The sequence below is a fragment of the Microbacterium wangyouchuni genome (genome assembly GCF_054072595.1).
The window spans coordinates 56481-287166 of record NZ_JBSVRM010000002.1 but is presented as its reverse complement, the minus strand read 5'-3'; the positions used below and the strand labels follow the sequence as shown (position 1 = coordinate 287166).

The window sequence follows — 230686 nt, the reverse complement described above, 5'->3', positions numbered from 1 at the left end:
GGAAGGCTGCGTTCTGCTGGCGGGTCTTCGTCCACGCATTGACCTTGGTCAGTTGCACACGCCCGATTGCCGCGTGAATGTCCGTCATCCGCGCGTTGAACCCGATGATCTCGTTCTCGTACTGACGCTCCATGCCCTGGTTTCGCAGTAGACGGGCACGACGGGCGATCTCTTCATTAGCAGCGGTGATCATGCCGCCCTCACCGCTGGTCATGTTCTTCGTCGGGTACAGACTGAACATTGCGAACTTCCCGAATGAGCCCACTGGACGCCCGTCCAACGATGCGCCATGAGCTTGAGCTGCATCCTCATACAGATCAACGCCACGAGCAGCCGCGAGAACTTCCAGCTCACGCATCCGCGCCGGGTGACCATACAAATGCACCGGCATGATCCCCCGAGTCTTCGGCGTAATGGCCGCAGCCACAGCTTCAGGGTCGAGGGAGAACGTCTCCGGTTCAATGTCGACGAACACGGGGGTGGCGCCGGTCAGCGCTACCGAGTTCCCCGTCGCCGCGAACGTGAACGAGGGAACAATGACCTCATCGCCGGCGCCGACGCCAGCGGCCAGCAGACCGAGGTGCAGCCCGGCTGTGCCGGAGTTCACGGCGACCGATACCCGCCCGGGTACGAAGTGTTCCGAGAACTCCTGCTCGAAGGCCGCGACCTCGGGGCCCTGCGCGACCATGCCGCTGCGCATGACGCGGTCGACAGCCGCACGCTCGTCGTCGCCGATGATCGGCTTCGCCGGGGGAATGAACTCGCTCACAGGATCTCCTTGATCAAAATTCCGTCAGTCTCGATGTAGCGTGCGCCGCTGGTCGGGCACACCCACACCCCGTCTGCGTCACCGGCGGTCAATGGCACACCGGCTTCACTCACCCAACCGATGCGCCGCGCCGGAACACCGGCGACAAGAGCGAACGCTGGGACATCTTTCACCACGACCGCGCCCGCGGCGACTGTGGCCCACTCGCCGATCGTAACCGGGGCGACGCATGTCGCACGCGCACCGATCGCGGCGCCGCGGTTGATCGTCACGCCGACCGGCTCCCAGTCGTGCGCGCTCTTCTGCGAACCGTCAGCGTTGATGGCCCGCGGGTAGGTGTCGTTGGTCAGCACCACGGCCGGCCCGATGAAAACGCCGTCGCCCAGCTTCGCCGGTTCGTACACGAGCGCGTAGTTCTGAACCTTGCAGTTATCGCCCATGACCACACCGGTGCCGACGTACGCGCCGCGACCGATAATGCAGTTCTTGCCCAGCTGTGCCTGCTCGCGAACCTGCGCAAGGTGCCAGATCGAGGATCCGTCGCCAATCGATGCGTCAGGCGAGACGTCAGCGGATTCGACGATCCGCACGCGGGAAGAGTTGGTCACAGGGCGCTCCTTGTGCCGACACCGCACATCGCGGATGTTCGACGGTCACCCAGTCTATCGCTGGGTCTCTGAATCACCGCTCAGTCGGTGCGGGCTGTCGCGATCAGGGCGCTTCGCACACCGTCAGCGGCTCTCTCGCCCGCTGCTGCCAGCGAATAGTGCTGCGTGATCCATTCAGAACGCGCGTGGCGACGCTGATCGGTTCGGCCATTCTGCGCTTGCTGGTGCAGACGCGTCATCGCTGCAGCCACCTCTTGCGCTTCAAACCCAACGGCTTCGCCCAGGTCGCCGTCTCGCACGACCTGTCCGCCTGTCTCCGCCCCGGCGAAGAGCACGGGAGTTCCGCACGCTCCGGCGGCATACGTCTTGGTTGGCCGGGCGAAGTCGTAACCGATACCGGGAACGATGCTCACCAGCGCCCCGTCCGCACCGCGAATCCAGCTCGCGGACTCGGCTGGGCTGACAACGCCACCGAAGTGCACGCGCCCCGGAGCAATCTGTGCTGCCAACTCCCGCAGCTGTGCTTCAGCCGCCCCCTGGCCGAAGAAGCGGATGTCGACATCGAATTCGAGGTTCGCGAGCGCGCGAATGAAGATGTCAGGCTGCTGCCATTCCGACATCGTGCCCGTGTACACGAAGTACGGCCGCTCGGTTCGCTGCGGTTCGACAGCGGCGTTGAAGACCCGGGTGTCGATCCCATTGCCGACCTCAAGGATCCGAGACGGATCTGCGCCCAGCGCTGTCAGTCGCTCGGTCACCTCGGCGGACACCGACAGGATGCTCCGCGCGCCGCGCAGGACCCGCGTCTCCAGCCATCGCATCACGGCGATCACCGGCTTCGCGGCGCCCATCGCGATCACCCCATCGGTCCAGACATCTCCCGGGTAGTACACCAGCGGCTTGCGCTTGAACCAGCTTGCCACGAGACAGATCAGGCCTGTCGTGGGCGGCGCTTCGGCGACGATGACGTCAGCGCGGGTGGCCAGCACGCGGAAGAAGGCAGGAATGTCGAACGACATGTACTGCACGTAGCCACGGATCGCCCCCGTGCGATCACGCAGCACCGGAGCTCTGCGCACTGTCACCGGCGAGTCGTGGAGCATGCCTGAGTCAGCGATCCCGGTCGGCGGCCGGCTGGTTAACACGGTCACATCGTGATCCGAACACAGTGAGTCGGCGAGTGCGTGCATCCGGAAGCTCGCCGCCGTCACTTCCGGCAGGTAGAGCCGGGTCGTGATCGCCACTGTCGGGCGTCGTTCGCGCATGAGTCTCCAGATCTGATCGGTCGGGCTTCCGAGCAAGCATGAGGCCGACACCTGACACAATGGTTTCATGTCTTTGCGCTACCCGGCATCCTCCGCCCCGGATCCGAATGCTTGGGTCGTCATCCCGTTGTACAACGAGGCTTCTGTCGTCGGCGGTGTCATCGAGAATCTGCTCGAGCACTTCGTTCATGTCGTCTGCGTCGATGACGGTTCGACTGACGGCTCGGCCGAGGTCGCTCGGCGTGCCGGAGCGGCGGTCGTACAGCATCCGGTCAATCTCGGCCAGGGGGCCTCGCTGCAGACCGGAATCACCTACGCGCTCTCGCATCCGTCTTGCGAATACATCGTGACTTTCGACGCAGACGGCCAGCACCGCATCGAGGATGCCCTCGCGATGGTCGCGCTCGCCCGTGATGAGGACCTCGCCATCATCTTCGGGTCACGCTTCCTCGACGACCGCACCGATCCAGGACTCGTCAAGCGAATCGTGCTGAAGACCGCAGTCTGGGTGTCGAATATGACGACCAGCCTGAAGCTCACCGATGCACACAACGGACTGCGGGTCATGCGAAGCGATGCAGCGGGGCTCATCGAGTTGAAGCAGGATCGAATGGCACACGCGACTGAGATCGTGCTGGAGTTGGGGCGCACGAAGCTCCCCTGGCGCGAATATCCGGTCGAACTGCTCTACACCGACTATTCCAAAGCCAAGGGGCAGAGCGTGCTCAATGCCGTCAACATCCTCGTCGACCTGGTGGTGAAGTGATCATGTGGATCCAGATTCTGCTCATCGCGGCGATTATCGTGCTCGCCGTGTTCATGATGCGTCGCACCGGCGCAGACAGCCATCTTGCAATCCGGCGACTGTTGATGGGATTCTTCGTCCTCGGCGCAGTGCTGTCAGTACTGTTCCCGCAGTGGATCACCTGGCTCGCACAGCTGATCGGCGTCGGACGAGGCACGGACCTCGTGCTCTACAGTCTTGTCATCGTCTTTCTCGCGTTCGTCTACACGCAGTTCCGCCGCAATGCCGTGCTGCAGCGCCAGCTCACCCTGCTGGCGCGCAAGATCGCGCTGCTCGAGGCCGAAGCCGACGAGCGCAACAGCATGAAAGGTCAGTGACTGCATGCGGTGATGCGCCATAGCGACGCATCACCGACCTCGGTGATGAGTTCGAAGCCTTCCTGGCCTGCAAAACCAGTCATGCCCGGCACCTCGTAGCGACCCGCATAGGTCTCGCCGAGGCCGAAATCAAGAACGTACTCCGGGTTCGAGTACGCCGCCAGTGCCTCGCAGATCGCGGGGTCTGCGGCAACGTCACGCAGGCCTGTGGCGATTTGCTGCCACTGAGCCGTCATCGGCGGTGACCACGTACGCGGGAAGACGTCGACCCCGCTGAGGAAGTATCCGAAGGCAAGTCCCGTACTCGGGTTCCCGATCACCGTGGCATCATCATCGACGAACCGGTCAAGTGACTCCAGCAGCTTGCGTTCGTCGAAGCTGAGATAGCTCGTTGCGGATTCTCGGTAGAGCGACTCTTCCTCGAACTTGTTCATGATCACATCGGGCATCCCGACGGGACGGACCGCAACGACGACGACAGTGGCCAGGGAGAGGATCGCCAAGCTCGCAGCAATGATTGCCGTAGCCGAAGATTTCTTGTTGCGCACACGTCCGATGACTGCGCGCACGATCGCATCGAAGCCGACGGCTGCCAGCGGTATCACCGCGATGGGCGCGAGCGCCGCGATGCGGTACGGGTCGGCATACCAGGGCCCCAGAAGCCCATCCCGCACAATGGCGATTCCGAAAGTTGCTGCGAGCACGTAGAGCGCGGATAGTGCCAGCCATGCAGCAACCAGCCATCGCTGGCGTGCGCGGAGCGCCACTACCACCAGCCCGATGAGCATCAACACGCTGATCCCCCAGGCGGCAGGGATGCGCAACTGACTGTTGAAGACGATGTCGAACCAGACCTCGAATTTGCCCCGGAAAGGTGGCCAGTGCGATCCTCCTGTGCTCCGTGAGAAGGCGACCCAGACAGCGGCAAGTATCAGCCATCCTGCGATCACGGCGATCCAGCGCACAAGCATGGACCGGTTCGTTTGCGCCAACATCCACCAGCTGAACCAGATCATGCTGATCAGCCCGAAAACGAGCACTGACGAGGTCTGCGCGAACACCAGCGCGCACAGTGCGATCGCGATGAAGATGCCTGCCTGCGCGATCGAGCCAGCGGGTCTGGCTGCGCGCGACCACGATGGCAACGACACGACGACAGCGACGGATGCTGGAATGAGCGCCACTGAAAGAGCGTTGGGGTAGAGCACGCCCCATTGGACGAGCAGCAGCGGGAACAGCTGCATCGCGCTGGAGAGAACCGCAGCGTAAGCAGCGACAGTCGTAGATCCGCTGACAGTTCGGGCGAGCCACGCCATGCCCAGAGGCCACACCACAGCCGCGATCACAATAGTCACAGCGTTGACGACCACCGGGATGCCGGCGCCGGTGACGAGCGCCACCTGTGAGGCCAGCGCATGCCACGCGGCCGGATAGAAGCCCGAGGCGCCAATGAAGGCATTCAGATCAAACGCCGACGCGGAACCGGTTTCTTGGACGTACCGCAGCGCGTTCAGGTGGAACACGGCGTCGTTGGTCTGTGAGATCGCGGCCGGGTCAGAGATGTAGAACGCGATGCGGCTGAAGCTGATCAGCATGCCGATCGCCAGCCCTGTCGGAAGCATCCAGGCATGCGGTGTAGATGCCTGCGTCTGCTGACCGCGAAGCGGAAGCAGCCTTCCTACGAACCAGGCGATGGCTGTGATGAGCACGATGACGATCGCAAAACTCCACGCCGACCAGGCGATGCCCAAGAGGCTGAGCGCGATAGCCGCAAGAGAGGCGACTGCGGTCGTCATCACCGGGGCGAACGCCACCAGCGCGAGGCCCCGCATTCCCGCCGCCGCCAATGACAGCATGCCAGGCAGAAAAACGACGAGGACCGCCACCAGAATTACGGGGGCGGCGCCGAGCCACTCGAGGATCATTTGTCCACCAGTTTGATGGCGCCTTCAATCTCGCCGTCGTAGATGACCTCGCCCTTATTGATCACCACGCCTCGACCGCACAGGTCGCGCACCATCTCCATGTCGTGACTGACGACCACCAGAGTCTTGCCTCGATCGATGAGCTCTTCGAACTTCAGGCGGCATTTCTCGCGGAAGGGTGCATCGCCAACGGAGAGGATCTCATCCACGAGCAGCACATCGAGCTCGACATGGATCGCGACCGAGAAGGCCAGGCGCATGAACATACCCGAGGAGTAGTGCTTGACCTCCTGATCGATGAACTGCTCGATCTCGCTGAACGCGACGATCTCGTCATAGCGCGCCTCGATCTCATGCTTCTGCATGCCGAGGATCGCAGCGTTCAAGAACACGTTCTCGCGTCCGGAGAGCTCAGGGTGAAACCCTGCACCGACTTCGATCAGACCGGCGACGCGACCACGGGTGAGAACCTGACCGTCATCCGGCTCCATGACGCCGGAGACCAGTTTGAGGAGCGTCGATTTCCCCGAGCCGTTCAGACCCAGGATGGCCACAGACTCCCCCTGGCCGATCACCAGGTCGACGCCCTTGAGAGCTTCGAACTGGCTGGTGAGCTGGCGTCGCTTGATCCACGAGACCACCGTGTCCTTCAGCGAGAAGGCGTGGTTCAGTGTGAAGCGCTTCTTGACACCATCGATGATGATGCTGGGCTTGGTCGTCATCTGCTCGCTCATAGGTCCTGTGCAAATCTTCCTTCGAGGCGACGGAACACCAGCTGGCCGAGCAGAAGTGTTCCCAGCGCGATGAGGAACGTCCACAGGGTGTTCCAGGCCAGGCCGGGAGGCAGATCCATCATCTGGAACCCGGAGTAATCCGCTGCGGCGACGATGCCCTCGGTGGCAGGACGCCAGAAGGCGTAGTGGAACAGCTCCACACTCTGCGTGATCGGGTTCAGCATGTAGATATCCACCAGCCACGACGGCCAGTGCAGCTTGCCGACGACAGCATCCTGCACCATCGTCCAGGAGTACAACACGGGCGACGTCCAGGTGGCGAGCAGCAGCATCAGCTCGACGATGTTTTCCGCATCGCGGTAGCGGACGTTGATCGCGCCGAACAGCAGCCCGAGTCCCAGCGAGAACAGCATCACGATGATCATGGCCGCGAGCATCGCCAGGATCGCCAGCACCGAGAAGTGCATGACCCAACCCATGAGCAGGCACACGATCAGAAGGAGACCGACCTGCGGCAGGAAGTGCACGAACGAGACGATGACCGCGGAGACAGCGAACAGCTGGCGGGGCAGGAAGACCTTGCGCACCAAGGGCGCATTGCCGACGATCGACGTCGTCGCGTTCTTGAACCCCTCCGAGAACAGGTTGATCACGACGATGCCGGAGAACAGGTAGACCGCGTAGTTCGGGATGTTGCGGTCAAGGTTCATGAAGATGCCGAGGACGACCCAGAACACCAGGAACTGGGCGGCCGGTCGCACGTACGACCAGGTCCACCCCAGCACGGAGTTTCGGTAGCGTGTCGTCACACCCGTGCGCACGAGCAGGCTCAGCAAATAGCGCCAGCGCACGATATCGATCAGCCCGCGGCTCTTGCCGGGGGTTTCGAACTCGGAACGCGGGACGTCGGCGAAAAGATCTCGGGTATCAGTCACTGGCCCTGCTCACTCGGGGATGACAGCCGTCATCACAAACTCGATTAGCTTACGCCACGATGCCGTGACGACGCCGACAGCGAACTGTCAACGCAATCACCCCATCGAACGGATGCCGTTCCACCCATTGCCGATCTGGGCGCTGGACAACCAGCCGCCGGAACCGTTTCCTCGGTAGAGATAGAGCAGACCGTCCTTCGTGCGCGCCAGCACATCAACCTTGCCGTCTCCATCGAAGTCACCAGGGCTGAAGATGCCAGTCATGTTGCTCCAGCCATGACCGATCTGCCGGGCAGCGCCCCACCCGCCAGCGCCGTTGGTGGGATAGATCCACAGCGTGCCGTCTGTTGCACGCGCGATGACATCGCCATTGCCGTCGCCGTTGAAGTCCCCGGCGTAGAAGCCCCCATTGATCTTCGACCAATCGTGGCCGATTTTGGTCGAACCACCGATCCAGCCACCACTTCCATTGCCCCGGTACAGCAGTAGATCGCCGTTCTTCGCCTTCGCGAGGACGTCGGGATGGTGATCCCCGTCATAATCGATCCCGGCGGCGATGATCGTCATGGATGACCACCCCTGGCCGATCACGATCGACTGTTGGAAGGTGCCTCCCCATTTTCCGCGTAGCAGTCGGAAGTTCCCGCTTCCGTCGACGCGGGCAAGATCGACGATGCCATCGCCGTTGAAGTCTCCGACCGGGAACATCCGGTCTTCTGCCTTCCACCCACCAGTTCCAAGTACTTTCTTGGCGCCCCAGCCGCCTCGACCGGTGCCGGGGTACAGAAGAAGCTGGCTCGCTCCTGACACGGCGATGACGTCGTTGCCTCCCGCGCCGTCGAGGTTGCCGACTCCGCTGGGAAGAACGCGCTCGGATTTCACCGCGCTGCCGCCTGGTGCGATGGCGAGCGAGCCCCACCCGTTTCCGACCTTGGAGGATGCGCCCAGCTTGCCACCGCCAGCGCCCCGGTAGAGCAGGCTGTCGCCGTTGGCTGCGATGCCGATCAGATCGCCCTTGCCATCGCCAGTGAAATCGCCGATGTTGATGATGTCGCCGAAGGATCCCCAGCCGTGGCCGATCTGGAAGCTGCCGCTCCATCCACCCGAGCCGTTGCCCAGGTACAGCCATAGCCGGCCGTTCTTGTCGCGTGCGACGAGATCAACTTTGCCGTCACCCGACAGATCAGCGCCGCCGCTGATCATGTTCATCGCGCCCCAGCCGCGGCCGACCTTGATCGGAGCGTGGAATGATCCGAAGCCGTTCCCGCGCCAGAGCAAGAGATCGTGCGCAGAGTTCGTGGTGAAGAAGTCGGGAACGCCATCGCCGTCGAAATCGCCGGCGCCGGTCGTGAGACGCGCACCGTTTCCGACGCCGGAGAGAGAAACCGGCTTGCCGTAAGTGGTCGATCCGTTTCCGTAGAGCACGGAGAACTGTCCGGACTTGGTCACAGCAAGCAGGTCGCGATGACCATCGCCATCGAGGTCAGCGATGCCGATGAGCTTCTTGATGCCGTTCAGACCGGTCGCGATCTGCGTCTTCGCACCCCATTTACCCTTTGCGTAGGGGTATGCCCATGCCGTGCCGTTTGACCCGAGCGCGATCGCCAACGGGTTCGTATCCATCGACGTGACCTTGGTCGCCGGATTCGGCTTCGGGGTTTCCGGCTTCGGAGTCGGTTTCGGCTTGGGCTTCGTGATGGTCTGCGTCGAGCCGAACCAGTCGGTGAAAAAGTTGTAGAAGTTGCGGTTGCCGTAGCTCGAGCACGAGTCACCGGTGCCGCGTCCGGCCTTCAAAGCCGCGGCGTTGGGCTGGTAGGGCGTGTAGTAGTACAGCGCAGCGGTCGCCTTGTTGGCGATATAGACCGGCGACGTTCCGCAGGCGCGATTCGGGTGGTACTGGATGTTCCAGGTCTTGCCCGGCGCATACCACTGGAACCACTTGCCCTCCATGTAGATCTGCATCTGGCGGGCCGCGCCGTAGATCTGGTGGAAGAAGCCGACAAAGTTCGGATCGCAAGGCGCGGTGTCCGGGCATCCCTGTCCGAGCGCCATGTCATAGCGCCACTGGCTGGGCCAGGTGTGGGTGATCAGCCCCTGCTCCTTCTGGAGCATCACGATCAGCACATGCGGATTGATGTTGCAGCTCTGCGAGACGCGGTAGATGATGCGGGCCGCACTCTCGTTGTTCTGCCCCTTGTAGCCCTTGCAGTACGCGTCAGCAGGACGCGTCACCGAGTTGATCTTGAAGTCCTTCAGGCAGGTGTACCCGGAGCGGCAGTTCGCCACTTTGCCTTTGAAGAAGCTCTGGATCTGCGCCTCGGTCATCGTGTTCTTGTTCGTGAACACGGCATCGCTGATGAGGTTGCCCGGCGTGAACCCGTCGAGGGTCGTTTTGACGACCCGGAGCTGGGTCGCGTCGACCGACGTGCGGGAGAGACTGGTCGGCGTGCTCTGTGAAGCGGATGCTGTCGCAACCGACACCGGCGCCACAGTGCCGACCACGACGGCGGTGACAGCGACGAGGACGGTGAGGAAGCGGGTGATCCGGAGCACGTTTCGAGAGCGAAGGGCGCGTCGAGACATGTGACCAGTGTGACGGAAGTTATGAGATTATCCGCGTCCGACACGACGAATGCGCGCAGACCCCGGCATGTCGCCCAAATTCGACGTCACAGGTCAGCGTGCAGCGACCATACGCGCTCGGCCGAACTCGCCCAGGAGAAGGCCCGTGCCCTATCCCCCGCCAGCACCCCGAGGCGCTTCGCGCCGGCGCCGACAGCATCCATCACGGCCTCGGTCACATCCGTCGCCGCGACCAACGCGCCACCCTCAGAAATCGCGTCGCGGTGCACCTCAGTGTCGACCGCGACGATCGGCACGCTCATCGCCATCGCTTCCATCGCACGCCAGGGCCATGCCGAAAGCGTGCTCGCGGCAACGAATGCGGATGCCCCGCCCAGCACGACCGCACGGTCTTGCCGCGAAAGCACACCGCGCACGTGCGCACGCTGCTCCGGAAGACCGGCCGCTGAAGCATGCTCGACCAGACGCGGTTCCGAACCCTCCGGCGCGTCAAGAACCACGGCATGCAGATCAGCGGCGGCAGCGGCACGGAACCCGTGCTCGAGTTCCTCGGCTGTGCCGGTGAGGACGACATACTTCTCGGGCAGCAACAGTTCTTTGCGTCGCGCGGCAACGTCGCGCACGGCAGCAAAATTTTCCGGCGGCGCGCCCGCGATCACTCGAACGCGGTCCCCGAGCTTCGCCAGAGCGCCGATCCGGTCGACCATCGCATGTGAGGGCACAACAACCACATCGGCGTGCCTGACTGCTCGACGAAGCATCCCGCGTTGCCACGCCACGGCCGTCTTGGACATGGTCTGCGGAGCTTCCCAGGCGTTCAGATCCCAGACAGTCACCGCGGTCTGATCGTGGTTGTGTAGGCGGTCATGCTTGATCAGCGGTGCCATCAGCGTCGGGGCATGAATGAGACCGCCGCCGACGCCCGGAGCGATTCCCAGTTGCCAGGATCCGGCAAGCTCACGACGAGCCAGCGGCAGTGCCCGTACCCCGGCGAGTCCTGCGATCTCGATTGTTCCGCCAGCGGGGACGATCGCTTCCACAGTGCATCCGGCGGGAGCTGTGGCGATGAGCCCCACGGCGAGATCGCGGGCGGCTCCGGCCTGATCAGAATCGACGACCTGCGCAATCTGGTCGAGAACGAGGCGCAACTGGGCTCCCATATCCAAAGAGTAACGGTGGCGCATGAGAAAACCCGCCACCGACGCCGGTCGTGCTTGAATGCTCAGGTGAGCGACGGACGGCTACCAGTACGACGACGTTGGGTGGGATGGACCATCGGCGTCATTGCGGCGCTCAGTGTGTTCGCCGTCGGATGGGTCGTGATCCGCGGCGCGAGCGCGGTCAGCGAATTGCAGGGCGTCGAGACTTCGGCCTCTCAGATGCGCACCGCGATCGCCGAGGGCGACCTCACCAAAGCCGAGCGCATCGCCCCACGCGTTGCAGAACACGCCGCGAACGCGCACAGCCTCACCTCTGACTTCATCTGGCGCGGATTCGAGTTCATTCCCTGGCTGGGTGCCAACTTCACAGCTGTGCGTGAAGTCGCGCACATCGCGGACGATGTGGCTGCCGACGCGGTGGCGCCGGTTCTCGAGGTCGCAGCCGACATGGATCTGGCCAGCTTCGGGTTCACCGGATCAACGCTCGATCTGGCGCCGTTCGCTGAGGTTCAGAATCCTCTTGCCGCAGCCAGCGCGACGCTCAGCGAAGCTGACCTGCGTGCACAGCACATCGATGCCGATGCCACGCTCGAGCCGCTCGCCGACGCGGTCCACAAGATGCGCGATGTCGTCGCTGAGGCCGCCACCGTCGTCGGTGCGCTGCACGGTGCCTCTGTTCTCCTGCCACCGATGCTCGGCGTCGACGGTCCTCGCACGTACGTCGTCGCAATGCAGAACAACGCCGAACTTCGCTCGAGTGGCGGTATCGTCGGCTCACTCGCCCTGCTGCGGGCAGACAACGGCAGCATCAGCATCGTGCGCCAGGCATCCACGAGAGATTTCCCTCCGCTGGATGAGCCGCTGCCGCTGAGCGATTCCACCGTTGCGCTGTTCGAAGACCGGCCGGGCCGGTACATGCAGAACATCACCAGCATCCCGGATTTCACCGAGGCCGGCGCGACCCTCGCGCTGCGCTGGGAGCAGCGATTCGGTGATGTCGTCGACGGAGTGATCGCCATCGACGCGATCGTGGCCAAGCATCTGGTCGCAGCCACCGGCGATCTCACCTTCGGCCCGTTCACGGCGACGTCAGAGACGATCGTGCCGATTCTGTTGTCGGAGATCTACGCGACCTTCCCCGATCCGGTCGAACAGGATGCGGTTTTCGCCGGGGCTGCCAACGCCCTGTTCTCCGCCGCATTGACCAGCGGAGAGCCGCAGCAGCTCATCAGCGCGCTGGCAGCTTCCGCTGATGCCGATCGGATCCGCATCTGGAGTGCGCATCCCGACGAGGAAAAGCGCCTCGCCGCATCCACGCTCGGCGGTGCGCTGCCCGTCGATGGGGAACGCGGGCCCTATGTGGGAGTGCTCTTCAATGACGCCACCGGCGGCAAGATGGACTTCTACACCCGCGCTGAGATCAGCACCGCGGTCGGCGTCTGCCGCGGCGAACCGATCACCCAGGTCACGGTCACCTGGCGTAACACCGCCCCGGTGGATGCCGCCGAATCGCTGCCAGAGTATGTGACAGCAGGCGGCCACTACGGCGTGGATCCCGGCGACGTACGCACACTCATCGCCGTCTATGGCCCGGAAGGCGCGAACGTGCGAGCAGTCGATCGCGATGGCGATGAAGACAGTGTGCAGACGACCATGCTCGATACACGCAGCGTCGTTCAGCACGATGTTCTGCTGGCCCCGGGCGAATCGACCACGATCACGGTTTCCTTCGACGGCCCGGGTGCCGGTGACCGCCTCACACGCGTGCAGCACACGCCGCTGATCGAGGATCCGAACATTGGCCGAACCGAATTGGTCTGCGGTTAGTGACAAATCGACTCTGAATGAGCTAGTGTCAGCATCACTGGGGAATATTGGGCTCTACCATCTTGCCGTGGGGGCAAGAAGGGCCCACGCAGTCGAACGCAGGGGTGTGTTCGGGTGTGATTCCGCGTGTATCTCTCTGGGGGAGAATCATGCTGAAAAAACTGGCTGTCATCAGCCTGACCGCTGGCGCGCTGGTGCTTTGTGCACCCGCTGTCGCCTCTGCTGCGCCGACCGAGGTCGCGCCGTTCGCATCCGGATCGTACGTCGATCCTCCAGGCGTCGCCGTTGACTCTCCGGTCATCGACGTGTGCGAGGTTTCGACGGTCGTGTTCGGTTCGGGGTATTTCGCTGACGGCGAGCAGGTCGCGATCGGGGTGTCCGGCTTTAACGCTGCTGCGGCTTCCTACTCGGGCAACGTCGCGAACGCGGACGGTGGAATGGTGCTTTCATTCCGGCCACCGGCAGATGGTCACGGCTCGTATGCACTGGCCTTCGATGGAACGCGCTCGTATACGGCGTTGATCACAGTTTCGCAGGGGCATGACGCCGCTGTGAGCTGCGATCACGACCCTCAGGTCGCAGCATCCGGCACGGAACTGCCGCTGACTGGGGGCGGCACGGAACTGCCGCTAACTGGGGGCGGCATGGAGCTCGCTCTCACCGGCGGCGGAGCATCGCCGTGGATTCTCGCCGGAGGCGCTGCCGCGCTTGCTGCGGGAACTGCGCTCACTGTGGCGGGCATCGCACGCCGCAAGCGCGCCTAGGTCAACCGCTCTCCGCGGTGGTCGCTCGCCGGGCGGCGGCGGTCCCTCCCCCTCCGACTGTCGTCGTCCGGTGCAGTCCGGTACGCACCGGAAGGCCCGCTGTTGGACACCACAGACGTGGGGTGTCCAGCAGCGGGCCATTGGTGTGCCGGCTTACGGCTCCGGTGCCGGAGTCGGTGTCGGCGGATGCAGCGTCTGCTGGACGAGGTCGCGGATATAGGGGTAGTCGGGGTTGAACTCGTCGACGCCGTGCTTCGGCACGAGTTCGATCGACGTGACTTCCTGATCCTTCGCTTTCACCATCAGGTCGAAGAACTCCGAGAGCTTGTCCCTCGGCAGATCGGTGTCGACAAGAACGGTTCCGGCGGCTGCGATCTCGTTGAATCGCGTGAGGATATTCTGCGGCGTGAACTGATTGAGCATCGCCACCTGCAGCTCCCGCTGACGCTCCATCCGATCCCAGTCGTCGGTCGTGTAGCGCGAACGCGCGTACCACTGGGCGGTATCACCGTTCATGAGTTGCTGGCCGGGCTCGATCCAGCCGATCGCCCATTCGTTGACGTCGTTGCCGGTCCAGCCCTCGGGCGGTCCGCCCTTGGGAAGACGCTTGGTGACATTGATCTCTACACCGCCGAGCGCGTCGATCATGTTCGCGAACCCGTTCATGTCGATGAAGATGTAGTACGGAATCTCGATTCCGAGGATTCCCTCGGCTGCGTCCTTGGTCGCCTCGATCCCCGGTGCCGATCCGTGGGCGGCAGCGTCAGGGTAGAGCCCCGTTCCCTCGTCATCGCGACAGACCTCGGCCGCATAGCGGACGTGATTCATCCACCCGTTCCAGCCGCAGGTCGAAGATTCTTGGCCATGGAAACCGTCCGGATACAGCGCATGCATCGGGCTGCCCTCGCTGAACGGCGCATGCGGGAGTTCGCGCGGGATGCCGACGATCGTGACCGCTCCGGTTGTGGCGTTCACGGAAACCACGGAGAGGCTGTCGAAGCGCATAGAGTCGCGACCATCACCGCTGTCGGCGCCCAGCAGCAGAATGTTGTAATACCCGTTACTGGGCTCAACGCTCGGCCCGCTCTGCGCGAAGATGTCGTTGATCGCGCCACGGCTGGAACCAGCGAGAGTGGCCGCATATCCGGCACCACCGCCGAGCAGTCCCACCATGATGAACGCGGTGATCGGAATCATGAAGCGCGAGATCGGCGGCACTTTCACCAGCCGCACCAGCCGCACCGTATCGATGGTGAGCACAACCCACAGCAGCGCATAAGCGATCAGAAGTACCTGCAGCGCGGTCAGGACGAACCAGTTCGTGGCGACGGTGATAAGCGCTGAGCGCCAGAAGATCGCCGCCACCACGGCAAGCACGATGAGAAACCAGCTCCACAGCGTGGCAGCCAGTCCGATGCGCCCGAGTTTGCGGTTGCCGCCGGCGAGAATCTGCGCGGATCCCGGTACCAACACGTTCACCGCGATCAGCCACCAGCCCCGTCGCCCCATGAAGGCGGCATCGGACGCATCCGGATTGCGGAGCGGGCGCGTCTCGATCAGCGGATGCCCGGAACGACCCATCGCGCGTGGCGCGGCGAGTGTCACAGGGAGTCCTTCAGCCGTTCGTTCTTCTCGGCCACCTGAGCTTCGAGCGTGCGGGCATAGTCTTCGACGCGATCGGCGATCCGGGCATCCGATGCTCCGAGAATGCGCGCGGCGAGAATGCCGGCATTGCGCGCGCCGCCGATAGACACCGTGGCGACTGGGATGCCCGCGGGCATCTGCACGATCGACAGCAGCGAGTCCATCCCGTCGAGGTAGGCCAGCGGAACCGGAACACCCACGACAGGAAGGGGCGTCATCGACGCCAGCATGCCGGGGAGATGGGCGGCGCCGCCAGCGCCGGCGATGATCACCCGGATGCCGCGACCACGCGCCTCGCGCGCATACTGCATGAGTTTGTCGGGTGTGCGGTGTGCGGACACGACCTCAACCTCGTGGGCGATGCCGAACTCGGTCAGCGCCTGTGAAGCGTCGCTCATTATCCGCCAGTCGGAGTCAGACCCCATCACGACGCCGACAACGGGTACAGCGGAGGAGTGCAGTGGCTCAGTCACTCCCCCAGGCTACGGTCTGGTTCCCCAGGATCCCCTGAACAACGCGCCCTCTACCCGTTGCGAGTGGGTAGTTGTGGCTCCTCGTGACGTGAAAATCGAGCCACAATTGCCCACTCGCAAGCTGGTGAGTGGGGGTGGGTGGGGTTAGGCGAAGTGGGTGGCGGCGGCGCGAGCCGTGTAGACGGCGTCGTCGAGGTCGTCGCCGGTCGTGTTCACGTGTCCGACCTTGCGACCGGGACGGGCGGCCTTGCCGTAGATGTGGATCTTCGCGTCCGGATGCTCCGTCATGGCCGCATCAAAGCAGTCCTCGAAGGCGCCTTGAGCTGGTCCACCGAGAATGTTCACCATCACAGACCAGTCAGCGCGTGGCGTCGGGTCTCCGAGCGGCAGATCGGCTACGGCGCGCAGATGCTGCTCGAATTGCCCGGTCACGGCGCCGTCTTGGCTCCAGTGCCCGCTGTTGTGCGGCCGCATCGCCAGCTCGTTGACGAGAATGCGCTCGTCGTCGGTCTCGAAAAGTTCAACGGCGAGCATACCGGTGACGCCCAGGCCCTCTGCGATCTGCCGTCCGATGCTCTCTGCCATCTGAGACAGCCGCTCGCCAGCGCCCGGTGCGGGAGCAAACACCTCGGCGCAGACGCCGTCTCGCTGCACGGTTTCCACCACGGGATATGCGACCATCTGTCCGCTCGGACGCCGAGCGATCTGCTGCGCGAGTTCGCGACTGAACGACACCAGCTCTTCCACGAGCAGGGCATCTCCGCTGTCGAGGAACCAGTCGGCGGCCTCGTCCGCGTTACGCACCACGCGCACGCCCTTGCCGTCGTAACCACCACGCGGAGTCTTCACCACGGCTTTGCCGCCGTGATCATCGATGAACGCCTGCAACGCTGCGCTGTCAGACACCGCGGCCCAATCCGGCTGCGGCACCCCCAGTTCGGCCAGCTTCTCACGCATGACGAGCTTGTCCTGGGCGAATTGCAACGCATCGGGCCCCGGGTGCACGGCAACGCCATCGTCGACGAGTGCCCGCAGCACGGCTTGCGGCACGTGCTCGTGGTCGAAGGTGACGACATCGACCGTGCTGGCGAAAGCACGCACCGTCTCAAGATCGCGGTAGTCCCCCACCGCGGAGGCGGCAAGCTGCGCGGACATGCCCTCGGCTTCGGCGAGAACGCGAATGTCGAGGCCGAGTTCGACCGCGGGAGCGATCATCATTCGAGCCAGCTGTCCGCCGCCGATCACGCCAACACGCAGGGTCATTGAGTCTCCGTTCGTCAGTTCCCATTGTTCCGCATGCAGACCAGGCTGCGCACCAGATGATGCGGACAGGTGCTACCGCGCGGAGTCCGGATCGGACATCGCCTGAGCATCGCGATGCGCCAGGATCTGGTTGACCTCGATCTGGTCAGCGAGTGCCTCGTGCACGAGGGTGACATTGGGAATGTTTGCCAGGCGCAGCGGTGTGTCGACGCCGTTTGACAGTGTGATGGTGCCCGCGCCCCACATGCGCTGCAGGATGCCACGACGCACCCCGATCGTGTACCCGCGCACGTGCGACATCTCTCGACGCTGACGCGCACCGATACCGTGGCTGACGATCACCCGCCGGGTAGTGACGGTGTACTGACGCGAGGCCCAGATCACGTAGGGAATCAGAACGCCCACGATGATCAGCGCTCCCGCACCGGCGAACAGCATCCAGTTCTCGAATCCGTCCGGCAAATTCTCGAAGAAGTAGGCGGTTGCGCCGAACACGGCGATCAGCAGAATCGCCGACCAGAACAGTCGCCGGGCGTGACCGCGGAAGCGGACGATGAGCAGCTCTTCAGCCGGCGCGCCGGGCGGTGGCATCAGGGGCCTACCGCCGAGAGTCACTGGTTGAGTCATGCATCCATTGTGCCCGTGACCGCCGACATCGTGTGTCGGCAGTCGGCGTGTCCGATCGCGTGTCCGATTCGATGCATTCAGCTCAAGCGCGCGTGCACCACGTCGCCCGCGGCAATCAGGTGCTCGACACCGTCGGCCACGATCACGAGGCGACCATCAGACGCCAGACGCGTCGCCTTCCCCTGCAGCACATCGCCGCCCGGCAGCAGGACATCCACTGCCCGACCGATCGTGAGACAGCGCTCAGTCGCAGCTTTATGCAGACCGTTCAGCTCGGCGTCATCGGCCGCGACGAGCGCGCGCAGCAACTCCCCCAGATGACGCACGAAATCAGCCGCCAGCAGATCCTCATCAACGCTCGCCCCCAGCACGGCGAACGACGTCGCTGTCGGCACCGGCAGCTGTTCAGCGGTCATCCTGGTGTTGATGCCCGCACCGACGATGACCGCGGTCCCGGTTGACTCGGCCAGAATGCCGCAGATCTTCTGCCCCTCCACGAGCACGTCGTTGGGCCACTTCACGCCGACGGTGTGCGCCGCCAGCTGCGCGGTCACCGCATCCGCCATCGCGACGCCCGCAGCCAGCGGAATCCAGCCGAGCGTCTCAGCCGATGCCGGCAGATCCCGCAGCAGCACCGAGATCGCCAACGCCGCATTCGGCGGAGCAATCCAGGTGCGATCGAGTCGCCCGCGGCCCGCCGTCTGGTTCTTGGTCAGCAGCACGGAAAGGTGCGGCCAGCCCGAGGCTTCCGACGCGTGCTCGCGCATGTCGTGGTTCGTCGATGCCGATTGCTCGAGCACCTCGAACCGTCCGGAAGCAGCTTCGGTGCGCGGATAGTCCATGGCAGCAACTCTAGAGCTCAGCCGTTGAGCTCCTCTTCTTTGGCTTCTTCGTCATCGTCGTCCTCGTCAGCGGCGGCCGCGCCGATCTCTGCGCGGAGATATTCGTCCAACTCCGCCATCAGCCGCTCAACCGCGGCATGGAACTTCGCCGTCGCGACCCCCTGCGTGGTGTCGCCGAAATAGTGCTGCACCCAGGTGCGCAGACGGTTCATCGCCACCTCATCGGAGCCGACTCGCTGAACCTCTGCGACGATGTCGGCCGCGGCATCCGCTGTCAGCCATTCGCACTGAGCGAGATACCCACTCGTGTCGACCGTTGCGCGCTCGTCAACAGGGCGGGTGACCAGCAGCGGTTTTCCGGTCGCTAGGCGATCGTAGATCATGGCCGAGATGTCGAGGATCGCGACGTCGGCAGCGGCGAGCTGCCAGCCGAGATCCGGCCCGTCGTCGTACAGATGATGGGCAGACGGATCCTTCCCATTCGCCGCGGCAATGGCCGCGATAATCCGCTCGTTCGCGGCTTTATAGGCAGCATCGTTCACGCCGGTACGCGGATGCGGGCGGTAGATCAGGCGATGCTCCCCCGTGCGCAGCAGCTCAGCGACCAAGCATTCTCCGTGGGTGATCACCGAGCCGTAGCTCATCGATGCGCGATCCCCTTCCCAGGTGGGCGCATACAACACGACCTGGCGGTCATCGCTCGGATACGGAGTCTGAGCGAGGTAGTAGTCGGCCTGCGGGCGTCCGATCCTGATGGTCCTGTTGTCGACGTCGTAGCCCCACAGCGTGCGCGATAGACGATCATGCGCTGCCTGGCCCGCGATCAGCGCGTAATCGTACGCCTTGAACTGGTTGCTGACCATGTAGACCTTGTCGGACTCGCCATGGTTGATGAACACGTGCCAGCGCCGACCGTAGCGGAACATCTGGAAGTTGCGAGTGTTCTGGTTCACGTAAAACACCAACCTGATGTCCTGCGTGGCGATGTAACGCTCGAGGTCACGGATCTTCGGCACGAAGGCGACCGGCAGCTTCCCATCGTCGATGAGTGCCTGCGCGCCCAGCGGCGAGCGCGCCAAGACGACGACCGGCCAGCGACGAGCGATATCCGCCAGCGGCTGATACCACTGCCGGATCTGGTACATGTTCACGTCGGTATCGGCGAAATAGACCGCGATCTGAAACGTGGCGGGGTTATGGTGCTCCAGCATCCGGCGCACCCGTCGTGCCGCCGATCGGGTGTTCAGTGCGCGTTTCAGCAGGCGAAATGCTTTACGCCCGTCATAGACAAAGCCCATCCGACGACGATAGGAGCGCATCCTTAGCCGAAGCTGAGACAGGAGGAATGCAGCGCGCTTCACGCGCCGATTTCTTCTTCTTTCTCTTCCTCGTCGTCATCGTCCTCGTCGACCGTGACCACACCGATCTCGGCCTGGTGCCACTGATCCCATTTCTGCATGAGCTGCTCAATGGCGCCGTGGAACTTTTCAGTCGCGACTCCTGCGGACGTGTCTCCGAAGTAGTGCTGAACCCACATCCGCAGCTTCAGGATCGCTTCTTCATCGGCTCGCACGCGTTCGACTTCCGCGACGATGTCGGCCGCGGCATCCACCGTCAGCCACTCGCAATCGGAAAGGTAACCGGCCGTATCGATCGATGCACGCACATCCAGCGGGCGGGTGATCATGAGTGGTTTCCCGGCTGCGAGCCGGTCGTAGACCATCGCCGAGATATCGACGATCGCTACGTCTGCGGCAGCGAGCTGCCAGCCGAGCTCGGGACCGTCGTCGTGCACGTGATGCGCCCGCGGATCACGGGCATTAGCGGCCGCAATCGCTGCGATGATGCGGCGGTGCGCCGCACCATAGGCGGCGTCGACCACTCCGCTGCGCGGGTGCGGGCGGTAGATCACGCGATGCGATCCGGTTGACAACAGAGCGTTCACGAGTGTTTCGCCGTGACTGGCGATGGAACCGTAGTACGCGCTCGGGCGGTCGCCCTCCCACGTGGGCGCATACAGCACCACGGTGCGCTCATCCGGCGTGTAGGGAAGCACTCCTGAGTAGTGATCTGCCTGGGGACGGCCGATCTCGATCGTGCGACGGTCGATGTCGAAGTCCCAGAGAGTGCGCGACAGTCGATCACGAGCAGCTTGACCGGCAACCAACGCATAGTCGTACGCCTTGTACTGGTTCGTGGTCATGTACATCTTGTCGGACTCGCCGTGGTTGATGAACACATGCCAGCGCCGGCCGTAGCGGAACATCTGGAAGTTGCGCATGTTCTGATTCACATACAGCACGATGCGAATGTCCTGTTTGCGGATGAACCGCTCCAGGTCACGCACGGTCGGCACGAATGCCACCGGCGGCGCGTCCTCTTCGAGCAGCTTCTCGGCGCCTGTGGCGTTGCGGGCCAAGACGACGACGGGCCATTTCTGCGCGAGCTGAGCCAGCGGGCGGTACCACTGACGCATCTGGTACATGTTCACCGCGCCATCGGCGAAGTAGACCGCGATTTTGAAATGACCTGCCGGATGCCGCGGGCGCGACGCGAGGGTACGACGAACGCGCTGCACGGCGGACCGTGACGCTAGCGCCTTTCGCAGCAGGCGAAAGGACTTCTGAAGATCTCTTACAGCACCCACATGTCCAGCCTACGCAGGCATGGTGGGGTCTCCGTGACATGATCGGGGGGTGGTAGAGAACGATTCGGCAACACCTGTGACCGGTGTGTCGTTTGTCATGCCGGTCCTGAACGAGCGCAGCTACCTCGAACATGCCGTCAGATCTGTGCTGAGCCAGGATCTGGAGGGCCCGACCGAACTCGTTTTGGCGCTCGGTCCGTCAACCGATGGCACAACAGCGCTCGCGCAGCGACTGGCCGAGTCAGACGATCGCATCCGTTTGGTCGATAACGCCGCGGCGCACATTCCCGTTGGGCTCAACGCAGCGATCAGGGCGAGCAGATATTCGACGATCGTGCGGGTGGATGCCCATTCCGAGCTGTCCCCCGGGTACGCCCGCGAGGCGCTCGCGACGCTGGAGCGCACGGGAGCAGCGAATGTCGGCGGTGTCATGCGTGCGGACGGGCGCACCCCGTTCCAGAAATCGGTGGCGCGAGCCTACAACTCCGCCGTCGGTCTGGGCGGTGGCGCCTACCACGGCACCGCACACGAGGGCGAAGCCGAATCCGCTTATCTTGGCGTCATGCGTCGCTCGGTACTCGACGAGGTGGGACTCTTTGACGAGTCAATCCGCCGCGGTGAGGACTGGGAGCTGAACCTGCGCATTCGCCAGGCCGGCCATAAAGTGTGGCTCGACCCGAAGCTCTCGGTGACCTACTGGCCGCGCGAAAGCTGGTGGCGCCTGGCTCGCCAGTTCCGGGCGACCGGTGCGTGGCGTGGTGAGCTCGTGCGTCGCTTCGGCCGCAGCAACGGACTGCGGTTCTTCGCGCCTCCGGCGCTGGTACTGAACGTTGCACTGGCGTTGGTCGTCGCAGTGCTGCAGCTCACCGGCGTTGTGTCCGGCATCCTGTCGTTGCTGGCATCCATCGTCTATCTTCCGCTGGCTCTGTACGTGCTGCTGGTACTCGCCATGGCGCTGCGCCCTGGCGGCGAGCGCAGTCTGCGCGAGCGCATCTGGACTCTCGCTGTGCTTCCGACGATGCACCTCTCCTGGGGCATCGGTTTTCTCACCGGTGTGCTGCGCGGCGCGCGTGACACGGTGGATGCATCGCGCCTCGGCACGCAGAACACCCCGCTGCCCTAGCGCCGCCCAGTGACTGGCCCAGCCGCGCGACGCGCGGTCAGGCCGTGATGTAGCCGAGGTCGAGCATGCGGGAGACGACACGCTCGGCGGCACGACCATCGTCGCGGGTGTTGAACTGCTTCTGCCAGGCGCGATAGCGCTCGGCGAAACGTCCCGGCACCGTGTCGTCCTTGAGCGCATCGACGAGTTCGTCCTGCGTCGTCACCAGCGGACCCGGCGCCCGCTCGGCGAGTTCGAAGTAGAAGCCGCGCAGTTCACCGCGGTAGTGCTCCAGGTCAGGGACCATGAAGTACATCGGCTTACCGGTAACGCTGTAGTCGAACATCACCGATGAGTAGTCGGTGATGAGCGCGTCTGCCGCAAGGAGTAGTTGTGCCGTCTCCGGGTACCCGGTCACATCGATCACGCGCGCGCCGGCCTGATCGCGCCCCGGGCGCAGTGTCCGCGAATGCCCGCGCACCAGCACAACAGAATCCGTCTGCTCGGCCAGACGCTGCAGATCAATGAAGTCCACGATCTCAGAACGATCGTCGCGCCATGTCGGCGCGTACAGCAGCACGTGCTCGTCCGCGCCGATGCCGAGCGCCGCCCGCATGTCTGCGCCATCGGAGGTCACGAGCATGTCGTTTCGCGGGTACCCGTCAGTCCAGACCGGCTTGCCGAAAAACGCATATGCCTTCTTGAGAATGCGCTCGGAATAGGTGTTCTGCGCGAGCAGCACATCCCATCGACGAGACTCCTTGACGATTGCGGCCATCCGGCGCGGTGCGAACCCGGGGCGATGAAGCGCCAGCCGTTTGAGGGGCGTACCGTGCCAGGTCTGCAGGACCCGCTGGCCCTCTTTACGCGCGAACCGTCGCCGCAGCCAGTCGTTGACCACGAGTAGACGCGCAGCCCCGCGGGCCCGCCACCATTCGGGGCTACCTTCGACCACCGCGACCGCGCCTTCAGGTACAGCGACCGAGAGGTCTACGACGCTCCAGTACCGAGTCACACCCGGTGCTCGCCTCGCGATCTCACGATCAATTCCGCGCGGATTGCAGCCGACGCTCTGACCGTAGAAGCTCTCGAAGAAAATCGCGTTCTCATCGCCACCGGGCTGAGCGACGTATCGCTCTTCCAGCTCGCGTTGACCCTCGGGCGTCTGGTGGAACGGGTCGAGCGGGGCGGCGATATCGACATGCGCGCCGTACTGCGCGACCCGCAGCCTCGTCAGCACCTGCGGACTGATCGCGAGCTCATCAAGATCGGCGCCGTCGACGTGCAACACATAGTCTCCGGTGGGAAGCGGCAGCTCTGCCCCGCCCCAACGCGACGCCCGTAACGGGAACGTCGCCTTCCAGGTCTTGCCACCACCGGTGACCTTTGCCGTGACGCACGCACGAGCCCCCTCGAGGGTCGCCGTGGCCGGCTTCGGCCCCGTGCCGGCGATGACCAGACTCTCGGTCTGTTCATCGATGCGGGCGGTGGTCATCGTGCTCCTTTCGGCGCGGGGATCCCCCGCGCGCGGATTACTTCGTACACGCGACGGGTGTTTTCTCCATCGCGATACGCATGTACCTGTGCGCTGAGCGTACTGGATTGTTCGGACCGCTCCGTGAACACGCCTGGATCGCTCAGCAGCGCTTCCAAACGATCGCGCAGTTCGGTCCAGGTCGTCGCAGCGTCAGTCCCGGCCACATCCTCGTAGCGGCCGTAGAACCCGCGGGTGCGAGCATACTGGGCGGCATCCGGAGCCAGGTAGAGCACCGGCATCGCGAGCAGGCCGACGTCGTACGCCAAGGACGAGTAGTCGGTGATGAGCACGTCGATAGCCGGGAGCGCCGGGGTGACATCCGCGAGCACGTCGGAGCCGAGCATCCGCACCCGGCCGCTGGGAAGCGGCGGTTGATACGCGCCCGCGCCGAGTGGATGCGATCGCACGAAGAGCACGGTGTTCTGGCTCTCCAACACGGCGATGAGGCGCACCCATTCGTCAGCGGATGGCACTGCCGGATCTGCTGCACCGTCTCGCCAGGTCGGCGCATACAGCGCCGTCCGCGCTCCCTTCGGGAGTGCGCCGGCCGCCTCTGTCAACAGGGCAGACGCCGTCGCCCGCCGCTCGTGCGCATCGCCGGCCGAGAGCACATCGACGCGCGGCTCGCCGGTGACGACGACACGGTCGTCTCCCAGCGCGAACGCCGATTCCAGTCGTCCGCGCGAGCGATCGGATGCCGCGGGCAGAACACGAATGCGCTGAGCGGCGCCCCGGTACAGCACACCGATGAGTCGACGCAGCAGCGCCGCCCCCGGAACATTCGGGACCTGGGTCGTCGCAGGCGAATCGAGTCCGATGCGCTTGAGCGGAATCCCGTGCCACAGCTGCACGACGAACCCGCCCGCCACGGCGTATCTGTTCACATCGCCGAGACCGTGCGTGACCACGAGGACTCCTGCCCGTGCGGTCTCCCACCAGCCACGCAGCGACGACTTCCCAACCGTGCGGATCCCCAGGCGAGCGGCATCCGCACGCTCACGATCGCTCGAAGTCAGCCACACGGCACGATGACCCTCCGCGCTCGCGGTCCGCCACAGAGCCAGGGCACCGTCGCCGATGCCGGCACCGCAGCCGAACACCCAACGGTCTCCACGTGGCACCAGAAGCGTGCCTATGCGCCCGACGGCATACAACGGAATGCGTAAGAGCTTCGCGACATTGCCGGAGCCGAAAGAGAAGGACGCCACCCCGCGAGCCTATCGCGGGATGGCGTCCTTCTCTGAGAATTTGGCGGCTGTTCTGAGCCTCTGAGCACGCTCAGAGCACGAGCTCTCCGAGCGTCACATCCGCCTCGAACGACTTGCCGTTACGGACGTAGCTGACGGTCGCCTCACTGCCAGCCGCCGCACCACGCACCTGCGCGGTCAGATCAGTGGCACCGCTGACCGGGAAGCCGTTGAACTTCGTGACGATGTCGCCCTTCTTCAGGCCGGCCGCCGCAGCCCCGCCGTCGGGCGAGACGTCAACGATATAGGCACCCGCAACGTCCGCGTCCTCGACAGAGGACGCATCCTGCACGGTCGCACCCAGCAGACCGTGCGTGGCCGCGCCGTTCTCGATGATCTCGTCGGCCACGCGCTGTGCAATGTTCGACGGTATGGCGAAGCCGACACCGATCGATCCGGCTTCGCCGCCAGACCCGCCGGCTGTGGCGATCGCGACGTTGATGCCGATGAGCTTGCCCTCGCTGTCGACCAGGGCACCACCGGAGTTTCCGGGGTTGATCGCGGCATCGGTCTGGATCACCGAGATCGAGATGTTCTGCGTCGCTCCGCGCTGCGTCGTACCGGGCAGATCGAATTGGAACGGGCTGTCCTGGCCGGACTCTTCTTCCGGGGCATCCTGATCCGCCGATTCAGGCAGTGCCGACGACGCGATCTGGATGCTGCGGTTCAACGCGCTGACGATACCGGTGGTGACCGAGTTCGACAGCCCGAGCGGTGCCCCCACCGCAACGGCGGTGGAGCCGACGTTGATTTCGGACGAATCAGTGAAAGCGATCGGAGACAGGTCTTCAGCATCCTCGAGCTTGATCACCGCGAGATCGTAGATCGGGTCGGTACCGACGATCGACGCGTCGTACAGGTGTCCGTCTGAGGTCGTGACGCGGATTGCGGCATCTCCGGACGCACCGCCCAAGGTCACAACGTGGGTGTTGGTCAGCACGTAACCGTCCTCGCTGAGGATGACGCCCGATCCGCTGCCGGACTCGCTCTGACCGGCCGCTTCGATCGTGACGACCGATGGCAGCACCTTCGTGGCAATCGCCGTGGTCTCGTTGACCGATCCGGGGTTGTTCACGGTGATGCTCTCCGGGCCGCTCGCCGCAGTCCCGGCCGGTTGCGCCCACAGCGTGTTGCCGAGGTAACTCGTGCCCAGCCCCGCTGCGCCACCGACGAGCGAGGCCGCCACGATGAGGGCTGCGACCTTGCCAGCGCCGAACGACTTCTTCTGCGGCGCAGCATGGTTCTCGATCGGCGCGATCGGGACGGTGCTTTCGTGGCCGGTGCCATACGGGTAGGCCGCACTCGGAATGCCGAAGGCTGCGCCCTGCGGATTCGACGACGGCATCGACGACATCGTCGGCTGCGCGTACGGCGCGATCGGCGACGTGAAAGCGGTGGGGATCTCGTGTCCGGAGCCCGTGCTGCCCGGTACCTGCGGCGCAGGCTGCTCGGGCGACGTGGACTCGTTGGGAATGTTGTCTTCGTTCATAGTCTGCTCCTTCAACAACGCCTTCTCAGAGTGCCGCGTGTACCTGTGCGTTCGTTATGGTCGCGATGAGTGTCCGCTATGGCCTTAGCCTGGGTTACATGAGTGCTATTGCTGGCGCCTGGCGGCGCACTGCGGCTGGAGCCGGTCTGCTTTCCCCCGATGGCGTCGTTGCGCCCACCATCTTCGCAGAGATGTCTGCGGCAGCGGTGAGAACCGGTTCGATCAACCTCGGTCAGGGCTTTCCGGATGAGGACGGTCCTGCCGAAGTTCTGGAAGCCGCACGCGCCGCCATTTCTGCCGGCGTCAATCAGTACCCGCCCGGCCGCGGCTTTCCCGACCTCCTGGCAGCGATCAGCGAGCACCAGCATCGGTTCTACGGGCTCGAGATCGACCCGGCAACCGAGGTGATCGTGACCGCGGGGGCGACAGAAGCACTGACGGCAACACTGCTGGCGCTGATCGATTCGCCGGACGACGAGGTCGTCGTCTTCGAACCGTATTACGACTCCTATGCCGCGGCTGTGGCCCTCGCCGGGGCCCGGCTGCGCACCGTTCCGCTGCGCCGAGGCGACTTTCAGCCGGATCTCGAGGTGCTGGCGGCATCCGTCACCGACCGCACCCGCATCATTCTCGTCAACGACCCGCACAATCCGACCGGTACGGTGTTCACTCCCGAGGTGAAGGCCGAGGTGATCCGCCTCGCGCATCAGCATGACGCGATCATCGTGACCGATGAGGTGTACGAGCACCTGGTTTTCGGCGCTCCGCATGTCCCGCTGGTGACGCTTCCCGGCGCTGCCGAGCGGACGCTCACGATCTCTTCTGCCGGCAAGACCTTCTCGGCGACGGGGTGGAAGATCGGCTGGATGCATGGGCCGGCCGACCTGATCACCGCGGTGCTGACGGTCAAGCAGTATCTGACGTACGCGAACGGATCCGCATTCCAGCCGGCGATCGCGGTGGGTCTGCGGTTGCCTAATTCTTTCTTCTCGGATGCCGTCGCCGCTCTCGCCCGCAAACACGAGATCCTCGGCGCAGGGCTGCGCAGCGCCGGCTTCGAGGTGTTCGCCCCTCAGGGCGGCTATTTCACCGTCGCGGATGCCACCACCCTCGGCGGTGCAGACACTGCGGCATTCTGCCGGGCTATGCCCGAGAAGTCCGGAGTCGTCGCTATTCCGATGAGCGCGTTCGTCAGCACCGAGCACCAGGGCGATTATGCCGGCCTCGTCCGCTTCGCGGCCTGCAAACGGGTCGAGGTGCTCGAAGAAGCGGCAGCCCGACTGGCGGCCGCGGAGTTCTGAGCTCCTCAGTCTCACTCAGCGGGGTGCGACCTCAGCGGGGTGCGACGGTGTAACGACGCAGCCTCAAGGCTGGGTTGATCTCGCGCACCCGGACGATGGTCTGCTGGTCGAGGTGGGCGGTCGCGATGCCCTCCGCACTACCGACCCCGGCGACCACAACGCCCAGCGGGTCGATGATCTGCGAGTGCCCGACGCCGATCGGGGCCGGGTGATCCGCGGCGACGACATACACGGTGTTCTCGATTGCGCGCGCTGCGAGCAGCGTGGTCCAGTGGTGCTCTTTCAGCGGTCCTCGTACCCATTCGGCGGGCACCACGATGACGTCCGCCCCGGCATCCACCAGCGTGCGCGCGACCTCAGGGAATCGCAGGTCGTAGCAGGTCATCATCGCTATGCGGAGGCCGTCGATATCGAGCGTCTGCGGCTCGGTGATCTCACCAGCTTCGATCCAGTCCGACTCGGTCTGTCCGAAGGCGTCGTAGAGGTGCTGCTTGCGGTACACGGCTCTGAGACCTGTCGCGTCGACCGCGACAAGTGCGTTGCGTACGCGCTCCCCCGCTGATTCCACGAGTCCCGCGATGATCGTGATGCCGTGCACGGATGCTGTCGCCTGCAGATGCCGGACGAACTCACCATCGAGAGCTTCCGCGTTCGCGGAGAACGAGTCATCCATCGGGTCGGTGAAATAGCTGGCGTACTCCGGAAAGACCACCAGGCGCGCGCCTCGGCTCGCGGCATCCGCCGTCAGCGCCGCAATGCGCTCACGATTGTCTGCGCGCGAGGCGGTGGGACTGAACTGACACACGGAAACGGCGACTGCGGAAATCTCAGACATGCCCCCATCTTCGCGTACCCGGCGGCGGCGAGCGAGGCAGAAAACGCGTGCTAAGCTATAAGACGTGCCGCGGGGTGGAGCAGTTCGGTAGCTCGCCGGGCTCATAACCCGGAGGTCGTAGGTTCAAATCCTGCCCCCGCAACTGAGATTGGCCCCTGATCAGGTATTTTCTGGTCAGGGGCCTTTTGCTTTGTCCAGTACGATTGGTCGGCACGGACACAAAAGTGGACACAAACTTTTCGCTCTCCAGCTCCAGGCCGCGTCCCGACGACAGCGGTCGCTGAGCGAGAATAACAACGAACGACTCATCAAGCTAACGGCCAAAGGCACTCGAACCCGATAAGCCAGAGCCCTCGTTCCTCACAGTTACACACTATTACTCGACTTTATGCGAATCGTTGTCGCGAAGAAACGTAGCGTGAAGTGCACGCATTAGGTGCAATGTCCGGCTCAGATAGTTGCGCACAGAACGAGCGGTTATTTTAACCTCGGAACCTCTAATTATCGCGGCGCAAGTATACGGTGGGTGACTCAACTACACGCCCGAGAGATTTCATTCGCCGATATTGACACGGCTCCACGGATGCAAGTGCGGGTTCGGACAATGCTGGATATGTCCAGGCTTCTCGCAGACGATCATCAACGTGGACGATTCACCGGTTCGCGCGTTTCTTGACGGGCTTTCTGCCCCACTAGCTGCGACGTATGGGCGCACAAAGAACACAGCGACAGCTGACCAGAGGTTGGGTTTCCCAGACCTTGTTGACCTTCAGGTAGCAGCGCCGCTACCTGAAGGTGTGCACGCGACGCGTGCCGAGACGGCGTTCAATATTCGCACGCGCATGGCGTTTGGAGAATTTGGTCTGCAGGAATCTGCGTCAGCCCCAGGCCTTGCGACGATGACGCAGGCAGCAGGCGACCTGGGACTAGAAAGTGGCGCTTACTTCACAGGTCGCCTATGTGGGTGGCTAGCATTGGCAGCATGACATCATTGGATGCAAAGAAGGTTTATCAGCTGCTTGCCCGGCAGGATGTCGAAGAAATTTCGGCGTTTCTCAATGCATCGGGGCTTGACGTCGCGGATCAAGAAGGGCGCACATTCTTGATGATTGCTGCCGTCGATGCGCCGCCAGAGCTCGTCGAGTCCCTCATCCTGCTTGGTTGCGATGCTGAACTACAGGACCGGCAAGGGTTCACGGCTCTTCATCTAGCAGTCATAAACGAACGTCGAGAGATCATCAATCTACTTCTGAAGCACGGTGTAGCTGTTGACACTCGTGACAAATGGGGCAATACGTCGCTGTGGCGCGCTGCAATGGTGGCGTCGGACAGCGAAGAGGCCTCGGTACGCGCCTTAGTCTCTGCCGGTGCAGACCTCGACGCTCAGAACCTTCACGGCGTATCCCCACGAGAATTGCTCGCGTAGTATTTCCAGCCCTTCACGTTTCGAAGAACGCCAAGAGCGATCATGGCTACTTTTCCCGATCTCTTCACGTTTTTGGCCGACAAGGCCAGCCGTGGGGCCGCTGTAGGGCCGGCTTACGGGACTGAATGCATGACGTATCTGAGGCACCTTCAGCAGACCCGTCACTTCAGGGAGCATCGAGAGATCGGGTGTCTTCTATGATCCTGCGAACGACCCGACTCCCCTCGGTGATCCTACTGCGCCCTGGTATGAATGGACCGCCGAAGCCTTGACGGAGGCAGACGGCCCGGCATGGCTGATTCCCCCGCAATTCTTCCTGCCAGTCTCGGGTAAGTCCGTCGATATCGACGCGTATGCGGACGAGGCAGGGTGGGATGAGGGCATGCCGCCCTCGGTGCTCACAGTGCGGGAGGAGACTTTCAACGCCGAGGATGCAGCCGACTGATCTCCTGCGGGTAACGTTGGGAGATCGGACTTCTCCGGACATGTTCCGCGCGACAGCGTAGCTAACTGCGGTAGCCGGGTTACTTTTCCCGATCCCTTCACGTTTATGGGCGGCAAGGCACACCGTGCGACCGTTGCGGCACGCCGATCGTGCGCGAGAGCTTCATGAACCGCGGCTCTCACTTCTGTCCGAGGAGTCAGCGGGCACGCTAAGTCGGTGTCGCGTCACCAAACGCGTATGGAACGCATCCTCCGGTGGTAGGATTTCGAGAATGCCCGGATCGAATGCCCTGATAGAGCTTGCTGCTGAATATGGTCTTGCGTGGCCTGAGCTATATTTGCGGCTTGCAGACGATGGGATGCTCGACTGGGGTACCTTCGGCCCAGACTGGGCTTCGACTCAAGCGCCGCTGCTGCGAGAACGGGTGCCGATTCTCTTCTTCGACTGTGATTTTGAGCCACTCACATGTGACGGCATCCGTGAAGAGCTTGATGCGATGTGCGATCCCGAAGATTATCGGAAGATCGATCCCGCGCAAGGGTACTTGCCCTTTGGGCGCACGCCAGGCGGAGATCTATATTGTTTTGAACGAGAAGCAGCCGGCGATCGCGTAGGACCCGTTGTTCTGATTCTTCATGATGACGAGATGGGCGAGTATCTGGCCTCGAGCCTTCAGGACTTCATTGCTACGGAGATGATCATGAGCTTCGTTGAGTTTGATAGCGATCAGTTCCTAGGAGACGGTGACCCGCATGCCAACGCGAGTTTGTGGTTGCACTCCCACCGTCCGTATTTGAGAGTCGATCAGATCAGCGCGTTGGAATTGCTATACGAGCGATCTGTGGCAGTCGATGCTGATAGAACTATGAGCATTATCGAACATGCTGATGCTGAAGAGCTAGTGAAGCACGTTGCTCCCTTCCCCAAGCGGGGCGACGAGTTTGTTGCTTGGGGCGAGGAGTAGCCGACGAGTGTCGATCGTCGCTATGAATAGCTCGTCGATTGAGCGACATGGTGCGCGGCGGGACGTGTTGCAGACAAGAGAGGTCGCTCGCAGTGGATCAGCGTGACAAACTGCGGTAGCCGAGGGTTGATTTGGCCTGGCTAAAGTTCCGATCTTTAACAGGATAGGAACACCATGACTAAGAATTACGAGGCTGAATTCCGTTGGCGTGCCCTGCGGATGATCACCGAAGCACGTCCGAGCACGCCAGCCTGCATACGTTTACCGCCGCCAACGGTCCCGGCAAACGGCGTGATGGTTGCTGCGCAGTGCAACTGGCGCATTCGACCCAACATTTTGGGGCGAATGCGCCTGATGTGCCCTGGGTTGCATGGAGTCGTGCAGTTAGATTCCTGACCGCAGCATCTTTGCTTGTTCATACAGTTTCTCGTACTCGACGGGTGACCGCATCCCGAGTCGGGAATGACGCCGTTTCCGGTTATGGAACATTTCGAGATACTCGAAGATCGCGTTTGCAAGCTCGAGCCTGGTCTGCCACACCTGACGGTCCAGCAGCTCCGTTTGCATACGCCCCCAGAACGATTCGATCATGCTGTTGTCGTAACACGATCCAATCGCACCCATCGACGGCAACAGCCCTGCCGTCTGAACCCGCTGGGTAAATACCCAGCTCCGGAAAACGGTGCCGTGGTCCGAGTGTATTACCGTCCCTGGTTGGGGTTTTCGAGTCTCGATCGCCATATGCAGTGCATTCGTCATGAGAGCTGCATCCGGGGAACTGTCAATCGCCCAGCCCACGACTTTTCGGCTGAACGTATCCAGTACGACCGCGCAGTAGATCTTCCCTTCGCGCGTGCGGTGTTCTGTGAGGTCGGTGACCCACAACATATTGGGGTGATCTTGACCGAACTCGCGCCGTACGAGATCCCCCGGAAGTGGGGCGTTACTGCGGGATTGCCGAGAGTGTCTGGGGCCAGGAATACCCGGCAGCCCGGCGCGTGACATCACCAGTTCCACTTGGGATCGTCCGACCTGTAGCCCTAACCCCATGGTGAGTTCGGCCCATACTCTGCGAGCACCATACACGCCACGTGCCGCTTCATGAACAGCCTGAATCTGTTCGAGAAGCCACGCATGGCGGATCTGCCGGTTCGATGGGACACGAGTCTTCCAGGCGTAATATCCAGATTCAGATACCCCGAGGAGTCTGCATGACTTCTGTACAGGCAAGCTTTCCGCGGCCATCACTGCGATGGCCGCGTACATTCTTTTGGGGTGTGGGGTTCCTTCAAAAGTTCACGTGCACGAACCAGGATTCGTACTTCTTCTTCAAGCTCACGAATGCGACGCTTTGCACTGGCAAGTTCAGCGTTCTCGGCGCTGGTGATTCCTGGGTGAGCGCTTGTATCGATGAGCTGCTGTCTGCGCCAGTTATAGATCGTTTGCTGGCTGATGCCCAGATCTTCGGCGACATGTTTCACGGGCTTGCTCTCAGCGATGAGATCTAGGGCTTTGCGCCGGAAGGGTTCCAGGTAGCGAGTCATGGTTTACCTCTTTTCTCGGTTGCGCTGTTACCAAGATTCCAACAGGTCGACTCCTTTAAAGCCAGGGCACATCAGAGCCTCCGTCAAAACCCAGGGCGCTTCATCCTGCATTTGAGGGCCGAATTCGGAAAGTAGTATCTGACGTTCGACTGCAGACTCAGCGATCAATCTCAACAAAAAGAAACCTACCCGCCGATTGGCAGGTGGGCTTCCGTATTTTTCTCTCTGAATCATGCCGCATCAGTAATAGCCTGTCGAGGACATGAACTAAACAGTCCCCAACGTCACGAAAGCACTTCACTACATGTCAGCTCTGGCGTCACCATTAGACCGCACCACGACGTGACACGACACGACACGACACGTACAGCCGACTTGCATCAAGTTCTGACTCGAGAGGGTGCACGCAACTCTTCAACGAGACAGTTTGAGCGCGGCTAGACAGCGGTTTTTGGGTAAATGTGGACACAAAAAGTTGGACACAAAAGTGGACACAAACTTTTCTCTTTGTGGCTCCAGCCTTACCCATAGATGCGAAGTTGGGTGTGACGGAGGCATCGGTTTGAGGAGTTATCCGCGGCAGATTGAGCTCAGCCTGCCAGCAAACAGCCCGAGCTGGATCCTTTGCAAACAAAGGGAAGGAGAGGTAAATACGCCGTCGTAGCAGCGATAAGTTAATTAAACCTTGTCGGTTTAAACCACGGACTTGCCTCGGGGTGGCGCAGCTCAGTAGGTCGCTGGCCTCATAGCCCGGAGGTCGTAGGTTCAAATCCTGCCCCCGCAACCAACGCGACACGAAGGCCCCTGATCGGGAGTAATCCAGATCAGGGGCCTTCTGCTTTCCACGGGGGAAGTGACCGCGCCGGCATACAGCCGGCAGGGGAAGAAGAAAGTCCCGACGGAAACCGAAGTTTCAGTCAGGACTTTCTTCTGTTTGCAGCCCGCGGGGGCTACTCGGCTGCTTCGAGCTCCAGCAGCGTGGTGATCGCGGCGGTGAGGCGCTTGTCTGCCTCGGCGAACTCGGTGAGGTCGCCGGACTTCAAAGCTGCGTCACGGTCTGCGAGAGCCTGCTTCGCATCCGCGAGCGCCTCTTCACGAGCGTCGCCACTAACGGGCTCCTCGCCACCCTCAGCGGGCGGCTCCTCGCCACCCTCTGCAGGAGGCGTCGTGCCTTCATCTGGCGGCGTAGTGCCACCATCCGGGTCAGCCGGCTCCACTTCTTCATCGCCAGCGCTCGCACCGGAGTCGCCGCCGAAGATCTCATCGAGAGCCGCAGTGAGCGTGTCTTCGAACGCGATGCTGTCGCCGAACGTGACCAGCACCTTCTGCAGCAGCGGCAACTGCGTGCCAGCCGCCTCAGACGACTGCACGTACACCGGCTGCACGTAGAGCAGACCACCACCGACAGGAAGGGTCAGCAGGTTTCCGTACTTCACCTGCGACTCACCCTGCTGCAGCAGGTTCAGCTCTCGCACGACATCCGGATCGGAGTTGAACGTGTTCTGCACCTGACCGGGGCCCGGCACCGTCGTATCAGCATCGATCTCCAGCATCCGGAGCTGGCCGTAACCTTCTGCCTTCTCCCCCGCAGTCGCTCCGGCATCCGAATCGACCGCCAGGTAGCCCATCAGCACGTTACGACTGGTCGTCCCCTGAGCGGATGCCGGGATGAACGTCGAGAACATCGAGAAGCGCGGCGAATCCTGGCCGGGCATCTGCATCGACAGGTAGTACGGCGGCTGCAGCTGGTTGGCGTTACGCGGGTCATTGGGCGTCTGCCAACGGTTGTCCTGCTGGGCGAAGGAGCCCGCAGTATCGACGTGGTAGACCTCGAGGATCTCGCGCTGCACCTTGAACAGGTCGGTCGGGTACCGCACGTGGCTCATCAAATCAGCTGACATCTCGCTGATGGGCTGCACCGTCGAGGGGTACACCTTCTGCCAGGCCTTGAGAATCGGGTCTTCGTCATCCCAGGCGTACAGCGTCACCGAGCCGTCGTAGGCGTCGACCGTGGCCTTGACCGAGTTACGGATGTAGTTGATGTCGTCGAGCGCGAACGTCTGCGCCTGCGAGTTCGAATCGGCGATCGCATCCGACAGGCTGACGCTCGTCGAGTACGGGTACGTCGAGCTGGTCGTGTAGCCATCAACGATCCAGACGATCCGGCCATCGACGACGCTCGGGTACGGATCGCTGTCGAGCTCCAGGTACGGAGCAGCGCTCTGCACACGGTCGACCGGGTTGCGGTCGTAGAGGATCTGCGAATCGCTGTTGACCAGGTCGGAGAACAGGATCTCCGCCTCCTGGAACTTCAGCGCGAACAGTAGCTTGTTGAACGTGCTGCCCACTTCTGGACCGCCGTCACCCTCAAAGGTCGTCTTGGTCTCATTGGCGCCGTCTTCACCGCGCGGATAATCGATCTCGACGTGATCGGTGCCTTCCGGCGCTCCGACGATCGAGTACAGCGGCGAGTCCTCACCGAAGTACACGCGGGGCTCGAACTCTTCGCCCTTGCTCAGGAATCCAGAGGTCGGGATGCCGCGCTCAAGGAACACCGGCTCACCCTCGCTGGTGCGCTGGTTACCCGCGGCGACCACCAGGCCGTAGCCGTGGGTGTAGACCGCGGTGCGGTTGTTCCAGTTGTTGCTGTCGCCCAGACGGTCGACATCGAGCTCGCGCACGGCGACCACGGTGTCCTGTGTCTCACCGTCGATCTCGTAACGGTCGACGTCGAGGGTGTCCTTGAACTGGTAGTAGCCACGGAACTGCTCGAGCTGCTGCACCGTCGGGCTGATGATGCTCGGGTCGAGGATGCGGATGGATGCCGTGGTCTCAGCGTCCTCACGAAGCTGGCCGGCTTCGGCATCGATAGCAGCCTTGAACGGCGTGACCTCGAGGTCGGCGATGTCGTAGGCCGCTTTCGTGCCGTCGATGTTTCGCTGGTAGAACTCGGCCTGGAAGCTGTTCTGGTTCGGGCGCACCTGGAAGGTGTCGACAACCCACGGGTAGCCCATGCCCACGACGAGCGATGCGACGATCAGCAGGCCGGTGGCCACCAGCGGGAAGCGCCAGCGACCGATGATCGCGGTGACGAAGAAGAGGATTGCGACGAGGATCGCGAGAATCGCGAGAATCGCCATACCCGGGATCGTGGCGTTGACCGCCGTGTAGGCAGCTCCGGTGATGCGGTCCTCTTCAGCGACCAGGGTCTTGTACCGGTCGAGCCACAGGCTGGCTGCCTGAACGAGCAGATAGAGCCCGGCGAGGATCGCCAACTGGATGCGAGCGGGCTTGGAAATACGCAGCTCGCCCTGACCGATGCGCAGCGAACCGTAGAGGTACGACACCAGCGCGGTGATGATCAGGCTCAGCAGCACAACAGCCGAGACGAAGGCCAGCAGGATCGAGTAGAACGGCATCGCGAAGAGGTAGAAGCCGGTGTCCATGCCGAACTGCGGATCAGTGACACCAGTGCTGCCGCCGTTGATCCACAGCCACACCGTCTGCCAGTTACTCGATGCGGCAAAGCCGGCGAAGAGACCGAAGAAGATCGGCATGCCCCACATGGCCAGTCGGCGCAGCGGCTCGATGACCTCCTGGTACCGGTCCAGCTGCGAGCTCAACCGCACATATACCGGACGCAGACGATAGGCCAGCTGAATCACGACGAACAGCGGTACAGCCATTCCGAGGAAGCCCACCACGAACATCACCGCCGTGGCCAGCCACTGCGTCGTCAGCACGTTGGCGAACTGCAGCTGGTTGAACCAGAGGAAGTCGGTGTAGAGCGAGGCGAAGACGAAGAACGCAGCGATGATCGCCGCGATGATCACCAACGAAATGGTGAGTATTCGTCGAGAGGTACTGGGCGTGGCCGGATTCGGCGCCGAGGTCGTGGTCACCTATCTATCCTAAGTGCCCTCACGTATGTGTCGGCTGTGCTTACGGTGTCAGAGCGGTCACGATGTAGTGCACGTCGGCAGCGTTTCGACATCGCCGCCGGCGGCGATCACCTCGACCGCGCTCACAGACTCCTCCAGCGTCGATGTGCGAATCACCTGCAACCCGTCCGGAACATGACCGACGACCTCAGCGCAGTTCGATTCCGGCGCCAAGAAATAGTCCGCACCGGCATCACGGGCACCGTACAGCTTCTGGCGAATTCCCCCGATCGGTCCGACCTGACCCGCGGCGTCGATCGTGCCGGTACCGGCGATGTCTTGGCCGCCGGTCATCTCACCGGAGGTGAGCTCGTCAATGATCCCGAGCGCGAACATCAGTCCGGCGCTGGAACCGCCCACGTTGTCGAGCTGAATCGTCACGTCGAACGGGAAATCGTATGTGGTCATCAGCTGGATGCCGACAAGCCAGGTGTCGACCCCGTTCGAGGTGCCCAGCTCGGGTGTGATCTCAACCTGCTTCTGCGCTCCATCGCGCAGTACGGTCAGTTGCACCGGGTTGCCCTTCGCCTCCTGGATGCCAGCGCGCAGCTCTTCGGCATCCTGGATCTGAGCACCGTCCAGCGCCGTGATCACGTCGTCTTCGAGTAGTAAGCCCTCAGATGGTGATTCTTCGATCACTGAGTAGATCTGCACGGCAGCACCGGTGTCGTAGCCCAGATGATGCAGCGCTGCCGCAGTCGCCTCGTGCTGCGAATCGACCATCATCAGCGCATTGTTCTCATTGCGCTGCTCGCTGGTGAGACCCTCCGGGAAGATCGCGTCGATGGGCACGACCGCGCGTGAGGAGTCCATCCAGGCCAGAGCGAGTTCGAACCAGGACGGTGTGCGCTCCCTGTTGCCGACCACCTCGATTGTCGTGAGGTTCAGACTGCCACTGGTCTCGAATGTCTCCGCGCCGTCGATCGCGATGAGCGGCACCTGCTCGCCGTCACTGCTGGTCGCGGTTCCCAGCGTGTCGTAGACGGGGCCCGGCCGCTGGATCACATAAGGCGTCGGCAGGAACGTCAGCACGACGAGCGCGATGAGCGCGACGATGAGCGCCCAGACGCCGAGTCCGACCCGGGGTGTGCGGGATTGAGACAAGTGGTTCCTCCGTCGTTCGCGACCGGCGTACAGCGATCTTCCTGTGATGGGGCCGCTAAGGGACGCCTGCAACTAGCGTAGATGGCACGGCTAGCGACGTGCTGAGAGGCGACCGACATGGCAGACAACGAACCGAACCCCGAGGACTTCCAGGAGTTCCTCCGAAAGATGATGTCCGGCGAGGGTGGCGGAGACTTCGATCTCAGCGCGTTGCAGAACGCGTTGGGCGGCCCCGACGGTATCAACCTCGATCCTTCGATGATGGCTGCTCTCATGCAGCAGTTGCAGGGCGCGTTCAACGGTGACCCGTGGGAGAACACTCTGCGACAGGCACTGCACATCGCCAACCAGGAAGGGCAGGGGATCACCGACGGATCTCGCTCGTCCGTTGTCGACGCATTCGCGCTCGCGAATCTGTGGCTCGGTGAGGCGACGACCATTTCGGAACTGTCCGAGGCTCCGCAGGCGATGACGCGCGGCGAGTGGGTCGAGAAGACGCTTCCGGTCTGGAAAGAGATTGCCGGTCCCGTCTCGACCAGCATCGCAGATGCACTCACCGGAGCACTGGACACCCAGGTCCCCGAAGACATGCGCGATGCGATCCAGGGTGCGGGAAAGCTCATGCGCGGTCTCGGCGCATCCGTGTTCGCCGCCCAATTCGGGCAGGTGCTCGGCAACCTGTCGCTCGAGGTCGTCTCCGGTGGTGATGTGGGCATCCCGGTTCTTCCGGCTGGAACTGCTGCCGTGATTCCGCAGAACATCGCCGATTTCGGCACCGGACTCGAGATTCCAGAAGACCAGATCTCGCTGTACCTCGCAACACGAGAGCTCGCCTACGCGCGGCTGTACCGGCACGCGAAATGGTTGCACCTGCATGTGATGTCGCAGATCACCGACTTCGCCCGCGGTGTGACCGTCGATGTCGAAGCACTCGAGGACGTCGCCAGCAGGCTGGATCCCTCCAACCCTGAAGAGCTGCGCGCAGCGATCGAGGGCGGCGAACTGCTCCCAGCTCAGACCGAGGCGCAGCGCGAGTCACTGACCCGGTTGGAGAACATCATCGCGCTGATCGATGGCTGGGTGGATGTCGTCACGAATGAGGCGACCTCACGTCTCCCGGACGGTGCGCGTCTGGCTGAGGCCGCTCGACGTCGACGGGCGGTCGGTGGGCCGGCCGAGGATGCTCTGGGAGCGCTGGTTGGGCTGAAACTGCGTCCGCGTCGCATGCGCGAGGCGGCCGACATGTGGCGCAAGGTGACGGATGCCGTCGGCATGGCCGCACGCGACTCTCTCTGGGACTACCCGGATCTGCAGCCGACAGCAGCGGACATCGACGACCCCACCGCGCTGATCGAACGCCTCCAGGCGCGTGCCCGGGGCGAAGAGCCGGCGGCCGACGAGTTCGATGAGGCTCTGGCCCGTCTGCTCGACGGCGAGGATTTCACCGACGGCAGCGGCAACCAGGGTGGCGAGACTCCGGTCTGACCGGCCGGATCGCCGCAGCATCCACTCGATCTGCACAATCAGGCGATGCGCAGAGTTGTCCACTGATCACGCTTTGTCGTCCCGCGGCGGCCTCGGAGTGAGCAGAATCGGGTCATGCCCCCGATCACGCCGCCGACGCTGACACGCCTCGATCCGGCGTACCCGCTGCTGTGGCGCGATGCCGATACCGTGCAATTCGGTCTCGAAGGCCGCGTGCTGATTGCGCTGTCCGAGCCCTGGATCGAACCGCTGCTGCAGGCGATGCGCACAGGCTTCCGCCGACGCACATTCGATGTGATCGCCCATGCGAACGGCGCGCCGAGAGAGGCCGCGCGCGAACTACTGCGCCAGCTGCGTCCTGTGCTGTGCACCGACAGCCCCAGCCCGCCACCGGTATGGATCGAAAACCTCAACGTCGCGGATTCACGCGTGCCTGTGCGACTGGAGAGCGCGCTGGCAGAGGAGGGGTTCGTCACTGCTGAACGGGCAGCGGTCGGTGCGGTGGGGATCGTTCTGGTGCATGGCGCAGCATCCGCACACCAGCTGGTCCCCTATCTGCGCGATGATCTGCCGCATGTGCCGGTGGCGTTCGAACCGGGCGGCACCACGATCGGGCCGCTGATCGTTCCCGGTCGCACGGCCTGCTTGGCTTGCCGCGACGCGCACGAACGAGACCGCGACCCCGCTTGGCCGGCGATGCATGCGCAACTGGTCGCCGCGACATCCGTTCCCATCACCGGCGCACGCGCTGCCGAAGCTGCCGTGCTCGTGGCCCGAATCCTCACCGAGTCGGGGAATGCGAAACGCACGAAGAGCGTGCGGATCAGCCCCGACGGACGCCGCGTGTGGCACGCGGTGACATTTCACGCAGAATGCCGGTGCCGCGAGCAGTCGTTCCAATCTCCTGAACGAACCGCGATTGCTGCCGCTCCCGGTGACCGGCCGCACGCGACCATGAGAGATCAAGCGTTCGCGCAGCGCGCGTGATGCCCACGTAGGCCAGCCGCCGTTCCTCGTCAATGGACTCGAAACTGGTGGCGTAGCCGATCGGCAGCGCACCTTCCGCCCACCCCACCACATGCACGTGCGGCCATTCCAAGCCTTTTGCCGCATGGAGCGTCGACAGCGTGACCGTCTCCATCGCTGGCTCATGCTGATCTTTAGCCCGCGCCATCAGCGTGTCGCTGAACGAGCGCAGCGTGGTCTCGGCCGGGGCTTCCTCGGCCAGGCGAAGAATCGCCCGCCGGGCTTCCCAGCCATCGCGTTGGGCACCTCCGGCTGCCGGCGGTTCGTCGCTGAGTCCCATCTCGCGCATCACCCGACGCACGTTAGGCAGGAACCCGCGCTCGGTCGGAGCAACGGATGCTCCGCGCAGCGCCAGCACCGCCTGACGAACCTCCGGCAGATCGAAGAAGCGCTTCCCGCCCAGCACTGTGGACGCGATTCCGGCTTGTGCCAGCGCCTGCTGGATGACAGCAGACTGCGAATGCGCCCGGTACAGCACCGCGATCTCCGAGGCAGCCGCACCCAACTTCAAGCGCGCGGCAACCGCCTTCGCGACCCCGGCGGCTTCGTCGGTCTCACTGTCGTATGCGGTGATCGTGGGCGGGTCCGCGGTCAGCGACTCCCGTGCCGCCACGAGCTCGAGCGCACCGGGGCGGCCCTTCATCAGCGCGTTGGCGGCGGCAAGGATCGGCGGCTGGGAACGGTAGTTCGTCTCCAGGCGCACCACCGTGGCATCCGGGTAGGTGCGACCGAACTCGAGCAGGTACTTCTGATCGGCGCCGGCAAAGGAGTAGATGGTCTGGCTGGCGTCGCCAACCACGCACAGGTCGCGGCGCTCCCCCAGCCAGAGCTCCAGCAGACGATTCTGCAGTGGCGAAACGTCCTGGAACTCATCGACGGTGAAGTGCCGGTACTGCTCATGCACAGACGCCGCGACGCGCGGCTCGGCCTCGAGCATCCCAGCACACGCCAGCAGCACGTCCTCGAAGTCGAGCTGGCGACGATCGTCCTTCAGCATCTCAAAGGCCTGCTGCAGCTCGGCGAGCTGCTCGGTGTTCACCCGACCCACCGATCGTCCCAGGGCCGCGTGCTGCTCGATGGAGAGCATCGAGACCTTGCGCCACTCGATCTCGCTGGCCACGTCCCGCAGGGTCGCGGTATCCAGTCGGATCCGCAACTGCTCCCCCGCTTGTGCCAGCACGCGAACCTTGTTATCGATGATGCTCGGCGCGGGAGAACCCGCGAGCGTAGGCCAGAAAAAATTGAGTTGTGAAAGGGCAGCCGCGTGGAACGTGCGCGCGACGACGCCCTGCACGCCGAGGGCCCGCAGGCGTCCCCGCAGCTCCCCGGCGGCCTTCGAGGTGAAGGTGAGCGCGAGCACACGGTTGGGCGAGTACGCTCCGGTGTCCACCCCGTGTGCAATCCGATGCGTGATGACCCGGGTCTTACCGGTGCCAGCGCCGGCGAGGACCGCCACGGGCCCACGCAGCACAGATGCTGCCTCGCGCTGATGTTCGTCGAGGCCGTCCAGCGCGCTCACTTCGACTCGTACCAGTCCACGATCAACGCTCGCGCGATGGATGCCGGGCCGGGCAGCCCCACCGGACCATCGCCGGCCAGCGCACTGGCGATCTCTTCGCGGGTGAACCAGCGAACGTCGATGATCTCCTCGCCGTCTGCTCGCGCGTCCCGCTCCTCAGATGCTGTCGCCCGAAATCCGATCATCAGCGAACGCGGATACGGCCACGGCTGCGAGGAGATATACCGCACGCTGTGCAACAGCACCCCAGCTTCCTCTTCGATCTCCCGATGAACGGTCGATTCCAGTGACTCGCCAGCTTCGACGAATCCGGCGAAACAGGAGTACATCCGCCCGTGCCAGTTCGCGTTGGCGCCCAGCAACAGCCGCTCGCCGTCTTCGCTCTCCACCGCGACGATCACTGCTGGGTCGGTACGAGGAAAAAGGTCGAGCGCGCACTGCGCGCATCGACGTGACCAACCGCCTTGGCGCAGCTCGCTCTCGGAGCCGCACATGGTGCAGAACCGAGCGTCACGCAGCCAGGACGCGAGCATTACAGCTGCAACCAGCATCTCCGTGTTCTCGGCGTCGAGCAGTCCCCCGATATCGCGCAGGCCCATCCAGGTCTCTGCGGGAGCCGCGTCGATAGAGTCGGTCAGCGAAGCGGCGGCCGCGACCAGCACGATCGTTCCGTCTTCGCGTCTTCCCAACAGGCCCCACTCGGCCTCACCGACCTCGGAGGGTGCGACGGTGAGCAGTGCGTCATCCTCGACCCGCGCGCGTCCTTCTCGGACGACAACGACCTGCGCGTCATCAGATGCACGAAGCGAGTCGAGGATGCCCGGCTCGTCGCGAATGTGTCCTGCACGATCGAACACGGTACGAACTGTCATCGACTCCCTCTCTCGCAGGCGTGGCGTAGGCGAATCCGCCCCCTGGCCGACCTACCCTGGGGGCATGGCACGGTCTCCCTTCACTCTAGCCGCGGCGGTCACCGCTGCACTGTCCGGTGCGGAGGTCGTCGGTGCGCGCTCTTTGACCGCAGGCGGCGATGGACGTTTCGATTCGGCAGTGGCAACACTCTCCGATGGCAGCGAAGTCGCCATCCGTGTCGGCGACGATGACGAGACTGCGCGTGAGCTCGCCGCCGAGTCGATCGCGCTGCGCGCATTGACCGCGGGAGCGCGCTCGATGCTGCCGTTCCGCGTGCCGGAGTTCCTCGGCGAGACGCAGCTCGCCGAGGGCCGCGCGCTCGTCACCAGCCTGCTGCCCGGCTTCCAGATCGAGGCGGCCCATGTGCCAGCAGGTCGCGGCGCCGCGCAATCGATCGGCGCCTCAATCGCCGCTGTGCATGCCCTGCCAGCTTCCGTGGTGCGCAGCGCCGGGCTTTCCACCCGCAGCGCCGAGGAAGCACGCGCAGACATCCGCCAGCTGGTGGATCGCGCGTCCGCGACCGGACGCGTGCCCGCACGCCTCACCGTGCGCTGGCGTGAAGCGGTCGGCGACGATGACCTGTGGCGATTCGAATCGGCAGTGACGCTCGGCGGTACGCACGCCACATCATTCCTCTTCGAGGATGACCCAGAGCAGGGCCCTGAAGTCGTCGGCATCCTAGATTGGCATGGCCTGTCAGTGGGAGATCCTGCGGTGGATCTGACCTGGCTCTCTTCGGCCCCCGAGGCTGCGGACGATGTGCATGCGGCCTATACCGCGGCGTCCGATCGCGCACCGGATGCGGCGTTGGCTGTGCGCGCCCGGCTGCTGGCCGAGCTGGAGTTCGCCCGCTGGCTCGTGCATGGGGATAATCTGCGCCGCCAGGACATCATGGATGATGCGGCGGACCTGCTCGAAGCACTGTCGGAGGGGCTGCGCGAGCGTGATCTCTCTGTCATCGCATCGCGCAGCGAGGGTGTGGACTCTGCGTTGGATGCGCTCGATCACGTGCCGGCGACGGCTGCCTCGGGATTCAACACCTCGATGCAGACGGACGCATACAGCCCGGAAGATCTGATGCTGGGTGAGGATGCCGCTGAGATCGTCGAGCACGACGCCACCGAGGACCTGTCCAACGTCGTCGATTCGGACCTCGTGCCGCGCGCACCCGGCGAAAAGCCTGGCTTGTCTGCAGATGGCGACGCCCGAGGTTCCGAAAGCGGAGCCGATCCGGCTGGCGAAGCTCAGCGCGCGGCCCGCGCTGCCCTCCAACGCTGGACGAGTTCTTCCTCGGAGTAGACACGATCGCCGCGGATCACCAGATCGTCGGCAACGTAGTACAGCGCGACGTCGATCTCCTCCAGCGGTACACCGAAGCGCCGGTGGTAGGCGAGCCGGTACAGCGCCAGCTGCAGCATCCGCTCATCCTTCTCGGTTTTCGTGCGCGGGGCCTTGCCCGTTTTCCAATCGACAATCTCGATACGCCCGCCCCGGTCTTCGCGACGGTAGACCGCGTCGAGTTTGCAAATGACGATATGACCGTCGCTTCGCCCCGATGACTCTCGCTCTGCGCCAGCGGCAGAATCAGGGTCGATCCCTGCGCCGAGCGCGAAGTTGATCTCGATCTCGACGGCGATGGGTCGCAACGGTGCCCATTCGCTGCTCTCGAAGATCTCTCGCAGCCGCTCGAGATCGACTTCATCTGCAGCCGAAACGCTCCAGGGATCGGGCTGCTCGTCATCGGAATCCCACAGCGCGCTGTCGGGGCTGGGGCCTGTTCCCACAAGACCGGATCGGTGTTCGACCCAGGCGTGAAACAGCGTCCCCAATCGCGTCTGCCGGTACGGCCGCTCGGGCATGGGCCTGGCCAGAGCGAGCACAGTGCCGTCGAAGTCGGTGACATAGTCCTTGAACTTCGACGCCGGAACGCGGGTGGGCGGAGCCATTCGGAGGCCACGCTGACGCTCCGCCCGCTCCGCGAGCAGCCGTTCCAATTGCACGGTCGGCGCTGGCTCATCAACCACAGCGCGCACCAGCGCAGCTGCTTCTTCGACTGCAGTGCGGCGCCCGCCGAGCGGGTCCATCGGCCACACGCTGGTTTTGCCCTCTCCGGCGTAGGGATTGTCTGCGTCATCGACCACCGTGATCGGGTCTAGCCCGAGCGCCTCGATCGCTTCGCAGAGATACGCCCCGGCCGCACGTGGACTCTTCTGCCCCGCCCAGTGCGATCCGGTCAGCAACAGATCGGTCCGTGCCCGCGTGACGGCGACGTAGGCGAGCCGGCGTTCCTCCTGCTGCTGATAGTCGCGGTAGGAATCCTTGAAGACGGTGAGCGCGCCCGGAGCGGTCTTGCTCTTACTCGTCAGTGACGCCACTCCCGCCTTCAACCGCTTCGCCGGATCCGGCTCGTCATCGATGGGCGGGTTCCAGCTGAACGTCGGCAGCGCCGCGCTGTCACCGCGCAGCGCGAACGGCAGCACGCCGAAACCGAACCATCCCGAGGTGTCCGTGGGTCGGGAAGGAAGCTCGCCCTCGACCATGCGCACAACCGCGACCGCATCCCATTCCAAGCCCTTGGAGCCGTGCACAGTCAGCAGCTGCACCACTCCCGGCTCCGGCGGCTCAGGCCGCGGCATCAGCTCATCGGTGCTCTCGGCTTTCTCCAGCCAGGCCAACAGGCTCGAGATCGTGCCTCTGTCGTCGGCGGAGAGGAAGGCACGCACTTCATCGACGAATGCTCGAAGCTGGGTCGCCGCAACCCGCGCGGGCCCCCTGGTCTCGTTAGCGGCCAGTTCGATATCCAGACGCAGCTCCGTCTCGATGAGTCGGATGAGCTCGGGAATGGGCTGTGCCGAAGCCCGACGCAGCCGCTCCAGCATCTCGCCGGCCGCGCGGATGCGCCCGCGCCCCTCCGGCGTGATGTTTTCGAGAAGCCGATAGTCGTCACGGAGTCCGCGCACCACGTCGACCGCATCGACGATCGAGACGGCCTCATCCGCTCCGCGTGACGCGCGAATGCGGGCGCGCAGCTCGTCCGGAAGCGGCAGCAGTGAGCTGTCCCGTCGCGAGAGCTCGGATGCCAGGTCGTAGAGCGCACGCATATCGGCAACGCCCACCCCGAAGCGGGGCCCGACCAGCAGGCGGATGAGCGCTGAGCCCGCGTTCGGATCGTGCATCACGCGCAACGCCGCGACGACATCAACAACTTCGGGAGTTGCCAGCAATCCGCCGAGTCCGAGGATGCGGTGCGGAATGCCCCGGGCGGCGAGCGCCTCGGCGAATGTCTGCATGTGCCGTTTTGATCGGAACAGGATCGCACCCGTGTGCGGATTCGCCAGGTCAGCATGTGCCGCGCGGCGTTCGGCGAACCACTCGGCCACTTCGGCTGCTTCATCGTGCACCGTGAGCGGATAGCGCACGTCCACAGCGCCGACTCCGGCTCCCGGACGAGGCTCCAGCGGGGGCACGTCGAGTTCGGGGCGGCGCAGCGGCTGCAGAACACGGTTGGCGATAGCGAGGATCGAGCTGTCGTTGCGCCAGCTGGTCATGAGGCTGTAACTCTGGGTCGGAGCATCCCGAGCGAAGGTGCGCGAGAACGCGTACAGGTTGTCGGCGCTGGCACCGCGCCAGCCGTAGATCGACTGATGGGGGTCCCCCACTGCCATGACCGCACTATCGCGGAACAGTTCGGCGAGAAAGTGTGTCTGGATCACCGAAGTGTCCTGATACTCGTCCAACAGCACCACGCGGTGCTGCTCACGCAGGTCGTCGCGAACATCGGGCGATGACTCGACGATGTCGTAGGCACCACTGACCTGGTCGGCGAAATCGAGCACGCCTCGGCGGTGCTTCTCAGCGATGTAGTCGCGCACCAGAGCGGCCAGCGTCGGCAGAGCGAGCAGGTTGTCCGCTGCTTTAGCGATGTCGCCGTTGCTGCGGTACGGCTCGAACGCCCGTGCCTGCCCGAGGGCGATCCGCTCAGCGCGTGCGAGGTCGGCACGATGATCGAGAGTGTCGCCGGCGAGTCGCTGGACGGCGTCGACGACTGTTCCGAGGGCGTAGTCGATGCCCTCCAGTTCGGGAAGCTCCGCTCGCAGCACCACCTCGCGGGCCAGCATCCAGGACCCAGCCTGGCTGAGCATGGCAACGTCCGAGTCTCGCCCGATTCGGGCGGCGTGCTCGCGCACGATCGAATCGGCGAACGCGTTGTATGTAGACACCCGGGGCCGGATCATCAGGTCTTCCGCCGTGCGCAGGGACGTCGGGTCCCAGCCGGTGTCGAATCGGGCGGCGAGTTCATCGAGCACGTGTGTGCGCAGGAGCACGCGCTGCGCGCCCGTTGCGGCGTCGTTCACTCGTCGCAGCGCATCCGAGGCGACGATCTGCGGAATATGCGGCAGAAGACCGCGTTGACCGAACTCGTCGATCACCGCCAGCCGCGCAGCAATGCGTTCAGCGAGCTCTCCAGCAGCTTTGCGTGTGAAGGTCAGCCCGAGGATCTCATCGCGTCGCACATGTCCGTTGGCGACCAGCCAGACAACGCGGCCCGACATCGTCTCGGTCTTGCCACTACCGGCACCGGCGACGACCAGCGCTGGCGTCGGCGGTGCTTCGATGACCCGCTGCTGCGCCGCCGTGGGCGGCGGCTGGCCGAGAGCGGCGGCGACATCGAGCGCGGAAAGCCCCGGCCCCTGGCCACCCCACCCGGTCATGAGCTGACCGCCGGGACCGTGTGCACACGGCAGGGGTGAACCCGCCACTGCATATCGGCGCAGTGCGCTTCGACATGCGCGGTGAAGCTGTCACCTGACATCCCCCTGGCGGCGGCGGCGAGCCTGCTCAAGAACTTCGTCCGCGGTTCACCGGTCAGAGTGTGCTGATGGGCGATCCGGTAATCGCTGCCCGACAGCGTGTTGGCCACCAGCAGCAGACGCGCACCGGTGAGCGCCCCGGCGCTGGCACCCTCGACCAGCCCCTGCTCGACAGCGATCTGATACGCCGCGAGCTGTGCATGCTCATCGACTTTCACGCCGGAGGTCGGCTCGTTCTTCCCGGTCTTCAGATCCACGACGACGATACGCTCTCCGTTTTCTCCCGCTCCCATATCGGTCCAGCCACGGCCGCGGGCCGCTGCATGCTCTCCCCCACCGGTCGGGTACGCCTCGACGCGGTCGATGAAACCATGCACGATCGCCCGATGTGGACCGGATATCTCGTCGCCGACACGGACCGCTGGCACCGCGTCAACGCTCGTGCCTTCAAGGTCAGCTTGCTCGGCGACGTCCACCGAGAATCGGAACTCGACCTCGCTGGCGAGCACCCGACCGCGTTCGGATGCGACTTCGCCGAGGTAGGCGTGCAACCGCTCGATGTACAGGTCGGCACGGCGACGCTCCTTGCGTCCGATCCATTCGGTATCGAACTCGAGTTCCGGCCAGCGTTCCGCGAGAACAGCCTGCAGCTTCTCCAGGTCTCCATCCGGGACCGTCTCCATCGCCTCGTGGATGATCGTGCCCATCCCGGCGGCCGGCGGCAGCACAGTATCGCCGCCCAGCGCCGAGATCGCCCAGTTCAGCTCGCACTCTTCAAACGACTCCATCTTCGATGGCGAGACACGGGCGGCCTCCGCAGACAGGTCGTGCAGCGGCGCGGTCGTCGACATCGGAGTGATTCCGTACCAGTCCTGCGGATCTGCACCGGGGATGCCTTCACGGGCGAGCACCGCCAGCTGCCCGGCCGCAGCCGCGCGTGCGTCAGCGTCCGGCGAGCTGGTCAGAGTCCGGCGATGTTTGGCGACCAGGCCGCGGAGGGTGAGCGGATGCTCGGCGGCGGGATGGGCAGAGACCGGCGGAGGTTCGGGCAGGAACGAGAAAAAGGGGCTCGGGCTCGTGCTGTCGTCGTCGACCGCGGTCACCACGATCCGCGAGCGGGCACGAGACAGGGCGCGCACGAACAGCCGCAGTTCGTCGTGGAGTGCCGCACGGCGTCGATCGATGCTGTCCGGCGTGGTCGCCGGAGCGCCCGCACGTGTGGCGAGCACAGCATCCGCCAGCCGCCAGGTCTCCAGCAGCCCACCGCGCAGACGCACATTCGGCCACACACCATCCTGCACGCCGGCGACCACCACGGCATTGAACTGGGTCGCCAATGCCGTCGCCGGCGTCAGCAGGGTAACCAGTCCCGGTCGATCCGGGGTGGAGAGAGTGTCTTCAGGAACCTCGCTGTCGAGAATCTCACGCACGAACGTCTCGGCCGGCTCATTGGGAGTCCGCTCGACGAACCGTTTGGCCGCATCGAAAAGCGCCACCAACGCGTCCAGCGCGCGAGAGATCTCACCGCCGCCGGGCTGTCCCGCAGCCTCGCGCCAGTACTTCTGCAGCTTCGAGCCGTTCTGCGCCCTCGCATCGTCCCAGATTCGCCAGAGCAGTTCATGGATCGTTTCGCCGGCGGCGATGGCATCCGCCGTCTGAGAAAGAGTCTTGGCGAAACGGGCTGCCGCTCGAGCTTCCGGAGCATCCACAAAGGTGAAATGCGTGGGAAATGCCATCGCCTGGCGCAGCAGCTCCGACGCCGGAGTCGAGCCGCCATCGGCGAGTTCCAGGTGTCTCAGCCGCGCGCGCAAGCGCCGCAGGCCAACGGCATCCATCCCGCCGAATGGCGAGCACAAGGCGTCGACCAGCGCCTCCGGCGCGCGGTCGTCAGGATGCTGCACGGCAAGCCGGACGATGCCGACGATGTCGCGGACGACGCCCTCGCTGCCGAGTGGACGCTGCACACCGGCGGCGCGAGTGGGCACCTCGCGAGCGGCAAGCTCTGTCTCCAACGCCGTCACCTGTCGCGTGTCATGTGCAATGACGGCCATGTCGCTCCAGGCGATGCCGTCGCTCAGGTGCCAATCCCGCAAAATGCCGGCGATGCGGTCGACCTCTTCATAGGGTGAAGGCGCGAGAAATGCCTGTACACGGGAGTCGGCGACCTCGGGGGTGGGTCCGGGTGCGCGGCGGTGCTCGACACGACCAGCAACACCGATGGACTGCGTCACCCGGCGGGTCAGATCGGTCAGAGCCGGTATCTGCCGGTGCGGCGTGTCCAGGACGAAGACCTGGGCAAGGACTCCCGAGAGCTCATGGAACAGCTGCGGGCTGGCCCCGCGGAACGACCCGGAGGAGATGTCAGGGTCGCCGAAGGCGAGAACGGAGATGCCGCGCGCGCGCAGTGCCCTCACCAGGGTGATGCCACCGCGGGTGATCTCCTGCGCGTCATCCATCAGCACCACGCGAAGCGGTGCAAGCGGGCCGAGGTCTGCGGCATCCGCCGTCTCGAGGATCGCGGCAGCCTCGCTGATGAGGTCGGCGCTGTCACGGTAGGCGGTGCGCATCGACGCAAGCACCGCGCGGTACTCCTCGATGAAGGATCCGGCAGCCTGCCAGACCGGTCGCCCCGATGCCTGCAGCTCGTCCGACAGCACACCCAGTTCCCGGCACTCGGCGAGCAGCGCGCGCAGTTCGGAGCGGAATCCGGTTGAGGCGCGAACACTCGGTCCGAGCGCTTCCGGCCAGCGCGACGGCGCCCCCGATGCTTCATCCTCATCGTCGCCCGCCAAAAGGTCGGCGATGATGCGGTCCTGGTCGGCTCCCGTCAGCAGCGCCGGGGGCTCCTCCCCGGCACGCACCATGGCCCCGCGCACGATTTGAAAGGCGAAAGACCCCACCGAACGCGCCAGCGGGCCCGGAGTCGCCTGACCGATGCGCACACCGATGCGGTCGCGCAACAGTGTGGCGGCCTGCCGGTTCGGGGTGAGAACGAGCACCTCTTCCGGCGCCAGCACACCGACGCTGTCATCTTCGGTGAGCAGGTGCGCGACACGGTCGATCAACGTGTGCGTCTTTCCTGTTCCGGGTGCACCGATGATGACGCCGGAGGTGTCGACCGGGGCCGCGACCACGGCGCGCTGTGCAGCATCTGAGGTCATGACTTCCACGCTATCGGGAGGCCCGGACATCAGCCGAGCCGGGGTAGAGTTGGGCGCAGTCCCCGAACCTTCAAGGAGCACGCGTGGAAATCCGCATCGGCATCATCAACACCGGCCGCGAGCTGAACTTCGAGACCCCCGCCAACGCGGATGAGGTCCGCACTCAGGTGTCCGCGGCGCTCGAGCAGAACACCGCTCATGTGAGTTTCGTCGACGTCAAGGGCAACTCCTACATCGTCCCGACCGCAAACCTCGCCTACATCGAGTTGGGCACCGAGGAGTCACGTCGCGTCGGCTTCGTCGCCTGACCTCGTGTACATCCTTCTCGCACTCATCGCGGCGTGCGCGCTCGGAATCGCCGTGCACTATCTGCTGCCCCGCCGCACTCTTCGCGGCGTCGCGCTGGTCCCCGCTGTCTCGACCGCGGCCGCTGCCATCATCTACACGGTGATGCAGTGGTCCGGCGTCGGCGCTGAGAGCATCTGGCTGTGGCTTACGAGCATCCTCGGCGCGGTCGTAATCTCCGCCGTTGCGGGATACGTTCTCACCACGGCGCGCGTCCGGTCGGATGCCGAGACCAAGGCTGCGCTCGGGATCTGATTGCGCGGAATCTGATCGCGCTGGGCATTGTGTCCAGCGGATGCTACGCGGCCAGGCCCATCGCATCCATGCGTCGCGCGTGCGCGCCCATGAGTTCGGTGTAAACCGGTTCCACCCGGTCTTCGTTCACGGCGAGCCGCTCCGGGCGAAGCGCCTGTCGCGCCACCAGAAGTGTGTCCCCGACAAGTCGGCGCGCCCACATCGACAGCAGCGAACGCCACTCGTTGTCGATGTCGATCGTCTGCTTGAGGATGGCTACGATCTCGCCGGTGTCGTCATCCTCGCTGAGGATATCGGCGACGCGCTGCCCGGTGTCGCCGTAGCTCGAGGCCAATGCCAAATAGAAATCGTCCAGCATCCCGGCGGTGATGTAGACGGCGAGAAGGGTTTCCTTCGGACGTACTCCGATGGTCTTGCGACGGAAGGCATCCAGGTACTCCTGGAACGGAAGCATGATCTCGGTCGGGTCCTCGCCCTGCTGCCGGATGACCTCGACGATGCCGCGATGCTTGCTGAGGGCTGCGCCGGCGGCACGTGCCAGTGCGCCTTTCTCCTCCAGCTCCGGTGTCGCGCGGATCAATCGGGTGAGCGTCTCGAAGTATCCGAGCTGCAGGTAGGCGGCCTGACCGAGGAACCGGTTCAGCTCAGGCGCGAGCTCGGCGAAATCGACTCGGGTCGCGCCGCTGAGATCTCCGCGACTGCGGATGGTCAGATTGCGTCGAGGCTTATCCGTCTGCCAGAACCATTTCACCACGCGTTCAGACTACCCGCGCATCGATGATCCGCTGTGTTCTGCGCCCCTCAGGTAGTCTGAAGTTGCCCTGCCATTGGAGCCGGGCGCCGCGCCTGTGGCACAAGAGACGGCGTGGATCCGTAACGAGGCGTCTGTTTCACATCTGAACAGCGCCGGACAGGCAATAGAACACGTGACAACATTCGCTGATCTGGGTGTCGATCAGGACATCGTCGACTCGTTGGCCGCAAAGGGCATCGTCGACGCATTCCCCATCCAGGAACAGACCATCCCCCTCGGCCTTCCCGGCCAGGACATCATCGGCCAGGCCAAGACTGGCACCGGCAAGACCTTCGGTTTCGGCATCCCCGTCGTACAGCGTCTCGGGTTGAACCCCGAGCCGGGCGTCAAGGCGCTCATCGTTGTACCGACCCGTGAGCTCGCCGTGCAGGTCTACGAAGACATCGACCTGCTCACCACCGGTCGCTCGACCAGCGTGGTCGCCATCTACGGCGGCAAGGCATACGAGGGTCAGATCGACCAGCTGAAGGCCGGTGCGCAGATCGTTGTAGGCACGCCGGGCCGACTCATCGACCTGGCAGGTCAGCGTCTGCTGGACCTGTCGAACGCGACCGAGGTCGTCCTCGATGAGGCCGACAAGATGCTCGACCTCGGCTTCCTCGCCGACATCGAGAAGATCTTCCAGAAGATTCCCGCCATCCGGCACACGCAGCTGTTCTCCGCGACGATGCCCGGGCCGATCGTCGCCCTGGCGCGCCGATTCATGTCGAACCCCATTCACATCCGCGCCAGTGACCCCGACGAAGGCTTGACGCAGGCGAACATCAACCACCTGGTGTACCGCGCGCACTCGCTCGACAAGGACGAGGTCATCGCCCGCATCCTGCAGGCCGAGGGTCGCGGTAAGACCGTCATCTTCACCCGCACCAAGCGTGCGGCTCAGCGACTGGTCGACGAGCTCGGCGATCGCGGGTTCAACGTCGGCGGCGTGCACGGAGACATGGGGCAGGAACAGCGCGAGCGCTCGATGGCCGCGTTCAAGGCCGGCAAGCGTGACGTCCTGGTCGCCACCGACGTCGCTGCCCGAGGCATCGACGTCGACGACGTCACCCACGTCATCAACCACACCATCCCGGACGAGGACAAGACGTACCTGCACCGTGTCGGCCGTACGGGCCGGGCCGGTAAGAAGGGCATCGCCGTCACGTTCGTGGACTGGGAAGACCTGCACAAGTGGGCCCTCATCAACCGCGCCCTCGAGTTCGGCCAGCCCGAGCCCGTCGAGACGTACTCGTCGAGCCCGCACCTCTACGAGGACCTGAACATCCCGGCCGGCACGAAGGGACGGTTGACCACCGCTCCGAAGACCCAGTCGGTCAAGACGCAGAGCAAGCGTCCGGAGAAGGCCGCCGATGTTGCTGCCGAGCAGGGAACCGACGAGCCCGGCACGCGCCGTCGCCGGCGCCGCCGCGGTGCGGGTGACAAGGTCGGCTCGACCTTCGTCGAGGACGCTCCGAAGACCCCGACAGCGGAGGGCGCACCTGTGGCCGACCGTGACGCCGAAGGTGCCGGAACCCACGACGGTGACAAGAGCCACGAGCACCAGGACGGCAAGCCTGCCCCGCAGCGCCGCCGCCGCCGTCGCCGCTCCGGCGGTGCCGCGCCAGCTGGCGCCTGAGCCCAGCGGCGCACTTCGCCGACACCATCATTCAGCAGGCGCTGCACCATTCGGTGCGGCGCCTGCTGTTTCGTGGTGCGCACAGCGGCGGATCGCGCAGCGGCGGATCGCGCGGTTCAGGCGAAGCGGGGCGGCGTGCCAGTGGCCCGCTCGATGATGCGAGCAACCATCTCATCGCTTGTCGTGTTCTCACCCGGCAGGTTGGGTTTTCCCGTGCCGTGGTAGTCGCTGGAGCCTGTGACGATCAGATCGTGCTCGGCGGCCAGCCGCTGCAAAGTGCGCTTGCCCTGAGCGGTGTTCTCACGGTGGTCGATCTCGACTCCGCCCAGTCCCGCCGCGATCAGCTTCTCGAAGTACGACAGCGGCATCATCCGGTCGCGTCCGGCCGTGACCGGATGCGCGATGACGGCGACTCCCCCAGCCTCGGTGATCAGACCGACGGCAGTCAACGGATCAGGGGCGTAGTGCGGCTCGTAATACCCCTCACGTGGATGCAGGATGCCCTCGAACGCGGCTGAGCGATCAGCGACGATGCCACGCGCCACCAGTGCATCAGCGATATGCGGGCGGCCCAGTGTGGCATCCTTCGTCGTCTGGGCGACGACATCGGCCCAGGTGAGGTCGTAGTCGCGCGCGATATTGCGAACGATCCGCTCGGCGCGGCCCAGCCGGTCGTCTCGGATGCGGTCGGTCTCAGCACGCAGCGCTGGAGCATCCGGGTCGAATAGATATCCCAGCACGTGGACGCTGCGCCATTCGTACTTCGCCGACAGCTCCATCCCCGGCAGAAAAGTCATGCCGACAGCAGCCGCGGCCGTCGCAGCCTCATCCCACCCCGTCGTGCGGTCATGGTCGGTCAGAGCCATCGTGCGAACGCCGTGGGCGTGAGCTTGCCGCACCACCTGACCGGGGTTCTCCGTTCCGTCTGAGTGGTTGGAATGCAGGTGCAGATCGTTCGGTCCGCTAAAGCGATGCACGTTGCTCATACCTCGACAGTACTGCGGCGCGCGCGGCCCGCGGCGGCAGGCGATTCACAGTGTGCGCCTTTAGGCTTGGGGTGATGTTTCGGCTGCTGGGGATCCTGATTACGGTGCTGTTCGCCATTGCGACAGCGATCGTGGTGTGGCCGCAGTTCTTCCACCTTGAGCAGGTCTACCCATTCGCACAGCTGGTCGCCGTCCGCGGCGCAGTCGTTGTCGTATTCCTGGTGATTGCGGTCGTCTCACTGCTGCTGCTGTTTGCGCGGCCGCTGCGCGGGTTCGCGGCATCCATTCTGATCATCGCGCTGCTGGGAGCCGGGGCGACCGCCGGAATCGGTGCGGTCCGCGGCTTCGGCACCGGCGAACTGCCCGAGAAGACTGCAGACAGCGTTCGCGTGCTGACCTGGAACACCGCGGGCGAAGCGGTCTCGGCTGAGAAGATCGCCGAGACGATCCTGTCGCAGCAGGTCGACGTGGTCACGCTGCCCGAAACGGCGGAGTCTGTCGGCGAGCGGATCGCAATCATGCTGCGTGAGCAGGGACGGCCGATGTGGGTGCATCACGTGCAGTTCGGCAATGTTCCCAACGGCCCCCAGGCGTGGGAGACCACGATCCTCATCTCCCCCGAGTTGGGCGATTACTCGGTGATCGCATCGTCCCAGGACGGTACGAACAACACCAGCTCCGTTCCCAGCGTCGTCATCATGCCGGTGGATGGTTCCGGTCCCACGATCGTCGCGGTGCATGCCGTGGCTCCACGCGTGGAGGCTATGGAGCGTTGGCAATCCGATCTGCAGTGGATCGCCGACCAGTGTCCCGAAGGGGACTTCATCCTCGCGGGCGACTTCAACGCGACGCTGGACCATATGGCAGCCCTCGGAGTCGATGGGGGCGACATCGGATACTGCCGCGACGCCGCGGTACGCACCGGAACGGGGTTCACCGCGACCTGGCCGGCATCATTCCCTGAGCTGGTGGGTGCTCCGATCGATCACGTCATGACCAGTCGGAACTGGAATCCGACCGGTTCGCTCGTGCTGGATGCCGCCGGCAGCGACCACCGTGCACTCCTTGTGCAACTGGAGCCGGTCGGCTGAGCCGCGCGCCCCGACCATTCCCCGTGCACAACTCCTGAAAAAGAGCGGCGGGGGCCGGGGCATCCGGCGTATTCACGCGGGCACGATGCCGCCGCACCGGCAAATCTCAGGAGTTATGCGCGGGAGCGGCGGCGCGCCCGGCGCACCAGAGCGTAGATCGCGCGCCAGCCGAGCAGGAACAGGGCCAGCGTGAGTGTTGCGACGATCGTGAACGGCAGTGCCGTGCCCTGCCCGCTCGCCACCCTCAGCAGCAGCCCGCCCACTACCGTGACCGCCCAGACCAGCAGTCCGACCAGCAGCCGCTCGGGATGCCAGCGCAGCAGCAGCACGACGGCGTGAGCGATGAGAACAGCGGCGAGGAACGGCCACATCGTGTTCAGGGTTCCCGGGATGTCGCCGACGATTCCGGAGTCATGCGAGAGCCTTCCGATCACGCAGAACACTGCTACCAGGACCACGTCGATGAGGATCACGATCGGCGGAGCCACGCTGAAGCTGTTCACGTCCCCCAGCCTATGCGGGAGTGAGAGACTGGAGGTATGAGTACTGGAGAGAGCGACACCATCGCTGAGGCCCCCGTCACCAACCGCAAGCAGCCCTTCCCCCGCGGTTTCCTCGACACGATCTCGACCGGCTGGGCAGATCGCCCCGAGACGATGCCCGTTGCCCGCGAGCAGGCGGCATTCGCACAGGCTCGGCGCGACAAGATCTCCGCTGCGTTCACCGGCAAGCGTCTGGTGATTGAAGCGGGCTCGCTGAAGCAACGTTCCAACGACACCGACTACCCCTTCCGCGCGCACTCGATCTTCGCCCATCTGACCGGGTGGGCAGCAGACACCGAGCCGGACTCCGTGCTGGTGTTCGAGCCGGCCAATGCCGGGCACGATGTCACCCTGTACTTCCGTGAGCGTGCCGACCGCACGACGACCGAGTTCTTCGCGGATGCCACGGTCGGTGAGTTCTGGATCGGCCCACGCCCGTCGCTTGCCGCGGTCGCCGCAGACCTCGGCATCGCCACGGCGCACCTGGCCGAGCTCGCGTCCGGCTCCGACGACGTCACGATCGAGGATGCCGATCTTGCACGGTTCGCATCGGAGCTGCGTTTGGTCAAGGACGCATACGAGATCGAAGAAATGCGTCGTGCCGTCGAGATCACCGGCCGCGGTTTCGATGACATCATCCATGCACTGCCCGATGCTGCCAAACATGCTCGCGGCGAACGCGTCGTGGAGGGTGTCTTCCACCGCCGCGCCCGCGAAGACGGCAATGGCGAGGGCTACGACACGATTTCGGCATCGGGTCCGCACGCTTGCTACCTGCACTGGACACGCAATGACGGCAGGGTCGTTCCCGGAGATCTGATCCTCGTGGATGCCGGCGTCGAGCGCGACAGCCTGTACACAGCCGACATCACGCGCACACTCCCGGTGAACGGTAAGTTCTCCGATGTGCAGCGCCGCGTGTACGAGACCGTGCTCGAGGCTGCGGATGCCGCATTCGCTGTGGCTCGTCCGGGCGTGAAGTTCCGCGAGGTTCACGAGGCTGCGATGGGTGTCATCGCCGAGCGCGTCGCCGAGTGGGGTCTGCTGCCGGTCACTGCCGAAGAAGCGCTCGATGCGGATGCCGGCGGCCACCACCGCCGCTACATGGTGCACGGCACCAGCCACCACCTCGGAATCGACGTGCACGACTGCGCTCAGGCGCGTCGGGAGATGTACTACGACGGTGTTCTCGAGGCAGGCATGGTCTTCACGATCGAGCCCGGTCTGTACTTCCAGATCGACGATCTGACTGTGCCGGAAGAGCTGCGTGGAATCGGCGTGCGCATCGAGGACGACATCCTGCTCACCGAAGACGGCCCGGTGAATCTGTCGGCCGACATCCCGCGCAGCGCCGCGGATGTCGAGGCGTGGATCGAACGCATTCAGCAGGGTTGATGTTCTCCCGGCGGATGCTGTTCCGCGCGGGCGCCATCGCTTATGTGGCGCTGGCGGCGTGGGCGGATGTCGTGCACTGGCGATCGAGCCACGGGATGCTGGGTACGCAGGCGCGTACGGGAGCATCTGAGGCTGTCGTCGTGCTCGGCTTCCGCAACCACGCCCCCAGAGCCAACTTCGTCAACCGGTACCGGGTGCGCGCCGGCATCCGTTCGCTTTCGCTGAGAGGAGAGAGCGTGCTGGTGTTGTGCGGCGGAGCCGTGGCCGGCGCCATCCCCGAGGCCGAGCTGATGCAGCGTTACGCCCGTGATGAGCTCGGATACACGGGCCAGATCCTGTTGGACACCACGAGCGCATCGACCCTGCAGAACATTGAGAACGCGATCGGGCTGATCGAGCAGGCCGACGCCATCAAGATCGTCTCCAACTCACCCCACGCCGAGGTCGCTCGGGAACACCTGTGGCAGTTGCGACCGGATCTGGGTGAGCGACTTATCCGTGGCGAGGAGCATCGTTTCGGCGAAATCCTGCCGATCAAGATCGTGGCGGCGCTACGGGCGGTCTGGTATCGCTGCCAGCAGCGACTGACTCGAGGAAGTCTCCCGCGAACTGTGCCAATGACGCACCGATGACCTCCGGCGGACGGCGAGCACCCCTGACTTCGAACGAGTGACCGCCGCCCTCGATCCACTCCACGCGTGCGTCGTGACATGTGGACAGCACCTGTTCGAACTGCGACAGCGGCTGGATGAATGCGTCGTTCGTGCCTTCGATGAACAGCTGCGGCACGGTGATCGCCGGCAGGTGCTCGGCACGCGGCTTCTCCGGTTTGCCCGGGGCGTGCAGCGGATATCCGAGGTAGATCAGGGCGTCGACGTGCAAGCCTTCGGCGACGGCCATCGACGCCATCCGCCCGCCGTAGGACTTTCCCGCGGCCCACAGTGGCGCAGCGGGGTCCTGCGTGCGCGCGAATCGTGCTGCCGCATGCCACGTGGCGATCGCATGCGCGGCGGGACCCGGCATCCGTCGCCCCTGCTCGCGATACGGAAAGGTGAAACGTAACGTCGAGAAGCCAAGCGTATTGAGTGCGTCAGTGAATCCGACGAGGAACGGATGCTCCATTCCCGCTCCCGCACCATGGGCGACGATCACGGTACCGCGATCGGATCCCTCAGCCCACTCAGCGGATACCGACACCGGCCCGCTGGGCAGCTCAACCGGGAAGTCCATATCCGGGCTCAGACGCGGTCGGGGTTCTCGCCGTCGGTCTCCGGCGACTGTTCATCTTCCGCAGTGGCCGGTGCATCCGAAGTCGGAATCTCCGCAGCTCGCTCACCGTAACGCGGTACCGGATCGGCAGGCCGGGGCGGAATCACATGCTCGCCCGGAGCTGGTTCCTTCGCGGATGCAGCCTCTGTGGCTGCTGTGGCTGCTGTGGCTGCTGCCGTTGCTGCGGCTGCTGCCGGGTCCACGCGCTCCCCGTAGCGCGGCGGCTCGTTGAGGTCGACCGGCGGGCGCACGACCGTCGTATGCGGCTTTCCGACGACCTCGCGTGCCTTCGCCAGCGACGCCGGGAGCACGGTGACCTCATAGTGGTCTGCGGCCAGCTGGGTCACGCTGGCGAAATCACGTCGACGACGCACGATCGCGTAGGTGACAAGGCTCAGGAGCATCCCGATCGCGACGCCGATGAACAGGAAGCCGACGAACAGCTGAATCGGCGCATCGGGGTTGCCGATCACGAGGATCGCCGAGAGCAGCAGGCCGATGAGCACACCGTTGACCGCACCGGAGCGGGCTGCGGACGCATAGCCGAGCTTGCCGGTGACCCGCTCCACGGTACGCACACCCTGCCCCACGATTGCAATATCGCGGGCGGGGATCTCGGCGGAGATCAGCTGAGAAACCGTCTTCTGCGCGGCCTCATAATCGCGGACCGACGCGACGGTGTCACCGACGGCTACGGCGTTGGGCGGACGGTTCAGCATGCTCATGCCCCCCATTGTTCCATGCATCCCCGCACCCCGACCGAGAACAACGGGTCGCGGACTACGCTGGAAGCGTGAGCACACAACGGGTTTTCGTCGCGCGACTGGCCGGTTGCGCCGTCTTCGATCCCGTCGGCGACCGGCTCGGCAAGGTCCGAGACGTCGTCATCGTGTACCGAAGTACCGCCTCGCCGCGCGTGATCGGCCTCGTGATCGAGATTCCCGGACGCCGGCACGTGTTCATGTCGATCGGTCGCGTCACCTCGATCCAGACCGGTCAGGTGCTCACAACCGGGCTCATCAACGTGCGCAGATTCCAGCCCCGCTCCGGCGAAGTGCGGGTTCTCGCAGAGATGCTCGGTCGTCGGGTCGAACTCGTCGACGGCAACGGGCGCGCGGTCATTGAAGATGTTGCGATCGAACCGAACCGACTCGGCGAATGGAATGTCAGCCAGCTGTTCCTCCGCAAGCCCAAGACGAGCGCGTCCCCCTTCGCCAAAGGACCAACCACGTTCGCGGCCTGGCACGAAGTGGCTGAGAAGCGTGCACCGGGTGAAGCCCAGTCGGCTGAGCAGCTCGTTGCTTCATACTCAGAACTGCACGCCGCCGACCTTGCGACAACGCTGCTCGATTTGCCCCAGCGGCGCATGATCGAAGTGGCCGAAGAACTCTCCGACGACCGCCTGGCCGACGCTCTCGAAGAGATGCCGGAAGACGAGCAGGTGCACATTCTCGATGGGCTCGGCGATGAGCGGGCCGCTGACATCCTCGACCACATGGAACCGGACGACGCGGCTGATCTGCTGGCGCAGCTTCCGAAGACACGCCTCGAGCAGCTTCTCGGTCTGATGGAACCCGAAGAGGCCGAGGATGTGCGCACGTTGCTGCGCTACGAACCGGACACCGCGGGTGGTCTCATGACCACCGAGCCGATCATCCTTTCCGCTGATGCCACTGTCGCCGAAGCGCTCGCGCTGATTCGTCGCCATGAACTGCATCCGGCTCTCGCCGCCGCGGTCTTCGTCACGCTGCCGCCGTTTGAGACACCGACCGGCCGCCTGCTGGGCGTCGTTCATTTTCAGCGGATGCTGCGCTATCCGCCGCATGAGCGGCTCGGCGCGATCGTGGACGAGACGATGGAGCCGATCTCGGTGACAGCATCCGCCGCGGAGACGGCGCGACTCCTGGCAAGCTACGACCTCGTCTCTCTGCCCGTGGTGGATGCCGCAAACAGGCTCGTCGGCGTGGTGAGCATCGATGACGTGCTCGATTACCTGCTGCCTGATGACTGGCGCACCCAGGACGTCGACGATGCGACGAACGCGGGAGGTGCACGATGATGGCCAAGGCCGAGCGTGCAGGTCTCGACGCGCCCCTGGGGCGCGGAACGTCGCGCCAGCGCCCAGCCAGCTCGCGCGACCGCTTCGGCCGGTTCACCGAGTGGGTCGCCCGTGCCATGGGCACGCCCGCATTCCTGCTGATCCTCACCCTTTTCTGCGTGGCGTGGATCAGTTGGAACACCCTGATGCCGATCTCGGTGCGTTTCGACGACGCGGCCCTCGGCTTCACCGCTCTCACCCTGATGCTGTCGTTGCAGGCTTCGTACGCAGCTCCCCTCATCCTGCTCGCGCAGAACAGGCAGGATGACCGTGACCGCGTGCAGATCGAGCAGGACCGTCAGCGTGCTGAGCGAAACCTCGCCGACACCGAATACCTGGCCCGCGAGATCGTCGCCCTGCGCATGGCGCTGGAAGAGCGAAACGCGCAGGCCGTGACACGCGATGTTCTGCGCGCCGAACTGAAGTCGTTGCTTACCGACATGGACGATGACCGTGCCGATGAGGCCGGCTCCGCCCCGAGCACGCCCCGGACGCAGCGATGAGCCTTTCTGAGCGTGTTCGCGCCGCCGTAGGAGCAGTCTCCGACCCAGAGCTTCGTCAACCGATCGGCGACCTCGACATGGTGCGCGAGATTTCCGTCGACGGCAGTCGGGCCGACGTCGCCATCGCGCTGACAATCGTCGGATGCCCCGCCGCTGATCGCATCGAGAGCGATGTACGCCGTGCGGCGGCATCGGTGTCGGGAATCACCGACGTCACGATCCACATCGGCGTCATGACGCCGGCTGAGCGCAAGGCGCTGACCGAGAAGCTCCGCGACGGGCGTCCGGCACGGCAGATGCCCTTCGGGCCGGATTCGCTGACACGGGTGATCCTGGTATCCAGCGGCAAGGGCGGCGTGGGCAAGTCGACGCTGACCGCGAATCTGGCTGTCGCGCTGGCAGAACAGGGGCTGGCCGTCGGCCTGGTGGACGCCGATGTGCACGGTTTCTCGATTCCGGGGCTGCTGGGCATTCCGGTTGGGACGCAGCCGACCCGCATCGACGATCTCATGCTGCCTCCTGTCGCCCACGGGGTGAAGACCATCTCGATCGGAATGTTCCTCCGAGACGGTGAAGCCGCTGTCGCCTGGCGCGGACCGATGCTGCACCGCACTGTGCAGCAGTTCCTCACCGACGTGTTCTTCGGCGACCTCGACGTGCTGCTCATCGACATGCCCCCAGGCACCGGCGACATCGCGATCTCGATCGGCCAAATCCTTCCGCACGCGGAGGTGCTCGTCGTCACAACGCCGCAGACGGCGGCATCCGATGTCGCCATCCGCAGCGGACTCGTCGCCCGCCAAACCGGACAGCACGTCATCGGCGTGATCGAGAACATGTCTGCGCTCACGATGCAAGACGGCACGGTCTTTGACCTGTTCGGCACTGGCGGCGGGCAGGAAGTGGCCGATGCGCTCTCGCAGGGCGAGCAACCCGTGCCGTTGCTGGCGACGATTCCCCTCAGTCCCGCGCTGCGCATGGGCGGAGATGCGGGCACGCCCGTTGTCATCGGTGATCCCGAGGATGCTTCGGCCCAGGCGATCCGCGCCGTGGCGGTCGATCTCGCCCGTCAGGGCCGCAGGCTCGCAGGACGTTCGCTGCCGATGTCGGTGACATCTCGACCCGCCCCAGACGCGCAGCACGGCACCACGCCTCAGAAATGAAAGACTGTCCGAGTGACATCTGACGCCGCTCCCCGAACTGTCCTTGTCGATCAGGAACTCCTGCGCAACCTGACTCGGGACGCCACGCTCTACACGCTCACCCGTCCGCTGGCAGTCATCGCCTACGCCTCGCTGATCGCCGCACTCATTGTGAACGTCATCGTGCTGGTGCTGATCGGCGACGCCGAGCACGAACGCTCTGCAACGCTGTCCTGGACTCCGTTCGCGATCGCCGCGCTGATTGCGGCGTCGATCATCTTCACACGGTCGTCCGTTCAGCGTGCCATCGGATCGGCGATGCCGGCCGGCACGAAGATCGGCATCCAACTCGACGACAAGATGATCAGAATGATGTCGAAGCGCGGCGTCTCAGAGATGAGCTACGAGACGTTTCGTTCGGTCCGCGTCGGCAAGCACGCCGTCATCCTGCAGCTTCGCGGACAGTCAGTGGTCACCGCTATCCCCCGCGCTCTCCTGGACGACGCCGATATCGCGCAGCTCAAGTCGCAGATCTGACTAGGTCGCCTCGACATCGTATGGCGGCGGTGCATCACGCGTGAAGATCGGACGCAACACCGGTTTGCGCGGATACTCATTCGTCGGCGCCGGTGCAACGGCTGTTGTGGCAGCGGCAGGGGCGGCAGTCACGGACGGCTCTTCGAGCAGCGCGTCGCGAATGATGCGGCGTGGGTCGTACTGACGCGGATCGAGCTTGCGCCAATCCACATCGTCGATCTCCGGCCCGATCTCGTCGCGCATTCTGCTCTTGGTGTCGCGCAGATACTCGCCGGCCCTGCGAACGAAGCGCGCGAACGTCTCCGCAGCCTTCGGGAGCCGCTCCGGACCGATGATGATCGCAGCGAGTACACCGATAAGCAGAAGCTTCTCAAAGGTGAGCCCGAAGTCCATGTACCCAGGCTACCCGCCGCGCCTGACCCCTTCAGCCATGGCATACGAATAGTCTGGAATCAGCCGCTTGTGCAAGCGGCTTGAGGAGAAGGTCATGAGCGAGAACGACGCCAACGCACGCTATGTCCGCGAGGCCATCATCGAACCCGCCGCCATCGCGCGTGCACGCGCTCACGCGGTCGAATTAGGAGCAGCCCCGGTCAGTGCGGCCGTCGGCGCGCAGCTTGCCGTTCTGGCAGCTGCCACCAACGCGCGCTCGATCGTCGAGATCGGCACCGGAGCCGGTGTCTCTGGGCTCTGGCTGCTGCGCGGAGCCCCGCAGGCGGTCCTCACCTCTATCGACAATGAGCCCGAGCACCTGGCCGCGGCCCGCCGCAGCTTCAGCGAAGCGAAGATCGTGCCGACCAAGGCACGCTTCATCACCGGCCGTGCCTCCGATGTCCTGCCCCGGATGAACGAGGACGCCTACGACATCGTGCTCGTCGACGCTGACCCCGAGAATGTCATCGAGTACGTCGAGCACGGTCTGCGCCTGGTGCGCACCGGCGGTATCGTCCTCGTCCCCCGCGTGCTCGCCGGCGGAAAAGCCGCAGACCCCGTGCAACGGGATGCCGTCACCAGCGCTTACCGCTCGCTCGTGCAGGAGACGCAGGAGTCCCCTGCGGTTCTCGCCGCGATCTCAACGGTCGGCGAGGGACTGCTGCAGCTCATCAGCCGCAGCACGGACTGATCCAGGAACACGAAAGGGGCGGTGGATCTGAAGATCCACCGCCCCTGATTCGTTGAAGGTCAGCTCACGACGCCAGCGAGGACGTCGTGCAGCTCCTTCGCTTCAGCATCGTTCACGGAGACGACCAGACGGCCGCCACCTTCGAGGGGAACGCGCACGATGATGAGTCGTCCCTCCTTCACGGCCTCCATGGGTCCGTCTCCGGTTCTCGGCTTCATCGCTGCCATCGTGACTCCTTTTCCATCATTGGTATGCATCAAGTTTATCGGTAAGCTTCCGCCACTGCTCACGGGCACGAAGAATCGGTAATGAACGCTCGGTTACGGCACCTGCCAGAAGGTGTTTCCGAGTGCGTACATGGGATAGATCCACAGCCACTGGCCCACCACGCACAGCACCAGCACCCCGATCCGGTACCCGCGCGACCGCGGCACGGCGACGGCTCCCCACAGCGGCGTCAGCGGCATCAGCAGACGGAACGTGCTCGATTGCGGGAAGAACACCGCCAGCAGGTACAGCAGGTAACTCGCACTCCAGAGCCGCAGATCCGGTCCCAGGCGACGCACCTGCGGTGCGAAGATCAGCGCGCCGGCCACCACGATCAGCAACACCACCAGCGCGATCGGTCCCCACCACTGCGGCATCCCCCACTGGCCGAACCAGAACTGCGCGCCCTGCACCCATCCCTCGAAGGGGATGAAGCCGTCGGATCCGGCGCCCCAGTTCCGTCGCCACGACAGTTCCGTCGCCAGGTATGCGCCCGCGTCCCCCGTCGCCAGCGCCGCGAAACCCTGCCAGGCGAAACCGGTCGCTGTGGCCAGCGCGCCCAGGGCGATGATGTGCACGACGTGCGCGGCCGGCAGCGGGTCCGTACGTCGACGCACCCACCGCAGGATGCCGTAGAGCCCCAGGTAGAGCGCGAAGGCAAGGATGCCTGGACGGGTGAACGCCATCACGGCGATCACCGGATACACCCACGCGAAGCGACGACGCGCCACGAGGTCGAGCGCAATGAGCAGCAGGAGGACGAACAGCGATTCTGCGTAGCCGACGTGGAAGAGCGCCGCCAGCGGACCCCAGGCGAAGAAGGCGACCGCCCAGAGCGCTGCGGTGGAGCCGATCCGCTCCCGCAGCAGGCGGTGCAGCATCACCGAGGCGAAGAACCCCGCGACCAGGGAGATGAGGAATGCCCCGGCACCCCAGGAACCGAACGGGAAGCCCACTGCCTGCGCCAGATATGCGTACACCGGCATGAAAGCCCACGCGTTCTCGGCGACCTGCCCGGATTCGGTGAGCGGCAGAACCGACGGGTACCCCTCCCATGCCACCAGCCAGTACCACTGCGCGTCCCAGCCCAGGACGAAGCGACCGAGATCGGCGTCGGCGCCGAAGCGAGACATCGGCCCGGACAGGTGCGCCGCCCAGGACAGCAGCCCGGTGGTGATGAGCCGACCGAGCACATAGATCGCGCCGATCCGCGCGATGACCGGCATCCGCGCCCACTGGCGCGCGAGCGTGGTCAGCGGGCCGTGAGCCACGTGCGCAGCCCCTGCTCCACCGCATCGATCTGCGCGAGCGGAACACGTTCCTCGTCATGGTGGGCGAGGTGAGGGTCGCCCGGGCCGTAGTTGACCGCGGGGATGCCGAGAGCGCTGAAGCGCGCCACATCGGTCCACCCGTATTTCGGACGCGGCTGCGCACCGACAGCGTTAATGAACTGCTGTGCGATCGGGGCGTCGAGTCCGGGTCGAGCACCCTCTGCGGCGTCGATGATTTCGACGTGGAAGCCCTCGAAGACGCCGCGGACGTGAGTCTCGGCATCCGCTGCCGTCTTGCTGGGCGCGAACCGATAGTTCACCTCGACCTCGCACAGGTCGGGGATGACGTTGCCGGCGATGCCGCCGTCGATGCGCACGGCGCTCAAGCTCTCGCGATAGGCCAGGCCTTCTACCTGCACCTCTTTCGCGCGGTACTCGGCCAGACGCGCAAGGATCGGGGCGGCCGCGTGGATGGCGTTCTCACCGATCCACGCTCGGGCGCTGTGCGCCCGCACGCCGCGGGTGCGCACGATCGCGCGGAGCGTGCCGTTGCATCCACCCTCGACCTCGCCGTTGGATGGCTCGCCCAGAATCGCGAAATCGGCTGCGAACAGGTCGGGTCGCTCGGCGGACAGCAGGTTCAATCCATTCAGGGATGCCGCGACCTCCTCGTTGTCGTACCACATCCAGGTGATGTCGACCACGGGATCGGTCAGCTCTGCGGCGAGCTTGAGCTGCACGGCAACGCCGCCCTTCATGTCGACGGTGCCACGACCCCACAGGTACGGGTGTCCGTCGTACTCGACGGTGCGAGTGGGCACATTGCCGTTGATGGGAACGGTGTCGATGTGACCGGCGATCACCACGCGCTGCGCGCGCGAGAGCTTAGTCCGCGCAACGACGGTGTTCCCGTGCCGGATCACTTCGAGGTGCTCATAGGCTCGGACGGATTCCTCGATCAGATCGGCCAGGTCCTTCTCCTCACCAGAGACACTGGCAATGTCGCAGATCGTGCGGGTGAGATCGACGGATGACGCAGTCAGATCGAGAAGCATATGCTCAGCCTAAGACCTCGCACAGACGCGCTCGGCGATACCGGTAGCGTTAATGGATGAGCACGCGGCGCACAGTATGGGGCACAGGCCTTTCGACGATCGCTGAAGACGGCACGGTGCTGGATGCCTGGTATCAGCAGCTCGGCACCGGTGATCTCCCCTGCACCGGCCTCGCAGACCTCGCCTCCCACACCGGCGGAGACGAGCGTCGCAACGTCGTTATCGACAGCGTCACGCTGCAGATCGACCTCGACGAAGCCCCGGCGTCCACCGCCGATGCCTACCTGCGTCTGCACGCCCTGTCGCACCTGCTGGTGCGCCCCAACGATCTGAACCTCGACGGCATCTTCACTCAGCTGCCGAATGTCGCCTGGACCAACGCCGGCCCCATGCTCCCGGCCGATGCCACGCGGTTGCAGCCGCAGTTGCGCCGCCACGGCATCCAGGTGCAGGGACTCGACAAGTTCCCGCGTCTGACCGATTACCTCCAGCCCGAGGGCGTGCGCATCGCGGATGCCGCCCGCGTTCGTCTGGGCGCGTACCTCTGGCCCGGAACCACCGTGATGCACGAGGGCTTCGTGAATTTCAACGCCGGCACGCTCGGTGCCTCGATGGTCGAGGGGCGAATCTCCCAGGGCGTCGTCGTCGGCGCGGGCAGCGACATCGGCGGCGGCGCATCCATCATGGGCACACTCTCCGGCGGCGGGAGCGTGCGCGTCTCCATCGGAGAGCGCACCCTCCTCGGCGCGAATGCGGGCCTGGGCATCGCGCTGGGTGATGACTGCATTCTCGAGGCTGGCGTCTACATCACGGCAGGCTCCAAGGTGGTCCTGGCGGACGGCCCCGACACCGCAGACGGCGGCAAGCCCGTCGTGAAAGCGGCAGAGCTCTCCGGGCAGAACGGTCTGCTGTTCTGGCGCAATTCACTCACCGGCACCATCGAGGTCAAGCGTCGCGCGGGTTCCGGTGTGACCTTGAACGAGACGCTGCACGCCTGAGGACACGCACGGTGCACATGCAGGTTGCGACATACCTGCCCTGCTACTGTTGAACAGTTGTCCAATTAACGGGCAGCTACGTCGTCGTCACGGGGTCTTCCCAGACCGAAGCGAGCTGAACAGCTCCTCCACCAGTTGGCGTTTCGAACGGCGAACCTCTGCGCACTTCCTGTGCGCGGTCGCCCATCACACGAACTCGACACGCTGACGCGTGTTCACGGAGTATTTCTATGCCTACCTTTCTCGAACTCGGCGTGCCCGCACGCCTGGCTGATGTCCTTGCTGCCGATGGCAAGACCGAGGCGTTCGCCATCCAGCGCGACACGCTCCCCGATTCCCTCGCCGGCCGTGACCTCCTCGGTCGCGGTCGCACCGGCAGCGGCAAGACGATCGCCTTTTCCATTCCCCTCGTTGCGCGCCTTTCCGCATCGAACAAGAAGACCCGCGCGCAGCATCCGCGTGGCCTGATCCTTGCTCCGACGCGTGAGCTTGCCACGCAGATCGCCGCAGTCGTCACCCCGCTTGCCGCAGCAGCAGGGCTCCGCGTCACCACGATCTTCGGCGGCGTCAGCCAGCGCCCGCAGGAGCAGGCGCTGCGCGGTGGAGTCGACATCATCGTGGCCTGCCCCGGGCGCCTCGAAGACCTCATGAAGCAGAAGCTCGTCGCCCTCGACGCCGTCGAGGTCGCAGTCCTTGACGAGGCAGACCACATGGCCGACCTAGGGTTCCTGCCCGGCGTGACCCGCATCCTCACCGCAACGCCCGCCGGCGGTCAGCGTCTGCTCTTCAGCGCGACGCTGGATCGTGGCATCGACTCCCTGGCACGCCGGTTCCTCTCGAACCCGATCAGCCACGAGGTCGACGAATCCAGCGTCCCGGTCGGCGAGATGACCCACCGCGTGCTGGTGACCACCTCCACCGAGCACAAGACCTCTCTCGTGCGCGACCTTGCCTCCGGCACCGGCCGCCGCATCCTGTTCACCCGCACCAAGCACCAGGCGAAGAAGCTGGCCAAGCAGCTGACTGCCGCCGGCGTGCCTGCCGTCGACCTGCACGGAAACCTGTCGCAGAACGCGCGTGAACGCAACCTCAGCGCCTTCTCTGCAGACCCCGCAGACGGTGGCGTGCGCGTTCTTGTCGCGACCGACGTCGCGGCCCGTGGCGTGCACGTCGACAACGTCGACCTCGTCGTCCACGTCGACCCGCCGATGGAGCACAAGGCATACCTGCACCGCTCTGGTCGCACGGCCCGCGCCGGTGCCGCCGGCACCGTCGTCACCGTCGTGCTTCCTGAGCAGCGCCGCGATGTGAAGGACCTGCTGCGCAAGGCCCAGATCACCGCCGAACTCGAGCAGGTGAACTCCGACATCGTCGACGAGCTTGTCGGCGAACGCGCCCCGCACGTGAAGCCCGTGCCGGTGCAACAGCAGCAGCAGCAGCAGCGTCAGCAGCCGAAGAAGCCGCGCCAGCCGCAGCAGGGTGGTGCTCCCGCAGCAGGCTCCCCAGCCAACCGTCGCCGTCGCCCGCAGGGCGCCCAGGGGCAGAACAGCCAGGGACAGCCCGCAACAGCCCAGGGACAGCGCTCCGGTGGCGGCCAGCGCTCCGGCCAGCAGCGCCCCGCTGCGGTCGGCCAGCACGCCGACTCACGGCGTCCGCGCCGCGCTCAGGGCGGCGGTTCCCAGGGACGCTGATCCCCATGCGAAAGCCCCGGCCACTTCCTTCGGGAAGGGGCCGGGGCTTTTCAGCATCCGATCAGCGCGTCGGGAACTGACGCTCAGTCGCTCCGGTGTACAGCTGCTGCGGACGACCGATCTTGGTCTGCGGGTCCAGCTGCAGCTCACGCCACTGCGCCAGCCAGCCGGGAAGGCGGCCGATCGCGAACAGCACGGTGAACATACGCGTCGGGAAGCCCATCGCCTTGTAGATCACGCCGGTGTAGAAGTCGACGTTGGGGTACAGGCGACGCTCCTGGAAGTACTCGTCCGCCAGTGCGATCTCTTCGAGTTCCTTGGCCAGGTCGAGCAGCGGGTCGGTGACGCCGAGCTCGCGCAGCACCTCATCGGCGGCTTCCTTGACGAGCTTGGCGCGGGGGTCGTAGTTCTTGTACACCCGGTGGCCGAAGCCCATGAGCTTGACGCCCTCTTCTTTGTTCTTCACTCGCTCAACGAAGCGCTTCACGCCCTGACCGGAATCGCGAATCTCTCCGAGCATCGTGAGGACAGCCTCGTTGGCGCCACCGTGCAGCGGTCCAGAGAGCGCCTGGATGCCGGCAGAGATCGAAGCGAACTGATTCGCTCCGGTGGAGCCCACCAGGCGCACAGTCGAGGTCGATGCGTTCTGCTCGTGGTCTTCGTGCAGAATGAGCAGCAGCTCAAGGGCCTTCGACATCACTGGATTGATCTCGTAGGGCTCGGAGTTGACGCCGAAGTTGAGCTTGAGGAAGTTGTCGACGAAGCTCAGCGAGTTGTCCGGGTACAGGAATGCCTGCCCGATGCTCTTCTTGTGCGCGTAGGCCGCGATGACGGGCAGCTTGGCGAGCATGCGCACCATGTTGAGCTCGACATGCTCGGGGTTGTTCGGGTCGGTCTGTCCCTCGTAGTAGGTCGAAAGCGCGGCCACGGCCGAAGACAGCACCGACATCGGGTGCGCGGTGTGCGGCAGTGCCGAGAAGAAGTGCTTGAGATCTTCATGCAGCAGCGTGTGCCGACGAATGCGGTCATCGAAGCTCGCCAGCTCGTCAGGCGTGGGCAGCTCGCCGTAGATGAGCAGCCAAGCCACCTCGAGATAGGTGCAGTTCTGCGCGATCTGGTCGATGGGATAGCCCCGGTAGCGGAGGATGCCCTGGTCACCGTCGATGAAGGTGATCGCCGACTTCGTGGATGCGGTGTTGACGAACCCGTAGTCCAGCCCCGTGTAGCCGGTCTGCCGGGTCAGCGTCGAAAAGTCGATGCTGTCGGCACCCGCAGTACCACGCAGTACGGGGAATTCTGCGGTGGTTCCACCAATGGTGAGGGTGGCCTTCGCCTGCTGATCTCCCGCTGCACTCACGCGGACCTCCTTGTACGTATTTACGCGACCTGTTGGTCTGTTTCGTCGAGGGCGATGCACGGCGCTTGACGCCTGGTCGGGTCTCGACCGAATCGCCTCTACAGCCTAGCCGCCTGATTGGCCTACTGTGACATCCGCCAAGAGACCTCAAGAATATGACATGGGAACCTACAGCGGCTCCCCGCGCAAGCGGCGTGCGGCCTCAGCCACTCGCTCTGACGGAGCGGTCAGCGAGAGTCGGATGTGCTGCGCAGCATCCGGCCCGTAGAAGGGCCCTGGACCGGCCAGGATGCCGAGATCGGCCAGTCTCCCCATGGATGCCCAGGCGTCTTCGCCGGCCGTCGCCCAGAGATAGAGACCGGCTTCTGAGCCGTCGATGCGGAATCCGGCAGCTTCGAGCGCCGGGAGCAGGAGTTCGCGCCTGGTCCGGTACAACTCCTTCTGCTCGGCGACGTGCGCTTCATCACCGAGGGCGGTGATCATCGCCTGCTGGACGGGCGCCGGCATCATGAGTCCGAGGTGTTTGCGCGCAGTGAGTAGGTCGGCGATGATCCGGGAGCAGCCGGCTACGAATGCCGCACGATAACCGGCGAGGTTGGACTGCTTGCTCAACGAGTACACGCTGAGCAGACCCGCACGCGTGCCGCCTGTCACCCGGGGATCAAGAACGGAGGGAATGGGTTCATGGGCCCAGGGCCCGTCCCAGCCGAGTTCGGCGTAGCACTCGTCGCTGGCGAGGATCGCCCCGAGTTCGCGAGCGCGTCGCACGGCGGTGGCGAGTTCATCCACCGTCCAGGTGCGCCCGTCCGGATTGCCCGGGCTGTTGATCCAGATGAGCTTGGTACCGTCCGGCCACAGCGCCGGATCATCCTCGGCGATCGGTGTCGCGCCGACGACGCGTGCGCCGACCTCGTAGGTCGGATAGGCAACGCGCGGGTACACGACAGTGTCGCCCTCGCCGAGCCCGAGCAGGGTCGGCAGCAGCGCCACGAGCTCTTTGGACCCGATCGTCGGCAAGACGTTCTCGACGCTCAGATCCGGAACACCGCGTCGACGCGAATACCACTCGACGATCGCCTCGCGCAGCGCGGGCGTGCCGATATTCTGCGGATAGGCATGCGCATCGGTGGCATCGGCGAGCGCCTGCCGGATGATACCCGGGGTGGGATCAACGGGCGAACCGATGGAGAGGTCTACCAGACCGTGCGGATGCCGCGCCGCACGCTCCTGGTAAGGAACGACTGCATCCCACGGATAATCGGCGAGGTCGCGGACGCTCACCGGATCTACTCGCCCTGAGGAGGAAGCGCTGCGATCACGGGGTGGTCGAAGGCGTAGACCCCGACCTTGGCAGCGCCGCCGGGCGAGCCGATCTCTTCGAAGAACTCGACGTTGGCTTTGTAGTAGTCCTGCCACTCTTCGGGCAGGTCATCCTCGTAGTAAATCGCCTCGACGGGGCACACCGGCTCGCAGGCGCCGCAGTCGACACATTCATCGGGATGGATGTACAGCGCACGCTCGCCCTCGTAGATGCAGTCAACGGGGCACTCGTCGATGCAGGCGCGATCCTTGACATCGACGCACGGAAGAGCGATCACATACGTCACCCCTCCAGTCTACGACCCGTTCTCACCACCAGGCACCTGCGTACGCACAGGTGCGCTCTTCACCCGCGGCCAGGCGACCACCAGCAGCGCGATAGCGGCCACCAAAAGTGTCCAGATCTGACCGGCCGGGGTGTTCGGCACGACGACGGATCCGCCGGGCCCGACACCGGAGATGATCATCAGCATGCCCAACATTCCGATGGCTGCGGCCAGTGCCGCCGCGCGATCCAAGGTCAGAGCGCGCGTCGCGATCAGTAGTGCTCCGCAGCCAATGGCCCCGACGATCATTCCGATGGGAATGACGCCCCACATCGTGAGGCTGTGCGCGATGGTTCCCGCCGTGCCGTAAACAGCACCAGCGAGGGCAGCAGCGATCCAGGAGATAGCGCGAGAGATCCAGTGGGGCACCCTGAGATCCTACGCGGGCCTGCTGTGGCCCTTCTGCTCATACTGCCCAGCCGACCAGGCGCAGCAGTGCTGCCGATGCGGCAGCGGCCACGACGACGACCAGGAACGACTGCCGCAGGTACAGTAGCCCGGCAGCGACCAGCACGGCCGGGATCCGGGCATCCACAACCACGGCCTGGCCCGCTCCGAGCGTCTGAACAGCTACCAGAGCGGCCAGCAGAGACACCGTCAGCAGGTCCGAGATGCGCGCCGGGCGCGGGGCTTCCAGCAGATGCGGCGGAATCAAGTAACCGAATGCCTTGAACGCCGCGCAGATGCACGCCGCGAGCAGCACGGCACTCCATACGCTCATGGTGTCTCGCCGATCGCGGTATCCGTTGCGCCGGTCTGCTTCAGGGGTGCGCGTGAGCCGTCGAACCAGTTGAACCACCCGACCGCAATGGCAACCACAGCGGCAACGAGCACGGGAAGTCCGGGCATGATCACCGGGGTGAGCACGGCTGCGATAACCGCCGCGGCTACGCCGACGACAATGGCCTGTCGCTGTTTCAGCCTCGGCCAGAGCAGGGCGAGGAAGGCTGCGGCCGCCGCGGCATCCAGGCCCCAGGCTTTCGGGTCGCCCAGAACATCGCCGATGAGGGCGCCGATGAGTGTGGTGAGGTTCCAGCCGACGAAGACGCCGATGCCGGTGACCCAGAACCCGAGTCGACGCAGTGGAGCAGAATCCTGAGAGATGGCGACGGCCGTGGATTCGTCGATCGTGATGTGAGCGGCCGCCGAACGCCGCCAGAAGCCGGATCCGATCGTGGTCGACATCCGCATGCCGTATGCCATGTTGCGCACCCCGAGCAGCGCCGCCGAGGCGATCGCTGAAGGAAGGGCCGCGACACCACCAGCGCTGAGTACCCCGATGAAGGCGAACTGCGACCCGCCGGTGAACATCAGCAGGCTCAGCACGCAGGTCTGCCAGACGTCAAGACCGGATGCCACGGCCAGCGCGCCGAACGATATCCCGTAGGCGCTGGTGGCGACCGCGACCCCGACGCCTTCGCGCCAGACCTCGCGGCGTCCGCCGGCCCGCACCTCGGCCGTTCGATTCACTGAACGCATGCGTATCATTCTGAACACTGCACATCGGATAGTCAAGTGAACGAACGTTTGACATGATGAACGCATGGAGGATCTCGGAACTCGCATCGCCCGCACGTTGCGCCGCGAGCGCGAAGCCATCGGAATGTCGGTGTCTGAACTGGCCAGGCAGGCCGGCGTGTCGAAAGCGACCGTGTCGCAGCTGGAGAACGGCTCGGGCAACCCCAGTGTCGAGACCCTGTGGGCTCTAGGCGTGGCACTGGGTGTCCCCTTCGCCGTGCTCGTCGATCAGCAGGCCAACGCCCCGACCCTCATTCGCGCCGATGATCTCGCCAGCGTCCCGTCGGCGGCGGCCTCGTACAGCGCGAGCTTGCTCTCCGCGAGCCCGCCCGGTGCACGCCGGGACATCTACCTCATCCGTGCCGAGCCCGGCGAACCACGCCGGTCCGATCCGCACCATTCCGGCACCACCGAGCACGTGATCCTGACCTCAGGGCAGGCGCAGATCGGCCCCGCCGACGCGCCAGTGCTGCTCAATCCCGGCGACTACCTCACCTATGCCGGAGACATCCCGCACGTTTTCGATGCTCTCGTCCCCGGCACCAGCGCGGTGCTCATCTCGGAACTGCGCTGAGCGCTGTTGGACTGACGGGTACAAGAAGAGCCTCGCCCGACCGGTTCAACCGGCGGACGAGGCTCTTTCCTATCAAGCGGTTCAGGCGTTGGCGTCCTGGCGCTTCAGGCGCGAGGTCTCACGTCCGCGGGTGGTTGCATCCAGAACCACCTTGCGGATGCGGATAGCGTCCGGGGTCACCTCGACGCATTCGTCGTCGCGGGCGAACTCGAGGCTCTCCTCCAGTGTCAGCTGGCGCGGCGGTGTCATCGACTCGAAGGTGTCCGAGCTCGCAGCACGCATGTTGGTGAGCTTCTTCTCCTTGGTGATGTTCACGTCCATGTCGTCGGCGCGCGAGTTCTCGCCGATGACCATGCCTTCGTACACTTCCTGCGTGGGCTGAACGAAGAACGACATCCGCTCCTGGAGAGCGATCATCGCGAACGGGGTGACGACGCCGGAGCGGTCAGCGACGATCGAGCCGTTCTGACGCGTGGAGATGTGTCCCGCCCATGCGTCGTAGCCGTGCGAGATCGCGTTGGCGATACCGGTGCCGCGGGTCGTGGTCATGAACTCCGTGCGGAAGCCGATCAGGCCGCGCGAAGGAACGATGAACTCCATGCGCACCCAGCCGGTGCCGTGGTTGACCATGTTGTCCATGCGGCCCTTGCGACCCGCGAGCAGCTGAGTGATCGCGCCGAGGTACTCCTCAGGGGCGTCGATGGTGAGGTGCTCGAAAGGTTCGTGAACCTTGCCGTCGACCTGCTTGGTGACCACCTGCGGCTTGCCGACGGTGAGCTCGAAGCCTTCGCGACGCATGTTCTCGACGAGGATGGAGAGCGCCAGCTCACCACGGCCCTGAACTTCCCAAGCATCCGGGCGTCCGACGTCGACGACCTTGAGCGAGACGTTTCCGATGAGCTCGCGGTCGAGGCGGTCCTTCACCATGCGGGCGGTGAGCTTGTGGCCCTTGACCTTGCCCATCAGCGGTGATGTGTTGGTGCCGATCGTCATCGAGATGGCGGGGTCGTCGACGTGAATCTGCGGCAGCGGACGAACATCGTCCGGGTCGGCGATGGTCTCACCGATCGTGATGTCCTCGAAGCCGGCGATCGCGACGATGTCGCCCGGTGCGGCGGACTCGGCGGGGTAGCGCTCCAGAGCACGCGTCTTCAGCAGCTCGGTGATGCGGGCGTTCTGGTGGGTGCCGTCTGCGCGGACCCAGGCGACCGTCTGGCCCTTCTTCAGCGTTCCGTTGAAGACCCGCAGCAGCGCCAGGCGGCCGAGGAACGGGCTGGAGTCAAGGTTCGTGACCCATGCCTGCAGCGGAGCCTCGTCATCGTATGCCGGAGCCGGGATGTGCTCGAGGATCGCACCGAACAGCGGCTCAAGGTTCTCGTTGTCCGGCAGCGTGCCGTTCTCGGGACGGTTCAGCGATGCCGCGCCGGCGCGGCCGGAGGCGTACACGACGGGAACGTCAAGCAGCGCATCCACATCAAGATCGGGCACATCGTCGACCAGGTCGGACGCGAGGCCCAGCAGCAGGTCCTGCGCTTCTTCCTCGACCTCGGGGATACGGGCGTCGGGGCGGTCAGTCTTGTTGACCAGCAGGATGACGGGAAGCTTTGCCTCCAGCGCCTTGCGCAGCACGAAACGAGTCTGCGGGAGCGGGCCCTCCGAAGAGTCGACGAGCAGCACGACGCCATCGACCATCGACAGACCGCGCTCGACCTCGCCACCGAAGTCGGCGTGGCCGGGGGTGTCGATCACGTTGATCGTGATCGGAACGTCGCTGTGGACGCCGGTGTAGGTGATCGCGGTGTTCTTCGCGAGGATCGTGATGCCCTTTTCGCGCTCGAGATCACCCGAGTCCATCGCGCGTTCATCGACGTGCGCGTGCTCGCCGAACGAGCCCGTCTGACGGAGCATCGCGTCGACGAGGGTGGTCTTGCCGTGGTCGACGTGCGCGACGATTGCGACATTGCGGAGATCAGAGCGAAGGGCGTGCGCCATGCAAGTTTTCCTAAAAGAGTGTGGGGTGCGCCGGGATGCCGACGTTTCAGGATATCCCACGAAGGCTGTCCAGTGTCTGAACGGCCTTCTACGCCTGTCGTAACATCGGGCTGTGTCCTCATCTGCAACCGCCGCCGCCACGTCTCCGCTCTCCTGCACGCGGCTGTGGTGGGAGATAGCGATCGTGCTGGCGCTCGGACTCGGGCAATCGGCCATCTACTCGATCGTGCAGCTCGCCTATCGGCTGACGGATGCGACGCCGCTGGCCGACCAGGTCGCAACGCTGAATCCCTCGCGCAGCGACCGGGAGGTGTTCGACCTCATCTATCAGGTGCTCGCGATCGGCTTCGCGATCGTTCCCGTGCTCCTGGTGTGCTACCTGCTCTGGCAGTCACCGCGGCCGCATCTCGGTCGGCTCGGGCTGGACGGCACCCGCATCGCCCGCGACAGCCGAAACGGCATCCTGCTCGTGCTGGCGATCGGCATTCCGGGTCTCGCGCTTTACATCGTCGGCCGGATGCTGGGACTGTTCGTCGCGGTGAATCCGGGCGGACTCGACACACACTGGTGGACGGTGCCGATTCTGCTGCTGTCGGCCGCACGCGCGTCGATCATGGAGGAATTCGTCGTGCTCGGCTACCTGTTCGCGCGTCTGAAGCAGATCGGGTGGGGTATCTGGCCGATCATCATCGCCACGAGTGTGCTGCGAGCCAGCTACCACCTGTATCAGGGACCGGGCGCGTTCATCGGCAACCTGGCGATGGGGCTGCTGTTCGGCTGGCTCTTCTCACGCTCCGGTCGGCTGCTGCCGTTCCTGGTCGCCCATTTCCTGATCGATGCGGCGGCGTTCATCGGGTATCCATGGGCCGCGTCGACCTTCCCCGCGATGTTCGGCCTCCCCGGCTGATCCTTCCCGCTGCCGAATCCCGCTACCGGGTGACGGCAACGGCGACTACCGCCCAGATCACGAGCACGATGAGCGCGGCGAGGGCCGGCATATCCCAGCTGCGGCTGATGCCGCTGCGGGGCACTCCCCCGGCCACGGCATCCGCTCGCAGACGACGCAGCATCGCGATGCCGTCATCTTCCGGGCCGGCATCCTCCCGTGTCCGCTCCGGGCCCAGCCTGCGCGGACGAGAGCGGGTCGGACCACCGAAGCACCGCAGCACAGACTCGTCTGCGAACGTCACCTCAAGCTGCCACCGCATGTCGATGCGCTTCACCATCGACCAGGGCGCGCTCGTGCGGCGCAGGAAGTTCTGCACGCGCATCCCGAAGCTGTCCGCACTGATGCCGGAGGCGATGCCGACCACATACACGCCCCAGAGCACGAGCAACGGCCAGGGCGCCAGCAGCACCGCGTTCTCCAGGCCCGAACGGATGGCGGCATCGGCGAGCAGCACCAGAGTGATCACTGCGCAGATCGCCAACAGGATGACGGCCCCCGTGGCCGGGAACACTCGTTTGCGGTGAATCGCCGTTCTCACCCGATGCCGCCCAGCGGCAAGGATGCCCCGGGAATCGCTTCCAGCAGACGACGGGTGTATTCCTCACGCGGATTGCTGAAGATCTCATCCACCGTTCCCTGCTCCACGATCTGTCCCTGCTCCATGACGCACACGAAATCTGCAGCAACGCGCACGACCGCCAGATCATGCGTGATGAACAGATAGGTCAGGCCGAGATCGCGCTGAAGGTCCGAGAGCAGGTGCAGAATCTGGTCCTGCACCAGCACGTCCAGCGCTGACACCGCCTCATCGAGCACCATGATGTCCGGCTTCAACGCGAGCGCACGAGCGATCGCCACCCGCTGTCGCTGGCCTCCGGAAAGCTCACTCGGATAGCGCCAAGCGAGCTCCCGTGGCAGCGCCACCTGCTCCAGCAGATCGAGGGACCGCTGGTGCTGCTCTTCCTTGGTGCCGATCCCGTGCACGTGCAGGGGTTCGGAGATGACGTGGCCGATGCTCCGCAGCGGGTCAAGGGAACCATAGGGGTCCTGGAACACCGGCTGCATGCGGCGTCGCAGATGGAAGATGTCTGAGCGAGACATCGTGCTGGTGGCGAGTCCGTCGATGAGGATCTCGCCATCCGTGGGCTTTTCCAACTGCAACAGCATCTTCGCGACGGTCGACTTTCCCGATCCGGATTCGCCCACCAGCGCGAGCGTCTTGCCACGAGGAATGGAGAAGGACACGTCATCAACCGCACGGAAGCGCTCGTGCCGGAGTCCCCCGGTGCGGATCGAGTAGTCCTTGACAAGACTCTGGACCTCGACCACGGCTGGCGCCGTTTCCCCCGGCGTCGACTCTTTGTGTGCCGTGATCCCGATGCGCTTGGATGCAAGGCTGGGGGCTGCGGCGACCAGTCTCTGCGTGTACGGATGCTGCGGGTTGGTGAGGATCTCCACGCTGACGCCCGCCTCGACGATCTCCCCCTGGTTCATGACGAGGATGCGGTCCGCCCGCTCGGCGGCGAGCCCGAGGTCGTGGGTGATCAGCAGCACCGAGGTGCCGCGCTCGCTGGTCAGCGAGGCGAGGTGATCGAGGATCACCCTCTGCACGGTGACATCGAGTGCGCTGGTGGGTTCATCCGCGATCAGCAGCTTTGGATCGGCCGCCAGCCCGATGCCGATCAGCGCGCGCTGACGCATACCGCCGGAGAACTGATGCGGGAACTGATGCATGCGGCGGGCCGCGTCCGCAAGACCGGCCTGGACGAGCACTTCAACCGCACGATCGTGGATTTGTCTACGTCCCTGCGCCAGGCCGTTCGCGCGGACGGCCTCTTTGACCTGGAACCCGATCGACCAGACCGGGTTGAGGTTCGACATCGGGTCCTGCGGCACGTAGCCGATCTCGCGTCCGCGAATCTTCTCCATCTGCCGACGGTGGACGCGGGTGAGGTCGGTGTTCTCGAGCATGATGCTTCCGCCGGTCACTTCGCCGGTTCCGGGGAGCAGATCAATGATCGCGGCCGCCGTGGTGGATTTTCCGGACCCGGATTCACCGACGATCGCGAGCGTCTCACCCTCGAGGATGTCGAAGCTCACGCCGTGCAGCACTTCGTTGGACTGTTTGCCACTGCGGAACGCAACCGTGAGGTCGCGGATGCTCAGAAGTGGTGCGCTCATCGCCGAGCCCTCGCCTTCGGATCAACGGCGTCGCGAAGCAGCTCGCCGAGAGTGATGAATGCCAGCACCGTCAGAGTCAACGCGAGAGACGGCCAGAACAGCGCCATCGGCGCAGTTCGGATGCTGGTCTGCGCCTGGCTGATGTCGTTGCCCCACGACATGGTGCTGCCGCCGAGGCCGACCCCCAGGAACGACAGAACGGACTCCGCGACGATCGCGGCGCCCAGACTGAGAGTGGCGACAACGATGACCGGCGCCATCGCATTCGGGAGCACATGCGAGAGCAGCGTGCGGAAGCGAGAGAGTCCCACAGCCTCTGCTCCCATGACGAAGTCCGCCTGCTTCACGCGGAGCACTTCCGCTCGCATGATCCGGGCCGTCGACGCCCAGGCGAACCCGCCGATGGCGAAGGCAAGCACGAGCTCGTTGCGCACCGGCATCACCGACATCACGACGATGGCGGCGATGATGTACGGAATCGTGAAGAAGATGTCGCCGACACGAGAGAGCAGCGAGTCGAGCCAGCCGCCGTAGAATCCCGCATACGCACCCATCACCATGCCGATGACCGTGCTAATGAGGGTTGCGAGCACGCCGACGATGAGCGACGTGCGTGTCCCCCAGATGATGCGCGAGTAGACATCGCAGCCTTGACGTGTGAAGCCCAGTGGATGCCCGGCCTCCGGCCCTCCGTTGCTGCTGCCGAGCGAACAGCCGTTGTTGGGCGCCACATTGGTGAACAGCGACGGCCAGACGGAGACGACAAGCACCAGCAGGACGAACGCGGCAGAGATCCAGAAAACCGGCCGACGCCGCAGATCGCGCCAGGCATCGAGCCAGAGGTTACTGCGTTTGGCATCGATGCGAACAACATCCACCGGGATAGAGGTTGTATCGACGGGAGCGACGTAGTGCTCCTGGTAAGCATCAGGTCGAGACATAGCGAATCCTCGGGTCGAGCAGGCCGTAGAGCAGATCCACGACGATGTTGATGAACACATATACGACGACGAACACGGTGACGAACGAGACGACCGTCGGGTTCTCTCCGCGGATGATGGCCTGGTACAGGGTGTTGCCGACGCCGGGCACATTGAAGATGCCCTCGGTGACCGTCGCTCCCACCATGAGGATGCCGAAGACAGTGCCCAGGTCGGTCACCATCGGGATCAGCGAGTTGCGGAGCACATGCACCGGAATGACGCGATTTCTAGAGAGACCCTTGCTGTACGCGGTACGAACCCAGTCCTGGTTGAGTGTCTCGATCGTCGAGGCGCGCGTGAGCCGCATGCTCGTGGCGTACACGCTCACCCCGAGCACGATCGCCGGTAGCCACAGATCGCCCCAGTCGTTGCGTCCGCCGACCGTAGGTCTGAACCAGCCGAGTTGCACTGCGAGGAAATACTGCGCCAGGAACGCGAGGACGAAGATCGGCACAGCGACAAAGACGAGTGCGAGCACGAGCATCGAGTTGTCGAAGATACCGCCCTTGCCGAGCGCCGAGAACAGTCCGATGACAATCGCCAGGACGAACGCGATGCCCACTGCCATCACGGCAAGCCGCAATGTCACGGGGAACGTGCGAGCCAGAATGTCGCTGACCGGCTGACCGGAGAAACTCACTCCGAAATCGAGTCGGAAGATGCCGGCGATGTAGTAGAAGTACTGCACGACGAACGGCTCGTCGAGGTGATAATGCTCGCGCAGGCGCTCGAGAACAGCCGGGTTGGGCTGTCGGTCGCCGAACAGCGCCGCGATGGGATCACCGGGCATCGCGAAAACCATGAAATAGATCAGCAGGGTGGCGCCGAAGAACACCGGAATCGCCTGCAGGATCCGTCTGAGGATGTAAAAGGCCACCCTCGACCTCCCTTCGGGTACGGGCGCAAAGCGACGAGGCGATGGTGGTACACCACCGCCCCGTCGCCTGTCAGTGTCAGCCGACCTTAGTGATCTGTTCGTACAGTGGCACCGAGTTCCAGCCGAACTGGACGTTCTCCACGGTTTCGCTGTAGCCGCCGACCACGTTCGAGTACCACAGCGGCAGCGCCGGGAGGTCTCTCAGCAGCACTTCCTGCGCCTGCTGGAACAGCGAGTTGGCCTCCTCAGCATCCGTTGCCGAGATGCCCTCTGCGAGCAGCGAATCGAACTCCTCGCTGGAATAGTCGCCGTCGTTGGAGCCAGCGTTGGTCGCGTAGAGCGGCCCGAGGAAGTTGTACAGACCGGGGTAGTCGGCCTGCCAACCGGTGCGGAACGCGGTCTGGATCGTACGGTCCGTGATCAGCGCACGCGCTTCAGCAAAGGTCGGGTACGGAGCACCCGATGCTTCGATGCCGAGAGTGTTCTTGATCGAGTTTACGGTCGCATCGACCCAGGCCTGGTGGCCACCGTCAGCGTTGTACGCGATCTGGAACTCTCCGCTCCAGGGGCTGATGGCGTCAGCCTGGGCCCAGAGCTCCACTGCCTTCTCCGGGTTGAACTCCAGTACCTCAGCACCTGCGAGCGAATCGGACCAGCCGTCGATGACCGGCGATGTGAAGTCGCTGGCCGGCGTGCGAGTGCCCTGGAAGATGACGTCGGTGATCTCCTCACGGTTGATCGACATGGACAGCGCCTGACGACGCAGGTTTCCTTCTTCGCCACCGAAATGCTCGAGTCGATCAGGGATCGTGAACGACTGGAAGATCGCTGCCGGCTGGTTCACGGCACGGTCGCCCAGGTCGGATTCGAAGGTCTCGAACGCCGAGTCGGGGATCGCGTCGAGCACGTCGAGCTCACCGGCCAGCAGGTCGTTGTAGGCGGCGTCCTGCGAGGCGTAGAACGTGATGCTCAGGCCACCGTTGGCCGGGGTGCGCGGACCGTCGTAGTCGGGGTTCGTGACCAGGTCGATGCCGACGTCATGCTGCCAGGCACCTTCACCGTCAAGCATGTAGGGGCCGTTGCCGATCGGGTTCTCACCGAACGTCTCGATGTCTTCGAACGCCACGTCGGGTAACGGATAGTAGGCCGAGTAGCCCAGGCGCTGGGCGAAGTCGGAGGCCGGCTTGTTCAACGCGATCGTGAACGTGTAGTCGTCGATCTGCTCCAAGCCGGTCAGTTCAGAGTCGGCGTCGTAGCTGAAGCCCTCGATATCTTCGAAGAAGTAGCTGGACAGCTGCTCGTTCGAGGCAAGAGCACCGTAGTTCCAGGCTTGGATGAAGTTATCGGCGGTGACCTCTTCACCGTCGGTGAAGGTGAGGCCCTCACGGATCTTCACCGTGAGGTGCTGCGGGTCTTCGACCGTGATCTCCTCGGCCACATCGTTGAAGACCGCACCGTCAGCTGCGTAGCCGATGAGTCCGGCGAACATCGCGTCGAGGATCTTGCCGCCACCCACCTCATTCGTGTTGGTCGGGATCAGCGGGTTCTGCGGCTCGGAACCGTTGACTGTGATGATGGCGCTTGCGTCGCCGCCGTTGTCACCCGAGTCGTCCGTGTCGGAATCCCCACCACTGCTTGCACAGCCGGCGAGCGCCATGGCGCTCGCCGCAAGCAGTCCCACACCCGCCAGAGTGATCTTGTTTCGCTTCATTGCGTGCCCTCCTGTGGACAGTTACAGGCGCGTTCTGCGTCGAATGCACCGAGATGTCTCGAGGCTAACCCCACGGTCGACTGAACGATAGGTCTGTTAATCAACCGTTACTGAGTTGGTGCCCTTCGACTGCCCCGTGCACGAGTGGTGACCTTCGCTCGGAGGTCACCACTCGCGATGAGATCTAGGCGAACGCCTCGATCGGCGGGCAGGAGCACACCAGGTTGCGATCGCCATACGCCTGGTCGATACGGCGCACCGGCGGCCAGTACTTGGCGGCCACAAGCGCTGGCACCGGGTAGGCGGCATCCTCACGTGTGTACGCGTGGTCCCACTCCCCCGCGATCAGCGAGACAGCGGTGTGCGGCGCGTTCACCAGCGGGTTGTCTTCTGCGGGCCAGCGACCGGATGCCACGGCATCCGCCTCGCGCTTGATCATGATCATCGCCTCGATGAACCGATCGATCTCGACGATATCCTCCGACTCGGTCGGTTCCACCATCAGGGTGCCCGGCACGGGGAACGACATGGTCGGTGCATGGAAGCCGTAGTCGATGAGTCGTTTGGCGACGTCGTCGACGGTGATGCCGGTGGCTTCCTTCAGCGGACGAAGATCCAAGATGCACTCGTGGGCAACCCGACCGCTCTCTCCCGTGTACAGCACCGGGAAGTGCTCGCCAAGGCGTGCGGCGATGTAGTTCGCCGACAGCACGGCGGCCGCTGTCGCATCGCGCAAGCCCGAAGCACCCATCATCCGGACGTACGACCACGAGATCGGCAGGATCCCCGCCGAACCGTAAGGCGCACCCGAAACCACTCCACCGCCGAACTCGTATCCGCCCGCATGCGTGGTGCGCTGTGCGAGCGGGTGCGACGGCAGATACGGCGCGAGATGGGCTTTGGCCGCGACTGGTCCGATACCCGGACCGCCACCGCCGTGCGGAATCGCGAAGGTCTTGTGCAAATTCAGATGCGAGACATCCCCGCCGAGGTCGCCGAAGCGCGCGTAACCGAGCAGGGCGTTGAGGTTCGCCCCGTCGACGTACACCTGACCGCCTGCGTCGTGCACGGCGGAGGTGATCTCGACGACGTCCTGCTCGTACACACCGTGCGTGGACGGGTAGGTGATCATCAGGGCTGCGATCGACTCGGCATTGACCGCGATCTTCGCGCGCAGATCATCGAGATCGACGTTGCCCATCTCATCGCACGCGACGACGACGACCTTCATTCCCGCGAGTACTGCTGAGGCGGCGTTGGTGCCGTGCGCGGATGACGGGATCAGACAAACGGTGCGATGCTCGTCGCCGTTCGCGAGGTGGTAGCTGCGGATCGCGAGGAGACCGGCGAGCTCACCCTGCGAGCCGGCGTTCGGCTGCAGCGAGACCGCGTCGTACCCGGTGACCTCGGCCAGCCAGGCTTCCAGCTGGTCGATCATCTCGAGATATCCCGCAACATCGGATGCCGGTGCGAACGGGTGGATGCCGGCGAACTCTGGCCAGGTGATCGCAGCCATCTCCGTGGCAGCGTTGAGCTTCATCGTGCACGAGCCCAGCGGGATCATGCCACGATCGAGCGCGTAGTCACGGTCGGCGAGGCTCTTCAGATACCGCATCATGGCGGTCTCGGAGCGGTGCACGTGGAAGACGGGGTGCGTGAGGTACTCGTCGGTGCGTTGCAGGGACTCCGGAAGTGCCCCGCGCGATCCGGTTCCGAAGAACCCGAAGGTGCGCTCCTGGGTGCCGCCGAAGAGAGTGGCGACACGGTGCAGCTCCGCGACGGTGGTCGTCTCGTCGACCGAGATTCCGATGGTGGTGTCATCCACGAGGTACAGCAGGATGCCCTGCTCCTCGTGGGCACGGGCAACGATCGTCGTAGCTTCTGCGGTGCGCACGGTCAGCGTGTCGAAGAAGGCGTCGTGCACGACCTCTGCGCCGGCGTCCGTCACCCAGTCGCGCAGCATGGATGCCTTCGCGGCGACCTCGCCTGCAATCGCTCGCAGCCCGTCCGGCCCGTGATAAACCGCGTACATCGCCGCCATGACTGCCAGCAGCACCTGCGCGGTGCAGATGTTGCTCGTCGCCTTCTCGCGGCGAATATGCTGCTCGCGCGTCTGCAGCGAGAGACGGTACGCGGGCTTGCCATCGGCATCCACCGAGACACCAACGAGGCGACCGGGAAGCTGGCGCTCGAGGCCTGAGCGCACAGCCATGTAGCCGGCGTGTGGTCCGCCGAAGCCCATCGGCACACCGAATCGCTGCGTGGTGCCCACCGCGACGTCCGCGCCGAGCGAGCCCGGCGAGGAGATCAGCGTGAGCGCCAGCAGGTCGGCTGCCACGACCGCGAGGCCGCCTGCGACGTGAGCGGCGTCGATGACGGCGCTCGGGTCCCAGACCCGGCCGGATGCTGCGGGGTACTGCACGAACACGCCGAACAGTTCATCCGGCAGAGATTCTCCGCCAGCCAGGTCGCGTTCGACGAGCTCGATGCCCAGCGCTGAAGCGCGGGTCTCGAGCAGCGCCTTCGTCTGCGGGAACGCATCCGCGTCGACCACGAACACGCTGGACTTCGCCTTCGAGGCGCGCCGTGCCAGCAGCATCCCCTCGGCGACAGCCGTGGATTCATCGAGCATCGACGCGTTGGCGGTCGACAGCCCGGTGAGGTCGGCGACCATCGTCTGGAAGTTGATGAGCGCCTCCAGCCGGCCCTGTGAGATCTCCGGCTGGTACGGCGTGTACGCCGTATACCAGGACGGATTCTCGAGGACACCCCGCTGAATCACACTCGGGGTAAGCGTGCCGTAGTAGCCGAGGCCGATCATCGACCGGCTCACCCTGTTGCGAGATGCGAAGCCGCGCAGTTCGGCGAGTGCTTCCGCTTCCGTGGCAGCCGGCGGAATCGCTGATGTCCCGGACGCGTCCGAGAAGATCGATGCGGGAACGGCGCTGCGCATCAGAGCATCGATGGGGGCATCAGCATCGGCAACACCGAGAGCTTCCAGCATGATTCGCTGGGTCTCTGCTGTCGTCCCGATATGACGATCGGAGAATCGGGTCTTCAAGGAATCAACCCTCCGTCAGTGCGACGTAGGCATCGCGGTCCAGCAGTGCGTCTGCGGCGCCATCAGCAACGGACATCTTGATGAGCCAGCCGCCCTCGAAAGGGGCACTGTTGACCAGGGAGGGGTCATCGACGACCGCCTCGTTAACCTCGGTGACCGTGCCGGCGAGAGGCGCGTAGATTTCTCCCACCGACTTGGTCGATTCGACCTCGCCGACGACCGTACCCGCTTCGAGTTCGGTGCCGACGTCGGGCAGCTCGACGAACACCACGTCGCCCAGCTTCTCCGCGGCGTAGTCGGTGATGCCAATGGTCACCGTCGTGCCGTCAACAGCGAGCCATTCGTGCTCTTCGGTGTACTTGAGTGCGGTGAGATCGGTCATTTCTTCCTCCGGTAGAAAGGCAGGGCGGTAACGGTTGCGGGAATCTTCTTTCCTCGGATGTCGAGGAAAACGGCGGTGCCCTCTTCAGCTGATGAGGGATCGATGAATGCCATGGCGATCGGATGCCCGAGCGTCGGGCTGAGCGCGCCGCTGGTGATTTCGCCGAGCGCAGTGCCGTCTTCGGTGACGACGGCGTAGCCGGCACGACCGGCACGCTTGCCTTCGGCTGCGAGCCCGACGAGCACGCGCGCATCGTCGTCAGCGGTGACAGCGTCCTTGCCGACGAATGCTTCCTTCTCGGATGCCACAACGCGTCCGAGCCCCACTGGAGCAGGCTTCGTCATAAGCGACAGCTCATGCCCGTACAGCGGCATGCCCGCCTCGAGACGCAGAGTGTCGCGGGCTGCGAGGCCAGCGGGAACGATGCCGTGGGCCTCGCCCGCTGCCAGCACCGCGTCCCAGAGCGCGACGGCGTCTTCGCTGCGGACGAGCAGTTCGAAGCCGTCTTCACCGGTGTATCCGGTGCGGGCAACGATGAGGGGTTCCCCGTTGTAGCGTGCTGACGCCCAGGCGTAGTACTTCTGCTCGTCCCACGGGATGCTGAGCTCGGTGATTCCCGAGACCTCGGCGACGATCCTCTCGGAGGCAGGGCCCTGAATGGCGAGCAGTGCGTAGGAGTCGGACAGATCCTCGACGGCGACGTCGAAGGCCCCAGTGCGGGCGGGCAGCGCCGCGGCGACGGCATCCCGGTTTCCGGCATTCGAGATGATCAGGAAGCGACTCTCGGCCAGGCGATAAACGATGACGTCATCGATGATGCCGCCGTTTTCGGCGAGCAGCAGCGAGTACTTCGCCTTACCGATCGTCATCGTCGATAGCCGCCCGGCGAGTGCGTAGTCGAGGTAGGCCGCGGCATCCGGTCCCCCGACGGTGAACTCAGCCATATGCGAGATGTCGAACAGACCGGCCGCCTGACGCACAGCATGATGCTCGGCGAGGTCGGAGGTATAGCGCACCGGCATCTGCCAGCCGCCGAAGTCGGTGAAGGATGCGCCGAGCGACTCATGTCGCTCGCGAAGCGGGGTGAATCGGGCCTGGGTCATGGAGTTCTCCCGTATAGATCGGAAGGATGCCGTACGGAATGCACGGTATCCGAGAACTCCCCCTCTGTCATGTGCCTGAGAGTTTCACCCTTCGACAGGCTCAGGGAGCAAATCGGGGGCTTTCACCGTCGGCGGATGCGGAGCATCACTTTTCAGAGTGGCCGGAAGCGGGCGGTACGCGGTACCTGAGAGATTGGCGGGGAGGCTTGCTCCTTCGGTGCCCGGCTGCACTCACCGGGGCTCTCCCGCACGCTTCGTGGGGCCGTCTTCAGTTATGCCCCCACTCTACCGCCCCTCGGCCGAAGCGATCGCACGCATGACTGCCGCGTGCCCGCACTCATAGACTCAGGACGTGACCTCACCCACCGGCAGCTCCGACGCGATCCGCGTCGCCGTCTCGACCGTGATCTTCTCGCTCCGCGGCGGAACCGACGGAGACCGACTGATGCTGCCACTGGTCCGGCGCACGCGCGAACCGTACCGGGACTCCTGGGCGCTGCCCGGAGGATGGCTGGACCCCGCCGAAGATCTGGATGCCGCAGCATCTCGAACCCTCGCCGAGACAACCGCCCTCAAGCCGAGCTACCTCGAACAGCTATACACGTTCGGTGACGTCGACCGTTCCCCCACACGGACGATCTCGATCGTGTACTGGGCACTGCTTCGTTCTGACCTCGTCGACGCGCAGCGCGCGGGAGCGGATGCCCCGGAGAACGTGGAGTGGTTCGATGTGGACGCCATGCCGCAACTCGCGTTCGACCACAACCGCATTGCCGAGTACGCCCTGTGGCGACTGCGGAACAAGGTCGGATACAGCTGGATCGGCGCCGGAGTGCTGCCTGATGAGTTCACCCTCACGGAGCTGCGCGAGGTGTATGAGACGGTACTCGGGCGCCGGCTGGACCCGTCGAACTTCCGTCGCCTGCTGGAGGGGTCAGCCGAATTGATCCCAACCGAATCGTTCCGCACCGGCAAGCACCGCCCCGCTCGGCTTTTCCGACTCGCCACGGCGGACTGAACCCGTCAGTTCCCGTTGCCTCGCACTCCGGCGATTGCACTTAAGGTCGATTCGACATAATGTGAACGCACACACTAAGTGTCGAAGTGACCAGAAGGCGGCGCCCGATGCCCACGCTCAACCTCCGAACGATCAATCCCTCTGTCGATCACGCGATCCAGGCGATCGTCACGGGCGCATCCACGGATGAAACCTGCAACACGGATCTGGCCGCCGCCCCCTGGACGTTCGACAGCGTCCCCGGCTATGGTCCCGGTTCCTCAATGGGTGATGTCATCCCGACCGGCACTCCCCGCCAGGGCGAGCTGCCCGTCGAGTATCGCGAAGCCGACGAAGAAGCTCTTCACGAGCGCATCCGCGCTGCCAAGCAGACTCTGGGCGACCGCGTCGTCGTGCTCGGCCACTTCTACCAGCGCGAAGAGGTCGTGCGCCACGCCGACTATGTCGGCGACTCCTTCCAACTCGCAAACGCTGCGCTGGAGCATCCGAATGCTGAGGCAATCGTCTTCTGCGGCGTGCACTTCATGGCCGAGACGGCCGACCTGCTCTCCACCCCCGACCAGGCCGTGATCCTGCCGAACCTCGCCGCCGGATGCTCCATGGCCGACATGGCCGACATCGATCAGGTGGAGGACTGCTGGGAGCAGTTGGCCGATGTCTTCGGTGATCTGGATGCTGTCGACGCGGACGGTCGCGTACCGGTGATCCCCGTGACCTATATGAACTCCTCGGCTGCGATCAAGGGATTCGTCGGACGCCACGGCGGAATCGTGTGCACATCCTCCAACGCGGAGACCGTCTTGGAGTGGGCGTTCGAACGCGGGCAGCGTGTGCTGTTCTTCCCCGACCAGCATCTCGGACGCAACACCGCGAAGGCCATGGGGGTATCGCTTAACCAGATGCCGATGTGGAATCCGCGTCGTCCCCTCGGCGGTTCCAGCGCCGGCGAGCTCGTCGAGTCGAAGGTCATTCTGTGGCACGGCTTCTGCTCTGTGCACCGCCGATTCACGGTCGCGCAGATCGATCAGGCCCGTGCCGAGCATCCTGATGTGCGCGTGATCGTGCATCCGGAGTGCCCGATGGAGGTTGTGGACGCCGCCGATGAGGCCGGGTCCACCGACTACATTCGCCGCGCGATCGCCGGTGCGACAGAACCGACGACCTTCGCGATCGGCACCGAGATCAACCTCGTCCGTCGCCTGGCAGCGCAGCATCCGCAGCATGAGATCTTCTGCCTGGATCCGGTGGTCTGCCCGTGCTCGACGATGTATCGCATCCATCCCGGATATCTGGCCTGGGTGCTGGAAGAGCTCGTCGCCGGGCGCGCGCCGAACCGCATTCAGGTAGCCGCTGATGTCGCAGATCCGGCACGCACGGCTCTCGAGCGGATGCTGGCCGCAAAGCCCCGCGGATGAACCTCGTTGTCGCAGGATCCGGCATCGCGGGATTGACCGCTGCGCTGCATGCGCAACAGTCCGGGCACTCCGTCACGCTCGTGACGAAGGATGCACTCGGTGGCGGATGCACCCCGCTTGCGCAGGGAGGTGTCGCCGGCATCTACGGCCCCGGTGACTCGCCTCGGCAGCATGCCGCGGACACCCTCGACGCCGGTGCAGGACTATCGGATGCGATGGCCGTCGCTGTGCTCGTGGGCGAGGGATCGGCTCGCATCGCCGAATTGATCGCGCGCGGTGTCGCATTCGACCGGGACGTCAATGGCACGCTGCTACTCGGGCGCGAAGCAGCCCATTCTCACGCCCGCATCGTGCACGCCGGCGGCGATGCGACCGGCGCCGAGATCTCCCGGGCACTGATCGCGCAGGTACACGATCGCGGCATCGACATCGTCGAGCATGCGTTCCTGCTCGATCTCCTCGTCGAGCAGGGTGCTGTGCGCGGCATCCGGATGCTGCACCACGGCGTGACGCTCGACATCACAGCGGATGCGGTGATTCTGGCAACCGGCGGCGGAGGACAGCTGTATCAGCACACGACCAATCCGCTCGGTGCGACCGGCGATGGGATCGCCGCCGCCATCCGTGCCGGCGCCGCTGTGGCGGACCTGGAGTTCGTACAGTTCCACCCCACGGTGCTGGCCGCGGGCGGATCGTTTCTCATCTCCGAAGCCGTGCGCGGCGAAGGCGCGACGCTGATCGACGACCAGGGTCGGCGGTTCGTGTTCGACAGCCACCCTGACGGTGAGATGGCGCCACGCGATGTGGTGGCCGGGGCCATCGCGAGGCAGGCGGGGTTGCAGCGCTCCCCCGTCCGGCTGGATGCCACCATGATCGGTGCGCCGCGGCTCGCCCAGCGCTTTCCGACGATCGACCGGTCAACGCGCGAGCGCGGGTTCGACTGGGCCCGGGAGCCGATCCCGGTGACGCCGGCCGCGCACTATCTGATGGGCGGCATCCGCACGGATCTCGACGGACGCACCAGCATCCCCGGTCTCTTCGCCGTGGGAGAGACAGCCTGCACCCGAGTCCACGGCGCCAATCGTCTGGCTTCCAACTCGCTCTTGGAGGCCGCGGTCTTCGCTGCTCGCGCCGCCGCGGCCGCCGCCGTGCCCGCGCCCGCCGCGCGTTCCGCGCGTTCCATCCCGCTCCGGTCGCAGTTCACGTCGCTAAAACCCGCGAATAGCGACACGAACTGCGACCGGAGCGGAGGGTTTGCGCACTCGCGAGGCCTTCTGCAGGAACTCATGTGGGATCGGGTCGGGCTCGTTCGTACCCCGGACGGCCTCGCCGAAGCGCTGACCAGCATCCGATCCTGGGCCGCAGCAGCACCGGCGCCGGCATCCGTTGCCGACTACGAAACCGCTAACCTTCTCACCGTGGCCGAAGCCGCCGCATCCGCTGCTCTCGCTCGCACCGAATCGGTCGGCGCACACCAGCTCTCCCGCGAACCCGCTCTGATCGGAGCCTGATGCTCACTGCCGCCACTCTCACCCGCATCGTCGGCGCAGCCCTCGAAGAGGACGCCCCCTGGGGTGACATCACCAGCATGGCGCTGCTGCCCGCCGACGCCACGGCAGCTGCCGACCTCGTTGCCCGCGAACCCGGCGCCTTCAGCGGCGGCGACGTGTTCGCGGCTGCATTCGCCCTCACCGATCCGACACTCGAGGTCGACGTGCACGTCGGCGACGGTGACGTCTTCGCACCGGGCGATGTGCTCGCGTCCGTTTCAGGTTCGGCCCGCAGCATCCTGACCGCCGAACGCGTCGCGCTGAACTTCACCCAGCGGATGAGCGGCATCGCAACGCTGACTGCGCAGTACGTCCAGGCCGTCGCCGGAACTGGCGTCCGCATCGCCGATACCCGCAAGACGACGCCGGGCTTGCGCGCCTTCGAGCGGCAGGCGGTGGTCTCCGGCGGCGGCAGCAATCATCGCTATTCACTTTCGGATGCTGTGATGGCCAAGGACAACCACCTCGCCGTTCTGCAGCGCTCCGGCGTAGACCTGGCCACCGCACTGCGCGAAGCGCTGTCGCGGTTGCCGCACACCACACACGTCGTGGTCGAAGTGGATCGCCTCGATCAGGTCGACGCGGTCCTCGACGGCGGGGCACACACCGTGTTGCTTGATAACTTCTCCCTCGACGATCTGCACGCCGGGGTCGAACTGATCGGCGAGCGGGCGACGGTCGAAGCATCCGGTGGTGTGAACCTCGACACCGTGCGGGCCATCGCTGAAACCGGTGTCGATGTCATCTCCGTCGGCGCGCTCACCCACTCCGCCCGCGCATTGGATCTCGGTCTGGATGTGCGCATCGCCTGATCGGCGGTCTCGTCTGATGCTCTATCTCGATCATGCTGCGACATCTCCGGTGCGCTCGGAGGTGCTCGAGGCTATGCGCCCCTATCTCACCGGTGTGTTCGGCAACCCGTCCAGTCATCACACCGCCGGCGAAGCTGCGGCGAGCGCGCTGGAGGATGCCAGAGCACGCATCGCACGAATTCTGGGTATGCGCGCGGGCGATGTGATCTTCACCTCCGGCGGTACCGAAGCGAACAATCTCGCGGTGAAGGGCATCGTCCTTTCCGCCCTGGCTCGCGGACGCCGCCACATTGTGACGACGTCAATCGAGCACGAGTCGATTCTGGAGTCCGTCGAGTATCTGCGGCGTTTTCATGCCGTCGAGGTGACCTGCGTTCCTGTGATGGATACGGGCCGGCTCACCCCGGACGCGCTGGCCGAAGCGCTGCGCGAAGACACGGCTCTCGTCTCGCTGGGTCACGCGAACAATGAGATCGGGACGGTGCAGCCTGTTGCCGCTCTTGCCGCTGTGGCCACGGCCGCCGGAGTGCCGCTGCACGTGGATGCCGTGCAGTCGGCCGGATGGCTGCCGCTCGGCGATCTGGGTGCTGCTGCGATGTCCATCGCCGGACACAAAATCGGCGCCCCCAAAGGCATCGGCGCGCTCGGTGTGCGTGCACGCATCCCGCTGGAGCCGTTGCTGCACGGCGGCGGGCAGGAGCGCGGGCATCGCTCGGGAACCCAGAACGTCGCCGGCGCCGTGGGCCTGGCCGTCGCACTGGAGTTGGCCGAGGCAGAACGCTTGGCAGCATCCACACGCATCGGCGAGCAGACCGCCCGCCTCATCGCTGCCGTCCTCGCGGAGGTTCCGCAGGCTGCACTCACCGGCGACCCAGTGCACCGACTGCCGGGGTCCGCGAGCTTCACTTTCGCCGGGACCAGCGGCGAGGCGGTACTGCTGGAGCTTGAGCGCCGCGGCGTGATCTCCTCCAGCGGCTCGGCCTGTGCGGCAGACAGCGACGAGCCGTCGCACGTGCTGCTGGCCTGCGGCGTGCCGGCCGAGGTGGCGCAGACATCCGTGCGCTTCACCTTCGGGCGTGCACCGCTGGCCGATGCGGCCCCGGCTCAGCTCGCACACCTGGTTGCCGCGGCTGTCGCCACCGTCGCCACCGGTTCATAACTCCTGAAAACTGGCCCGCATGCCGGACCGGAGCCGCGTCTTTCCGGCCCCGCCGAACAGCTGTCGCGAATTCTTCAGGAGTTGTGCACAGAGGAGGGACCATAAACTCGGAACGTGACGAACACCTCCGCCCCGATCGTGACGTTGATCGTCCCCGGCCGAAACATCGACGCCTACGCTCCGGCGGCGATCGCCTCATTGCAGGCGCAGACCGAGCCGCGCTGGCGCGCCATCCTCATCGACGATGGTTCAACAGACACCACCGGCGCGATCTTCGAGCACGCCGCCACCGAGGACGACCGGCTCACGGTCGTCCGACACGAGACATCCCGGGGCTTGGGCGCCGCCCGCAACGCCGGCCTCGACCTGGTCGACACACCGTTGCTGGGCTTCCTCGACGCAGATGACGAACTCACCCCCACAGCGCTTGCCCGTCTCACCGGTACTCTGGCCGAAACAGGCAGCGACTTCGTGGCCGGCGCCTACGTGCGCTCACGGCCACAGGGGCGTGCCTACGTTCCGGGACGCGTGCAGCCTTGGACTGCGTCCGCTACCGACCCGGCTCGTCTGCGCACAACGATCCTCGAGCATCCGCGCGCTTCGGCGAACATCGTCGCCTGGTCAAAGATCAGCCGTGCGGACTTCTGGTCACAGATGCGCTTTCCCGAAGGTGTCGCCTACGAGGACCAGATCGTGGCGCAGCAGATGTATACCCGCGCCGCGACGTTCGATGTCATCCCGGATGTTGTGGTGCACTGGCGGCTGCGTGCCGATGGCACGTCCATCACCCAGGGCAAGTCACAGCTGCCGGTGCTGCGGGATTATCTGGCGGCGCTGCGCGGCGGCATCCGTGTGCTGCATGAGGCCGGGGCAACGGCGGCAGTCAGCGCCAGACTCGAGCTCATCCTCGCCATGGATCTGCCGCCGCTTCAGGCGATCGCCAGCACGCACCCGGACCCCGCCTACGGGGCTGAGGTGACCGCGTTCCTGCACGAGCTGCACGACTTGCCGGAGTTCGCCGACGCTCACCCCGATCCGAACATCACGGCCGCGCTCGCCTGGTGACGCACCCCGCACTGCCCTCTGATTGGAACCCTGTGGACGACTACCTCGCTGAACTCTTCTCCCTTCGAAACCGCACCGCGGTCATCACCGGAGGCAGCTCCGGAATCGGTCGCGGCATCGCACTCGCGCTCGGCCGCGCCGGCGCGGCCGTCGTCATCGTCGCGCGGGGCAGCGAGCGCATCGCTGAGACAGTGCGCGAACTGTCGGATGCCGGGTGTCGGGCTGCGGGCGTCGTCGGAGATCTGAGTACGCGTGACGGCATCCTCTCGGCTGCTGAGGCTGCCGCCGAACCATTCGGCGAGCCGGACATCCTCGTGAACTCGGCCGGAATCAACATCCGCCCGCCCTTCGCGCAGATCACCCAGGCCGACTGGGATGCCACCATGACGGTGAATGCGCTGGCGCCGTTCCTGCTCGGCCAGCGCTACGCAGCGGGCATGGCCGAGCGCGGGTTCGGCCGTCTCATCCACATCAGCTCGCAGCAAGCGCATCGAGCGTTCGTCGGAAGCGGTGTCTACGGTGTCTCCAAGGGCGCCGTGGAGTCCCTCATGCGCTCGGAGGCCGAAGCGTGGGGCGACCGCGGCATCACCAGCAATACGCTGGTTCCGGGCTTCGTGCTCACCCCGCTGAACGCTCGCCTGCAGGAGGACCCCCAGCAGGTTGAGCAGCTGGCCGCTCGTACGCTGATCGGCCGCAACTCGGTGCCGGGCGACTTCGCCGGCGCCGCGGTGTTCCTCGCCAGCGCCGCGGCGGCATATGTCACCGGCCACTCGCTGTTCGTCGACGGCGGCCTGTCAGCGCACTGAGCGCACGCCGCTCAGCCTGCGATACCTGCTGGCACCGGCTGGGAGTGGTGCGGGGTATCGCCGAGCTGTGCCTGCAGCCGCCACAGCTGCACTTTCAGCTGCTCGCGCAGCTCGGCGTAAGCAGGGTCGAGGTAGACGTTGTTGAGCTCTTCCGGGTCGGCCTCGAGATCGTACATCTCCCACTCCGGTGGGTACGAGTGCGGTGATGCCCCGGGAAGGCCGAGACCGTCGTTGTAGAAGTAGATGAGCTTGTGGCGTTCGGTGCGGATGCCGTAGTGCGCGAGCGCGTGGTGGTCGACGTCGTCGTTCTCGAAGTACCGGTAGTACATCGCCTCGCGCGTCGGGCGTTCGGGGTCGTCGGTCAACTGCGGGACGATGCTGACCCCCTGCATCCGGTCAAGCGCGTCGACGCCGGCGAAATCGAGGATCGTCTGGGCAAAGTCGACGTTCGTGACGATCTGCTCCACCGGTTGCTCCCGCACCGGGATGCGCGCGGGGTAGCTCATCACGAGCGGCATCCGCAACGATTCGTCGTACATGAACCGCTTGTCGAACCAGCCGTGATCGCCGAGGAAGAAGCCCTGATCTGAGGTGTACATCAGCAGCGTGTCGTCGAACTGCTCCCTGTCGCGCAGCCAGTCGATGACGCGCCCGACGTTGTCGTCGACGGATGCCACGCACGCGAGGTAGTCCTCCATGTAGCGCTGGTACTTCCACACGGCCGCCTGCTCGTAAGTCAGCCCCTCGGGTGGGGCGACCTTGAGGTCGGTGAGTGTGAGGTGGTCGGCGATGCGCATAGCTGCGCGGTGCGCGGCAGATGACCGCGTCGCGTAGTCGTCGTCGAACGTTGCCGGCAACGGGATCGGGTCGCTGTACATGCCCTTGTGCTTCTCATCCGGCTCCCACGGGCGGTGCGGGGCTTTGTGGTGCAACAACAGACACCAGGGCTCGTCCCCCTCCTGCTTATCGAGCCAGGCGAGGGCGAGGTCGGTGAGCACATCGGTGGCGTAGCCGGGTTCGATGCGGATGCCGTCCTCGGTGAGGATCTGCGGGTCGAAGTACTCCCCCTGGTTTCGCAGCACGGCCCAGTAGTCAAAGCCCTGCGGGTCGTGCCCCTCCCCCTCGCCCATGTGCCATTTTCCGACGACGGCGGTGCGGTAGCCTGCCTCGCGCAGCTGTGAGATGAACGTCGGCTGGCTGGCGTCGATCGGTGTGTGCAGAGTCGTCACGCCGTTGATGTGGCTGTACGTGCCAGTGAGGATCGATGCGCGGCTGGGAGTGCACAGCGCGTTCGTGCAGAAACAGTTGTCCAGTCGCACCCCGGCCTGGGCGATCTCGTCGATGCGCGGTGTGGAGTTCACTGCCGATCCGTACGCGCTGATGGCGTGCGAGGCGTGGTCGTCCGTGAGGATCAGGACGATGTTGGGGCGCTTGGATGCGGTGTTCATACAGCTCAATCGTTCGGCAATGCGGGGGGGTGCCCTGCCAGCGCGTGATCGCCACGGCCGGCAGGGCAAGGATGAAGAAAGTTCTACTTGCCTGCGGCGACGAACGCGTCACCCAGGTAGTAGGTCGAGGCGTCAGTGGCGTCTTCGAGCTTATCCGCCGAGACGAAGTACTCATTCAAGCTCGTGAGCCAGGTAGCCACTGTGCCGTCCGCGGTGAGGTCGTCAAGCTCGGACGAGGTCAGGTACTTGGCGTTGGCAGCATCCGAAGCGAATGCATCCGCATCACCCTTGAGCATCGCGGCGGTGATCTCGATCGTCTCGTCGAGGTTCGCGACGCGGAAGTCCATGGCATCGCGCAGCACGGCCAGCACGGCCTCGGTCGCCTCCGGGTGTGCCTCGGTGAACTTCGGGTTTGCGACGATGGCACTGGGGAATGCGACCTGGTCGGCGAAGTCCTCGTTCTCGGCGAGGATCTCCAGGTCCGGCACCTGCTCCTGGATCGTGTCGATCAGCGGGAACCAGATACCGGCGGCGTCGACCTGACCGGACGCGAACGCCGATACGACGGTGGCCGGATCCATGGCGACCTTCTCGACATCATCGATGGTCATTCCGGCATTTTTGAGCGCCATCGTCAGGATCATGTCACCCGACGTTCCTTCGGGAACGGCGACTTTCTTGCCCTTGAGGTCCTCGACCGAGGTGATTCCGGGCTGAGCGATCACACGATCGGCGTTTCCGAGGCTGTTGATCATCGCGACCTGCGCTTCACCGGATGCTGGCAGCCACATGGCACCGGGTCCGATGTATCCGAAGTCGAGGTTGTCCGTGCCCAGCGCCTGGATCTGGAGCGGGCCATTGGTGAACACGGGCGTCTCGACCTCGAGCCCGTGTTCCTCCCACAGGCCCTGCTCGTCGGCGATCGCGAGCAGGCTCGCACCGTTGAAGTCAGCGATGTAGCCGACGCGGACTTTCGGGAACTCCACCGCTTCGGGGGCGGATTCACCCTCGGCGGCGGGGCTACTGCTCGCGCAGCCGGTAAAGGCGAGAGTCGCGGCAGCAATCAAGGCAGCGGCAGCAATGCCGCGCCGGCGCAGAATGCGTGTCATGGGTTTTCCTCTGGGTTGGGGCCGTCAGGCGACGGCGGCTGTGGCCCGGTGGCCGGGGTTCTGGTGGTAGACGGCGCTCCAGACGCGATTGCGCAGTTCGGTGAATTCCGCGCTCAATCGCATCTCTTCGGTACGCGGATAGGGCAGATCGACATCGATGACCTCGTAGATGCGGCCAGGGCGTGCTGCCATCACGACCACACGGTTGGCGAGGAACACGGCCTCGTCGACGTCGTGCGTGATGAACATGACAGTGCGCTTCTCCTGGCTCCACGTCTGCAGCAGCTGCTCTTGCAGCTTCACTCTGGTGAGCGCATCGAGCGCGCCGAAGGGCTCATCCATGAGCAGGATGCTGGGATCCACCGCGTAGGCACGCGCGATGGCACAACGCTGCTTCATGCCTCCGGAGAGCATTTTCGGCAGTGCATCGGCGAAGTCAGTCAGCCCGACCATCTCGATGAAGTGATCGGCCTTGGCCCGGCGGTCGACCGCGTTCATTCCGGCGGTCTTGAGTCCGAACTCGACGTTCTTGCGCACCGTCAACCAGGGAAATAACGCGTACTGCTGGAAGATCACACCGCGTTCGGGTCCGGGACCCGCCACGGCTTCGCCATCGACGAGTGCCTCGCCGCTGGTGGGCATGTCGAGCCCGGCAAGGATGTTCATCAGCGTGGATTTGCCGCAGCCGCTGGGGCCGACGACGGTGACGAACTCGTTGTCGGCGACGTCGAGCGACACGTTGTCGAGCGCGACGAAGGTGTCGCCCTTGAGGTCGAAGGTCTTGGTGACACCGCGAACGCTGATGCGGGCGGTTTGCGTGTTCGAGTTCATCGGCGTTCCTGCCATCCTGTGAGTCGGCGTTCAGCGAGCAGCAGCAGTCGGTCCATCACTAGACCGAGCACGCCGATCACGATGAGGCCGACGAATATCGTCTCGATCTCGTAGTACAGCTGTGCGTACTGCATCCGATATCCCAAGCCCTGCTGCGCGGCGATGAGCTCGGCGGCGACCAGGGTCGCCCAGGAGGCACCGAGGCCGACGCGCATGCCGACGAGGATGAAGGGCACGGATGCCGGCACCACGACGCGCACGAAGATCGTGCCGTCCTTGGCCCCCAGAACGCGGGCGGCGTTGATGAGTGTCTTGTCGACGTCGACGACGCCCTGGAAGGTCGAGATCACGCAGGAGAAGAAGGCCGCCAGGAAGATGACGAGAATCTTCGGCTCTTCACCGATTCCCAACAGCACGATCGCGAGGGGAATGATCGCCAGCGGCGGGATCGTGCGGAAGAACTGGATCCACGGCTCGATCACGGCGCGCGCCGATACGTACCAGCCCATCAGGAATCCGACCGGAATCGCCACGGCAGTACCCAGCGCGAAGCCGATGAGCACGCGGGTGAGGCTCGCACCGATATCGGCGATCAGCGTTCCGTCGGCGGTGAGCTCCCAGGCCCGGACCGCCACAGCCGGCGGCGTCGGCAGGTTGAAGCCGACGAGCGACAGTACCCACCACAGACCGACTCCCAGCACGACGCTGGCCGTGCTGAGTACCAGGGTGAAGCGGCGCTTTCTCGTGCGGCGCCGGCGCTGGGGTCCGTCGCCCGTGGATCCTGTTGCCAGGGTCGAGGTCGCTGTCTCCGGCGGCGCAGTGGTGCTTACGGCGCTCACCGGCTCGGTCCTGATCGTCGTACGGTGTTCATCAGTCGTCCTTCGGGTCATGTCGATTGCGGCTGCGTCGAGCCGGAGGGGTAGCCGCTGAGCACGGGAGTGCGCCGGAGCAGCGCGACGATGCCGCCGATCGCGCCACCTTCGTCGCCGAGCGCAGTTCGGCGCACGCGCGGGCCGCGTCCGCCTACCGGCAGCAGTTCGTAGGAGACGGTTTCTGCGACCTGCTGGATGAGGGCATCCGAGATCATCGCCACTTCTCCACCGACGACGATCTCCGCCGGGTTGAGTGCGACGGCCAGCCCGCCGAGCACCTGTCCGACAGCGACACCGGTCTCGCGGATGACTCCGAGCACGATCGGGTCACCATGCTCAGCTGCGACCTGCATGTCGGCGAGCGTCGTTACCGCGGCGCCCGCGGTCCGGCAGCGTTCGAGGATGGCGTCGATGGATGCGACGGTCTCCAGGCATCCGCGCTTACCGCAGCGGCACAGCGTGCTGACGCCGTTGACGGTCATATGCCCAAACTCGCCGGAGATCCCCGTCGATCCGGAGACCAGTCGGCCGTCGATGATGAGGCCACCACCGATGCCGAAAGACAACCGCAGGTAGAGCAGATGGCCGACAGCGCCGGCAGTGTGCCAGGTGGCTTCGGCGAGCGCGGCAAGGCGTGTGTTGTTGTCGAGCAGCACATCGGCGGCGAACCGCTCAGAGAAGGACCGGCGCACGAGGTCGGCACCGACGTGGCGAGCACGGTCGAGGGGTTCGTCTTCGTCGTGCGGCACCCGCGAGGAGAATGGTCCCGGCAGACCGACGGCGATGCCGAGCACACCGTCCAGGTGGATATCGGCTTCCGCGCTCATTGATTCGATCAGCGCAAAAGCCGCTTCGATGCGCGTTTCCCAGCGCGAGGAGCTGTCGTATTCGGCGGAGTCGGAGGCGATAAGTTCACGTGCGGCATTGGCGACGGCGACGCGAACCAGGCTGTGCCGAAAGTCGACGCCGATGTACTGACCTGCGGACGGATCCAGACGCAGCTTATTTGCCGGGCGTCCGCGACCGACCGCGGCTTCCCGAGGCGGAAGGCTCGAGATGACACGGCGCCGCAGCAGGCTCGATGTGATCTCGGACAGTGTGGTCCGTGACAGCCCGATGTACGCTGCCAGCTCCGTTCGTGTCAGCGAGCCGTGCTCGCGCAACGCCTGCAGAACCCGATCCTCGTGGGTTCTGCGGACGAGTGCTTGCACTCCGATCGGCGTTGACATGGGGACAACAGTAGAACCCGCGATTTTTTCCATCAACCCTCCGACATAATTCAATCTGAAAAATGTAAGGGGTCCTCCCAGATCATCCTCCGGGAGCGATGATGGAGGCTGTTCAGCCCTCCGCGGGATACACGCGTGTGTCGTTGCTCGGCCCGTCCAGAAGCGGCACGGGAGCGGTGAGCGCGGCAACAGCATCTGCTCCGGCTGAGTCCTCCGGCGCACGGTCAGCGCGTCGATCAAGGAAAGCCGCGGCTACTCCCCCGGTGACGGTTCCCTCGACGATGGCCTCGGTTTCCAGGACGCGGGTTGCCGCAACCTGCTCGGCTGCGAGTTCGGAGTAGAGCCCGCCGCGCGCCAGCAGTTCGCTATGCGTGCCCGACTCCACGATCCGCCCAGCTTCGAGCACATGGATGACATCGGCACCCATCACTGTCGACAGTCGATGTGCGATCGAGATGGTTGTCCGGCCCTTCGCCGCCTCATCGAGAGCTGTCTGCACGACACGTTCCGACACGGTGTCCAGCGCCGAGGTCGCTTCGTCCAGCAGGAGAACCGGCGGGTCCTTCAGCAGCACGCGCGCGATCGCGATGCGCTGCTTCTCGCCGCCGGAAAGGCGATAGCCGCGTTCGCCGACGACCGTATCGTAGCCGTGCTCGAACCCGGCGATGATGTGGTGAATGTTCGCGCTGGTGCAGGCCGCGATGAGCTCTTCCTCTGACGCCCCTGGCTTCGCGTAGAGCAGGTTCTCCCGGATCGTGGCATGGAACAGATAGGTCTCCTGCGAGACGATGCCGACGTCATCGATGATCGAGCCCTGCGTCAGGGTTCGCACATCCGCTCCGGCGAACAGCACCGAACCGCCATGAGCTTCGTACAGTCGCGGCGCGAGATACAGCACGGTGGTCTTGCCCGCGCCCGACGGCCCAACAAAGGCCACATGCTGTCCGGGCTCCGCGACGAAGGAGACGCTTTGCAGGGTCGGTCGGGCATCGGCTGCAGCATCCGGGTAGCGAAAGACGACGTCCTGGAACTCGACCTGTCCACGCGGACCGGGCGCCACATCGACCGATACGGCATCCGGCGCATCTTCGATCTCAGGAACCAGGTCGAGGTACTCGAAAATGCGGGCGAAGAGCGCCGAGGACGTCTGCAGATCCAGCGAGACGCGCATGAGCCCCATCAGCGGTTGCAGGAGCCGTGCCTGGACGGTCGTGAACGCGACGACGGTTCCGGCCGTGATCGCTCCCTCGCCGCCGGCGATCAGATACCCGGACACGAGGTAGATCACCGCGGGAACGGATGCCATCAGCACCTGCACGACCGCGAAGAAACCCTGACCGCTCATTGCTCTGCGCACCTGCAGCTTCACCTGGTTGCGGTTCTCGTCCTGGTAACGCTGCGATTCTGCGCGCTGACGGTTGAACGACTTCGACAGCAGCATGCCTGAGACGCTCAGGGTCTCCTGGGTGATGGAGGTCAGCTCACTCAGCGATTCCTGGGTCTCGCCCGCGATGCGTGCGCGCACCTGCCCCACCCGGCGCTGCACGATGATCAGGAATGGCATCAGCACAACCGCGATGAGGGTCAGGCGCCAATCGATCAAGATCATGGCGACGAGTGAGGCGATGACGGTGACGATATTGCCGAGGATGCTGGTGACCGTATTGGTCAGCACACCGGACACTCCCCCGACATCGTTCTGCAGGCGGGATTGGATGACGCCGGTCTTCGTTCGCGTGAAGAACCCCAGCTCCATCGCCTGCAGATGTTCGAACAGGCGCACGCGCAGGTCGCCGGTGACGTTGTTTCCGACCGTCGAGGTGAGCCAGGTCTGCGCGATGCCGAGGAGGGCGGACAGGAGGAAGAGGCCGACCATGAAGACCACGAGTCGGATGAGCAGCCCGATCTCGGGGCTGCCTCCGTCGACGGGGAACAGCGCATCATCGAAGATGCGCTGCACGATCAGTGGCGGGATGACGGCGATGGCGGCACCGACGACGACGAGGAAGCCGGTGGCGATGATCCGTCCGCGGTACGGGCGGAACAATCCAACGACACGCTTACCCAGCCCGGTGATCCGCGGCGCCTCGGCATTCAAACGCTTCTGCGCCGCCTCGTCAACACCACGAAATCCGCCGCCGCGACCGCCGCCCATGCTCATTCGGTCAGCCTATCCGCAACAAAATCTGCGGAGGCGGGAACAAGGATGACAGCCGCAGGGTTATCCTGGAGCGTTGCCCTAGAACGAATGCCTCATCTGTCGGCTCCGTCTCAGGCCTACCGCCACACCCAAACCACTGAGGAGACGCCTTGGCCACCGCATCGACCGGTTCCCTTCCCACCGTGAAGCCGCAGCCGCTGATCGCACCATCCGATATGCGGGTGATCTGGCTGCTGCTGGTCGCCGCCTTCGTCGCAATTCTCAACGAGACGACCATGGGCATCGCGATCCCACATCTCAACACCGATCTCGGCATCCCGCCCGAACTCGGTCAGTGGCTGACGAGTGCGTTCATGCTGACGATGGCGATCATCATCCCGACCACCGGCTTCCTGCTGCAGCGTTTCACGACCCGGCAGGTCTTCATCGCGGCGATGACGTCGTTCTCGCTTGGAACGCTGGTCTGCCTCGTCGCTCCCGGGTTCGAGATCCTGCTCCTGGGCCGGGTGATTCAGGCCGGCGGCACCGGAATCATGATGCCGCTGCTGATGACCACGATGATGAACGTCGTGCCGCCGCAGTCGCGTGGCCGAATGATGGGCCGCGTCGGCCTCGTGATCTCGCTTGCCCCCGCGATCGGGCCGACGCTCGCCGGCGCCGTACTTGAGACGCTGAGCTGGCGCGCTCTGTTCGCCATCGTTCTGCCGATCGCGATCGTCGCGCTGCTGATGGGCGCGAAGTGGATGACGAATCTCGGCGAGACGACGGATGCTCCGATCGATGTGCTCTCCATCGTCCTGTCCGTATTCGGCTTCGGCGGCGTCGTCTACGGCCTCAGCCAGTTCGGCGGCGAGGGTGAATCGGGCGGAGCGACCATCGGCGTGCTCTCGCTCACCATCGGCGCTGTTGGGCTGGCACTGTTCGTCTGGCGTCAGCTTCTGTTGCAGCGCAAGGATGACGCGCTGCTCGATCTGCGCGTGTTCCGCTCCGGCAACTACACGATCGCGGTGATCGTCATGGCGATCCTGGCTCTGTCGATGTTCGGCACGCTGACACTGCTGCCGCAGTACCTCCAGAACGTCGCTGGTCTCGATGCGCTCCAGTCTGGCCTGATCCTGCTGCCCGGATCCGTGCTGATGGGCCTGTTGGGCCCGATCATGGGACGCGTCTACGACGCGCGCGGCACGCGCACCCTCCTGGTTCCCGGCACCATCATGGTCTCGGCCGCGCTGTTCTTCTACTCGACCGTCGGCGAGCACACCGTATGGTGGCTGCTGGTGATCGCGCAGACGATCATGTCGGTCGGGCTCGCCATGTCCTTCACGCCGTTGTTCTCGGCGTCACTCGGATCGCTCCAGCGTCACCTGTACTCGCATGGGTCCGCCGCGCTGAACACCATTCAGCAGGTCGGCGGTGCCGCCGGGGTTGCTGTCCTCACGGTGACGTACTCCTCGATGCTGCACGCGGGTGAGAGCGAAGGCCTGTCGACGGCGGTCGCTGGCGCTCCCGGCGCGCGGCTGGCGTTCTTGATCGCCGCGATCATCTCACTGGGTGCGGTCGCGTTGAGCGCATTCGTGAAGAAGCCGGCAGATGACATCGGCGAGGGCGTGCACGGCGGCCACTGAGACTACTGCGGGATCGTCGCCGAGGCGCGGTGCCTATTCGGCGGGCGTTGAGCAGGAGCCGCCGCAGCAGGATCCCGCTTCGGCATCGCCCAGCAGGTTGAGTCCTGCAGGAGCAGTAAGAGGCTGAACGTTCGCAGTGGCGTCTGAGGACGGCAAGGTGGTCATGGCTCCATGCTACGCCGGTATTCGGGTGCAAGGGTCTGGACAAGATCGCGCGCGCCATCGAGACTCGAGCCATGAATCGAGATGTCGAAGCCGACCACCTTCGCGGTGACGGGCGCGATGAGTCCGCCAACGAACGGGCCGATCGCAACTGGGAAGAACTGATGCAGGAGCTGCGTGTGATGCAGACCGGCACGCAAGTGCTGTCCGGCTTCCTGCTCGCGGTGGCCTTCCAGCCGCGTTTCGCCGACCTCGATGCTGTGCAGCGAACGCTTTATCTCGTTCTTGTGGGCCTGGCGGCACTGGCGACCATCCTGTCGTTGACGCCGGTGGGGATGCACCGATCACTGTTCGGCATGCGGCGCAAGCCGGACCTGGTGCGCTTCGGAGCACGAATCGTGAAGGCCAACCTCGTCGTGGTCGGAGCCCTGAGTGTCGGGGTGACCACGCTGATCGTCGACTTCACGCTGCAGCGAGATTTCGCCGTGGTCGTGCTCATCGTCGGCGCGATTATCGTGTTGGGGCTGTGGCTCGTGCTGCCGCTGGTAGTCGCCCGACGTCGACGCTCGGGGGCGTCCACGCGCCCTCGAGCAGGCTGAGCGCGCGCATCGCATACTGTTGAGGGATGCCTCGTCTTCTCGCCCGCATCTTCTGGGCGTTCAGCCGCTGGAAGCTGGTCGGCTCCGCGGCCCCCGGTCGCCCCACAGTGCTCATCGGGGCACCGCACACATCGAACTGGGACTTTGTTCTGATGCTCGCGATCGCCTGGCGCCTGGGAATCGACGTGCGCTGGCTCGGCAAGAAGAGTCTGTTCGCCGGCTGGCGCGAACCGATCATGAGCCGTCTCGGCGGCATTCCTGTCGATCGTTCCGATCCGGGTCAGGTCGTCTCAGACGTCGTCGCCCGCATCCGCGGTGGTGAGGTGTTCGGACTGGTCGTCACCCCTGACGGCACACGAGGCTCCAACACGTACTGGAAATCCGGTTTCTACCGCATCGCTCGTGAAGCACAGATGCCGGTGACACTCGGCTTTGTCGATCGGACCACGATGACCACGGGGCTGGGACCGACCTTCGAGCTGACCGGTGATGTGGCATCCGATATGGATCGCATCCGTCAGTTCTATGCGGACAAGGCGGGTCTGCGCCCTGAGCTGCGTACCGAGCCGCGCCTGCGTGACGAAGGCGCGGAGACCTGAGTTCGCGACGGCGCAGATGAGAGGTTCCTCCGAACAGCTGAGGTGGGCTTGAAGACGAAGCCCGATTGAGGAATCGTGGCCCGGACATGTTCTGTCTGGAACATGTCCTCAACCCGGAAGGAAAAGCCTCGTGCTCACCCTGACCGAAAATGCAGATGCTGTTGTAACCACCATCGTCGGCCGAGAGGATGCCAGCGCTGACGCGGGGCTGCGCATTCAGACCGCCGATGGACAGGGCCCGAGCGGCGAAGCACGCTTCGCCGTTCACGTCGTGCCCTCCCCCGAACCCGCTGATGTCGTCGTTGAAGGCGCAGGCAGCCGGGTCTTCCTGGAACCAAATGCCGCCGAGACGCTTTCCGACAAGGTGCTCGATGCCGATGTCGATGATCAGGGCGCCGTCAGCTTCACGATCTTGCCGCAGCCGGTTTGATCTGAGAACAGCGTGGGGTGGGATGCTGCGGCATCCCACCCCACGCTGTCTAGAACGGGTCGTTCAACGCATGAGCGCAACCAGCATCTCGCGGGCAGCCTCTGCTGACGACGCGTTCTCCACGATGAGTCGCAGCTCGTCCGATCGGGGATCGACCAGCGGGCGACTCGCGTTCACCTCCGCAATGACGAACGCTGCCCACTCCTGATAGGCCCGCGCGATCCCCGGAGCGCTTCTGCCTGCTGCGCGGAGTTCCGCGCGTACGGTTCCCCACCGCACCGGAAGCTTCTGGGTCGCATCGGCGGCGATACGTCGCGTCGTGTCGATGATGACCGGGTTGGCGAAGCGATCAATGATCTCGTCTGAATAGGCGAGCAGATCCATGCCCGCGGGCGCTGACAGACTCGCCCTCGCGTCCTCCTGCACTGCTCGAGCCGCTGCCACGACCTCGCGATCGCCCATCGCTGCGGCAACGGTGTCGTGCCCCCGCCGGGCCCCCGCATAGGCGATGACCGAATGGGCACCGTTCAAAAGCCTCAGCTTTGCGCGTTCGTAGGCGTCCACATCCGACGTGATGATCGCACCGCTGCTCTCCCAGTCCGGCCGGGGGCCAGCGAAATCGTCTTCGATGACCCACTGCATGAACGGCTCCCCGATGACCGCGCCGTCATCGCGCAATCCCAGCAGATCCTCCGCGACAGATCCCCACTCCGGCGTCGTCGCCGGCACGATCCGATCGACCATGCTCCCCGGAAAGGTGATCGAATCGCATATCCACCGCCGCAGGTGGGTTCCCTCCGCACCCGGAAATGCCGTTTCGATAGCCTCCGAGACAAGCCGGCGCACAATCGCACCGTTGCCCGCCAGGTTGTCGCAGCTGAGCACGGTGAGAGGCGTGCGTCCTGCGCGCCACCGCGCGACCAGTCCGCGCACGAGCAGACCGATCGTGGTGGACGCCGGCGCGGCACGGTGCTGGTCGTGTGCCAGGGCGTCAAGATCCGCGGCAACGGCGTCGAGGTCAAGAGAGCCGTCTGCCCGCCGGGAATACCCCTTCTCCGTCACGGTGAGAGTGATGATGTGGGTCGTCGGCGCGGCCATCACCGCAAGGATCCGCTCGGTCTCCTCCCCTGTCCACGCCACATCCACGACAGAGCCCACAAGTTGTGAGCTGATTCCCGAGGCACCCGCGGTGACCACCGAATACAACCCGTCCTGGGCCACAAGCTGGTCTCGAACGGTCGGCGAGCGGTGCGTTACGCCGAGGATCCCCCACCGCAGATCACCAGCACGCATCGCCTGCTGGGTATATACAGCCTGGTGCGCACGATGAAAGGCGCCGATGCCCAAATGCACAATGCCGACCTGCGTCGGAGCGACGGGCGCTTCCATTCCGGCCGGCAAGCTGTTCATCACGGCAGCACGGCTGAGCCGCGCCAGCGTCATCGCGCTGCGCTCGGCGGCACCGACGTACTATCCCTCACCCGCAGTGTGACCGCGAGTTCCACCGCAGCCGGATCGCTCGCCGGCGTTCGCAATCGGCGTCGCTCCAGATCCAGCACCAGTTCGTCGACGGCTCGCGCACCGATATCGACGAGCCCCGCACGAACGCTGGTCAGCGTCGGTGACGTGAGCTGGGCAACATAGGTGTCATCGAATCCGATCACGCTAATGTCCTCCGGGATTCGCTTTCCTCGCGTTCGCAGACGGTCCATGAGTCCCACCGCCATCAGGTCGTTGTAAGCAATCGCGGCTGTCGCCCCGGCAGCTACGACGAGATCAGCCGCAGCGCGGCCGCCTTCGACGTGCGGGAGGAAGGATCCCACCGACACGAGGTCGGTGTCGGCGAAGTTCTCACCGGCCTGATGCAACGCCGCACGACGCTGCTCATCTGACCAGGAGCGTTCCGGTCCGCCGACGTACGCGATGCGGCGATGGCCCAGTGCCCGCAGATGTTCAACCGCGAGCATCATCCCGGCTGCGTTATCGGCGGTCACTGACATCTGGCCTTCGACGACGCGATTGACCAGCACGACAGGACGCGAGCCGAGAATCTCCAGATCTGACTCCACAGCGCGCGGTGAGCACAGCACGATCCCGTCCGTCTGATTCTTGAGCTCTCGCACCAGCTCGATCTCCAGATGCGCGTCCTCACCGGAGTCGACGACGAACGACGCTCTGCCCGTGGCACGAGCGCGGTTCTGCACACCCTTCACGATCGAAGCGAAGTACGGGTTCTCCAGATCGGGAACGACCAGGCCGATCACACCGGTGCGGCCTGCGCGCAGGCCCGACGCTGCGCGGTTCGGATGGTAGCCGAGTCGGTTCGCGGCGGCGACGACTCGCTCACGAGTAGCTACGGCGACGCGCTCGGGCTCCGCGAGGGCCCGAGACACCGTTGAGATCGATAGGCCGCATTCTTCTGCGACGTCCTTCGCGGTGACCGCCAATGCCGCCTCCTCATCGTGGACTGTGGTGCGTCCAGGGTATCCATGCCAGTGCAACCAGCATGCTGATTGCCAATCATTATCAACCTCTACGAACGATTGTAGTCAACTATCACCTAGAAACTGCAACCTTGACGGTGCGGGCTGATGCCATAGACTGCAAACGTTCGCATTCGTCGAGGAGAGCTATGACGCGCCCTGTACCACCGCCACGAGCCTGGAACTTGCACCCAGACCGGGCACTTCCTGCTGAGCCGAGCGTGCGATCCGCAGCGCGTGAGATTCTGGCGCAGACCTCCGCTCTTCCCATCCTTTCGATGCATGGCCATGTCGAATCGGCCCTGCTCGCGGCCGATGCTCCGTTCGAGAACCCGGCAGCGCTGTTCGTCACGCCCGATCACTATCTGCTGCGCATGCTCGTCGCGCAGAGCACGTCTCCCGACGGCTCCCCGGGCGTGCGCGGAGTGCAGAGTCTCGGCGTCCCCCCGGCGAACCGCGCACCCTCTGGGGTCGAAGCCGCGGAACAGAGCCCTCGGGAGATCTGGCGGCGGTTCTGCGCGGGGTGGCACCTGTTCCGCGGCACCCCAACGAGATACTGGCTCGAACACGTGCTCATCGAAGTCTTCGAGGTCGCGGAACGCCCCTCGGCAGCATCCGCCGACCGAATCTATGACCATCTCATGGAGCGTCTCCGAGCTCCCGAGTTCCGGCCCCGCGCGCTCTTCGAACAGTTCGGCATCGAGACGCTTGCCACCACCGACCCTGCGGAATCCTCGCTCAGCCATCATGCGCAACTGGCAGCACAGGGGTGGGCTGATCGCGTCATACCGACATTCCGTCCCGACTCGCTGCTGCACGTGTCGTCTTCCGATTGGGCCGAGCGGATCCTGTCGCTGGGGGCGAGCGCGCACATCGACGTGCACGACTACCGAACGTACCTCGAAGCGCTGCGAGCACGGCGGCAGTCGTTCATCGCGGCGGGCGCCCGAGCGACAGATCACGGGCACATGAGCGCCGACACCACACCGCTTGATCCCGCCGAAGCATCCCGCATTTTCACTGCTGCTCTGCGCGGACAGACGACGCCGGCGCAAAGCCGCGCTTTCGCTGCGCACATGTTGTTCGAGATGGCCGCGATGTCCGTCGATGACGGGCTCACGATGCAGGTGCATCCCGGCGTTCAGCGCGACCACTCGTCATCAGCGATGTCGCGCTACGGTCACGACATCGGTTACGACATTCCGGTTCCGACGGATTATGTGCACGGGCTTCGCCCGGTGCTGGATGCTTTCGGCCATCATCCGAACTTCCGCATGATCGCGTTCACGGTCGACGAGACCACGTTCTCTCGGGAGCTTGCTCCCCTGGCCGGCGTCTACCCTGCACTCCGGCTCGGAGCACCGTGGTGGTTCCTGGATTCACCCGATGGCATGCGCCGGTTCCGGGAAGCGATCACCGATACGGCGGGCTTCTACAACACCAGTGGCTTCGTCGATGACACCCGCGCGTTCTGCTCGATCCCCGCCCGTCACGATCTCGCTCGTCGAATCGATGCCGGATACCTGGGAAGACTCGTCTGCGAGCACCGGCTCGACATCGATGAGGCGATCGAGACCGCAGCAGATCTCGCCTACCATCTACCGAAAAAGGCGTATCCACGTCCGTCGTCTACCCCGGAGCACTCCAGCCCCACAGCTTCGGCCCCCCTTGAGAGGACTCCCGCATGACCGGCACCCGCATCCGTTCCGCCGAGGTGCTCGTCACCAGCCCGAGTCGCAATTTCGTGACATTGCGCATCACGACCGAGGATGGCGTCACAGGACTCGGCGATGCCACGTTGAACGGCCGGGAGCTCTCGGTGGTCTCGTATCTGCGCGACCATGTCGTCCCCCTGCTGATCGGACGAGACGCTCATACGATCGAAGACACCTGGCAGTTCCTCTATCGAAGCGCGTACTGGCGTCGCGGCCCTGTGACGATGGCCGCGATCGCCGCCGTCGATGTCGCCCTGTGGGACATCAAAGCGAAGATCGCGGGGATGCCGCTGTACCAGCTCCTGGGAGGCGCCTCGCGCTCCGGGATCATGGCGTACGGTCACGCTTCCGGCCGCGACATCCCGGAACTTTTCGATTCGATCCGCCATCACCTCGACATGGGCTTCCGCTCGATTCGCGTGCAGACCTCCGTTCCCGGTGTGAATGCGGTGTACGGCGTCGCCGCTCAGCCGGCCGCGGGAGGTCGATACGACTACGAACCCGCACAGCGAATCCCGCTGCCCGCGGAGGAGGACTGGGACACGCGGGCCTACCTTCGCCATCTGCCCGGAGTGTTCGAGGCCGTGCGCAACGAGTTCGGCGCCGAGCTTCCGCTGCTGCACGACGGTCACCACCGCATGACCCCGATCCAGGCGGCGAAGCTTGGCAAGGAACTTGAGCCCTACGACCTGTTCTGGCTCGAGGACTGCACACCCGCCGAGAATCAGGAGGCGCTGCGCCTGGTCCGTCAGCACACCACGACGCCCTTGGCCATCGGCGAGGTCTTCAACACGGTGTGGGACTACCAGACCCTGATCCGTGAGCAGCTCATCGACTACGTGCGCTCCGCGGTGACGCACACCGGCGGCATCACCGGGGTTCGCCGTATCCTCGACTTCGCAGCGCAGTATCAGATCAAATCCGGCATCCATGGCCCCACCGATATCTCCCCGGTCGGCATGGCCGCGGCCCTGCACCTGGATCTCGCGATCCACAACTTCGGCATTCAGGAGTACATGCAGCACTCGGATGCGACCAACGAGGTATTCCGGTCGTCCTTCACCTTCACCGACGGCTATCTGCATCCGGGCAACGAGCCGGGACTCGGCGTCGACTATGCCGATGATGCAGCTGCGGCGTTCGCCTATCAATCGGCGTACCTGCCATTCAACCGGCTTCAGGACGGCACCGTCCACGACTGGTGACCGTGATACCTCCCCTTCCTCACATCGGAGAAACCTCGTGACTTCCCTCCCCCTCGCCCACCCCGCCTGGCTCGCTCCCGGTGCGTTCGCCGCGATACGCGGTCGACGCGTACGAATAGACGCCGCCGGAGGTCCGGTTGAATCGTTGCGTGCCGACGTCATCGATGCGGGTGGTGTCATCGTCGGCGATGACGCGCAGGCCGATCTCGTCTTCACGCTCGACGAGTCTGTCGACACCGGGTTCCGTCTGGACCGCGCAGAAACGACGACGGTGTCAGCTGCCTCGACGACGTCTCTGCTGCATGGCTGGTTCCATCTCGTTCGGCTCGGGGACCGGGCGTTCAGCCCCGACCTGCCCGCCGGCCATCATCGGCCCGCGCACGCGCTGCGGATGCTGGATCACTGGGACAACGTCATCGTTCACCCTGTGATGGGACAGGTGGAGCGCGGCTACGCCGGTGGCTCGATCTTCTACGACGCCGGAGCTGTGCGCGAAGACCTGCGACGGGTACGCACCTACGCGCGCCTGCTTGCCGCCATCGGCATCGACCGCGTCTCCATCAACAACGTCAACGTCGGTGCCACAGAATCAGAGCTGCTCACCGATCGCCTGGGCGATGTCGAACGCATCGCTGAAGAGTTTCGTGTCTGGGGCGTGCGCGTGCACCTGGCCGTCTCCTTCGCCTCGCCGATGCGGCTGGGCGGGCTGAGCACTGCTGACCCGCTGGATACGAGCGTGCGCCAGTGGTGGGCGGATGCCGCGGCCCGGGTCTGGGACCGCATTCCGGATTTCGGTGGTTTCCTCGTGAAAGCGGATTCCGAAGGTCAACCCGGCCCGTTCGCCTACGGAAGAAATCACGCGGACGGCGCGAACATGCTCGCGGCAGCCGTGGCACCGCATGGCGGCGTTGTGCACTGGCGAGCCTTCGTCTACAACCACCGCCAGGACTGGCGGGACCGCCGCACTGATCGCGCGCGTGCCGCGTACGACCATTTCACACCTCTGGACGGCTCCTTCGCCGACAACGTCATCGTGCAGGTGAAGCACGGCCCGATGGACTTCCAGACGCGCGAGCCCATCTCACCGGTGCTGGCCGCCATGCCCAGCACCCGCCTCGCCGTAGAGCTGCAGGTGACGCAGGAGTACACCGGTCACCAGAAGCATGTTTGCTATCTCGGTCCGTGGTGGAGCGAGATCCTGAGCTCGGCATTGGATGACAGCGGAGCGACGGTTTCTCAGATCGTGGCCGGTGGCGGTGGCATCGCGGCCGTGTCGAATGTGGGTGACGACGCCTTCTGGAGCGGTCATCCGCTCGCGCAGGCCAACCTCTACGCATTCGGCCGACTGGCTTGGGACCCGACGCTTGATCCGGCGACCGTGCTGGACGAGTGGATCTCGCTGACCTTCGCATCTCCCGATGGCCAGGTGGATGCGGCTGTCCGCGAGACGCTGCACGCGATCATGGATCGTTCATGGGAGACGTATGAGCTGTACACCGCCCCGCTCGGGGTGGGTTTCATGGTCACGCCGGGCTCGCATTACGGCCCTTCCGTCGACGGTTACGAATACTCACCGTGGGGCACCTATCATTTCGCCGATCGTGATGGGGTCGGCGTTGATCGATCCCTCTCCAGCGGCACCGGATTTGCCGGGCAATATCTCACTCCGCTGCGTCAACAGTATGAAAGCGCCGCAACCTGCCCCGACGAGCTGCTGCTGTTCTTCCATCACGTGCCGTATTCGCACGTACTGCACTCCGGGAGCACGGTGATCCAGCACATCTACGACACGCACTTCGCCGGAGCGGATCGCGTCGATGAGATGGTCGAGCGTTGGGCGACGCTCGACGGACGCGTCGAGCGCGCACTGTTCGATCGTGTCGCCGAGCGACTGGACGAACAGCGACGTTCGGCGCGCGAATGGCGCGATCAGGTGAACACCTATTTCCTGCGTAAGTCAGGTATTCCGGATGCCGCGGGGCGCACGATCCACTGAGGATCGGTGCCCCCGCGGCCTCGGCAGAAGCTCAGCGGTCGCTGCGGATGATGAGCACGTCAGTCGGCTTGAGTCGCAACGGCTCGCCAGCAGAGATGTTTCTTCCGGTGAGCACGTCAGTTCCGCCGATGTGCGCGGCCACCTCGACATCGGTGGTGGCGTGGTTCAGGAGGAACGTCGTTCGTTCAGCACCGTTGTCGCGAACGCTCACCTCGAGATCCGCGATGCCGGCGTAGGGCCCGACCAGTCCGTGGCGAGCGAGGATCGTATCGATGATCCATGCCAATCCGGCATCGTCAAGTCCGGTTCCGACGTACCAGGCCTGACCGCCGCCTGGCACGTCGTGGCGGGTCACCGCAGGTTTTCCGGCATAGAAGTCGGCTCCGTACGCTCCCACGACCTCTGCCCCGAGAGGGGTCAGAAGCTCGAACACGAGTTCCGCGGCCGAGACGACCTCGCCAGCCCCCAGCGTCACGGGATTCGCCTCCCCCGGTGCGGCTGAGTCGGTTTCGTCCACCCGCACGCCGAACAGCGCACCGAGCGGACCCGGCGCATCCGCGAGGAACGCGTTGTCGTCGACGTCGACGCGGCCCGACCAGTACGACGCGACGACGGAACCGCCCCCTCCTGCCACCGCTTCCAGCCGTTCGACGATGTCGCCAGTGAGCATATGCAGCATCGGCGCGATCACGACGTCGTACCGGCTCAGATCTGCCTGTGCGGAGATCACATCGACATCGACATGCGCATTCCACAGCGCGCGGTAGTAACCGAGAACGGTAGGGATGTACTTCGCGTGCCGGTTGAAACCATCTGTCATCTCGGCAGCCCACCACGAGTTCCAGTCGACGAGCAGTGCGATCTTCGCCGGTGTCTTCGCACCTGTGATCGTGTCGCCCACGTGCTCGAACTCGGACCCCAGAACGGCCGCTTCGGTGAACGCGCGTGTGTCGGTTCTGCCGGAGTGATCCAGCACGGCGCCGTGATACTTCTCGCAGGCGCCCTTCGACTGGCGCATCTGGAAGTAGAGCACCGCATCGGCACCGTGCGCCACCGCCTGCCATGACCACAGCCGCAGTACACCAGGACGCTTGACCGGGTTCACATCACGGCTGGCGGTGATGGTGGGAGTCTGCTCCATGACCCAGAACGGTTTGCCGCCCTTGATGCCGCGCATCAGATCGTGGGCGAACGCCATTCGCACATGCTCGCGCGAACCGGGCGGATAGTTGTCCCACGACACGAAGTCAAGATCGTCCGCCCAGGAGTGGTAGTCGAGAGGCCGGTAGGCGCCCATGAAGTTTGTCGTCACCGGTACGTCAGGGTCATGCTCTCGAATGCGCGCCTTCTCGTCGCGGAAGTTCTGCCGCATCGAATCCGACATGAAGCGGCGGTAATCCAGCGTGATGCCTTGGAACGCGGTGTGGTCCGGACCACGCCAATGCTCACTGATCTTGCTCGGTGGCACGATCTGATCCCAGTCGGTGAACAGATGCGACCAGAACGTCGCGTTCCAGGCGTCGTTGAGTCGGTCCAGCGTCTCGTAGCGTTCTCGCAGCCACAGACGGAAAGCGACCGCGCAGTTGTCACACCAGCATCCGCCGTCATAGCCCCCGTACTCATTGCCGACATGCCAGGCCACCAGTGCCGGCGTTCCGGCGTATCGCTCGGCGATCCTGCCGGCCAGCTCCGCGGAGAGGCGCCGGTAGACCGGCGAGTTCGGACAGGCGTTATGACGCTGCCCATAGAGGTGGCGCCGCCCTTCGAAGTCGGTACGGTTGACCTCGGGATACTGCGTCGCAAGCCACGGCGGAAGCGCAGCCGTCGCGGTTGCGAGCACGATGTTGCGGCCTCCGGCGACGGCACGCGCAACAATCTCATCGAGACGCGAGAAGTCGTAGGTGCTCTCGTCCGGCTGCAGGTATGACCAGGCGAACACGCCGATGGTCACCGTGTCGATCCCCGCGAGGTCAAATGCTGCGTAGTCGTCTTCCCAGACCGGACGCGGCCACTGCTCAGGGTTGTAGTCGCCACCATAGAGAATCTTCATTCGCGCTGCGCTTCCAATCGGCTTTCTTCAGGGTTGGGAACAATGAACTGGTCGGCGACTCCTCGGAGCACCGGGCGCTCGTTGCGCAGCAGCAGGGCCGCCCACACCACCGACAGCAGAGTGACGACAAGCTCTGAGGAGAAGATGACGGCGGCGGCAGCGAGCACAAGCAGGGAGAGCACGCCGAGAGAAGAGAGTGGGCGACGGGCCAGGAAGACGACACCGAGCCGGAGCGCGTCCACGAAACGGAACGCGAAGAATGTGCTGATCGCCATCGCATGCACAGCGATCACGGTGAGCGTGGCGAGGATGACGATGAGGACGAGCGCGTAGCCGGTGGAGATACCCGCTGCCTCGCTGTTGGCGAGTGCCATGGCGATCAGCGCACCCAGCAGCAGTAGCGGAAGCCACAACCGGAGCACGTCGACGAGGTTGCTGCCGAAACCACGCCAGTACGCCCGCCATGGCGTCGCATCATCATCATGGACGCGGCGAGATAGGGCTGATGTGCCGGCGGCAAAGGCCGGAGCAAGCGGAATCATGGCCGCCGCATACAACGGAATATTGCTGGCTGAGCGATCCAGAAGCATGACCGCGACGAGCGTGGGCAGTTGGGTGAGGGCCATGAGGAGCCCGATCATCACGTACCAGTAGATGACAGTGGAGGCTCGTCCGAGCGGGCCTTGGCCGAACTCGCGAGCGCCGGCTATCGGCTGACGCGACGGGGCCGGTTCGAACAGAAGCTCAGGCATGTCCGTCTCTCTCATGTCCTCGGAAGGGAGATGCGGCTACCGACCGCATCTCCCTCCCGTATGTGTTGCAGTGAATCAGTTGGCAGACTTCGCCCGCTCGAGTGCGCCGTTCATCGTGTCGATGAGCTGCTTTCCGCCCTGTGCATCGATCTCGGCGACGAAGGCATCCCAGTCGTCGAAGGAGCGCTGCCCGGTGACGAAGGCAGCGGTTGCCGCCATCACGGCATCCTTCAGCTGCGTGTCCAGCAGGGAGTTCTGCTCGAGTTCAATCTCGTCGAGCGGAGCAGCGGGAGCTACCGGGACGATCTCCTTCACAGCGAGCACCTGGTCGGTCCATTCCCGCGTCTCATCTGACATGACAGACTGCAGCAGGTCCTTGGAGGAGCCGTTCGCCAGCAGGAAGACACCGTTGGAGTAGCCGAAGTCTGCGTTGAGCTTCTTGGGTGCGTCCGGGTTGAGAGCGTTCCATCCGATCTCGGGCAACAGCTCGCGCTTGCCGTCAGCATCCTTTGTGAAGGTCTCACCCTCCACACCCCACTGGGCAAACTCGATGCCCTCGTCGGAGTAGTACAGCCAGTCCACGAACTGCAGCATGGCGAGGAAATTGGCATTGTCCTTCGCGTCGTCCGAGATCATGACGCCGGAGGAAAGCCGGCTGCCTGTGAGGTAACCACCGGCGGGCCCGCCCGGAAGAACAACCATCTTCAGCGATGCCTCGGTGTTGCCAGCATCCGCGAGCTTGCTTCGGTAGCTGTTGATCTCCTGCGTGTTGCCGGAGATAGCAGCGGTCTGACCGGAGACGAACTTCTGAATGGCCTGGTCATCGCTCTGCGTGATTTCGGGGTCGAGCAGACCGGCATCGACAAGACCGGCCGCGTACTCGAGCAGCTCCTTGTAACCGTCAGTCGTCCCGGTGAACTGGAACTCGCCGGACGCTTCGTCGAAGCGGTTGTTGCTGTATCCCCAGCCGGCGATCGTGTCGTAGTTGGGGGCGATGTACTGCAGCATCGCACCCAGTGGCTGCGAATCCGTCCATCGATCTGACATCGCAAAAGAGAGGTCGGGGTTCGCCGCGGTCACCTCGGCCAACTGCTCGGCGAATTCCTCCCAGGTTTCGGGATCGTCGGTGATGCCCGCCTTCTCGAAGAGGTCTTCGCGGATGACAACCGAGTACTGCACATCGGGGATCTCTCGAACTCCGGGGAGCAGGTAGTACTTGCCATCCGCCTGGCGGTGAGCATCAAGTTCGTCCTGCAGACCCCAGTCCTTCGCCTTCTGTTCGAAGTTGGGCATGTACTGCACGTAGTCCGAAACCGGGAGCACCGCGCCACCCGAGACGAACTGCGTTTCCTGACCGGGATATGTGACCGGAATCAGAGCGGATGCATCGCCTGCTCCCACGAGCAGCGACTTCTTGTTGTCCCAGTCTGCGAGCGGAATATCAGTGCGATCGAAGGTGACGTTGTTGTCTTCTTCGAGGTGTTTGAAGACCGACCAGTTCTCCTGCACGGAGTAGTTGGGGTGGTCGCGATACATCAGCGAGAACTCGACGGGCTCGGTCGCCTTGAACGTGGTTCCGGCAGCGAAGTCCTCCATCGCTCCGACGGACTGGTCCGCACCGATCTCGCCCGCTGCGCCTTGCTCGCCACCTCCATCCGCGGGTGACGAACATGCTGCGAGTGAGATCGTGAGGGCGGCAACGATGCCGACCGCAACGCGTTTCTGTGACGTTCTCATGGTTCTCCTTAGTGACGGTCTTTCGGGTGGTTTCGTCTCGCGTTCAGCCCTTGACGGAGCCGAGCATCACGCCCGAGACGAAGTACTTCTGGATGAAGGGATAGAGACAGACGATGGGCAAAATGGTGAGCAGCATGGTGACTGATTGGATATTGGCGCCGATTTGGACGGCATCCCCCGCTCCACCGGTGATCGCCTCGGTGCCGGTGGCCGACGCGATCAGATTCCGGAGATACATGGTCACCGGGAACAGGTTCTTGTCGTCGAGGTAGAGGAATGCGCCGAACCAGGCGTTCCACATGCTCACGGCGTAGAACAGGGTCATCGTCGCCAACACCGCTTTGGACAGCGGCAGCACGACTCGTCCGAGCGTTCCATACGTGGACAGGCCGTCGATGGCCGCTGCTTCTTCCAGCTCCGTCGGGAAGTTCTCGAAGAAGGACTTCATGACGAGCAGGTTGAACACCGAGATCGCACCAGGCAGCACAATCGCCCAAATGGTGTTGCGCATGCCAAGCACGTTGCCGATCAGGATGTAGTTCGGGATCATGCCGCCGGAGAAGAACATCGTGAAAACGGCAACCCCGATGAAGAAGGAGCGCCCCTTCAAATACGGCCGACTGATCGCGTACGCGTACGTTGTCGTCAGCACCATGGCGATCAACGTGCCCAGCACGGTGTACACGATGGTGTTGCGGTAGTTGATCCAGAACATCGGATCGCTCAGCACGACGATGAACGTCTCGGTGTTGAAACCGCGCGGAATGAGGTTCACCTCGCCCGCGGCGATGTATCCCTCCGAAGAGAACGCTTTCGCGAACAGGTTCAGGAACGGATACAGGATCACGCCGGTGATGATCAGGAGAACGATCACGTTGATGACGCGGAACACCCGATACCCGGTCGACTCCCTGATTGCGCCATTCTCTCGCCGCACCGATGCGATGTCGGGGGTGGCGATGGCTTCGGTCACCACAGAGATGCTCCAACCGTGCGGCGCGAAATATAGTTCGCGGAGAGGATAAGGACAAGACCGATCAGCGCCTCGAACAGTCCCACGGCCGTGCCGTAGGAGAACTGCGCGGACTGGATGCCGACGCGATACAGATAGGTCGAAATGACGTCGGCGGTCGCGTAGATCAGCGGGTTCTGCAGGAGCAGAACCTTTTCAAAACCGACGGCCATGAAAGTGCCGATGTTCAGGATCAGCAGCACCATCATGGTCGGGCGGATGCCGGGAAGAGTGATGTGCCAGGTCTGCTGCCAACGGTTGGCTCCGTCGATGCGAGCAGCTTCGTAGAGTTGATCATCAAGCGTCGACAGCGCCGCGAGGTAGAGGATCGTCCCCCATCCGACGGTCTGCCAGACCTCGGAGGTGATGTAGATGGAGCGGAACCACTCCGGCCGCTGCATGTAGGAGATCGCATCGCCGCCGAGAGCTTCCACAATCTGGTTGACCGTGCCGTTGAGAGACGTGATCTGAAGAACCAGGCCGGCGACGATCACGATCGACATGAAGTGCGGCAGGTACGAGATCGTCTGCACGATCTTCTTGAATCTGCGCGAGCGCAACTCGTTCAGCATCAACGCCAGCACGATCGGCAGCGGAAAGCAGATCAACAGCGTGAGAGCGCCCAGGATCACCGTGTTCCAGAAAACCTGCCAGAACTGAGCGTTGTTGATGAACATCTCGAAGTAGTAGAAGCCGACCCATTCATCGCCGAGCATCGATCCACCGGGGCGGAAGCGGCGGAACGCGATGATGTTTCCCACCATCGGCGCATACCGAAAGATCAGCAGAAACAGCAACGGCAGGAGCAGGAGCGAGTAGAGCTGCCAGTCTTTTCTCAGCGCTCGTTTCCACGAACGGCCAGGGCGAAGCTTCTTGTCCGCTTTGCGTCGCTGCGCCGGTGTTGGCGCGACCACGGTCGCTTTCGTGCTCAGTTCGTCAATCACCGCCATTGAATGACTCCTTTGTCTTCGCATTCTGGGCTCGGCACACGTGCCGGCGGACGCTCGTGAGTCGAGCGAGAGAAACTATCGTGGACTTCGTCGATAGCGCTTTTCAGAACGTAGACCGCGGGTGCACTGCAAGTCAAGCTAACTTTCAGAAGTAGTCAGAATTTGGCCCGTTTTATCAATGGAAAACGTTCGCAAGGTTTGCAACGTTTACGTGAATCGGTGAGTTTTACTCCCGCTGGCGCCTTGCTGATATATTTCGTCCAGAGCCCCGAATCCGCAGGTAGCAGAAACTGGTCACCGATGACTTCTCCCGTTCCCCGGCGTAACACCGGTCAGTCGACGATCGCTTCGGTCGCCGCCGAGGCCGAAGTGTCTGTGCCCACGGTCTCCAAGGTGCTCAACGGCCGACCCGGCGTATCCGACGCGACGCGGGCGCGCGTAGAAGCAGTGATGCGCGAACGCGACTTCCGCCGCAGCGCCCGCGGACCGGCACCAGCGCGTGTCCCCCTCGTGGACCTCGCCTTCCACGAGTTGTCCTCCACCTGGTCGATCGAGATCATCCGCGGGGTCGAAGCCGCGGCGGCGGACGCCGGGGCAAGTGTCGTGGTCTCAGAGTTCAGCGGCAAGCGACGGCCCCAGCAGAGCTGGATGGACGCAGTGCTCGCCCGCCGCCCCGTCGGCGTGATCCTGGTGCTGTCGGCGTTAGAGGAACAACAGCAGCACCAGCTCGAGAGCAGATCGATTCCGTTCGTCGTCCTCGACACGGCCGGTGAGCTGCCGCCCGGCGTCGCGACCGTCGGCTCCAACAACTGGAACGGCGGCCTGGTGGCCACGCGACACCTCGTTGAGCTCGGTCATCGGCGGATCGCGGTCATCTCCGGCCCCGAGGATCTGCTGTGCTCACGTGCGCGCATCGATGGCTTCCGAAGCGCCCTGGGCGCTGCGGGGCTCGCCGTGCACGAGGATCTCATCGTCCACGGAACATTTGAGATCGAAGCGGGCTATGAGCATGCTCGCCGGATGCTCGTTCGCCAGGACCGCCCGACCGCGATCTTCGCCGGCTCAGATCTGCAGGCGATCGGAGTGTTGCGCGCCGCGGCTGAGCTCGGTCTCGCTGTGCCCCGCGATCTTTCCGTGGTCGGCTACGACAACCTTCCTGTGACGCAGTGGTTCAGCCCGGCCCTGACCACCGTGAACCAGCCGCTCAAAGCCATGGCCTCAGCAGCGACCACGATGTTGATGCAGCTCGCACGCGGTGAGAAGCCAGCGTTGTCTCGCATCGATCTGGCAACTGATCTCGTGGTGAGAGAAAGCACCGCACCGCCTCTGTCAGGGAGTATTTGATGGCATATTTCGATATGGCGCTGCCCGCACTGCAGGAGTATCTGCCCGAACTGGATGAGCCGGCCGACTTGGATGCATCCTGGACGGCGACGCTCGCAGATGCTCGCCGGCATCCGACGATCGTGAGCATCGAGCAGATCGATACCGGACTCGCGATGATCGACACCTGGGATGTGACGTTTGCCGGCTACGCCGGCGACCCCATTCGTGCCTGGTACTCGCGCCCCGCCGGCGTCACGGGCACTCTGCCGGCGGTCGTCGAATACCTCGGCTACGGGCGTGGTCGAGGACTCGCGCACGAGCGCATCACCTGGGCAGCTGCCGGATACGCCCATCTGCTGATGGATTCACGGGGGCAGGGCGGTCAGTACGGCTCGGGCGGCGCTACCGCAGACCCGCACGGGGCAGCACCGGCAGCACCAGGGTTCTTGACGCGGGGCATCCTCGATACCGAAACGCACTACTACCGACGTCTCATCACCGATGCGGTGCGAGCGGTTGACGCGGTGCGCGCGCTGCCGGGCGTCGACGGTTCGCGGGTGACGCTGGTGGGTAACAGTCAAGGCGGTGGACTGGCTCTCGCAGCCGCCGGGCTATCAGATTCGCTCGCCGGATTGATCGCGAGCGTGCCGTTCCTGTGTCATCCCGCTCGCGCACTGGAGATCACGGAGCAGCACCCGTGGGGCGAGGTACTGCAGTTCCTGTCGGTGCAGCGCGGAGCCGAGGCCGAAGTGATGCGCACCCTGTCCTACGTGGATGCGGCGTCCCTGGGTCGGCGCTCTGACGCCCCCGCGCTGTTCGCGGTTGGGCTCCGCGACTCGATCTGCCCTCCGTCGACCGTGTTCGCGGCGTTCAATCACTACGGATCTCTCAGCGGGAATGAACCAGAGAAACAGATCGAGGTCTACCCGCACAATCATCATGAAGGCGGTGACGCGCATTTCGTGCGGCGATCGCTCGCAGCGGTTGCGCAGTGGGCACCGAGTCCGTTGAGCGCGGCCGCAGCCTTGGCTACAGCTCGCTGACGCTTCCCGCCTCAACGTGCCAGCGTCGGTTCGTCGTCACGGTGTCGAGCATCCGTCGATCGTGCGTCACCAGCAGCAGCGTTCCGGCATAGGACTCCAGCGCCTGCTCGAGCTGCTCGATCGCGGGCAGGTCGAGGTGGTTCGTCGGTTCGTCGAGCACGAGCAGGTTCACGCCTCTTGCCTGCAGGAGCGCCAGGGCCGCACGGGTGCGCTCCCCCGGTGAGAGTTCGTCGACCGGGCGATCGACATGGTCGGCTCGCAGGGCGAACTTCGCCAGCAGCGTGCGCACCTCACCGGACGCCATCTCCGGCACGAGTTCCTCGAAAGCCACAGCAAGCGGCTGGTGCCCTGTCAGCAGCGAACGGGCCTGATCGATCTCACCGATTCGGATGCTGGCGCCGAGGCTCGCCGTGCCGTCATCCGGTTGCTGTCGTCCGAGCAGCGCCCGCAGCAGCGTGGATTTCCCTGCGCCGTTGGGGCCGGTAATGCCGATCCGATCGCCCGCGTTCACCTGCAGCGAGACCGGGCCGAGCGTGAACGCACCCTGTGAGTAACGGGCGCCGCTGAGCGTCGACACCACGGAACTCGAACGCGGCGCCGCTCCGATGGTGAATTCGAGCTGCCACTCTTTACGCGGCTCTTCGACCTCGTCGAGCCGAGCGATGCGGCTCTCCATCTGCCTGACTTTCTGCGCCTGCTTCTCACTGGATTCTGTCGATGCCCGGCGTCTGATCTTGTCGTTGTCCGGAGCCTTTCGCATCGCATTTCGCACGCCCTGGCTCGACCATTCCCGTTGCGTGCGCGCACGTGAGACGAGATCGGCCTTCTTGTCTGCAAACTCGTCGTACTTCTCACGCTGATGACGACGCAGCGTTGCCCGCTCTTCCAGATACGAATCGTATCCACCGCCGTAGATGCGATTACTTCCCTGTGCGAGATCGAGTTCCAACACCCGCGTCACACAGCGCGCCAGGAACTCGCGGTCGTGGCTGACGAGAACGACGCCGCCGCGCAGGCCGCGCACGAACGCCTCCAAACGTTCCAGCCCATCCAGGTCGAGGTCGTTGGTGGGCTCGTCCAGGAGGACGATATCGAAGCGCGAAAGAAGCAGCGCGGCCAGTCCGACACGGGCGGCCTGACCCCCGGAGAGCGAAGTCATCGCAGCCTCTGTGAGCTGCGTGTCGCCCGATTCGAGCCCCAGATCGGCGAGCACTGCCGGGATGCGCTCTTCCAGATCTGCGGCGCCGCTGGCAAGCCAGCGCTCCAGTGCCGTCGAATAAACATCGGCTGGGTCTGCCCCACCGGCATCCGCTCCTGTTGTATCGCCGAGAGCAGCGGCGGCGGCATCCATGTCTCTGGTCGCCTGTGCGCATCCGGTGCGCCGACCGATGTATTCGGCGACCGTCTCCCCCACGATGCGCTCGTGCTCCTGTGGCAACCACCCGACGAAGGCATCCGCTGGCGACAGCGCGATCGTACCTTCCTGGGGCTCATCGATGCCCGCGAGCAGACGAAGCAGCGTGGATTTTCCCGCACCGTTGGCGCCGACCACACCGATCACGTCGCCGGCGGCAACTGTCAGATCCAGCCCATCGAACAGTGTGCGGTGGCCGTATCCGCCGGCAAGGTCTTGAGCGACGAGCGTTGCAGTCATTGCTCAATCCTTGCATCGCTTCGGCGCTCGGATGCTAACGTCCTGTCTGTGTCTGATCTCAATGACTGGATCCGTCTCTGCAACCTCGTGGACGACGACCCTGAACTTCTTCCCACTGTGCGATCTGCCGCCGCGAGCGGTGACGATGAAGCGTGGGTAGCGCTGCTGGACGGCCTCGATGACGCGGGGGCTCTCGCGTATCTGGATCGGGGTGACACCGCTGTCGAACTCGCCGATGCGCTGGCCCAGCTTCCCCGCGTCTTCGCCTCCGGTGCTGAGGTCGATGAAGTCGGTGATGTGGACGGGCCTCTGCCTGTTGCGATCGCTCGAGCAGACAGCATCCTGGCTCCTTTCGGGCTTCGTGCGGTGTATCTCGAAGAAGACGCCGAGTCTTTTCCTCTGGTTGTCGTGCCGGCGTCGAATGCGGCTGAGATTCTCGAGATCGCAGAGCGGCTGGGCTTCACCGCACGCGTGTTCTCCTGATCGGATGCTGTAGCAGACTGATCAGATGGATGATCTGCACGTGCCACCAGGGCCGGGTGCTCCGCACGGGCTGCGCATACCCGCAGCTGACCTGGTCGAGCAGTTCTCTCATGCTTCGGGCCCGGGCGGCCAGGGGGTCAACACCACCGACTCTCGGGTTCAACTCAGCTTCGATATCGCAACGACGATGGCGTTGAGCGACGTTCAACGTCGACGTGTGCTGATGAGACTTGCCGAGCGGCTTTCCGGCTCGGTGCTCACCATCACTGCGGCGGAGCACCGGTCGCAACGCCGCAATCGCGTTGCGGCGAGAGAGCGGCTGAGCGCTCTGCTGCGTGATGCGATCGCGCCGGAGGCCGTACGCCGTGCGACCAAACCGACCAGAGGCTCGCAACGTCGCCGGTTGGACGGTAAACGCCAGCGGTCTGAGACGAAGGCGGCACGCCGACGACCGGGATTCCCGGACTGATGGCGCGAACGTCAGTTCTGAGCGAAGCGTCCGCGCAGTGCGTCGATGCCCTGTTGCGCGCCACGCCGAACGTCGACTTCCGGATCCTTCAGCAGCGGTCGCATCCGGTCGATGTCGTCGAGTGATCCGACCGCGCCGAGGGCTCGGACCGCCGCGACGCGGACGCGTGGCACGGTGTCGGTGAGTAGACGTGCGAGAGCCGATGCCGCTGCCAGTTCACGCGCGGCAGCGACGCGCGCAGCCATCTCGCGTACGCGCCAGGCCGGGTTGCTCAGGGCATCAAACACGGCCGGTGCTGCCGAGTCTTCCCAGACGTAGAGCAGAGCGCGAAGGCCCCACAGCTCCGGCCAGTAGAGAACGGGGGCGCCATCGAGGATGCCCTTTGCATGCTCTCCTCCGACGAAGAGCAGGAAGTCTTCGCCCTCGTTGTTGCCGGCGAGCAGAGAAAGCGAGCGTTCGATCACACCGGCCTCGGTGTATCGCTCGACCGCAGCCGCCAGTCGTCGTTCAAGGGGCAGATCGACAGGAATGGAGGCGGAGTCATCCGCAGAGTTTCGAGGCACAGATCAACCCTAGGCTCTCAGCAGCATTCCTGCGAGACGCGGAGAGTCAATCCCAGTCGAGATACTCCTCGATGATGACGGCGGTCTCGATCGGGTGCGTCGCCGGGAACAGATGATCGGCACCGCTAACGGTTTTGATGCTGGCGCGCTCTGGCGCGGTGGCCTGCAGCTTCTCAGCATCCGCAAACAGGTTTTTCTTGTCCTCGGATGCCTGAACGATCAGAACCGGGATTGCCGGGGCAAGCGGAATCTGCTCGTCTTCGACTCCGAGCAGCAAGAGACCGTTCACACGGTCACCGTGTGTCGCAGCGAAAACTCGGGCCACGGTACCGCCGGCCCCGTACCCGCCGATCCAGGTGTCTGCGAGTTCGAGGTGGTCGATCACCGCAAGGGTGGCTGCCACACGGTCGCTCATGGGCACGTCGACGCCGTTCGACTGACCACGAGATTCGATTCGGACGACGTGGAAGCCTGCTTCCTCTGCCAGGTAATGCGAAACGACTCCCAGCCCGTCTGCGTCCAGATCTCGGTCTGAGATCAGCACCAGCGACACCGGGCCTTCGCCTTCGTCGATATACGGCACGACATGGCGTTCCGTTTCAAAGATGCGCTTGTGCGTCACTGTCGTCTGTCCTCCTGTGTCGTCGATTCATTCCACCACCGCTGCGAGCGAAAGGGAACGCCACCACGTTACCGGTTGGGGATCGGCGTGGAACCGTGCGCGAGACACGTACAGTCAAAGAAGGAGCTGATTTTGGTTCCCCAATGATGGGAGTCCGGATGTCCGGCACTACTCAACCTTCCGCTCACGCCCCCACCGACTTGCTCACCCTCGGGTTGCTCGCGGGCTCGTCGATGGAGAACGAACGGCGACTTCCCGTACATCCCCACCACTTGGACCGGATCGATCCAGACGTGCGCGCGCGGATGATTGTCGAGCGTGGCTACGGCTCTGACTTCCAGCTGGAACCTGGTTACGTCGAGTCACGCGTCGGCCGGATCGCGGAACGATCCGAAGTGCTCGAATCTGCTGATGTCCTCCTTCTACCCAAGCCACAAGCTGCGGATGTGGCGATGATCCCGGAGGGCCGTGTGCTGTGGGGATGGCCGCACTGCGTGCAGGATGCGGAGATGACGCAGACGGCGATCGATCGCCGGCTCACACTAATCGCCTTCGAGGCGATGAACCATTGGGCTCCAGGCGGAGATCTCAGCCTGCACGTGTTCCACAAGAACAATGAGTTGGCCGGCTACAGCTCGGTACTGCACGCTTTGAGCTTGATCGGCTCGACGGGTGATTATGGGCCTCGTCTCAGCGCGGTTGTCATCGGCTTCGGCGCCACGGCACGAGGTGCCGTGACGGCGCTGAACGCGCAGGGGATCCACGACATCCAGATTCTCACCCAGCGTGGTGTCGCAGCCGTCGCTTCACCAATTCACAGCGCGCACATCGCCCAGCTCAACACCGACGGCGGCGCGACCCATCTCAGTGAGGTCCTCACACAGAGCGGCAACGTCCTGCTCCCAGAGTTTCTGGCATCGCACGACATCGTCGTCAACTGCACTTTCCAGGACGTCGCTGCGCCGTTGACCTATCTGAGGACAGCGGACCTGGAGCATTTCGCTGCGGGAAGCCTAATCATCGACGTTTCGTGCGACCTGGGCATGGGTTTCGAGTGGGCACGGCCCACCACATTCGAGGAGCCGATGTTCACCGTCGGTCACGGTGTGAACTACTACGCCGTCGACCACAGCCCGTCGTACCTGTGGAACTCATCCACCTGGGAGGTCAGCGAGGCCATCCTGCCGTTCATGCGAACGGTCATGGAAGGGCCGTCCGCATGGGCGACGAATGTCACCCTCTCCCGCGCGATCGAGATCCAGGACGGCGTCATCAAGAATCCGAGCATCCTGAGTTTTCAGAATCGCAGTTCGGACTATCCGCACGCGCTAGCCGTCTCGGCGCCCTAGTTCTGATCCGCCTTGCTCCGCGTTCGTGCTGGCTCTAGCACCGGCAACGCGACGATCGTGCAAACATTGGGTGCGGACAACGTGGGTAATCCGCAACGGCAGCTCTCAGAAGGGATGAATATGGCACAGGATTTCGGGATCATCATCTCCCAGGGCCGCGTTGCGGACCGCACGGATGGTGCGCTGCGAGGAGCGCTCGCGGCCGGGGATGCGTTGAGCGCCTACCTCGATCGCACTCCGGTCATCGTCGGGACGCCTTCTCCAGCAACGGTAGACGACTGGAGTGTCGCGCTTCCCGCTGCACGGCAGACGTTGGAGGGCCTGCGGGATGCCGTCAGCGCTGTCCTGGATGCCGGTCAGGTGCCGCTTCTTCTGACCAACACGTGCGCTGCGAGCTTGGGAACACTGCCGACAGTCGCGGCCCGTCAGCCCGGAGCGGTCGTGCTGTGGATCGATGCCCATGGAGACTTCAACACCCCGGAGAGCACCGGCTCCGGATACCTCGGTGGAATGGTACTCGCGGCCGCATGCGGGCTGTGGGACAGCGGCCACGGCGCAGGTCTGAATCCGGAGCAGGTCATCGTCGTGGGTGGACGCGATATTGACCAGATCGAGGGTGATCTCCTGGTAGAAGCCGGCGTTCGCGTGCTGCCTCCGAGTGAAAGCACTCCGGCACGCGTGGCGGAGCTGGTAGCCGGCCGTGACGTGTGGATCCATGTCGACTGGGATGTGCTCGAGCCGGGTTATATCCCCGCGGCATACCGCGTGCCGGACGGGTTGCTGCCGCATCAGATCGCTGACATCTTCGCGGCGCTCCCGGCGGATCGCGTCAAGGGCGTGGAACTCGCAGAGTTCGAATACGGTGCTCCCGAAGTCCCGTCACCGGTCAGCATCGAACTCATTCTCGAGACATTCCAGGCTCTGCGGCGCTGAGACGAGGTGGCCGCTGCCTCAGATGCGTCGGTTGCGTCGGCGCTAGATGACAGCCACGATCTTGCCGCGCGTATGGCGCGCACGCATTCCGGTTAGCGCTGCATCAATTCCATCGAGACCGATGACCTGTGCGATCGGCACCACAAGACGGCCGGCGGCCACTCGGTCAAGCAGGTCGGTCAGCATGATGCTGAGGTCGCGGCGGTGGCGATCTTCGCCGTGGCTGTAAGCGGCACCAAGAGAAATTTCGTGAACCGATGGCGAGATGCCGAAAGACGGAATCGCGTGCAGATCCGGCAGACCTGCGATGCAGGCGATGCCACCGGCATACCTCAGCATGGCGAGGTGGCGCGTGGCGCTTGCTGAGCTGACGGCGTCCACGATTGCATCGAGACCGCGGCCATCATTGGCAGCACGAATTTGTTCGGCTGCATCTGCGGCGCGGGAATCGATGATGGCGGCGGCTCCGAGGCGCATGACATCCTCATGCCCGTGCGAGGCAAGTGCAATAACGTGCGCACCGGCCTGCGCGGCAAGCTGCACGGCGAATCCGCCAACTCCCCCGGTGGCTCCAGTAATGAGGACGCTCTGCCCCGAACGGACAGTGAGCCTGCGGTGTACGGCTTGATACGCAGTCATGCCGGCGCACGGAACGGCTGCTGCCTGGGTAAAAGAGACGCCGTCGGGGATCCGTGCCAGAACTTCCGCGCGGAATATGGCGAACTGTGCCGCCGCACCGGGAGCGCGGAGGTCGCCGTGAGCGGCGACTCGATCACCAACGCGCCACTCGGTCACGCCATCACCGATCGCGTCGACGACACCTGCTGCGTCCAAGATCGGCACGTGCGGCCAGGACCACTCCGCGTTTCCCGACGCGACAAGGTCTGCATCCACAGGATTCAGGCCGACCGCTTCAACCTTGATCCGCACGTGACCAGGACCCGTTTGCGGGATAGCTGAATCGACCAACGCAAGCGGCACTCCGGCCCGCTTCTGCGCAAGAGAAAGCATCGTGATGCCATCTTATACAGCCGGATGACGCTAGCCCTCAGGCTGGCTGCGTGATGCAGAGCTGCTCGCGGCCCCGTCGGCAGGCGGATCCGCGTCGTTCAGTTCCTCACTAGTGCTCGCGCGCGCCAGCGACCGGCGCGGTGCTCGAGCTCGATCGGGTGCTCGGAGCACCCGCTCACCAGCTCGGTCGTCAGCAGGCAGCCAAGAGACACGCCTCAGTCGCCCGCCATCGCCCGCAGCGCCGCGAGGTGCGCGTCGAAAGCCCGGCGACCCTGTGCGGTGAGTTTGACTGTGGTCGTCTGGCGCGCGTCCGCTCGCTGAGGCGAGGCCTGCTTACTCGTGACGAGATAGCCAATTTCGACGAGGTTTCTCACGGTCTTCGACAGGTTTGCCTCGCTGAGCTCTAGCGTCGCGGCAATCGCGGCGAAATCCGCATTGGCGAGCGGGCGCAGCATTGCACACAGACGCAGCCGGGTTGGCGCGTGGATCGCCTCGTCAAAGCGGGGTTCAGCCCGCATGGCGCACCTCGGCAGCATACGCGCGGTCATACGCCACGACGATGAGCGCGGTGGCGACGCCCGCGGCCACCGCGACGGCAACCACCCATCCGGTCAGACCGAACAGCGCGAATCCCAGGCTGAGTACAACCGAGAAGAAGGAGATCAAGAAGAGCGGAACCAACAACCACCACCCGCGAGGACCAGCCGGTCGGGTAATGCCGAAGCCACTGCGCTTACGAAAGAGCACCTCAACGCCGACGAACACCCCCACGCTGAGCACAAAGGGCAACCACGCCCATGCCAGCCCGGCCGCGGGGGCCGCGATGATAAGCGCCACTCCCAACCCCTGCGCAGGTGCAGCCCACCAGGTTTCGGCCGTGATCCGTTCGCCGATTCGGCCACGGTCAGTGCTGAGATCCTCGAGCACGGATGCAGCGTCACGCTGATTCTCGAAATGACTTTCCATGCGGTTGAGTCAATCACTCAACCATTAGTTAAGCAACTTCGCACCCATGCCAGGAGATCGATCGATGCATGGCGGAAACTGATGGCGGTGCCGACTGGATGTTCGGCCGGCAGGAACTGCACGCCACTGTGGGCATCCGGGCGGCCGCTGAGCGGCGGACAGCGATCGGCTCAGTATGTGAGGAAAGAGGACGACTGAGCACGTTGCGCAGCCGTCGCTCCGGAGTTCAGATCCACACACCAACTCGGATACACCCGGAAGCCACGTTTGCCTGGCCACACTCCCGACGTGATGCCCAGCCGGGCGAGATCCGCAGCGGTGAACCGAAAGACGCCGCGTCTGCCCAGTTGCTCCACGAAGACCAGCAGCCCCGCGGCAGGATCATCTTCACTGAACGGGGTCGTCACTCCATCAGCGCCTCGCCTCCAGAAGGCGACGAATGCACCCGGTTTGGTTGGAGTGTTCCGCGCAGTTCGAATATGCCATGAGTCGCGGTCGATCTGCACGATTCCCGACTCGTAGTCGCTGTTCTGCTCCTCCGGCGCAATCGCGAGAGCGAACCCCATCTCAGCAGCGTATGCCTCGAAGGCAGGAAAGTTCACGCGACAACACTATCGCTTGAGATTGCGCCGTTCTTCCGCCAGGATCCCACCGAACCCTCCGCACAAGATGCCACCCTATGCCGGCCGGGTACTGCGCGACGCAAGCAAGCACCCAGAGCAGAGACGATCAAACATTGAAGCGAAATTCCACCGAGTTCCGGCACGGAGCACCCCCTGGGTCCGTGCCCTAAGACCCCGTGTCGGAACAGCCCCGCGGAGCGAAAGGGCGCGGCCTATACTCAAGCCATGAGGAACGAGATATCGTTCACGACCTCCGCAGACGGCACGAATATTGCGTGGTCCCGTCACGGCGAAGGGCCACCGCTTGTGCGAACGGGTACCTGGCTCACGCACCTCGAATATGACTGGTCTAGCCCGGTGTGGAGTCACTGGCTGGAGACGCTTGGCCAGCACTTCAGTTACATCCGCTACGACGCCCGCGGCAACGGGCTGTCAGACCGTAATCCGAGCGATTACAGTCTGCCTGCAATGCTGGCAGACCTTGAAGCAGTCGTGGATGCCGCGCGGCTTCCGAGCTTTGCCCTGTTAGGTATGTCGCAGGGCGGCGCCGTGGCCGCGGAGTACGCGCAGCGCCACCCGGAACGGGTCAGTCATCTCATCCTGCTGGGCGCATACGGCCGAGGCATAATGGCGCGGAACCCTGGCGCGGCGGTTCGTGAGGAGATGAAGCTCGAGCGCCAGATGATCAAGGTGGGCTGGGGGCGCGCTGACCCAATTTATCGCCGCGTCTTCACCTCTTCATTCATTCCCGGCGCGAGCGAGACGCAGATGCGTTGGTTCGATGACCTTCAACGTTTGTCGATGACGCCGGAGGCTGCCCTAGCCAGCAGCATCGCCAGAGCGAGTGTTGACGTGAGTGCCTCCGCATCCGCTGTTACCGCCCGCACTCTCGTGTTGCACGCGGATGGAGACCGCGTTGTCCCGTTTGAGGAAGGACGGCGGTTAGCGGGCCTCATCCCCAGCGCCAGGCTCGTCTGTTTGCACGGGAAGAACCACATTCTATTGGCCGATGAGCCCGCCTGGGGTGAGTTCGTCGAAGAAGTGACTGCTTTCGTCGGCGCAGCGGCAGTTAACCCTCCGACCGCTGGCCTGACGAGCCGTGAACTTGAGGTAGTGCGCCTTGTTGCCCAGGGATTGAGCAACCACGAGTGCAGCAGCCGACTGTCGATGAGCACGCGAACCGTCGAACGCCACCTCTCCAACGTCTATGCGAAGCTCTCGCTCTCGGGTAAGTCAGCGAGAGCTGCAGTCGCTGCACGGCTGACCGAACTGGAACGCGACGCGCTAGACGCGTGAGCAGTGGGTGGTTCCCGACATCCGCGCCCAGAATACGCGCGAAATGTGGCGGATATCACCGATGCGACCACCCCGGCATCGGCCTAGCGTGAAATCAGTTACACAAACCGCAAATCCACACTCTAGGAGGACGACATGCCATTCATCAACGTCAAGATCATCGAAGGCGTATTCACGTCAGAACAGAAGCACGAGATCATCAAGAATCTCACCGACACCATGGTGCAGATCGAGGGCGAGAATATGCGCTCCGTGACCTCGTGCGTGATCGAGGAGGTCGGCAGCGGTGACTGGGGAATCGCCGGGAAGCCTCTGACCACTGAGGACGTGATGACCCTCGCCCGCGGCGCGGCCGTCGGTTGAACGCCAGTTGATCGCAAAGGAGCGCCGTCCGCCTGCGAACGGCGCTCTGACGTCGCTGCTCGCCCGCGCTTGGTTCGTCGTGCGAACGGGCAGCTATCAGACCGCGTCCGAGGCTAGTTCGAGAACCGGAACTCCACCACGTCGCCGCAGATACCTACCTCAAGACTGATGCGCATCAGTCTTCGTTGACAGGGTCATGCTCACCTACGAGACGAGCTATCGGTGCACCCGCCACGTTCCAGTGGAACAGGACGAGGTGCCAGAGCCCTGGTCTCTTGCGAGATGGATCGATCAGCCCGTGCGCACCGGCTGCGACCAACCGCTCCCTCACACCCCAGGACGTGGGCTCACCGCCCGACGCGGAAACATCTTGCCACGGTGCGATCGCATCAGCCATCTCGATGCCCAGTTCGTCGAGAACCGCAGGTTCCCGCAGATCGACGATTGCGGATGCGTCGACATCAACCGAAGCGATCTCGAGCGAAGCGGATCGCGAATCCTTGTGAGCTACCATCGCGGCTTCGACCCCGTCGATGGACGAACTCAGGTACAGGGTCGGCTGGTCGGGCCGCGAATATCGGCCCGCGGCACGCGATCCTACGATTGCGAACTTGCGAAACTGGGGATCGATCGCGCGGTAGAAGGTCCCTCGAACGGTGGACATCGTCACAAGGGGCTCCACGCTCACGCGACCTTCAGGGGTGTGATCGCCGCGACCTTCTCCCGCAGTGCACGACGCTCGAGCCGCAGCTCGTAGTTGGACTGCAGATTCATCCAGAACTCCTCAGAAGTCCCGAAGTACCGCGCCAAACGGATCGCCGTACCTGCCGTGATCCCACGCTTTCCGTGCACGATCTCGTTGATCCGCCGCGGCGGCACACCGATGGACACGGCGAGCTTATTCTGCGTGATCCCAAAACCCTCGATGAAGTCCTCCATCAGGATCTCCCCCGGATGGATCGGCTCGATCAAGTCAGCCTCAGTGACAGTCGACGAGTTCGACATCTTCCGCACCTCCTTCTCTCCAGACGAAGCAGATACGCCACTGCACGTTGACCCGGATGCTGTGCTGACCACGACGGTCACCCGACAGCCGTTCCAACCGACTCCCCGGAGGAATCCGCAGATCCTCCACCTCCTTGGTCGCATGGATCAGCTCGAGCTTCCGCAGAATCGCCCTCTGCACCACTCGGTCGACGCGCTTGACGTACTGCTCATGCCAGATGCGCTCGGTGTCCTTGCTCCCGAACGATCTGATCACGCGACCAGCGTATAACGGAGGCCGTCAATAACGCTAGACGTTAAATCGGAATTCAACCACGTCGCCGCAGATAACAACCTTAGAAGTCACCATCGGCTTCGACGCTTCCGAGGCGGGCGCCAAAGCCTGCGCAGAGAACGTGAGCATCCGTCAGCGCCATCCACCAGCACGTCCAGCTAACGGGTTCGCCTCCGTCAGACGAATCCTGTTCGCCGCACGTCCAGCGGTCCGCAACGTCCGGATCCACCAGCTCGAGCTGGAAGAAGTGCCGTTCGTGAACCTCGGGCTTTGCGGGCCACATGTCGTACGATTCGACGCCGAGCGAACGAACGATCCTGGCGGTGAGGCCGGTCTCTTCCGCCACCTCGCGCACGACGGCATCCGCGGGCGACTCGCCCTCAGCGATCGATCCAGCGGGCACCTGCACACCTGTGATCTCCATCGGGAAATCGTCATGCGTAAATACGAGCAGCTTTCCTCGGTGGACGACGTACGCGACTGCCTTCTTGACCGAACGTCTGCTCACGCTCTCGATCGTCATTCCGCTTCGCCCCACCCGACCTCAGTGAGCACTTGAGCAAGCGCATCGTTCGCGCTGGCTTCAGCGTCAAACACGATCTCACCCAGTTCGGGAATCCTGTCGGACTCGCGATACCAAGATGAGACCTGTTCTTCCGACACTTCAGCTGCGAGCGTTTTCGTGCGGTGCCTCCGCAGAGTTTCGTCCAACCCGAGCTCGTAAACGAACGTGCGCGTAACACCGCGATGATCCTTCTGGAGTTGGGTGAGCATGTCGCCGTATATCTCCGAGTGAAGGATCCCCTCTACGACGACATCTAGGCCGTTGTCGAGAGCGAAGCGAGCCGACAGGTCAATGTAAGCCACGCTGAGGGCTTGGGGACGATCCCGAACGTGAAGGATCTCCCGGCGCAATGTGTCGTGCCCCAGCAACGCGACTCCGCGCGGCCGCGCTGCCCTGATCGATTGGGCAAGGAGCGACTTTCCGCTTCCCGAGTTTCCCCGAATGATTATCAGTCGTGAGCTCTGCGAGCCGGTCATCGATCTTTCGTAGCGCACCACGTTGTCACGATACGGCACCGCCGCCGCTCAGCGCCCCAAGCTAACCGACGATCGCATGATCTCTCGACGGCGGCAAGATGGGCCTCCAGCGGACGCTTCACCCTCTAAGGTTTAGTTCGAGAAACGCCATTCCACCGAGTTCCGGTACGTACCAACCTCTGGGTGTCGAACCGGTGCCGCGCATCAATCCACTGCCCACCAGGCACCTCGGATACCAGCCCCAGTCGAGCACCGGGCCTGTTGCGCCGCGTGCGATCGAAGCATAAAATGAACAAGGGTTCATTGAAAGGGTTATGGTGCCACGGACGACGGAGCAGAACGAAGCGTTGCGCTCAGCCACGCGCTCCGCTGTGGAGACGGCTGCCGTCCGGGTGTTCGCGCACCGTGGTTTCGCGGCCACGAACATGCGTCAGATCGCCGTCGAGGCGGGGATCAGCACCGGGTCGATCTACCGGCACTACGCGAGCAAGGAAGCGCTGTTCGATGAACTGATCGATCAGGCTTCGCGCGGGCTCGGGGCTGCCGCCGCGCAGCTCTCGACCGAAGGGGATCCGATCTCCATGATCCGATCCTTCACCGAGGTATACGTGGCGGACCTCGCAGCGGACAACGGCGCGGCCGAGTTCTACATGATGATAAATCAGGGCGTCACGACGGACACCCCGGAGGGAACCTCATCTCGGCTGGCTGCATCACAGAGAACGATCTGGCGGGCCTTCGCCTCGCTCATCGCGCGGGGCCAGGCTAAGGGTCAGATCGCCGAGGGAGACTCCACCCGACTGACCGCTCACTACTTCGCCATGCTTACCGGCATCACAACGTTGCACGTTGCTCTGGGGGAGGAATCCGCGGAGCCCGATGTCGACCTGATCCTACGAGTATTCACAGGAGGACCCCGATGAAGATCGAAGTCACACGTGCAGGCGAACTCGGGGAGGAATACCGACACCAGATCGCGAAAGTTCTCACGCAAGGGTTCGCCGAGGATTTCGCCTACTTCTCCAAGAACGCGGATGTACTCGCCGACGCGTTCGCCCCGATGCTCATCCTCGAGCGCTTCCACATCGCACTCGTCGACGGCGAGCCCGCCGCGGTCGCGGTCGTCACCGAAGGCGAGCAGGAGTGCTTCAAGCCGGATCGGCACGAGCTCCAGCGCGTGCTCGGTCCAATACACGGGATGATCAGCTATCGGATCATCCGAAGCCAATTCATGGGGGCCGACGACGGTGCCCGCGATGGTCTGACGGAGATTGCATTCGTCACGACAGCGCCGCAGCATCAGGGCAAAGGCGTAGCCACTGCGCTGATGCGTAGACTCCTGGAGCTGCCCTCCGACGAGTTCGTGCTGCGTGATATCAAGGACACCAACACCCCCGCCCTTGGACTGTACGCCAAACTCGGATTCACCGAGACGCAGCGACGACGCATCAAGTTCGCTAAGCGAGCTGGGTTCTCCGCGTATGTCTCGATGGGCCTCAACCGCGCGAAGGCTGATGCTTGAAGGGCGCACGAACTCGACAGCCCCGGAAGCGCGCTTCGGGGACTCTCCTCAAGTCCGGGCTCGAGAGCGAAAAACGGAATTCCACCGCATTCCGTCGGTCAAGGAATTTGCCGCTGCGAGACTGAGGTCAGGATTGCGGTCACCTACTGAAGCTCGCCGAGCACGGACACTCGCTCAGCGGGACGCAGCATCCATTGTGAAGGTCAGGAACTCACGGGCGTGTCCTGACTGAACGTGTTTCGCCAGCGGCCGTCACCCTGGACCCACAGGGAGCTCACGAACATCGCCTCTAACCCCGATCTTCCGGGCCGCCTGTAGTCAGCGCGGTAAGAGAGCATCACCGAAACCGGGGAAGCAACGATGAGTCGCGCTTGAGAGATAGCGTACGACGCAATCACCGGCCCGTTAGAAAGCTGCTCAACGTGATCTTCTCTTGCAGCGAACCCAGTCGGGTACACCCCGACGAAATCACCTGACAGCAACTCACGATCGGCAACGACATCGCCGCTGACCTGAGCGGCCCAAACCTTGGATTCAAGGTCAACGAAGAACTGCGTGTCGTGCTGGTGCATCCCACCATCGTCACACAGTTGATCGGCGTCGAACCGCTACGGCCCGGTCCTGATCTTCGGCGAGTGCTGACAACCCAAAATTCCTGGAATTATGCGCCCGCACGACGAACTCGAAATCGCCAAATTGCGTAAAGCGAGCTGTACATATCTAGCTTGCTTCACATTTCCAACGAGCTTCACAACGGAGAGACTATGAGCACCGAACCACGAACCGACACCCCAACGAGCTGGGGCCGCATCAAGTTCGCCGGAGGGCGCGTCCCCGCCATGGCGGTTGCGATCCCGGCCGGGCTGATCCTGGCCACGGGAGTTGGTGCGCTCCCACTTTTGACTGAAGTCTCCCAGGGAGACAAAGCCTTGGTCATCGCCGGCGTGTTCGCCCTCATCATGCCCTGGGGGCTCATCGGCCTCATCTGGGTCCTAGTCGTGGATCACTCAAGCCTGCGGGGAGCACTCGACAGGCCAGATGAATCGATCGAGTCAAAGTGGCTGGAAGCCGCTATGGCTGGTGCGCTCAGCGACACGATCATGCTGACAGGATTCGCGCTTGCGACGCTCGTCACCACGGGCTTCGAACTCGATGTCACCTGCGCGCTCATCGGCGTCGTCTGGGTTGCCTTCTTCAGCACAGTTGTGCGGTACCTCATGGCGAAGAAGCGGGGCTGACTGTGAAGAACTCGCTTCACGAACGCCGGCAGGACCGCGGATGGTCGCAACAGCGCCTCGCCGAAGAGCTCGGCGTCTCCCGTCAAACAGTCATCTCCATCGAACGCGGACGGTTTGACCCATCTTTGCCGCTAGCTTTCCGCCTGGCTGAGGTTTTCAAATGCAGGATCGAGGAACTCTTCGATCCCCGGTCCGAAGACACGGAGCCGAGCTGAGGCCCGATATGTAAAGGCAGACGAGAGGTCAAACCGGAATGCGACTAAACGTTAAACCTAAATTCCACCGAGTTCCGGTAGATACCAACCTCTCAATGACCAGCCAGCAGTGGCCCAGACAGGGCACAGGGGGCGAACCAGTACAAAGCCACTCGGCACACTCCCCCGCGGGATGTACGCGCTTCGGATCACCACCAGTACGCAGGGTATTGCGTACGACCCAACCTGGAGCGGACCAAACCGAACAACACGAGCACGACGGCAGCAAGCCCAGCGCAAGCAACGAAGGAGACCGGCGCATCCACCGTCATTGTTCCGATAACCGCAGTAGCTGCAGCTGGCGAGTGCGACGTGCGCGTCAGCAACATCGCGCCTAACGCAAGTCCGCCCGCAATCGCTGCCAGCAAAAGTGAATCACCCAGCAACCCGACAGCAACGCCGACAACCGCCGAGATCACCTGTCCACCAATGACGTGGCGAGGTTGAGAAAGTGGCAACGACGGCGCGCCAGCTACCAATGCCATGCTCGCTGCCATCGGTGGAATGAGCAGCACATGTCCGGACAAAGTTCCCAGCCCCACAAGCGAAGCGAGAGCTGCTATGGAGGTGAGTGTCGACACCAACACGACTGGGACCGTCGGGCGGACCGGGGCCTTACTAGTCCGAACCCACTTCATATCCAAGGTCACAGCGGCACTCCTTCAGGCTGGCGAGAACGGTCGTTCTCATAGGCTTGCTACCATAGAGAATGAACGTTCTCCATGCAAATACGAAGGACCGGTGATCAAGCATGACCCCGCAGGCCGACGTCGCGCAGCTTTTGGACGCAGCAGAGGAGCTCTTCTACGAGCGTGGGTATCAGTCCGTCGGCATGGACGCCCTCCGCACCGCTTCCGGCATGCCTCTCAAACGCATCTACTCACTCTTCAAGGGCAAGGACGCGATCGCCGTCGCCATGCTCGATCGGCGCGACGAACGATGGCACGCTTCACTCGCAGAGCGAGTCGATCGCCAGACGGAACCGGGGAGTCGGGTGCTGACAATCTTCGATTGGCTCGCGGATTGGCTCTCGGATGAAGGCCATCGTGGGTGTGCGTGGATCAACGCCTTCGGCGAACTTGGTGGAGTATCCCCGGATGTCGCAGATGCCGTACGCCAGCACAAGACCCGGCTGAAGGCTTACATGGACGACGTCGTACACGATGCCGGGGCATCACAGGCCGTAGCTGACGCGATCTTCCTTCTGGGCGAAGGCTGCATGGTAACGGCGGGGATCTCGGGAAACACTGACGCTACGGCACAAGCCAAAGAAGCAGCTTCCCGACTACTGGGGTCCGACTGAGGCATCAGCAGGCTTAGCCCTTAGAGTGATGAACCGGTCCGGGTTCTCTGCCGCCTGAATCCGCCAGAGGTTAGACCGAAAATCTGAACTCCACCACGTCGCCGCAGATAACAACCTTGGCATCAGGCATGAGACACTGACGCGATTCTCGAATTAGCACACTGTGCTAGTTTAGAGGCCATGAGTTATTCAGGACACGTCGAACGCCGGGATCTCATCCTGTCTGCCGCGGCAGAGTTGCTCGCCACATCAGGAATGGGTCGACTGTCAGTGCGTACTGTGGCGGAGGCAGCAGGGATCGGGATGGGCACGCTCCGGCACTACTTCCCCAATCAAAAATCGTTGCACGAAGCCCTGATCCTCAAGCTCGTCGACGACCAGACCCAGGATTACAAGATTCGCGACAGCACGTTGCCCGCGCAAGAGCGCTTGGAACGATGCCTGTTGCAGTTCGTGCCGACGTCCGACGAAGCAACACATCTTGTCGACGTGTGGTTCGGTATGTATCGAGTCGGCTTGGACCCGTCCGGGCCACCATTCGCACGAGCGTTTCTGGAAGTCTCCACCACTCGATCCCGCGAACGCATTCGGACATGGCTGGAGATCATCGCGCACGAGGGACACCTTGATCCCTCATTCGTGCGCACCCACGTGCTGGAGTTGAGTGCTCTGATCGCTGGAGTGTGCCTTGAACTTGCCACTCCGGGCACGGAAATGACCATTGACGACGCACGCAGCCTCGTGCGCCGCGCAGCGCGGGCAATACCGAAAGAAGACAGCACAAGATGAGCGGGCAACACTCCCCGACGATGAAAGCCGAGATACCACCGAACAGTTGGGAGCGCCGGCGTGCAGCACTCATGAAGAGTACCGGAGCGCGCATGCTGCCCCGGCAGCTCCCGGAAGGCCGGACGCTGCCTCTCGCGTATGTGCACAGCGGGCCACGCACGACCGCGCCGGTACTCGTGATCCCTGGCGGGCCTGGCCTAGGTTCGATGCTGCCGTATCAGCGGTTCCGCACAACGGCAGCGAAGCAGGGGCTCGAGGTGGTCATGGTCGAGCATCGTGGCGTCGGCCTATCGCGCAAGGCAGACGACAACACCGACCTTAGCCCCGCCGACATCACAGTAACTGACGTACTGGATGACCTGGCCGCTGTGCTCGACGCCGAAGGCATCGAACAGGTGATCGTTTATGGGTCGTCGTACGGCAGCTATCTCGCGACGGCGTTCGGTGCACTCTATCCCGGTCGGGTGAGCGGGATGATTCTCGACTCGCCGGTGCTCGACGCCCAAAGCAAGCACGACACCGCACAAGCACTCAACACTCTGTACTGGCACGGCACCAAGAAGACTTCGAAGCAGGCCGCTCGGCTACGCGCTCTTACTCAACGCGGAACGGTCTCAGTTGAAGATGCCGGATTCCCGATCCAGCTTTTGCATGAATCTGGCGGCCCCGATCTTGTCACGTCGATGCTCGACCTTCTGGATCGCGGGAAGGGCGTGCGCGTCTGGTCGTGGCTGAACCGCCTCGGTACCTCCGACGTCATGCGCACCCGCCCCTTCCTCATGGAATTCGACTTGGTCGCTCACTGCGCATTCACCGATCTCGGTTATGGCCTCCCCCATGATTCTGAAACGGGTCCGCTGCGCAACGACGCCTCCTTTGCTGATCTCGCGGAGCGATTTCCGCCATTCAGGGGTGAGCCAGTCGATGTGCGAGGGTCGTTGCCAAGCTTCGACTGGCCTCTGCTCGCGCTCTCGGGTGACCGTGACGTGCGCACGCCGCGGTCTGTTGCTGAGCAGGTCATCGCAAGCGCACCGAACGCGGTACTCGTACCGATCGAACACCACGGACATAGCACTCTAGACACTGCACCGCACCTCGCCATCAAGGCGATAGATCACCTTGTAGCAGCGAACGGCACGACACCAAGTGGCCTCCACGATCTCAGTGGCTCACGGTCGGCCATCGCTCGATTGATCTCGTTCCGACTCGGCGTCGCCAAGCTTCTCCCCGCGCCAGCAAGATAATCAGTTTTCAGCGGGCAACCCCAACGAATGTCGCCATGTGCACAGACGTACCACTGAACCTTCAGAGGGCCTTCTGCGTCTAGAACCCAGACGCCACTACACGACTGCTACAAGTTCGGCGAATCTGTACTCAAATTTGTGGCCGAAGATTCATCGCCTGATCAGCAGATTAGACGTTAAACCTGAATTCAACCACGTCGCCATCCTTCATGACGTAGTCCTTGCCCTCGAGGCGAGCCTTGCCCTTGGAGCGGGCTTCGGCGACGGAGCCGGTCTCGACGAGATCCTCGAAGGAGATGACCTCGGCCTTGATAAAGCCCTTTTCGAAGTCGGTGTGGATGACACCGGCCGCCTGCGGAGCCTTCGATCCCTTGGGGATCGTCCAAGCGCGCGCTTCCTTGGGCCCGGCAGTCAGGTAGGTCTGCAGACCGAGGGTGTCGAACCCGATGCGGGCGAGCTGGTCGAGACCAGACTCATCCTGACCGGTCGATGCAAGCAACTCCGCGGCATCTTCCGGATCGAGGTCGATCAGCTCCGATTCGATCTTCGCGTCGAGGAAAATCGCCTTGGCGGGCGCAACAAGAGCAGCGAGCTCCTCCTTGCGCGCAGCATCCGTCAACACAGCCTCGTCAACGTTGAAGACGAAGATGACCGGCTTCGCAGTAAGCAGGCCCAGTTCCTTGACGGGCTCGAGGTCGATGCCGCTCGTCGAGAGGAGAGTGCCGCGCTCAAGAGCATCCTTCACGGCATTCGCGGTCTCGAGCACGACGGGCTCTACCTTCTTGCCGCGCACCTCTTTCTCGAGGCGGACGATCGCCTTCTCGACAGTCTGAAGGTCCGCGAGCATGAGCTCAGCGTTGATGGTCTCCATGTCGGATGCCGGATTCACCGTGCCCTCGACGTGCACGACATCACCGTCAGCGAAGCCACGCACGACCTGGGCGATGGCATCCGCCTCACGAATGTTCGCGAGGAACTGGTTACCCAGCCCCTCCCCTTCGCTCGCGCCGCGCACGATGCCGGCAATATCGACGAACGACACCGCGGCCGGAAGGATACGCTCGCTGCCGAAGATCTCAGCCAGCTTATTCAGTCGCGAATCGGGCAGGTTCACCACTCCGATATTCGGCTCGATCGTCGCAAACGGGTAGTTCGCCGCGAGCACGTCGTTCTTGGTGAGTGCGTTGAAGAGAGTCGACTTGCCGACGTTGGGCAAGCCCACGATTCCGATAGTTAGAGCCACGGGATACGAGTCTACCGGGCGCGGATGCCAGCACCTGAGTCCTCGGCGTTGTGCGGGGCTCCGCGACGCAGCGTTGGGCGGAGAACGCAGCGTTGGGCGGAGAAACTCAAGCGGATCCTCCGCCCGAGCGTGCGTTCTCCGCCCAAGCGTGCGCCCCAGCTCCCCCGTCGCCCCCAAGCGTGCGCCGCAACTCCCCCGTCGCCCCCAAGCGTGCGCCGCAACTCCCGCGCTTCGCGGCGAGTCTGACCGCACAGCGGCACCCCGGGAGAGAAGGTGAACAGGTGCCCTTGGATTTCACCGCAATCGACTTCGAGACGGCGAATTCCTCTCCCGCCTCAGCCTGCTCCGTCGGACTCGTCCGCGTTCGAGACGGCGAGGTCGTTGCCACCGCAGACTGGCTGATTCGTCCACCGGCAGGCCACGATGAGTTCCAGGAGTGGAACATCAAGATCCACGGCATCCATCCGCACGATGTTGCGGAAGCCGCCACCTGGCCTGAGCAGTTCGACCGCCTCTGCAATTTCGCCGGAGCCGACGTGCTCGTCGCGCACAACGCCGGTTTCGACCTCAAAGTACTGCGCACGGCATCCGATGTGACGGACTTGGATTGCCCGCCGTATCGTTCGCTGTGCAGCCTCCAGGTCGCCCGCAAGACCTACGATCTCGAGTCCTATCGCCTACCGAAGGCTGCGGCCGCGGCCGGTTTCGCCGAGTTCTCGCACCACGATGCGCTGGCGGATGCCCGAGCATGCGCGCAGATCATCATCGACGCGGGACGTCGCGCCGGGGCTGCGGATGTCGACGAACTGGCCACCGCTCTCGGCATCCGCGTGGCCGACGCGCCTGTCGTCGCCCCGCGTGAACGCGCTGCCTGAGCACAACCATCCGTTCACACGCGACAATGTATTCATGCCGAATCCCGCAGGCGCATCTCCCCTCAGCCTCGAAGTCATCGAGGGCACTTTCGATCTCGCGCGTCAGGGCCGCACCGGGCCGCTGGGCGAGATGATCGACGCCGGTGTGCCGATCGATACCCGCAATCCCCGGCAGGACACCCTTCTGATCGTGGCCACGTATGCAGAGCAAGCACATACTGTCGCTGACTTGGTGCGGCGCGGAGCCGATCTGAACGCTACGAACGCGAACGGTCAGACAGCTATCTCCTGCGCGGTCTTCCGCAAGAACGAGCCCCTGTTGCGCATGCTGTTGGATGCCGGCGCAGATCCGGATGCCGGCGGCCTCTCCGCCGCCGCTATCGCTGAGCAGTTCCAACTCGCAGAAATGCGCTCGATCTTGGACGAGTACGCGGGGCGTTGACGACCGGGATCCCCGCAATGTCCGAGGCCCTCGACATGATGGCCTTATGGATGCTCCACTGATCGTCGTTCTTCTCCTGGCAGCCGTTGCTCTTGGGGCCGTGGCAGGCTGGTTTGCTCGAGCCGCCCGCAGTGCGCGCGAACTCTCGAGCAGTACCGCCGAACTTGCGCGCACCGAGGCCGAACTCCTTGCCGTGCGTGATGATCGAGACCGTCAGTACGACCTGTATCGGGATGCGGTTGAACACGCCCGCACCGAGCAGCGGGCTGAGGCCGAGCGCGTGCAGCAGCAGAATGCAGTGCTTACAGCGCTGGCGCCGGTCCGCGAATCGCTGCAGCAGATGCAGACTAAGGTGACCACGCTCGAGCAGGAGCGCCACGCCCAGTTCGGCTCGCTCGCCGAACAGTTGCGACGAGCTCAGGAATCCGACGAAGCACTCCGGGCGACGACCGAGTCACTTGCTGGGGCACTGCGTTCCACCGCGACCCGCGGTGTCTGGGGAGAAACGCAGCTACGCCGTGTCGTCGAAGCTGCCGGACTCACCCGGCACGTCGATTTCGACCTGCAGTCGACGATCTCGTCCGACCGCGGGCAGGGCCGACCCGACATGGTGATCCGACTGCCCGGAGGCACATCCATCGCCGTCGATGCGAAAGTTCCCCTTGATGCTTATCTTGAAGCGAGTGCCCTGACCGGGAGCAGCGCCGATGAGGCGCAGCGCCAGCGGTACATGCAAAAGCACGTCAGGGCAGTGCGCGCACACATCGATGCTCTCTCGAAGAAGGCGTACTGGTCGGGGCTTGATGCAAGCCCGGAGTTCGTCATCTGCTTCCTGCCCAATGAATCGCTCCTGGCCGCGGCCATCGACGAGGATCCGACGCTTCTGGACTACTCATTCGGCAAGGGAGTAGCGCTGGCGTCACCCGTCAACCTCTGGGCCGTCCTGAAAACAGTTTCTTTCACCTGGACCCAGCAGGAGGTATCGGCGGAGGCTCGCACACTGCTGAACCTCGGCACGCAGCTGTTCGATCGTCTGGGCACCCTCGCCGGGCATGCCGATGACCTCCGTCGGGCACTGGAGCGTACGGTCGACAGTTACAACAAGTTCGCGGGTTCCCTCGAGAGCCGGGTGCTGGTCACCGCGCGCCAGTTCCCCGGTATCGACGCGTCAACGCTCGACGCCACACCGCAGTCGATCACGACCCCGGCGCGCCGATTCACCGCCCCCGAACTCGTCGAAGCAGCACAAAATGCAGAGACTGCGGAGATTGCAGAGACTGCGACAATCGGAGCCGACCTCGGCGCAGTGCGCGAGCGAGCCGACAGAGACTAAGCGCTGTACGGAACCCAGCTGAGCAGCGCGATGACCAGCCCGGAACTCACCACGAAGGCACCGATCATCCACCACGAGCTGAGCTCGTGCCCTTCAGCGCGACGAACGCGGAAGAGCACGTCGGCGCGGCGTGCAGGATCAGCGTGAGCAGGTGTCACGGGAAGAGCCGCGACGGCTGCAGCGCGCGCTGCCTCATCCTGTGGTGAAATCCGCAGAATACGGCCGGTGTTGGTGGTGACCATGTTCGCTGGCACGGACCTGCTCTCGCTCCGCGACTGCTGCGTGGTCATTTGTCACCCTCCCGGACACCGCCATTCTGATGCCCTATCGAGGCGACGAATCCAGGCACCATTGTGCCAGCAAAGCCTGGGAAAGCCGGTAAGACCGCGCGTTCACCAGCACCAGGTCGGTAACGATCGGCCTACAGCCACTTGGAGACGAGGTGCTCCGACGCGATTCGACGCAGTGTTCCAGACGCGCCGCGCAGCACAACAGACTCCGTGTAGACGTAGTTGCCTTCGCGACGAACCCCGGCAACAAGCTGACCGTCGGTCACACCGGTGGCGACGAAGATCGTGTTGTCGCCCTTCACCAGGCCATCTGCCTCGTACACGTGGTCCATCTGCAGACCCGCATCGATGCCCCGCTGACGCTCGTCGTCATCGCGCGGCCAGAGACGCCCCTGGATGTGGCCGCCCAGCGCTTTGATCGCGCAGGCGGTGACGATGCCTTCCGGGCTGCCACCGACGCCCACGCACATGTCCGTACGCGCCCCATGACGTGCTGCATTGATGCCACCGGCGACATCGCCATCGCTCATGAGTCGCGTGCCCGCACCGGCCTCGCGAATTTCCTCGATGAGCCGCTCATGGCGCGGACGATTCAACACCGACACGACGATCTCGTCGACGGGCTTGCCGAGCGCCTTGGCCAGCAGCCGGATGTTCTCGCCGACAGGCAGGCGGATGTCAACGACGCCAACACCTGCTGGGCCGGTGACGAGCTTGTCCATGTAGAACACGCTGGATGCGTCGAGCATGGTCCCACGGTCGGAGACCGCGATCACCGACAGCGCATTCTGGCGCCCCGCCGCGGTGAGCGAAGTGCCATCGATCGGGTCGACGGCGATGTCACATTCCGGACCACGACCGGAGCCGACAACCTCGCCATTGAACAGCATGGGAGCGTTATCCTTCTCGCCCTCGCCGATTACGACACGGCCCTGAAAGTTCACGGTGCCGAGGAACGCGCGCATCGCGTCGACAGCTGCACCGTCGGCGGCTTCCTTGTCTCCCCGCCCAATGAAGGGCACGGCACGGATCGATGCCGCCTCAGTCGCCCGCACAAGCTCCAGTGCAAGATTTCGGTCGGGACGCAGCGGGCTCATATCGGCCGTCAGACTCACCATGGGGCAAGCCTAACGATCGTGCCATCTGAAACAGGGGTCTTTCGCCCCGATCTCGATGAAGGAACAGCGATTCTTAACACCTGCGAAGAGTGCCCCCGTTCAACAGGCCGGGGAGCACCCGGCATCCGATGCTCCCCACCGATAGAGTTGAAGCTGTCCCGGCTTCATCTATCGCAGGAGTTTTCATGCCCGTCGCCACTCCGGATCAGTACGCAGAAATGCTCGACCGCGCGAAGGCCGGTGGCTTCGCGTATCCCGCATTCAACGTCTCCAGCTCGCAGACCATCAACTCCGTCCTCCAGGGCCTGACCGAGGCCGGCTCCGACGGCATCATTCAGGTGACCACGGGCGGCGCCGACTACTTCGCCGGCCACACCGTCAAGGCACGCGCCACCGGCGCGCTTGCTTTCGCTCGCTACGCCACCGAGGTCGCCAAGAACTACCCGGTGACCGTGGCCCTGCACACCGACCACTGCCCGAAGGATGCCCTCGCGGGCTTCGTCGAGCCGCTGATCGCCGCCAGCGAAGAAGAGGTCAAGGCTGGCCGCAATCCGATCTTCCAGTCGCACATGTGGGACGGCTCGGCCGTGCCGCTGGCGGAGAACATCGAGATCGCCAAGGAACTGCTCCCCCGCATGAAGAACATCAACGCGATCCTTGAGGTCGAGATCGGTGTTGTCGGCGGCGAGGAAGACGGTGTCCAGCACGAGGGCTCCAACGACGCCCTCTACACGACGTTCGCCGATGTCGACCAGGCCGTGCAGGCACTGGGCCTCGGCGAACAGGGCCGCTACATCGCAGCGCTCACCTTCGGCAACGTGCACGGTGTGTACAAGCCCGGTGGAGTGAAGCTGCGTCCGGAACTCCTCGGCGAGATCCAGGCTGAGGTCGCAGCCAAGTACAACACGGGTGCGAAGCCGCTTGACCTGGTCTTCCACGGCGGTTCGGGCTCGAGCGACGAGGAGATCGCCCTTGCGGTCGCCAACGGCGTCATCAAGATGAACATCGACACCGACACCCAGTACGCATACACGCGTGCGATTGCGGACTACATGTTCAAGAACTACGACAGCGTCCTGAAGGTCGACGGCGAGGTCGGAAACAAGAAGGTCTACGACCCCCGCGCGTGGGGCAAGGTCGCAGAGGCGGCTATGGCCGCCCGCGTCGTCGAGTCGACCCGTCAGCTCGGCTCGCACGGCCAGTCCCAGAGCTGATACGACATTCGCTGACCGCAGCGAAACACAAGAATGCCCCGGCCGTCAGGCCGGGGCATTCTTCGTACGTGGGGTGTGTCAGCGCCCGCGACGGGCGCGCACCACCCCGATTGCCAGGTCGGCGATGGCATCGACGATCAGCAGAATGCCCACGAAACGGCTGAAGCCGCGGCGTCGGGATGCTGCGACGCCGAGCGCCAGTTCGCCGACGCTGAGCGCTGCGGCCAGGAGACGGTTGCGGTGCAACGCTCCAGCGACGCGAGCCAACGGCCGGTCGCGACGGGTGAGCGGGGTAAACCCGCTCATACCGTCAACCAGAATCTCGCCGAGCGTTGATCCCCAGCCGTCCGGCCCGAAACGCAGCACCTCAAGGTCCGTGTCGGAGGACACGGCTTCGTCGAATACTGCGGCGATGAGATCAGCGGGCACACCGAATGCGGCAAGGAAGGCTTCCTGCCGCGCACGCGTCCCGACCACCCCATCCAGAGCCTCGGGCTGCAGCGCACGATGCGCACCAGCAACGTCCAGCCGCGAGTGCGCAGCGATCTGGACAAGTTCGTCACGACTGCCATCGCCATCGCTGAGCAGCCGGCGGCAGATCTCCGCGGTCTCCGGCACCGTGAGCGCTTCCAGATCCATCACCGGCACGGTGTGCCGTTCGGCATCGGGCCAGAACTGATGCACGCCGCCGTTCGTCGTCACCTCGAACCAGTCACCGCCGTCATCCACACGGTTCAACTCGATCACCGGCAGTTCTGCCTTCGCCGCGACGCCCGCGTTGGTCGGATCCTCGGATTCGAAGCGCAGCAACGACCATGAGCCGGACTCGATGTATTCGACATCGAGCCCATTCACTTGCGCGATCAATCGCGCGGCAGACGGTCCGCGGTGCGAGAACACCGAGATGCGAACAGGCGCCGCATCGAATTCTGCTGAGATATCGGATGCTTCGTCGAACGACTCTGTCACGAGAGCATCCGCTTCGCTGTCGTCACACCCACCGTCATCGCAGCCGCCGTCGTCGCAGCATGCATCGTCAGAGTCCTGCAGCCACAACGTCAGACCGGCATCCGCGAATGCCGTGCGCAACTCCCCCGCCGTCAGAGTCGTCGCGATGACGTCTTGATCAGTCAGCGTGAGTACAAACCCGGCGTCGGTGATCGGAATCGCGACGACTGCCTCCTGCTGAGACTCACCCCACGCGGCGTCTGCGTCGATCAATCCGGCCGGCACACGCAGGTGCACGAGCAGCTCTCGAGCTGCTGGGCGGGGATCTGCCCCGTCAGCAGCGTCGACGGATGCGTAGGAGAGTTGAACACCAAAACTGTTTTCGAGCATCATTCGACATTACCGGCTCACGCCATGCGAGCCGGGGTGTTGAAAGCCGTCTACCGTCCGGCCATCCCATCGACATAGGACATGAACGCCGGATCCCCCATCATCGGCACCGCGATGCAGAGCGAAACGATGATCATCGTCACGGCCGCGCCCACCAGCGGCACCCACCAGGTCAACTTCCCGGTGCGCAGTCGTTTGAACGACAGCCAGGCGGTCAGCATCCATCCGACCACGAGAACGAAGGCGGCGATGGTCCCCCAGACCTTGGCCTGTGCGAAGTTGGTGAATTCCCCCTCGATGCCGATGATCTCCATACTGTCGTTCATCATCGAACTCAGATCCAAATACGCCACCGTATTGATGATGACGCTGACCAGCCCGTAGGCCACCAGGGCAATGGTGAGGATGCGATCCCACCGGCGGGGCGCGGTAACAGTCGGCGCCGGCGGCGAGGTCTCCTGGGATGCGGCCGATTCTGCGGTCGGAACTTCATCAACAGCATCCATCGGCGGCAACCCCGCCAACCGGCGTTGCTCCTCCGGAGTCGCATACTCGCCATACTGCGGCCGCTCATCGATCATGCCGCCATGCTAATGCGCGCGGCTTTGATCTGCGTCCAGCCAGCCCCGCCAAAAGCGGCGGCCCCAGAGAAGTGGGGACTCCTCGGGGGCCGCTGGCTTGAGCGCTGGGGACGCTCATGCCGAGACGAAGCAGCGCTGGGGGCGCTATCTCCATCTGAAGACACCGTCAGACGGGTGCCTTCACGAACAGACTAGACAACTGTCCAGGAAAGCGCGAGGGGTTGTTATTCAGATAGTGAAGTCGCTACTCGTATCCAGCGCGTCTGCGCCCAGTTGCAGAGACAGTTGCCGCGCCGTGCGCTGCAGTTTACTGATGAGGGCAGCATCCACGACCGCGCTGTCGGCGGGCAAAGAAATAGCGAGCGATGCCGTCAAATTCGGTGCGATGACGGGAACGGCGATGCAGGTACTGCCGATCGAGTACTCCTCCTCGTCCACAACCCACCCTGGTGAGTGCTCCAGCTGCGTCAGAAGCGTACGGCGATCGCTGATCGTCTTGGGCGTCAGCTCCTCCAGCTGGTGCCGAGAGAGGTAGTCCAGGCGGTCTTTCTCTTCGAGATCTGCCAGGATCTGCTTTCCCAGTGCTGTCGCGTGCGCACTGCGGTGCAGACCGACCCACAATTCCACCCGGGGGTTGCTCGTAGCATCCACGATGTCCACCAGATGCACCTCGCCGTCGTCGAAACGCGACAGATATGCCGTTGCTCCGACCTCGTCGGTCACTGCGCGAAGCGCTGCCCGCACGCGAGCGAGGAACACCCCTCGCCCGTCGATCTCATCGCGAAACGCCGGGAAGTGCCGCCCCAGCACCAACCCGTCCGGCTCGGCCGCCAGGTAACCCTCATGGATGAGCGTACGCACCAGGTTGTATGTGGTGCCGATAGTGAGGCCGGTTGCGGCAGCCAACATCTTCGCCGGCAATGGCCGCGGTGCGTTCGCGACGATGTCAACAAGCCGCAGCGCACGCTGCACGGAGCCGATCAATGTCGGTTCGGACTCCTGCGTGTTCACAGCGTCGCTCAGATCATCACGGGGACTCAGTGGCGCGACCACCGAGAGCACGAGCGTCGCGCTTACCGGAGGCATCCTGGCGTAGTTCCTTGGGCAGCGAGAACATCAGATCCTCCTCAGCGGTGCGAACTTCTTCCACGTCGCCGTATCCCGCGCTCTGCAGCGCTTCGAGGACTTCCTCCACGAGGATCTCCGGCACGGAGGCCCCGCTCGTCACTCCCACGGTGGCGACGCCGTCGAGCCATTCCTGCTTAACCTCTTCGGCGTAATCCACACGGTACGCCGCCTTGGCCCCATATTCCAGAGCCACTTCGACCAGGCGCACACTGTTCGATGAGTTCGAGGAACCGACCACGATGACGAGGTCCGCGTCCTTCGCAACCTTCTTGATCGCAACCTGCCGATTCTGGGTGGCGTAGCAGATGTCATCAGACGGCGGATTCTGCAGCTCGGGAAAACGCGTGCGCAGTCGATTCACGGTCTCCATCGTCTCGTCGACGGAGAGCGTCGTCTGCGACAGCCATACGACCTTCGACGGGTCCTTCACCACGACGGTGTCAGCCTCGTCCGGGGAGTTCACAATGGTCACTCGCTCGGGCGCGTGACCGGCGGTGCCCTCGACCTCTTCATGGCCCTCGTGGCCGATCAGGAGGATCTCGAAATCATCGCGAGCGAATCGGACCGCCTCGCGATGCACCTTCGTCACCAGCGGACAGGTCGCATCGATGGCATGCAATCCACGATCGGATGCTGCGCTGACCACTGCGGGCGAGACGCCGTGCGCGCTGAACACGATGTGCGCGCCTTCTGGCACCTCATCGACCTCTTCGACGAAGATCGCGCCCTTCTCTTCGAGCTCGGTGACGACGTGGATGTTGTGCACGATCTGCTTGCGCACATAGACCGGAGCCCCGTAACGATCGAGAGCCTTCTCGACGGCCACCACGGCCCGGTCGACACCGGCGCAATACCCGCGCGGTGCTGCCAGCAGCACCTTCTTGGGTCCGTCCACCGGGATATCCTGAAGCCGCTTCGCCCGGGAACGAGGGATGCGAGGAATGGGAAGATGTACGGTGGCCTGGGTCACACCTTGATTCTACCGTCGTACCGCGGTGCTGGGCCTGTGCGAGCGCTCAGGCGCATGAGGAGGGAGCAGACCCGATGACGGTCTTCGAAGCATCATCCATGAAAGGCGAGATTCCGCCGGCGGATGCTGTCGCGCCCCGTGACTCGACCGCGGATGCACCGACCTCTGTCGCACGCTTGAACTCAACGATCCGCGACTTCATCGCGCGCTGGAACGTCGTCTGGGTCGAAGGCGAGATCACCTCGTGGAACGTTCGCGGTGGAAACGTGTTCGGTCGCCTCAAAGACACCCAGTCCGATGCGCAGATATCGATCCGCATCTGGTCGAGCGTGCGCGGGCGCATCCCGACCGACCTCGCCGTGGGCGACCATGTGATCGCAGCTGTCAAAGCCGACTACTTCGTCAAAGCAGGCGATTTCAGCTTTACCGTCTCATCGATGAAGCATGTCGGATTGGGCGATCAGCTCGAGCGTCTCGAGAAGTTGCGTGCCCAGCTGCGCCAAGAGGGACTGTTCGACTCGGCCAGGAAGCAGCCTCTCCCCTTCCTTCCTCACGTCATCGGCCTCATCACGGGTGAGAGATCGGATGCCGAGAAGGACGTGCACCGCAACGCCGAGCTGCGCTGGCCGCACGTGCGCTTCCGCACCCAGCACGTCGCTGTTCAGGGCGAACGGTGCGTGCCCGAGGTCCTCGCCGCGCTCGCGACGCTGGATGCCGACCCCGATGTCGATGTCATCATCATCGCCCGCGGCGGCGGAGACCCGCAGACCCTGCTTGGGTTCAGCGACGAACGACTCGTGCGGGCGGTGGCAGCAGCATCCACTCCGGTCGTCTCCGCCATCGGACATGAGAACGATCACCCGCTGCTCGACGACGTAGCGGACCTCCGCGCCTCGACGCCGACCGATGCCGCCAAACGTGTGGTTCCCGACGTGGGCGAGCAGCGCGCGATCATCGCGCAGCTGCGATCGCGTGCCACCTCGCGCCTGACGCAACGGGTCTCGCACGACATCACGCAGCTCGAGCAGCTGCGCACCCGTCCGGTGTTGCGCTCGCCTGATCCGATCATCGCCGATCGCGCGCAGGAGTTGTGGCTGCTGCTCTCGCGAGGGCGCGACACGATCACCCGTCAGCTCGACCTCGCCGGGCGCAGGACCGGTGAGCTGCGCGCGTCATTGCGCGCGCTCTCGCCAGCGGCAACTCTCGCTCGGGGATACGCCATCGCCCATCTCGATGGCGGCGTGATCGTGCGCGACGCAGCGGATGCTCCCGCCGGCAGTGCACTGACCATCACTGTGGATCGCGGCTCGCTGGCAGCTCGCTCCGAGGGAGAAATCGCCGAGGGCAACACCCCGTCGTAGGATGGAAGGCGTGACTTCGCCGAATGACGCCCCCGTCGAGACTCTGTCATTTGAGGCCGCTCGTGACGAGCTCGTCCGTGTCGTCGCCGAGCTCGAGCAGGGCTCCCCTACCCTTGAGCACTCGCTCGCGCTCTGGGAACGCGGCGAAGCTCTTGCCGCCCGTTGCGAAGAATGGCTGCTGGGCGCCAAGCGCCGCCTCGAGCAGGCGCGTACCGCTGCCGCTGATGAGGATGACGCATGAACAAGCCCGCACCCGTCGTCGCTGAGCTCGGACGCCCCGAGACACCGGCGGAGACCGCAGCACGCAAGGCGGAGTTCAGCAAGAAATATCGTGCCAGCCAAACGTTCCGCAATCTGATCGCCGCGCTGATCGCGACAGTGGCAGTGGTCGCTGTCATCGTCTTCGCGGTGCCGCGAGGCGTACCGGCATCCGAGAAGAAGATCGATGTGGCAGGCATCGCCGCCGACGTCGAATCCACCATGCAACGTCCGGCGCTCGTGCCCGAGACGGATGGCTTCTGGCGCGCGAACGCCGCACAGCTCGAGGGCGGCGCAACGGTCACCTGGAAGGTCACCATGGCACCGGCCTCAGAAGACGAGCGCGGGTTCATCAACGTCGTGCAGGCTTTCGAGGCCGACTCATCCTGGGCACCACAGCAGCTGGATGGCACTGCGCCGACCGACACCACCCGGATCGGTGGCTTGGAATGGGATGTGTACGAGCTCGGCGGCGCCACCGAGAGCAATGTCTCCTACGCGATCGGCACGCAGGCCGGTGAAGACTACGTGCTGCTCTACGGCGCACGCTCCCCTGAGTCGACGGCTGAGCTCGCCAACTCGTTGATTCCGCAGATCGAAGCGATTGCTGAGGCCTCATGACAGTACTCACCCCGACAGCCGCTTGGCAGGAGATGCTGGACGGAAATCGTCGATTCGTCGCGGGTGAGCCGCGGCATCCGAATCAGGATGTCGAGCGCCGGCATGATCTGGCCCATCAGCAGCATCCGACAGCGACGCTGTTCGGTTGTTCCGACTCGCGACTGGCCGCCGAGATCATCTTCGACAAGGGCCTGGGCGACCTGTTCGTCGTCCGCAACGCCGGGCAGGTCATCGGCGAATCGATCGTCGGTAGCCTCGAGTACGCCGTCGAGATCCTGCAGGTGCCGTTGATCGTCGTGCTTGCCCACGATGAGTGCGGTGCGGTCAGTGCTGCCATCGAGGGGACGGCGATCGACGCAGCACCCCTCCCGCCGCACATCTGGAAGCTGATCGCGCCGATCATTCCCGCCGCCCGCAAGGTGCTCGCAGCCAACGGTGGCACGTCCCCCGCTGACATCGACGCCGAACTGGTCGGCCGCGAGCACTTGCGCAACACCGTCGCGAACCTGCTGCAGTCGTCTGAGCTGATCAGCGACGCCGTCGCCGAGGGCCGCCTCGGCATCGTGGGCGCGAACTACCGTCTTGCTGAGGGCACGGCCGTGCCCGTGATCACAGTGGGAATCGACACGGGGATCGAAGGCGTCCCCGCAACCGAGGAGGCATCGAAGTGACCGATACACACCAGCGCAGCGGCGAGGAATCGCAGAGCTACCGCATCGAACACGACACCATGGGCGAGGTTCGCGTGCCCCTGAACGCGCTCTACAGCGCTCAGACGCAGCGCGCGGTAGAGAACTTCCCGATCTCGGGCACGGGCCTGGAGCCGACCCAGATTGCCGCTTTGGCTCGCATCAAGAAGGCCGCAGCCCTGGCGAACAAGGAACTCGGCACCCTGGACGGCGCCATCGCCGACGCGATCGCCGCCGCTGCCGACCAGGTGGCGGCCGGTAAGCACGACGGTGAGTTCCCCGTCGACACCTACCAGACCGGTTCTGGCACCTCATCGAACATGAACATGAACGAGGTGCTGGCAAACCTCGCCTCCAGCATCCTGGGTTCGGCTGTTCACCCGAACGACCATGTGAATGCCTCGCAGTCGTCGAACGACGTGTTCCCGACCTCGGTGCACATCGCGGTCACGCAGGTCCTCATCGACACTCTCATCCCGTCGCTCGACCACCTCGCCGTCGCCCTCGAGGCGAAGGCTGAGCTGTGGAAGGATGCCGTCAAGGCCGGGCGCACGCACCTCATGGATGCAACCCCCGTCACCCTCGGTCAGGAGTTCGGCGGCTACGCCCGCCAGATCCGCCTGGGCATCGAGCGCGTGCAGTCCGCCCTCCCCCGCGTCGCCGAGGTTCCCCTCGGTGGCACGGCTGTCGGCACGGGCATCAACACGCCGCTCGGCTTCCCGCAGAAGGTCATCGCGCTCCTCGCCGAAGAGACCGAACTGCCGATCACCGAGGCCAAGGACCACTTCGAGGCTCAGGCCAACCGTGATGGTCTGGTCGAGGCATCCGGTGCGCTTCGCACCATCGCCGTCTCGCTGACGAAGATCAACAACGACCTGCGCTGGATGGGCTCTGGGCCCAACACCGGTCTTGGCGAGTTGCACATTCCTGACCTGCAGCCTGGATCGTCGATCATGCCCGGAAAGGTCAACCCGGTCGTCCCGGAGGCCGTGCTCATGGTGTGCGCTCGGGTCATCGGCAACGATGCGACCGTCGCCTGGGCCGGGGCATCCGGTTCCTTCGAGCTGAACGTCGCCATTCCTGTGATGGGCACCGCTCTGCTGGAGTCGATCCGTCTGCTTTCGAACGCTGTCCGTGTTCTGGCTGACAAGACCATCGACGGCCTGGTTGCCAACACCGAGCGCGCTGCCGCATTCGCCGGTATGAGCCCGTCGATCGTGACGCCGCTGAACAAGATCATCGGTTATGAGGCTGCCGCGAAGATCGCCAAGCACGCCGTTGCCGAAGGCATCACCGTGCGCGAGGCCGTCATCGCCCTCGGGTACGTCGAGCGCGGTGAGATCACCGAGGCTCAGTTGGACGAGAAGCTCGACCTACTGAGCATGACCCACGCCGGCTGACGTTCGTTCGCCTGTTACACCTGTCGGAGCCTGTTGCATCCGTCGGAGGTTTTTTGTGAATTCCTCCGACACCCGCAACAGGCTCCGACATGTGTGACGCCATGGCATCCGTCTCAGGGACTCAGCGGCTCGGTTCGGAAGCGCACGAGCACAGTCTGAGTGTCGTCATCGACCGTGAAGGATGCCTCGCCCATTCCTTCGCGGAACTCCGGGCTGTGCCAGAACTTTTCGTGTCCAGTGCGCCAGTCGGCTACGGTCGTGAATCCCTCGCCCTCTGCGACGGCATGGTCGAGGTCGACCTCTGCCAGGCGCACGACTCGGACCTCTATGATCTCTTCGATGCACACCGGCTCGCCCTCCGAGTCGATCACGACTGCGCGGTCGCCGACGGCAGGCAGGGGTTCGCGCTCGAGCTCGTACTCCGTGACCAGTGAGGTAGTTGACGTCTTCTCGCCCGTGAGGATCGCCCCGACGAGTAAGTCACGAAGCGGCCCGGGGAACGCATACTCGGACACGGGCAGGTCAGTTGCGTCTGGCATCCGCTCAGCCTATCGACCGGTCCCGGCCGCGGACTTATGTTCGGATGTCGGAGGATGTTGCATCCGTCGGAGGAACTTGATCAATTCCTCCGACATCCGTAACAGGCTCCGACGGGTGTCGCAGCCCAATCGGAATTTCCCCCGCGGCCCACTTGTTCTGCACGATCGGCCCCCTAGCCGAACACCTGTGGAATCCCGTTCGAGGGGGTGGTGATGCGGCACTGTATGGATCATGCTCAGTCCTGCACAGACCATCCGTCGCCTCGGCGGCATCGCCCGCGGCTCCCATCTGCAACGCCTCGGGTTCACCCGCACTCAGCTGGCACGCCTGGTGCAAGAGGAAAAGATTCAACGCGTGCGCGCCGGTGTCTTCGCGACGCACGACCTCGATAGCGGCATCCGCACCGCAGCCGCTCACGGCGGGGCTGTCACCTGTGCCTCGGCGCTGCGCGCGCACGAGATCTGGGTGCTCCCCGACGACGATGGGCCTCATGTCTGGATGGGACCGAAAGGTCGCGTGCACAGCCACGACGCGTGCTCATGCACCAGCCACTTCTACACCGGCATCCCACCGCTGGGGTATGCGCCCGTGGAGATTGCGCTGGTTCATCTGCGACGCTGCGCCGGAGATGAGGCGTTCTTCGCGGCGTACGAGTCCGCCTGGCGCAAGCGGCTCCTGTCGAAGTCTGCTCGTTCCCGCGTGCGGCAGGCGCTGCCAGCATCCGCTCGCTGGCTGGTCGAGATCGCCCGACCGGATGCCGACAGCGGACTGGAATCTCTCCTGCGACTGAGAACGCACATCCTCGGCATCCACCTCGACTGCCAGGTCGTGATCACCGGCGTCGGGAAGGTCGACTTCGTCCTCGGCGGACGCCTGATCCTCGAAGCCGACGGCAAGGAGAATCACGACAGTGAGACGAAGCGCCATAATGACCGGGCACGGGATGCCGCGGCATCCGCTCTCGGATATGAAACGTTGCGCTTCGACTACGCGCAGATTGTTCACGACTGGCCGACCGTGCAAGCGGCCATCCTCGGCGCTCTGCGACGGCTCCGCGCTCGGTGACACAACCGTAGGAGGGTGTTACGTCTGTCGGTGCGATTCCCCCTAAAGCTCCGACATTCGTAACACCCTCCGACAGGTGCAACACCCAGAAGGCAAGCTCAGTTCAGCTCCCCTCCCTCCAGCAGTTCCGTAACCAGCGCGGCGATCGCCGAGCGTTCCGAGCGCATCAGCGTCACGTGCGCGAACAGTTCGTGTCCCTTCAGCGTCTCGATCACCGATGCGATCCCGTCGTGCCGGCCGACCCGCAGGTTGTCCCGCTGACCGACGTCGTGGGTAAGTACGACACGGGAGTTCTGCCCCATCCGGCTGAGCACGGTCAACAGCACGTTGCGCTCGAGCGACTGCGCTTCGTCGACGATCACGAAGGCATCGTGCAAGGAACGTCCGCGGATATGCGTGAGCGGCAGAACTTCCAGCAGCCCGCGCTCGACCACCTCTTCCATGACGTTGCCCGAGACCACCGAGCCGAGCGTGTCGAAGACCGCCTGGCCCCAGGGGCCCATCTTCTCGCCCTGGTCGCCGGGAAGGTATCCGAGCTCCTGCCCGCCGACAGCGAACAGCGGCCGGAAGACGATGATCTTCTTCTGCTGCTGCCGCTCAAGCACGGCTTCCAGTCCCGCGCACAGCGCGAGCGCCGACTTTCCTGTCCCAGCGCGTCCGCCCAGCGACACGATCCCGATGTCCGGGTCAGTCAGCAGATCGATCGCGATGCGCTGCTCCGCGGAACGCCCATGCATCCCGAACAGGTCGCGGTCACCGCGCACGAGTGTGAACTCGCCGTCGCCGGCCATCCGTCCCAATGCTGAGCCGCGCTCGGAGTGAATGATCAGCCCGGTGTTGACCGGAATTCCGCGGGCATCCTCACTGATTCCGACCTCGCTCTCGTACAGGTCGCTGATCTCATCGCCGGAGAGATTGAGTGTGGCGATGCCCGTCCACCCCGAGTCGACGGCCTGCTCGGCCAGGTACTCCTCAGCTGACAGCCCGAGGGACGCCGCCTTCACACGCATGGGCAGGTCCTTGGAGACGATCGTGACGTCCTGGCCATTCTGCGAGAGGTGCATCGCAACCGACAGGATGCGGCTGTCGTTGTCACCGAGTCGGATGCCACTGGGCAGCACCTGCCCGTCGGTGTTGTTCAGCTCGACTCTGAGCGTGCCGCCCTCGCCGACCGGTACCGGAAAATCGAGCCGACCGTGCTCGACTCGCAGATCGTCGAGGTGACGCAGCGCCTGCCGCGCGAAGTAGCCGATCTCGGGGTCATGACGTTTGGCCTCCAGCTCGGTGATCACCACGACCGGAAGAACGATCGAGTGCTCGGCGAAGCGGAAGAACGCCTGCGGATCTGACAGCAGAACCGAGGTGTCCAGCACATAGGTGCGGAGGTCCTGGTCGGGCGAAGCCGCCCGACGCGAGACCTGACGGGTGGACTGCTGCGATGTACGTGTGGTCACGACCCACTCCCGACCCGGGATGATTCCCGGCTATGCCACGAGTCGACCTGGGGCCACGAGTCGCGGTCCTGACGGCCGACCCGATCGGACACCATGTCCGATGCCTTGACGGTACGACGAGGACCGCATGTGTCCGGCGGGACACGCCCACACGCAGGATTAACCCTGCATGAACCCCCGCTGAACGCCGCTACGCGCCTGGGATGATCGCCGAGCCGATGGCGTCGTCGAGCATCTGCAGTGAGTTGTTACTCGTGCCAGCGTGTGCCGACACCCGCACGGTGGCTCCGCGAGTGGTGGCGACGACCCCGGCATTGGTGAGAGCTGCGGCGAGCGCTGCCGGTGCCTCCGGCGCGAACGCGACGATCCCCGCACGACGCGCAGGATCACGCGGTGTGACCACCGGAATGCCATGCCGCTCGGCGATCTCGAAGATCCGGTCGACGCGTTCGCGAATCGCAGTCTCGATGTTGACGACGCCGGCATCGTGCACGTCGCGAAGGCCGATCGCCAGACGCGCGACGGAAAGCTGGTCGGGTCTGTTGATCTGGTATGCGGCCGCGGATGCTGCCGGCTGCGGCAGCGCGTCGACAGGAAGCCCGCCCTCCACGCCGCCGACCCCTGACAGCACCGGAGCGATACGTTCCCTCGCCTGCGCCGAGAACGAGGCGAAGCCGGTGCCTCGTGCGGCACGCAGCCACTTGTCGCCGTGTCCGACGACGACATCGGCGACCGAGAAGTCGTCGTCGACGATGCCGAACGACTGCACGGCATTCACGATGAGCAACCGGTGGGGTCCGATCACGTCGCGCAGTGCTGCGAGGTCGGCACGGTAGCCGGTGCGGAAGTCGACGTGACTGACGGCGAGTGCGGTCACTTCATCGTCCAGGGCCTCGGCGACGACATCCGGGGTGACGAAGGTCTTATCGGGGGTGATCCAGCGTGCAGCGAGTGCGCCAGAGGATGCTTGGGCTGCCCGCTCGAGCGTTATGGCGATGCTCGGGGACTCCGCCGAGGAGGCGATCACCTCGCCGGAGAATCCGTACAGTGCGTGCATCAGGCCGTGGGTTGCCGAGGGCTGCAGGGTGACACGCTCCTGCTCAACGCCGAGCAGTTCCGCTGCGCTTGCGCGCGCCTGATCGGCACGTTCAGCGATCAGCTTCCGGGAGGAGGGTCTACCACTGCCGAGCAGATCGGCGTCTGCAAAGACCTCCGCGCGGACGGTCGGCGACAGCGGGCCGAAAGCCGCCCAGTCAAGATATCCGGGGTCGCCCTCGAAGGTGGCGAGGTAATCATCGAAAGCACTCACCCTATGAGTGTCCCATGCAAATGCATGGGGCGCAGATCAACGTCCGAAGCGACGATCCCGATCGACGTAGTCGCGAATCGCGCGCAAGAAGTCGACCTCGCGCAGATCCGGGCCGAGTGCTTCCACAAAGTAGAACTCGCTGTGCGCACTCTGCCACAGCAGAAAGTCGCTTAAACGCTGCTCGCCACTGGTGCGAATCACCAGATCCGGGTCGGGCTGGCCACCGGTGTACAGGTGCTCGCCGATCATCTCCGGGGTGAGATGTGCGGCCAGATCTTCGATGGTTCCACCGGATTCGCCGTGCTCGGTGATGATGGAGCGCATCGCATCCACGATCTCATTGCGTCCGCCATACCCGACGGCAAGGTTCACATGCAGACCATCATGGTCTTTGGTGCGCTCTTCAGCATCGTGCAGCACGCGTGCGAGCTCATTCGGGATGATGTCGCTGCGGCCGACATGCTTGACCCGCCAGCCGCCCTCCTGTGACAGGGCCTCGGCGAGTTCGGCGATGATCTCGATAAGATCTTCGATCTCTTTCGAGTCGCGCTTGATGAGGTTGTCGCTGGAGAGTAGATACAGCGACACAACGCGGACGCCGATCTCATCGCACCAGCCGAGGAACTCGCGCATCTTCGCAGCTCCGGCACGATGACCGTCGGCCGGCGAATCAAAACCCAGCTGCCGAGCCCAGCGCCGGTTGCCGTCGATCATCATTGCGACGTGATGCGGAACGGATGCTGGATCAAGGTGTCGCCGCAGCCGGTTGCCGTACAGCCGGTACAGCAGCCCTCGACCCTCGCTCGTGCGTGCATTCACGTGCCTACGTTATCGCGCCTTGTGCGCTTCAGCTGTGCACCGGGCGGATATGTACACGTAACCGTATGGTGCGCGATCTAGAGTGAACACGTGAGCGCACCCGACACGAACTCCGTACCTGTGCCCCAGCTTCCGCTGCTGGAGGTTGCGGCCGCAGATGCCGCCGTCGAGGTCAAACCGAGTTGGCGGGGCTGGCTGCACGCCGGCACGTTCCCGGTGGCGATCGTAGCCGGGATCGTGCTGATCGTGCTGGCGGAGGGGGCCCCCGCTAAGTGGGCCGCGGCCGTGTTCATGGCCAGTTCGCTGCTGCTGTTCGGGAACTCCGCGCTGTATCACCGCTTCGACTGGGGTCCGAAGACCAAGCTGATCCTCAAGCGCATCGACCACGCGAACATTCTGCTGCTGATCGCGGGCACCTACACACCCCTGGCTGTGAACGCGCTCGTCCCCGAAAAGGGCTCGCTGCTGCTCATCCTGGTCTGGAGCGGAGCGCTGCTGGGCATTCTGTTCCGGGTGTTCTGGATCAACGCACCCCGATGGCTGTACGTCGCGCTGTACCTCGTCTTGGGCTGGGCGGCCGTGATGTACATGGTGGATCTCCTGCAGGCGAATGTGGCCATGATGTTGCTCGTCTGCGTCGGTGGTCTGCTCTACACCGGCGGCGCCGTTGTCTACGCACTGAAGAAGCCGAACCCCTGGCCGGGACACTTCGGGTTCCACGAGATCTTTCACCTCTGCACGGTGCTGGCGTTCCTGTGCCACTGGACCGCCTGCCTCCTCATCTCGATCGCACCGTACTCGCCCTCGCTCGGCCTCCCCGGTTGAGATCGATGGCCCGGTTGTCCACCGGCGAAGCAACGGTGCGTAACAGGATGTGATCTGCGGCCATATCCGCGGCTAGGTTCTTTGTGCACCCGGAAGGTGTGCTGAGAACACGCAAGGAGAACACCATGGCTGACGTCGAAAGCTTCGCCCTCGACCACACCGCTGTGCACGCGCCCTATATCCGGCGCATCGCGGTGGAGACAGGTCCGCGAGGCGATGCAATCTCGAACTTCGATGTGCGTTTCGTCCAGCCCAATGCCGGTGAGATCCCGACGGCGGGGCTGCACACGATCGAGCATGTGCTCGCCAGCGTGTTGCGCGATCATCTGGACGGCGTGATCGACATCTCCCCCTTCGGCTGCCGTACCGGCTTTCACCTGATCACCTGGGGGGAGCCCGCAGTAACTGACGTTGCCCGGGCAGTCCGCACCGGACTCACCGCCATCGCTGATGAGATCACCTGGGACGATGTGCCCGGCGTCGACGCAGTCAGCTGCGGAAACTACCGCGATCACAGCCTGCACAGCGCGCGGGAGTGGTCCAAGCACATCCTTGCTCAGGGCATCAGCCTCGACGCGTTCGCGCGCGTTGGAGTGTGATGTTCGACGAACTACGCAACCGTGTCGTCTTCGTCAGCGGCGCAGGCAGCGGTATCGGAGCTGGAATCGTCGACGCCTTCCTCGCTGAGGGTGCGACCGTCATCGGTGCCGACCTGACGCTGCCCGCCGGGGTGCACCAGATCGCTGAGCGAGAGTGGGCGGTCAATCTCGACGTCAGTGACGAGCACGCTGTCGAGGAGGTGCTGGATGCCATCACCGACCGCATCGGCACGATCGACGTCGCCGTCACCGCCGCCGGAACCTCGACGTTGGGCTTTGCCACCGAGACCACGGGCTCAGATTGGGACCGCAACCTCGATGTCAACGCGAAGGGCTCGTTCCTGGTCGCTCGAGGCGTATCCCGTCGGCTTCTGGAGCAGGAGCGCACCGGCCGCATCGTCTTCATTGCATCGCAGGCTGGAAAGAACGGCTACCGGGGAATGACCGCCTACGTGGCCTCGAAGCATGCCGTACTGGGCGTGACCAAAACGATGGCTGTGGAACTGGCGCCGCACGGCATCACCGTCAATGCGATCTGCCCCGGCATCATCGAGACACCGATGAAGCACCGCGAACGCGTCGAGGGAGGAGCCATCCGTGGGATGAGCGCGGAAGAGGTCGCCGCCGAGGATCGCTCTCAGGTGCCATTGGGACGTACCGGCACCGTGCACGATGTCGCGGGTGTCGCGCTATTCCTGGCCAGCGACCTGGCAAGTTACATGACCGGCCAGGGACTCAATGTCACCGGCGGCATGACAATGCACTGACGCCGGTTCAGCGACCGGGATCGCTCGTCGGCTGCTCGCCATCGGACGCCGCATCATCGGCACCGGCGTCGGCGGATGCCTCGCCTGCTGCCTGCTCGGCATCCAACTCTTCACGCACCTCTTCGCGGTAGCGCACGCGGCGCACGCGGCGATTCATGTCCCAGATGAGCAGTACGACGGCGATCAGCACGATGACGATCACCGCGAATCCGAGGGGGCCGGGGGTGACCGAGTTGGGATCGACGGTCATCGACGGCGTCGGCATCGGGGTTTCTGCTCCGAACAGCACCATCATGTGTCCACCTCTCGTTCGCAGGTCGCGTACCCTGGAACTACCAGCCTAACGACCGAAAGACCTTCCCTGTGACGACCGCGCTCGAGCTTGACGAACGGTACGGCCGCACGCGCTCTCCGCGTGCGCTGTGGATCATCGGTGCCGTGGTCGCTGTGATCGTCATCATCATCGCCAGCTGGATGACCATCGACCAGTCGATGGACTCTGTCGTGGCTGACGACTTGGGCTTCGAAGTCGTCGATGAGCACAGCGTCCTGCTGCACTTTCAGGTGACCGAGCCGCAGGGCAGAGACGTCGTCTGCGCTCTCGAGGCACTGGATGAAGAGTTCGGTGTTGTCGGCTGGAAAGTGCTGGAAATTCCTGCCGATGGCGGCCACAGTCAGCGTCTGAGCACAGTCATTCCCACTGTTTCGGAAGCGACAACAGGTTTGGTTAACACCTGCTGGGTCGCATAGAATCCCCTGAGACGACCGACGCCCTGGCCAACTGCCGGGGCGTCTTGGCTTATCCCCACCGCCCTGAAGGGCGTTCGCACAAAGGAGCACGCTGTGTCCACAGACGCTCAGGTACCTTTCCTCACGCAGGAAGCCTACGATCGACTCGTCGCCGAGCTCGAGCATCTCTCAACGTTCGGCCGTGACGAGATCGCGAAACGCATTGAAGCGGCTCGCGAAGAAGGCGACCTCAAAGAGAACGGCGGCTATCACGCTGCCAAGGATGAGCAGGGCAAGCAGGAGGCCCGCATCCGCACTCTCGAGGCACTACTGAAGACCGCCAAGGTCGGCGAAGTTCCGGAGAGCCGCGGCATCGTGGAACCCGGAACCGTCGTCACTGCTGTCGTCGCAGGGGGCGAAGAGGTCTTCCTTCTCGGCAGCCGCGAGATCGCCGGTGGCACCGAGCTGGACGTATACAGCGAGGCCAGCCCGCTGGGCCAGGCGATCCTCGGCCTCAAGGTCGGCGCGAAGACCAGCTATGAGGCTCCCAGCGGCAAGAACATCTCGGTCCAGGTGACCAAGGTTGAGACTTTCGCCGGTTAGTCCGGAATGACCTCCGGGTCATAACCCGCGTGGCGGAGCGTATCGAGCGTGAGTTCGGTGTGCTCCGCCCCGCGCGTCTCAATGCTCAGCTGCAGGCTCACCTGGCTGATCTGCAGACCCTGCCCGTGTCTGGTGTGCATGACCTCCATGACGTTGGCACCTGCCTGCGAGACGAGCTCAGAGACGCGTGCCAGTTGTCCGGGACGATCCGGCAGCGGGATGCGAATGGTCAGATAACGTCCGGATGCCGCGAGCCCGTGCGATACGACGCGCTGAAGCAGCAGCGGGTCGATGTTTCCGCCGGAGAGCACCACAAGAGTTTTTCCCGTTCCGGAGACCTTCCCGGCGAGGATCGCGGCCACTCCGACCGCTCCGGCCGGTTCTGCCACGACCTTCGCCTGCTCGAGCAGGATGAGGATCGCGCGGGCGATGTCGTCGTCGGTCACTGTGACGACTTCGTCGACGAGGTCCTTGATGACCGCGAAGGGCACGTCTCCTGGCTTTGCGACCAGGATGCCATCGGCAATGGTCGGCTGCGTCTGGATCTCGACGGGATGCCCCGCGGCCAGCGACGGCGGCATCGCCGCTGCGTTCTCCGCCTGCACGCCGATGATGCGAACAGTGCGGCCGATTCGTGCCGCTGCGGCCTTGGCTGCGGCGGCAACTCCGGCGATGAGTCCGCCTCCGCCGATTCCGACGAGGATCGTGTCGATATCCGGGGCATCCTCGATCAGTTCGAGACCGAGCGTGCCCTGACCGATCATGATGTCGCGGTGGTCGAAAGGATGAATCATGACGGCGCCGGTGCGCTCGGCGAATTCTGCCGCCAGGCGCAGCGATGTGGCGACCGTCTCCCCCTCGAGCACGACCTCAGCGCCGTATCCGCGGGTGGCGAGGAGCTTCGGTACCGGCACGCCCAGCGGCATGAAGATCGTTGCAGAGATCCCCAGCGCCTGCGCTGCGAGTGCGACGCCCTGCGCGTGGTTTCCCGCGGATGCGGCCACGACACCGCGTGAGCGCTCTTCTGCGGTCAGCTGAGAGAGTCGGTATGCAGCACCACGGATCTTGAACGACCCCGTGCGCTGCAGGTTCTCCATCTTCAGAACGACCGGATCGCCGAGAATGTCCGACAACGCTCTGGAGGGCAGCGTCGGCGTGTGCGAGATTACTCGCTCCAGCCCCCGTGCGGCTTCCTCGAACTCGGCCAGACTGGGGACTGCACTCATGTATTCCTCCGTCGCCGCTCCCGCGGCACTGTACTCCAGATCAGATCGCCCGCAGGCTGTCGTCCAGTCTTCCACGATCCCGTGCTGAGGGTTACCGCGACCACGTTCACGAAGGCTGCCAGCGGCACGGCGAACAGCGCACCGGGGATGCCGGCGATCATCGATCCTCCGGCGACGACGAGCACGACGGCCAACGGGTGCACCTTGACGGCGGAACCCATCAGGATCGGCTGCAGAATGTGGCCCTCCACCTGCTGCACGCCGATTACGACGACAAGCATCCAGAAGGCGTTCCACGGGTCGTTGTACACCAGCGCGAGGAAGACGGCCACAGCGCCCGTAGCCACGGCACCGACGATCGGGATGAACGCACCGAGGAACACGAGCACGGCCACAGGAATCGCTAGGGGGACGCCGAGAAGGAAGGCGCCGAGGCCGATACCGATCGAATCGATCGTCGCCACCAGCAGCTGCGTCTTGGCGTAGTTGACGACCGTGCGCCAGCCGTTGCGCGCGGCCGCATCGACTGCAGGGCGCGCGTCCCGCGGGAACAGCTTCGTCGTCCATTTCCAGATCCCGCCGCCGTCGGCGAGCAAGCAGATGAGGACGAAGGCGGTGAGCAGAGTGCCGACGAGCACGTGCCCGGCGGTGGAACCGATGGCGAGCGCACCGGACCAGAGCAGCTGCGCTTGCTCCTGAATCAGCGTCCATGCCTGGCCCAGGTACTCGGCGATATCGGATTCGGTCAGATGCAGCGGACCGTTGATGAGGTATTGGCGGAACTCCTCGATGGCCTCAGCGGTACGCGCCTGAACCTCAGGCCACTCGCGCCCCACCTGCCACCCGACCAGCCACATGAGCCCCACCACGATCGCGAGCGTGCCGAGCAGCGCGATGACGATCGCGAGCCAGCGCGGGAAGTGCCTGCGCAGCATCAGGTCGAACGCGGGCCACAGCAGCGCTGTGATGAGGATGCCCACCAGCAACGGGATCACGAGGAGTTTGAGCTGGATGATGACCCAGATGAAAACACCGGCGGCGGCGGCGATCAGCAACAGGCGCCACGCGTATCCGGCGGCGACCCGTAGCGACAGCGGCACCGGCTGGTCTGCTTCCGTGCTGATCGTGCGCTCCGTGGGCATACGGCCCCACAGCAGATCGCGCTTGCGTGGGCGGTGCTCATCCGTCATGTCGTCATTCTAGTTGTGCGCCTGTGCGGTTTCTGCGTGCATGTCCGAGCCGGGCGATACGCTGACCAGATGGTCGAGACCCTCACTGCGACACAGGCTCGCCGGATTGCGCTTGCCGCCCAGGGCTTCACCCGGCGGCGTCCATCCGCCGAAGTCTCTGCCCGTCATCTGCACACCGCGATGAAACGCCTCGGAGTGCTGCAGATCGATTCGGTGAACGTCTTTGCGCGCAGCCACTACCTGCCGCTGTTCTCGCGGCTGGGCGCTTATGACCCGGCGTTGCTCGATCGGGTCTTCCTGTCGCGCACCACGCACTACGTGGAATATCTCGCGCATGAGGCGACGTTTGTGCCTGTCGAGGACTGGCCGCTCTGGCAGTTCCGAATGGATGACTTTCGTCGGCGGTGGGAGACCGACCCCGATTCCTGGCTGAATCAGAACGCCCGCACGATCGCCTGGGTGAAAGACGAGCTGCGTACGCGCGGCCCCCTGCGCCCGGCCGAGCTTCGAGCGGATGCGCCGCGAGAGCGCGGCGCCTGGTGGGATTGGGACGAGGTCAAGAACGCTCTGGAACATCTGTGGCGCATCGGCGATGTCGCCGTCAGCGGACGACAGGGTTTCGAGCGTCGGTATGCGCTGGCGGAGCAGGAGATCCCGGCTGAGGTGCGTGAGCGCACTGTTTCCCGTGATGAGGCGATTCGCGAGTTGGTCCGCCGTGCTGCCCGCTCTTCCGGCGTCGCCACCGAAGCCGACTTCGGCGATTATTACCGCATCCGTGACCGCCCGGCCGTGCGCCAGGCGATCGACGAACTCGTCAGCAGCGCCGAGCTCATTCCCGTGCAGGTACGCGGTTGGGAGCGCGGCGGCTCCCCCGTGCCGACCTGGATGCATCAAGACGCTGTGCTTCCCCGCCGAGTGGATGCCGCGGCAATTCTCTCGCCGTTCGACCCGGTGGTCTGGTTCCGCGAGCGCGCGCTGCGCGCATTCGACCTGGACTATCGGATCGAGATCTATGTGCCTGCGCACAAGCGGCGCTTCGGCTACTACTCGCTGCCGGTCCTGGTCGGTGATCGCATCGTCGCGCGGGTCGATCTCAAAGCCGATCGGGCGACATCCACCCTGCAGGTGCAGTCCGCCTGGTGGGAGCCGCAGGCGCGGCCCGACGACGCCGACCCCATCGCTCGGGAACTGGCGTTGGCGGCGCGGTGGCAGGGCCTCGACAACGTGTCTGTATCGGGTTGGGGCAACGCCGCCGAGACTCTGGCCGGGGCGCTCCACGTCGAGCGTGGCCATGTCCGGCGCCACGTGCATGCGCGGGAATCCGCATGAGGTCTCGCACGGTCTGGATTGTCGTAATAGCGGCCGCTGTCGTCGTGGCGGCTGGTCTGAGCTGGTTCTTCCTCGCTCGTGGTTCGAGTGCCGAAGATCACGCCGAGGCTTACTTCCAGGCTCTCGCAGACGGCGATCTTCCGGCCGTACGAACGGCCGGTGTCATCGTCGATGAGCAGGCGGCAGCAGCCTTCCTCGCGGCCGCCGAGCATCTGAGTGACGTATCGGTGTCGCCACTGTCCGAAGAGACCTCCTCCGCAACCGTGGCGGTCTCCTACCGCCTGTCAGCCCAGGAGTACGACACCGAGCTGACACTGCTTCGCGATGGCGAGCGCTGGGTTCCGGAGCCCGCCTCGGCGCTGGGCGCTGTCACCACCAACGCGCCGCTCGCGATCGGCGATGCCGTGCTCCAGCACGACACCGAGATCACGCTGCTGCCGGCGGCGTACACCGCGGTCGCGGCGCCAAGCGCCTTCCTCGCGGGCGAAACGACGTTCGCTGTCCTTCCCGGAAGCTCTGAAGACATCGAGATCGACGCAACGCTTCGCCCCGAAGCATCCGTTCTCGCCCAGGAAGAGCTCGACGACTATGCGGCGTCCTGCACCGTCAGCAGCACGGTGCTGCCGGCGTCCTGCGGCATTGTCATCCCCTGGGCTGCTGATTTCACGTCAGTCAGCGAGTTCAGCTACCGCGTCGAGAAGTCGCCGCAGATCACGATCTCGCGCACCGATTTTCGTGCCGAAGGCGGCGAGCTGATCGCCACGGTCACCGGCACGGCACCGGACGGCTCGAACGCGACGCGCACCTACCGGACAACCACCTGGTCATTGCGAGGGGACGTGTCGTTCACCGCGGATGACATTGTGCTCTCGGTATGGTGAGCCCTTTGCGTGTCAGAACTGCACGCGGGGAGGCTCCGCGATCGCGGCACTATCGGCAACTTCGAAGAATTCGCGCTCGGTGAAGCCGAGGCCACGAGCGAACAGGTTGTTCGGGAAGACTTTGATCTTGGTGTTCAGCTCGCGCACACCGCCGTTGTAAAAGCGGCGGGCGGCCTGCACCTTGTCCTCGGTGTCCACGAGCGCGTGCTGCACCTGGAGGAAGTTCTGACTCGCCTGCAGCTGCGGATATGCCTCGGCGACGGCGAACAGGCTCTTCAGCGCCTGCTGCAGGTGACCTTCGGCGATGCCTGCTTCACCGGGCCCCGTAGCGGAAAGTGTTTCCGCACGAGCGCGCGTGACGTTCTCGAAGACCGCCTTCTCATGTGAGGCATAGCCCTTGACCGTCTCGATGAGATTCGGGATCAGATCTGCGCGGCGTTTCAGCTGCACGGTGATGCCACTCCACGCTTCGTCGACGCGCACATTCAGCTGAACGAGAGAGTTGTACGTCGCCCAGAGGTAGATGCCGACCAGCACCACTACCGCAACGACGATCAGAACCGGAATGAGCCATTCCATGGCGCTTTACCCCCTAGAGCCGAATTTCTTTTCATACTATCTACGCTGTCTGCGTGAGAACTGGATGCTCCGTCAGGCGCCGAGCACGCGATCCAGATAGCTGTTCGCGAACCGGCGCTCCGGGTCCCAGCGGTCGCGAAGGGCGACGAAATCGTCAAAACGCGGATACTTCTCGCGCAGTTGTTCGGCGTCGAGCGTGTGTAGCTTGCCCCAGTGCGGACGACCGCCGTATTCCAGACAGATCTTCTCAATCGCGGAGAAATACTCAGTCGGGTCCGTCCGCCAGTAGCGATGGACTGCGAGATAAGCACTGGCCCGGTCGTAGGCCGTGGACAGCCAGCGGTCATCAGCCGCGGCGAATCGCACTTCGATCGGGAACTCGATCTTCCATCCGCGCTGAGTGATCAACTGCTGAACCGCGCGAAAGGCCGGAACGATGTTCTCCGCTGGCAGCGCGTACTCCATCTCGCGAAAACGTACGGTGCGGCGCTGCGTCAGCACCGTATGCGAGTGATCGGTGTAGTCGCGATCGCCGGTGAGTTTTACCGCCAGCCTGCTAATCGGCGGCGTTATCGCCGGGATCAGGCCTCCGGCGGCGCACGTCACGCGATACACGCCGTTGGACAGCAGCGTCTCATCGATCCAGCGTCCGATCCGGGGCAGCGGATGCCGTCGTGCTGACTCCGGCAGTCTCATCTGTCGTTTGGTCAGGGCGACATCGGTATGCGGGAACCAGTAGAACTCGAAATGATCGGATGCTGTCACCCACTCATCCAGCGACGCGAGAACATCCTCGAGCGGTAGCGGCTCATCGATTGCATGCATGAGGAATGCCGGCACGCACTGCAGCGTCACATCGACGAGAATTCCCAGGGCGCCGAGGCCGAGAGCAACCGCCGGCAGCATCTCAGCGTGCTCGGACTCGCTGACGCGCAGGAACTCGCCCTCCGCCGTGATCAGCGTCGCCGCGACGACCTGACCTGCCAGACCGCGAAACCCTGCTCCGGTGCCGTGCGTGCCGGTAGATATCGCTCCTGCAATGGATTGACGATCGATATCGCCCAGGTTCTCCATCGCGAGCCCGTGCGCCGCGAGCAACCGGGGAATGCGGTGAAGTCGGGTGCCGGCCAGCAGCGTCACGCGCGAGCGCGTCGCATCCACGGAAACCAGCCCCTGCAGATCATCAAGCTCGAGCAGCACGCCTGGCGCAACGGCGATACCGGTGAAACTGTGGCCGGCACCAACAGCCTTGATCGGCAGATTCTGGGCGATCGCGGCCTGGACGGCGCGCTGCACTCCCTCGGGTGTGCGCGGTCGTTCGACCCGCGCCGGACGAATCTGTGCGCAACGCCCCCAGTTCTGCCAGACGCCACCAGGACGAGTCACAAAAAGGCCTTCCCCTCGCCGCGATAGGTGGGAAGCTCCTCCATCACGTCGCTGCCCGAGACGACGTGATACGCGTTCACGCGCTCAGCAGGCTCCCCGCTCTTGGCATGCCGGAACCAGACGCGATCACCGATCCGCAGGGTTCGCGCATTGTCGCCCTGCAGTGGAGTCTGCACTTCCCCTGCCGCTTCTCTGGACAGCATCCGCAAGCCCTCCGGCCACACCGCTCGGGGTTGCCGTGATGCGACCGCCGGGCCCGAGGCGATCCAGCCGCCCCCGAGTACCGTGGCGATATCGGGGGTGGGACGGCGCACGACATCGAAGGCGAAGGCGCTGGCCGGTGCCGGGCGGAACGAACGGTAGCCGTCGAACAGGTGCCCGCCCAGCAGACCGCTGCCGGCTGAGGCCTCGGTGACGGACTCATCACTTCCAGTGAATTCCAGCGAGCCGGTTCCTCCGCCGTTGAGGAACTCCAGCGGTGCGAGATCGGTGAGGGCATCCGCAATCTCTGCACGACGGATGCGCAGCTCACGACTCGAGCGCGACTGCATCATGCGGATGATCGGGGCGTCAGAGCCGTTGTCTCCCTGACCAGCGATCTGCGCCTCGTACATCTGCAGGCCGACGAGCCGGAATCCGGGACGGCCGAGGATCGTGCGGGCAAAAGCGGTGACCTCGGCTGCGGTGAACAGAGGGGAACGACGGACACCGATGTGCCCGAGTGCGGCTGAACGCCACGATGCGTCGGCATCGATGGCCACCCGGATCGTCTCGCGCTGAGACGGCGCTGCAATGCTGTCGATGAGGTCGAGGTGCGCTACGTCATCAACCATGAGCGTGATGCGCGATGCTGCCTGTTCGTCGTGCACCAGCCGCGACAGCCCTGCACGATCGACCGTCGGATAGCCGAGCACGATGTCATCGTAGGTTTCGGAGAGCCAGAGCGCCTCGGCGAGCGAGAACGACAGGATGCCCCGGTATCCGGGCAGCCTCAGCACTGCGTCGAGCACGCCGCGCACCCGCACGGATTTCGATGCGACACGAATCGGGATGCCCCCGGAGCGCACCAGCAGGTCCATCGCATTGTGGCGCAGAGCATCGAGGTCGATGACGGCGACAGGCGCAGCGAGGTGGGCGGTGGCATCCGAGAGCCTCGGCCACCAGCGGGCAGGATGCTCCCAAGCACGGTGGTCTGCGGACATCGGTGTCGCGGTGAGGTCGAGCACTCCCCCACCCTACGACGTCTGCGCAGCTCACGCGCAGATAAGCTGGTCAGACGCGCCCCCATATCCCAATGGCAGAGGAAGGCGACTTAAAATCGCTACAGTCTGGGTTCGAGTCCCAGTGGGGGCACCGGTGGCCGCACAGCTCGAGAACGCAGAAACCGCCCTTCCGATTGCTCGGGAAGGACGGTTTCTGCGTTTTCGATGCTACTTCGCGGGCTGTTCCGTCTTCGCAGGAGCCTTCTTGGCCGCGGGCTTCTTCGCAGGAGCCTTCTTCACGGCCGGCTTCGCAGCGGCAGCTGCGGCGGTTTCGGTCGGCTTCGCCGGCTGAGCGGGCTTTGCTGCGTCAGCAAACTTCGCTGCGTCTGCGGGCTTCGCGGTGGCCGCAGGCGCGGCATCCGCTGCCGGACGCGGACGCGATGCGAACTCTTCGAAGAACGCACGCGGCTGCTGAACCTTCTCGAGGTTCACGATGTCGCGGTCGAGCCACAGGTTGTTCCACCAGCCCCACAGCACGCGCCACTTGCGCTCCCACGACGGCATTGCGAGACCGTGGTAGCCACGGTGCGCAACCCACGCGAGGAAGCCCTTAAGAGCGAACTTGCCGGACTGGAAGACACCGGTGCCGAGGCCGAGGCCAGCAACAGCGCCGAGGTTCTTGTGCACGTAGTTCACCGGCTCCTCGCCGCGAAGCACGGCGATGAGGTTCTTGGCGAGACGCTTGGCCTGGCGCACAGCGTGCTGTGCGTTGGGAACGCAGAAGCCGCCGACGCCTCCACCGGTCAGGTCGGGAACAGCCGACACGTCACCAGCGGTCCATGCGCCTTCGACGACCGCGCCATCAGCGTCGACGACGCGCAACGTCGCCTCAGCCCGGATGCGTCCGCGTTCTTCGGTGGGCAGATCGCCGGCACGCACCACCTGCGGGTTGGCCATAACTCCGGCCGTCCACACGATGATGTCGCTGGGGATGACCTCGCCGGTGGAGAGTTCGACGTTGCCGCCGACCGCACCGGTCACCTGCGTGTCGAGGTGGACGTTCGCGCCGCGCTTAGCGAGGTCCTTGAGGACCCACTCGCTGGTCGGGAGCGAAACCTCGGGCATGATGCGCCCCATCGCCTCGACGAGGTGGAAGTGCGTCTCGTCGAAGGTGAGCTGTGGGTAGCGCTTGAGCAGGGCGGATGCGAACGAGCGCAGCTCCGCGAAGGTCTCAATGCCCGCGAAGCCACCGCCGACGACGACGACCGTCAGCAGTCGCTCACGCTCGGGGCCGGCCGGCATCGAAGCAGCCTTGTCGAAGTTCGACAGCAGCTTGTCGCGAACCCAGACTGCCTCTTCGATCGACTTCATGCCGATCGCGTTGTCAGCGATGCCGGGGATCGGGAAGGTGCGAGAGACAGAGCCCGCAGTGACGACGATCTGGTCGTACGCGAACTCGTATGCGTCGCCCTCTGCCGGGGTGATCGTGGCAACCTTGTTCGCGTGGTCGATCTTGGTGACCTTCGCGGCGATCACATTCGTGCGCTTGAGGTGACGGCGTGTGGCGACCACCGCGTGGCGCGGTTCGATCGATCCTGCAGCCACCTCCGGCAGGAACGGCAGGTATGTCATGTACGGAAGCGGGTCGACAACCGTCACTTCGGCTTCACGCTTGCGGAGCTGCTTTTCGAGCTTCCATGCAGTATAGAAACCCGCGTAGCCGCCACCGACGATCAGAATCTTGGGCACAGTGCTGTTCTCGGGCACAGTTGGGAAACTCCTAATCAGGGTGCTGGCGTGCGAGATTTGCGCGCCGATCGGATGAGCCGGGCAGCTGCGGTGACGCCTAGCCCGACAAGAATACCAGGGACTGTGAGTGCGATCAGCGGAAGGGTACCGTAGCGCAGCGATTCAGCGCTGGGAAGCAGCGGCGAACCCGGAGTCGTCGGCGCCTCGGCGGCAGGCAGCGGCTCAACCTCGATGGGCGTGACTTCCGGCTGTGGCAAAGGATCCGCCTCCGCGCGACGGTACAGCCGAATCCACTCGGCAAGATCCCCCATCGGGTTTTCATCGACCAGCGGAACCGATTCCGACACGGCGGCTGCTGCGTCCAGGAGTCCGTATCCGTAGAGCGGGTCAGGAAGTTCTTCGATCTCATCGACTTTGATCGCCGTCTTGATGATGCGGTTGATCACGTTCGCGGCATCCAATTCGGGGTGCGCAGCACGAACGAGTGCGGCAGCCCCTGCCACGATCGGAGCTGCTCCACTCGTGCCGCGCCACGGTGCCAGCGTGCCGTCCGCGAGGATGCCGATCAGCCCCTCGCTCGGCGCTGAGATGCCGATCGTGATGCCCTGGGTTGATGCCTCAACACTCGCGGTACCGGTCTGATCGACGCCGCCGACGGTGAGCACGCCCGGGATCGTCGCGGGCGCACCGACGACTCCGGTACCGCTGGCACGGTTGCCGGCGGCAACGACCACGACAACGTCGTGCTCGTAGGCATAGAGGAAAGCCTCATCCCAGCTTTCATCCCAGTCGAGCGTGTTCGTGGTGAGCGACATATTAATGATGTCTGCGCCGTGATCAACAGCCCAGCGGATGCCGGTGGCGATCTGCTCGCTGAACGGCACGGCCGCCGCGGCGCCGAAACCGACCGAGATCGACAGCAGATTTGCCTCCGGGGCAACGCCGATCATGCCTGTGCCGTCAGCTTTTCCGCGGCCGGCCGCGACAGATGCGACCAGTGTGCCGTGATTGCTGTCGATCGCTCCGACGGGGGTGCGGCCGTCTGGTGTGCCGCTTCCAGAAACGTCGATGCCATCGATGACCGCGTCACCGAAGACGCCGGGCACCTTGCCGATCCCGGTATCGATGATGGCGATCGTGACGCCTTTACCGCGTGTGGTGTGCCACGCTTCGCGAATTCCAGCGCCGTCGAGCCAGTACTCGGTCGCACGCACCGGATCGGTAGGATCATCCGGGATCGGCGGCGGCGTCGAGGTGGGACTCGGACTTGGGCTCGGCTCGGGTGTCGAAGTCGGCGTAGCCGCAGCCCCGATGAGCAGAACAGATGCCGCCACCGCTGCGAAGGCAACGGTGTTTCGCAGCATCGTCGGCAGCTTCATCCGCCTGCGACTCCCGGTTCCTCGCACTGGCAGCGCTCAGGCGACCAGCTCGAGCGCGCGAGCGCCGCGTCACCGATCGGGTTCACGCCGGAACCGGCGGCGAGAGCGTGACCGGCCAGCGCATGCAGGCACTTCACCCGCGTGGGCATCCCGCCGGCCGAGATGCCATCGATCTCGGGCACCGCGCCGAACTGGGCGCGATCTGCCTGATAAGCCTCGTGAGCCCCCTGGTATGCGGCGGCGACATCCTCGTCGTCGAGAAGCGCAGCGAGCTCGGGCATCACAAGGGTGGCCTCAAGCGTCGACATCGCGGCGGTGGCCGCGGGATGCGTCAGGTAGTAGAACGTCGGAAACGGCGAACCGTCCGGCAAACGCGGGCTGGTGGCGACCACGGTGGGGTTGCCGCAGATGCAACGCGCGGCGATGCCGATGACACCGCGAGCCGGCCGACCGAGCTGGGTCGAGACCACGTGGATTTCGGCAGGGGTGGGCGGGGTGAAAGGCGGTGTCGTCACCATCCCAGCCTACGGGAGCAGATGCTGTGCAAACCCCTATTGAGCTGCACTCGCCGTGGCGGCGAGGCCTGCTCCGGCGATCGTGCGCAGGAGCTGCGGCATCCAGTCGGTTGGTGTCTCTTCGAGCTCATCGCTGACCGGAGTCTGCTCGGCGGGAAGCGACGCAGGATCCAGGTCGTTATCGACGAGATAGACGACCTCGCCCGGCTTGACGTAGTACAGCCGCTCGCGCGCCTGAGTTGTGATGTACGCCGGGTCGTCCCAGCGTTCGCGCTCTTGCTCGAGCGCTTTGATCTCATCGGCGCTGACCTGAACGGCTACTTCGAGCGCCGCGATCTTCTGCCGCTGGTCGATGTAGGTGCCCAGGGTCGGCACGAGCACCCACGCCCCCAGGACCACGAGCGAGAGCATGATCACCATGAACCCAGACAGTCGGATGCCCGATGCCCACTCCCGCACATCGACCTGGGCCGATGCCGTCCGCGCCCGCGCCGTCCGGGGACGAGAAGGGGGAGCCTGACGCTGTGCCATGGCTCCCCCTCTCGTCTTACTGCTTCAGCTGTTGTGCTCTCAGCGTTCAGCCCTGGAAACGGGGGAACGCCGAGCGGCCAGCGAATACCGCGGCCTCAGCGAGGTCTTCCTCGATGCGCAGAAGCTGATTGTACTTCGCCACGCGCTCGCTGCGCGCCGGCGCACCGGTCTTGATCTGACCGGCGTTGGTAGCGACGGCGAGGTCTGCGATCGTGGTGTCTTCGGTCTCACCAGAGCGGTGCGAGAGCATCGCGGTGTATCCGGAGCGCTGTGCGAGGCTGACCGCGTCGAACGTCTCGGTCAGGGTACCGATCTGGTTGACCTTGACCAGCAGCGAGTTGGCGACGCCGCGCTTGATGCCATCAGCCAGACGTGCCGGGTTCGTAACGAACAGGTCGTCTCCGACCAGCTGAACCTTCGAGCCGAGCGCGTCGGTGAGAAGCTTCCAGTTGTCCCAGTCGTCCTCAGCGAGGGCATCCTCGATCGTGACGATCGGGAAGTCATTGACCAGACCGACGTAGTACTCGATGAGCTCAGGGCCCGACCAGTCCTTGTTGTCGAGGCGGTAGACACCATCGTTGAAGAACTCGGTGGCGGCGACGTCGAGGCCGAGGGCGATGTCCTTGCCCGGGGTGAATCCGGCCTTCTCGATCGCCTTGATGAGGAATTCCAGGCCCTCGCGGTTGCTGGGCAGGTCGGGGGCGAAGCCGCCCTCGTCGCCGAGGCCCGTGGCGTAGCCGGCAGCCTTGAGCTCGCTGCGCAGGACGTGGTAGGTCTCAACACCCCAACGCAGCGACTCGGAGTAGGTCTCTGCACCGATGGGTGCGAGGAAGAACTCCTGCATGTCGATGCCGTTGTCGGCGTGCTCGCCACCGTTGATGACGTTGAACAGTGGCACGGGCAGAACGTGCGCGTTCGGGCCACCGAGGTAGCGGTAGAGCGGCAGGTCGGCGCTGTCTGCGGCAGCCTTGGCAACCGCGAGGCTGACGCCGAGGATCGCGTTGGCGCCGGTGCGCTTCTTGTTCTCGGTACCGTCGGTCTCGTTCAGGATCTCGTCGACGATGCGCTGCTCGCTCGCCTCGATGCCCTCAACGGCCGGGCCGAGCTCGTCGATGATGGCGTCGACGGCCTTGAGTACGCCCTTACCGCCGTAACGGCTCTTGTCGCCGTCCCGAAGCTCGTACGCCTCGAATGCGCCGGTGGATGCGCCAGAGGGGACGGCCGCGCGCTGGACGATGCCATCGTCGAGGAGCACCTCCACCTCGACGGTCGGGTTGCCGCGGGAATCCAGAATCTCGCGTGCGCCTACAGCCTCGATGAGTGCCACGTATGTGCTCCTTGCTCAGAGAAAAGGTTGTTGTGGAGCGTCGTCGATCCGTGGCCAGTCTAGTGCGAGGCATCCGACATTCACATGTCGTCTTGCTCTTCCAGCGCAAGCTGCGCAGAGCGCACATCCGTGATGATGACATCCGCCAGCCCGGAGCGCAGCACCGCGCTGACCGCACGCTCCTTGCCCTCCCCACCGCCGATCGCAACACGCAGGTCGACCTTGTGCAGCTGCTCTTCGCTGATTCCGACGAATCGATCCTCGAGTCCGGGCACCGTTCGCCCGTGTGCGTCAAGCAGCGACGTGCCATATTCGGCGATGACACCCTGCTCGGCGTATGCGTCGAGTTCGCCTGTCTCGGTGAGGTGCTGTGCAAGCAACGAAGCGCTCGGCCAGCCGCCGATCGTGAGGAACGCTTTCGTGACGTGATCGAAACGGCTGAGGGTGTGCTGGATCGCGGGATGCTTGAGGATTACCCGCGCCTCCGGCTCGATCAGGATCGGCGCATACAGCGGATAGGTGGCACCGCCCGCGGCGCGGCCCATGTTGGAGATGACCTCTACGCCGTCCTCGAGCCGCGGCCAGCCGACGCCGGTGAGTTGGACCACGTCCGCGCTCGGCAGTGTTGTGATGCCCCGCGAAGCCAGTACCAGCGTGCGGCCGGGAGTGAAACCGACGACGTCGTCCTCTTCGATCGTCTCGACGATCACCCGAGCTGTGACGGCGGCGATCGCCTCTCGCACGGTCAGTTCATTCGTCGAGTACGTCGCGACGACGAGCGCTGATCGCAGTCCGAAGCGCTGAGCCAGCCGGGCCGACAGTTCGACATCGATCGGTTCGGCGACCGTTGCGCGCACCTCGATGAGCCCGAGTTCGCGCGCCCTGCGCACCATCCGGGCGGTTGCGAATCGTGATCGACCGATCTCATCGGCGATGTCGTTCACGGTCCGCCCGTGCGCAAGGTTCTGAAGCGCGACATAGACGTGGAGTACTTGCTGATCCAAGGGAAGCACTTTGCTCATAAGAGCACTATAGAGCCACTTATGAGCAGATCAGTGCGCCGGGATGCCGTTCGGGTACACGACGGCCTTCATGGAGTCCGGTACATCCGCTGCCAGAGTCAGGGCGGATTCGGCATCCGCAAGCTCGAAGCGGTGCGTGACGAGCGGCTCGACGTCGACGCGTCCGCTGGAGACCAGCGCGATGGCCGTCGGCCAGGTATGCGCGTAACGGTTCACGAGCGAGACCGAGATCTCCTTGACGTTCAGACGCGAAAGCGGCAGCGTCACGTCCTCTTTCGGCAGTCCGACCATCGCGGCACGCCCGCCGTTGCGCAGGCGCCAAAGCCCCTGGGCGAGGGCGCCCGGTGCGCCCGAGCATTCCAGCAGCACGTCCGCGTCCTCGTGTCCGGGCCCTTCCGGGATCTCGCCGACCTTCTCGGTGCGGAAGCCAAGTTTCGCAGCGAGCGCGAGACGGAAGTCCGAGATGTCCGAGATGACGACATCGGCGGCGCCCTCGGCTCGAGCGACCTGAGCGGCGAGGATCCCGACCGGTCCTGCACCAGTCACCCGCACCCGGTCGCCGGGCAGAAGGCCGGCGCGACGACAGGCCCACAAGCCGACCGAGAGCGGTTCGCACAGCGCTGCCGCCTCGAAAGACATCGAATCCGGAATCACGAACAGGTTGCGCGAGTCGATCGCGAGGCTCTGCACGAGCGCGCCATCGTATGGCGGTGTCGCGAGGAAGACAAAGTCCGGACACAGGTGGTAGCGGCCGACGAGGCACTCCTCGCAGTTGCGACATGGCGTGCCCGGTTCAATGGCGACCCGATCGCCGACGGCGACATTCGTGACTTCGCTGCCGGTGGCGACGACCGTTCCGGCTGCTTCATGGCCCAGAATGATCGGGCCTTCCACCTTCCAATCACCGATGTACCCGACTCGGTAATACGCCGTGTCGGATCCGCAGATGCCCACCGCCTCGATGCGAACGATCGCTTCACCGGCTGAGGGTTCCGGAACCGGAACCTCCTGAACTCGGATCGTTCCCAGAGCGGGCATGACTGCTGCGAGATTCGCCATCGTTGGTTTCCTTCCGTGCGGCGCCAAGACGCCTGACCATGATCAGAAGTCACGCTAATGGGATGCCGCACATCGAAATCATCCGCGCTCATAGGAGCGCCGTTGTCACACTAAAGAGCGAATGCTCGTACGCCGGCACGGGGCGATGTACCGCGCCTCACACGATGACGGCGACCGCGATGCCGTCCCATCCCTTGATTCCGACGGTCTGCAGGGCTGTTGCGTCGAAGCGGGGGTCCTCCCCCAGCATCCGCAGCCCGTCACGGGTTCCGATCACGCGCGGATCAGTGGTTTCGTCGTTGACGATTTCGCCATCGCGACCGATGTTGTCGAGGATGACCACCGTGCCGGGATGACCGAGCCGTGCCGCCCAGTCGAGGTAGAGCGTGTTCGATTCCTTGTCCGCATCGATGAAGACGAGGTCGAACGGCTCGGAACCTTCCAGCGTCGGCAGCACGTCGGCTGCGCGAGCAATGCGGATGGCGACGCGACCGCCGACGCCAGCTGCGTCAATGCTCGCTCTGGCGATAGCGGCGTTGGCCGGTTCCGCCTCGATCGTTGTGACGTTGCCGCCTTCACCGACGGCTCGGGCGAGCCAGATGGTCGAGTATCCACCCAGCGTCCCGATCTCCAGCACACGCCGCGCACCACTGATGCGGGCGATAAGGTTCAGCAGTTTGCCGCTGACCGGGGCGACTTCGATGTCGGGCAGCCCCGCCGCCCGCTGCGCGGCGAGCGCCGCCTCCAACGCGGGGTCATGCCCGACCAGCGCGTCGGACAGGTACTCATCAGTGCGGCGCCAGTTCGCAGCCGTTGGTTCAGCCATGGCTCCACCCAACCCCGCGCGCTCGACGCCGTCAAGGGCTGAGGGATTCAGCCACGTGGCTGGGACAGCATCCGTCCGATCGATCCGTCCAATTCGGGCTGCCGGCGGAACTGCCCTGCCAGCACGAGGATGACGATCACGATCGCGCAGGCGATCCATCCGGCAACCCCGAGCGGTCCGGCCAATGCCATGTCGAAGGTGGTTCCCGCGGCGAACAGCAGAGCAATGAGGCCACCGGCGGCATTCATCGCACCGTGCGCGAACACTGCCGGCCACAGCGACGCCGAGCGCAACCGCAGCCAACCGAGCAAGATGCCCCAGGCGACGCATCCCGCGGTCATCAGCAGCACACCGGTGATGTCGATGCGTCCGAAGTTATAGCCGAGCAGGATCATCGGCGAGTGCCAGACGCCCCAGATCGCACCGCTGATCAGCAGCGCGGGCCAGGTGCCGAGTGGGCGGAGCGCCGGCAGCAGGAATCCGCGCCAGCCGATCTCCTCGCCGAATGCGAGGAAGGCGTTGATCGTCGCTGCCGCGAACGGAATGGCCACCAGTTGAGAAAGGATGACGATGATCGCCGGAGGCACCGGAATCCCCGCGGGCGTCGACGCTTCCAACTGCTGGGCAAAGCCCGAGAACGCAACGAGATCCAGTTGCACCCAGCCACACAGCGCTGCGATGGCGACGGATGCTGCAATCACCACAGTCGGTCCGAACAGGCCGAGCACCATCATCCAGACCACACGCTTAGCCGGCCGCAGCGGCCACATGCCCAGGAACCGCAGCCGCTCCCCCTTCGGCACCGGCCGGAAAACGAGCATGACGATCAATACGGCGAGCGCCGGCGTGAACATCGTCACGGGGATGAGTATGCCGGCAAGCGGGTTGGCCAGTCCACCTTCCAGCCACAGCGGCAGGGCGAGGAGCCAGGCGAGGCCGAGAGCGAGGATGACGAAAGAGATCGTGGCGATCGGGCGGATGCGGGTCATGTCAGATTCCTGTCGTCAGGCGCTGTGCGCGCGGAGAGTTTCCAATACGGCGGCAGCATCGGATGCCCCGTCGACGGTGACGACGAACACGCGTCCGTTGGCCTCCGTCACTTGCAGGGCGTCGCCTGTGCGTAACACGACGCCACGCCGCCCGTCGAGCCCGATGCGCCATCCCCAGCCGCCGAACTCGGCGAACGGGTTGACTTGCACCCACTCGATCTTCTCGATGCGTTCGAGGGGGATTCGCGAGTTCGGCCAACCGAGCAGCGAGCGAACGCGGAGACCCTCAGCGTTCACCCGCACACGGAAGACGACCATGCTTCCGATCGTCACCGCCAACAAGAAGGTCACGAACCCGAGAATCCACCAGCTGTCATCGCCACGCGCGATCCAGAACACCGTCATCAATGCCAGCAGCGCCAATGCCGAAACGAGAACGACCACGCCGCTTCGGGCCATGGTCGCGGTGCCGAACCAGACCGCGCGCTCGGTGGTCGCAAGTGGGATGCTTCCGGCGGGCGCTGCTTGAGTGGCCTCGTACACCGGGCTCTTCGGCTGCAGGAACCAGCCCAGTGCGGTGAAGCCGACGAGCAGCCCGAAGCCGACGAATGTCCAGATCCCGATATCTGGAGTGTCTGCGGCATCCGCCAGACCGCGCTGCAGCGCTGCGCCCACTACCGCGAGGAACGCGATCATTGTGCCGAGTCCGAGATTGACTGCGCCCATGAAGCGCGCGGTCGTCGACCACTGCGCGACCGGCTGCTTGGTGCTGCTCTGCGGCAGACGTTGCGCGAATGCCACAATCACAGCATCGAAGATGACCACACCACCGCCAATGCCGAGAATCATCGCGATATAACCCCATTGTGAGGCGACGCCGTCGACGCCGTCCGAGCCCCAGTGGATCGCCATGGGGTCCGGCAGTTCCGGCATCCACGCGATGATCACCGCGGCGGCCAGCGCAAGGAGCCCCAGCGGAACGATGACACCCACCCACAGAAAAGCAGTGCGGGCGCGACGGATTTCGTCAGTCATACGGGAGTCTCCTTGATGAGAGCGGCAAGAGTAGTCGGCGATATCCCCAGCCCTGCGGCTCGGGATACAAGAGCGGTGATGTCCTGTGACAGTTCGGCGAGCGGACCGGCCGACGCCGCGACGATGGCGCCTCTCCCCCGGCGAAGATCAACCAGCCCCTCATCGCGCAGCTGTTGGTAGGCACGCAACACGGTGTGCAGGTTGATCTCGAGCGCCTCGGCGAGCTCGCGGGCGGATGGGAGCCGGTGACCGGGAGCAAGGCGCCCCGCCACGATATCCATGCGCACCGAGGCGGCAACCTGCTCGAACAACGGTTGGGAGCTATCGACGTCGATCTTGATCAGCATCGTTCCCCCTTCCGTCTGAACTTATAGTAATTCTAGTTCAACTAGAACAACTGTCACAACTGTCCACCTACTTTGTCGCGACGTACACTCTCGGCCACACTGGCGGAATGAAGATCACTCCCCGACGTCTCGCGATCGGCATGAGCCTGTGGGCTCCGAACTTCTTCAGCGGCATCCGCATCCGCCGCTTCAGCGAAGACTGGACGCACGCGACCGTTGAGCTGCACATCAACGTGATCACCCGCAACTACGTAAAGACCGCGTTCGGCGGGTCGATGTCAGCGATGACCGACCCTTACTTCTTCATGCTCGTCATGCACCAGCTCGGTCGTGACTACGTCGTGTGGGACACCCGCGGAGAGATCGAGTTCCTCAAGCCGGGGCGCGGAGTGCTGACCGCGCACTTCCACGTGCCGAAAGAGAAGGCGGATCAACTCCGCGAGCGAGCGGCTGGCGGCACCAAAGTGCTGGAGTGGTTCGAAACCGAGATCACCGACCGCGACGGCGATGTCGTCGCGCGGGTGCGCCGCGAGGTCTATATCCGAGAGAAAAAGCGCGTCACCGCGGCTCGCCAAGACTGAGCACCATCCGTTAACTCGTGCGTGCCACGATTACCGAATGGAACTCGCCCGTCGCCTGACGCTAACGGATGCTGTCGCCATCGGCCTCGGCTCGATGATCGGTGCCGGCGTCTTCTCGGTGTGGGGTCCGGCGATCGAGGTCGCGGGCTCCGGGCTGCTGATCGCACTCGCCATCGCCGCGGTCGTCGCATTCTGCAACGCGGCGTCGTCCGCTCAGCTCGCCGCAGTGCACCCGGTTGCCGGCGGCACCTACGCGTACGCACGCGCGGAGATCGGGCCCTGGTGGGGCTTCATCGCGGGCTGGTGCTTCGTGATCGGGAAGGTCGCGAGTTGCGCTGCGATGGCGATGACGTTCGCCGCGTATGCCGCTCCGGCAGGCTGGGAACTCCCGGTCGCGATCGTCGCCGTCGCGGCTCTCGCCGCCGTGAACTGCTTTGGCGTCACCCGTACGGCGCTTCTCACCCGCATCCTGGTCGTCGTCTCATTGCTGGGTCTCGCCATCGTGGCGGCAGCGGGCTTCACCGCTTCGACCTCGGCCGAACCAGCACCGCTGCCCGATGTCACTATCTACGGCGTATTGCAGGGAGCGGGGCTGCTGTTCTTCGCCTTCGCCGGATACGCGCGCATCGCCACCATGGGCGAAGAGGTGACCGATCCCGCACGAAATATTCCGCGAGCGATCGCGATCGCTCTCACCGGGGCTCTGATCGTCTACGTGCTCATCGCGGTCGTCGTGACGCTGACGCTCGGAGCGGATGCTGCGACGAGCACCGCACCCCTGGCAGCTGTCGTCGATGCGGCCGGATGGTCGGATCTGGCACCTGCCGTGCGGGTGGCTGCGGCCGCGGCATCCCTCGGCGCACTGTTGGCGTTGCTGACCGGAATCGGCAGAACGTCACTGGCGATGGCCCGGGAGTCGGATCTGCCCCGCTTCCTCGCCGTCGTACACCCGCGCTGGCAGGTGCCCCAACGTGCGGAGATCGCCATCGCACTGGTCGTCATCGGGATCGTGCTCGTCGCGGATCTGCGAAATGCGATCGGATTCTCGTCGTTCGGGGTGCTGCTTTACTATCTGATCGCGAACGCCTCGGCGTTCCGACAGCCCAGCGCGGCCCGGCGCTACCCGCGGTTCATCCCGGTGATCGGTGCGCTCGGCTGTCTGGTACTGGTCAACACACTGCCGTTGGTGGCATCGCTGATCGGCACGGGTGTGGTGATCATCGGTGTCGTATACCGGATGCTGCGGCTGCGGTTCGCTCGCTGAGCGGGTGAGACTCCAGCGCCATGACGACCGCGGGCAGCAACGCCTCGGCGGTGCGTCGGTAGCCAGCGGCGCTGGGGTGAAAGCGGTCAAGGCTGAACATCTCCTCCGATTGCTCGCGGAACGCCGGCCCGACCGTCTCTCGGAGATCGACCGGCACCGCACCGGTGCGCCATGCGACCCTCGTCTGTTCCAGCGCGAGGCGTCGTGACATCCGCGATAGCAGCGCGCGCAGCGGCTGCGGCACCGGCTGGAGTGTGCCGAGGTCGGGGCAGGTGCCGATCACGACGGCGGTACCGGCAGCCTGAAGTCGAGTGATCGCCTGCTCGAGTTGCTCAGCGGCGACGGCGGGCGGAACCACGTGCGTGACGTCGTTGCCACCGACGACGATCACCGCGACGTCGGCGCGATACTCGCCGGGAAGAGCATCGATCTGGCTGGCGAGCGCCGATGACTCCGACCCAACGACCGCGGCGGTGCGCAGGCGCACCGGCCGTTGCATCCGCTTGGCTGTGGCTTTCGCGATGCGCCCGCCGAGCGTCTCTTTCCGATGTTCAGCACCGAGGCCTGCGGCCAGGGAGTCACCGAGCAGCAGCATCTCCACCGGCTGTCCGCTCAACGAACGCGTCCATACTCGATCGGCGTTCAGCGCGTCCTCGCCGAGCGGTTTGCCGATGCGCTCGCGCGCAATCGCTGCTTGATGGGTGAGCAGTGCGCGTCCGCCGAACGCGAGTGCTGCGAAGGCCGCTCCCACGACGAGGGCAACACGGACCCGAGTCATGGCCCCATTCGAGCGTTCCACCGTGAACACGGCCTGAACGTCGGTACACCAGTCGGTGGATTTTCGCGGACAGGACTCAGCTCAGCGGCTTGATCTCCAAAGATCCCACCGCCGCGCCGGCGGCGACAGTGGCGAAGGAGGTGTAGCCATCGGCTGCCGAACGCTCCAGAAGCGCCTTGAAGTTCTTCGCACGACGCTCCAAGCGCACCCGCGCGCCGTCCTGCACGAGCGCGGCCTTGTGCGCGATGAGCTCAGCGACCGCAACGTCTGCGTCGTGCACAAGAACGATGGCCTGCGCCGCATCGTCGCCTTCTTCGGAGACCAGGTCGACGAGTCGCTCGAACCCGAGGGAGAACCCGACTGCTGGAACCTGCTGGCCGAGGAAACGACCGATCATGCCGTCGTATCGTCCGCCACCGCCGAGCGAATAGTCGACGGACGGATGCGCGAGTTCGAAGATTGTGCCGGTGTAGTAGCCCATACCGCGCACGAGGAAGGGATCGAACGCCAGCGGGATATCGCCCTCGAGCGCCCGGCCCACCGCGACCGCTTCGCCGATGCCGACCAGGTGCGCGACGATCTCGTCTGGTGCGCCCTCCGGCAGTGCCTGACGGATCTGCCGTTCGCCGAATGGATTGAGCTCGTCGGTCTGCGGGCGGTTCAGGAATGCCTCGAAAGCGTCGACAGCGGATGCCGCTGCACCGCGTTCTCGCAGCTCCTTTGCAACCCCCACCGGACCGATCTTGTCGAGCTTGTCGATCGTGATCAGCACGCCCGGGCGCTCTTCAGCGGTGAATCCGAAGGCATCGAGCATCCAATCGAGCACGCGGCGGTCGTTGATCCGCACCGTCGCACCCTCGAGCCCGAGCGCGTCGACGGCGTCAAGCGAGGCGACCATCAACTCGGCTTCGGCGCGCGAGGAGTCATCCCCCATGATGTCGATGTCGCACTGCATGAACTGGCGATAGCGCCCCTTCTGCGGGCGCTCCGCTCGCCAGACCGGACCGATCTGGATCGCACGAAACACGCCGTGCAGCTGTCCGCGGTTGCTCGCGTAGAACCGTGCGAGCGGCACGGTGAGGTCGTAACGCAGCCCGAGGTCGGAAAGCGCGGCGGCATCGTCTGCGCCAGCACGGATCGTCTCAGCATCCATCCCTCGACGAAGAACGTTGTACGCGAGCTTCTCGTTGTCACCGCCGAGGCCTGCGTGCAGACGCGAGTATTCCTCCAGCGCCGGCGTCTCGATCTCGTCGAAGCCATGAGCGCGATAGCGCCCCCGGATGACGGAGAGCACACGCTCACGGCGAGCCTTGTCGGCGGGGAGGATGTCGCGCATGCCGCGCGGCGGGTTCACAGTAGCCACGTCTCTATCTTTCCAGGTCTTGAGGTGAGCCGAGTTCTGTGCCGAATACCGGACGGCGACGGTGGCTTGCGGCGTGTTGCAGTACGGCACGCCGCAACGCTGCCGGAACGTCTGGGACTTCGGACGCTTCAGTCCGCCTCGGCGGCGCGGACCTCGTCCTCCAGCACGCGAAGACGCTCGCGAAGAGCGCGCTCGGCGTCCCAGCCGTTGTCGCGCGCCTGGTTGACCAGGACCAGCAGCGCGTCACCGAGTTCAGCTTCGGATGCCGGGCGCGCCGCCTTCGACGCGCCGGCAGGCCCAGGGGCCGGAAGCACAGCAGCCGCGCGGCCAGCGATCTTCTGGGCGAGCGCGAGCGCGGGCATCCCCCTCGGCACGCCGTCCAGCACGCTGAGTCGTGAGCGCTTCTCGGCGGCTTTGGCGGCGTTCCAGTGCACCAAGACTTCTTCCGGGGTGTTCGCGACAGCGTCAGCGAACACATGCGGATGCCGGCGCACCATCTTCTCGGTGAGAGTATCTGCGACGTCGTCGATGTCGAAGGGATCGTCCGGGTCTTGAGCGGCGATCGCCGCGTGGAACAGCACCTGCCAGAGCAGGTCGCCGAGCTCTTCACGCAGGTCCGCACGAGTGCCGTTCTCCACCGCATCGATCACCTCGTGCGATTCTTCGATCAGATACGGCACCAGGTCACGATGTGTGATCTGCTGCGACCACGCGCAGCGCTCCCGAACAGCGCGCATTGTCTCGGCAGCTTCACGCAGCGAGTCCGAGGACTGGGTCATCGTGTACCTCCGAAGGTGGTTCAGGAACTCGCGGCCGTCACCCGTCGGTGCCACGCCGCTCGCGCGGACACGATGAAGCCCGACAGGACGAGAGCGATCAGCGAGCCGACCAGCACGCCGAGAATGGCCTGGTCACGCGTGGCCGCGTCCTCGGCGAAGGCAAGGTTGGCCAGCAGCAGCGAGACGGTGAAGCCGATGCCGCCCAGCGTTCCGGCCGCCAGCAGGTCGGGAATCTTCAGCGCGGGTTTCTTGCCGCGCATTCCGATGCGCACTGCCACCCAGCCGAACAGCGTGATTCCGATGATCTTGCCGACCGGCAGGGCCACGGCAATGCCGAAGAACGCTGGCGACAGTTCGGACGGAGATACCGCCGGGATCACCACGAATGCGGCAGCGAACGCGAAGACCGGCAGGATCGCACCGTTGACCCAGGGCTCCAGCACCTCGCGGGCACGCACCGACGGCGTGTATGCGATGGCCAGCCCCAGCATGACGCCGGCGATGGTCGCATGGATGCCGGAAAGCAGCACCAGCGCCCAGACCACGACTCCGACGATGATCATGGCGGTCACGATGAGCCGCGGATGCCGGGTCGGCAGCATGCGCGACAGCACAGCGAACACCGCCACACCGACGAGAGAGAGTACGAGGTAGAGCCAGTTCAGGTCGTGTGCAAAGAGCACCGCGATGAAGATGATTCCGATGATGTCGTCGAGGATCGCCAGCGCGAGCAGGAAGACGCGGACGGCGGCCGGCAGCCCCTTGCCGAATACCGCGAGCACCCCGAGCGCGAAGGCGATATCGGTTGCGGTCGGGATCGGCCAGCCGGTCGCTGTATCGCCACTGCCGGCGAACATCAGATACACCGCGATCGGAACGAGAACGCCACCGGCGGCGGCGATCGCCGGCTGCACGGCCTTATGAAAAGAGTTCAGCTCGCCGCGCGTCAGCTCATACTGCAGCTCCATCGCCACGGCGAAGAAGAAGATCGCCAGCAGCCCGTCCGAGATCCAGTGCGCCACCGACATGTCGATGCCGACTCCGGGGATCGCGATGTGAAACCCCAGCACCTGATCGATCGGACCGAAGGTCGGCAGATTCGCCAGCAGCAACCCGAGGGCAGCGGCGACCAGCAGGAGCACCGCCGGGAACTGCTGCGTGCGCAGAAGGTTCTTGGATTCAGACATCCGTCCCATGCTATCTCCGCCCGGTTCGCCTGCCCCGGTCGTCACGTGGTCAGAAGCGGTCGCCACTCGGGGATAACCTCGAATAGTGACTCCCGAGCCCACCAACACAGAGGCCATCCGCGTCATCGGCCGATTCGAAGCCGGACGCGGGATTCCCGACGAGATGCGTGCGGACGTCCGCATGCTCGGCGCCCTTCTGGGCCAGGTGCTGCGCGAATGCGGCAGCCCTGGACTGTTTGAAGATGTCGAACGTCTCCGCTTGGCGACGATCCAGGCGTACGAAGAAGAGAGCACGGACGCGTTTGAGCGCGCGACGCAGATCGCGGACTCGTTCACGGTGCAGCGCGCTGATGAGGTTGCGCGTGCGTTCACCTGCTACTTCCACCTGGTGAACCTTGCCGAAGAGCACCAGCGGGTGCGCATTCTGCGCGAACGCGCTGGCAAGCCCGGACGTGAGAATGCAACCGACACCGTCGCGACCGCCTATGCGCAGTTGCGCCGGGAGGTCGGCGATGATGACGCCCGGCGTCGGCTGGAGGATCTCCGCTTCCACCCGGTCTTCACCGCGCACCCCACTGAGGCGCGCCGTCGGGCGGTTTCTGCCAGCATCCGTCGCCTGTCAGAACTGCTCACCCAGCACGACGCGGCCAGCGCCGGTGGCTCTGAGGAGCACCGCGCACGCCGACGGATGCTCGAAGAAGTCGACACGCTCTGGCGCACCGCACCGCTGCGCGGGCAAAAGCCCTCGCCCACCGATGAGGTGCGCACCGTGATGTCGGTGTTCGATGAGACGCTGTTCACCACCGTCCCGCACGTGTACCGCCGCATCGACGATGCCCTGCGCGGCGAAGATTCCGGCGCTAGCGCTCCGATCGTTCCCGCCTTCGTGCGCATCGGATCGTGGGTGGGCGGTGACCGCGACGGGAACCCGTTCGTGACAGCTTCGGTCACCAGAGAAGCCGCCCACATCGCCTCCGACCATGTTCTTCGCGGACTCGAGCGCGCACTCGACCGCATCGGACGCACGCTCACTCTCGACGCCGAAGGCACGCCTCCCAGCAGTGCCGTCGTCGCCTTGTGGGATGCTTTTGCGGCATCGGATGCCACCACCGCAACCGAGATCGCAGCCCGCGCTCCCGACGAGCCGCACCGCCGGGTGCTGCAGGCGCTGTCGCGTCGCGTCGCCGAAACCCGTCTCCACCTGGAAGGCGGCTACCAGGCACCCGAGGAGCTGCTCGCCGATCTGCGTGCTGTGCAGGATTCACTGGCAGTATCCGGGGCGAAACGGCACGCCTTCGGTGGCATCCAGCACCTGATCTGGCAGGTGGAGACCTACGGCTTCCACCTCACCGAACTCGAGGTGCGCCAGCACTCGCAGGTTCACCGCGAGGCCCTCGCCGAACTCGATGCCGGCGGCGCACTCAGTGAGCGCACACAAGAGGTGCTCGAGGTGTTCCGTGCGGTCGCGGAGATTCAGCGCACCTATGGCCTGCGGGCTGCCGGGCGCTATGTCGTCTCGTTCACGACATCGGCTGAAGACCTTGCGAACGTGCACCGCCTCGCGCGCTACGCGCTCGGCGATGATGTTCCCGAGCTCGACGTCGTGCCACTGTTCGAGACGTTCGCCGATCTGCAAGCTGCCCCCGGGATCCTCGCCGAGGTCGTCACCTTCCGCGAGTTCCAGTCCCGTCTGGCCGCGACCGGAAACCGTTTCGAGGTCATGCTCGGCTACTCCGACTCGTCGAAGGACGTCGGCCCCGTCGCCGCAACACTTGCGCTGTATGAAGCGCAGGAGAAGATTGCCCTGTGGGCGAAGGATGCCGGCATCGCGCTGACCCAGTTCCACGGTCGTGGCGGCGCCCTCGGCCGTGGTGGCGGGCCCGCGAACTCCGCGATCCTCGCCCAGCCTCCGCACTCCGTCGACGGCCGGTTCAAGCTCACCGAGCAGGGTGAGACGATCTTCGCCCGCTACGGCGAGCCGGCCATCGCCATGCGACACATCGACCAGGTTGCCGCAGCCACGCTGCTGGCCTCGTCTCCCACCGTCGAGGCGCGCACCAGCGGTGCTGCAGCCCGCTTCGCTGATGTCGCAAGCATCATGGATACGGCCTCACGCAAGTGCTTCTTCTCGCTGGTGAAGGCGGACGGCTTCGCACCCTGGTTCGCCACGGTGACGCCGATGGAGGAGATCGGGCTGCTCGCTCTGGGCTCTCGCCCCGCACGCCGCGGTCTCTCGGTCGAGTCCCTGGAGGATCTGCGAGCGATCCCGTGGGTGTTCGCCTGGACACAGGCGCGCATCAACCTGGCCGGCTGGTTCGGCCTGGGCACGGCCCTCGAGGCCGTCGGTGACGAGGCTCTCCTCAGCGAGGCGTACCGCGAGTGGCCGCTGCTGCAGACGATGATCGACAACGTGGCGATGAGCCTGGCGAAGACTGATGAGCGCATCGCGCGTCAGTATCTGGCGCTCGGTGACCGTGACGATCTCGCACAGCTGGTGCTGGATGAGCTCGCCCTCACCAAAGAGTGGGTCATCCGCCTCACCGGAGGCACGGGTCTGCTCGAGAACAAGCCGATCCTGCAGCGCGCCGTGACACTGCGCAGCCCGTACGTCGATGCGCTGTCGCTACTGCAGCTTCGTGCACTGCGCGAACTGCGCTCGCCCGCCGCTGTTGCCGAGTCGACCACGGAGACAGCCGAAGGGTCTGGCGCAGCAGAAGAACAGCGCCGACTGCTCCTGCTGTCGGTCAGCGGCGTCGCAGCGGGTCTGCAAAACACCGGGTAAGCCCGCCCGAAAACCTCGCGTGTGATGACTGCGAAACACGCGAGGTACAGTGGGAACTCGTGCCGGACCTTGCACGCCCTCTTATGCGACACGATCGCACCTCCTTGACACTCTTCAGAAAGTCGTCCCGCGTGACCGCTACTCTTACCGAATTCCACCCGCTCGCCGAGACCGTTCAGCCCGTGTTCGATACGGTTCTGGCGCGCAGCCCGCATGAACCCGAATTTCAGCAGGCAGTGCATGAGGTCCTCGGAACGATCTCTCCCGTGCTCGAACAGCACCCGGAGTACGTCGAGGCCGGCATCCTGGATCGCATCGTGGAGCCGGAGCGCCAGATCATGTTCCGCGTACCGTGGATCGACGACGCCGGAAAGATCCAGGTCAACCGCGGCTACCGCATCCAGTTCTCGTCTGTTCTCGGCCCGTACAAGGGCGGGCTGCGCTTTCACCCTTCGGTGAACCTGTCGATCATCAAGTTCCTCGGATTCGAGCAGATCTTCAAGAACGCGCTCACCGGTCAGGGCATCGGTGGCGCGAAGGGCGGAAGCGACTTCGACCCGCACGGCAAGACCGACGCAGAAATCATGCGCTTCTGCCATTCATTCATGGGCGAGCTGTACCGTCACCTCGGCGAGCACACCGATGTTCCCGCAGGTGACATCGGAGTCGGCGGCCGTGAGATCGGCTATCTGTTCGGCGCTTACCGCAAGATCACCAACCGCCACGAGTCCGGCATGTTCACCGGCAAGGGCACCGGCTGGGGCGGCGCCGAGGTGCGCACCGAGGCCACAGGTTACGGCGCAGTGTTCTTCGCCCAGGAGATGCTCGCCGTCCACAACGATTCGTTGCAGGATAAGCGCGTCGGCATCTCTGGTTCCGGCAATGTCGCGATCTACGCGATCCAGAAGGCCATGCAGCTCGGCGCGACGGCGGTCACCGCATCCGACTCTTCCGGCTACGTCGTCGACGACGCCGGAATCGACCTTGATCTACTCCGTCAGATCAAGGAGGTCGAGCGCGGCCGCATCGTCGAATACGCCAAGCGTCGTCCCGGTGCTCGCTTCATCGAGGGTGGCAGCGTCTGGGAAGTGCCCGTTGACATCGCGGTGCCCTCGGCAACGCAGAACGAGCTCAACCTCGCCGATGCTGAAGCACTTATCGCCAACGGCGTGCGCGCGGTTTCGGAAGGCGCGAACATGCCCTGCCTGCCGGAGGCCGTTGAGGCATTCCAACGCGCTGACGTGCTGTTCGCGCCGGGCAAGGCGGCAAATGCCGGTGGCGTTGCAACCTCGGCGCTCGAGATGAGCCAGAACGCGTCCCGTCAGCGCTGGACCTTCGGCGACAGCGAGAACAAGCTGCGCGAGATCATGTCCAACATCCACGACGCCGCCTTCCAGTCGGCTGAGAAGTACGGTGTTCCCGGAGACTACGTCGCCGGTGCCAACATTGCGGGGTTCCAGCGGGTTGCTGCGGCGATGCTCGCCCAGGGCGTCATCTGATCCCTCGCTTCTTTACGAAACGCCTCATGCTTCTCGGAGCATGGGGCGTTTCGCTACGCCGGGGTGTCGTCCGCGTGCCGAGCGAGTGACGAGGCGTAGCGCTCGGTGAGCTGCACCATGAGGTCGGGAGTGTCGCGATCCACCCCGAACACGTGTCCAGGAAAGTCCAGTTCCGGCTGCGCCTCGGCGATCTCCTCAGCCTGATCAGGCGAGAACAGCTGCAGCGGATCTCCGGCAGCCACCCAACCGATCGGGACAACAGTGCCCTCCGGGAGGACAGCGCGACGCTGCACGATCGCGTTGACACGCACTTCGCACCGAGGACCGATGATCGCACCGTTGAAGATGCGCGCGCCCGAGGCGAAGAAGACCTCCTCGCCGACCGTCGCACCGGCGATGCTCGCCAGCGTGCCGACGAGGGTGTGGTCGCCGATATGCACGGCGTTCGCCGCAGTCGCACGGATCAGGGAGTTCTCCATCACGATGACGTGCTCGCCGAGTCTGATCGCACCGCCCTCGGCCGTGATGACGGCGCCGTGCAGCACCTGGCAGCCGGGACCGATCTCCACGTCACCGGAGATGACGGCGGTGGGCGCGATGACAGCAGTGTCATGAATCCGGGGCCGAGCCCCGAGGTGCTCGTACAACATGCCGCCAGACTAGCGCGTTGTCCGACAGGAGGTCGGAGTCATCGTGCGTCGAGCCATTCTGCGAAGGTCTGCTGTCCGAGATCAGCGTGGACGCTGGGCAGCGCCGAACCATCCCGCATCGCGCGCCCCCACTCTCCAGGAAGCGACATCGCGGGGATCCAGCCGGGTGCACCCTGCGATCGGGCGTAGGCGCGGACCATGTCCACGAGTTGCTCTTCCCGAGGTCCCGCAAGGTCAGTGGCTCTTCCCGTCGGAGCGCCCTCTGCCAGATTCACCAGCCGCTCGGCGACTTCTCGTGCGGCAATCGGCTGCGTGCGCATCCGCAGGGCAACGTGGAACGGACCGAATGCCCCGCGTTCGTACACTTGGCCCGCGAACTCATGAAACTGCGTGGCGCGCAGAATGGTCCACGGGATTGCACCCGCCATCACGGCACGCTCGTGAGCGAGCTTGGCGCCGTAGTACCCGGCGTCGACCCCATCGATGCCGACGATCGACAGCGCGATGTGATGGCCGACTCCGGCTGCCTGCTCAGCCGCGAACAGCGTACGCGTGGTCGCCTCGAAGAATGCGGTCGCCGTGGACTTGTTCATCGTGGTGGTCGCGGCGACGTCGATGACGACGTCGACACCGCGCATGGCATCCGCTGCACCTGACCCGGTGACCAGATCGACCCCGACGCTGCGCGCGAGCACGACGACATCATGTCCGCGAAGACGCGCGACCTCCACCACGTGCGCTCCGACTTGTCCAGTGCCCCCTGCGACCGCGATTCTCATACGATCCAGCCTGCCGTGCGCCGACCACGCACACAACGCCCTCTCAGGCAGCAACCACCGGCTCGGGGAACAGCGCGGTGATCAGCTGCGCCACCCATCCGAGGATGTCGATGTCGGCCGGCATCGGCACGACAACTGCTTCTCCCCCGGCGACGAGCTTCGCTTTCGGATACAGGCGCTGCAGTCGCACCTGCATCGAATCCGCCAGATGTGCCGGCGCGACGCGCAGGTTCGATCCCATCACGACCACATCGCTCAGGCCGGCTGCGGCTGCTCGACGGCGCAGGCGAGCGACGGCGAAGAGCCCTTCGACCTCTTCGGGCGGTGTGCCGTAGCGGTCGGTGAGCTCTTCGATCACGAGGTCGATCGCGTCGTCCTTCGCCGTCGCGGCGGCCGCCGCTGAGAGCTTCTGGTACGCCTCCAGGCGCAGCCGCTCGCTGTCGATGTAGGTCTCCGGGATGCGGGCATCCACCGGCAGTTCCATCCGCAGCTCGGTGCCGCCGTCGGTGTCTTCGCCCCGGAAAGTCGCGACTGCTTCGCCGACCATTCGCAGGTACAGATCGAATCCGACACCGGCGATGTGACCGGCCTGCTCACCTCCGAGCATGTTGCCGGCACCGCGCAGCTCGAGGTCTTTGAGTGCGACCTGCATGCCGGATCCGAGATCGTTGTTCACCGCGATGGTCTGCAGTCGGTCGGCGGCGGTCTCAGACAGCGGCTTCATCTCGTCGTACAGGAAGTATGCGTAGGCGCGCTCACGACCACGACCGACTCGGCCGCGCAGCTGGTGCAGCTGCGAGAGGCCGTACTTGTCTGCGCGATCGATGATGATCGTGTTGGCATTGGAGATGTCCAGGCCCGTCTCCACGATCGTCGTCGAGACGAGCACGTCGAACTTGCGCTCCCAGAAGTCATCGACGACCTGCTCGAGCTGATGCTCGCCCATCTGTCCGTGCGCGACCGCGATCCGCGCCTCCGGAATAAGTTCGGCGAGTTCTGATGCGACCCGTTGGATCGACTGGACGCGGTTGTGCACGAAGAACACCTGTCCCTCGCGCAGGATCTCCCGTCTGATCGCCGCCGCGATCTGCTTGTCACTGCGCGGACCGACGAAGGAGAGGATCGGATGCCGGTCCTCCGGTGGCGTCTGCAGGGTCGACATCTCACGGATGCCGGTGACCGCCATCTCCAGCGTGCGAGGAATCGGCGTGGCGCTCATAGCCAAGATGTCGACGTTCATCTTCAGCTTCTTGAGCTTGTCTTTGTGCTCGACGCCGAACCGCTGCTCCTCATCGATGATGAGCAGTCCCAGATCCTTGAACAGCACCTGGTCGGTGAGAATGCGGTGGGTTCCGATGACCATGTCCACCGAGCCATCAAGCAGCCCCTCCAGTGTGAGCCGTGCGTCCTTGTCGGTCTGGAAGCGCGAGAGGGATTTGACCTTCACCGGGAATCCGGCGAACCGCTCGGTGAAGGTTTCCAAATGCTGCTTCACGAGCAGCGTGGTGGGAACGAGCATCGCCACCTGCTTGCCGTCCTGAATGGCTTTGAACGCCGCGCGCACGGCGACCTCGGTCTTACCGAAGCCGACGTCTCCGGACAGCAGCCGGTCCATGGGGATCGGCCGCTCCATGTCGGCCTTGATCTCGTCGATGGTCTGCAGCTGGTCGGGAGTCTCCGCGAACGGGAAGGCTTCTTCGAGCTCACGCTGCCACGGTGTGTCCGGCCCGAATGCGTGTCCCTTCGCCGACATCCGCGCGGAGTAGAGCTTGACCAGTTCGACCGCGATATCGCGAACAGCTTTGCGTGCCTTGCTCTTTGCCGCTGACCAGTCGCTGCCTCCCATCTTCGAGAGTGTCGGCGCTTCCCCACCGACGTACTTCGACAGCAGATCGAGCTGATCGGTGGGTACGTAGAGCTTGTCACCCGGATAGCCGCGTTTGGAGGGCGCGTACTCGAGCACGAGGTAGTCGCGGGTGGTCTTGGTGGCGTTGCGTCCGCCGGTGGAGACTTCTCGCTGGGTCAGTTCGACGAATTTCGCGATGCCGTGCGTGGCATGCACGACGTGGTCGCCGTTTTTGAGCTGTAGCGGGTCGACGACGTTCTTGCGGCGCGAGGCGAGCTTTCGCACGACCCGTTGATCGCCACCGATCGTGCGGCCGTAGAACTCGTTGTCGGTGAGGACGGCGAGCTTGATCTCGGGCACCTGGAAGCCGGATTCGAGATCACCCATCACGAGCGTCGCGATACCTGCCTCGGGCGCTTCGGTGAGCGACTCGACCGTGCGCGCTGCCAGCCCGCGGTCAGAGAGCACATCGTTCGCACGGTCAACGAGGCCGGAGCCGGAGGCGACGACCACCACGCGCCAGCCGTCGGTGAGGCGCGCAGCCACGAACTCGATGGCACCGTCGACGTTGCCGTGGAAGGACGGAATGATCGACGAGTCGATGTTCGCCGCCGCGTCGTCATCGGTGGCGAAGGGGCTTAGCCGCCACCAGACGCCGTCGCGCTCGCGCACGATCTCGCGCAGGCGCGCAACCGTGAGGAAGTCGCCCGCTCCGAGATCGATGGGAGCGGATGCCCCGGACGTCGCTGCGCTCCACGCCGCATCGAGGAACTCCCGGTTCGTGTCGCCGAGGCTCTGAGCTCGAGCACTGGCTCGTTCCGGATCAATGAGTGCAGTTGCGGTCCCCTCGGGGAAGTACTCGATGAGCGCTTTCAGCGGGCCCGACACCGCCGGCAGCAGCGATTCCATGCCCTCAACGGGGATACCCTCCGCCATCTTCTCCAGCATCCCGGCGATCGCGGGAAAACCGGCGATCAGAGAACGGGCACGCTCGCGCACGTCGGAAGTCAGGAGCAACTCGCGCGTCGCTGCCAGCTCTACCCGGTCGACATCACCGGGCAACGAACGCTGATCGGTCACCGAGAAAGCGCGGATCTGGTCGATCTCATCGCCGAAGAATTCGACGCGGAACGGATGATCGCTGGTCGGTGGGAACACGTCGAGGATGCCGCCGCGCACAGCGAATTCGCCGCGACGCGAAACCATGTCCACGCGCGAGTACGCTCGTTCGACAAGCTGTTCGACCGCGTCATCGAGCTCGAGCCCGCGCGCGCCGAGGCCCAGCACCACGGGGGCGGTGTCGCCGAGATTGCCGGCGATCGGTTGCAGCGCAGCGCGCACGGATGCGACGACGATGAGCGGGCGCTCTCTGGTCCAGGTGGTGATCCGACGCAGCGTCTGCAGTCGCTGTCCCACCGTGTCTGGGCTCGGGCTCAGCCGCTCATGGGGCAGCGTCTCCCAGGCCGGGAACCGCAGGATCTCAGCATCCGGAACATACGAACCCAGCGCCAAAGCGAGCGATTCCGCACGTCGTCCGGTCGGCGCGATCACCAGCAGGGCGGGCGGACGCCCCACCGCTGCCCGCTTGCCGAGCAGTCCGGCGATGGTGGGAACATCAAGCCCATCGACGAGCCCGAGATCGGCATCGGTCTGCGCCCAGGTGAGGGCGTCTTCGTACAGGGTCGCCTCTTCCAAGGCGCGCAGAATCCCGGGAACAGTCACCAGATGAGCTTAGTCGCTGCCTCGGACACGGGACAGGCGAGCAACCATTACGATCCCGAGAACAAGTCCTCGATTTTCCCATGGATCAGGGGTAAAATCGACCATCCCACCCCTGGAGGAACGATGGTCGATGCCGTCGTCCGTGCTGACAAGTCCGGCGCGGGCAGATATGCGTTGCGGCGACGTGAGCTTGCCGATGCCGCACTGGCAGCCATTGCCGCACGGGGCTTCGCCAACACCGGTCTCCGCGACGTCGCCGCGCACACCGATCTGTCCCTCGGTATCCTGCACTATTACTTCGACGACAAAGACGATCTGATCGGCCAGGCTATCTGGCAGTACAAGTCCGAATGCGTCCAACGCTACGACCCGATCATCGCCACCTCACTCAGCGGTGCGGAGCTCGCCGAACGATTCGCGCAGGCGATGGCCGCCACGTTGCGTGATGAGGCCGACATGCACAGGCTCTGGTACGACCTGCGCAACCAGTCACTGTTCCAAACCGGGTTCCGCGACACGATCGTCGCGCTGGACGGACTGCTGTCCGAGATGGTCTGGGCGGTGATCTCGCGCTACAGCGAACTCGAAGGCCGCACGCCCACGGTCGATGCCACAGCGGCGTACGCCCTGTTCGATGGCATCTTCCTCAACGCCCTGATCGCCTTTCTGCGCGGTGAGATCACTGCCATCGAGCGGCTCAGAATCGCCAGCATCCAGCTTCTGCGCCGCGCCGTCTGAGCCGCTCTGATCGGCGGATCGCGGTCAGGAGGTCGCCGCGGCCCGCAGCAACGCGTGGCCGACGGCTCGTGCGATCGGCGCCTTCTCCAGCGCTGTGCGCACCCGCAGCGTGCTGATCGTCACAGAGCCCTCGCTCCAGCGCACGGTCGCCGTGCTGGTCGCCGCTCCCCGCAGCCACCCGGAGAAAATCGCCGAGTGCACGATCGCTGCACGCAGTGGACCGGGGATGCCGCTGATCACGAACTCGCCGAGCAGATCTTCGAAGGCGATGCCGAGGATCGTGTCGCCGGGAACCTCAGCGAAGGCACCGCGTCGATCCAGCCACTCAGTACGGGGCACCCAGTCCCCGTCCCCCGCGCGCAAGGCCAGACGCGCCGACGGCAGATAGTCGAATGCCGAGCCCAGGGCATCCTGCGTTTCCGCGAGGACGAGCACACGCCCACCCGAGCGGGCGTGCTGCTGCGCTTCAGCGGTGAATGAGAGTGACACGAGCAGATCCGCTTCGACGTCGACCGGCACGCCGAGCGCGCTCAGCCACTGGGCAGCAGCTTCGTCTCCCGCCCGCACTGCACCACCGGTCCACGCGGTGTCAGCGACGACCAGGATGTCCGCGGCATCGCGGGCGAGCAGCGCTCCCCCGCCGTGCAGTTCAGCCTCGACACGGTGCTGTCCAACAGCCGCGGGCACGGGGATGTTCAACATCCGCTCTTCTCGATCGCCGGGCACGGCGTATTCGAGAGCCGTCTCACCGTCGACGCGCACGCGGATGACGGCATCCTCCGGCAGACCGGCTGGCGAAGGCAGTGACGTCACCATGACCGGCAACTCCGCGCCGGCATAGAGGCTATAGGTCTGTGGGCGCAGCGCCACGGCATGCTCGCCGTTAGCAAGCGCGAACTCCGCGGTGTACTGCTTGGGCCTGCGGTTCATGTCGAACAGGCCGTTGGCCTCCCACTGCACATCGCTGAGCTGCGTGAGCACGTAGCCGCTGATGTCGTCATGCAGGCGGATGCTGGTGGTCTGATAGCGGTTGGCGACCAGCTGCGCGTGGTGCAGCTGACGAACCAGCTCCTCCCACGAACCGAACGCCTCTTCCAGCCCCAGCGAGCGGAACCGCGGCATGAGCCCCGTTCCTTCCGCAGCGCCGAACGCCCAGTCCGCCCCGAGGGCGAACCACCAGGGTTCAGCGCCATCCGCGTCGTACTGATCGAGCGCATGCGGCAGCGCCCAGTTACCGAACTCGCTGAGCACGAGCGGTTCGGCGCCGGTGCGCTCAGCATCGCCGTGCGGCGAGAAGGTCCAGTCCGGGCGCGCGGCGAAGTCGGCGATCTTCTCGTCCCACAGTGCGCGACTCTCCGGAATCCCGCGGTAAACGTGAAAATCATCGATGTGCGTGCGCACATGGAAGTTCGGTTCGCAGGCTGAGTTGTCCACGACGAGGGATCCCGCGGCGTACTGCTCGATGTCATCGAACACCTCGCGCAGCCAGGTTCGCTGCGTGGCGCTGGCGAGATCGATCCCCCAGGACTCATTCATGATGGTCCAGATGACGATACTCGGATGGTGGGCGTCGAGATCGATGAGGCGACGCAGCAGCGCGTGGCCATCGGCGGCGGTCTCCGGCGTCCAGGTCATCCAGCTGGGCAGCTCCGTCCACACGAGAATCCCCAGGCGGTCGGCGATCTCGTAATAGCGCGGATCGGGACGCTTGATGTGCACGCGCAGCATGTTGAAGCCGAGCGCCTTGGTCTGACGCAGCATGTCTTCCCAGGCCGCGAAATCCTCTGGAGCCAGGGTGGCACCGGGGTGGTAGTCCTGATCGAGAACAGCGCGCAGGTAGATCTCCCGGTCGTTGAGGAAGAACCGTCCGGCGTCCGCGCGGAAGCTGCGGAAGCCGCTCTCGCGCGTGATCTGGTCGGTGTTCTCGCCCGCCTGCTCCAGCGAGACCTCGACCGTGTACAGATTGGGGTGGTCGAGGTCCCACAACTCCGGGTTCTCGACTGTGACTGAGCCGGCGATATCTGTGCCCTGCACTCCGAGTGCAGCGGCCGTGACAACAGCTCCATCGCGCAGCAGCCGAACCCGCGCAGCATCCGCTCCCGCCGTCGCCGAGCCCGCGATGGTCACTTCGCCGCTTGCGGCATCCGTTCGCACAGCAAGCGAGAGAAGGTGAACCGGGTGCCGTTCTTCCAGCGTCACCGACTGCCAGATCCCCGCGGTGGTGCCGTACCAGGACTGCTTGCCCAGGGGATGCTCCAGGAAACCCGCCTCATCGGCCGAGCCGTAGCGCGGCGGGTAGGAGACGGTGACTTCCAGAGTGTTCGTGCCGTCGACGACAGCATCCGTGATGTCGAATTCGAAGGGCTCCCACGCACCGATGTGCGTGCCGATCTCGTTGCCGTTCACCCGCACCAAAGCTGTGTGGTTCACCGCTCCGAAGCACAGCACCAGGCGCCGTCCAGCCTGCTTGTGCAGCTCGAGTGCACGCTGGAAGCGGACGGTCTCGTGCGAATCACCGTGGCCGGGAACCTGAGTAGTCCAGGTACCGGGGACCGAGACTTGATGCGTCTCGGACTCGCCAGGAAGGTGCAAGAGCCAGGCGCCGTCGAGACTGACGGCGGCGCGGTGGGCGGTTGACATGGGGCCTTCTTCCAAAAAGTGAGGGGTGGGGTCAGGTGGACCCCACCCCTCAGAACTTCGGTGTTACTTGATTTCCTGCGTGACGCGTGCCTGTGCCTCGCCAAGGGCGTCAGCGACGTCCTTGCCGCTGAACCAGACCTCGTCCAGCTGAGCGTGGATCAGCGACTTGACCGCCGTCCAGTTCTCGATCTGCGGCACGAAGCTGATGCCGGTCAGAGCGGTCTCGGTGTAGTTCGCACGCTCCGGAGCGTTCAGGTACTCCTCGGACTCGATGATCGAGACCCGCGGTGCGATGTGCCCGGTGGCAATCGACCAGGATCCGCTGTTGTCGTAGAGGAACTTCGCGAACTCGAGCGCAGCACGGTACTTGACCGGGTCGTCGCCCTTCTGGCGCGGCAGCACCCACATGTGCGAGGACGCCCATGCGGCCGGTGCCTCGTAGATGGTCGGCAGGTCGGTGACCGTGTAGCCGAAGTCGAGGGTCGCTGCGTACTCGTTGATCGCCCACACGCCGTTGAGCAGGATCGCGGACTGCTGGCTCTTCCATTCGTCGATGGAGCCGGCGTAGTCGGCGTCGGTGTGCATGTAGCCGGCGTCGAGCATCTCGTTGATGAGCTCGAGCGCGGCAGCCGCCGCCTCGGTGTCGACCTCGGCGCTGCCATCGGCCGAGACCACGTCGCTGCCCTGCTGGCGAACCAGGGAGTAGAAGAAGCGCCAAGCCATGTCATCGTTGGCGAAGCCCGCGGAGAACAGCATCAGGCCGGTCTTGTCCTTGACGTCCTTGCCCATCTGCAGGAGCTCTTCGGGGCTGGTCGGCAGCACCGGGCGACCATCCTCGCCGATGTAGCCCGCCTCGGCGAGCACGTCGGTGTTCACGTGCATCACCAGCGCGTGCGCGTCGAAGGGAACGGCGTAGGTGGAGCCGTCCCACATGACCGACTTCTGCGCCTGCTCGGTGGCATCCGTCATGTCGATGTCGAACGACTCGGGGTCGAACGCCAGCAGCTGGTCGCGGGTGGCGTAGTCCGACATCGAGTAGTCGTGCAGGTTGGCGATGTTCGCGGGCTCGCCACCGGCGACAGACGCGTTGAAGGCGTCGTAGTACGAGTTCCAGTCGGTGCCGCCGAGGCGGTCGACGGTGATGCCGTTGTCGTTCTCGGCGTTGAACTTGTTGGTGAGGATCTGGATCGCTTCGCACTCGGTGGTCGCCAGCGCCGGGTCGGTGACGCCCTGAGTGCTCTCCTCGCAGTCGCCGAACATGCGCGACATGGTGATGGTGGTGCCCTCGAGCTGGTCGGCGGTGACAGCGGCGATCTGCTCATTCAGATCTCCGGCGTCGCCGGTACCGGCTCCGGCTTCAGCGCCGGTGCCGCAGGCGGTAAGCAGCAACGCCGCTGCAGTCAGCGACGCTGCCGCAACAGCAGTCTTGGTCTTTCGCATGGTTTTCCTTTTTGTTGTGTGGACAGTGGTACTACTTGCTGCCCGAGGTCATGGAGATGCCTCGGATGAGGTGTTTCTGGAAGAAGATGAAGACCAGCAGCAGCGGCAGCGAACCGATCAGTCCGCGGGCCATCAGACTGCCGAGTTCAGTCGCCTGCGCGAAGTTGCCCTGCAGGGATGCCAGACCGGTGGTGATGGTGAACATCTCCGACTTCGTCGCCGACACGAGCGGCCACAGGTAGTCGTTCCAGGTCTGCACGAAGGTGAAGATCGCCAGAGCGATCATCGAGGGCCGGGCCAGCGGCAGCATGACGGAGAAGAAGGTGCGCCAGGGTCCTGCACCGTCGATGCGCGCGGCTTCTTCGACCTCTGCCGGAACCTGCGAGAAGAACTGCGTCATCAGGAACACGCCCAGCGGCGCGGCGATGCGCGGCAGGATCAGCGCCGCATAGGTGTTGTGCATCGATACGTCGGCCACCATCGTGAACAACGGGATGAACATCGCCTCTTTGGGGATCATGAGGCCTGCGAGCACGCTCGCGTAGACGATCGTCTTGCCGCGGAAGGTGAAGCGCGCGAAGGCGTATCCGGCCATGGCGCACAGCAGCACTGTGAGCAGCGTGGTGAAGATGGTCACGATCGCGCTGTTGATGAACCAGCGGCTGGTGAGACCGACGCTGAACACCCCGAACAGGTTCTCCAGTGTGAAGCCCTGCGGGATCAGCGTCTGGGTCTCTTTGGTCAGAGCCTGGTTGTCACTCAGCGAGAGCGACAGCATCCAGAGCATCGGAATCAGCCAGACCAGCGCAGCGACGATCATCGCCACGTGATACCAGGCAGTGACGACCCCACTGCGGCGGATGCGAGCCGGGGCGGCACGCTTGTCGGAGACGGTCATCGCCATCGTCTGTGCACTCATTTGCTGTCGTCCTTGCCGAGGGTACGCATCTGGATGACCGAGACGACGAGCATCACCGCGAAGAGGAACAGCGACATCGCCGATCCGTAGCCGAGCTCGAAGTCGCGGAAGCCCGCCTCATAGATGTGCTGGATCAGCACCAGGGTGGAGGTGCCCGGTCCGCCGCCGGTCATGATGTTGACCTGGCCGAAGACCTGGAACGAGGCGATCACCTGCATCACCATGACCAGCAGCAGCACGTGTTTGATGCCGGGAAGCGTGATGCTCGTGAACTTGCGCCAGGCGCCCGCGCCATCCAGCGACGCCGCCTCGTAGAGGGCCGGGTCGACGTCCTGAAGCCCTGCGGAGAAGAGCACGAGGTTGAATCCGACCGTCCACCAGACGGTGGTGGCGATCACGGCGAACATCGCCACGCTCGGGTTGGACAGCCAGGGGATCGGATCGATGCCGAGCGGCTCGAGCATCGCTGAGAGCAGCCCCTGGTTCGGCGAGAGGAAGTACGTCCACACCAGCGTAACGACCGACACCGGCAGGATGTAGGGCACGAAGAACACCATCTGGTAGATGCGTGTTCCCCGACGATTTCCCTGCAGTGCGAGAGCCATCACCAGGCCGAGACCGGCGATCAGCGGCGTCGAGATGACTGTGAACAGGAGCGTGTTCTGCAGCGCGGTCCAGAAATCCGGATCGAACCAGAATCCGCCCTCGGACGGGTGGAAGCCCAGTGCTACGACGATCGCCAGGATGCCGGCGACGCCCAGGCCCACGCCGATGGTGAGTCGACGACGCAGTAGCGGGCGAATCAGCAGGGCGATCGCCGCAATCACCAGCACGGCCCGCGGCAGGAGGAGGTGGGTCATCGACCAGGTGATCTCGTGGCCCCACAGCATCCGCTCGAAGTTGTCGAGGCCGATGAAATCGCGGGTGGCGCCGAGGAGATCCCAGTCGTGGAAGCTCATCCATACTGCCTGCAGCACCGGATAGATCACGAAGATCAGGTACAGCACCAGGAAGGGCGCAGTGAAGGCGATGCCGTATTTGAGGCCACTGCCGCTGCGCTGTGATGCTCGGCGCATGCGGCTGCGCTCGATGGTCGAGGGGCTCGACATCCGTTCTCCTTTGCCACGTTGCAAACTTGCAATAGAGTTATTTTTGCCACGTGGCATACGTTCTGTCAAATGCGTCTGCGAGGATGGGATCGAACCGTGACCGAAGAAGGGCCTGAATGAGCGCGAGCATCAATGATGTGGCGAAGCTCGCCGGCGTTTCACCACGCACGGTGTCGAACGTGGTGAACGACTTCGTCCATGTGCGCGACAGTACCCGGCAGCGCGTGCACGCTGCCATCGAAGAACTGGGCTACCGGCCCAACATCTCCGCGCGTCGGCTGCGGCAGGGGCGCACCCGGATCCTCGGCTTCGCGGTGCCCGAGCTCTCCCAGCCCTACTTCGCCGAGCTGAGCGAGCTGGTCGAAATCGCTGCGCAAAAGCGCGGCTACACCGTCATCGCGACACAGACCGGCGGCATCCGCGAGAACGAGCGGCGCGTCCTGCGCGATCTCAGCTCCCATATCGTCGACGGACTGGTGTTCTCACCGATGTCGATGGAGAAGGAAGAGCTCTACCGCACTCCCCCGAATGTGCCCACCGTGCTCATCGGCGAGCAGATCTCCAGCTCGCGCTACACGAACATCGCGATCGACAACGTCGCAGCGACGGCAGACATCACCCGGCACCTGCTGGAGCGTGGACACCGCCGCATCGCCACGCTGGGTGCGTATCACTCCGAGCTCTATCGCAGCTCCCGGCTGCGATTGAGCGGCTATCGCCAGGCTCTCGACGAGGCGGGCATCCCCTTCGACCCGGAACTCGTGCTCTACACCGATCGCTTCGGTCGACAGGCGGGGCTGGAGGGCATCACGCAGGCGTGGCAGGCGGGCACCCGCTTCGACGCCCTCGTCTGCTTCACCGACATGCTGGCGTTCGGCGCCATCCGCGCCTTCGCGAACATGGGCGTACGTGTGCCGGAAGACGTCGCGATCACCTCGATCGACGATGTGCAGGAGGCCGAATTCTCGGTGCCATCGCTGACCACGATCGCCCCGGACAAGCAGGCCATCGCCGATCGGGCCGTCGATTCCCTGCTCGCGCTTCTCGATGATGACACTCTCGAGCCGACCAACGTCGACATCGGCTACGAACTGATCGTGCGGGAGAGTTCCGGCCGCGGCTGACCTTTCGAGCGTCGGATACCGATGGCAGGATGATGCCATGCCGGAGATGCCGGAAGTCCACGGGCTCGTCACCTTCCTCGGCGAGCGCACCGTCGGACGGGCGATCACGCGCACGAGCGTCGGAGAGATCGCAGCTCTCAAAACGTATGATCCGCCGAATACCGCTCTGGAGGGAGCAGCAGTCACCGCCGCCACGCGGTACGGCAAGTTCGTCGTGCTCTCCTGCGGTGAGGATCTGCATCTGGTCTTCCACCTCGCCAAAGCTGGTTGGCTGCGCTGGTACGAGAAGCTGCCATCAACAGTGATCAGACCCGGAAGATCTCCGATTGCGCTGCGTGTCGCCCTCGACGATGGCAGTGGGTTCGATCTCACCGAGGCGGGCACGAAGAAGTCACTCGCTGTCTCCGTGGTGCGAGATCCCGCAGACGTTCCCGGCATTGCTCGGCTCGGGCCGGATCCGCTGAGGGAATCGTTCACCCGAGACACCTTCGCCACACTGATTGCGGGGCGCCGCACGCAGATCAAAGGACTGCTGCGCGATCAATCGGTGATCGCGGGCATCGGAAACGCCTATTCCGACGAAATTCTGCACGCCGCGCGCATGTCGCCGTACGCGATCGCCGCAACACTGGCCGATGACGAGATCGATCGTCTGTTCCGTGCAATGCAGACGACGCTGACGGCTGCTGTCGCCGCAGCATCCGGAAAACCACCGGCCGACCTCAAGGACGCCAAACGCGCGGGGTTCCGGGTGCACGCGCGCCGCGGTGAGGCGTGTCCGGTCTGCGGCGATGAGGTGCGCAGTGTGTTCTTCGCCGAGCGTTCGCTGGAGTACTGCCCCACCTGCCAGACCGGGGGCAAGATCCTCGCGGACCGCAGGCTGTCACGGCTACTCAAGTGACATAGGCGCAAATCCTCTCTGCCCGACGCGGAATGAAATGTGCGTCCACGCGTTGAGTACACTGAGCATCAACGTGCTCCGGGGTCGGTGTGAATCCGAACCGGCGGTGACAGTCCGCGAGTGTCTGAGATATTCAGATGCCGATCCGGTGGAATTCCGGGACCGACGGTGATGTGAGAGAGATCTCGCTAGTCCGGAAGGGAGGCAGCACGATGCGCGAGAGCGCGCCGTCTATCATCCCCGGAGGAAAACCGAAGGACGACGGATGGCAGTGAACGACGCAGAGCGCCGCGCGATGACGCGTGCGCTCGAGCTCGCCGTCCTCGGCCCCCGCGGGATCAACCCGCAGGTCGGGGCTGTGATCCTGTCCCCCGCCGGCGACATCATCGCTGAAGGCCGGCACCGTGGTGCCGGCACTCCGCACGCCGAAGTCGACGCGCTGTCGCAGTTGCCGCCCGGTGCGGCTCGCGGCGCAACCGCCGTCGTCACCCTCGAGCCCTGCAACCACACCGGCCGTACCGGCCCCTGCGCCCTGGCGCTCATCGAAGCAGGGATCAGCCGCGTCGTCTACGCGCTGGATGATCCCGGTGCCACATCCGGTGGCGGCGCCGACAGGTTGCGCGATGCCGGTGTGGATGTTGATTCCGGCGAACAGACAGACGCCGCCCGCGCGGTGATCTCCGATTGGTTGACCGCTCAGCGTGCGGGCCGCCCGCACATCACCGTGAAATGGGCGCAGAGCCTGGACGGACGCGCGGCTGCGACCGATGGCACCAGTCAGTGGATCACCGGCCCGGATGCACGCGCCGATGTGCACCGCCGCCGGGCCGAGGCCGACGCGATCGTGGTCGGCACCGGCACCGTGCTCGCCGATGATCCGGCCCTCACCGCACGTGACGGCGACACCCTGTACGCGCATCAGCCGATCCCCGTCGTCATCGGGTCCCGCGCGACACCACCGGATGCTGCCGTGCACCGCCACCCGCACGATCCACTCTTCTTCAGCACCCGCGATCTGCATGTCGTGGTCCGCGACCTGCATGCTCGCGGCATCCAGAGCGTGTTCATCGAGGGCGGCCCGACGCTGGCCAGCGCGTTCATCGCCGCTGGCCTCGCTGATCGTGTGCTCGCCTACATCGCCCCGGTCCTGCTGGGCGGCGATCGCCTGGCGCTGACTGACATCGGCGTGCCGACGATCGATGCCGCCCGCCGTCTGACGATCGACGAGTGGGTGCCGCTAGGCGCCGATCTCCTCGCGATCGCGCACCCGACCGCCCCAGAACCGCAGAGCAAGGGAGTCCGCTGATGTTCACCGGAATCATCGAAGAGATCGGCGAGATCACTGCCATCGCCCCGTCTGGTGACGGCTGGCGGTTGACAGTGCGAGCGCCACGCGCTGTTCAGGATGCTGTGCACGGCGAGTCGATCGCGGTCTCCGGCGTCTGCCTCACCGTGGTCGAGTCGACCTCGGACTCCTTCGCCGCGGATGTGATGAAGCAGACGCTCGACGTATCGGCGCTTGCCACAGCATCCGTCGGCACCAGCGTCAACATTGAAAAGGCGATGCCCGTCGGTGCACGTCTCGGCGGCCATATCGTCCAGGGGCATATCGACGGCACGGGCGAAGTTCTGGAGGTGCGTCCTGGCGTCGAATGGAGCGTTCTGCGCGTCTCGCTGCCGGCCGAGCTTGCGCCGCTAGTCGTCGACAAGGGTTCGATCTCGGTGGATGGCACATCCCTCACGGTGAGTGCGGTGTCAGACCCTTCACTGACCGCGTCGCACTGGTTCGAAATCTCGCTCATCCCGGAAACCCTCACCGCCACCACGCTCGGAACCCGCGCCGTCGGCGACCGCGTCAATCTCGAAACTGACATCCTCGCCCGCCATGTTGAACGCCTCCTCGCGTTCCGGGCTGTCTCGGAAGGAGGCTCGCGATGAGCCTTGCCACCATCGAAGAAGCTCTCACGTCTCTGCGCGCAGGGCGTCCCGTCATCGTCGCCGACGACGAGAACCGTGAGAACGAGGGTGACGTCATCCTCTCCGCAGAGCTCGCCACCCCCGAGTGGGTCGCCTGGACAGTGCGCTGGTCATCCGGTTTCATCTGCGCACCCATGCCCGCAGATCTCGCCGACACCCTCAACCTGCCTCCCATGGTCGAAGCCAATGAGGATGCCCGCTCCACCGCATACACGGTCAGCGTGGATGCCGCAGAAGGCGTGACGACCGGCATCAGCGCCTCCGACCGCGCACACACCCTCAACGTGCTGGCGAACCCGCAGTCGACAGCGACGAGCGTCATCCGCCCAGGACATGTGCTGCCGCTGCGCGCTGTCGACGGCGGCGTACGTGAACGCGGTGGCCACACGGAAGCCGCGGTCGATCTGATGCGACTGGCAGGCCTGGAGCCCGTCGGCGCGATCGCCGAGGTCGTCGACGAAGACGGCAGCATGATGCGTCTTCCTGGCCTCAAGGAACTCGGCAAGCAGTACGAGATCCCGGTGATCACGATCGAACAGCTCATCGCCCACCTGAATGAGACCGACCCGCTGGACGCGCCAGTGACGTCATCGCACGCAGGTCGTCGCCGAGTGAGTCTGCGAGCGGATGCCACGGTGCCCACCTCGCACGGCACATTCCGTTTTCTCGCCTACAAGGATCGCGTCACCGGCACGGACCACATCGCCGTCGTTTCGGGCGAACTCGATGAGACTGCGCTCGTGCGCGTGCACTCCGAATGTCTGACCGGCGAGGCGTTCGGGTCACTGAAGTGCGAGTGCGGTCCGCAGCTGGACGCGTCGCTTGAGGCAATCGAACGCCAGGGCGGCGTCGTCATCTACATGCGCGGGCACGAGGGACGCGGCATCGGGCTGATCAACAAGCTGCGGGCATACAGCCTGCAAGAGGAGGGGCTCGACACGGTCGACGCGAACCTCGCTCTGGGCCTTCCGGCAGATGCCCGCGAGTACGCCTCAGCGGCCGGCATCCTCAGCGATCTCGGCGTCTCGAAGGTGCGCCTGCTGACGAACAACACCGACAAGGTCACCAAGCTGCGCGAGCTCGGCCTCGATGTCATCGAACAGGTTCCGCTGATCGTTGGCGTCGGCGTCAACAACCATCAGTACCTCGAAACCAAGCGCGATCGCATGGGTCATATCCTCGGCGCAGCCGAGCTGGCCGAAGCCCTTGCCCAGGGAAAGGACAACGTATGAGCGGCGCAGGAGCCCCTTCGACAGGAACCGAGAAGATCGACGGCGCCGGACTCCGCGTCGTCGTGATCGCCGGCACCTGGCACGACACCATCACGGACGGTCTGATCGCCGGATCCGAGCGGGTGCTCACGGCATCCGGTGCCTCTTATGAGGTCGTACGCGTGCCCGGATCGTTCGAGCTCGCGGTCGCAGCGCAGGCTGCGTTCGCCGGCGGTGCGGATGCTGTGGTCGCTCTCGGTGTCATCATCCGAGGCGGCACACCGCACTTCGAATACGTGTCTGCTGCGACGACCGATGGGCTCACCCGGGTGTCGCTGGATGCCGGAAAGCCGATCGGCTTCGGTGTGCTGACCCTCGACGACGAACAGCAGGGCATCGATCGCGCGGGTCTCGCCGGCTCGAAGGAAGATAAGGGCGCCGAAGCGGCGGATGCTGCGCTGCGTACCGCGCTGCTCATCAAGCAGCTGCGCGACTGAGGGTCGCCTATCTGGCACTTTCTTCGGTGTCGGCCTACTGTGAGGACATGGAGACCCTGCGCCACGTCGTCGTATTCATTCACCTCATCGGCTTTGCCACGCTCTTCGGATCGTGGGCTGTGCAGGCCTTCGGCGGGAAGCGCGAGTTCACCCGCCTGATGAGCATCGGAATGGCGATCGCTGCTGTTGCAGGTCTCGCTCTTGCAGCCCCGTGGGGCATCGAGGGTGACATGAACTACGCAAAGATCGGCACCAAGCTCGTGGTTCTGCTGATCATCGGCGCACTGTTGGGCATCGGTACATCGAAGCAGCGCAAGACCGGCAGCGTCGCACCGGCCGTCTTCTGGCTCGTGGGCATCCTGACGCTCGTCAACGCCGGTATCGCCGTCCTCTGGTGACTCGCCGGGCTGCTTGTCATGACAACAAGCTGTGATCTTGCCTATAATCGATCCGTTGCCGTAAACGCGCGCCCATCACAGAGGCTGAGGCGCTGCAACCCCTGAGAAGCTCCGCCATACCCCTGCACCGGCGGAACCGATCCGCGGCTTATCCACCCTGCCTCACGATCGGAGAATCACATGCGCTACTTGCTTCGCACTGCTGTCGTCCTGTCTGCTTCCGCCCTCGTCCTCACTGGCTGCGCAGCCAGCGGCGGCGGCGAGTCCGGCGGAGAAGCCGGCGCTCTGAAGGGTTCCGGCAGCGGTGACAGCTGTGTCATCGACGCAACCGTTCCCGTCGGCGCGGCGCTCAGCCTGACCGGTGGTGCTGCCAGCTACGGCGAGTCGCAGCAGAAGGGCCTCGAGCTCGCGCTTGAGCACCTTAATGCTGAAGACGGCGTCGAGTACGACCTGACCATCGAAGACGACGGCACCGACCCGCGCCAGGCGATTTCCGTGTTCGAGGGCTTCGCTGCCAACGGCACCAGCGCCGTCATCGGACCTACCCTCTCCAACACCGCTTTCCAGGCACAGCCGGTCGCGCAGGAAGCGGGCCTTCCGGTCGTCGCCATCTCCAACACGGCAGAGGGCATCACCGCGCAGGGCGACTTCATCTTCCGCGACTCGCTCACCGAGGGCCAGGTCATCCCGCAGACGATCCAGGCCGCCACCGAGAAGCTCGGCCTGGAGAAGGTCGTCGTCATGTACAGCAACGATGACGCCTTCACCGAGTCCGGGTACGAGGTCATGGCATCCTCTCTCGAGGACTCCGGCGTTGAGATCCTCGACACACTGACCTTCTCGGTCAGCGACACTGACTTCCGCAGCCTGCTGACGGCCGCCAAGGAACTCCAGCCCGACGCGATCGTCGTCTCCGCGCTCATCGAGGCGGCAATCCCGCTCGTCACCCAGGCGCGCGAACTCGGCATCGACCAGCCCATCATCGGCGGCAACGGGTTCAACAACCCGCAGCTGATGGCGGATGCTGGCGAAGCCGCTGAGGACGTCATCGTCGGCGCTGCCTGGAACTCTGCTTCTGACAGCCCCGAGAACACCGAGTTCATGGCGGCGTTCGAGGAGGAGTTCGGCTCGGCGCCTGACCAGTTCGCCGCACAGGCGTACACCGGTCTGCTGGTCATCGACCACGCGGTTCGCGTGAACTGCTCGGGCGAGCGCACCGATGTCCAGGATGGCCTCACCCAGGTGAAGGATCTGGCGACCCCGCTGGGCTCGCTGACAATCAACGCTGACCGTGACGCTGAGCACCCGGCAGTGGTGCAGATCGTCAAGGACGGCTCCTTCGCCGTGATGAACTAACCGTCTCCCTCCCTGAGGACACACCATGCAGCAGTTGCTCAATGGCCTGTTTCTCGGTTCGATCTATGCGCTGTTCGCTATCGGGTTCACCCTGGTATTCGGCATCCTGGATCGACTGAACCTGGCTCATCCCTCGGCGTTCGCCGCTTCGGCATTCGTCGGAATCTGGCTCACCGAGGCCTACGATCTTCCGATCGGCGTTGTGCTGATCCTGGTGTTCCTCTTCGGAGGCATCCTGGGTCTGCTCATCGAACGCATCGCCTTCCGCCCGTTGCGGGACCGACCAGACGCGCACTTCGCGGGTCTGATCTCGTCCATCGCGCTCGGCGGCATGGTGATCGCACTGCTGCAGGCATTCTTCGGACCGAACACCCGCCGCTTCCCGGCGGGGACGGTATCTGATGAGTCCCTTCAGATCGGCGGGGTGACAGCAAGCTATCTGCAGCTGGCAATCCTCGCGATCTCGCTGGGACTGATGATCGCCCTCACCATTTTGGTGAAGCGATCGTCACTGGGACGCTCGATGCGGGCGGTGGCGGAGAACCCCACCGCCGCCCGCGTTCTCGGCGTGAATGTCGACCGGGTAACCTCCCTCACCTTCGCGATATCGACGGCGCTCGGCGCTGTTGCGGGTGTGTTGTTCGCTCTGAACGTCAATAGCGCCCAGCTCGGCATGGGAACCGCGATCGAGCTTAAAGGGCTCGCCGTCATCATCGTCGGCGGTATGGGTTCTCTTCCCGGCGCGTTGATCGGCGGGCTGATCCTCGGTATCGCCGAGGTCTTCACGATCCAGTACGTCGGATCGAGCTGGCGTGATCTGATCGCGTTCGCTCTGCTGTTCCTGATTCTGCTGCTGCGACCACAGGGACTGTTCGGTAAGCGGAAGGTGCGGGAAGTCTGATGTTCTTCACGGAGTCGACTCTCGTCTTCATCGCGATGAACGGCGTCTTCGCGTTCTCGTTCTACGCGGTTCTCGTCGCCGGCCAGCTGAGCCTCGCTCAGGCCGGATTCGCTGGGCTGTCCGCATTCGTCGCCGCCAGCATCGCCCCTGCTCCGACCGAGTGGGGCCCGCTCCCCACTCTGCTGTTCGCGATGTTCGTCGGAATGGTGGTGGGCGCTCTCGCCGCTGTCATCCTCGGTCTTCCGACGATGAAGCTGCGCGGGGTGTTCCTCGCCATCGCAACCCTCGGATTCGCCGAGGCGATGCGCATCTTCATCCTCAACGCCGAATGGACCGGCGGTGCGCAGGGCATGTCCGTGCCGAAGATCATGACCCCGGTCATCGCCTGGGTCGTGCTGATCATCGTCGCGTACTGGTTCTGGCGTCAGACCCGCTCACGCTACGGCCGGGCGCTGGAGGCGATCCGCGAGGACGAACTCGCCGCGCGTTCCATCGGCATCAACGTCGGCGGGCACCGCCTGACCGCATTCGTCTCGGCCGGTGTGCTCGCCGGGCTCTACGGCGTGATGTGGGCGTATTACATGCGCCTGATCGCACCGGAGGACTTCGCGTTCGAAACGGCCATCGATGGTCTGGTCACCGCGGTGGTCGGCGGAACGGCGAACTTCTTCGGACCGATCCTCGGCAGCGGCTTCCAGACCATGCTTCCGGAGATCCAACGCCTCATCGGGATCGAAGCGGGCTGGATCCGCCCGTTCCTGTCCGGGCTGCTGCTGCTCATCGTCATCCTGTACCTGCCCGGCGGCATCGCGAGCCTGATCCCGCGTCGCAAGCAGCGCATCGATATCAGCGCTCTCGACATGGATGCTCCGGCAACCGGCCGCAGCCACCCCGCCGCGGGTGAAGTCATCGCCGAGTTGAAGGGTCTCTCGAAGGAATACGGCGGCGTACACGCTGTGCGCGGCGTCGATCTGACCATCCGAAGCGGCGAGGTCGTCGGCCTCATCGGACCCAACGGCGCTGGCAAGACCACGCTGGTCAACATGCTCAGTGGCTTGATCCCGCCGTCGGGCGGATCAGCGACGGTGCTTGGCGTTCAGATCGGCAAGACCCCGGTGCACAAGTTCGCGGCAGCGGGTGTGACCCGCACCTTCCAGCATTCGAAGCTCTTCAACCGCCTCACCGCTTTGGAGAACGTCCTCATCGGCGCCCACCTGGTCGCGAAGCCCACGTTCCTGCGTCGGCTGATCTGGCTGCCCTCGGCGCGACGCGACGAGCGTCTCGCGCTGGAGCACGCGGCCCGCTGCCTGCGCCGGGTCGGCCTGCTCGACAAGGCTGATGTCACGGCCACCGCACTGTCGTACGGCGACCAGCGTCGGCTGGAGATCGCGCGGGCCCTTGCCGCCGATCCTTCCCTGCTGATCCTCGATGAACCGGCCGCCGGTATGAACCACGTCGAGGCCGAGGGCTTGTCGGAGCTCATCCGTTCGCTGGCTTCGGATGGCCTGACCATCATCTTCATCGAACACAACGTCGGCATGGTGCTGGGCACCTGCGACCACATCATCGTGCTGAACTTCGGTGAGGTGCTCGCCGATGGCACACCCGATGAGATCGCAGCCGATGAACGGGTGATCGAGGCGTACCTCGGCTCGGCCGACAGCGCAGATACGGAGGCCGATGACCATGTCTGAACCACTGCTCAGCGTGAAGGACCTCGTGGTCTCGTACGGACGCGTAGAGGCCGTCCGCAGCGTCTCCTTCGATGTCGCCCCGGGAGCGCTCGTGACGCTGGTCGGAGCCAACGGCGCCGGCAAGTCATCGATCATCAATGCGATCTCGGGCATCGTGCGTCCGGCTTCGGGGACGATCACCTACGACGGTGCAGACATCACCCGTACCCGTTCGCACAAGCTGGTTCCTCGTGGCCTCGTCCAGGTGCCGGAGGGCCGTCAGATTCTGGCGACCATGACCATCGCCGAGAACCTGCGGATGGGTGCCCGCTCGCAGGGGCGACGTGCCGGATCCGCGATCGACGAGATGTATCAGCGGTTCCCGGTGCTCGGTGAGCGTCGGTCGCTGGCAGCGGGTTCACTGTCGGGTGGCGAGCAGCAGATGCTCGCCATCGCCCGGGCCATGCTCGCGCAGCCGCGTCTGGTGCTGATGGATGAGCCGTCCATGGGGCTGGCTCCGAAGATCGTCGACGGCGTGTTCGAGGTGATCTCTGAGATTCGTGCCACCGGCGCCACGGTGCTCCTGGTGGAGCAGAACGCTCGTCGTGCGCTGCAGGCAGCGGACGAGGGACACATCCTGCAGAACGGCTCAGTCGTGCGCTCGGGTGCGGCATCCGATCTGCTCGCCGATGACGACATCATCCAGGCGTACTTGGGTACCGGAGGCACAACCGCGTGAGTGTCTCCCGCCGGCGCATCCGGCGCCGCATCCCCACCTGGTCAGCCGTAGCTCCGCTGCTCGGATTCCGTCGTCCTGTGCTCGATCCCGTCGAGCGACGGCTGCGCGCAGCGTTGACGGTGAAGGATCTGGCGCAGGTAGCTCGGCGCACGACGCCGCGCTCCGTGTTCGACTATGTGCACGGGGCAGCGGAGGACGAGCTCAGCCTGCGCCGGGCGCGCTCGGCATTCTCCTCGGTGGAGTTCTCGCCCCGCGTCCTGCGCGACGTCGGCGCCGTGGACACGTCCACGATGATTCTGGGGCGTCCGGCCTCTTTCCCGTTGATCATGGCGCCCACCGGATTCACCCGGATGATGCATCATGAGGGCGAGATCGCGGTCTCACGTGCTGCGGCGCGGGCCGGAGTTCCATACAGCCTCTCGACGATGGGCACGACGTCACCGCGTGCCCTGCAGGACGAGGCACCGGGAGACAACTGGTTCCAGCTGTACCTGTGGAAGGACCGCGAGGGAACGCTGCGGCTGATCGATGAGGCACGGTCCTCCGGTTTTGACACCCTCGTGCTGACCGTCGATACGCCGGTTGCTGGCAACCGGCTGCGGGACACCCGCAACGGCTTGACGATTCCGCCTGCTCTGAATGTGAAGACGATGTGGGACTTCGCCCTGCATCCGAACTGGTGGATCAATGTGCTCACGACCGACCCGATCGAGTTCGCGAGCCTGCGTTCCTTCGATGGCACGGTCGCAGAGCTCGTGGCGAAGATGTTCGATCCGACGCTGAGCTTCACAGATCTCGCGTGGCTGCGCGAACAGTGGGAGGGCAAGCTCGTCGTGAAGGGCATCCAGTCTGTTGAGGATGCCCGGCAGGTGGTGGATGCTGGTGCTGACGCACTGGTCGTCTCGAATCACGGCGGCCGGCAGCTCGACCGCGCACCTACTCCCCTGCGGCTCCTACCCGAGGTCGCCGCTGCTGTGGATGGCCAGGCACAGGTCTTCTTGGATACCGGCATCCTGTCGGGAGCGGACGTGCTTGCAGCCGTCGGTCTTGGCGCCGACGCGTGCATGGTGGGCCGGGCGTACCTGTACGGCTTGATGGCTGGCGGCGAGCGCGGCGTCGATCGGATGCTGGAGATCATGCGCGCGGAAGCGGTGCGCACGATGCAGCTCACTGGTGTGAGCTCGATCGGGGAACTGCGCGGACGCGTCAGCTTGGGCTGACGCCACTTCGGTCAGACGAACATCACGCGAGGCGGCGGTTCGTCGATATACGTGGCGCCCGTTGGGCTCGTCCATGCGATCGCCCCACCGGGAAGCTGGGTGGCAGACCATCGATATCGTTCGTCGAGATCCGGATGCTTGAGCGTGTGATGCCCTTTGCAGAAGTGCGAAAGGTTGCAGATCTCGGTTGCTCCGCCCTTGGCGTGGTCATGATTGTGATCGATCTCGCAGCGGTGTACGGGCATCCGGCATCCGGGGAAGCGGCAGTGTCGATCTCTCGCCCGTAAAAATCGCTTCATCGAGGCTGTTGGCACGTAATTGTCAGTGGAAACGGCCTTCCCCTCCGGATCGAGGAACAGGCGGGACCAGGATGTCGCTCTGCTGGCGAAGTCTCGAGCCAGGTCTGGGAGAACCGGCCCATAGCCGTCGAGCTCAGCCATCCGCTCGTCGTCACCGGTGAGGGTGCTCGCGGTGAGCGTGATCTGCACGGTCGCCTTGATCGATTCGGCTGCCGTGCCCGTTACTGATTCAGCCTTGCCCGCCAGGAGGAGATCCATGATGATATCTGCGCGGATCTGGCCCATCGTTCGCCTGTCGGCATCGGGAGAGGTGTCGTTCTTGTTCTGTTCGAAGACCACTTTGGCCATGGCTGTGGCACGATCCAAGGCGGCTCTGCCCAGCACTTCGGGCGTCGTGATGACAAGCTGGCCCATACCGTCGCTGAGAGAGTGGAACTGCGCGTTTCTCGTCTCGCGTGCGCTGCGGTGTCTTTCGCTGACACTGGCGGGAGCGATTGCTGCGACAAGTGCTTTGGCGTGCGCTCCGGTGCGGGCCGGGGTCTCGCCGACGGCGAACTCGAGTATGCGCGCCTGATACTGCGCGTAGGCATCTGCATCGCCATACGGCAGCCCGATCGTCGGTGGAATGATGACGTCGACGTGTCGTTTACTGATCAGCCCTGCCGCGAACGCCTTCGCGATTTCGGGGAGCTCTCGCCTCAGAGTGTCTGCTCGGCAGAAGTCGCCTTCTACCGTCCCCTGCGACATATTCGCCGCCGCCGCGAACTCGGCGGCCATCGAACGGAATGCCACGTCATGGTCGAAGGCACCCGGAGGCAGCTTCTCGCGCAGCATCGCGAACCGCTCGCCCATGATCTCGGCGCGCCGAGCCTCGAGCCGCGAGACTTCGGTTCCGAGCGTGGTCCATTCGTCCCGCAACGCGGATACGCGCTGGAACTCAACTTCGATGGGAGAGATATCTGCCATAGCTCAAGTATGGCATCTATCTTCTAATCAAACAAGAGTCTATTCGTGTACTTTCGAAAAAATCTTCGAAGCATCAGTAGCTGGCGAGCACCCGCTGTGCAGCGCCGTCCAGCGTGATGGTTCCGCCGTAGGGAACGATCCACTGCGGCCTGGTGTGCCCGAATGGCACACCAACACAGACCACAGCATCCGCGTTGTAATGGGCGACGGTTTCGATCACGACGTCGCGCTGCGCATCCCGCAGCGCCTGTGCCTCATCCGGCGAAGGGTGGAACTCGAAATCGCTGACCGGCGGACGCGCGAAGACGACCCCTGAGACCGCCGCAAGGAGACCTCGCTCCCCCAAGCCGCGCAACCAGCGCCCCACCCACCCGGCCGAGGGACGCTCTTCGCTCGTCTCGGCGATCAGAATCGTACCCTCAAGCGCCGACAGTGCGGGCAGTCGGTCTGCGAGGGCCAGCGCATCGATCGATTCCAGGCAACCACCCCAGGTGCGCCCGGATATGCGCACGGCCGGGCCCGCCCAGCTCCACGGTTCCGTCGGCACGCGATCACCGAACTCTGTGAGGGCGAGCGGGTCTTCCCAGCGCTTGCCGACGTCCTCGGATTCCCCCGGCTCAGTGAGCTCGATCTCCCCACCACCCAACAGAGCCGCCCGCAAAGAGCGCAGATGAACGTCATCCACGGCGGGGCCGGGCCCGAGGTGCACCGCCGTTGACCCGCCATAGAACCCCGGGATGCCGATACCCCAGAGCCAGTTCAGAATGTTGGTGTTATCGCTGTAACCGATGAACGGCTTCGGGTCGGCCTGCGCGAGCGTCGCGTCGAGGTGCGGAACGACAAGGATCTGATCGTCGCCGCCGATGGTGGCAAGAATCGCTCGGATGCTGGGATCCGCGAAGGCCGCGTTGACATCGCCCGCCCGAGCTTCTGGTGACGCGTCGAGCTGACGGGTGGTCGGATACTCGACCGGGATGAGCCCGGTCAGCTCAGTCAGTCGCCGCAGCGCCTGCTCATGGATCTCCGGAGCCACCGCTGGCGCGGCAAACGCGGGCGAAAGGATGGCGACACGGTCGCCGGGAACAAGCTTGGGCACAGTCAGCATCCACTGATTCTCTCGCATGACCAGGCGTCAACATTGCTTGACGAACCCGAATCGTCAACATATATTGACGTTATGACTATTCGCACCACACAAAGCCTCGAACCGGATGGCGAGCCGATCGCTGAACTGCACCGACTCGCCGGGATCCGCAGTGAGATCGCCCGCACCGAAGAGACACAGGTGCGGCGTGCGCGACTGGCCGGATATTCATGGCAGGCGATCGCCAGCGCGCTCGGAGTGACAAAACAGGCCGCACATAGGAAGTACGGTCGTAGGTAACCCCTTACTCAGATCGAGGTCTCGTATGTCTCGCACGGCGACCAGCCGCCGACGCGGACGCGGCGCACCGCAGGACGGCCCGCGCGCCACGTTCCGCCAGCTTCTCCCCTTCCTGTTCGAGCACAAGCGCACGCTGATCGTCGTCGCGATCCTCAGTGTGTTCGGAGCGGCCACCTCGCTCGCCCAGCCGTTGCTGGTCGGACAGGTCATCGTCGCGGTGCAGTCCAATCAGACGCTGGGAGTGCTCGTCTGGCTGCTGGTCGGCTTCGTGATCGTGTCATCCGTCATCTCCGGCTACCAGCACTATCTGCTGCAGCGCACCGGAACAGCCGTCGTGCATTCCAGTCGCCGTCAGCTCATCGCCCGCATCCTGCACCTGCCGATCCGCGAGTTCGACGCGCGCCGCACCGGCGATCTCGTCTCGCGCGTCGGGACCGACACGACGCTGCTGTATGCCGTACTCACGCAAGGACTTGCAGATGCCGTCGGCAGCGCGATCCTGTTCCTCGGCGCTCTGATCGCCATGCTGATCATCGATCCGATCCTGCTGCTCATCATCGTCGCCGTCGTGGGGCTCTCGCTGGCCGTGGTGGTCATGCTCAGCGGCCGAATCCGCACCGCCTCCACCGCGCAGCAGGTGAAGGTCGGCGAGCTCGCCTCGGCGGTCGAACGCGCCGTCGGTTCCATTCGCACCGTGCGCGCATCCGGTGCCACCGAACGCGAGACGACGTCGGTCTCACACCTGGCCGGCGAGGCGTACGGTCTCGGTGTGAAGATTGCCAAGGTGTCCGCTCTGGTCGTGCCGATCTCCGGTGTCGCACTGCAGCTGTCCCTGCTCGCCGTGCTCGGTGTGGGAGGATTCCGCGTTGCCGCGGGCGCTATCACCGTGGCCTCGCTCATCACGTTCGTGATGTTCCTGTTTATGATGCTCATGCCGCTGGCCACGACCTTCGGCGCCATCACGTCGGTCAACCAGGCGCTCGGCGCCCTCGGCCGCATCCAAGAGGTGCTTGATCTTCCCACCGAAGACCAGGAAGATGCCGCGATCGCCGCCGCCGTCCGAACAAGCGATGCTGATGCGGCCGCTGATCCTGCCACCGGGCGGGCAGTCGTCCCCGCGCTGTCGTTCCATGACGTGCGCTTCCGTTATCCGGATGCTGTCATCGCCGCCCGCGAGGCCGCCACGACCGAGGCGCACACCGTCCTCGTCGATGCGCACCTCGAAAGCAAGACGGATGATTCAGCCCTCGCGAAAGAAGAACATCGCGACGTACTCCGCGGCGTCTCCTTCGCAGTTCCACGCGGCTCCCGCGTCGCACTCGTCGGACCGAGCGGTGCAGGAAAGAGCACGATCCTCTCGCTGATCGAGAGGTTCTACGACCCGACTGGTGGTTCAATCCGCCTCGATGGTCACGACATCCGCACCTATCCGCGGACGGATCTGCGCGCGAACTTCGGCTACGTCGAGCAGGATGCCCCGACCCTCGCCGGCACGTTGGCCGATAATCTGCGGTTGGCGTCGCCGGAGGCCACGGATGCCGACTGCGAACGTGTTCTGCGTGCCGTGAACCTGGGCGACGTGCTGGATCGCGGAGCGCTGGGACTGGAAACACCCGTCGGTGAGGATGGTGTGATGCTCTCCGGCGGTGAGCGTCAACGCCTCGCAATCGCCCGCGCTCTCCTCACCGAGGCCCCCATCCTGCTCTTGGACGAGTCGACATCATCTCTCGATGGGGTGAACGAGCAGCGTATGCGCGAAGCGATCGATGCGGTCTCTGCTGACCGCACGCTCATCGTGATCGCGCATCGGCTGTCCACCGTCGTCGACAGCGACCAGATCGTCGTGCTGCAGGCTGGCGAGGTCGTGGGGCAGGGAACGCATACGGAACTCATCGAATCGACGCCGCTGTACCGCGATCTGGCACGGCACCAGTTGCTGGCCTAGTCCCCCGAGCGGCTTAACGCGACGACAGGATGGCGGGACCACTCAGCCATGGGTATGTCCCTGCCATCCCGCCGTCGCGGGTCTTTACTCGGCCTGGGCGAGTCGGTAGCGCAGCGAAGCGAGCTCGGTGCGCAGCGCAGCCGGCAGCTTGTCACCGAAGGTGTCGTAGAACGCCTCTGTCGAGTCGGCTTCCTGCCGCCAAGCATCCGGATCCACTGCGAAGAGCTCGTCGAGATCCTGCTGGGGGATGTCGAGGTTGTCCAGGTTGAGATCGTCGATGATCGGCAGACGCCCGATCGGGCTGTCGACAGCGCTCACCTCGCCACTGATGCGGCGGATGATCCAGTCCACGACGCGCGAGTTATCGCCGAAGCCTGGCCAGAGGAACCGGCCGTCTGCGCCGCGACGGAACCAGTTGACCTGGAAGATCCGCGGTGCACGGTCGAAGCGCAGCGACCGACCGACCTTCAGCCAGTGCGCGAAGTAGTCGCCCATGTTGTAACCGCAGAACGGCAGCATGGCGAATGGGTCGCGGCGCAGTTCCCCAAGAGTCCCCTCAGCGGCGGCAGTGCGTTCGGAGGAGATCGTCGAGCCGAGGAAGACGCCATGCGTCCAATCCGTCGCCTCGACGACCAACGGGACGTTGGTCGCACGACGACCGCCGAACAGGATGATGTCGAGCGGAACAGCTTCTTCCCAGTCGTCGGAGATCTGCGGGCACTGAGCTGCAGCCACGGTGAATCGAGAGTTCGGGTGTGCTGCGGGACGACCCGAGTCGGGAGTCCAGTCATTTCCCTGCCAGTCGACGAGGTTCGCCGGCGGGGCGTCCGTCAGGCCTTCCCACCACACGTCTCCGTCCGGGCGGAGTGCGACGTTGGTGAAGATCGTGTTGCCCCACAGGGTCTCGATCGCGGTGACGTTGGTTGATTCGCCGGTGCCCGGTGCGACGCCGAAGAAGCCGGCCTCGGGGTTGATCGCCCACATCCGGCCGTCTTCGCCGGGGCGGATCCAGGCGATATCGTCGCCGAGGGTTTCCACCGTCCATCCGGGGATGGTCGGGCGCAGCATGGCGAGGTTCGTCTTGCCGCACGCCGAGGGGAAGGCCGCGGCCACGTGGTAGGCCTTGCCCTTCGGGTCGATCACGCGGATGAGGAGCATGTGCTCGGCCAGCCAGCCCTCATCACGGGCGATGACCGAGGCGATGCGCAGTGCGAAGCACTTCTTGGCGAGGATGGCGTTGCCACCGTAGCCGGATCCGTAGGAGTAGACCTCGAGCGTGTCGGGGAAGTGGACGATGTACTTCTCGTCACTGCAGGGCCACTCGACATCCTGCTCGCCGGGTGCCAGCGGCGCACCGACGGAGTGCACGGTTTTGACCCAGGGTGCACCTTCAGCGATCTGACGGGTGACCGCGTCGCCGACGCGGGTCATGATGCCGATGGATGCTACGGCGTAGGCGCTGTCGGTGATTTGAACGCCGATGTGCGAGAGCGGGCCGCCGACGGCCCCCATGGAGAACGGCACGACGTACATCGTGCGCCCGCGCATCGAGCCGGTGAAGATGTCGGTCATCGTTTCGCGGATCTGGGTCGGGTCCGCCCAGTTGTTCGTGGGACCGGCATCCTCTTCGCGCTCGGAGGCGATGAAGGTGCGCGCTTCGGTGCGCGCGACGTCGCTGGGGTTCGAGCGGGCCAGGTATGAGCCGGGCCGCCATTCGGGGTTGAGCTTGATCAGCTTCCCCTCGTCAACCAGACCGCGCAGCACCGCATCGTTCTCTGCTGGTGAGCCGCTGACCCAGTGCACGGAATCCGGCTGAGTAAGTGTTGCGATCCCATCGACCCACGCGACCAGGTCAGCAAAGGCCTGCGTGTCATAGGTCGGCACAGCACCGAATGCCCGTGTCGGTGCAACAGCAGGGATGCGAGGTGTGAAGGTTTCGGCCATGGCCATGTCTGCTCCTTCGAAGAGATCGGCGTGTACCTCAATTCTTGACAGGATTCCGGTGGGGTTTCGGACTGATTGAGGTTAAAGAAGTGCGATTCTTTCGTTATGATCAAGGAATGAGCGACTCCGGCATCCATCTCACGACTCTCGGTCACCGCATCCGTCATCACCGACTCGCCCACGGCTTCACCCTCGATGAGCTCGGCGCGCAGGTCGGCGTCGCGGGTTCCCAGCTGAGCCTCATCGAGAACGGAAAGCGCGAGCCGAAGCTTTCCCTGCTGCAGGCGATCGCGCAGGCGACCGATACCGAGGTCGCCGACCTCATCTCCGGTGAGCCGCCCAACCGCCGTGCGGCGCTGGAAATCGAGCTGGAGCGCGCTCAGGTCAGCCCCGTGTTCCGCCAGCTCGGCATCACACCGGTTCGAGTCTCCAAAGGCATGCCCGACGAGACGATCGAGTCGATTCTCGGATTGCACCGCGAACTCCAACGTCGCGAGCGCGAGGCCATCGCCACTCCGGAAGAAGCGCGACGCGCGAACACCGAACTACGCCTGCGGATGCGAGCTCAGAACAACTACATCGGAGACATCGAGAAGCTCGCCGAGAAGCAGCTGAAGGCGGCCGGGCACGTCAGCGGGGCGCTCACCCACCGCACCGTGATCATCATGGCCGAGAAGCTCGGCTTCGAACTCATCTACGCGAACGACCTGCCCCGGTCGACGCGCTCGATCACCGACCTCGAGAACAGCCGTATCTACCTGCCACCGGCATCCATCCCCGGCGGCCACGGCCTGCGCTCCATGGCGCTGCAGGCGATGGCGCATCGTCTTCTCGGGCACACTCCCCCGACCGACTACGCGAATTTCCTCGAGCAGCGCCTGGAGATCAACTACTTCGCGGCCTGCTGTCTGATGCCAGAAACCGCGTCCGTCGCTTTCCTGCAGCAGGCCAAGAAAGACCGCAACCTCGCCGTCGAGGACTTCCGCGACGCCTTCGGTGTGACGCACGAGGCCGCCGGAATGCGGATGACGAATCTGATGACCGAGCATCTAGGAATGCTGCTGCACTTCCTCCGCGTCGACGACACCGGCGCCATCACGCGCGTCTACGAGAACGATGATCTGCTCCTGCCGATGGATGTCACCGGCGCTGTGGAGGGCCAGCCGGTGTGCCGGAAGTTCCAGGCGCGCTCGGCGTTCACCCAGCAGAACCGCACCACCGAGCGTCACCAGTACACCGATACCCCCGCGGGCACTTTCTGGTGTGCGACGCAGACCGGAACCGCTGACGACGGCGAATACTCGATCACCGTTGGCGTGCCTTTCGACGATGCCCGCTGGTGGCGCGGACGGGAAACCGCCGAGCGTGCAGTGTCGTCCTGCCCCGATGAGGCGTGCTGCCGGCGCCCCGCCCCGGATCTGACGTCGCGATGGAGCAACAAGGCTTGGCCGAGCGCCCGCGTGCACACGCATATGTTCTCGCCATTGCCCCGCGGTGCATTCCCCGGCGTGGACGAGAACGACGTCTACACGTTCCTCGCCCGCCACGCCGAGTAGCTTTCCCCCCTGCACCCCCTTGCGAGTGTCCAGTTGTGGCTCCCTTTTCGCGCAAAACACAGCCACGCGCGAACACTCGAAACTAGATCAGTGGGTGATGAACGCTAAGTAGCGGGAGAGCGCTGGGGCTGCGTCGAGCGCGGTGCTGTGCGCGAACAGCTCGGCGATCGGTTCATCGCGGTGGCGACCGACGGCGGTGGAGTGACGCCAGGTGCCGGCCACGACCCCCTCGGCGACGATGATCGGACGCACCATGCCGTTCTTCGCCGGCCCCACCGTCGCGACATGCTCCGAAGGGCAGGCAACGGTGCGGTCGAGGTAGGAGATGTAGTACTCCTCAAAGGGTCCGAGCGCGACGACAGCGGCACCCTGTGATTGCCGCCTGGGGCGCGGATGTGCGATGAACTGCCCGTCGTCGAGCTGTCGGATGCGATCATCATCGACGGATGCCGCGGCCGCGGCCCGCGCGCCACCCAGGGTGAGCCCTGCCCACCAGGCGAAGTCCTCCGCTGTCGCCGGACCGTGGCCGCGAACGTACCGGATGAACAGCTCAGCGGCCGGATCGCTCGGCCACGCGGCGCCAGCGACATGCTCTTCGACAAGCACGAAGCGCTGCTCACGGGATGCACCGTCCGGGCGGGCCACGACAGGTCCCTGGCAGATCATTCCGCGCAGTGCAAGGTTCTGGATCGCGTGCAGCCCGCGCTGGTTGCTCGGATCGATGCCCACCTGCTCGAGGATCACGAACAGCTCAGCGCGGGTCAACGCGTTACCACCGGTCAGCGCCGCACGAACAACGCGCTCGACGGTCGAGAGCGTCTCAGCGTCGAGTCCGAGTTCGCGGTAGCGCGGAGCTGCCATGCGCAGCTGTCGCTCCCCTGTCACCTCCAGCATCCAGCCGAGGTCTTCTCCCGGAACGATATGCAAGGTTCCGCGCTGCGTCCACGCGCGCACCAGTGAGCCCTGGTTAAAGAGCCGGTCAACATCACGAAGCGTCGGCGCACCGGTAGTGCGTGCCGCCAGAGCCCAGCGCCCGGCCCAGAATTCCTGCGCTTGCACCGCGAGCATGTGGCGCGCAGCATCCAGCGCCGAGGGCGCCGGCGCACTCAGCCGGTGCGAGCGCAGGCGCTCCGCGCGGAGCAGGTGTGCGTCCATCGCTCCATCTTGCCGGGTGGCGTAGACGTTCGTCAGCACGTACCGCCGCGGCGTTTTCGCGGCCTGCTCCGGATAGCCTGATCCCATGACTGCGATCACCGCTCGTGCTGCCCTTCTCGACATGGACGGAACACTCGTCGATTCCACGGCCGTGGTCGAGCGACTGTGGTGGGAATGGGCGGCGCCGCACGGCCTCGACCGGAACACGGTGCTGGAGACCGTGCACGGCAGACAGGGTTGGCAGAGCATGTCCCTTCTGCTGCCGGAGCGCGATCATGCGGTCAATCTCGAGGAGAATGCACAGATGCTCGCCCGCGAGAGCGCCGAGGTCGACGGCGTCGTTGAGATCCCGGGTGCGGCTGCATTCCTGCGCGCACTGGCGCCGTTCCCGCACGCGATCGTCACATCGGCGAACGATGCTCTGATGACCGCACGGATGGCAGCGGCCAGTCTGAAGATCCCCAAGATCGCCATCACCGCGGAACGCGTGACGAGGAGCAAACCCGATCCAGAAGGGTTCCTGCTCGCCGCTTCAAGCCTCGGCATCGCCCCCGCAGACTGCGTGGTGTTTGAGGACTCCGGTGCGGGCATTCGTGCGGGACTGGACGCGGGGATGAGCGTCATCGGCGTGGGCCCGCACGCGCCCCGGTTCGCGCCAACGCATCACATCGAGGACCTCACGCAGGTCACCATCGCACCGACCGCCGGCGGGTTCGAGATTCAGATCAGCTGAGCGCGTCGATCGCGTCGCGAAGGATGCCGTGGGATCGCGCCAGCGCGGCGGTGGCATGCTCGGTATCGGCGCCGGTCGCCAGGGTGAGCAATGCGAGTTTCACCGAGCCGCCTGCCGCCTGCAGTGCCTGCGTCGCGTCCTCGATGCCCACACCGGCAAGCTGCGTCACTGTGCGGATCGAACGTGCATGCAGCTTCTCATTCGTGACGACCAGATCAACCATCACGCCGCGGTGAGTCTTGCCGAGCTTGATCATCGACAGGGTCGTGAGCATGTTAACGACGAGCTTCTGCGCGGTGCCCGCCTTCAGCCGCGTCGAGCCGGAGATGAACTCGGGCCCCGTGACCACTTCGATCGCGATCTCCGCCGCCGCGCCGATGTCCGAGCCGCGATTGGAGGCAACGGCTGCGGTGAACGCACCGATGCTCCGAGCGTATTTCAGTCCGCCTACGACGTACGGCGTGCGACCGGATGCCGAGATGCCGACGACGGTGTCGCGTTCGGCCAGCCCCAGTTCTTGAAGTGCGTGCCCCGCGGCTTCGATGTCGTCCTCGGCGTCCTCGACCGCTGATCGAATCGCCGTGTCACCGCCGGCGATCAGACCGACCACCATCGATGGATCGGTTCCGAATGTGGGTGGGCACTCGCTGGCGTCGAGCACGCCGATTCTCCCCGCGGTGCCGGCGCCGATGTAGATGAGCCGGCCGCCCCGACGGAATCGTTCGGTGATCCCGTCGACAGCGCGCGCGATCTCTTCGGCATGCTCGGCAACCGCGACCGGAACCCGCTGGTCCTCGGCGTTCATCCTTCGCACCAGCTCTGCGGTGTCGAGCAGGTCGAGGTCGCCACGTTCGCTTGTCACCGCCTCGGTGTCGAGGTGCGCCAGTACGTCCAGGAGCGCGGAAAGGCGGGTGGATTCATTCGGCACGATGGACGACCCTTTCATGCGGCAGATCGGTGCGACGCGTGAGAAGCACTGCCCCGTCGAAAGCGTCGCCGATCGCTGGGGCGACCGTGCGTCCGGCCGAGACGAGGGCGCGTTCGAGTTCGCGGCGGAACCAGGGGTGCGCCGTGAGGCCACCATGGAGGACGACCTCGGGGTCAGCGGACGCGGCGACAGCGGAAGCGGTGAGCAGGCCGATCGCTTCCCGCACAATGCCGGCGGCCACGTCGTCACCAGCTTCGGCTGCGTCAAGCACGAGAGGTGCGACGGTAGCCAGCCGACGAGCCGTCGCAGCCTCCTCGCCGAGCCACACGAGGACGTCGGCTGCGGGCTCGATCAGTGTGCGCAGAGCATCGGAGAGGGCTGTGTCGGCACCGAGCCCGTCTCGGAATCGCAGCGTCGCACGAATACCTTCGCGTCCGATCCAGGATCCACTGCCGAAGTCGCCGAGTTCTGGGCCCCATCCGTCCACGAGGCGCACACCGTCTGCATCGATGCCGAGCGCCGCAGCACCCGTGCCCGCGAGCAGGAGTGTTCCGGATGCACCGCCTCGTGCGCCGGCATGGGCGGTGACGACATCAGAGGTCACCGATGTCGGCGCTCCTGTCACCTCGGCGAGCTTTCGAGCGAGAGCGACGGCGGCATCGGACGCGGTCCACGCCCCCGCTGCGCCGATACCGAGCGCGCTGATGTCTCCGTGCTTCGGAAGCAGCGGAAGGATCGCAGCGAATGAGGCCTCAAGTCCGTCGCTCGTCGCGAGGCCGGGCGCACCTACGCCCGTACGCACAGTGCGCCCTTCGGCACTGATCACGGCAACCCTGCATTGGGATTTACCGAGATCGACCGCGACGATAGTCTGCACGATCGGCACCTCTCCACTCTCACGTCTTGGCATTGGTCGAAGCTTTTCGAAAAGACTCTACAGTCAAGTTACCCCTAATGAAAAGAATTTACCGCGTTGCGCACTCGACTGCGGCATAGTGTTATCCCAGACCCCAAAGGAGCACGGATGA

The 230686-nt window shown here is 64.5% G+C and carries 217 protein-coding genes, 2 tRNA genes, 1 pseudogene and 3 riboswitches (2 of these 223 only partly in view); of the genes and pseudogenes, 97 read left to right on the top strand and 123 right to left on the bottom strand.

Features of this window, described 5'->3' with window-relative positions:
• The 3 genes from ACW5CM_RS04095 to ACW5CM_RS04085 all read right to left on the bottom strand — a co-directional run.
• Positions 1–769 carry the 5' portion of a DegT/DnrJ/EryC1/StrS family aminotransferase gene (locus ACW5CM_RS04095; RefSeq protein ID WP_457124253.1) on the bottom strand. The gene continues 329 nt to the left of window position 1, outside the view, so only the first 769 of its 1098 coding nucleotides appear in the window; the start codon lies at positions 767–769; its stop codon lies beyond the left edge, outside the window.
• Positions 766–1377 (bottom strand): acyltransferase, encoded by a 612-nt coding sequence (locus ACW5CM_RS04090; protein WP_438253493.1) that lies wholly within the window; start codon positions 1375–1377, stop codon positions 766–768. The genes ACW5CM_RS04095 and ACW5CM_RS04090 overlap by 4 nt, the downstream gene beginning before the upstream one ends.
• A gap of 80 nt (positions 1378–1457) precedes the next feature.
• Positions 1458–2642 (bottom strand): glycosyltransferase family 4 protein, encoded by a 1185-nt coding sequence (locus ACW5CM_RS04085; protein ID WP_457124252.1) that lies wholly within the window; start codon positions 2640–2642, stop codon positions 1458–1460.
• Between the two features lie 67 nt (positions 2643–2709).
• Between ACW5CM_RS04085 and ACW5CM_RS04080 the strand changes: the two genes are divergently transcribed.
• Positions 2710–3408 (top strand): glycosyltransferase family 2 protein, encoded by a 699-nt coding sequence (locus ACW5CM_RS04080; RefSeq protein ID WP_457124251.1) that lies wholly within the window; start codon positions 2710–2712, stop codon positions 3406–3408.
• Positions 3409–3410: 2 nt separating this feature from the next.
• Positions 3411–3764, top strand: coding sequence for a DUF2304 domain-containing protein (locus ACW5CM_RS04075; protein WP_438253490.1), 354 nt, complete (start codon positions 3411–3413; stop codon positions 3762–3764).
• On the opposite strand, the gene ACW5CM_RS04070 is transcribed toward ACW5CM_RS04075, so the two are convergent.
• From ACW5CM_RS04070 to ACW5CM_RS04050, 5 genes are all read right to left on the bottom strand, one after another.
• Entirely contained in the window at positions 3758–5689 is a 1932-nt protein-coding gene (locus ACW5CM_RS04070) for a DUF6541 family protein (RefSeq protein WP_457124250.1), read from the bottom strand. The two genes, ACW5CM_RS04075 and ACW5CM_RS04070, sit on opposite strands and share 7 nt — an antisense overlap.
• Entirely contained in the window at positions 5686–6411 is a 726-nt protein-coding gene (locus ACW5CM_RS04065) for an ABC transporter ATP-binding protein (protein WP_457124249.1), read from the bottom strand. Before ACW5CM_RS04065 ends, ACW5CM_RS04070 begins: the two co-directional genes overlap by 4 nt.
• Before the next feature lie 8 nt (positions 6412–6419).
• Positions 6420–7358, bottom strand: a complete 939-nt coding sequence (locus ACW5CM_RS04060; RefSeq protein ID WP_439254886.1) for an ABC transporter permease — start codon at positions 7356–7358, stop codon at positions 6420–6422.
• A gap of 96 nt (positions 7359–7454) precedes the next feature.
• Positions 7455–9941 carry an FG-GAP repeat domain-containing protein gene (locus tag ACW5CM_RS04055; protein ID WP_457124248.1) on the bottom strand — a complete coding sequence of 829 codons (2487 nt, stop codon included), beginning with the start codon at positions 9939–9941 and terminating at the stop codon, positions 7455–7457.
• A gap of 86 nt (positions 9942–10027) precedes the next feature.
• Positions 10028–11101 carry a glycosyltransferase gene (locus tag ACW5CM_RS04050; protein ID WP_457124247.1) on the bottom strand — a complete coding sequence of 358 codons (1074 nt, stop codon included), beginning with the start codon at positions 11099–11101 and terminating at the stop codon, positions 10028–10030.
• A 66-nt stretch (positions 11102–11167) separates the two neighbouring features.
• Between ACW5CM_RS04050 and ACW5CM_RS04045 the strand changes: the two genes are divergently transcribed.
• Complete coding sequence (locus ACW5CM_RS04045; RefSeq protein WP_457124246.1) at positions 11168–12928, top strand: DUF4012 domain-containing protein; 1761 nt, start codon at positions 11168–11170, stop codon at positions 12926–12928.
• A gap of 149 nt (positions 12929–13077) precedes the next feature.
• Positions 13078–13692, top strand: coding sequence for a hypothetical protein (locus ACW5CM_RS04040; protein WP_438253483.1), 615 nt, complete (start codon positions 13078–13080; stop codon positions 13690–13692).
• 153 nt (positions 13693–13845) lie between these two features.
• Here the strand turns inward: ACW5CM_RS04040 and ACW5CM_RS04035 are convergent, their stop codons facing one another.
• The 7 genes from ACW5CM_RS04035 to ACW5CM_RS04005 form a co-directional block, all read right to left on the bottom strand.
• Positions 13846–15297, bottom strand: a complete 1452-nt coding sequence (locus tag ACW5CM_RS04035) for an LCP family protein (protein WP_457124245.1) — start codon at positions 15295–15297, stop codon at positions 13846–13848.
• Positions 15294–15761: a 5-(carboxyamino)imidazole ribonucleotide mutase gene (purE, locus tag ACW5CM_RS04030; protein ID WP_438253704.1), complete on the bottom strand. Its 468-nt coding sequence runs from the start codon at positions 15759–15761 to the stop codon at positions 15294–15296. The genes ACW5CM_RS04035 and purE overlap by 4 nt, the downstream gene beginning before the upstream one ends.
• Positions 15762–15953: 192 nt before the next feature.
• Positions 15954–17072, bottom strand: coding sequence for a 5-(carboxyamino)imidazole ribonucleotide synthase (locus tag ACW5CM_RS04025; RefSeq protein WP_457124244.1), 1119 nt, complete (start codon positions 17070–17072; stop codon positions 15954–15956).
• Positions 17073–17144: 72 nt separating this feature from the next.
• Positions 17145–17699 (bottom strand): PH domain-containing protein, encoded by a 555-nt coding sequence (locus tag ACW5CM_RS04020; RefSeq protein WP_457124243.1) that lies wholly within the window; start codon positions 17697–17699, stop codon positions 17145–17147.
• Positions 17700–17776: 77 nt separating this feature from the next.
• The gene (locus tag ACW5CM_RS04015) at positions 17777–18541 is read right to left on the bottom strand and encodes a biotin--[acetyl-CoA-carboxylase] ligase (RefSeq protein ID WP_457124242.1); all 765 of its coding nucleotides are present in this window, start codon (positions 18539–18541) and stop codon (positions 17777–17779) included.
• Positions 18542–18558: 17 nt separating this feature from the next.
• A complete protein-coding gene (locus ACW5CM_RS04010; RefSeq protein ID WP_457124241.1) occupies positions 18559–19839 on the bottom strand; it encodes a CDP-glycerol glycerophosphotransferase family protein in 1281 nt (426 codons plus the stop codon).
• Between the two features lie 59 nt (positions 19840–19898).
• Entirely contained in the window at positions 19899–21188 is a 1290-nt protein-coding gene (locus ACW5CM_RS04005) for a CDP-glycerol glycerophosphotransferase family protein (RefSeq protein WP_439254895.1), read from the bottom strand.
• A gap of 97 nt (positions 21189–21285) precedes the next feature.
• On the opposite strand from ACW5CM_RS04005, the gene ACW5CM_RS04000 reads away from it, so the two are divergent.
• The gene (locus tag ACW5CM_RS04000) at positions 21286–22311 is read left to right on the top strand and encodes a glycosyltransferase family 2 protein (RefSeq protein ID WP_438253703.1); all 1026 of its coding nucleotides are present in this window, start codon (positions 21286–21288) and stop codon (positions 22309–22311) included.
• 37 nt (positions 22312–22348) lie between these two features.
• Here the strand turns inward: ACW5CM_RS04000 and ACW5CM_RS03995 are convergent, their stop codons facing one another.
• From ACW5CM_RS03995 to ACW5CM_RS03985, 3 genes are all read right to left on the bottom strand, one after another.
• The gene (locus ACW5CM_RS03995; RefSeq protein WP_438253476.1) at positions 22349–23785 is read right to left on the bottom strand and encodes a CDP-glycerol glycerophosphotransferase family protein; all 1437 of its coding nucleotides are present in this window, start codon (positions 23783–23785) and stop codon (positions 22349–22351) included.
• Positions 23782–25035 carry a CDP-glycerol glycerophosphotransferase family protein gene (locus ACW5CM_RS03990; protein WP_457124240.1) on the bottom strand — a complete coding sequence of 418 codons (1254 nt, stop codon included), beginning with the start codon at positions 25033–25035 and terminating at the stop codon, positions 23782–23784. The genes ACW5CM_RS03995 and ACW5CM_RS03990 overlap by 4 nt, the downstream gene beginning before the upstream one ends.
• A 70-nt stretch (positions 25036–25105) precedes the next feature.
• Positions 25106–26563 (bottom strand): S1C family serine protease, encoded by a 1458-nt coding sequence (locus ACW5CM_RS03985; RefSeq protein WP_457124239.1) that lies wholly within the window; start codon positions 26561–26563, stop codon positions 25106–25108.
• A gap of 98 nt (positions 26564–26661) precedes the next feature.
• On the opposite strand from ACW5CM_RS03985, the gene ACW5CM_RS03980 reads away from it, so the two are divergent.
• Positions 26662–27864: an aminotransferase class I/II-fold pyridoxal phosphate-dependent enzyme gene (locus ACW5CM_RS03980; protein ID WP_457124238.1), complete on the top strand. Its 1203-nt coding sequence runs from the start codon at positions 26662–26664 to the stop codon at positions 27862–27864.
• A gap of 31 nt (positions 27865–27895) precedes the next feature.
• Here the strand turns inward: ACW5CM_RS03980 and ACW5CM_RS03975 are convergent, their stop codons facing one another.
• Entirely contained in the window at positions 27896–28699 is an 804-nt protein-coding gene (locus ACW5CM_RS03975) for a carbon-nitrogen hydrolase family protein (RefSeq protein ID WP_457124237.1), read from the bottom strand.
• Between the two features lie 68 nt (positions 28700–28767).
• Between ACW5CM_RS03975 and ACW5CM_RS03970 the strand changes: the two genes are divergently transcribed.
• The 5 genes and pseudogenes from ACW5CM_RS03970 (at position 28768) to ACW5CM_RS03950 (ending at position 31534) form a co-directional block, all read left to right on the top strand.
• A tRNA-Met gene (locus ACW5CM_RS03970) sits at positions 28768–28841 on the top strand.
• Between the two features lie 840 nt (positions 28842–29681).
• Positions 29682–30125: an ankyrin repeat domain-containing protein gene (locus tag ACW5CM_RS03965; RefSeq protein ID WP_443475526.1), complete on the top strand. Its 444-nt coding sequence runs from the start codon at positions 29682–29684 to the stop codon at positions 30123–30125.
• Positions 30126–30393: 268 nt separating this feature from the next.
• Positions 30394–30570: a hypothetical protein gene (locus tag ACW5CM_RS03960; RefSeq protein ID WP_443475527.1), complete on the top strand. Its 177-nt coding sequence runs from the start codon at positions 30394–30396 to the stop codon at positions 30568–30570.
• A 77-nt stretch (positions 30571–30647) separates the two neighbouring features.
• A pseudogene (locus ACW5CM_RS03955) lies at positions 30648–30782 on the top strand (zinc finger domain-containing protein); the annotation flags it as partial.
• 59 nt (positions 30783–30841) lie between these two features.
• Positions 30842–31534 (top strand): SMI1/KNR4 family protein, encoded by a 693-nt coding sequence (locus ACW5CM_RS03950; RefSeq protein WP_443475528.1) that lies wholly within the window; start codon positions 30842–30844, stop codon positions 31532–31534.
• A gap of 384 nt (positions 31535–31918) precedes the next feature.
• On the opposite strand, the gene ACW5CM_RS03945 is transcribed toward ACW5CM_RS03950, so the two are convergent.
• The 4 genes from ACW5CM_RS03945 to ACW5CM_RS03930 form a co-directional block, all read right to left on the bottom strand.
• Complete coding sequence (locus tag ACW5CM_RS03945; RefSeq protein WP_443475529.1) at positions 31919–32800, bottom strand: IS3 family transposase; 882 nt, start codon at positions 32798–32800, stop codon at positions 31919–31921.
• Positions 32779–33078, bottom strand: a complete 300-nt coding sequence (locus tag ACW5CM_RS03940) for a transposase (RefSeq protein WP_443475530.1) — start codon at positions 33076–33078, stop codon at positions 32779–32781. Before ACW5CM_RS03940 ends, ACW5CM_RS03945 begins: the two co-directional genes overlap by 22 nt.
• Positions 33079–34028: 950 nt before the next feature.
• Positions 34029–36980, bottom strand: a complete 2952-nt coding sequence (locus ACW5CM_RS03935) for a UPF0182 family membrane protein (RefSeq protein WP_438253471.1) — start codon at positions 36978–36980, stop codon at positions 34029–34031.
• A gap of 57 nt (positions 36981–37037) precedes the next feature.
• The gene (locus tag ACW5CM_RS03930; protein ID WP_457124236.1) at positions 37038–38123 is read right to left on the bottom strand and encodes a YlbL family protein; all 1086 of its coding nucleotides are present in this window, start codon (positions 38121–38123) and stop codon (positions 37038–37040) included.
• Positions 38124–38240: 117 nt separating this feature from the next.
• Here ACW5CM_RS03930 and ACW5CM_RS03925 point away from each other — a divergent pair, with 117 nt between their 5' ends.
• The gene (locus ACW5CM_RS03925) at positions 38241–39608 is read left to right on the top strand and encodes a zinc-dependent metalloprotease (RefSeq protein ID WP_438253469.1); all 1368 of its coding nucleotides are present in this window, start codon (positions 38241–38243) and stop codon (positions 39606–39608) included.
• A gap of 823 nt (positions 39609–40431) precedes the next feature.
• On the opposite strand, the gene ACW5CM_RS03920 is transcribed toward ACW5CM_RS03925, so the two are convergent.
• Positions 40432–42153, bottom strand: coding sequence for an ATP-dependent helicase (locus tag ACW5CM_RS03920; protein ID WP_439254902.1), 1722 nt, complete (start codon positions 42151–42153; stop codon positions 40432–40434).
• A complete protein-coding gene (gene nudC, locus ACW5CM_RS03915) occupies positions 42150–43025 on the bottom strand; it encodes an NAD(+) diphosphatase (RefSeq protein ID WP_457124235.1) in 876 nt (291 codons plus the stop codon). Before nudC ends, ACW5CM_RS03920 begins: the two co-directional genes overlap by 4 nt.
• A 64-nt stretch (positions 43026–43089) precedes the next feature.
• Between nudC and ACW5CM_RS03910 the strand changes: the two genes are divergently transcribed.
• Entirely contained in the window at positions 43090–44364 is a 1275-nt protein-coding gene (locus tag ACW5CM_RS03910; protein ID WP_457124234.1) for a phosphotransferase, read from the top strand.
• Here the strand turns inward: ACW5CM_RS03910 and ACW5CM_RS03905 are convergent.
• Together ACW5CM_RS03905 and ACW5CM_RS03900 are read right to left on the bottom strand one after the other, a co-directional pair.
• The gene (locus tag ACW5CM_RS03905; RefSeq protein ID WP_457124233.1) at positions 44310–47777 is read right to left on the bottom strand and encodes an ATP-dependent helicase; all 3468 of its coding nucleotides are present in this window, start codon (positions 47775–47777) and stop codon (positions 44310–44312) included. The two genes, ACW5CM_RS03910 and ACW5CM_RS03905, sit on opposite strands and share 55 nt — an antisense overlap.
• Positions 47774–51037 carry an ATP-dependent helicase gene (locus ACW5CM_RS03900; protein ID WP_457124232.1) on the bottom strand — a complete coding sequence of 1088 codons (3264 nt, stop codon included), beginning with the start codon at positions 51035–51037 and terminating at the stop codon, positions 47774–47776. The genes ACW5CM_RS03905 and ACW5CM_RS03900 overlap by 4 nt, the downstream gene beginning before the upstream one ends.
• A gap of 83 nt (positions 51038–51120) precedes the next feature.
• On the opposite strand from ACW5CM_RS03900, the gene ACW5CM_RS03895 reads away from it, so the two are divergent.
• Together ACW5CM_RS03895 and ACW5CM_RS03890 are read left to right on the top strand one after the other, a co-directional pair.
• Positions 51121–51345, top strand: coding sequence for a DUF3107 domain-containing protein (locus ACW5CM_RS03895; RefSeq protein ID WP_439254907.1), 225 nt, complete (start codon positions 51121–51123; stop codon positions 51343–51345).
• Between the two features lie 4 nt (positions 51346–51349).
• Positions 51350–51637, top strand: coding sequence for a hypothetical protein (locus ACW5CM_RS03890; protein ID WP_438253462.1), 288 nt, complete (start codon positions 51350–51352; stop codon positions 51635–51637).
• A 43-nt stretch (positions 51638–51680) separates the two neighbouring features.
• On the opposite strand, the gene ACW5CM_RS03885 is transcribed toward ACW5CM_RS03890, so the two are convergent.
• Positions 51681–52391 carry a ferritin-like fold-containing protein gene (locus ACW5CM_RS03885; RefSeq protein ID WP_438253461.1) on the bottom strand — a complete coding sequence of 237 codons (711 nt, stop codon included), beginning with the start codon at positions 52389–52391 and terminating at the stop codon, positions 51681–51683.
• Positions 52392–52563: 172 nt separating this feature from the next.
• Here ACW5CM_RS03885 and ACW5CM_RS03880 point away from each other — a divergent pair, with 172 nt between their 5' ends.
• Positions 52564–54069 (top strand): DEAD/DEAH box helicase, encoded by a 1506-nt coding sequence (locus ACW5CM_RS03880; protein ID WP_438253460.1) that lies wholly within the window; start codon positions 52564–52566, stop codon positions 54067–54069.
• Between the two features lie 116 nt (positions 54070–54185).
• Here ACW5CM_RS03880 and ACW5CM_RS03875 read toward each other — a convergent pair whose 3' ends face one another.
• On the bottom strand, positions 54186–55055 hold the full coding sequence (locus ACW5CM_RS03875) for a PHP domain-containing protein (protein WP_438253459.1): 870 nt from the start codon (positions 55053–55055) through the stop codon (positions 54186–54188).
• A gap of 74 nt (positions 55056–55129) precedes the next feature.
• Between ACW5CM_RS03875 and ACW5CM_RS03870 the strand changes: the two genes are divergently transcribed.
• Positions 55130–56146, top strand: a complete 1017-nt coding sequence (locus ACW5CM_RS03870; protein WP_457124231.1) for an endonuclease/exonuclease/phosphatase family protein — start codon at positions 55130–55132, stop codon at positions 56144–56146.
• Between the two features lie 113 nt (positions 56147–56259).
• On the opposite strand, the gene ACW5CM_RS03865 is transcribed toward ACW5CM_RS03870, so the two are convergent.
• Complete coding sequence (locus ACW5CM_RS03865; RefSeq protein ID WP_457124230.1) at positions 56260–56649, bottom strand: DUF3054 domain-containing protein; 390 nt, start codon at positions 56647–56649, stop codon at positions 56260–56262.
• A gap of 36 nt (positions 56650–56685) precedes the next feature.
• On the opposite strand from ACW5CM_RS03865, the gene ACW5CM_RS03860 reads away from it, so the two are divergent.
• Positions 56686–58083: an aminopeptidase P family protein gene (locus ACW5CM_RS03860; RefSeq protein WP_457124229.1), complete on the top strand. Its 1398-nt coding sequence runs from the start codon at positions 56686–56688 to the stop codon at positions 58081–58083.
• Positions 58056–58715, top strand: a complete 660-nt coding sequence (locus tag ACW5CM_RS03855) for a YdcF family protein (RefSeq protein WP_457124228.1) — start codon at positions 58056–58058, stop codon at positions 58713–58715. The genes ACW5CM_RS03860 and ACW5CM_RS03855 overlap by 28 nt, the downstream gene beginning before the upstream one ends.
• Here ACW5CM_RS03855 and ACW5CM_RS03850 read toward each other — a convergent pair.
• Entirely contained in the window at positions 58618–59313 is a 696-nt protein-coding gene (locus tag ACW5CM_RS03850) for an alpha/beta hydrolase family protein (RefSeq protein ID WP_457124227.1), read from the bottom strand. The two genes, ACW5CM_RS03855 and ACW5CM_RS03850, sit on opposite strands and share 98 nt — an antisense overlap.
• A gap of 8 nt (positions 59314–59321) precedes the next feature.
• A complete protein-coding gene (locus ACW5CM_RS03845) occupies positions 59322–60077 on the bottom strand; it encodes a YflT domain-containing protein (protein ID WP_457124226.1) in 756 nt (251 codons plus the stop codon).
• Between the two features lie 68 nt (positions 60078–60145).
• Here ACW5CM_RS03845 and ACW5CM_RS03840 point away from each other — a divergent pair, with 68 nt between their 5' ends.
• The 4 genes from ACW5CM_RS03840 to ACW5CM_RS03825 are packed head-to-tail and all read left to right on the top strand — an operon-like array spanning position 60146 to position 63632.
• Positions 60146–61411: a magnesium transporter MgtE N-terminal domain-containing protein gene (locus ACW5CM_RS03840; RefSeq protein WP_438253452.1), complete on the top strand. Its 1266-nt coding sequence runs from the start codon at positions 60146–60148 to the stop codon at positions 61409–61411.
• Complete coding sequence (locus ACW5CM_RS03835; protein WP_438253702.1) at positions 61411–61953, top strand: DUF1003 domain-containing protein; 543 nt, start codon at positions 61411–61413, stop codon at positions 61951–61953. Before ACW5CM_RS03840 ends, ACW5CM_RS03835 begins: the two co-directional genes overlap by 1 nt.
• Positions 61950–63116, top strand: a complete 1167-nt coding sequence (locus ACW5CM_RS03830) for an Mrp/NBP35 family ATP-binding protein (RefSeq protein ID WP_438253451.1) — start codon at positions 61950–61952, stop codon at positions 63114–63116. The genes ACW5CM_RS03835 and ACW5CM_RS03830 overlap by 4 nt, the downstream gene beginning before the upstream one ends.
• Positions 63117–63128: 12 nt before the next feature.
• The gene (locus ACW5CM_RS03825) at positions 63129–63632 is read left to right on the top strand and encodes a YcxB family protein (protein WP_438253450.1); all 504 of its coding nucleotides are present in this window, start codon (positions 63129–63131) and stop codon (positions 63630–63632) included.
• On the opposite strand, the gene ACW5CM_RS03820 is transcribed toward ACW5CM_RS03825, so the two are convergent.
• The gene (locus tag ACW5CM_RS03820) at positions 63633–64025 is read right to left on the bottom strand and encodes a twin-arginine translocase TatA/TatE family subunit (protein ID WP_438253449.1); all 393 of its coding nucleotides are present in this window, start codon (positions 64023–64025) and stop codon (positions 63633–63635) included.
• Between the two features lie 94 nt (positions 64026–64119).
• On the opposite strand from ACW5CM_RS03820, the gene ACW5CM_RS03815 reads away from it, so the two are divergent.
• Positions 64120–64755 (top strand): O-methyltransferase, encoded by a 636-nt coding sequence (locus ACW5CM_RS03815; RefSeq protein WP_438253448.1) that lies wholly within the window; start codon positions 64120–64122, stop codon positions 64753–64755.
• Positions 64756–64814: 59 nt separating this feature from the next.
• On the opposite strand, the gene ACW5CM_RS03810 is transcribed toward ACW5CM_RS03815, so the two are convergent.
• The 3 genes from ACW5CM_RS03810 to dapE form a co-directional block, all read right to left on the bottom strand.
• Positions 64815–64982 carry a DUF3117 domain-containing protein gene (locus ACW5CM_RS03810; RefSeq protein ID WP_084595462.1) on the bottom strand — a complete coding sequence of 56 codons (168 nt, stop codon included), beginning with the start codon at positions 64980–64982 and terminating at the stop codon, positions 64815–64817.
• 93 nt (positions 64983–65075) lie between these two features.
• Complete coding sequence (locus ACW5CM_RS03805; RefSeq protein WP_457124225.1) at positions 65076–66293, bottom strand: putative hexosyltransferase; 1218 nt, start codon at positions 66291–66293, stop codon at positions 65076–65078.
• Positions 66275–67348: a succinyl-diaminopimelate desuccinylase gene (gene dapE, locus ACW5CM_RS03800; RefSeq protein ID WP_457124224.1), complete on the bottom strand. Its 1074-nt coding sequence runs from the start codon at positions 67346–67348 to the stop codon at positions 66275–66277. Before dapE ends, ACW5CM_RS03805 begins: the two co-directional genes overlap by 19 nt.
• A gap of 56 nt (positions 67349–67404) precedes the next feature.
• Between dapE and dapD the strand changes: the two genes are divergently transcribed.
• Both dapD and ACW5CM_RS03790 read left to right on the top strand, forming a co-directional pair.
• On the top strand, positions 67405–68346 hold the full coding sequence (gene dapD, locus ACW5CM_RS03795) for a 2,3,4,5-tetrahydropyridine-2,6-dicarboxylate N-succinyltransferase (protein WP_457124223.1): 942 nt from the start codon (positions 67405–67407) through the stop codon (positions 68344–68346).
• Between the two features lie 230 nt (positions 68347–68576).
• A complete protein-coding gene (locus ACW5CM_RS03790) occupies positions 68577–70037 on the top strand; it encodes a DEAD/DEAH box helicase (protein ID WP_457124222.1) in 1461 nt (486 codons plus the stop codon).
• A gap of 61 nt (positions 70038–70098) precedes the next feature.
• Here the strand turns inward: ACW5CM_RS03790 and ACW5CM_RS03785 are convergent, their stop codons facing one another.
• The 6 genes from ACW5CM_RS03785 to ACW5CM_RS03760 form a co-directional block, all read right to left on the bottom strand.
• On the bottom strand, positions 70099–71394 hold the full coding sequence (locus ACW5CM_RS03785) for a citrate synthase (RefSeq protein ID WP_438253443.1): 1296 nt from the start codon (positions 71392–71394) through the stop codon (positions 70099–70101).
• 168 nt (positions 71395–71562) lie between these two features.
• Positions 71563–72675, bottom strand: coding sequence for a succinyldiaminopimelate transaminase (dapC, locus tag ACW5CM_RS03780; RefSeq protein ID WP_457124221.1), 1113 nt, complete (start codon positions 72673–72675; stop codon positions 71563–71565).
• 5 nt (positions 72676–72680) lie between these two features.
• The gene (gene fdxA, locus ACW5CM_RS03775) at positions 72681–73001 is read right to left on the bottom strand and encodes a ferredoxin (protein ID WP_457124220.1); all 321 of its coding nucleotides are present in this window, start codon (positions 72999–73001) and stop codon (positions 72681–72683) included.
• Between the two features lie 9 nt (positions 73002–73010).
• Positions 73011–73409, bottom strand: coding sequence for a histidinol dehydrogenase (locus ACW5CM_RS03770; RefSeq protein ID WP_438253440.1), 399 nt, complete (start codon positions 73407–73409; stop codon positions 73011–73013).
• 37 nt (positions 73410–73446) lie between these two features.
• A complete protein-coding gene (locus ACW5CM_RS03765; protein WP_438253439.1) occupies positions 73447–73761 on the bottom strand; it encodes an AzlD domain-containing protein in 315 nt (104 codons plus the stop codon).
• Positions 73758–74519, bottom strand: coding sequence for an AzlC family ABC transporter permease (locus ACW5CM_RS03760; protein WP_438253438.1), 762 nt, complete (start codon positions 74517–74519; stop codon positions 73758–73760). The genes ACW5CM_RS03765 and ACW5CM_RS03760 overlap by 4 nt, the downstream gene beginning before the upstream one ends.
• A 64-nt stretch (positions 74520–74583) precedes the next feature.
• Here ACW5CM_RS03760 and ACW5CM_RS03755 point away from each other — a divergent pair, with 64 nt between their 5' ends.
• Positions 74584–75132, top strand: a complete 549-nt coding sequence (locus ACW5CM_RS03755) for a helix-turn-helix domain-containing protein (RefSeq protein WP_438253437.1) — start codon at positions 74584–74586, stop codon at positions 75130–75132.
• 81 nt (positions 75133–75213) lie between these two features.
• Here the strand turns inward: ACW5CM_RS03755 and typA are convergent, their stop codons facing one another.
• Complete coding sequence (typA, locus tag ACW5CM_RS03750) at positions 75214–77124, bottom strand: translational GTPase TypA (protein WP_438253436.1); 1911 nt, start codon at positions 77122–77124, stop codon at positions 75214–75216.
• Between the two features lie 112 nt (positions 77125–77236).
• On the opposite strand from typA, the gene ACW5CM_RS03745 reads away from it, so the two are divergent.
• A complete protein-coding gene (locus ACW5CM_RS03745) occupies positions 77237–78031 on the top strand; it encodes a CPBP family intramembrane glutamic endopeptidase (RefSeq protein WP_457124219.1) in 795 nt (264 codons plus the stop codon).
• Between the two features lie 22 nt (positions 78032–78053).
• On the opposite strand, the gene ACW5CM_RS03740 is transcribed toward ACW5CM_RS03745, so the two are convergent.
• The 8 genes from ACW5CM_RS03740 to gcvT all read right to left on the bottom strand — a co-directional run bounded on the left by ACW5CM_RS03740 (position 78054) and on the right by gcvT (position 88371).
• Positions 78054–78611, bottom strand: a complete 558-nt coding sequence (locus tag ACW5CM_RS03740) for a PH domain-containing protein (RefSeq protein ID WP_457124218.1) — start codon at positions 78609–78611, stop codon at positions 78054–78056.
• On the bottom strand, positions 78608–80254 hold the full coding sequence (locus tag ACW5CM_RS03735) for a dipeptide ABC transporter ATP-binding protein (RefSeq protein ID WP_438253433.1): 1647 nt from the start codon (positions 80252–80254) through the stop codon (positions 78608–78610). The genes ACW5CM_RS03740 and ACW5CM_RS03735 overlap by 4 nt, the downstream gene beginning before the upstream one ends.
• Entirely contained in the window at positions 80251–81195 is a 945-nt protein-coding gene (locus ACW5CM_RS03730) for an ABC transporter permease (RefSeq protein WP_438253432.1), read from the bottom strand. Before ACW5CM_RS03730 ends, ACW5CM_RS03735 begins: the two co-directional genes overlap by 4 nt.
• On the bottom strand, positions 81182–82114 hold the full coding sequence (locus ACW5CM_RS03725; RefSeq protein ID WP_438253431.1) for an ABC transporter permease: 933 nt from the start codon (positions 82112–82114) through the stop codon (positions 81182–81184). The genes ACW5CM_RS03730 and ACW5CM_RS03725 overlap by 14 nt, the downstream gene beginning before the upstream one ends.
• A gap of 76 nt (positions 82115–82190) precedes the next feature.
• On the bottom strand, positions 82191–83825 hold the full coding sequence (locus ACW5CM_RS03720) for a peptide ABC transporter substrate-binding protein (protein ID WP_457124217.1): 1635 nt from the start codon (positions 83823–83825) through the stop codon (positions 82191–82193).
• A gap of 184 nt (positions 83826–84009) precedes the next feature.
• A complete protein-coding gene (gene gcvP / locus ACW5CM_RS03715) occupies positions 84010–86829 on the bottom strand; it encodes an aminomethyl-transferring glycine dehydrogenase (protein ID WP_457124357.1) in 2820 nt (939 codons plus the stop codon).
• Between the two features lie 61 nt (positions 86830–86890).
• On the bottom strand, positions 86891–87268 hold the full coding sequence (gene gcvH / locus ACW5CM_RS03710; protein WP_438253429.1) for a glycine cleavage system protein GcvH: 378 nt from the start codon (positions 87266–87268) through the stop codon (positions 86891–86893).
• A complete protein-coding gene (gene gcvT / locus ACW5CM_RS03705) occupies positions 87265–88371 on the bottom strand; it encodes a glycine cleavage system aminomethyltransferase GcvT (protein ID WP_457124216.1) in 1107 nt (368 codons plus the stop codon). The genes gcvH and gcvT overlap by 4 nt, the downstream gene beginning before the upstream one ends.
• A 54-nt stretch (positions 88372–88425) precedes the next feature.
• Positions 88426–88533, bottom strand: a riboswitch (glycine riboswitch).
• A riboswitch (glycine riboswitch) is annotated at positions 88534–88629 on the bottom strand. It lies immediately after the preceding riboswitch.
• Between the two features lie 94 nt (positions 88630–88723).
• Here gcvT and ACW5CM_RS03700 point away from each other — a divergent pair.
• From ACW5CM_RS03700 to ACW5CM_RS03670, 7 genes are all read left to right on the top strand, one after another.
• Complete coding sequence (locus ACW5CM_RS03700) at positions 88724–89389, top strand: NUDIX hydrolase (RefSeq protein WP_438253427.1); 666 nt, start codon at positions 88724–88726, stop codon at positions 89387–89389.
• A gap of 107 nt (positions 89390–89496) precedes the next feature.
• Positions 89497–90804: a quinolinate synthase NadA gene (nadA, locus tag ACW5CM_RS03695; RefSeq protein ID WP_438253426.1), complete on the top strand. Its 1308-nt coding sequence runs from the start codon at positions 89497–89499 to the stop codon at positions 90802–90804.
• Entirely contained in the window at positions 90801–92315 is a 1515-nt protein-coding gene (gene nadB, locus ACW5CM_RS03690) for an L-aspartate oxidase (RefSeq protein WP_457124215.1), read from the top strand. Before nadA ends, nadB begins: the two co-directional genes overlap by 4 nt.
• Positions 92315–93166, top strand: coding sequence for a carboxylating nicotinate-nucleotide diphosphorylase (nadC, locus tag ACW5CM_RS03685; RefSeq protein ID WP_457124214.1), 852 nt, complete (start codon positions 92315–92317; stop codon positions 93164–93166). Before nadB ends, nadC begins: the two co-directional genes overlap by 1 nt.
• 16 nt (positions 93167–93182) lie before the next feature.
• The gene (locus ACW5CM_RS03680) at positions 93183–94325 is read left to right on the top strand and encodes a cysteine desulfurase family protein (protein WP_457124213.1); all 1143 of its coding nucleotides are present in this window, start codon (positions 93183–93185) and stop codon (positions 94323–94325) included.
• A gap of 114 nt (positions 94326–94439) precedes the next feature.
• Positions 94440–95390 (top strand): glycosyltransferase family 2 protein, encoded by a 951-nt coding sequence (locus tag ACW5CM_RS03675; RefSeq protein WP_457124212.1) that lies wholly within the window; start codon positions 94440–94442, stop codon positions 95388–95390.
• On the top strand, positions 95387–96196 hold the full coding sequence (locus ACW5CM_RS03670) for an SDR family NAD(P)-dependent oxidoreductase (RefSeq protein ID WP_457124211.1): 810 nt from the start codon (positions 95387–95389) through the stop codon (positions 96194–96196). Before ACW5CM_RS03675 ends, ACW5CM_RS03670 begins: the two co-directional genes overlap by 4 nt.
• Before the next feature lie 11 nt (positions 96197–96207).
• On the opposite strand, the gene ACW5CM_RS03665 is transcribed toward ACW5CM_RS03670, so the two are convergent.
• The 6 genes from ACW5CM_RS03665 to ACW5CM_RS03640 form a co-directional block, all read right to left on the bottom strand.
• Positions 96208–97644, bottom strand: coding sequence for a sulfatase family protein (locus tag ACW5CM_RS03665; RefSeq protein ID WP_457124210.1), 1437 nt, complete (start codon positions 97642–97644; stop codon positions 96208–96210).
• Between the two features lie 83 nt (positions 97645–97727).
• On the bottom strand, positions 97728–98753 hold the full coding sequence (locus ACW5CM_RS03660; RefSeq protein WP_457124209.1) for an aliphatic sulfonate ABC transporter substrate-binding protein: 1026 nt from the start codon (positions 98751–98753) through the stop codon (positions 97728–97730).
• A 24-nt stretch (positions 98754–98777) separates the two neighbouring features.
• A complete protein-coding gene (locus ACW5CM_RS03655; RefSeq protein WP_457124208.1) occupies positions 98778–99584 on the bottom strand; it encodes an ABC transporter ATP-binding protein in 807 nt (268 codons plus the stop codon).
• A complete protein-coding gene (locus ACW5CM_RS03650) occupies positions 99581–100423 on the bottom strand; it encodes an ABC transporter permease (RefSeq protein ID WP_438253417.1) in 843 nt (280 codons plus the stop codon). The genes ACW5CM_RS03655 and ACW5CM_RS03650 overlap by 4 nt, the downstream gene beginning before the upstream one ends.
• Positions 100424–100470: 47 nt before the next feature.
• On the bottom strand, positions 100471–101685 hold the full coding sequence (locus ACW5CM_RS03645) for an ROK family transcriptional regulator (protein ID WP_438253416.1): 1215 nt from the start codon (positions 101683–101685) through the stop codon (positions 100471–100473).
• A gap of 112 nt (positions 101686–101797) precedes the next feature.
• A complete protein-coding gene (locus ACW5CM_RS03640; protein WP_457124207.1) occupies positions 101798–103846 on the bottom strand; it encodes an ABC transporter ATP-binding protein in 2049 nt (682 codons plus the stop codon).
• A gap of 215 nt (positions 103847–104061) precedes the next feature.
• Here ACW5CM_RS03640 and ACW5CM_RS03635 point away from each other — a divergent pair, with 215 nt between their 5' ends.
• From ACW5CM_RS03635 to ACW5CM_RS03620, 4 genes are all read left to right on the top strand, one after another.
• A complete protein-coding gene (locus tag ACW5CM_RS03635) occupies positions 104062–105471 on the top strand; it encodes a DHA2 family efflux MFS transporter permease subunit (RefSeq protein WP_438253700.1) in 1410 nt (469 codons plus the stop codon).
• A 236-nt stretch (positions 105472–105707) separates the two neighbouring features.
• Complete coding sequence (locus ACW5CM_RS03630) at positions 105708–106232, top strand: DUF6328 family protein (RefSeq protein WP_457124206.1); 525 nt, start codon at positions 105708–105710, stop codon at positions 106230–106232.
• Positions 106233–106258: 26 nt separating this feature from the next.
• Entirely contained in the window at positions 106259–106831 is a 573-nt protein-coding gene (locus ACW5CM_RS03625) for a 1-acyl-sn-glycerol-3-phosphate acyltransferase (RefSeq protein WP_457124205.1), read from the top strand.
• Between the two features lie 130 nt (positions 106832–106961).
• Positions 106962–107261, top strand: a complete 300-nt coding sequence (locus ACW5CM_RS03620) for a Fe-S cluster assembly protein HesB (RefSeq protein ID WP_438253411.1) — start codon at positions 106962–106964, stop codon at positions 107259–107261.
• 63 nt (positions 107262–107324) lie between these two features.
• On the opposite strand, the gene ACW5CM_RS03615 is transcribed toward ACW5CM_RS03620, so the two are convergent.
• Positions 107325–108671, bottom strand: coding sequence for a mannitol dehydrogenase family protein (locus ACW5CM_RS03615; RefSeq protein ID WP_457124204.1), 1347 nt, complete (start codon positions 108669–108671; stop codon positions 107325–107327).
• Between the two features lie 29 nt (positions 108672–108700).
• Positions 108701–109708: a LacI family DNA-binding transcriptional regulator gene (locus ACW5CM_RS03610; RefSeq protein WP_438253409.1), complete on the bottom strand. Its 1008-nt coding sequence runs from the start codon at positions 109706–109708 to the stop codon at positions 108701–108703.
• Between the two features lie 185 nt (positions 109709–109893).
• Here ACW5CM_RS03610 and uxaC point away from each other — a divergent pair, with 185 nt between their 5' ends.
• From uxaC to ACW5CM_RS03595, 3 genes are read left to right on the top strand one after another with little or no spacing between them, the layout of a single operon-like run.
• Positions 109894–111432, top strand: a complete 1539-nt coding sequence (uxaC, locus tag ACW5CM_RS03605; RefSeq protein WP_457124203.1) for a glucuronate isomerase — start codon at positions 109894–109896, stop codon at positions 111430–111432.
• On the top strand, positions 111429–112664 hold the full coding sequence (manD, locus tag ACW5CM_RS03600; RefSeq protein ID WP_438253407.1) for a D-mannonate dehydratase ManD: 1236 nt from the start codon (positions 111429–111431) through the stop codon (positions 112662–112664). The genes uxaC and manD overlap by 4 nt, the downstream gene beginning before the upstream one ends.
• Before the next feature lie 37 nt (positions 112665–112701).
• Positions 112702–114660, top strand: a complete 1959-nt coding sequence (locus tag ACW5CM_RS03595) for an alpha-glucuronidase (RefSeq protein ID WP_457124202.1) — start codon at positions 112702–112704, stop codon at positions 114658–114660.
• A gap of 31 nt (positions 114661–114691) precedes the next feature.
• On the opposite strand, the gene ACW5CM_RS03590 is transcribed toward ACW5CM_RS03595, so the two are convergent.
• The 5 genes from ACW5CM_RS03590 to ACW5CM_RS03570 form a co-directional block, all read right to left on the bottom strand.
• A complete protein-coding gene (locus ACW5CM_RS03590) occupies positions 114692–116710 on the bottom strand; it encodes a beta-galactosidase (RefSeq protein WP_457124201.1) in 2019 nt (672 codons plus the stop codon).
• Positions 116707–117462 carry a DUF624 domain-containing protein gene (locus ACW5CM_RS03585; RefSeq protein WP_457124200.1) on the bottom strand — a complete coding sequence of 252 codons (756 nt, stop codon included), beginning with the start codon at positions 117460–117462 and terminating at the stop codon, positions 116707–116709. The genes ACW5CM_RS03590 and ACW5CM_RS03585 overlap by 4 nt, the downstream gene beginning before the upstream one ends.
• Before the next feature lie 75 nt (positions 117463–117537).
• Positions 117538–119199: an ABC transporter substrate-binding protein gene (locus ACW5CM_RS03580; protein WP_457124199.1), complete on the bottom strand. Its 1662-nt coding sequence runs from the start codon at positions 119197–119199 to the stop codon at positions 117538–117540.
• 43 nt (positions 119200–119242) lie between these two features.
• Positions 119243–120175 (bottom strand): carbohydrate ABC transporter permease, encoded by a 933-nt coding sequence (locus ACW5CM_RS03575; RefSeq protein ID WP_438253402.1) that lies wholly within the window; start codon positions 120173–120175, stop codon positions 119243–119245.
• On the bottom strand, positions 120169–121161 hold the full coding sequence (locus tag ACW5CM_RS03570; RefSeq protein ID WP_438253401.1) for an ABC transporter permease: 993 nt from the start codon (positions 121159–121161) through the stop codon (positions 120169–120171). The genes ACW5CM_RS03575 and ACW5CM_RS03570 overlap by 7 nt, the downstream gene beginning before the upstream one ends.
• Positions 121162–121461: 300 nt before the next feature.
• On the opposite strand from ACW5CM_RS03570, the gene ACW5CM_RS03565 reads away from it, so the two are divergent.
• Positions 121462–122505: a LacI family DNA-binding transcriptional regulator gene (locus ACW5CM_RS03565; RefSeq protein WP_438253400.1), complete on the top strand. Its 1044-nt coding sequence runs from the start codon at positions 121462–121464 to the stop codon at positions 122503–122505.
• On the top strand, positions 122505–123530 hold the full coding sequence (locus ACW5CM_RS03560) for an acetylxylan esterase (RefSeq protein ID WP_439254943.1): 1026 nt from the start codon (positions 122505–122507) through the stop codon (positions 123528–123530). The genes ACW5CM_RS03565 and ACW5CM_RS03560 overlap by 1 nt, the downstream gene beginning before the upstream one ends.
• Here ACW5CM_RS03560 and ACW5CM_RS03555 read toward each other — a convergent pair.
• A complete protein-coding gene (locus tag ACW5CM_RS03555) occupies positions 123517–125184 on the bottom strand; it encodes an ABC-F family ATP-binding cassette domain-containing protein (protein ID WP_438253398.1) in 1668 nt (555 codons plus the stop codon). The two genes, ACW5CM_RS03560 and ACW5CM_RS03555, sit on opposite strands and share 14 nt — an antisense overlap.
• A gap of 48 nt (positions 125185–125232) precedes the next feature.
• Between ACW5CM_RS03555 and ACW5CM_RS03550 the strand changes: the two genes are divergently transcribed.
• Positions 125233–125667, top strand: coding sequence for a DUF6630 family protein (locus ACW5CM_RS03550; RefSeq protein WP_457124198.1), 435 nt, complete (start codon positions 125233–125235; stop codon positions 125665–125667).
• 25 nt (positions 125668–125692) lie between these two features.
• Positions 125693–126136 (top strand): alternative ribosome rescue aminoacyl-tRNA hydrolase ArfB, encoded by a 444-nt coding sequence (gene arfB, locus ACW5CM_RS03545; protein WP_457124197.1) that lies wholly within the window; start codon positions 125693–125695, stop codon positions 126134–126136.
• An 11-nt stretch (positions 126137–126147) separates the two neighbouring features.
• On the opposite strand, the gene ACW5CM_RS03540 is transcribed toward arfB, so the two are convergent.
• Together ACW5CM_RS03540 and ACW5CM_RS03535 are read right to left on the bottom strand one after the other, a co-directional pair.
• Positions 126148–126699, bottom strand: coding sequence for a HEAT repeat domain-containing protein (locus tag ACW5CM_RS03540; protein WP_438253395.1), 552 nt, complete (start codon positions 126697–126699; stop codon positions 126148–126150).
• A gap of 46 nt (positions 126700–126745) precedes the next feature.
• The gene (locus tag ACW5CM_RS03535; protein WP_438253394.1) at positions 126746–127321 is read right to left on the bottom strand and encodes an alpha/beta fold hydrolase; all 576 of its coding nucleotides are present in this window, start codon (positions 127319–127321) and stop codon (positions 126746–126748) included.
• 158 nt (positions 127322–127479) lie between these two features.
• Between ACW5CM_RS03535 and ACW5CM_RS03530 the strand changes: the two genes are divergently transcribed.
• Together ACW5CM_RS03530 and ACW5CM_RS03525 are read left to right on the top strand one after the other, a co-directional pair.
• Positions 127480–128670, top strand: a complete 1191-nt coding sequence (locus ACW5CM_RS03530) for a N(5)-(carboxyethyl)ornithine synthase (protein WP_457124196.1) — start codon at positions 127480–127482, stop codon at positions 128668–128670.
• A 120-nt stretch (positions 128671–128790) separates the two neighbouring features.
• Positions 128791–129603: an arginase family protein gene (locus tag ACW5CM_RS03525; RefSeq protein WP_457124195.1), complete on the top strand. Its 813-nt coding sequence runs from the start codon at positions 128791–128793 to the stop codon at positions 129601–129603.
• A gap of 42 nt (positions 129604–129645) precedes the next feature.
• Here the strand turns inward: ACW5CM_RS03525 and ACW5CM_RS03520 are convergent, their stop codons facing one another.
• The 4 genes from ACW5CM_RS03520 to ACW5CM_RS03505 all read right to left on the bottom strand — a co-directional run bounded on the left by ACW5CM_RS03520 (position 129646) and on the right by ACW5CM_RS03505 (position 132182).
• Complete coding sequence (locus ACW5CM_RS03520) at positions 129646–130614, bottom strand: zinc-binding dehydrogenase (RefSeq protein WP_457124194.1); 969 nt, start codon at positions 130612–130614, stop codon at positions 129646–129648.
• A 215-nt stretch (positions 130615–130829) separates the two neighbouring features.
• Positions 130830–131132 (bottom strand): transcriptional regulator, encoded by a 303-nt coding sequence (locus ACW5CM_RS03515; protein WP_438253390.1) that lies wholly within the window; start codon positions 131130–131132, stop codon positions 130830–130832.
• Complete coding sequence (locus tag ACW5CM_RS03510; RefSeq protein ID WP_457124193.1) at positions 131122–131580, bottom strand: hypothetical protein; 459 nt, start codon at positions 131578–131580, stop codon at positions 131122–131124. Before ACW5CM_RS03510 ends, ACW5CM_RS03515 begins: the two co-directional genes overlap by 11 nt.
• A 170-nt stretch (positions 131581–131750) precedes the next feature.
• Entirely contained in the window at positions 131751–132182 is a 432-nt protein-coding gene (locus ACW5CM_RS03505; RefSeq protein WP_438253388.1) for a MepB family protein, read from the bottom strand.
• 246 nt (positions 132183–132428) lie between these two features.
• Between ACW5CM_RS03505 and ACW5CM_RS03500 the strand changes: the two genes are divergently transcribed.
• Together ACW5CM_RS03500 and ACW5CM_RS03495 are read left to right on the top strand one after the other, a co-directional pair.
• Positions 132429–133499, top strand: a complete 1071-nt coding sequence (locus tag ACW5CM_RS03500; protein ID WP_438253387.1) for an alpha/beta fold hydrolase — start codon at positions 132429–132431, stop codon at positions 133497–133499.
• A 135-nt stretch (positions 133500–133634) separates the two neighbouring features.
• Positions 133635–133862, top strand: a complete 228-nt coding sequence (locus ACW5CM_RS03495) for a tautomerase family protein (RefSeq protein WP_438253386.1) — start codon at positions 133635–133637, stop codon at positions 133860–133862.
• A gap of 175 nt (positions 133863–134037) precedes the next feature.
• Here ACW5CM_RS03495 and ACW5CM_RS03490 read toward each other — a convergent pair whose 3' ends face one another.
• The 5 genes from ACW5CM_RS03490 to ACW5CM_RS03470 form a co-directional block, all read right to left on the bottom strand.
• A complete protein-coding gene (locus tag ACW5CM_RS03490) occupies positions 134038–134526 on the bottom strand; it encodes an RES family NAD+ phosphorylase (RefSeq protein WP_457124356.1) in 489 nt (162 codons plus the stop codon).
• A 20-nt stretch (positions 134527–134546) separates the two neighbouring features.
• On the bottom strand, positions 134547–134867 hold the full coding sequence (locus ACW5CM_RS03485; RefSeq protein WP_439254949.1) for a HigA family addiction module antitoxin: 321 nt from the start codon (positions 134865–134867) through the stop codon (positions 134547–134549).
• Positions 134842–135123, bottom strand: coding sequence for a type II toxin-antitoxin system RelE/ParE family toxin (locus tag ACW5CM_RS03480; protein ID WP_439254950.1), 282 nt, complete (start codon positions 135121–135123; stop codon positions 134842–134844). Before ACW5CM_RS03480 ends, ACW5CM_RS03485 begins: the two co-directional genes overlap by 26 nt.
• A 79-nt stretch (positions 135124–135202) precedes the next feature.
• Positions 135203–135649 (bottom strand): NUDIX hydrolase, encoded by a 447-nt coding sequence (locus ACW5CM_RS03475; RefSeq protein WP_438253383.1) that lies wholly within the window; start codon positions 135647–135649, stop codon positions 135203–135205.
• A gap of 11 nt (positions 135650–135660) precedes the next feature.
• Positions 135661–136008, bottom strand: a complete 348-nt coding sequence (locus ACW5CM_RS03470; RefSeq protein ID WP_457124192.1) for a P-loop NTPase family protein — start codon at positions 136006–136008, stop codon at positions 135661–135663.
• A gap of 491 nt (positions 136009–136499) precedes the next feature.
• On the opposite strand from ACW5CM_RS03470, the gene ACW5CM_RS03465 reads away from it, so the two are divergent.
• Together ACW5CM_RS03465 and ACW5CM_RS03460 are read left to right on the top strand one after the other, a co-directional pair.
• Positions 136500–137105 carry a TetR/AcrR family transcriptional regulator gene (locus tag ACW5CM_RS03465; RefSeq protein WP_457124191.1) on the top strand — a complete coding sequence of 202 codons (606 nt, stop codon included), beginning with the start codon at positions 136500–136502 and terminating at the stop codon, positions 137103–137105.
• Positions 137102–137704, top strand: coding sequence for a GNAT family N-acetyltransferase (locus tag ACW5CM_RS03460; protein WP_439254953.1), 603 nt, complete (start codon positions 137102–137104; stop codon positions 137702–137704). Before ACW5CM_RS03465 ends, ACW5CM_RS03460 begins: the two co-directional genes overlap by 4 nt.
• A 203-nt stretch (positions 137705–137907) precedes the next feature.
• Here the strand turns inward: ACW5CM_RS03460 and ACW5CM_RS03455 are convergent, their stop codons facing one another.
• Positions 137908–138276, bottom strand: a complete 369-nt coding sequence (locus ACW5CM_RS03455; RefSeq protein WP_439254954.1) for a DUF4440 domain-containing protein — start codon at positions 138274–138276, stop codon at positions 137908–137910.
• Positions 138277–138468: 192 nt separating this feature from the next.
• On the opposite strand from ACW5CM_RS03455, the gene ACW5CM_RS03450 reads away from it, so the two are divergent.
• A complete protein-coding gene (locus ACW5CM_RS03450) occupies positions 138469–138942 on the top strand; it encodes a hypothetical protein (protein ID WP_438253378.1) in 474 nt (157 codons plus the stop codon).
• 2 nt (positions 138943–138944) lie between these two features.
• Entirely contained in the window at positions 138945–139157 is a 213-nt protein-coding gene (locus ACW5CM_RS03445; RefSeq protein WP_438253377.1) for a helix-turn-helix transcriptional regulator, read from the top strand.
• A gap of 188 nt (positions 139158–139345) precedes the next feature.
• Here ACW5CM_RS03445 and ACW5CM_RS03440 read toward each other — a convergent pair whose 3' ends face one another.
• Complete coding sequence (locus ACW5CM_RS03440; RefSeq protein WP_438253698.1) at positions 139346–139834, bottom strand: HPP family protein; 489 nt, start codon at positions 139832–139834, stop codon at positions 139346–139348.
• 113 nt (positions 139835–139947) lie between these two features.
• On the opposite strand from ACW5CM_RS03440, the gene ACW5CM_RS03435 reads away from it, so the two are divergent.
• The 3 genes from ACW5CM_RS03435 to ACW5CM_RS03425 all read left to right on the top strand — a co-directional run bounded on the left by ACW5CM_RS03435 (position 139948) and on the right by ACW5CM_RS03425 (position 142532).
• Complete coding sequence (locus ACW5CM_RS03435; RefSeq protein WP_457124190.1) at positions 139948–140499, top strand: TetR/AcrR family transcriptional regulator; 552 nt, start codon at positions 139948–139950, stop codon at positions 140497–140499.
• Positions 140500–140679: 180 nt separating this feature from the next.
• A complete protein-coding gene (locus tag ACW5CM_RS03430) occupies positions 140680–141288 on the top strand; it encodes a TetR/AcrR family transcriptional regulator (RefSeq protein ID WP_438253375.1) in 609 nt (202 codons plus the stop codon).
• 71 nt (positions 141289–141359) lie between these two features.
• Positions 141360–142532 carry an alpha/beta fold hydrolase gene (locus ACW5CM_RS03425; RefSeq protein WP_438253374.1) on the top strand — a complete coding sequence of 391 codons (1173 nt, stop codon included), beginning with the start codon at positions 141360–141362 and terminating at the stop codon, positions 142530–142532.
• 169 nt (positions 142533–142701) lie between these two features.
• Here the strand turns inward: ACW5CM_RS03425 and ychF are convergent, their stop codons facing one another.
• Entirely contained in the window at positions 142702–143775 is a 1074-nt protein-coding gene (ychF, locus tag ACW5CM_RS03420; RefSeq protein ID WP_438253373.1) for a redox-regulated ATPase YchF, read from the bottom strand.
• 281 nt (positions 143776–144056) lie between these two features.
• Between ychF and ACW5CM_RS03415 the strand changes: the two genes are divergently transcribed.
• Genes ACW5CM_RS03415 through rmuC form a run of 3 tightly spaced genes read left to right on the top strand, consistent with a single transcriptional unit; the run spans position 144057 to position 146425 of the window.
• A complete protein-coding gene (locus tag ACW5CM_RS03415) occupies positions 144057–144650 on the top strand; it encodes a 3'-5' exonuclease (RefSeq protein WP_438253372.1) in 594 nt (197 codons plus the stop codon).
• Between the two features lie 34 nt (positions 144651–144684).
• A complete protein-coding gene (locus ACW5CM_RS03410; protein ID WP_457124189.1) occupies positions 144685–145092 on the top strand; it encodes an ankyrin repeat domain-containing protein in 408 nt (135 codons plus the stop codon).
• A gap of 46 nt (positions 145093–145138) precedes the next feature.
• Positions 145139–146425, top strand: coding sequence for a DNA recombination protein RmuC (gene rmuC / locus ACW5CM_RS03405; protein WP_457124188.1), 1287 nt, complete (start codon positions 145139–145141; stop codon positions 146423–146425).
• Here rmuC and ACW5CM_RS03400 read toward each other — a convergent pair.
• Both ACW5CM_RS03400 and glpX read right to left on the bottom strand, forming a co-directional pair.
• Positions 146422–146715, bottom strand: coding sequence for a hypothetical protein (locus ACW5CM_RS03400; RefSeq protein WP_438253369.1), 294 nt, complete (start codon positions 146713–146715; stop codon positions 146422–146424). The genes rmuC and ACW5CM_RS03400 overlap by 4 nt on opposite strands.
• 131 nt (positions 146716–146846) lie before the next feature.
• Entirely contained in the window at positions 146847–147833 is a 987-nt protein-coding gene (gene glpX / locus ACW5CM_RS03395) for a class II fructose-bisphosphatase (RefSeq protein WP_438253368.1), read from the bottom strand.
• Positions 147834–148018: 185 nt separating this feature from the next.
• Here glpX and fbaA point away from each other — a divergent pair, with 185 nt between their 5' ends.
• Complete coding sequence (fbaA, locus tag ACW5CM_RS03390; RefSeq protein ID WP_438253367.1) at positions 148019–149047, top strand: class II fructose-bisphosphate aldolase; 1029 nt, start codon at positions 148019–148021, stop codon at positions 149045–149047.
• Between the two features lie 78 nt (positions 149048–149125).
• Here fbaA and ACW5CM_RS03385 read toward each other — a convergent pair whose 3' ends face one another.
• The 4 genes from ACW5CM_RS03385 to ACW5CM_RS03370 all read right to left on the bottom strand — a co-directional run bounded on the left by ACW5CM_RS03385 (position 149126) and on the right by ACW5CM_RS03370 (position 152989).
• Entirely contained in the window at positions 149126–150385 is a 1260-nt protein-coding gene (locus ACW5CM_RS03385) for a hypothetical protein (RefSeq protein WP_457124187.1), read from the bottom strand.
• 50 nt (positions 150386–150435) lie between these two features.
• A complete protein-coding gene (locus ACW5CM_RS03380; protein WP_457124186.1) occupies positions 150436–150966 on the bottom strand; it encodes a DUF6264 family protein in 531 nt (176 codons plus the stop codon).
• A 228-nt stretch (positions 150967–151194) separates the two neighbouring features.
• A complete protein-coding gene (locus ACW5CM_RS03375; protein WP_438253364.1) occupies positions 151195–152052 on the bottom strand; it encodes an IclR family transcriptional regulator in 858 nt (285 codons plus the stop codon).
• The gene (locus ACW5CM_RS03370; protein WP_438253697.1) at positions 151994–152989 is read right to left on the bottom strand and encodes a 4-hydroxy-3-methylbut-2-enyl diphosphate reductase; all 996 of its coding nucleotides are present in this window, start codon (positions 152987–152989) and stop codon (positions 151994–151996) included. The genes ACW5CM_RS03375 and ACW5CM_RS03370 overlap by 59 nt, the downstream gene beginning before the upstream one ends.
• A gap of 149 nt (positions 152990–153138) precedes the next feature.
• Between ACW5CM_RS03370 and xseA the strand changes: the two genes are divergently transcribed.
• Genes xseA through ACW5CM_RS03345 form a run of 5 tightly spaced genes read left to right on the top strand, consistent with a single transcriptional unit; the run spans position 153139 to position 157393 of the window.
• A complete protein-coding gene (xseA, locus tag ACW5CM_RS03365; protein WP_457124185.1) occupies positions 153139–154425 on the top strand; it encodes an exodeoxyribonuclease VII large subunit in 1287 nt (428 codons plus the stop codon).
• Between the two features lies 1 nt (position 154426).
• Positions 154427–154666: an exodeoxyribonuclease VII small subunit gene (locus tag ACW5CM_RS03360; protein WP_438253362.1), complete on the top strand. Its 240-nt coding sequence runs from the start codon at positions 154427–154429 to the stop codon at positions 154664–154666.
• Positions 154663–155304, top strand: a complete 642-nt coding sequence (locus ACW5CM_RS03355) for a DUF4245 family protein (protein ID WP_438253361.1) — start codon at positions 154663–154665, stop codon at positions 155302–155304. The genes ACW5CM_RS03360 and ACW5CM_RS03355 overlap by 4 nt, the downstream gene beginning before the upstream one ends.
• Positions 155301–155975, top strand: coding sequence for a carbonic anhydrase (locus ACW5CM_RS03350; RefSeq protein ID WP_438253360.1), 675 nt, complete (start codon positions 155301–155303; stop codon positions 155973–155975). The genes ACW5CM_RS03355 and ACW5CM_RS03350 overlap by 4 nt, the downstream gene beginning before the upstream one ends.
• Complete coding sequence (locus ACW5CM_RS03345) at positions 155972–157393, top strand: class II fumarate hydratase (protein ID WP_457124184.1); 1422 nt, start codon at positions 155972–155974, stop codon at positions 157391–157393. Before ACW5CM_RS03350 ends, ACW5CM_RS03345 begins: the two co-directional genes overlap by 4 nt.
• Before the next feature lie 113 nt (positions 157394–157506).
• Here ACW5CM_RS03345 and ACW5CM_RS03340 read toward each other — a convergent pair whose 3' ends face one another.
• Complete coding sequence (locus tag ACW5CM_RS03340) at positions 157507–157932, bottom strand: ASCH domain-containing protein (protein WP_457124183.1); 426 nt, start codon at positions 157930–157932, stop codon at positions 157507–157509.
• A gap of 232 nt (positions 157933–158164) precedes the next feature.
• On the opposite strand from ACW5CM_RS03340, the gene ACW5CM_RS03335 reads away from it, so the two are divergent.
• Positions 158165–158998, top strand: coding sequence for a DUF559 domain-containing protein (locus ACW5CM_RS03335; protein ID WP_457124182.1), 834 nt, complete (start codon positions 158165–158167; stop codon positions 158996–158998).
• Positions 158999–159096: 98 nt separating this feature from the next.
• Here ACW5CM_RS03335 and ACW5CM_RS03330 read toward each other — a convergent pair whose 3' ends face one another.
• From ACW5CM_RS03330 to ACW5CM_RS03320, 3 genes are all read right to left on the bottom strand, one after another.
• Entirely contained in the window at positions 159097–160452 is a 1356-nt protein-coding gene (locus tag ACW5CM_RS03330) for an RNA 5'-3' helicase PhoH2 (protein WP_438253356.1), read from the bottom strand.
• Between the two features lie 190 nt (positions 160453–160642).
• Entirely contained in the window at positions 160643–161761 is a 1119-nt protein-coding gene (locus tag ACW5CM_RS03325; protein ID WP_457124181.1) for an aminotransferase class V-fold PLP-dependent enzyme, read from the bottom strand.
• 36 nt (positions 161762–161797) lie between these two features.
• A complete protein-coding gene (locus ACW5CM_RS03320) occupies positions 161798–162580 on the bottom strand; it encodes an isoprenyl transferase (RefSeq protein ID WP_438253354.1) in 783 nt (260 codons plus the stop codon).
• A gap of 120 nt (positions 162581–162700) precedes the next feature.
• Between ACW5CM_RS03320 and trhA the strand changes: the two genes are divergently transcribed.
• The 3 genes from trhA (at position 162701) to ACW5CM_RS03305 (ending at position 164771) form a co-directional block, all read left to right on the top strand.
• On the top strand, positions 162701–163405 hold the full coding sequence (gene trhA / locus ACW5CM_RS03315) for a PAQR family membrane homeostasis protein TrhA (protein WP_438253696.1): 705 nt from the start codon (positions 162701–162703) through the stop codon (positions 163403–163405).
• Positions 163406–163530: 125 nt separating this feature from the next.
• Positions 163531–164004 carry an S-ribosylhomocysteine lyase gene (locus tag ACW5CM_RS03310; RefSeq protein WP_457124180.1) on the top strand — a complete coding sequence of 158 codons (474 nt, stop codon included), beginning with the start codon at positions 163531–163533 and terminating at the stop codon, positions 164002–164004.
• Positions 164004–164771, top strand: coding sequence for an SDR family NAD(P)-dependent oxidoreductase (locus ACW5CM_RS03305; RefSeq protein WP_438253352.1), 768 nt, complete (start codon positions 164004–164006; stop codon positions 164769–164771). The genes ACW5CM_RS03310 and ACW5CM_RS03305 overlap by 1 nt, the downstream gene beginning before the upstream one ends.
• Positions 164772–164778: 7 nt before the next feature.
• Here the strand turns inward: ACW5CM_RS03305 and ACW5CM_RS03300 are convergent, their stop codons facing one another.
• Positions 164779–165066: a hypothetical protein gene (locus ACW5CM_RS03300; protein WP_457124179.1), complete on the bottom strand. Its 288-nt coding sequence runs from the start codon at positions 165064–165066 to the stop codon at positions 164779–164781.
• A 68-nt stretch (positions 165067–165134) separates the two neighbouring features.
• Between ACW5CM_RS03300 and ACW5CM_RS03295 the strand changes: the two genes are divergently transcribed.
• A complete protein-coding gene (locus ACW5CM_RS03295) occupies positions 165135–165521 on the top strand; it encodes a DUF4307 domain-containing protein (protein ID WP_457124178.1) in 387 nt (128 codons plus the stop codon).
• 93 nt (positions 165522–165614) lie between these two features.
• Positions 165615–166103: a transcription elongation factor GreA gene (greA, locus tag ACW5CM_RS03290; protein WP_438253349.1), complete on the top strand. Its 489-nt coding sequence runs from the start codon at positions 165615–165617 to the stop codon at positions 166101–166103.
• Here the strand turns inward: greA and ilvA are convergent.
• A complete protein-coding gene (gene ilvA, locus ACW5CM_RS03285; protein ID WP_438253348.1) occupies positions 166100–167329 on the bottom strand; it encodes a threonine ammonia-lyase in 1230 nt (409 codons plus the stop codon). The genes greA and ilvA overlap by 4 nt on opposite strands.
• Positions 167326–168519 (bottom strand): AI-2E family transporter, encoded by a 1194-nt coding sequence (locus tag ACW5CM_RS03280; protein WP_439254985.1) that lies wholly within the window; start codon positions 168517–168519, stop codon positions 167326–167328. Before ACW5CM_RS03280 ends, ilvA begins: the two co-directional genes overlap by 4 nt.
• 69 nt (positions 168520–168588) lie before the next feature.
• Here ACW5CM_RS03280 and ACW5CM_RS03275 point away from each other — a divergent pair, with 69 nt between their 5' ends.
• Together ACW5CM_RS03275 and ACW5CM_RS03270 are read left to right on the top strand one after the other, a co-directional pair.
• Entirely contained in the window at positions 168589–169848 is a 1260-nt protein-coding gene (locus ACW5CM_RS03275; protein WP_457124177.1) for a winged helix-turn-helix domain-containing protein, read from the top strand.
• Positions 169845–170729: a hypothetical protein gene (locus ACW5CM_RS03270; protein WP_457124176.1), complete on the top strand. Its 885-nt coding sequence runs from the start codon at positions 169845–169847 to the stop codon at positions 170727–170729. The genes ACW5CM_RS03275 and ACW5CM_RS03270 overlap by 4 nt, the downstream gene beginning before the upstream one ends.
• A 12-nt stretch (positions 170730–170741) precedes the next feature.
• On the opposite strand, the gene ACW5CM_RS03265 is transcribed toward ACW5CM_RS03270, so the two are convergent.
• The 3 genes from ACW5CM_RS03265 to ACW5CM_RS03255 form a co-directional block, all read right to left on the bottom strand.
• Positions 170742–171308 carry a LemA family protein gene (locus ACW5CM_RS03265; protein ID WP_438253344.1) on the bottom strand — a complete coding sequence of 189 codons (567 nt, stop codon included), beginning with the start codon at positions 171306–171308 and terminating at the stop codon, positions 170742–170744.
• Between the two features lie 72 nt (positions 171309–171380).
• Positions 171381–172694: a D-arabinono-1,4-lactone oxidase gene (locus ACW5CM_RS03260; protein WP_457124175.1), complete on the bottom strand. Its 1314-nt coding sequence runs from the start codon at positions 172692–172694 to the stop codon at positions 171381–171383.
• Positions 172691–173896, bottom strand: coding sequence for an alanine racemase (locus tag ACW5CM_RS03255; RefSeq protein WP_457124355.1), 1206 nt, complete (start codon positions 173894–173896; stop codon positions 172691–172693). The genes ACW5CM_RS03260 and ACW5CM_RS03255 overlap by 4 nt, the downstream gene beginning before the upstream one ends.
• A 78-nt stretch (positions 173897–173974) precedes the next feature.
• Here ACW5CM_RS03255 and ACW5CM_RS03250 point away from each other — a divergent pair.
• Positions 173975–174047 (top strand) — tRNA-Leu (locus tag ACW5CM_RS03250).
• A gap of 77 nt (positions 174048–174124) precedes the next feature.
• Here ACW5CM_RS03250 and ACW5CM_RS03245 read toward each other — a convergent pair.
• From ACW5CM_RS03245 to ACW5CM_RS03195, 11 genes are all read right to left on the bottom strand, one after another.
• Entirely contained in the window at positions 174125–175645 is a 1521-nt protein-coding gene (locus tag ACW5CM_RS03245; RefSeq protein ID WP_438253694.1) for an NAD(P)/FAD-dependent oxidoreductase, read from the bottom strand.
• A gap of 35 nt (positions 175646–175680) precedes the next feature.
• Positions 175681–177009 carry a S8 family serine peptidase gene (locus tag ACW5CM_RS03240; protein ID WP_457124174.1) on the bottom strand — a complete coding sequence of 443 codons (1329 nt, stop codon included), beginning with the start codon at positions 177007–177009 and terminating at the stop codon, positions 175681–175683.
• An 11-nt stretch (positions 177010–177020) separates the two neighbouring features.
• On the bottom strand, positions 177021–177539 hold the full coding sequence (locus ACW5CM_RS03235; RefSeq protein ID WP_457124173.1) for a DUF501 domain-containing protein: 519 nt from the start codon (positions 177537–177539) through the stop codon (positions 177021–177023).
• Positions 177540–177575: 36 nt separating this feature from the next.
• A complete protein-coding gene (locus tag ACW5CM_RS03230; protein WP_457124172.1) occupies positions 177576–178070 on the bottom strand; it encodes an FtsB family cell division protein in 495 nt (164 codons plus the stop codon).
• A 46-nt stretch (positions 178071–178116) separates the two neighbouring features.
• Positions 178117–179397 carry a phosphopyruvate hydratase gene (gene eno, locus ACW5CM_RS03225; protein ID WP_438253339.1) on the bottom strand — a complete coding sequence of 427 codons (1281 nt, stop codon included), beginning with the start codon at positions 179395–179397 and terminating at the stop codon, positions 178117–178119.
• An 80-nt stretch (positions 179398–179477) separates the two neighbouring features.
• Entirely contained in the window at positions 179478–180419 is a 942-nt protein-coding gene (locus ACW5CM_RS03220; protein ID WP_457124171.1) for a sugar-binding transcriptional regulator, read from the bottom strand.
• 30 nt (positions 180420–180449) lie between these two features.
• Complete coding sequence (locus tag ACW5CM_RS03215; protein WP_457124170.1) at positions 180450–181478, bottom strand: NAD(P)-dependent alcohol dehydrogenase; 1029 nt, start codon at positions 181476–181478, stop codon at positions 180450–180452.
• Between the two features lie 157 nt (positions 181479–181635).
• Positions 181636–182304 carry an O-methyltransferase gene (locus tag ACW5CM_RS03210; protein ID WP_438253326.1) on the bottom strand — a complete coding sequence of 223 codons (669 nt, stop codon included), beginning with the start codon at positions 182302–182304 and terminating at the stop codon, positions 181636–181638.
• A 47-nt stretch (positions 182305–182351) separates the two neighbouring features.
• A complete protein-coding gene (locus ACW5CM_RS03205) occupies positions 182352–183293 on the bottom strand; it encodes a CPBP family intramembrane glutamic endopeptidase (protein WP_438253325.1) in 942 nt (313 codons plus the stop codon).
• A gap of 15 nt (positions 183294–183308) precedes the next feature.
• Positions 183309–184328: a DUF1648 domain-containing protein gene (locus tag ACW5CM_RS03200; RefSeq protein WP_457124169.1), complete on the bottom strand. Its 1020-nt coding sequence runs from the start codon at positions 184326–184328 to the stop codon at positions 183309–183311.
• On the bottom strand, positions 184325–184675 hold the full coding sequence (locus ACW5CM_RS03195; RefSeq protein WP_457124168.1) for a GntR family transcriptional regulator: 351 nt from the start codon (positions 184673–184675) through the stop codon (positions 184325–184327). The genes ACW5CM_RS03200 and ACW5CM_RS03195 overlap by 4 nt, the downstream gene beginning before the upstream one ends.
• Before the next feature lie 107 nt (positions 184676–184782).
• Between ACW5CM_RS03195 and ACW5CM_RS03190 the strand changes: the two genes are divergently transcribed.
• Together ACW5CM_RS03190 and ACW5CM_RS03185 are read left to right on the top strand one after the other, a co-directional pair.
• Positions 184783–185256, top strand: a complete 474-nt coding sequence (locus ACW5CM_RS03190; RefSeq protein ID WP_457124167.1) for a DUF4442 domain-containing protein — start codon at positions 184783–184785, stop codon at positions 185254–185256.
• Positions 185257–185293: 37 nt separating this feature from the next.
• Positions 185294–186520 carry an APC family permease gene (locus ACW5CM_RS03185; RefSeq protein WP_439254995.1) on the top strand — a complete coding sequence of 409 codons (1227 nt, stop codon included), beginning with the start codon at positions 185294–185296 and terminating at the stop codon, positions 186518–186520.
• Here ACW5CM_RS03185 and ACW5CM_RS03180 read toward each other — a convergent pair.
• The 4 genes from ACW5CM_RS03180 to nhaA all read right to left on the bottom strand — a co-directional run bounded on the left by ACW5CM_RS03180 (position 186474) and on the right by nhaA (position 190627).
• Positions 186474–187298 carry an SGNH/GDSL hydrolase family protein gene (locus ACW5CM_RS03180; protein WP_439254996.1) on the bottom strand — a complete coding sequence of 275 codons (825 nt, stop codon included), beginning with the start codon at positions 187296–187298 and terminating at the stop codon, positions 186474–186476. The two genes, ACW5CM_RS03185 and ACW5CM_RS03180, sit on opposite strands and share 47 nt — an antisense overlap.
• A gap of 76 nt (positions 187299–187374) precedes the next feature.
• Positions 187375–188634: a histidine--tRNA ligase gene (gene hisS / locus ACW5CM_RS03175; protein WP_457124354.1), complete on the bottom strand. Its 1260-nt coding sequence runs from the start codon at positions 188632–188634 to the stop codon at positions 187375–187377.
• A 155-nt stretch (positions 188635–188789) separates the two neighbouring features.
• Complete coding sequence (locus tag ACW5CM_RS03170; RefSeq protein WP_457124166.1) at positions 188790–189440, bottom strand: nucleoside triphosphate pyrophosphohydrolase; 651 nt, start codon at positions 189438–189440, stop codon at positions 188790–188792.
• 20 nt (positions 189441–189460) lie between these two features.
• A complete protein-coding gene (gene nhaA, locus ACW5CM_RS03165; protein ID WP_457124165.1) occupies positions 189461–190627 on the bottom strand; it encodes a Na+/H+ antiporter NhaA in 1167 nt (388 codons plus the stop codon).
• 163 nt (positions 190628–190790) lie between these two features.
• On the opposite strand from nhaA, the gene ACW5CM_RS03160 reads away from it, so the two are divergent.
• Positions 190791–193409, top strand: a complete 2619-nt coding sequence (locus ACW5CM_RS03160; protein WP_457124353.1) for a phosphoenolpyruvate carboxylase — start codon at positions 190791–190793, stop codon at positions 193407–193409.
• A 131-nt stretch (positions 193410–193540) separates the two neighbouring features.
• Positions 193541–194908 carry an NADP-specific glutamate dehydrogenase gene (gene gdhA, locus ACW5CM_RS03155; protein WP_457124164.1) on the top strand — a complete coding sequence of 456 codons (1368 nt, stop codon included), beginning with the start codon at positions 193541–193543 and terminating at the stop codon, positions 194906–194908.
• Between the two features lie 53 nt (positions 194909–194961).
• On the opposite strand, the gene ACW5CM_RS03150 is transcribed toward gdhA, so the two are convergent.
• Genes ACW5CM_RS03150 through mfd form a run of 3 tightly spaced genes read right to left on the bottom strand, consistent with a single transcriptional unit; the run spans position 194962 to position 199905 of the window.
• Positions 194962–195558: a gamma carbonic anhydrase family protein gene (locus tag ACW5CM_RS03150; protein ID WP_438253316.1), complete on the bottom strand. Its 597-nt coding sequence runs from the start codon at positions 195556–195558 to the stop codon at positions 194962–194964.
• 38 nt (positions 195559–195596) lie between these two features.
• Entirely contained in the window at positions 195597–196337 is a 741-nt protein-coding gene (locus ACW5CM_RS03145) for an SDR family oxidoreductase (protein ID WP_457124163.1), read from the bottom strand.
• A 43-nt stretch (positions 196338–196380) separates the two neighbouring features.
• A complete protein-coding gene (gene mfd / locus ACW5CM_RS03140; RefSeq protein WP_457124162.1) occupies positions 196381–199905 on the bottom strand; it encodes a transcription-repair coupling factor in 3525 nt (1174 codons plus the stop codon).
• A 3-nt stretch (positions 199906–199908) separates the two neighbouring features.
• Here mfd and ACW5CM_RS03135 point away from each other — a divergent pair, with 3 nt between their 5' ends.
• Positions 199909–200643, top strand: coding sequence for a TetR/AcrR family transcriptional regulator (locus tag ACW5CM_RS03135; protein ID WP_457124161.1), 735 nt, complete (start codon positions 199909–199911; stop codon positions 200641–200643).
• 24 nt (positions 200644–200667) lie between these two features.
• Here ACW5CM_RS03135 and ACW5CM_RS03130 read toward each other — a convergent pair whose 3' ends face one another.
• The 4 genes from ACW5CM_RS03130 to ACW5CM_RS03115 form a co-directional block, all read right to left on the bottom strand.
• Positions 200668–203283, bottom strand: a complete 2616-nt coding sequence (locus ACW5CM_RS03130; RefSeq protein WP_457124160.1) for a glycoside hydrolase family 2 protein — start codon at positions 203281–203283, stop codon at positions 200668–200670.
• Positions 203284–203346: 63 nt separating this feature from the next.
• A complete protein-coding gene (locus tag ACW5CM_RS03125) occupies positions 203347–204723 on the bottom strand; it encodes an extracellular solute-binding protein (RefSeq protein ID WP_438253311.1) in 1377 nt (458 codons plus the stop codon).
• A 31-nt stretch (positions 204724–204754) separates the two neighbouring features.
• Complete coding sequence (locus ACW5CM_RS03120) at positions 204755–205642, bottom strand: carbohydrate ABC transporter permease (RefSeq protein ID WP_438253310.1); 888 nt, start codon at positions 205640–205642, stop codon at positions 204755–204757.
• Entirely contained in the window at positions 205639–206751 is a 1113-nt protein-coding gene (locus tag ACW5CM_RS03115; protein ID WP_438253309.1) for a carbohydrate ABC transporter permease, read from the bottom strand. Before ACW5CM_RS03115 ends, ACW5CM_RS03120 begins: the two co-directional genes overlap by 4 nt.
• A gap of 116 nt (positions 206752–206867) precedes the next feature.
• Here ACW5CM_RS03115 and ACW5CM_RS03110 point away from each other — a divergent pair, with 116 nt between their 5' ends.
• The 12 genes from ACW5CM_RS03110 (at position 206868) to ACW5CM_RS03055 (ending at position 218748) form a co-directional block, all read left to right on the top strand.
• Positions 206868–207875, top strand: a complete 1008-nt coding sequence (locus tag ACW5CM_RS03110; RefSeq protein ID WP_438253308.1) for a LacI family DNA-binding transcriptional regulator — start codon at positions 206868–206870, stop codon at positions 207873–207875.
• A gap of 37 nt (positions 207876–207912) precedes the next feature.
• Complete coding sequence (locus ACW5CM_RS03105) at positions 207913–208776, top strand: Fpg/Nei family DNA glycosylase (RefSeq protein WP_439255001.1); 864 nt, start codon at positions 207913–207915, stop codon at positions 208774–208776.
• 70 nt (positions 208777–208846) lie between these two features.
• A riboswitch (FMN riboswitch) is annotated at positions 208847–208990 on the top strand.
• Positions 208991–209041: 51 nt separating this feature from the next.
• Entirely contained in the window at positions 209042–210082 is a 1041-nt protein-coding gene (ribD, locus tag ACW5CM_RS03100) for a bifunctional diaminohydroxyphosphoribosylaminopyrimidine deaminase/5-amino-6-(5-phosphoribosylamino)uracil reductase RibD (protein ID WP_457124159.1), read from the top strand.
• The gene (locus tag ACW5CM_RS03095) at positions 210082–210714 is read left to right on the top strand and encodes a riboflavin synthase (protein WP_457124158.1); all 633 of its coding nucleotides are present in this window, start codon (positions 210082–210084) and stop codon (positions 210712–210714) included. The genes ribD and ACW5CM_RS03095 overlap by 1 nt, the downstream gene beginning before the upstream one ends.
• The gene (gene ribA, locus ACW5CM_RS03090; RefSeq protein ID WP_438253304.1) at positions 210711–211985 is read left to right on the top strand and encodes a GTP cyclohydrolase II; all 1275 of its coding nucleotides are present in this window, start codon (positions 210711–210713) and stop codon (positions 211983–211985) included. Before ACW5CM_RS03095 ends, ribA begins: the two co-directional genes overlap by 4 nt.
• Positions 211982–212461: a 6,7-dimethyl-8-ribityllumazine synthase gene (gene ribH, locus ACW5CM_RS03085; RefSeq protein ID WP_438253303.1), complete on the top strand. Its 480-nt coding sequence runs from the start codon at positions 211982–211984 to the stop codon at positions 212459–212461. The genes ribA and ribH overlap by 4 nt, the downstream gene beginning before the upstream one ends.
• Before the next feature lie 47 nt (positions 212462–212508).
• Positions 212509–212859, top strand: coding sequence for a Fe-S protein (locus ACW5CM_RS03080; RefSeq protein ID WP_438253302.1), 351 nt, complete (start codon positions 212509–212511; stop codon positions 212857–212859).
• 180 nt (positions 212860–213039) lie between these two features.
• A complete protein-coding gene (locus tag ACW5CM_RS03075; RefSeq protein WP_457124157.1) occupies positions 213040–214215 on the top strand; it encodes an ABC transporter substrate-binding protein in 1176 nt (391 codons plus the stop codon).
• Positions 214216–214240: 25 nt separating this feature from the next.
• Complete coding sequence (locus ACW5CM_RS03070) at positions 214241–215116, top strand: branched-chain amino acid ABC transporter permease (RefSeq protein ID WP_438253300.1); 876 nt, start codon at positions 214241–214243, stop codon at positions 215114–215116.
• Positions 215116–216810, top strand: coding sequence for a branched-chain amino acid ABC transporter ATP-binding protein/permease (locus tag ACW5CM_RS03065; protein WP_438253299.1), 1695 nt, complete (start codon positions 215116–215118; stop codon positions 216808–216810). The genes ACW5CM_RS03070 and ACW5CM_RS03065 overlap by 1 nt, the downstream gene beginning before the upstream one ends.
• The gene (locus tag ACW5CM_RS03060) at positions 216797–217528 is read left to right on the top strand and encodes an ABC transporter ATP-binding protein (RefSeq protein WP_438253298.1); all 732 of its coding nucleotides are present in this window, start codon (positions 216797–216799) and stop codon (positions 217526–217528) included. The genes ACW5CM_RS03065 and ACW5CM_RS03060 overlap by 14 nt, the downstream gene beginning before the upstream one ends.
• Positions 217525–218748, top strand: a complete 1224-nt coding sequence (locus ACW5CM_RS03055) for an alpha-hydroxy acid oxidase (protein WP_438253297.1) — start codon at positions 217525–217527, stop codon at positions 218746–218748. Before ACW5CM_RS03060 ends, ACW5CM_RS03055 begins: the two co-directional genes overlap by 4 nt.
• 11 nt (positions 218749–218759) lie before the next feature.
• Here the strand turns inward: ACW5CM_RS03055 and ACW5CM_RS03050 are convergent, their stop codons facing one another.
• Positions 218760–220013 (bottom strand): HNH endonuclease signature motif containing protein, encoded by a 1254-nt coding sequence (locus tag ACW5CM_RS03050; RefSeq protein WP_457124156.1) that lies wholly within the window; start codon positions 220011–220013, stop codon positions 218760–218762.
• Between the two features lie 73 nt (positions 220014–220086).
• The gene (locus ACW5CM_RS03045) at positions 220087–221118 is read right to left on the bottom strand and encodes a S66 family peptidase (protein ID WP_457124155.1); all 1032 of its coding nucleotides are present in this window, start codon (positions 221116–221118) and stop codon (positions 220087–220089) included.
• A 72-nt stretch (positions 221119–221190) separates the two neighbouring features.
• On the opposite strand from ACW5CM_RS03045, the gene ACW5CM_RS03040 reads away from it, so the two are divergent.
• Positions 221191–221397 (top strand): AsnC family protein, encoded by a 207-nt coding sequence (locus ACW5CM_RS03040; RefSeq protein WP_457124154.1) that lies wholly within the window; start codon positions 221191–221193, stop codon positions 221395–221397.
• A gap of 25 nt (positions 221398–221422) precedes the next feature.
• Positions 221423–223342, top strand: coding sequence for an ABC transporter ATP-binding protein (locus ACW5CM_RS03035; RefSeq protein WP_439255009.1), 1920 nt, complete (start codon positions 221423–221425; stop codon positions 223340–223342).
• 84 nt (positions 223343–223426) lie between these two features.
• Here the strand turns inward: ACW5CM_RS03035 and ACW5CM_RS03030 are convergent, their stop codons facing one another.
• Positions 223427–225292 carry a phosphoenolpyruvate carboxykinase (GTP) gene (locus ACW5CM_RS03030; RefSeq protein ID WP_457124153.1) on the bottom strand — a complete coding sequence of 622 codons (1866 nt, stop codon included), beginning with the start codon at positions 225290–225292 and terminating at the stop codon, positions 223427–223429.
• A 110-nt stretch (positions 225293–225402) separates the two neighbouring features.
• On the opposite strand from ACW5CM_RS03030, the gene ACW5CM_RS03025 reads away from it, so the two are divergent.
• On the top strand, positions 225403–226842 hold the full coding sequence (locus ACW5CM_RS03025; protein WP_457124152.1) for a helix-turn-helix domain-containing protein: 1440 nt from the start codon (positions 225403–225405) through the stop codon (positions 226840–226842).
• 87 nt (positions 226843–226929) lie between these two features.
• Here ACW5CM_RS03025 and ACW5CM_RS03020 read toward each other — a convergent pair whose 3' ends face one another.
• Positions 226930–228084: a winged helix DNA-binding domain-containing protein gene (locus tag ACW5CM_RS03020; protein ID WP_457124151.1), complete on the bottom strand. Its 1155-nt coding sequence runs from the start codon at positions 228082–228084 to the stop codon at positions 226930–226932.
• Here ACW5CM_RS03020 and ACW5CM_RS03015 point away from each other — a divergent pair.
• Positions 228083–228730: an HAD-IA family hydrolase gene (locus ACW5CM_RS03015; protein WP_438253289.1), complete on the top strand. Its 648-nt coding sequence runs from the start codon at positions 228083–228085 to the stop codon at positions 228728–228730. The two genes, ACW5CM_RS03020 and ACW5CM_RS03015, sit on opposite strands and share 2 nt — an antisense overlap.
• Here ACW5CM_RS03015 and murQ read toward each other — a convergent pair.
• A complete protein-coding gene (gene murQ, locus ACW5CM_RS03010; RefSeq protein ID WP_438253288.1) occupies positions 228723–229658 on the bottom strand; it encodes an N-acetylmuramic acid 6-phosphate etherase in 936 nt (311 codons plus the stop codon). The two genes, ACW5CM_RS03015 and murQ, sit on opposite strands and share 8 nt — an antisense overlap.
• A complete protein-coding gene (locus ACW5CM_RS03005) occupies positions 229648–230535 on the bottom strand; it encodes an N-acetylglucosamine kinase (RefSeq protein ID WP_438253287.1) in 888 nt (295 codons plus the stop codon). The genes murQ and ACW5CM_RS03005 overlap by 11 nt, the downstream gene beginning before the upstream one ends.
• Positions 230536–230682: 147 nt before the next feature.
• On the opposite strand from ACW5CM_RS03005, the gene ACW5CM_RS03000 reads away from it, so the two are divergent.
• On the top strand, positions 230683–230686 hold the start of the coding sequence (locus ACW5CM_RS03000; RefSeq protein WP_438253286.1) for a MurR/RpiR family transcriptional regulator. The gene runs 854 nt beyond the window's last position; the window shows 4 of its 858 coding nt (coding positions 1–4); its start codon is at positions 230683–230685; its stop codon lies beyond the right edge, outside the window.

Excerpts from the sequence above, each read along its gene's own strand:
- ACW5CM_RS03925 (WP_438253469.1), top strand. The coding sequence starts at position 38,241 with ATGGCAGACAACGAACCGAACCCCGAGGACTTCCAGGAGTTCCTCCGA.
- ACW5CM_RS03520 (WP_457124194.1), bottom strand. The coding sequence starts at position 130,614 with ATGCTTTCTCTTGCGCAGAAGCGGGCCGGAGTGCCGCTTGCGTTGGTC.
- ACW5CM_RS03275 (WP_457124177.1), top strand. The coding sequence starts at position 168,589 with ATGGTCGAGACCCTCACTGCGACACAGGCTCGCCGGATTGCGCTTGCC.
- ACW5CM_RS03070 (WP_438253300.1), top strand. The coding sequence starts at position 214,241 with ATGCAGCAGTTGCTCAATGGCCTGTTTCTCGGTTCGATCTATGCGCTG.
- ACW5CM_RS03630 (WP_457124206.1), top strand. The coding sequence starts at position 105,708 with ATGAATCGAGATGTCGAAGCCGACCACCTTCGCGGTGACGGGCGCGAT.
- nudC (WP_457124235.1), bottom strand. The coding sequence starts at position 43,025 with ATGACAGTTCGTACCGTGTTCGATCGTGCAGGACACATTCGCGACGAG.
- ACW5CM_RS04075 (WP_438253490.1), top strand. The coding sequence starts at position 3,411 with ATGTGGATCCAGATTCTGCTCATCGCGGCGATTATCGTGCTCGCCGTG.
- ACW5CM_RS03205 (WP_438253325.1), bottom strand. The coding sequence starts at position 183,293 with ATGACCCGCATCCGCCCGATCGCCACGATCTCTTTCGTCATCCTCGCT.
- ACW5CM_RS03110 (WP_438253308.1), top strand. The coding sequence starts at position 206,868 with ATGAGCGCGAGCATCAATGATGTGGCGAAGCTCGCCGGCGTTTCACCA.
- ACW5CM_RS04040 (WP_438253483.1), top strand. The coding sequence starts at position 13,078 with ATGCTGAAAAAACTGGCTGTCATCAGCCTGACCGCTGGCGCGCTGGTG.
- ACW5CM_RS04020 (WP_457124243.1), bottom strand. The coding sequence starts at position 17,699 with ATGACTCAACCAGTGACTCTCGGCGGTAGGCCCCTGATGCCACCGCCC.
- ACW5CM_RS03360 (WP_438253362.1), top strand. The coding sequence starts at position 154,427 with ATGGAAGGCGTGACTTCGCCGAATGACGCCCCCGTCGAGACTCTGTCA.
- ACW5CM_RS03790 (WP_457124222.1), top strand. The coding sequence starts at position 68,577 with ATGCCTACCTTTCTCGAACTCGGCGTGCCCGCACGCCTGGCTGATGTC.
- ACW5CM_RS03680 (WP_457124213.1), top strand. The coding sequence starts at position 93,183 with ATGCTCTATCTCGATCATGCTGCGACATCTCCGGTGCGCTCGGAGGTG.
- ilvA (WP_438253348.1), bottom strand. The coding sequence starts at position 167,329 with ATGAGTGCAGTCCCCAGTCTGGCCGAGTTCGAGGAAGCCGCACGGGGG.
- ACW5CM_RS03180 (WP_439254996.1), bottom strand. The coding sequence starts at position 187,298 with ATGACTCGGGTCCGTGTTGCCCTCGTCGTGGGAGCGGCCTTCGCAGCA.
- ACW5CM_RS03270 (WP_457124176.1), top strand. The coding sequence starts at position 169,845 with ATGAGGTCTCGCACGGTCTGGATTGTCGTAATAGCGGCCGCTGTCGTC.
- typA (WP_438253436.1), bottom strand. The coding sequence starts at position 77,124 with ATGGCGCACGCCCTTCGCTCTGATCTCCGCAATGTCGCAATCGTCGCG.
- nadB (WP_457124215.1), top strand. The coding sequence starts at position 90,801 with ATGAACCTCGTTGTCGCAGGATCCGGCATCGCGGGATTGACCGCTGCG.
- uxaC (WP_457124203.1), top strand. The coding sequence starts at position 109,894 with ATGACGCGCCCTGTACCACCGCCACGAGCCTGGAACTTGCACCCAGAC.
- ACW5CM_RS03060 (WP_438253298.1), top strand. The coding sequence starts at position 216,797 with ATGACCATGTCTGAACCACTGCTCAGCGTGAAGGACCTCGTGGTCTCG.
- ACW5CM_RS03160 (WP_457124353.1), top strand. The coding sequence starts at position 190,791 with ATGCGTGCGGACGTCCGCATGCTCGGCGCCCTTCTGGGCCAGGTGCTG.
- ACW5CM_RS03495 (WP_438253386.1), top strand. The coding sequence starts at position 133,635 with ATGCCATTCATCAACGTCAAGATCATCGAAGGCGTATTCACGTCAGAA.
- ACW5CM_RS03305 (WP_438253352.1), top strand. The coding sequence starts at position 164,004 with ATGTTCGACGAACTACGCAACCGTGTCGTCTTCGTCAGCGGCGCAGGC.
- ACW5CM_RS03425 (WP_438253374.1), top strand. The coding sequence starts at position 141,360 with ATGAAGAGTACCGGAGCGCGCATGCTGCCCCGGCAGCTCCCGGAAGGC.
- ACW5CM_RS03820 (WP_438253449.1), bottom strand. The coding sequence starts at position 64,025 with ATGGACTTCGGGCTCACCTTTGAGAAGCTTCTGCTTATCGGTGTACTC.
- ACW5CM_RS03555 (WP_438253398.1), bottom strand. The coding sequence starts at position 125,184 with ATGACTGCAACGCTCGTCGCTCAAGACCTTGCCGGCGGATACGGCCAC.
- ACW5CM_RS03965 (WP_443475526.1), top strand. The coding sequence starts at position 29,682 with ATGACATCATTGGATGCAAAGAAGGTTTATCAGCTGCTTGCCCGGCAG.
- ACW5CM_RS03350 (WP_438253360.1), top strand. The coding sequence starts at position 155,301 with ATGACAGTACTCACCCCGACAGCCGCTTGGCAGGAGATGCTGGACGGA.
- ACW5CM_RS03875 (WP_438253459.1), bottom strand. The coding sequence starts at position 55,055 with ATGAGCAACGTGCATCGCTTTAGCGGACCGAACGATCTGCACCTGCAT.
- ACW5CM_RS03995 (WP_438253476.1), bottom strand. The coding sequence starts at position 23,785 with ATGACCACCGCCCGCATCGATGAACAGACCGAGAGTCTGGTCATCGCC.
- ACW5CM_RS03025 (WP_457124152.1), top strand. The coding sequence starts at position 225,403 with ATGAGCGACTCCGGCATCCATCTCACGACTCTCGGTCACCGCATCCGT.
- ACW5CM_RS03975 (WP_457124237.1), bottom strand. The coding sequence starts at position 28,699 with ATGTCTGAGATTTCCGCAGTCGCCGTTTCCGTGTGTCAGTTCAGTCCC.
- ACW5CM_RS03125 (WP_438253311.1), bottom strand. The coding sequence starts at position 204,723 with ATGCGAAAGACCAAGACTGCTGTTGCGGCAGCGTCGCTGACTGCAGCG.
- ACW5CM_RS03075 (WP_457124157.1), top strand. The coding sequence starts at position 213,040 with ATGCGCTACTTGCTTCGCACTGCTGTCGTCCTGTCTGCTTCCGCCCTC.
- ACW5CM_RS03190 (WP_457124167.1), top strand. The coding sequence starts at position 184,783 with ATGAAGATCACTCCCCGACGTCTCGCGATCGGCATGAGCCTGTGGGCT.
- ACW5CM_RS03410 (WP_457124189.1), top strand. The coding sequence starts at position 144,685 with ATGCCGAATCCCGCAGGCGCATCTCCCCTCAGCCTCGAAGTCATCGAG.
- ribA (WP_438253304.1), top strand. The coding sequence starts at position 210,711 with ATGAGCCTTGCCACCATCGAAGAAGCTCTCACGTCTCTGCGCGCAGGG.
- ACW5CM_RS03050 (WP_457124156.1), bottom strand. The coding sequence starts at position 220,013 with ATGGCAGATATCTCTCCCATCGAAGTTGAGTTCCAGCGCGTATCCGCG.
- ACW5CM_RS03215 (WP_457124170.1), bottom strand. The coding sequence starts at position 181,478 with ATGGCGAATCTCGCAGCAGTCATGCCCGCTCTGGGAACGATCCGAGTT.
- ACW5CM_RS03570 (WP_438253401.1), bottom strand. The coding sequence starts at position 121,161 with ATGGCGGTGATTGACGAACTGAGCACGAAAGCGACCGTGGTCGCGCCA.
- ACW5CM_RS03255 (WP_457124355.1), bottom strand. The coding sequence starts at position 173,896 with ATGTCCGCAGACCACCGTGCTTGGGAGCATCCTGCCCGCTGGTGGCCG.
- ACW5CM_RS03665 (WP_457124210.1), bottom strand. The coding sequence starts at position 97,644 with ATGAACACCGCATCCAAGCGCCCCAACATCGTCCTGATCCTCACGGAC.
- ACW5CM_RS03765 (WP_438253439.1), bottom strand. The coding sequence starts at position 73,761 with ATGAGCGTATGGAGTGCCGTGCTGCTCGCGGCGTGCATCTGCGCGGCG.
- ACW5CM_RS03375 (WP_438253364.1), bottom strand. The coding sequence starts at position 152,052 with ATGCCTCCGGTAAGCGCGACGCTCGTGCTCTCGGTGGTCGCGCCACTG.
- glpX (WP_438253368.1), bottom strand. The coding sequence starts at position 147,833 with ATGGTGAGTCTGACGGCCGATATGAGCCCGCTGCGTCCCGACCGAAAT.
- ACW5CM_RS04000 (WP_438253703.1), top strand. The coding sequence starts at position 21,286 with ATGCCGGTCCTGAACGAGCGCAGCTACCTCGAACATGCCGTCAGATCT.
- ACW5CM_RS03170 (WP_457124166.1), bottom strand. The coding sequence starts at position 189,440 with ATGACCCAGTCCTCGGACTCGCTGCGTGAAGCTGCCGAGACAATGCGC.
- ACW5CM_RS03030 (WP_457124153.1), bottom strand. The coding sequence starts at position 225,292 with ATGGCCATGGCCGAAACCTTCACACCTCGCATCCCTGCTGTTGCACCG.
- purE (WP_438253704.1), bottom strand. The coding sequence starts at position 15,761 with ATGGGGTCTGACTCCGACTGGCGGATAATGAGCGACGCTTCACAGGCG.
- ACW5CM_RS03450 (WP_438253378.1), top strand. The coding sequence starts at position 138,469 with ATGAGCACCGAACCACGAACCGACACCCCAACGAGCTGGGGCCGCATC.
- ACW5CM_RS03015 (WP_438253289.1), top strand. The coding sequence starts at position 228,083 with ATGACTGCGATCACCGCTCGTGCTGCCCTTCTCGACATGGACGGAACA.
- nadA (WP_438253426.1), top strand. The coding sequence starts at position 89,497 with ATGCCCACGCTCAACCTCCGAACGATCAATCCCTCTGTCGATCACGCG.
- dapD (WP_457124223.1), top strand. The coding sequence starts at position 67,405 with ATGAGCACGCGGCGCACAGTATGGGGCACAGGCCTTTCGACGATCGCT.
- ACW5CM_RS03585 (WP_457124200.1), bottom strand. The coding sequence starts at position 117,462 with ATGCCTGAGCTTCTGTTCGAACCGGCCCCGTCGCGTCAGCCGATAGCC.
- ACW5CM_RS04055 (WP_457124248.1), bottom strand. The coding sequence starts at position 9,941 with ATGTCTCGACGCGCCCTTCGCTCTCGAAACGTGCTCCGGATCACCCGC.
- ACW5CM_RS03485 (WP_439254949.1), bottom strand. The coding sequence starts at position 134,867 with ATGTCGAACTCGTCGACTGTCACTGAGGCTGACTTGATCGAGCCGATC.
- ACW5CM_RS03440 (WP_438253698.1), bottom strand. The coding sequence starts at position 139,834 with ATGAAGTGGGTTCGGACTAGTAAGGCCCCGGTCCGCCCGACGGTCCCA.
- ACW5CM_RS03760 (WP_438253438.1), bottom strand. The coding sequence starts at position 74,519 with ATGCGTTCAGTGAATCGAACGGCCGAGGTGCGGGCCGGCGGACGCCGC.
- ACW5CM_RS03065 (WP_438253299.1), top strand. The coding sequence starts at position 215,116 with ATGTTCTTCACGGAGTCGACTCTCGTCTTCATCGCGATGAACGGCGTC.
- ACW5CM_RS03355 (WP_438253361.1), top strand. The coding sequence starts at position 154,663 with ATGAACAAGCCCGCACCCGTCGTCGCTGAGCTCGGACGCCCCGAGACA.
- ACW5CM_RS03300 (WP_457124179.1), bottom strand. The coding sequence starts at position 165,066 with ATGATGGTGCTGTTCGGAGCAGAAACCCCGATGCCGACGCCGTCGATG.
- nadC (WP_457124214.1), top strand. The coding sequence starts at position 92,315 with ATGCTCACTGCCGCCACTCTCACCCGCATCGTCGGCGCAGCCCTCGAA.
- ACW5CM_RS03080 (WP_438253302.1), top strand. The coding sequence starts at position 212,509 with ATGGAGACCCTGCGCCACGTCGTCGTATTCATTCACCTCATCGGCTTT.
- ACW5CM_RS03565 (WP_438253400.1), top strand. The coding sequence starts at position 121,462 with ATGACTTCTCCCGTTCCCCGGCGTAACACCGGTCAGTCGACGATCGCT.
- ACW5CM_RS03455 (WP_439254954.1), bottom strand. The coding sequence starts at position 138,276 with ATGCACCAGCACGACACGCAGTTCTTCGTTGACCTTGAATCCAAGGTT.
- ACW5CM_RS03655 (WP_457124208.1), bottom strand. The coding sequence starts at position 99,584 with ATGAACTCGAACACGCAAACCGCCCGCATCAGCGTTCGCGGTGTCACC.
- ACW5CM_RS03115 (WP_438253309.1), bottom strand. The coding sequence starts at position 206,751 with ATGTCGAGCCCCTCGACCATCGAGCGCAGCCGCATGCGCCGAGCATCA.
- ACW5CM_RS04025 (WP_457124244.1), bottom strand. The coding sequence starts at position 17,072 with ATGACCCTGCGTGTTGGCGTGATCGGCGGCGGACAGCTGGCTCGAATG.
- gcvP (WP_457124357.1), bottom strand. The coding sequence starts at position 86,829 with ATGCTGGAAGCTCTCGGTGTTGCCGATGCTGATGCCCCCATCGATGCT.
- ACW5CM_RS03120 (WP_438253310.1), bottom strand. The coding sequence starts at position 205,642 with ATGAGTGCACAGACGATGGCGATGACCGTCTCCGACAAGCGTGCCGCC.
- ACW5CM_RS03625 (WP_457124205.1), top strand. The coding sequence starts at position 106,259 with ATGCCTCGTCTTCTCGCCCGCATCTTCTGGGCGTTCAGCCGCTGGAAG.
- ACW5CM_RS03510 (WP_457124193.1), bottom strand. The coding sequence starts at position 131,580 with ATGGAAAGTCATTTCGAGAATCAGCGTGACGCTGCATCCGTGCTCGAG.
- ACW5CM_RS03910 (WP_457124234.1), top strand. The coding sequence starts at position 43,090 with ATGGCACGGTCTCCCTTCACTCTAGCCGCGGCGGTCACCGCTGCACTG.
- ACW5CM_RS03525 (WP_457124195.1), top strand. The coding sequence starts at position 128,791 with ATGGCACAGGATTTCGGGATCATCATCTCCCAGGGCCGCGTTGCGGAC.
- ribD (WP_457124159.1), top strand. The coding sequence starts at position 209,042 with ATGGCAGTGAACGACGCAGAGCGCCGCGCGATGACGCGTGCGCTCGAG.
- ACW5CM_RS03135 (WP_457124161.1), top strand. The coding sequence starts at position 199,909 with ATGAGCTTAGTCGCTGCCTCGGACACGGGACAGGCGAGCAACCATTAC.
- ACW5CM_RS03720 (WP_457124217.1), bottom strand. The coding sequence starts at position 83,825 with ATGAAGCGAAACAAGATCACTCTGGCGGGTGTGGGACTGCTTGCGGCG.
- ACW5CM_RS03400 (WP_438253369.1), bottom strand. The coding sequence starts at position 146,715 with ATGACCACGCAGCAGTCGCGGAGCGAGAGCAGGTCCGTGCCAGCGAAC.
- ACW5CM_RS03810 (WP_084595462.1), bottom strand. The coding sequence starts at position 64,982 with ATGGCAGCGATGAAGCCGAGAACCGGAGACGGACCCATGGAGGCCGTG.
- ACW5CM_RS03265 (WP_438253344.1), bottom strand. The coding sequence starts at position 171,308 with ATGGAATGGCTCATTCCGGTTCTGATCGTCGTTGCGGTAGTGGTGCTG.
- xseA (WP_457124185.1), top strand. The coding sequence starts at position 153,139 with ATGACGGTCTTCGAAGCATCATCCATGAAAGGCGAGATTCCGCCGGCG.
- ACW5CM_RS03940 (WP_443475530.1), bottom strand. The coding sequence starts at position 33,078 with ATGACTCGCTACCTGGAACCCTTCCGGCGCAAAGCCCTAGATCTCATC.
- ACW5CM_RS03045 (WP_457124155.1), bottom strand. The coding sequence starts at position 221,118 with ATGCTGACTGTGCCCAAGCTTGTTCCCGGCGACCGTGTCGCCATCCTT.
- rmuC (WP_457124188.1), top strand. The coding sequence starts at position 145,139 with ATGGATGCTCCACTGATCGTCGTTCTTCTCCTGGCAGCCGTTGCTCTT.
- ACW5CM_RS03870 (WP_457124231.1), top strand. The coding sequence starts at position 55,130 with ATGTTTCGGCTGCTGGGGATCCTGATTACGGTGCTGTTCGCCATTGCG.
- ACW5CM_RS03515 (WP_438253390.1), bottom strand. The coding sequence starts at position 131,132 with ATGCGGGCTGAACCCCGCTTTGACGAGGCGATCCACGCGCCAACCCGG.
- ribH (WP_438253303.1), top strand. The coding sequence starts at position 211,982 with ATGAGCGGCGCAGGAGCCCCTTCGACAGGAACCGAGAAGATCGACGGC.
- ACW5CM_RS03945 (WP_443475529.1), bottom strand. The coding sequence starts at position 32,800 with ATGTACGCGGCCATCGCAGTGATGGCCGCGGAAAGCTTGCCTGTACAG.
- arfB (WP_457124197.1), top strand. The coding sequence starts at position 125,693 with ATGGATGATCTGCACGTGCCACCAGGGCCGGGTGCTCCGCACGGGCTG.
- ACW5CM_RS03230 (WP_457124172.1), bottom strand. The coding sequence starts at position 178,070 with ATGGCACAGCGTCAGGCTCCCCCTTCTCGTCCCCGGACGGCGCGGGCG.
- ACW5CM_RS03660 (WP_457124209.1), bottom strand. The coding sequence starts at position 98,753 with ATGACACGCATTCTGCGCCGGCGCGGCATTGCTGCCGCTGCCTTGATT.
- ACW5CM_RS04065 (WP_457124249.1), bottom strand. The coding sequence starts at position 6,411 with ATGACGACCAAGCCCAGCATCATCATCGATGGTGTCAAGAAGCGCTTC.
- ACW5CM_RS03735 (WP_438253433.1), bottom strand. The coding sequence starts at position 80,254 with ATGAGCGCACCACTTCTGAGCATCCGCGACCTCACGGTTGCGTTCCGC.
- ACW5CM_RS03900 (WP_457124232.1), bottom strand. The coding sequence starts at position 51,037 with ATGACCTCAGATGCTGCACAGCGCGCCGTGGTCGCGGCCCCGGTCGAC.
- ACW5CM_RS03035 (WP_439255009.1), top strand. The coding sequence starts at position 221,423 with ATGTCTCGCACGGCGACCAGCCGCCGACGCGGACGCGGCGCACCGCAG.
- hisS (WP_457124354.1), bottom strand. The coding sequence starts at position 188,634 with ATGCGCGACATCCTCCCCGCCGACAAGGCTCGCCGTGAGCGTGTGCTC.
- ACW5CM_RS03240 (WP_457124174.1), bottom strand. The coding sequence starts at position 177,009 with ATGCTGCGAAACACCGTTGCCTTCGCAGCGGTGGCGGCATCTGTTCTG.
- ACW5CM_RS03615 (WP_457124204.1), bottom strand. The coding sequence starts at position 108,671 with ATGAACAGCTTGCCGGCCGGAATGGAAGCGCCCGTCGCTCCGACGCAG.
- ACW5CM_RS03220 (WP_457124171.1), bottom strand. The coding sequence starts at position 180,419 with ATGAGCAAAGTGCTTCCCTTGGATCAGCAAGTACTCCACGTCTATGTC.
- ACW5CM_RS03560 (WP_439254943.1), top strand. The coding sequence starts at position 122,505 with ATGGCATATTTCGATATGGCGCTGCCCGCACTGCAGGAGTATCTGCCC.
- ACW5CM_RS03040 (WP_457124154.1), top strand. The coding sequence starts at position 221,191 with ATGACTATTCGCACCACACAAAGCCTCGAACCGGATGGCGAGCCGATC.
- ACW5CM_RS03645 (WP_438253416.1), bottom strand. The coding sequence starts at position 101,685 with ATGTCAACGCCGATCGGAGTGCAAGCACTCGTCCGCAGAACCCACGAG.
- ACW5CM_RS04015 (WP_457124242.1), bottom strand. The coding sequence starts at position 18,541 with ATGGACTATCCGCGCACCGAAGCTGCTTCCGGACGGTTCGAGGTGCTC.
- ACW5CM_RS03980 (WP_457124238.1), top strand. The coding sequence starts at position 26,662 with ATGAGTGCTATTGCTGGCGCCTGGCGGCGCACTGCGGCTGGAGCCGGT.
- ACW5CM_RS04050 (WP_457124247.1), bottom strand. The coding sequence starts at position 11,101 with ATGGGAGCCCAGTTGCGCCTCGTTCTCGACCAGATTGCGCAGGTCGTC.
- ACW5CM_RS04085 (WP_457124252.1), bottom strand. The coding sequence starts at position 2,642 with ATGCGCGAACGACGCCCGACAGTGGCGATCACGACCCGGCTCTACCTG.
- ACW5CM_RS03380 (WP_457124186.1), bottom strand. The coding sequence starts at position 150,966 with ATGATCGATGAGCGGCCGCAGTATGGCGAGTATGCGACTCCGGAGGAG.
- ACW5CM_RS03530 (WP_457124196.1), top strand. The coding sequence starts at position 127,480 with ATGTCCGGCACTACTCAACCTTCCGCTCACGCCCCCACCGACTTGCTC.
- ACW5CM_RS03835 (WP_438253702.1), top strand. The coding sequence starts at position 61,411 with ATGGCCAAGGCCGAGCGTGCAGGTCTCGACGCGCCCCTGGGGCGCGGA.
- ACW5CM_RS04080 (WP_457124251.1), top strand. The coding sequence starts at position 2,710 with ATGTCTTTGCGCTACCCGGCATCCTCCGCCCCGGATCCGAATGCTTGG.
- ACW5CM_RS03850 (WP_457124227.1), bottom strand. The coding sequence starts at position 59,313 with ATGGACTTCCCGGTTGAGCTGCCCAGCGGGCCGGTGTCGGTATCCGCT.
- ACW5CM_RS03130 (WP_457124160.1), bottom strand. The coding sequence starts at position 203,283 with ATGTCAACCGCCCACCGCGCCGCCGTCAGTCTCGACGGCGCCTGGCTC.
- ACW5CM_RS03490 (WP_457124356.1), bottom strand. The coding sequence starts at position 134,526 with ATGTCCACCGTTCGAGGGACCTTCTACCGCGCGATCGATCCCCAGTTT.
- ACW5CM_RS03310 (WP_457124180.1), top strand. The coding sequence starts at position 163,531 with ATGGCTGACGTCGAAAGCTTCGCCCTCGACCACACCGCTGTGCACGCG.
- ACW5CM_RS03860 (WP_457124229.1), top strand. The coding sequence starts at position 56,686 with ATGAGTACTGGAGAGAGCGACACCATCGCTGAGGCCCCCGTCACCAAC.
- ACW5CM_RS04070 (WP_457124250.1), bottom strand. The coding sequence starts at position 5,689 with ATGATCCTCGAGTGGCTCGGCGCCGCCCCCGTAATTCTGGTGGCGGTC.
- ACW5CM_RS03830 (WP_438253451.1), top strand. The coding sequence starts at position 61,950 with ATGAGCCTTTCTGAGCGTGTTCGCGCCGCCGTAGGAGCAGTCTCCGAC.
- ACW5CM_RS03500 (WP_438253387.1), top strand. The coding sequence starts at position 132,429 with ATGAGGAACGAGATATCGTTCACGACCTCCGCAGACGGCACGAATATT.
- ACW5CM_RS03095 (WP_457124158.1), top strand. The coding sequence starts at position 210,082 with ATGTTCACCGGAATCATCGAAGAGATCGGCGAGATCACTGCCATCGCC.
- ACW5CM_RS03815 (WP_438253448.1), top strand. The coding sequence starts at position 64,120 with ATGAGCGAGAACGACGCCAACGCACGCTATGTCCGCGAGGCCATCATC.
- ACW5CM_RS03640 (WP_457124207.1), bottom strand. The coding sequence starts at position 103,846 with ATGAGCATGGGCGGCGGTCGCGGCGGCGGATTTCGTGGTGTTGACGAG.
- ACW5CM_RS03145 (WP_457124163.1), bottom strand. The coding sequence starts at position 196,337 with ATGAGAATCGCGGTCGCAGGGGGCACTGGACAAGTCGGAGCGCACGTG.
- ACW5CM_RS04010 (WP_457124241.1), bottom strand. The coding sequence starts at position 19,839 with ATGGGCTTTGTCTATGACGGGCGTAAAGCATTTCGCCTGCTGAAACGC.
- ACW5CM_RS03950 (WP_443475528.1), top strand. The coding sequence starts at position 30,842 with ATGCCCGGATCGAATGCCCTGATAGAGCTTGCTGCTGAATATGGTCTT.
- ACW5CM_RS03020 (WP_457124151.1), bottom strand. The coding sequence starts at position 228,084 with ATGGGATCAGGCTATCCGGAGCAGGCCGCGAAAACGCCGCGGCGGTAC.
- ACW5CM_RS03340 (WP_457124183.1), bottom strand. The coding sequence starts at position 157,932 with ATGCCAGACGCAACTGACCTGCCCGTGTCCGAGTATGCGTTCCCCGGG.
- fbaA (WP_438253367.1), top strand. The coding sequence starts at position 148,019 with ATGCCCGTCGCCACTCCGGATCAGTACGCAGAAATGCTCGACCGCGCG.
- ACW5CM_RS03985 (WP_457124239.1), bottom strand. The coding sequence starts at position 26,563 with ATGAACGAAGACAACATTCCCAACGAGTCCACGTCGCCCGAGCAGCCT.
- ACW5CM_RS03150 (WP_438253316.1), bottom strand. The coding sequence starts at position 195,558 with ATGTTGTACGAGCACCTCGGGGCTCGGCCCCGGATTCATGACACTGCT.
- ACW5CM_RS03185 (WP_439254995.1), top strand. The coding sequence starts at position 185,294 with ATGGAACTCGCCCGTCGCCTGACGCTAACGGATGCTGTCGCCATCGGC.
- ACW5CM_RS03755 (WP_438253437.1), top strand. The coding sequence starts at position 74,584 with ATGGAGGATCTCGGAACTCGCATCGCCCGCACGTTGCGCCGCGAGCGC.
- ACW5CM_RS03280 (WP_439254985.1), bottom strand. The coding sequence starts at position 168,519 with ATGACGGATGAGCACCGCCCACGCAAGCGCGATCTGCTGTGGGGCCGT.
- manD (WP_438253407.1), top strand. The coding sequence starts at position 111,429 with ATGACCGGCACCCGCATCCGTTCCGCCGAGGTGCTCGTCACCAGCCCG.
- ACW5CM_RS03730 (WP_438253432.1), bottom strand. The coding sequence starts at position 81,195 with ATGTCTCGACCTGATGCTTACCAGGAGCACTACGTCGCTCCCGTCGAT.
- ACW5CM_RS03335 (WP_457124182.1), top strand. The coding sequence starts at position 158,165 with ATGCTCAGTCCTGCACAGACCATCCGTCGCCTCGGCGGCATCGCCCGC.
- ACW5CM_RS03385 (WP_457124187.1), bottom strand. The coding sequence starts at position 150,385 with ATGCTCGAAAACAGTTTTGGTGTTCAACTCTCCTACGCATCCGTCGAC.
- ACW5CM_RS03590 (WP_457124201.1), bottom strand. The coding sequence starts at position 116,710 with ATGAAGATTCTCTATGGTGGCGACTACAACCCTGAGCAGTGGCCGCGT.
- ACW5CM_RS03845 (WP_457124226.1), bottom strand. The coding sequence starts at position 60,077 with ATGAGCATGCTGAACCGTCCGCCCAACGCCGTAGCCGTCGGTGACACC.
- ACW5CM_RS03460 (WP_439254953.1), top strand. The coding sequence starts at position 137,102 with ATGAAGATCGAAGTCACACGTGCAGGCGAACTCGGGGAGGAATACCGA.
- ACW5CM_RS03210 (WP_438253326.1), bottom strand. The coding sequence starts at position 182,304 with ATGGCTGAACCAACGGCTGCGAACTGGCGCCGCACTGATGAGTACCTG.
- gcvH (WP_438253429.1), bottom strand. The coding sequence starts at position 87,268 with ATGACCGATCTCACCGCACTCAAGTACACCGAAGAGCACGAATGGCTC.
- ACW5CM_RS03580 (WP_457124199.1), bottom strand. The coding sequence starts at position 119,199 with ATGAGAACGTCACAGAAACGCGTTGCGGTCGGCATCGTTGCCGCCCTC.
- ACW5CM_RS03200 (WP_457124169.1), bottom strand. The coding sequence starts at position 184,328 with ATGACTGACGAAATCCGTCGCGCCCGCACTGCTTTTCTGTGGGTGGGT.
- ACW5CM_RS03105 (WP_439255001.1), top strand. The coding sequence starts at position 207,913 with ATGCCGGAGATGCCGGAAGTCCACGGGCTCGTCACCTTCCTCGGCGAG.
- gcvT (WP_457124216.1), bottom strand. The coding sequence starts at position 88,371 with ATGACCCAGGCCCGATTCACCCCGCTTCGCGAGCGACATGAGTCGCTC.
- dapE (WP_457124224.1), bottom strand. The coding sequence starts at position 67,348 with ATGCTTCTCGATCTGACTGCGTCATCCGTCGATCTCACCCGCACGATC.
- ACW5CM_RS03430 (WP_438253375.1), top strand. The coding sequence starts at position 140,680 with ATGAGTTATTCAGGACACGTCGAACGCCGGGATCTCATCCTGTCTGCC.
- ACW5CM_RS03195 (WP_457124168.1), bottom strand. The coding sequence starts at position 184,675 with ATGCTGATCAAGATCGACGTCGATAGCTCCCAACCGTTGTTCGAGCAG.
- nhaA (WP_457124165.1), bottom strand. The coding sequence starts at position 190,627 with ATGTCTGAATCCAAGAACCTTCTGCGCACGCAGCAGTTCCCGGCGGTG.
- ACW5CM_RS03435 (WP_457124190.1), top strand. The coding sequence starts at position 139,948 with ATGACCCCGCAGGCCGACGTCGCGCAGCTTTTGGACGCAGCAGAGGAG.
- ACW5CM_RS03635 (WP_438253700.1), top strand. The coding sequence starts at position 104,062 with ATGCGGGTGATCTGGCTGCTGCTGGTCGCCGCCTTCGTCGCAATTCTC.
- ACW5CM_RS03905 (WP_457124233.1), bottom strand. The coding sequence starts at position 47,777 with ATGACCGGGTGGGGTGGCCAGGGGCCGGGGCTTTCCGCGCTCGATGTC.